Origin of the sequence: Mesorhizobium sp. WSM4308 (assembly GCF_002294905.1) — a bacterium.
GTDB lineage: Bacteria > Pseudomonadota > Alphaproteobacteria > Rhizobiales > Rhizobiaceae > Mesorhizobium.
The window spans coordinates 1-217,597 of sequence record NZ_NSFW01000005.1 but is presented as its reverse complement, the minus strand read 5'-3'; the positions used below and the strand labels follow the sequence as shown (position 1 = coordinate 217,597).

The following is a 217,597-nucleotide window of genomic DNA, read 5'->3' as shown; positions in this document are numbered from 1 at the left end:
CATCATGAACGAGAACGAGCCGCCGCGCCCGACCGGCCCGGTGCTTGTCGCCTCGACCGACGTCGTCAAAGGCAAGCCGCACTGATAGCGGCTTGCGATCCGATACTTAGAACAGGAGCATGTCCAGCGTGATCAAGGCCCGCATTACCGTCACCCTCAAGAACGGCGTCCTCGACCCGCAAGGCAAGGCGATCGAACACGCGCTGTCCGGTCTGGGCTTCGACGGCGTCGGCGCGGTACGGCAGGGCAAGGTGTTTGACGTCGAACTGGCGGAAGGCGACAAGGCCAAGGCCGAAGCCGATCTGAAAGCTATGTGCGACAAGCTGCTGGCGAATACGGTGATTGAGAATTATAGTGTGGCCATAACCTGAGGTTGTGTCGGAGGGGTTGGTGGCCGAGATCGATGGCAGCTTGATATTTGAAACCCTCAAGTCCATCCAGTCTCGGTTAGACAGGATGGACTTGACGCTCGGAGAGGTGAAATCCGAGCTTGGTTCCATTCGAGGTCATCTCATAGCCACTGAAAGTGACGTGAAAAACATCTATGGTGTGCTCGCTCGCCAGGATGATCGGCTCGAACATATCGAACGCCGTCTCGACCTGCGCGAACTAGCCGAAGCCCAGAGGCCTTACGAACCAAAATGAAATCTGCCGTCGTCCTCCTGCCTGGCCTCAACCGCGACCGCGACATGATCGCGGCGCTGACCAAGATTTCGGGAAAACCGCCGGTTACCGTCTGGCAGACCGACACTGAAATCCCTGACGTCGACCTGATCGCCATTCCAGGCGGCTTCTCCTTCGGCGACTATCTGCGCTGCGGCGCGATCGCGGCGCGCATGCCGGTGATGCGGGCCGTCGCCGAAAAGGCCGCCAAGGGCGTCACGGTCATCGGCGTCTGCAACGGTTTTCAGATCCTGGTGGAGGCCGGCCTGCTGCCGGGGGCGCTGATGCGCAACACCTCACTGAAGTTCGTCTGCCGGCAGATCAAGCTCGAGGTCACCAACGCCAACACCATGTTCACCCGCCGTTACCAGCCGGGCCAGATCATCCGCTCGCCGGTGGCGCATCACGACGGCAATTACTTCGCCGAAGCCGAAACCCTTTCCCGCCTCGAAGGCGAAGGCCAGGTGGTGTTCCGCTATGCCGAGGGCACCAATCCCAATGGCTCGATCAACGACATTGCCGGCATCATCAACGAACAAGGCAATGTGCTTGGCCTGATGCCGCATCCGGAAAACCTGATCGAGGCCGCCCATGGCGGCAGCGACGGCCGGGCGCTGTTCGAAGGCGCGCTCGGTATCGCCGCTTGACGATCTCAGCCGAGAATGCGGTAAGCCTTACACGGACATCGAGTCCATTGCTCTGGGGAGAGAGACGGTCATGAAACTCTATTCGCGGCCGTTGTCGCCCTATTCGTCGATCGTGCGGGCGCTTGCCTATATCAAGGACGTGCCGCTCAAGATCATCGCGCCGCCGCCGGGTTTTCCAATCCCCGAAGCGTTTCGCGCCATTTCGCCGATGAACCGGATTCCGGTGCTGATCACCGGCTCGGGCGAGACGATCCTCGAATCGGTTGTCATCGCCGAATATCTCGAGGAGCGGTTTCCGGAGCCAGCGCTGCTGCCGCCTGACTCCAAGGATCGCGCGCTGGTGCGCATGTTCGCCCGCATCACCGACCTCGACGTGCTGACGCCGACCATGAAGCTTTTCGAGCTTCATTTCGTGCCGAAGCGCAACAATGCCGACATCGATGCCCAGTTCGCCCGTCTGCATCACGGACTGGCAGCGATCGAGGCGCGCATGGCGCAAGGCCCCTTCGCGCTCGGCAACGACATCAGCCTTGCCGACGCCTGGCTGACGCCGACCCGGTTCATCTTCAACAATTTCCGCGCCATGACGGGCCGCCACGACCTGCTCGACGCCTATCCCAAATTCGATGCCTATGAGCAGATCGCCTCGCAGCATCCGGCCTTGTCGCGGGTCTGGGGCGAGATGACCGACGGCTTGAAGATCTTTCTGTCCGAACTCGAGATGGGTGCCGCTTGATCAAGAGCAAGACGATCGTTCTCGTCGCAGCCGCAGGCTTAGCCCTGGCGTCCTGCCAGTCGAGCCCGAAGAGCACGCCTGTGCCGTCGGGCAAAAGTGCGGCGCTGCTGGCCATGGAACAAGTGGCGATCGCAGCCCACAAATGCTGGATCGCCAGCAAGGACCCGGCCTTCAAGCAATATCAGATGGCTAATGAACTGAACTCGTTCAGCGGCACGCCGCGTTTCCTTTTGGTGCCGGCCAAGCATTATGGCGGCAAGCCGCTGCTGGTCGTGCAGGCGCAAGGCAATTCGAGCCGTGTCGACGTGTTCGGACCGCTGATGAACGACCCGCTCGGCGCACGCATCGGCTCGGACATTGCCCGCTGGCAGACGGGCAATCCGGCCTGCGCCGCGACCGCCTGACATGGGCCGCTTCCTGCAGGTGGTGGGTCTGGCCATCGGCCTGGCCGGCCTCGTCCTGCAGTTCTGCATCACCGTTCCGGCATCGATGGAGGCCGGCCGCAGCCTGCTCGGCTCTATCGTGTTCTACTTCAGCTTCTTCACCATCCTGACCAACGTTGGCGCCGTGCTGGTGTACACATCCCTGCTGTCATCCACCGGCTATGCCTGGCTGCCGGCCTTCGCCGTGCCGCAGATGCGTGCGGGTGTTGCGGTTTCGATCACCGTCGTCTTCATGGTCTATGCCACCGTTCTGGCACGGCTCTGGCAGCCGCAAGGCCTGTTCCTGCTCTGCGATGTGCTGCTGCACTATGTGACGCCAGTGCTGTTCGTGCTGTGGTGGCTGGCAGCGGGGGCCGACGGCAGAACGAGGTGGAGCGACATTTCCTGGTGGATGCTCTATCCCATCGCCTATCTCGCCTATGCGCTGGTACGGGCACCGATCGCGGGCGAAGTGCCCTACCCCTTCCTCGATGTTGCCAAGAACGGCGCCGCCAGCGTCGCCATTGCGGCCTTGGCCATCACCGCGCTGTTCCTGGTGATCTCGATCATTGCCGCTTTTATCGATCGCGGCATCGGCCATCGCGAGGCCAAACCGGTCCGTTAAGAATGGCCTCTATTCCCAAAAGCGCCTGATGCCCTCGCGGTGGGCATCGCAGCGGGAGATACCGATATCCTTGAGCTGATCGTCGGTCATCTCCAGCAAAGCCAGCCGGCCGCGCCGGCGCTCCAGCAAATGGTCGATCCATCGTGCCAGCGAGCTGACCAGACGCACCAGACGGCCGACAAAGCCTTGCTGGCCTGACGGGCCTAGCGCCTCGCCTGGAAATGCGGCTCTGGGATGACGGATTGTCGCGATTGTATCCATTTTCTTTCTGCCAAGACTCTCAATTGCACCCCTTTTGGCGCCCGATTGATATGTATTGACTCATAATTCGGTGCAATATAGAAAATTGTCACCATGACAAATTGGCTTCCAGATCTGACCGGCGGCGCCGGACCCCTCTATCAACGCCTCGCGGACTCCGTTGAGGCGGGCATCGACCAGGGCGTGATCGGCGCCGGAACAAAACTGCCACCCCAGCGCGACCTCGCCTATGACATCGGCACCACGGTCGGCACGGTCGGCCGGGCCTACCAGTTGCTGCGTGAGCGAGGGCTGGTGAGCGGCGAAGTCGGGCGTGGAACCTATGTGCTTGGCCGGCGCGCCGAAGGCGTGAAACCGGAGGCGCCCGACGTCAGCGTGGAAGGCACGCGCTATGTCGATGCGCCTCAGGACAAACTGCGTTTCGACAGCACGGCGGCACCCGATGTCGGCCAGGGCACTGATATCGCCGATGTGCTGTCGCGCACCGCGCAGGATCATCCCCATGAAATCTCGAGCTACACGCGTGATTTTCCTGGCCGCTGGTACGAAGCCGGCGCCCGCTGGCTGTCGAGAAACACCTTCCGCCCGGCCGCCGACAGCATCGTTCCGACGCTCGGCACCCATGCCGCGGTGATGGCGGCGATCGCCGCACTCACCACGCCGGGCGACTATGTCGCCTTCGAACACCTCACCTATTCGCAGATCTCGCGCAGCGCCGGGCTGATCGGCCGGCGCACGGCACTGGTGGCCTCGGATGACGAAGGCCTCGACCCTGCCGATTTCGAACGCGTCTGCGCGCAAAAGCATCCGAGGATGATCTTCCTGATGCCGACGGCGCAGAATCCGACCTTGACGACACTGTCCGCAGCGCGCCGCGAGGCGATCGCGCGTGTCGCGCGCGAATACAACGTCATCCTGATCGAGGATGATCTTTACGGCCACCTGACGGACGATCCGACACCGTTGCTTGCTGAATATGCCCCAGAGAGAACCATCGTCGCCGGCGGTCTGTCGAAATCGGTAGCGGCCGGTATCCGCGGCGGCTGGCTCTCCTGCCCTCCCGCCTATCGCCACCGGATCCGTGTCGCCCACAAGATGATCACCGGCGGCATGCCCTTCCTGCTGGCGGAGGTGAATACGAGGCTGGTGCTCTCCGGTCAGGCCAGCGATATCCGCAAGCGCAGCATCGCCGAAATCAGCGCCCGTATCGCGATCGTGCGCGAGACCTTGGCCGGCTTCGCGTTCAAGTCACACGACAAGGTGCCCTTTGTCTGGCTGACTTTGCCCGACCCATGGCTTTCCGGCACATTCAAGAATGCCTGTCTCGAACACGGCGTGCTGATCGACGACGAGGACGAGTTCAAGGCCGGCCGCTCCGAACAGGTCTTTCACGGTGTCCGCTTCGGCACCTCGCAGCCGAGGCAGCGCAGCGATGTCGCCGACGGCGTTGCCGTCATCCGCCGTCTCCTCGACGAAGGCCGCGCCGGCTACGACAGCTTTTCGTGAGAAACCTGAATCAGATCAGCCCTCGGCCTTGAAGTTTTTGGCTTCCTCCTTGGCCTTGTCCTTGCCGTGCTTCTCGGCCATTTCCTTCGCCTGTCCTGGCGAAACGTCTGTGGTTTCGGCGAGATGAAGAGCCTCCTTGTCCGAGAGGCGATTGTCTTTGTTGTTCTGCTTGGTACCCATGGTCCTGATCTCCTGAAGGGTTGGAACCCAACGGCCGGGATGCCATAGCGTTCCCATGCGGCTTTGCATTCCTCACAGCGACCTCGCGGATCATCGCTGGCGCGACGGGCGCCTGAAAGCTCCCGGTGCGGGCTACGCCGGCCGTCACCTTGTTGCTTTCTGTCTTTTTCGCTCATCGACGGGTGTATCGGCCGCAAAGCTTGCGATAAGAGGGGACTCAAAATCCCCGCTCCATGGACATAAATCACCGCCCATGACCATTTCCAATTCCGTGCCGATCACCCCACAGCTCATTGCCGCGCATGGGCTGAAGCCAGACGAATATCAGCGCATCCTGGACCTCGTCGGGCGCGAACCGAGCTTTACCGAGCTCGGCATCTTCTCGGCGATGTGGAACGAGCACTGCTCCTACAAATCCTCGAAGAAGTGGCTGCGCACGCTGCCCACCACCGGACCGCAGGTCATCCAGGGGCCAGGCGAGAATGCCGGCGTGGTCGACATCGGGGACGGCGACTGCGTCGTCTTCAAGATGGAAAGCCACAACCACCCCTCTTTCATCGAGCCCTACCAGGGCGCGGCGACCGGCGTCGGCGGCATTTTGCGCGACGTCTTCACCATGGGCGCACGGCCGATCGCGGCGATGAATGCACTGCGCTTCGGCGCGCCCGATCACCCCAAGACCAGGCATCTCGTCGCCGGCGTGGTTTCGGGCGTCGGCGGCTACGGCAATTCCTTCGGCGTGCCGACAGTCGGCGGTGAGGTCAATTTCGACGCCCGCTACAACGGCAACATCCTGGTCAACGCCTTTGCCGCCGGCCTCGCCAAGACCAATGCCATCTTCCTGTCGGAGGCCAAGGGCGTCGGCCTGCCGGTCGTTTATCTCGGCGCCAAGACCGGCCGCGACGGCGTCGGCGGCGCCACCATGGCCTCGGCCGAATTCGACGACAAGATCGACGAGAAGCGCCCGACCGTGCAGGTCGGCGATCCCTTCACCGAAAAGTGCCTGCTCGAAGCCTGCCTCGAACTGATGGCCTCGGGCGCCGTCATCGCCATCCAGGACATGGGTGCGGCCGGCCTCACCTGTTCGGCGGTCGAGATGGGCGCCAAGGGCGACCTCGGCATCGAGCTCGATCTCGACAAGGTGCCGGTGCGCGAGGAGCGCATGAGCGCCTATGAGATGATGCTGTCGGAAAGCCAGGAGCGCATGCTGATGGTGCTGCGGCCCGAGAAGGAAAAGGAGGCCGAGGCGATCTTCCACAAATGGGGCCTCGACTTTGCCATTGTCGGCAAGACCACCGACGATCTGCGCTTCCGCGTGCTGCATCAGGGCGACCAGGTCGCCGATCTGCCGATCAAGGATCTCGGCGACAAGGCGCCGGAATATGACCGCCCCTGGATCGAGCCGAAGAAGCCCGCACCGCTCGCCGCCAACGACATTCCGCAGGCCGATGTTGCCGATGCGCTGCTGAAGCTGCTCGGCGGGCCGGACCTGTCGTCGCGCCGCTGGGTCTGGGAGCAGTATGACACGCTGATCCAGGGCAATTCACTGCAGCTTCCCGGCGGCGATGCCGGCGTGGTGCGGGTGGAAGGCCATGCGACCAAGGCGCTCGCCTTTTCGTCCGACGTGACGCCGCGCTATTGCGAAGCCGATCCCTATGAGGGCGGCAAGCAGGCCGTGGCCGAGTGCTGGCGCAACCTGACCGCCACCGGCGCACTGCCGCTGGCGGCCACCGACAACCTCAATTTCGGCAACCCGGAACGGCCCGAGATCATGGGCCAGTTGGTCGGCGCGGTGAAGGGCATTGGCGACGCCTGCCGCGCGCTCGGCTTCCCGATCGTGTCGGGCAATGTCTCGCTCTACAACGAGACCAACGGCCAGGGCATCCTGCCGACACCGACTATCGGCGGCGTCGGCCTCATCGCCGACTGGTCGAAGATGGTGCGCACCGGCTTTGCGGCCGAGGGCCAAATGATCCTGCTGGTCGGCGCGCCCGCCTCCTGGGGCACGCATCTTGGCCAGTCCGTCTACCTCAGGGACATCCATGGCCGCACCGACGGGCCGCCGCCGCCGGTCGATCTCGCGCATGAGAAGCGCGTCGGCGACCATGTGCGCTCGCTGATCGCCTCCGGCATCGTCACCGCCGCGCATGACGTTTCCGATGGCGGCATCGCCGTGGCGCTGGCCGAAATGGCGATGGCGTCGGGCATCGGCGCGACCGTTCCCGGCCTTGTCGGCACCGATCCGATCCCGGTCTGGTTCGGCGAGGATCAGGGCCGCTATCTGCTGACGCTGTCGATCGACCCGCATGGCGAGGAATGGGACGCCATCCGAAAGCAGCAGGGCGAACTCGGCATCTTCGCGCCATGGATCGGCTCGACCGGCGGCGATGCGCTGAAGCTTGGCGAGGCGCGGGCGATCCCGCTCAGTGAATTGACCGCCGCCCACGAAGGCTGGTTCCCCCGCTTCATGGATCAGGCCAGTTGAGCAGAGCATGATCCCGAAAAGTGGGAACCGGTTTTCGGAAAAGATTCATGTTCAATCACAGGAAACTGGCTGCCAGGGCGCTGCTTGCAGTCGTCTTCTGGCCGTCGCTGTTCTTCTTCTGGTTCCTCGGGCCGTTCGTCTTTTTCCTGCTGTCGACAACCTCGAGCGAGGTTTGCATGCGGCTGGATACGCGTGCCGAGTTCCTTGACGCGGCCAATGGCGCGCTGCCGATGCTGGTGCTGCAGGACCTCATCTATGCGGTTCCGATTGTCTGCCTGGTGCTCTGGAACCGGCTTCTGCCGGAGCCGGCGCGGGCAAGGCTGGTCATCACCTGCATCAAGCTTTTCGCCGTCGCGGCCGTCCTGGGGGCCTTGTGGGAGTATGGCTCTTCGCTTGTCTGCGACGGCTATGGCCAACCGTTCTTCTCGCCCGCCTGGCGGATGACCAGCTACCTGCCGATCGCCAACCTGGCGGTCAACATCCCTCTCTATGGTCTGGTTTTCAGCCTTGGCCGCGCCTTCTCGATGCGCGAAGACGACCCAACGGCCGATGCCGTCGATCCGGACAGGAATGCGTCCTAGGCGACAATCACGCTGGTGCTGGACGGAACGGCTTCAATCGCGGCCGGAAAGGCTTTAGGTTTACCCCGACTCTCATCGCACGGGCGGCCATGCTGCCGCTCGCCCGAAACAGGAATTGTGCAATGGCAATGGACGCCCACGACATCGAAAAACTGATCAAGGACGGCATCCCGGACGCCAAGGTGACGATCCGCGACCTCGCCGGCGACGGCGACCACTATGCGGCTGAAGTCGTCGCCGAGAGCTTCCGGGGAAAAAGTCGCGTCCAGCAGCACCAGATGGTCTATGACGCGCTGAAGGGCAATATGGGCGGCGTGCTGCACGCCCTTGCGCTGCAGACCAGCGTTCCCGACTGAGGTCGTTCCGGCCAACACCCGCTTGGCCCAAACCCGCCCATCCTTTGCGCCATTTCGGCCATGGCGCGGCTAATGTCTTGTTTCGGGCAACCTATGGGTTTATTTGAGAGACATGTTTCGAGCCTGACTCCCACAGGCGTGAAAGGATATTCCATGAGCGGCATCAACGACTACATCGACAATGAAGTGAAGGGCAACGACGTCGTCCTTTTCATGAAGGGCACGCCCGGTTTTCCGCAGTGCGGTTTTTCCGGCCAGGTCGTCCAGATCCTCGACTATATCGGCGCCGACTACAAAGGCGTGAATGTCCTGGATTCGGCTGAATTGCGCCAAGGCATCAAGGACTATTCCAACTGGCCGACAATCCCCCAGCTTTACGTCAAGGGCGAATTCGTCGGCGGCTGCGATATTGTCCGCGAGATGTTCCAGGCCGGCGAGTTGCAGACCTTCCTGGTCGAAAAGGGCGTCAGCGTCAAAGGCGCCGCCTGATTTCGGTTTTGGGCATGTCGTAATGACTGCACTGAACACCGGGGCAGCTCCACCTCGGCAATTTTTATGTCCCGATATCGGGACCAAGACGAGCCAATGCGCCGGCCCGCCGGCGCGTTTTCGTTTGAGAGATCGGACTTGCCGTGGATCAGCAATCGACAGCGCCGCAATCGGCAAGCAAACTGCCTATTCCGCGCTGGGAGTTCATTGCGCTGTGCGCGGCGCTGATGGCGCTGAATTCCCTGGCCATCGACATCATGCTGCCGGCGCTGCAGCAGATCGGCGCCTCGCTCGGCGTCGAGAATGAAAACCACCGGCAATATGTGATCACCGCCTACATTCTGGGTTTTGGTGGCGGCCAGCTGTTCTTCGGGCCGATCTCGGACCGTTTCGGCCGCCGCTCGCCGCTCGTCGCCGGGCTGATCATCTATGTGGCGGCTGCCGCCGCCGCCGCCATCGCGCCAAGCTTTGAAACGCTGCTGATATGCCGCGCCGTGCAAGGCATCGGCGCGGCGGCCACGCGCGTCATCGCGGTCTCGATCGTGCGCGATACGTTCGAAGGCCGGCGCATGGCGGAGGTGATGTCGCTGATCTTCATGGTGTTCATGGCGATACCGGTCATTGCGCCGGGCATCGGCCAGTTCATCATGCTGTTCGCCACCTGGCACTATATCTTCGTCACCATGGCCGTCGGCGCGCTGATCGTGTCGGCGTGGTCGCTGCTGCGCCTGCCTGAAACGCTGCGCCCCGACTATCGCCGGCAATTGACGGTTTCCTCGGTCCTCGGCGGATTCGGCATCGTGCTCACCAACCGCATCGCGCTCTGCTACGCCTTTGCCAGCACCTTCATCTTCGCCGCCATGTTCGGCTTCATCGCCTCGGCGCAGCAGATCTATGTCGACATCTTCAACGTCGGCGAGATGTTCCCCGTCATCTTCGCCGGGGTCGCCGGCGTGCTGGCTTTTTCCAATTTTCTGAATTCGCGGCTTGTCGGCCGCATCGGCATGCGCCGTCTGTCGCAGAGCGCGCTGCTTTTGTTTCTGGTCATCAGCCTGGCCTGGCTGGTCGTTTCGCTGGAAATCAAGATGCCGCTCTGGCTGTTCATCACTTTCTTTGCCAGCGCCATGCTTCCCTTCGGTGCGCTTGGCGCCAATTTCAACGCATTGGCGATGGAGCCGCTCGGCCAGCTGGCCGGCACGGCGTCGTCCATCCTTGGCTTCATGCAGACGTTTCTCGGCGGCATTCTCGGCACGCTGATAGGCCAGGCTTTCAACGGCACGGTGACGCCGCTTGCCGCCGGCTTCTGCAGCGTCTCGGTCGCGGCGCTGCTGATGATCCTCATCGCCGAGCGCGGCAAGATGTTCCAGCCGCATAACCCACCCATTTCAGGGCATATTACCGACCTGCATTAGACGAGGTGCGTCAGGAGGCACCTTCAACCGCCGCCGTGAAGCGGGGCGCAAGCATGCGCCCGGCGATTGCTCCGCCCATACTGTCCGAAAACGGCAATGGCAGCGCGTCGTCGAGGGCCTTGAGGATGGATGCCACGAAGGCCCGGCTGAGTTGCGGATCGGTCCCGAGGTCCGAATAGGTGGCGCGAGGCCTGCCGATCAGCGTGCCGTTGCGGCGCAGCGAGAACTGCAGCGTCAACGACATGCCCGCGGTCCCCGCTGGCGGCCTCCAGCAGGCATAGATAGCCTCCGACATCTCCTTGAGGGTGTCGACAGGTTCGGAGCTGTGGCAGGGGCGCTCTTGCGCGATTGCCGCGGTGGCGTTTGCAAGCAAGATGGCAGCAAGAGCCGCCGCAAGAATTGCGCGCCGCGATTTCATTCGAGAGAACCCCGCGAAAGCGCCAATTCTTCGGCCGCACAAAACCGGCAGTCAAGCGCGGGCCAAGAATTGACCTATCCAGCCCACAGTTCGCGGCGCAACTCCTGCCAGCTTTCGCGATCAGGAGCGACCAGCAAGCCGCCGCCAACATGCGACGGCAGATAGGCCGTGCCATCGAAGCGCGCGGCATGGCCGCCGGCCTCCGCATGGATCAGCACACCGGCCAGATGGTCCCAGGGCATCAACTTGTTGTAGACGACGAAATGGCCATGGCCGCTCGCCAGCAAGCGATATTCGTGGGCGGCGCAGCGGTAGTTGAACTGCGACAGCGTTTTGGTCTGGTTGCAGGCCAGCCGCGTGCGGTCGGGCTCGGCCATATACTGCCAGGAAACCGCGCCGGTCATCCCGGAGATCGGCGCGCTAGCCGCAACCCGCACTGTCTCCAGTGTACCATGCGCATGGCGGATATGGCTGCCGGCACCCTTGGCACCGATCAGCCAGTCCTTGCCGACCGGATCATGGATGATGCCGGCGACCGTCTCGCCCTTGACCACGACGCCGAGCATGACGCCGAACAGCGGCACGCCGGAGGCGAAATTGAAGGTGCCGTCGACCGGGTCGATGACGAAAGCCAGATCGGCGTCGCCCAGGCCATCGAGCAGCGCCGGGTCGTCGGAACAGGCTTCCTCGCCGACAACCATGGCCGAGGGATAATGCTGGCGCAGCCTGGCGGTGATCAGCCGCTCGGCGTTGACGTCGGCTTCCGTCACCAGATCGGCGGCCGAGGTCTTCTGCCTGATGTCGCCATCGCCCAGCCGGCGAAAGCGGGGCATGATTTCGGTGTCGGCGGCCTCGGCCAGCAGGCTGGCCAGCCAGTCGATCGCGTTGTCGTCAAATGTCATCGGATGCGTCTTGTCCTGTGATGAGGGTCTGGTTCAGGGCGGCGAAATCGAACAGCTTCCTGTCGAGCAGATGCGACGGCCGGGTGTTGGACAGCGCGCGGATCATGGTGTCCTTGCGGCCGGGCATGCGCCTTTCGATGTCTTCCAGCATCGCCTTCATGGCGTTGCGCTGGAGACCTTCCTGGCTTCCGCAGAGGTCGCAAGGAATGATCGGGAACCGCATCGCCGCGGCGAATTTTTCGAGGTCGATCTCGGCGCAATAGCTCAGCGGCCGCAGCACCATGACGTCGCCTTCGTCGTTGAGCAGCTTTGGCGGCATGGCGGCGAGACGGCCGCCATGGAACAAGTTCATGAAAAAGGTTTCGAGAATGTCCTCGCGATGATGGCCGAGCACCAGCGCCGAGCACCCCTCCTCGCGCGCGATGCGGTAGAGATGGCCGCGCCGCAGCCGCGAGCAGAGCGAGCAATAGGTGCTGCCTTGCGGCAGCTTGTCGGTGACCACCGAATAGGTGTCCTGATACTCGATGCGGTGGGCAATGCCGTTGGCGTTGAGATAGTCGGGCAGGATGTGCTTGGGGAAATTCGGCTGGCCCTGATCGAGATTGCAGGCCAGCAACTCGACCGGCAGCAGCCCGCGCCATTTGAGGTCGAGCAGCAAGGCAAGCAGGCCGTAGGAATCCTTGCCGCCCGACAGCGCGACCAGCCAACGCTGTCCCGGCTCCACCATCGAGAAATCCTCGATCGCCTGGCGGGTCAGCCGCAGCAGCCGCTTGCGCAATTTGTTGAACTCGACCGAGGACGGCACATCGGCGAACAGCGGATGGGAGCCGCCTTCGGCGGCCGGCTCAAGCGTCTCGATGTCTGGCAGCATGTTCATGGCGCGGCGGCCCCAGGATGTGATGTCCGTCCGGATTAGCGCATCGGCCGCAAAATCGAAACGACAAAGCGGATGCGCCAAACAAAAAGGCCGCCTCGAGGGCGGCCTTTCGGTATCGCTAAAAGGCGTTCGCTTAGCGCGAGTAGAATTCGACGACCAGGTTCGGCTCCATCTGCACGGCGAACGGAACGTCCGCCAGGCCAGGGATGCGCGAGAAGGTCGCGACCATCTTGTTGTGGTCGGCTTCGATGTAGTCCGGCACGTCGCGCTCGGCGAGGCCGACCGATTCCAGGACGATGACCAGCTGCTTCGATTTTTCGCGCACTTCGATGACGTCGCCCGGCTTGCAGCGGTACGAGCCGATGTTGACGCGCTTGCCGTTGACGTTGACGTGGCCGTGGTTGACGAACTGACGGGCGGCGAAAATGGTCGGCACGAATTTGGCGCGGTAGACGACCGCGTCGAGACGCGATTCGAGCAGGCCGATCAGGTTCTCCGAAGTGTCGCCCTTGCGGCGGTCGGCCTCTTCATAGACCTTGCGGAACTGCTTTTCCGAAACGTCGCCATAGTGACCCTTCAGCTTCTGCTTGGCGCGCAGCTGCAGGCCGAAATCGGAAAGCTTGCCCTTGCGGCGCTGGCCGTGCTGGCCGGGGCCGTATTCACGCTTGTTGACCGGGGACTTCGGGCGGCCCCAGATATTTTCGCCGAGACGGCGGTCGATCTTGTATTTCGCGGATTCGCGCTTGCTCATCGCATTCCCTTTTCAAAACAACACACCCGCAACCTCATGGTCCGGGTGAAGGAAACGCGCCCTCCTCTGGCCTCCGTTTTCGAGACCTGACAGGGTTTTCCCACGCAACGCGGCGGAAAACCCACGGGACACGTCAGTTCAAACAAAACCAGAAACCAAGGCAACCGGTCCTGCGCATACAAAACAAACACCGGACATCGCTGCCCGGCGTTGGCGGCTGGTTAAACCGAGATTTAACCGGTGTCAAGCTTGTGAGTGGCGCGGCGCAACGCAACCCTATAGCGTCCCAGCGTTGAGCGATGCCGGATGTGGCGGGAGGTTTGCGCCAACGGCGCCGGGAAGAGATCTGGAGCTAGAGGAGTCCAATCAGCATGAAGAAGTTCTTCCTTACCTTGGCCGGTGCCGCGGTGTTGGCCGGATCGATGGCGGTGGCGCCGGAACCAGCCATGGCGCGCCATTGGCACGGCCATAAGCAGGTCTGCCGCATCATCGTGAAGAAAAGGGTGGTGTGGCGGCATGGCCACCGCAGGGTGATCGTCGAGCGGATACGGCGCTGCCATCGCTGGTAAGGCAAACGGCCTACAGATTTTGCATTAGATACAAGGCCCGCGGTTCCGCTGCGGGCCTTGTTTGCTTGGGCCGGCGTTTCGCGAACGACACTCAGTCTTTCGACTTCTTTTCCGGCAGCCCTTTGCGCTTGGTCTCGGCGAATTCCTCGAGCTGCTTTTCGCTCATGGATTCGTACATTCCTTTGGAAGCGCCTTTGAGCTCGCTCTTTTTCGTCTCGCCGCGTTTGGCGGAGAGCGCGGCGCCGGCGGCTTTCTGCTGGGCTTTCGAGGTGGCTGGCATGGCGGTTTCTCCTTTGCTGTCAGGGAAACGCCGCTCTTCGGCGGCGGTTCCAGTGCCGGTAGGCCCAGTTTCTCGTCCGATCGCCGCCGGTCAGGCAGCCAGCTTTGGCGAATTCGTCGGCAGCCTTCCCGTGTCCGAAGCCCTGGTGTAGGACGGCTGAATGAAGTCCCTGACAGACCCCTCACAAGCGCTCTCCACCGGCCTGGCGAAAATCCGCACCGAGTTCCACGTGCCGGATGGATTTCCGGCTGACGTGATGGCCGCAGCGGAGGCGGCGGCCAGACGCGTGCCGAACCAGCATGCCGATCGAACTGACATGCCCTTCGTCACGCTCGATCCGGCGGCCTCCACTGATCTTGACCAGGCGTTCTCGATCGAGGCAAGCGGTGGCGATCTTCTCTTGCATTATGCCATCGCCGACGTGGCATGGTTCGTCGAGGACGGCGACACGCTGGATCGCGAAGCCTGGACGCGCGGCGAGACGCTGTACCTGCCGGACGGCAAGGCCGGGCTCTATCCACCGGCGATTGCCGAGGCGGCGGCGAGCCTGTTGCCGGACGGGCCGCGTCCAGCTGTTATCTTCACCGTTCGGGTCGCGGTGGATGGCGCGGTAACGTTGGACGGCGCGGAGCGGGCAATCATCCAAAGCCGCGCGAAGCTCGCCTATGACAGCGTGAAGGCCTCCGACGTTCCGGCCGGCTTCGCCGAAATGGCGCGGCGCATGGTGGCAAACGAAGAGGGCCGCGGCGCTTCCCGCGTCGACCCGCCCGAGCAGGAGGTCGAAAGGCTTGCCGATGGCAGCTTCCGGCTTTCGTTCAGACCGCTGCTGCAATCCGAGCAGGACAACGCCGCGCTTTCACTGGCCGCCAACATGGCGATCGCCGACGCCATGCTGGCGCACAAGACCGGGCTGTTTCGGGTGATGTCTGGGCCAGACCCCTCCAAGGTGCAGAGATTGCGCAGCGCGGCACAGGCGCTCGGTCTGTCCTGGCCGGCCTCAACCAACCTGCGCGACTACCAGCGCACACTCGATCCGGCTGATCCGAAACAAGCAGCGTTGATGCTGGAAATCCGCCGCGCGGGCAATGGCGCGTCCTACCAGCCCTACCAGGAAGGTGTCGTTCCCTGGCATGAGGCGATGGCTGCGACCTATGCCCATGCGACCGCGCCACTCAGGCGACTGGCCGATCGCTATGTCGTGCGCTGCGCGCTGGCTATCGCCAACGGCCAGCCCGTGCCGCAGGCCGTCAGCGATGCGTTCGCCGGACTGCCAAAGGTGATGGGACGTGCGGATGCCCGCGCTTCGCAGATCAACCATGCAGCCATCGACCTTGCCGAGGCGGTGATGCTGAGGGGACGCGAAGGGGAAACGTTCAAAGCCGTCGTCACCGACTTCGTCGACCATGGTGTGCGCGTCCAGCTTGCCGACATGCCTGTCGTTGCCACCGTAAAGGCCTCCGGTCTCAGGCAGGGTGACGGTGTGACGCTAAAGCTGGCCTCGGCCGATCCGGATCAACGCAGCATCGTCTTCGAACCTGTTTGAGCGACTGGCGTTGGGCGACATCAATCAGCGCACGGACAGTCCAAAGCCCTGCATCAGCCGGCCGACGGCGAAATCCGCCTTGCCTGACGTAAAGACCGCGATATCGGGCTCGCCTTGCGGCAGCGCCCCGTCGACGGGCGGCAAGAGCGAAAGGGCACGCCTCGCGATCGCTTCGGCCGGGTCGATCCAGTCGACCGGCCAGGGCGCGGTCTTGCGCATGCGGTTGACCAGGAACGGGTAGTGGGTGCAAGCCAGCACGACGATGTCGGTCCTGAGCCCCTCATTTTCCATGAAACAGGGCGCGATCTCGGCGCGCACGGCTTCCTCGTCGACGAAACCCTCGCGCATATAGACTTCGGCAAGGCCCGCCAGCCTGTCGCTGCCAACCAGGCGGACATGGCATTTCTGCGCCCATTTACTGATCAGGTCGCGCGTGTATTGCCGCTTCACCGTGCCCGGCGTCGCCAGCACGGAGACCAGCCCGGAGCGGGTGCGCTCCGCCGCCGGCTTGACCGCTGGCACGGTGCCGACGAAGGGATGGCCGGGAAATCTCTCGCGCAGCGCATCGATCACCAGCGTCGAGGCGGTGTTGCAGGCGATGACGGAAATCGCAGGCGCAAACCGGTCGAGCAATTTGGCGAAGAGTTCGAGTATGTGGGTGCGCAGTGCCGGTTCTTCCCAGGCGCCGAACGGAAAGGCCGCATCGTCCGCGACATAGACGAAGCGCCGGTCCGGCATCAGCACGCGCGCCTCGCGCAGCACGGTCAGCCCGCCGACGCCGGAATCGAACATCAGGATCGGCTGGTCAGTCATTGTCGGTTCCCTTGCCGCCCAGCGGCGGCGCGTCCTCATCGTCACCCACTGGCTTGTGCGCCTGGCGACCGGCCTCTGCCTTGCCGGCGCGCGCGGCGGCCGGAAGCCGCCTTGGATCATCGCCCGGCGAGCCGTCGCCGCGCGGCATTGCCGGCGAAAACCTGTCCAGCGAAGAGATGATGCCGCGCAGCACCTTCAGCTCCGGCTCGGCGAAACCGGCGCGCGTCAGCACGGCGCGCAGATTGTCCACCATCTTGGGCTTCTTCGGCGCCGGCCGGAAATAGCCGCGCGCTTCCAATGCGCCTTCGAGATAGGCGAAAAGGCCGTGCAGCTCTTCCTTGCTGGCCGGCTTCATCTCCGGCCCGGTGAAATTGGTCTTGGTCTCGTCCTCGAGGCCCGACTTCATCCACTCATAGGACATCAGCAGCGCCGCCTGGGCGATGTTGAGCGAGGAGAAATCGGGATCGACGGGAAAGGTGACGATCTCGTCGGCGAGTCCGACCTCGTCATTGTAGAGACCGAAGCGCTCGCGGCCGAACAGGATGCCGGTGCGCTGCCCCATGCCATGACGGGCGCGCAGCACCCTGCCCGCCTCCACGGGGCCGCGCACGGCCTTGAAACCGTCGCGCTGCCTGGCGGTGGTGGCGAAGACGAAGTTCAGATCGGCAAGGGCCGAGGCCAGATCGTCGAACACCGTCACGGCGTCGATGACATGGTCGGCGCGGCTGGCCGCGGCGCGCGCCTTCTCGCTCGGCCAGCCGTCACGCGGATTGACCAGGCGCAGTTCCGACAGGCCGAAATTGGCCATGGCGCGCGCGACCATGCCGATGTTCTCGCCGAGCTGCGGCTCGACGAGGATGATCGCCGGACCGCCAGGGCCACGCTGAAAGTCTGTTGCGGTCATGTGTTCCAGATGATTGCGCTACGAGGTCACCGCGTCCTGCCATATCGATACGGCTTTTTGAAGAGTTGTCGGTGACCTGGCGACAAATAGCCTTGTCCCGCACCCCCTGTGTTGGCGCGAAAAATCCAAATTCGCTCCACCGGCGGGCTGGAGCAAATGGTCACACGCCCGTACAAGCAAACGAGCCACGTGCTCCATCTTCTCAAGGGATGGTTGAGATGTGGGCATCGCGGCCGCTCTGGCAACGACAAGCTATCCAACCCTATACTGCTTGATGGCTCTGCCTTACTTTTTTATCGGCGACATCTTCCGGTTACAGAAATAACCTATTAGCTATATGTATAGTTAAATACGGCGATGCGGCCGCCGCTGTGACATAATCTTAGAAAATTGCAATATCAAAACCGCTTGGGGCCAAGCTGTATCGGTAAATTCATTTGAAGACGGAGCGTGTCTTGCACGCTCCTGTCACTTATCTGTGCCCCAAGCGTTTCCACACGGGTTTTCAATAGCCGACACGGGTGTTGGCCAAGCTTCAGGAGGGGGCAAATGAACGTCTTACGGTTTTTCCTTTCAATCGCTGTGTTGCTTCTGGCATCAGTCTTCGTGATTGCTCCGGCTTCCGCGCAAGCGACACGGACCTGGGTTTCCGGCGTCGGCAACGACGCCGATCCGTGCAGCCGAACGGCACCTTGCAAGACGTTTGCCGGCGCCATCTCGAAGACGGCGACGGCCGGCGAGATCAACTGTCTGGACCCGGGCGGATTTGGCGCGGTCACCATCACCAAATCCATCACCATCGACTGCAGAACGACTGAAGGCGGTGTGCTTTCGGCGCTCGTGAACGGCATCATCATAAACACGACCGTCGGCTCCGTCGTGCATCTTCGCGGCCTCGACATAGACGGCGTGGGCACTGGACTCGACGGCGTGCGGATGATCGGCCAAGGTCAACTGCATATCGAGGACTGCAACATCGAGCGGGTGACCAGCAATGGCGTCGAATTTCTTCCCAACGGCGCCAGCGAACTCTACATAATCAATACACGGATAGCCGAGGCAGCCGGTGGCGCCGTTCTTATCAAAACGACTGGCGCCATCGGCATCAATGCCATCCTGTCCAGGGTGGAACTGACCAACAGCGCCAATGGCATTCTTGTCGACGGCACCGGCAACACCTCTCCCATGAACATGGCGCTGACCGACAGCCTGGTCAGCGGCAACAGCGGCAACGGGGTGGCGGTCAAGTCCGTCGCCGCGGCATCGTCGGTACGCGCGACGATCGTCAACACCACGATCAGTTCCAATGCCGGCGTCGGCGTGAATGCCAACGGCGCCGCCGCCAGCGGCCCCGGCAGCGCCATCGCCTTTCTCGGCGCCTCGACGGTGTTCGGCAATGTCACCGGGGTCAGCAACACCGGCAGCGGCGCCGTCCAGTCGTTCAAGAACAACATGATCTCCGGCAACGTGGCCGACGGAACGCCGATCACGGCCTTCCCCGGCCCTGGCGGCACGCCGCTGCAATAAGCGGCTGCCGCCTGCGTGCGGCAGCATGAAACAAAGGCGATGCCGCCTGCCTCTCGATGGGCAGCGCGGCATCGATCTTTGTCCACGATTGCTGGATCGGTTTACCGTTTCGCGGAAACGCCGCCTGTCCCCTTGTTTTACGGCAATTTCGAACGAAAACCCGCTTCACGCTTCTCCTAGACTAGAATTGCGCCGGCAGCAGCCTGCTTCCGCATTGCCCCGGTTTGCGCCGCCCGGATCGCTTTGCTATAGGCGAAGTCCCTATCCTGGCGGGGCCGACCCGCCATCCCCCAACTGTTGAACGAGGCATTCTTTCCATGGCGAAGATCAAGGTGGCGAACCCGGTCGTCGAACTCGACGGCGACGAGATGACCCGCATCATCTGGCAGTTCATCAAGGACAAGCTGATCCACCCTTATCTCGACCTCAAGCTCGAATATTACGACCTCGGCATCGAGCACCGCGACGCCACCAACGACCAGGTGACCATCGATTCGGCCAACGCCATCAAGAAATACGGCGTCGGCGTGAAATGCGCGACGATCACCCCCGACGAACAGCGCGTCGAGGAGTTCAAGCTGAAGAAGATGTGGAAGTCGCCCAACGGCACCATCCGCAACATCCTCGGCGGCACCATCTTCCGCGAGCCGATCATCATGAAGAACGTGCCGCGCCTGGTACCCGGCTGGACCAAGCCGATCATCGTCGGCCGCCACGCCTTCGGCGACCAGTACCGCGCCACTGATTTCCGCTTCCCCGGCAAGGGCAAGCTGACGATCAAGTTCGTCGGTGAGGACGGAAAGGTGATCGAGCATGACGTGTTCGACGCTCCCGGCGCCGGCGTCGCCATGGCCATGTACAATCTCGACGAGTCGATCCGCGAGTTCGCCCGCGCCTCGCTGAACTACGGCCTGCTGCGCAACTATCCGGTCTACCTGTCGACCAAGAACACCATCCTGAAAGCCTATGACGGCCGCTTCAAGGACATTTTCCAGGAAGTCTACGAGGCTGAATTCGAGGCCGAGTTCAAGTCGAAGAAGCTGTGGTACGAGCACCGCCTGATCGACGACATGGTGGCCTCCAGCCTGAAATGGTCGGGCGGCTATGTCTGGGCCTGCAAGAACTACGACGGCGACGTACAGTCCGACACGGTGGCGCAGGGCTTTGGCTCGCTCGGCCTGATGACCTCGGTGCTGATGACGCCCGACGGCAAGACGGTGGAAGCCGAAGCCGCGCACGGCACCGTCACCCGCCACTACCGCCAGCACCAGAAGGGCGAGGAAACCTCGACCAATTCGATCGCCTCGATCTTCGCCTGGACGCGTGGCCTCGCGCACCGCGCCAAGCTCGACGACAATGCTGAACTGAAGCGCTTTGCCGAGACGCTGGAAAAGATCTGCATCCAGACTGTCGAGTCCGGCTTCATGACCAAGGACCTGTCGCTGCTGATCGGACCCGACCAGCCCTGGCTCTCGACCACCGGCTTCCTCGACAAGATCGACGAGAACTTGCAGAAGGCGATGGCTTAAGAGCCCAGTTTTACAAAAGCGAAGGCTCCGAAAGGAGCCTTCGCTTTTTGGGCCAGCGAAAGCGAGGATCTGACAGCATGACCAGGCCGATCCTCTATGGCGCGGACTACAGTGTCTATGTGCGCATCGCGCGGATGGCGCTGGAGGAGAAAGGCGTCGACTACGAACTGGTACCGCTCGACATCTTCGCCGCCGAGGGCATCCCGGCCTGGTATCTGATACATCACCCGTTCGGCCGCATCCCGGCCTTGGAGCATGACGGTTTTCGCCTTTTCGAGACGAATGCGATCACCCGCTATGTCGACGAGGCCTTCGACGGCCCGGCGCTGCAGCCCGCCGATGCGCGCGGCCGCGCCAGGATGGGCCAGATGACAGGCATGCTCGACGCCTATGGCTACCGCGCCATGGTCTGGGACATTGCCGTCGAGCGCCTGGAGAAGGCGGAGCCGGATGAGACGCTGATCGCCGGCGGGCTGCGGCAGGCGGAAACGGTCCTCAGGGTGCTCACATCACTCAAGGCTCCCGGGCCATGGTTGCTCGGCAATCGGGTGACACTGGCCGACCTGCATGCGGCGCCGATCATCGCCTATTTCCTCAAGGTTGCCGACGGGCAAAAGCTTCTGGCCGAGTTTCCCGAGATTCTGGCATGGTGGGACCGGATCGCGGCCACAGAAGCCTTTGCCATGACCGAAAAGGCTGATTGAAACCCGAGGCGGCGCTAAAACCTTATCTCGGGCCGGGTCACCATCAGCCAGAGGATCGCAAGCACCGCGGCAAAGGCTGGAAAACCGCAAGCAAACCAGATGCGAAAGAGGCGTTTCTCTTCGGCGCAGCGGCGCGTTTTCGATGGCCGCCTGCCGCGCCAGATTACGAATCCTGATCTGAATCCAGACCACCGGCAGCCAGAACAGGCCGGCCACGACATAAAGCAGCAAGGACAGCGCGATCCAGCCTTCGGAGAGCGGCCAGCCCGCAGCCTGCGCCAGCAACACGCCGGTGGCCGGCTGCACGATGACGGCGGTCGCCGTAAAAATGGTGTCGGCGATGACGACCGTGCCCGCGACATGGGCGACGAGATCGGCGCGGCCGCTGCGTTGCGCCATCAGCATGAAGAAGGCAATGCCGGCGCCGGTGCCGAACAGAACCGTGGCGCCGACGACATGCGCCCAGCGCAATATGTCGGCCCATAGGCTCATCGCTCGTCGAGCACCGCGAGCGCCACCAGCACCAGGCAAAGCGCGGGGATCGTCTTGACCAGCGGCCCCAGTGGATCAAGCCATAGACCTGGGACAAGAAGCGACGCCCCCGCCAAATAGGACAGTGTGATGGCAATCATCGCCAGCAGCGCGCGCCGGGCCAGGGATCGGACCACGACAGCCGCGCCAACCAGGATGTCTGCCGTACTTCCGGCCAGAACCGCGATATGGGCCAGGCTCGCCGACACGCCGTGCGAAACAAGGATATCCGCCGCCGCCTCTTGCCGGATCAGGCCGATGACACCCGAAACAAGCCAGAATAGGGACAGGCAAGCGAAGATGACAGGCTTTGCCAGCCAGAGGCGGGCGAACCATCGTTCCTGGACATTGGCCGGCATGTCGGCCAGCGTTGCTTCCAGCGGCTGAAGCGGACGGCCGGAAATTCGGATCCAGGCCGCTGCGTCGCCCGTGACACCGCCCGCCACGGCAGCAAGGGCTGCGCTGCGCAGCGGGGACCGCCAACCAAGAGTTCCAAGCACATCTGCAACCGCGCCGGCGAGCCGGCCGAGAATGGCTGGCATCGGCACCACTCTCGCAGGCGGCAGACCAAGCCACGCACGCAAGGTGGAGAGGACCTCGGCGAGCGGTCTGGCATCGGCTTCGACGAGATCGACGGCGAGTCGGGGCGGCAGCGATCCGGCGACCGCGCGCGCCACCGCTTCGGCAACGTCGGTGACCGCCACGGTCTGGATCGGCTGGAGCGGCATGACGGCCGGAACAAAACCGGGGAATGCCGCAAGGGCGCGCAAAAGTGCCGTCCCGCCATAGGCAGCGGGCGCGATCACAAGGCCCGGCCGCAGGATGGTCCACTCCAGGGAGGAGCTTGCGACGGCCTTGTCGCCTTGCGCCTTGGTGCTGAAGAAAGGATTTGCCGAGGCGAGATCGGCACCGATCGCGGAGATCTGCGCAAAGCGGTGCACACCGGCCTGTTCGCAGGCCGCAACGAGTGCCACCACCGAGCCCCGGTGAACGGCGTCGAGGCGGTCGCGCGGGCCGTCCTGCAAGGCGCCCGCCGCATTGACCACCGCGTCCATGCCCGCAACCACCGGCAGCCAGTCTTCAGCGGCAAGGAGTTTCGACATGTCCGCCGCGATCCAGCGCACCGCCGGCCGGCGTCGCCCGGCATCCTGAACATCGCGACCGAGGCCGGTCACGTGATGACCGTCGCGAAGCAAACGGCTGATGACTGCGTCCCCGATCAAACCATAACCACCGAGGACGAGAACATTCATGCCATGGCTTTCAGGCGGCTTCGAGCGCCGCCTTCACAGCCGCGATCGCATCATTGGCCTTCGAGGCATCCGGGCCGCCGGCCTGGGCCATGTCGGGCCGCCCGCCACCGCCCTGCCCACCCAAGGCGGCGGAGGCGACGCGCACCAGGTCGACGGCGCTGAAGCGGCCGACGAGGTCGTCGGTGACGGCGACGACGACGCTTGCCTTGTTGTCCTCGCCGGCACCGACGAAGACGACGACGCCGGAGCCGAGCGAAGTCTTGCCGGCATCGGCCAGCGGCTTCAGATCCTTCGGCGAGACACCGGAGACCGCCTTGCCGAGGAAGCCGACGCCGGCAACCGTCTCGTTCTCCGAGGGCGCACCCGCCGCGGCACCGCCGCCGAGTGCCAGTTTCTTGCGCGCTTCGGTCAGTTCCTTCTCGAGCTTCTTGCGCTCTTCGAGCAAGGTCTCGACGCGCGCCGGCACGTCGGCGGGCGAGATTTTCAGCACGGCTGCCGCCGCCTTCAGACGCCTGTCCTGCTCGTCGAGATGTTTTCTGGCCGCCTCGCCGGTCAGCGCTTCGATGCGACGCACGCCAGCGGCGACCGCGCTGTCGGAGACCACCCGGACCAGGCCGATATCGCCAGTCGCCCTCACATGGGTGCCGCCGCAGAGTTCGACCGAATAGGGCCGGTTGGCCTTGGCGCCGTGCAGGCCCGTGCCCATCGACACGACGCGCACCTCGTCGCCGTATTTTTCGCCGAACAGCGCCATGGCGCCCTCGGCGATGGCGTCGTCGACCGACATCAGGCGCGTGGTCACCGGGCTGTTCTGTACGACGATTTCATTGGCCATGCGCTCGACCTCTTCAAGCTCCTCGGCCGAGATCGGCTTGTTGTGCGAGATGTCGAAACGCAGGCGCTCCGGCGCGACCAGCGAGCCCTTCTGCGCGACATGGGTGCCCAGCACCTCGCGCAACGCTTCATGGATCAGATGCGTGGCGGAGTGGTTGGCGCGCAGCCTGGTGCGGCGTGCATGATCGACCTTGAGCTCGACGGCAGCGCCGGTCTTGACCGTGCCGCTCGCCACCTTGCCCAGATGCACGAACAGGCCGTCGGCCTTCTTCTGCGTGTCGGATATCGCGATCGAGAAACCTTCGCCCGAGATGACGCCGGTGTCGCCCATCTGGCCGCCGGACTCGCCATAAAACGGCGTCTGGTTGACGACGACCGCAACGGCATCACCCTTGCCGGCGCTGTCGACGGTCTTGCCGTCCTTGACCAGCGCCTGGATGAGGCCTTCCGCCTGCTCGGTCTCGTAACCGAGGAATTCTGTGGCGCCGGTCTTTTCACGCACCGAGAACCACACCGTTTCGGTGGCGGCCTCGCCGGACCCGGTCCAATGCTTGCGCGCCTCGGCCTTCTGCTGCTCCATCGCATTGGTGAAGCCGGCCAGATCGACCGAGATGTTGCGCTGGCGTAACGCGTCCTGCGTCAGGTCGAGCGGGAAGCCGTAAGTGTCGTAGAGCTTGAACGCCGTCTCGCCATCCAGCATGTCGCCGGCATGCAGCGTTTCCGTCGCCTCGGAGAGCAGGCCGAGGCCGCGCACCAGCGTCTTGCGGAAGCGCGTCTCCTCGAGCTTCAGCGTCTCGGTGATCAGCTGTTCGCCGCGCGGCAGTTCGGGATAGGCCTGGCCCATTTCGCGCACCAGCGCCGGCACCAGCTTCCACATCAGCGGTTCGTTCGCGCCGAGCAGCTGCGCGTGGCGCATGGCGCGGCGCATGATGCGGCGCAACACGTAGCCGCGGCCTTCGTTCGACGGCAAGACACCGTCGGCGACCAGGAAGGAGGACGACCGCAAATGGTCGGCAATGACGCGGTAGGAGGCCACCGTTTCCGTATCGGGCGCGCGGCCAAGCGCGGAGGACGCCGCATCGATCAGGTGACGGAACAGGTCGGTCTCGAAGACGCTTTCCACCCCTTGCAGGATGGAGGCCATGCGCTCCAGGCCCATGCCGGTGTCGATGGACGGGCGCGGCAGGTCGATGCGCTCCTCCTTCGTCACCTGTTCATACTGCATGAACACCAGGTTCCAGAATTCGAGGAAGCGGTCGCCATCCTCTTCGGGGCTGCCGGGAGGGCCACCCCAGATGTGCTCGCCACGATCGATGAAGATTTCCGAGCACGGCCCGCACGGACCCGTGTCGCCCATCGCCCAGAAATTGTCCGAGGTCGGGATGCGGATGATGCGATCGTCCGAGAAACCGGCGATCTTCTTCCAGAAGCCGGCCGCCTCGTCGTCCGTGTGGTAGACGGTGACCAGCAGCTCGTCCTTCTTCAACCCGAACTCCTTGGTGATCAGGTTCCAGGCAAGCTCGATGGCGCGCTCCTTGAAGTAATCGCCGAAGGAGAAATTGCCGAGCATCTCGAAGAAAGTCAGGTGGCGCGCGGTGTAGCCGACATTGTCGAGGTCGTTGTGCTTGCCGCCTGCGCGAACGCTCTTCTGGGCGGTGGTAGCGCGCGAATAGGACCGCTTCTCCAGACCGGTGAAGACGTTCTTGAACTGCACCATGCCGGCATTGGTGAACATCAATGTCGGATCGTTGCGCGGCACGAGCGGGCTCGAGGCCACGACCTCGTGGCCCTCCTTGCGGAAATAGTCGAGAAATGTCGACCGGATCTCGTTCACGCCACTCATGACTGCTGCCTTTTCGCGAAAACCGCCGGCGCGGCCGGCGGAAACTGGTGTCTGCTTTCCAGAAATAGACTTGGCCTTTTAGCGGCCACGCTCCAGCCTGTCCAGAAACACGGAACTGGGCCAATCCTGGGAGTCTATTGGTCCCAAAAACGAAAACCGCCGGCGCGAAGGCCGGCGGTTTTGGACGCGATACTAAAGAACTCGGTTACTTAAGCATCGGATCATAGGTCGACTTTATGGCCGAACTCTGTCCGTTGCCCTACATCGCGCCGGCTTCGTCCTCAAAACCGTCGTCGCCGCCTTCAGAGCCACCATTTTCGAGGAACTTTTCGGCGATAAGCCCGGCATTCTGCCTGAGCGCCAGTTCGATCTCGCGTGCGGTATCGGGATTGTCGCGCAGGAACAGTTTTGCATTTTCGCGGCCCTGGCCGAGACGTTGCGAATTGTACGAGAACCAGGCGCCGGACTTCTCGACCACGCCGGCCTTGACGCCGAGATCAACCAGCTCGCCGGTCTTGGACACGCCCTCGCCATACATGATGTCGAACTCGACCACCTTGAAGGGCGGCGCCAGCTTGTTCTTGACCACCTTGACGCGGGTCTGGTTGCCGACGACCTCGTCGCGATCCTTGACCGAGCCGATGCGGCGGATGTCGAGGCGCACCGACGCATAGAATTTCAGCGCGTTGCCGCCGGTCGTGGTTTCGGGCGAACCGAACATGACGCCGATCTTCATGCGGATCTGGTTGATGAAGATGACCATGGTGTTGGAGCGCGAGATCGAGGCGGTCAGCTTGCGCAGCGCCTGGCTCATCAGGCGGGCCTGCAGGCCGGGCAGCGAATCGCCCATCTCGCCCTCGATTTCGGCGCGCGGCGTCAGTGCCGCGACCGAATCGACCACCAGCACGTCGATGGCGCCGGAGCGCACCAGCGTGTCGCAGATCTCCAGCGCCTGCTCGCCTGTGTCGGGCTGCGAGATCAGCAGGTTCTCAAGATCGACGCCGAGCTTGCGGGCATAGACCGGGTCGAGCGCGTGTTCGGCGTCGACGAAGGCGCAGATGCCGCCCTTCTTCTGGGCTTCGGCCACCGTGTGCAGCGCCAGCGTCGTCTTGCCCGAGCTTTCCGGCCCGTAGATCTCGATGATGCGGCCGCGCGGCAGGCCACCGACGCCGAGCGCGATGTCGAGACCGAGCGATCCGGTCGGCACCGTTTCAATCTCGACGACCTGCTCGTTCGCGCCGAGCCGCATGATCGAGCCCTTGCCGAAAGCCCGCTCGATTTGCGACAGCGCCGCATCCAGAGCCTTTGATTTGTCCACTGCCTTATCCTCTACAAGCCGCAAAGAATTCTGAGCCATGATACATCACCCCTTGGTCGTCAATGAAGGCCGGACAATCCGTAATCCCTGCCATTTTGTACCTTTTTTGTTCTCGTTTGGCAAGAGGGATCAAATATCTGAAAAACAAGTCATATCCGGATTTGTTCTTTTTCCGTACCAAGAGATCGAACAGGAATGCACCCCGCATTGGGCCAGACTGCTCGGTTGTATCGATCCGCCGAATCGCCATCTTGCTGGCGAAGGCTATGACGCAGTCTAGCGCTTGTGCAGTTGCAATAACAAAGGGCATATCGCCGGCATGGTGAAATCCATAGAGATATTGGCCGTGGGCGGCGCCCATATCGACCGGCGCGGCCAGGTGTCAGGCACGTATGTGCCGGCGGCGTCCAATCCCGGCACGATGCGCGAGGACGTCGGCGGCGGCGTGTTCAACGCGCTGCGCAGCACGGTGCGGCGCGGCGTATCGGGCTCGCTGATGTCGATGCGCGGCGGCGATGCAGCGGCGGACACCATTTCGCGAGCCATCGCCGAGGCAGGCATCGCCGACCTGTCGGCGGTCTTCCTCGACCGCACGACGCCGAGCTACACCGCGCTGATCGATCGCGAGGGCGAGTTGATCGTCGGCTTTGCCGACATGGTGCTCTACGATCTGGCGTTTCCCAAGCAGATGAGACGGTCCAAGGTCCGCGAAGCGATCGCTGCCGCCGATGCCATCCTGTGCGACGCCAATCTGCCGTCGGCGGCACTGGAGCGGCTGGTTTCGCTTGCGGCCGGCAAGCCGGTGTATGCCATTGCCATCTCGCCGGCCAAGGTGGTGCGGCTGATACCGGTGCTCAGCGCGCTGGCGCTGGTCTTCATGAACCGGCGCGAAGCCGTCGCGCTGGCCGGCGTCAACGCAAACGCCGCCGAAGGAGATGTCGTCGACGGATTGCGATGCAGCGGCCTTGCCAGCGGCGTCGTGACGGCAGGCAGCGCGCCGGTGCTGGGTTTCGATGAAGCAGGCGCCTTTACGATCCAACCGCCTGCCCCGAGAAAAGTCGCTGACGTCACCGGCGCCGGCGACGCGCTGGCGGGTGCGACGGTGGCAGCCCTGCTGCGCGGCCTGCCGCTGCGCCAAGCCTTGCGCGAAGGCGTCGCGGCGGCGACGCTGGCCATCGAAAGCGCCGACGCCATCCCCGATTTTACCGCGGCGAGCTTCGCCGAAGCTCTGGCTCTTGTGCCGGACGCGCAGGAAGTGGCATGAGACCGGCAAATTCATAGTGCCGCTGTGTTGCCGGCATGCGCCGCACCGCGAGTTGGAGATCCAGATGACACCCGAAACCGCCCGCCCCTTCATCGACGTCCACGCACCAGTGGCGCAAGCCCTGGCCGCCGGGCGCCCGGTTGTGGCGCTGGAAAGCACCATCATCACCCATGGCATGCCCTACCCCGACAATGGCGCCATGGCAGCCAATGTCGAGAAGATCATCAGCGACGGCGGCGCCGTACCGGCGACGATCGCGGTGGTTGGCGGCCGCATCAAGATCGGCCTGTCTGACGGCGAGCGCGAATCGCTGGCCATGACCGGTGACGCCATGAAGCTGTCGCGCGCCGATCTCGGCTTCGCCGTCGCGCAAGGACGCACCGGCGGCACGACCGTCGCAGCCACCATGATCGCGGCTGAAATGGTTGGGATAAAGGTGTTCGCCACCGGCGGCATTGGCGGCGTGCACAAGGGCGCGGAGAAGAGTTTTGACATCTCCGCCGATCTCGACGAATTGGCACGCACGCCGGTGATCGTCGTCTCGGCCGGCGCCAAGGCCATCCTCGACATCGAAAAGACGCTGGAAGTGCTGGAGACGCGCGGTGTGCCTGTCGTCGGCCATGGCTGCGAGACGATGCCCGCCTTCTGGTCGCGGCAGTCGCCATTCCGCGCGCCGCTGACCTTGCACGGACCGGAAGAGATCGCGCATTTCTACCAGACCAGGGTTGCGCTGGGGCTCGGCGGCGGCATGCTGGTCGCCAATCCGGTGCCGGAAAACCAGGAAATCCCGGCCGAGGAGATGGCCGGCTACATCGAAGCCGCGCAAAAGGCCGCCGAGGCGCTCAACGTGACCGGCAAGGCGGTGACGCCGTTCCTGCTGGGAAAAATCCTGGAGTTGACCGGCGGCCGCAGCCTCAAGACCAACATCGCGCTGGTCGAAAACAATGCGCGGCTGGCGGCCGAGATCGCCAAGGCCCTGTAGGTTCAAGCGGCAAATGCCCCCTCACCCGGATTGCCAAGACCGAATTGCAAAAGAGCAATTCGGGGCAATCCGACCTCTCCCCGGGGGGAGAGGAGCTTGCAGCGCCGGCGCTTTCCTCTTCTCCCCAGCGGGAGAACGTGGCCGCGCAGCGGCCGGATGAGGGGCCTCGCGTGCGGGGATCTACTTGCCTGCGCGCCGCCCTGCCTCATAGGCGCGGCGTGCCCACACCGCCATCTCGTCGGGATCGTCAAAGGCGCTGTCGGGAATGCTCCAATAGGGCATGGCGACCAGCTTGCCGTGGCGCTTGCCGGTATAGGTCCATTGCTTGCAGCCCGCGGCTTCGAAATCGGGCGCGCTTTGCTCGTCGGCCTTGAGCAGCAATTCGCCGCGCAGCACGATGGCGACGATGACGCCGTCGAAATAGATGCCCTTGCCGCCGAACAGCCGGCGGATGCTGACCGGGCCTAGCCCTGAGAACAGTTCGGCGATGCGTTCATTGTCCATGCCGCGATCATGTCACCGGCATTTGACATTGTCATCGCGCAACCAGAACCATGCTGACAAGTTAAGCCCATTCCATCGGAGTTCTTGTCATGCCGCTTCTGCTCAAGGGGTCCTGCTGCTGCAACGCCGTGCGTTTCGAGGTGGAGAGCCACACGCCCGTGCCGTTCATGCTGTGCTACTGCTCGATCTGCCGCAAGCAGCAGGGTGGTGGCGGCTTCGCCATCAATCTCGGCGCCGATTACCAAACGCTGAACATCCGGGGCAAGAGAAGCCTTGGCGTCTACCGCGCCGAGATCGAGGACGACGAGCATCCGCACTGCGAGGTCTCGACCGGCGAGCGCAATTTCTGCCGCAAATGCGGCTCGGCGCTCTGGCTTTACGACCCGACCTGGCCGGACCTTGTGCATCCCTTCGCCTCGGCGATCGACAGCGACCTGCCGAAGCCGCCTGAAAAGGTGCATCTGATGCTGAAATACAAGGCGAACTGGGTCGAGCCCGATATCGGCAAGGGCGACAAGACGTTCGATGTCTATCCCGAGGAATCAATCGCCGACTGGCACAAGCGGACGGGGATGTGGGTGGAGTAAGGTCCTTCTCCCGTTTACGGGGAGAAGATGCCGGCAGGCAGATGAGGGGCGGCGCAGACTTTGGAAAGTGTGGTGCGAACCCGGATACGCTGGCGCTGCCCCTCATCCGTCACTTCGTGACACCTTCTCCCCGTGAACGGGGCGAAGGAGAGATCAGGCCGAGGCGCGTGCTTCCGCCAATGCCTTGAGATCGGCCGGCTTCAGTTCGACGGATTCGCCGCAGCCGCAGGCCGAACTCTGGTTCGGGTTGTGGAAGGTGAAACCGGTGCGCAGCGTCGTCTGCTCGAAATCCATCTCGGTGCCGAACAGGAAAAGCGCGGCCTCAGGCGCCACATAGACATGGGCGCCATCGCGCTCGATGTGGTCGTCCTTGGTGTTGGGCTCGGTCACCAGGTCGACCGTGTATTCCATGCCGGCGCAGCCGCCCTTCTTGATGCCCAAGCGAATGCCGTGCGCGTTGTCGCGCGTGGCGACGATCTCGCGCACCCGGTCCGCGGCCTTTTCGGTCATCGTGATGACGGCAAAGCGTCCCATTGTCTTTCCTTCTCCATTCCATGCAGGTTCAAGGCCTGCCGAATGATTCCTCACCTAAAATGGTGAAGTTTTACCCCTGGCGCAAGTGTACCAGGCTCGACGCTAGTACCAGCCCACCGCCACCTGAGCCTCTTCCGACATGCGGTCGGGCGACCAGGGCGGGTCGAAGGTCATGTTGACCTCGACGCCGGAGACGCCTTCGACGGCGCCGACGGCGTTTTCGACCCAGCCGGGCATTTCGCCGGCCACCGGGCAGCCCGGCGCGGTCAGCGTCATGTCGATCTTGACCGAACGGTCGTCCTCGATGTCGATCTTGTAGACGAGGCCGAGCTCGTAGATGTCGGCCGGGATTTCCGGATCGTAGACGGTCTTCAGCGCCGAGACGATGTCGTCGGTCAGCCGCGCCAGTTCGTCGGCGGGGATGGCCGTGGCGGAAACGACGCTGTTGGCGGCGGGTTCCGGAGTGGTCTCGGCAGTGATGCTCGCATCATCCATGATCGTCACCCAAAGAATTTGCGCGCTTTTTCAAGCGCCTCGGCCAAGGCGTCGACTTCGGCCCTGGTATTATACATGCCAAACGATGCCCTGCATGTGGAGGTTACGCCAAAGCGTTTCAACAGCGGCTGGGCGCAATGAGTGCCCGCACGGACTGCCACGCCCTGCCTGTCTATCACCATCGACACGTCATGGGCATGAATGCCCTGCAGTTCGAAGGAGATGATCGCGCCCTTGCCGGGCGCATCGCCAAAGATGCGCAGCGAATTGATGGCGCGCAGCCGCTCATGCGCGTAGGTCTTGAGGTCTTCCTCATGCGCCGCGATGCGCTCGCGGCCGATCTTTTCCATGTAGTCGAGGGCCGCACCCAGCCCGATTGCCTGGACGATCGGCGGCGTGCCGGCCTCGAAGCGATGCGGCGGCTCGTTGTAGGTGACGATGTCTTCCGTCACCTCCTCGATCATCTCGCCACCGCCCATGAAGGGCCGCATGCCCTGGAGAATGTCCTTCTTGCCGTAGAGCACGCCGATGCCGGAGGGCCCGTAGACCTTGTGGCCGGTGAAGACGAAGAAGTCGCAGTCAAGATCCTGCACGTCGATCGGCATGTGCACGGCGCTCTGGCTGCCGTCGACCAGCACGGGAATTCCACGCGCATGCGCGATGCGCACGATCTCCTTGATCGGCGTCACCGTGCCCAGCGCATTCGACATCTGCGTGATGGCGACGAGCTTGGTGCGATCGGTCAGCCGCTTCTCGAATTCCTCGATGTGGAAGGCGCCGAGATCGTCGACCGGCACCCAGACCAGTTTGGCGCCCTGCCGCTCGCGGATGAAATGCCAGGGAACGATGTTGGAGTGGTGCTCCATGATCGACAGCACGATCTCGTCGCCCTCGCCGATATTGGGCATGCCATAGCCATAGGCGACGGTGTTGATCGCCGAGGTGGTGTTCGAGGTGAAGACGATGTTGTCGGTGCTTGGCGCATTGAGGAAGCGGCGCACTGTCTCTCGCGCCTTTTCATAGGCGTCGGTCGCCGCGTTGGACAGGAAATGCAGGCCGCGATGGACGTTGGCGTATTCCTGGGAATAGGCATGCTGGATCGTGTCCAGCACCACCTGCGGCTTCTGCGCCGAGGCGCCGTTGTCGAGATAGACCAGCTTCTTGCCGTAGACTTCACGCGACAGGATCGGGAAGTCGCGGCGGATCGCCTCGACGTCGTAGAAATCTCCGATCTTGCCTGGAGCGTTCATCATCTCACCCGTGCGTTACGAACCATTCGTCGAGCCTGGCTTCCAGCGCCTCGACGATCGTCTCGTCGTCCAGTTCCTCGATCACCTCAGCGACGAAGGCCTTGACGAGCAGGCCGCGAGCAGACTTCTCGTCAACGCCGCGCGCCATCAGGTAGAACAGATGGTCGTGGTCGATCTCGGTCACCGTCGCGCCATGGCCGCAGACGACGTCGTCAGCGAAGATTTCGAGCTCAGGCTTGGTCGAGAACTCGCCATCATCCGACAACAGCAGCGTGTTGCAGGCCATCTTGGCGTTGGTCTTCTGCGCATATTGGTGGACATTGATGCGGCCCTGGAAGACGCCGCGCGCCTTACCCGTCACCACGTTGCGGATCACTTCCGTCGAGGTCGTGTGCGGCACGGCGTGGTCGAGCACCATTGTCACGTCGCCATGGGTATCACCGGCCAGAAGGTTGATGCCGCGCAGTTTGAAATCGGCGCCTTCGCCAGTCGTCTTGACCATGACCTCCTGGCGCACAAGCTTGCCGCCGGCGTTCATGACAAACAGCGTCAGTTTCGCGTTCTTGCCGATATGGGCCTTGAACTGCGCCAGATGGGTCGCCGTCTCCGGCTGCTGCTGGACAATCAGCCATGTCACCTCGGCGCCCTCGCCGAGCACCAGCTGGCTGACCGAACTGACCAGCGCGGCGCCATCACCAGCCTGACGCTCGACGATGACGGCCTTGGAGGCAGCGCCGACGCGAACGGCCAAGCGCACATGGGTCTGGCCGCCGGCCTGCACATTCTGCAGCTCGATCGGCTTTTCAAGTTCCGTGCCATCGGCGATGTCGACAAAATAACCGTCGGCGACGAAAGCGGTGTTCAGCGCGCCTATGGCATCGTCGCTGCCATAGGGATCGAGCCCCGGCGCGATGCTGCCATCAACCAGCTTTTCCGACAGGCTTTGCACGGTGACACCGTCAAGGACCGGTACCTTCACATCGGATTTGCCGTTCAGGACCGGCAGGACGGCGGAGCCTTCGACGATCGGCGCGAAAACCTTGGCCATGGCGGCCGGGTCGAAATCCGGCACAACATTCAACAGCCGGCGCAGATCGGTGTAGTGCCAAGATTCGACACGCCGCGTCGGCAGGCCGTGCTTGATCGCCTCGATCGCGTCGTCGCGCTTCAGCATCACCGCGCCGTCGCCCGGCAGCAGCGACAGCCGGTCGCCGAACGCGTCGATCAACGCTGTCTCGGCCGGTGTCCGCTGCGGTTGTGTGTGCATATTCATCAGTTTGACCTTGCCTTCTGGCATCTCACGCGGCTTCGCCGATCACGCCGGCATAGCCATTGGCCTCGAGGTCGAGCGCCAGCGACTTGTCGCCGGATTTGATGACCTGGCCCTTGTAGAGCACATGCACGCTATCGGGCACGATGTGTTCAAGCAGCCGCTGGTAATGGGTGATGACCAGGAACGCCCGGTCGGGCGCGCGCAGCGCGTTGACGCCATCGGAAACGATCTTCAGCGCATCGATGTCGAGGCCGGAATCGGTCTCGTCCAGCACGCAAAGTTTCGGCTCCAATAGCTTCATCTGCAGGATCTCGGCGCGCTTCTTCTCGCCGCCGGAGAAGCCGACATTGAGCGGCCGCTTCAGCATCGCCATGTCCATGCTGAGCGAGGCGGCGGCTTCCTTCACCCGCTTCAGGAATTCCGGGATCTTCAGCGGCTCCTCGCCGCGCGCCTTGCGCTGCTCGTTCATCGCCACCTTCAGGAATTCCATGGTCGCCACACCCGGTATCTCCATCGGATACTGGAAGGCGAGGAAAATGCCCGACGTGGCGCGCTCGGCCGGATCCATCTCCAGGATCGACTGGCCGTTGTAGAGGATGTCGCCCTCGGTCACCTCATAGTCCTCGCGGCCGGCGAGGATATAGGACAGCGTCGACTTGCCCGAGCCGTTCGGGCCCATTATCGCGGCGACCTCGCCGGCCTTCACCGTCAGGTTCAGGCCGCGGATGATTTCGGTGCCGTCATCGACGATGCGGGCGTGCAGGTTCTTGATCTCAAGCATTCTTTTGTTTCCTGAATATCTGTCCGGTCAGCCGACCGAGCCCTCAAGCGAGATACCGATCAGCTTCTGCGCCTCGACGGCAAACTCCATCGGCAGCTGCTGGATGACGTCCTTGACGAAGCCGTTGACGATCAGCGCGATGGCTTCCTCCTCGGGAATGCCGCGCTGCATGACGTAGAACTTCTGGTCCTCGGAAATCTTGGACGTCGTCGCCTCGTGCTCGAACTGCGCCGTCGAGTTCTTGGCTTCCATGTAAGGCACGGTATGCGCGCCGCACTGGTCGCCGATCAGCAGACTGTCGCAATTGGTGAAGTTGCGGGCATTGGTCGCCTTGCGGTGCGCTGAGACCTGGCCGCGATAAGTGTTCTGCGAGAAGCCGGCGGCGATGCCCTTGGAGATGATGCGGCTCGACGTGTTCTTGCCGAGATGGATCATCTTGGTGCCGCTATCGACCTGCTGATAGCCGTTGGACACGGCGATCGAATAGAATTCGCCTGAGGAATCGTCGCCGCGCAGGATGCAGCTCGGATATTTCCAGGTAATCGCCGAGCCGGTCTCGACCTGCGTCCACGAGATCTTCGAACGGTCGCCACGGCAATCGCCGCGCTTGGTGACGAAATTGTAGATGCCGCCCTTGCCCTCGGCGTCGCCGGGGTACCAGTTCTGCACCGTCGAATATTTGATCTCGGCATCGTCGAGCGCCACCAGTTCGACGACCGCCGCATGCAGTTGGTTCTCGTCGCGCTGCGGCGCGGTGCAGCCCTCGAGATAGGAGACGTAAGCCCCCTCCTCGGCGATGATCAGCGTGCGCTCGAACTGGCCGGTGTTCTTCTCGTTCATGCGGAAATAGGTCGACAGCTCCATCGGGCAGCGCACGCCTTTGGGCACGAAGACGAAGGAGCCGTCGGTGAACACGGCCGAATTCAGCGTGGCGTAGAAATTATCCGATGTCGGCACGACCGAGCCGAGATATTTCCGCACCAGTTCCGGATGCTCGCGGATGGCTTCCGAGATCGAGCAGAAGATGACGCCGGCCTGCGCCAGCTCCTTCTTGAAGGTGGTGACGACGGATACGGAATCGAACACCGCGTCGACGGCGACGCGGCCGGATTTGTAGACGTTGTCGCTGGGCTCCTCGAGATCGGAAGCATCGGTCTTCTGCACGCCGGCAAGGATTTCCTGCTCGCGCAGCGGAATGCCGAGCTTTTCGTAGACCTTCAAGAGTTCGGGATCGACATCGCTGAGCGAGGACGGGCCGGGCGTGCTCTTGGGCGCCGCATAATAGTAGATGTCCTGGAAATCGATCTTCGGATAGTGGACGCGCGCCCAGGTCGGCTCGTCCAGCGTCAGCCAGCGCCGATAGGCTTCCAGACGCCATTCCAGCATCCAGGATGGCTCGTCTTTCTTGGCCGAAATGAAACGGATGATGTCTTCGCTCAGGCCCTTGGGAGCCTTGTCGACAGCGATTTCAGTCTGGAATCCATATTTGTATTGGTCGACGTCGATCTTTCGGACCCGATCGATCGTGTCCTGCACAGCAGGCATATGCGTTCTCCATCCACGCCGGGGTCAAGGCCCGGCAGTTTTCAAACTATGGCACCGCCAACGGCAGCCCCTGGAGGCGCCGGAAGTGGCGTAAGTTCCATATAGTGCGTTTCGACCGGAAATTCACCCGGCCACTTGCAAACGCACGGCTCTACCAGGCTGCGAAGCCTGAATTCCTTTTTCACCGCGTTCAGGCGGCCTGTTCCCTGCCCGCCCGGCGCTGGGCAATTCCCGCCAGCGCGGTGCGGAACAATTCAATGTCCTCGGCGCCCGTCGCAGCACCGATCGACACGCGCAAGGCGCCAAGACTGTCGCCATAGCCCATGGCTTTCAGCACGTGGCTCGGCCCGACCTTGCCCGACGAACAGGCGGAGCCGGCCGACAGCGCCACACCGGCGAGATCAAAGGCGATCTGCGCGGTTTCGGCCTTGATGCCCGCAATAGCGAAGAATGTCGTGTTGGCAAGCCTTGGCGCGTCGGTTCCAAAGATTTCCGCCTCCGGCACCAGCATTTTCACGATCGCTTCGATCTCGTCGCGTCGCTGGCGCACCGCATCGATCGCCGGCAGTCCGGCCAGCGCTTCGCGCGCGGCGGCACCAAAGCCTGATATGGCGGCGAGATTTTCGGTTCCGCCGCGATGGCCCTTTTCCTGGCCGCCGCCATTGATCAGGGGCTTCGGCATCATCAGATCGGCGGCGGCGGCGATGGCACCAACACCCTTGGGACCGCCGATCTTGTGCGAAGACAGAATCAAATAATCGGCGTAACCCGCTGATATGTCGATGGAAACGCGGCCGGCGGCCTGAACCGCGTCGACGACAAGAATGCCGCCCGCGGCCTTGACGATTTCGGCGATGCGAGCGATCGGCTGGATCACGCCGGTCTCGTTGTTGGCGGCGTGGATCGCGACCAGCGGCAGACCATCGGCCTTGTCATGACCTGCAAGTGCCGCGGCCAAGGCGGCAAGGTCGGCAATGCCGTTGGCATCGACGCCGATGCGCGTCACTTGCCCCGCCGGGAAGCGTCCGCCATTCAGCAGGCAAGGATGATCGGCCTCGCAGACGTAGAGCCGGCTCATGCGCACGCTGCCGCGCCCCATCTGCCAATCGGGGGTCAGCAGCGTCGAGGCAGCTTCGGTCGCACCGGAGGTGAACACGACATGTTCGGGCCTGGCATTCACCAGAGCCGCGACCTCGCGCCTTGCCGTCTCGATCAGGCGCCGCGCGGCGCGGCCTTCGGCATGGACCGATGATGGGTTGGCCGCCACGTCAAGCGCCGCGACCATAGCCTCGCGCGCCGCTGGGAGCAGCGGTGCACTGGCATTGTAGTCGAGATAGGCGCGTTTTGCGGCCATTTTCGTCCAGTTGATCCCGTCAGAAGCCATTCGGTCGTCGTATGGCGTTATTTCCTTGAAATTCCAAGGCGAGCCGTCCTATTTACGCGGCTTGCGGCGCGGGTGGCCGGGCTCGACGTCTGGCCACTCAGTTTTGAATAGTTCTAAACTAGCTTCTAAGAAGACGCTCGCCCTGCGTCAAGGCCAGAGGAAGGTCCGTTCCGGGCGCCGCGCATTCGTATTACCCAAGTGGAGTATTTTATGCCTGAGGTCATTTTCACCGGTCCGGCCGGCCGCCTGGAGGGACGCTACCAGCCCTCCAAGGAAAAGAGCGCGCCGATCGCCATCGTCTTGCATCCGCATCCGCAATTCGGCGGCACGATGAACAACAAGATCGTCTACGACCTCTTCTATATGTTCCAGAAGCGCGATTTCACCACGCTGCGCTTCAATTTCCGCGGCATCGGCCGCAGCCAGGGCGAATTCGACCACGGCACCGGCGAGTTGTCGGATGCCGCCGCCGCACTCGACTGGGTCCAGTCGCTGCACCCGGATTCCAAGAGCTGCTGGGTCGCCGGCTATTCGTTCGGCTCGTGGATCGGCATGCAGCTCTTGATGCGCCGGCCCGAGATCGAGGGCTTCATCTCGATCGCGCCGCAACCCAACACCTATGACTTCTCGTTCCTGGCGCCCTGCCCGTCGTCGGGCCTGATCATCCATGGCGATGCCGACAAGGTGGCGCCGCCGAAGGACGTGCAAGGCCTGGTCGACAAGCTGCACACGCAGAAGGGCATCACCATCACGCAGAAGACCCTGCCCGGCGCCAACCACTTCTTCGCCAACCACGCCGATCTTTTGATCGAGGAATGCGCCGACTATCTCGATCGCCGGCTGGCGGGCGAATTGTCCGATCCACGGCCCAAGCGGCTGAGATAAGCAGGAAAGGCGCCAGCGCCGATGTACGAGCCTCCCCATTTCCAGGAAACGCGGCCCGACGTGCTGCATGGACTGATCAGGGCGCATCCGCTCGGCATGCTGATCTCGAACGGGCCTGACGGCCCGGTCGCCAACGCCATTCCCTTCCTGCTCGACGCCGCAGCGGCGCCGAACGGCAGAATGCGGGCTCACCTAGCCAAGGCAAACCCACACTGGCGCCTCATTGCCGACAATCCGGCATCGCCCGTGCTGATCGTCTTCCAGGGCGCCGACGCCTATGTGACGCCCTCCTGGTACGAGACCAAGCGCGAGACCGGCAAGGTGGTGCCGACCTGGAATTATGCCATCGTGCAGGTGCGCGGCACCGCAAAGGTGATCGACGACCAGGCGTGGCTGGCGCAGCAGATTGGCGATCTGACCAATTCCCAGGAAGGTGCCCGCGAGGCACCCTGGGCAGTGACCGATGCGCCGCCGCCCTTCATCCAGTCGCAGATCAAGGGCATTATCGGGCTGGAGATCGAGATCAGCGAGATCCACGGCAAGTGGAAGGTCAGCCAGAACCGCCCCGTCGCCGATCGCACCGGCGTGGCGCAGGGACTGGAAAGCGAAGTCGCCGACGCATCCGACATGGTTCGCCTGGTAAGATCCTACGGCGGCCTGGACAACATTTAATCCGGCAAAGACTTATCTGTCCGGTGCAATCAGCCGGAAGGATGCCTTGCGGACCGGCAACCCTGACGGCGTCGGACGGAAGATGAAGCCGAGCCGGGCAAAGACCAGCCCGCAAGCCAACGCGAAGGCGCAGCCAAGGCCGAAGCCGGCCACCGTGTCGCTCGGATAGTGCGCGCCGACGAAAACCCTGGTCGAGGCGAGACAGGCGGTGATCACCAGCGCGATGTACCAACGCCGCGGAAACAAAAGCAGGAGAACGCCGAACACCGCCCCCATTGTCGTGGCATGGCCGGATGGAAAACCGGCGAAGCGCGCGTCAAAGGCGAAGGGGTGCAGGGCGAGCACGCCAAAATCCTGGAAGTAGAGCGGGCGGGCCCGGCCGATCGCATATTTCAGGACATTGACCAGCAGGCCCGACAGGCCGACAGCGCTCAGCACCAGAAAAGCTAGGCAAGTCCAGTTGTAGACGAGCATCAGCGATCGCCGTGAAAGGCTGCGCCAATCGGTCAGATTGGCCCCAACGAGCAGAAGCGCCGACGGGATCAGGTACCAGCCACCGAGAGCGAACTGGGTGAGGAATTCAGCCACCCCGGCTCCCGGCCATTGGCCATGGACCAACCCTGCCGGTGTATCGAGGCGAACAAAGGCCGCCGCCGTCAGCAACACCCAAACGACGACCCAGACCGGCCATGCGATGTTGGGGTAACGCGCGGGACGAGTGGCAAAGCGCCCTCTCACGATCCGCATGGTGTCGCGAAAATTGCTCAGGGACCGTCGCCCTACCCCAAGGAGCCGACCGGAAACTGAAGGGCGCGATTCTACGAGCATTGGGAATTCGACCCCATTGTTGCCGTCATGGGCATCGACGAGCCGTCATGGGACCACACGGTAGAGGCCGAGCGACAATTTGTCTCCCGACGAATAGTTGAGGCCGTCGATCTCCGCGACCCGTTTCACCGATTTGCCTGGCACCGACAGCATGCCATTCAGTTTCTGCTCGTCCTCGATCGGCGCCAGCCCTAGCGCGCAGGCAGGATCGGCAAGCAGATGCTGCGCCACGCCGCCGACATCGGTCAGCACCGTTTTCGTGCCGACCAGGAACACCAGGCTCGGCTCCTGATACCGCGCCGAGGCCAGCACCGTCGTGTCGCAAGGCTTGTTGGCAAGCACCGCCTGCTTGATCGCCGGGCTCAGCCAGATCGGTTTCAGCGATGGGGCGATGACGCCGAACAGCAAGGCATAGGTGATGCCGGCACAGGCCGCGGTGGCTCCGATGCGGGGCAACGGCACCTGCAGCTGCCGCGAAAACGCGAAATAGCCCGTACCCAATGCGGCGGCCGCCGCCGGTATGCTCCACCAGGAGAAGCTGTGGGTGAGATAGATCGGCGCCCCGATGCAAACCGCCGCCAGTCCAAGGCTGACCACGACCAAGCCGAAGGCGGTCGACCACCACAGCCACTGCTGCCAGCGCTTCAGCGGCGCATTGGCGTCCTCGGGCTGCAATGTCAGCAGCCAGCCGATCAGCAGCGCCATGCCGGGATAGGCCGGGAGCACATAATGCGGCAGCTTGGTCGGGATCAGCTCGAACACCAGCCAGAACGGGATGTACCAGGCGAGGCAGAAGCGCAGCCTGACATCGTCGCGCAGGCGGTTGAGGGCCTGGAGGCCGGCGCCGACCGCGATCAGCCCGAACGGCCACATGAACAGCGAATAGGTCAGCATGTAGAAGCCCGGCGGCAGGCCGTGTGATTCCTCGCCCGACGCGACCTTGCCGAGCATGTCCTTGCCGACGGCTTGCTGCAGGAAAGCGCCATGGCTTTTCCAGGTGATCGCGGCAAGCCAGGGCAGCGCGACCACCACGACGAGCAACAGGCCGCGTCCGACCCTGAGCTTCGACAGCCAGCGCCCGTCACGCTCGAAGGCGAACAGCACCGCGATGGTCAGCGCCGACAACAGCGGCGCGATCGGCCCCTTGATGAGGATCGCCGCGCCTTGCGCGATCCAGAAAATCCACCAGAGATGGCCGGCGACCGGTTCGTTGCGGCGCGATGCGAGATAGATCTGCGCCAGCGCACCTTGCGCCGCCACGCAGCAGGCAAGCAGCATCGCATCGGTCTTGGCGTCGCGCCCTTCGAAGGCCGTGGCGAAGATCGCAGCCATCACCAGGCCGGCGGCGATACCGGCACTGGCGCCGAAAAGATTGGTCCCCGTCCAGGCGATCGCCAGCACCGCAATGGCAATGCCCAGTGCCGAGATCGTGCGATAGACCCAGATCGGCGCCTCGGCGCCTGTGCCGCTCAGCGTCACCGCCGCCGACTGCAGCCAGTAGATACCGATCGGCTTCTGGTAGCGCGAGGCCTCCTGGAAGCGGATGTCGACATAGTCGCCGCTCTCGGCCATCTGCTTGGTCGCCTGGACGAAGCGCGACTCGTCCCGGTCGATCGGCGGCAGCGATGCCAGCCCCGAGAGCGTCATCACCAGGCTGAACAGGAAAAGAAGAATGTAGTTCCTGTTCAACGCCATGCATCAGCCTCTCTAACCATTTTTCGACGTGACGGGCCGCTCAATCGACCTTGGTCATCGCCGCCTTGCGCTCATTGGCGATCAGCCAGAGATTTCTGATGTAGATAAACATGCCCATGGCCTGGCCAGCGATGAACACCGGATCCTGGCGCTGGATGGCATAGATCAGAAGCAGACCGCCGCCGAACAAGGAGAAGAACCAGAAGGCCACCGGCACGACGCTGCGCTTGGCCTTTTCCGAGGCGAGCCATTGCACGACGAAGCGCATGGTGAAGAAGAACTGCGCAACGAAGCCGAGCAGGATCCACGCATCGAATTGCTTGATGAAAACCTGGTGAAGCCAGGTCCCCAGTTCCTGAAGCACGTTAAACACGCTTGATTTCCTCTACTTTTGGCATCCTGCGGCGTCGGCGGCGCAGCCACCAGACACCGCCGAGATCGAGCGCGCCCTGCAGGCCACGGTCGAAAATGCCGTAGTTCGACTTGCCGTGACGGCGCGAGCGGTCGACGACATCGCAATGCACGACGCGATAGCCTTCCTGGATGACCAGGGCTGGGACGAAGCGGTGCGTGCCGTCGAAGAAGGGCAGTTTGCGCAGGATATCGGTGTGGACAGCCTTCAGGCCGCAGCCCGTATCACGCGTCTCGTCATGCAAGATGGCGTTTCTCAGCCAGTTGGCGAAGCGAGACGCCAGCTGCTTGACCTTGCTGTCGCGGCGCTTGAGGCGCTGGCCCTGGGCGGCGCCGAAATCCGGCCCGGCCTGCCGCAGGGCGTCGACCAGCACCGGAATGTATTGCGGATCATTCTGGCCGTCGCCGTCTATGGTGGCGACGATGCCGCCGCGCGCCGCCCAGGCGCCCGAGCGCACGGAAAGGCTCTGGCCGGCGGATTTCTGGTGCCGCAATTCCCGCACTGGAAAAGAGCGAAGTGCCGTCTGTTCGGCAAGCACGGCATCCGTCTCGTCGGTCGAGCCGTCATTGACGATGATCAGTTCGAAGTCGCGCCCGGCCATCGCCGCCTCGATCTCGTCGATCAAGAGCGGCAGGTTTGCCGCCTCGTTCCTGCAAGGAATGACGATGGATATCAATGCGTCCGGCATGTCGCGTCGGGGCTCTGTCGTGGAATGTGGCATTGATGGATGCCGTGCGGTGCCGCTCGAGGTCGTGGGCTGCAAGAACCTTTGGCGCGGCGCCTCATTACGCCAGCCGAAACGATGAAGCAAGCATGACGGCATTATCCGTGCGGGCCGCAAAACCGGATTTCCACTTCTGCTAATCGCGACCTCATGGTTGGCGCGCGATCTGACGCAAAACCGGATTCCACTTTTGCTGATCGCGCTTGGATGCTAAACGCGCCCGTTCACATATGCCCGCGCCGGACCGGGCGGACGCTTTCGGGAAAGAAAACATGCCTGCCTTCAAATCCGATTTCCTGCGCACGATGAGCGAGCGCGGCTTCATCCACCAGATTTCGGATGAGACCGGCCTCGACGAGCTTTTCGCCAAGGAAACGGTCACCGCCTATGTCGGCTATGACGCCACAGCCACCAGCCTGCATATCGGCAATCTGATCTCGGCGACCATGCTTTACTGGCTGCAGGAAACCGGACACCGGCCGATCGCCCTGATGGGCGGCGGCACGTCGATGATCGGCGACCCGTCCTTCCGCGACGACCAGCGCAGCCTTCTGACGCCGGAAGCGATCGCCACCAACATCGAGGGCATCAAGCGCATCTTCGGCCGCATCCTGCGCTTCGGCGACGGCCCGAACGACGCCATCATGGTCAACAATGCCGACTGGCTGATGAAGCTCAATTATGTCGAGTTCCTGCGCGATGTCGGCCGGCATTTCTCCGTCAACCGCATGCTGACCTTCGACAGCGTCAAGCTCAGGCTCGACCGCGAGCAATCGCTGTCGTTCCTCGAATTCAACTACATGATCCTGCAGGGCTATGATTTCGTCGAGCTCGCCCGGCGCCAGAACTGCCGCCTGCAGATGGGCGGATCGGACCAGTGGGGCAACATCATCAACGGTGTCGATCTCGGCCATCGCATGGGCACGCCGCAGCTTTACGCGCTGACCACGCCGCTGCTGACGACATCGTCGGGCGCCAAGATGGGCAAGTCGGCGAAGGGTGCGGTATGGCTCAACGGCGACCTCTTCTCGCCCTATGATTTCTGGCAGTACTGGCGCAACACCGAGGACGCCGATGTCGAGCGCTTCCTGAAGATATTCACCCGCCTGCCGCTCGACGAAATCGCGCGCCTGGCCGCCCTCGGCGGCTCCGAGATCAACGAGGCCAAGAAGATCCTGGCCACCGAGACGACGGCAATCGTCCACGGCCGCGAAGCGGCGAACCAGGCCGAGGAAACCGCGCGCAAGACCTTCGAGGAGGGGGCGCTCGCCGAGACATTGCCGACCGTCGGGGCCGACAAGGCGGCACTCGAAGCCGGCGTCGGCATCCTGTCGCTGCTGGTCACGGCCGGGCTGGCATCGTCCAATGGCGAGGCGCGGCGCCACATACAGGGAGGCGCGGTTCGCATCAACGACCAGTCGATCAATGACGACCGCCGCATGGTCACGCTTCAGGATCTGAGTCCGGAAAACGTCGTAAAGCTTTCATTGGGCAAGAAAAAACATGTTCTGGTGCGGCCGGCGTGAGGCCGTTCACCGGTACTCGAAAATCGACCGGAAGATGCCCGGCGCGATCACCGAGAGCGGGTTGACGTCAAGCACCGGCTTGTTGGCATTGCCCCTGAGCCGATAAGTGACACCTATCAGGCCGCGGTCGCGGCCGTTGCCCAGCAGCGCGCCGACGATGGGCAATTCGCCGAAGATGCGGTTGAGGCCGTAGACCGGCATGAAGGTGCCGGTCATGTCCATATTGTTGTTCTGGTCGTACAGGATGCCCTGGAACGTCGTGCCGATGCGCGGACCGCGCAGCACGCCATTGGCCAGCTTCAGATAGCCGCTGCCTTTCTCGATCTCGGCATAGCCGCGTTCGAACTTGACCCGCGATGTGTCGAGATTGCCCTTGACCGCCTGGTTGAGACTGCGGTTGTCGCCGGCCGGCGTGGTCGAGACAATGGAGGCGAGCTTCGGTTCGTTGACGATGAAGAAGTTGCTGGTGTCGACCTTGCCCGTCATCGGCCCGTCGCCGGCCCCCGTCAGCGCCAGCATGATCGAGCCGCCTTCCATGTGCTCGTAGACGTTCAGGAACCTCAATATCGCGCCGGCGTCCGCCGACTTCACGTTGAGCGAGCGCCGGCCGTCGCCGGTAGTGTTGCTGATGGTGATAGCCGCGCCCGAACTTGCCGTGGCGCTGACCTTCAGCCCGTTCACCCTTGAGCCGGCCGCGCTGTAGTCGAGCTTCAAATTGGACAGTTGCTCGTCATGGAAGCCGGTGAGTTGCTCAACGTCGGCGCTGACGGAAATGTTGTCCGTTCCGGTCGTCTTGGTCGCGGTGTCCACATCGGAGGTGAACTGCTTGATGAGCGAACGGGCGTCGAGCGCGTTGCCGTTTATGTCGACGGCGTAGCCCTTGCCCGAGCGCTTCACCGAAATCGCGACGTCGTCACCCCGGTTCAAGGTGACCTTGCCGAACCTGGCCGACGACAGGGCGCCGTTGACCAGCACGATGCTGCCGTCGATGGAGAATGTTTTGCCGTCGAGGTTGAAATCGGACAGTGTCGTGGTGTCGCCGGCCTTGGTCATGACGAAGGTGACGTTGGCGGGAACCCCTGCCCCCTTGCTCCAGCCGGCCCAGGGAATGTCCAGCCTGGCATTGGTCAGGTCGGCCGAGACGTTCTGGTTGCCGCTGCCGCTCTTGTCGATCGCGACCTTCACCGTTCCGCCAAGCAGCGGCGTCAGGCCGGGCATGGCCGCGGCACGGACCTTGTCGTCGAGCACCAGGGCCACCTTGCGGCTGCGCGCCGGCCCGTTGTCCGCCAACGGTTCGATAAGGTCGAGTTCGGCCGGAATGCCGTTGAGCGCTGCCTTGGCGGAGATCACCGCCTTTTCCGGGTCGACGGTGATCGAGCCGTCGGCATCCGTCACGGTCTGTCCCTCGAACGGCTTGGCCAGCGACAGGCCGGTGTAGTCGAGCGACACCAGCCAGTCGAGCTTCGACGTATCGACGCCTGACTGCAGCGGAATGTCGGCCCGGACATGGCCAGTGACGCTGCCGGACAGATCCTCCGGCAGGAAGCCGACATGGCGCATGGCGTTGATCGGCTCGTAGGAGGCGAGTTCGGCGACAGCCGGCGCCTCGCCCTCCACATCGATGTCGAGTGCACCGATGACCGGCGGGCGGTTCGCCGCCTTGACCGCCAGCGTACCGTTGCTGGCCGCCACGGTGCGGCCGCTGGGCATGAAGACGGTGCCCGAGGAGAGCGAAATGTCGACGTCATTGCCGTGGAAGGCGACGACGCCGACCGCGTCGCGTATCGGCGGGATGCGGCCGGCCGTGTCAAAACGCGAGCCTTCGATCTGGAAGCGGCCGAACACCTCGTCGGCCGAAAGCGGCACGCCGTTGCCGAGGCGATCCGGCACGACCTGGAACTGGAGGTTGGCATCGACGACGCGGCCGCCGAACAGATTGTCCAGCACCCAGAGCCGCGCATTGCGCGCCGAAAACCACGGCCACAGCTGCTTGACGTGCGAGACCGGCATGTCGTGCACGTTGAGCGCCAGATTGATCCCGGGGGCCTTGCCGTCAACGAAAGCCACGGCCGCGGTGCCGAGTACCTCGCCGGCAGCGGCGGACCGAACCGCGATCTGCTCGGCCACCAATTTATGGCTCTCGGTCTGATAGACGCCGGCGATGCGGGCGAGGAAGGTCAGCGCGGGCTCGGGCGATTCCGATGGCGCCAGGGTCGAACCGTCGCTGGTCAGGTCATAGCGGTAGGACGGTTCCTCGCCCGCCGCCCCTGTCGCCGGCTTTGGCCCTATCGAGCCGCCGAAATTGAAAGAGGACCGGCCGGATTTCAGCAACAGCCTGTCGACTTGGATCTTGTTGCTGCCATGGACAAGCGTCGCATCGACATCGACATCGGCAGGCAGCAAGCCGCGCGTGCCAAGATCGAGCACCGACCCGGCGGACGACAGAGAGGCCGTCAGCCGTGATTCATTGGTGCCGGATCCTTCCGCTCCCGTCAGCTTCAACGCGATCGCGCCCAGCTTCCCGGCGCCGGTGGCGTCGGCAGATGACAGATCGACGCTCGCAGTCAGCGCCGTGACGCGATGGGCGGCGACATCTCGGGTGGCGGAGGCGGCAACCGTGACCTTCCTGCCGTCGACATCCGCCTCTGAGGAAAACTCCACGGCGCCCGGCCCCGATTGTACGACGGTGGCGTCGGCGATCTTGACCAGCTTGATCGCCCCCGCGTCGGGCAGCACGAATTCGACATTGCTGAGATCGATCCGGCGCATCGAATCTTCCCGCACGGCGTCGAGCGCGCGATGTATGTTGCCGAACAGCGCGTCGGACAGTCTCTCCGGATCGACGAGGCCGTCCTCATTGCGCAATTGCGCTGTCCAGTCGCCGCCGGACGGCATCGCCGCCACAACGATGTGAGCATCCGATATCCTGGCGCTGGTCAGCCGCACCTCTCCCCAAAGAAGCGGGATCAGGCGCATGCCGAAGCGGACGCGGCCAGCATCCGCCATCGGTTTGTCGTCCGATGTCTTCAGGCTGACGTCGCTGACCTGAAGCGCGACGAAGCTCGAACTGTCGAGCGTGATGCGCGCCGGCCCGACCGCCACATTAACATCGACACCGGCGAGTTTCTCGATGGCGGTCTCCGCTTCCGCCCGAAGCCGCTCGGAGCCGATCCCGGAAGCTCCGACCAGATAGACAATGACCGCGGCCAGCAACACGAACGCGACCATGCCGGCGAACACGCGCGAAAGGATGCGGAAGCCGCGGCCGATCGACGCCTGGCCGAGTGGTGGAACGCGGCACGCGGATGGCAAAGCCCCCAGGTCGGTGATCTCGTCACGCCTGAACCGGATCTTCTCGTGCTGCGGTTGCTCCTGATCCACGCAATCTTCCGTTGTACAAATTCGCTCGTGGACGAATCCCCGGTCGACACTATATCGGTGTGGCGTCGCGCGTAACCTCAAACAAGGGCATCGATATGGCTGACCTCGACGTGGGCGATCTTGCGCCGCAATTCGATTTGCCCCGGGATGGCGGCGGCTCGCTCAGCCTGGCCGCATCTGCCGGCAAACCCGTGGTGCTCTACTTCTATCCACAGGACGACACAACAAGCTGCACCCAGGAAGCGATCAGCTTTTCACAGCTGAAACCGCAATTCGAGAAGGCAGGCGCTGTGGTGATCGGTCTGTCACCAGACAACGTCAAGAAGCACGACAAGTTCAAATCGAAATACAACCTCACCGTCGACCTCGCCGCCGACGAGGAGCGCAAGGTGATCGAGGCCTACCATCTGTGGGTCGAGAAATCGATGTATGGCCGCAAATATATGGGCGTCGAGCGAGCGACGTTCCTGATCGGCCGTGACGGTCGGATCGCCAGGATTTGGCGCAAGGTCCGGGTCAAGGGCCATGCCGAGGAAGTGCTGGAAGCCGTTCGCGCGCTTTGAGCGTGGCCAAGGCCCATACGAGCCGTCGTTACTGGTCGGGCGTTTGTGCCTTCGGCTGCCGCTGTGCCCGCCAGGATTTCGTGACATGGACCGCACGATCGGCCAGCGCGGCGAGATGGCCGCGCAGACCGCGCGCGCCGATCATCGACGACAGCCTGACTGATTGCGTGGCGAAGCGCCGCTTGAAATCCTCGCCGCCGCAGAGAAAATCGACTTTGGCAAGGCCACGGTCGAGCGACCACTGGATATAATCCATCATCAGCACCATGCCCGGCGAGGCTCGCTCATATTCGGGATCATAGGTGGTGACGAAAGCCATCATCGTGCCGTGCTGCTCGAAATTGATCGAGACGGCGATGATCGTGTTGTCGAGTTCCAGCACGAAGATGCGCAACAGCCCGAGTTCGGCCAGCACCGAAACCAGCGCGGCGAGAACGGGCGAGCCCTCGTCGAACAGGTCCGAGGCGCGGCCATGCCGGGCGAGCCAGAGGCGCTTCAGCACCGCGACGCGAGCGAGCACCGGCTCGCGTGGGTCATCCGCATCGAGCAGGCGCAAACGCAGTGCACCGGCTTCTTCCATGAACTTGCGGCCACGACGGTAGTTCTGTCGGGCTTTCTTGGACAGCGCCTCGAACCATTCCGCCCCACTTTGCCAGGGGCCGACGACACGGTAGCTGATTTCACTGCGGTTGTTGGGGCGAAGCGCCTTGCCATGGCGCGAGGCCGGATCCAGCAGCGCCCGGACACTGGCATTCGGCAGCAGGCGGTTGAGATAGACGAGGTCGAAGCCGCCCTGGTCAAAAACATGCTGCCAGAGGCGGGAGATCACCTGCGGATCGCTTTCGGGCGCAACCAGCGCGTCGCCATAGTCGCTGTGATCCTTCGCCGCCCATTCGAGCAAGCGGATGCCGGAGCGCTTGAACGTGGCGAGCGCGATCACGCCGTCGAGCCGCTCGCCATTCCAGGCAAGCCCGATCCTGAGCGTGCGCCGCTCCTGATGCGGGGTGGTGCGCCACCAGGCTGCGATCCAGTCCGGGTGCTGGAAGACAAGCCCGCCGGCTCGCTGCCAGAGCGCGGTCCAGGCCGGTGCGATCTCGGCCAGCCGCGCCGCCGATGTCACGACTTCGAAGGTGCGTGTCCGCGGGATCGCCAGCACGAAAGGACCGTTCATGGCCGTGTCCCTTCCGATGATCGCGAGGTCCTTGGCTTTGCGGGCCGGATGCGCCTGGCAATATGCCCCCACATCCGCTTCAACGGCATCACATAAAGGCCGGCGAGGGACTGGTAGTCGCGCACATTGCGGTCAACCAGTCCGAACTTGAAGTCCTCATCGGGTTTCGGCACGCACAATGTTCCGAAGAGTCGGTCCCAGAACGAGAAGAGCAGCCCGAAATTCTTGTCGTAGTGGCGCGGATCGGTGCTGTGATGCAGCTGGTGCCAATGCGGACACAGGACCACATTGTTGAGCGGGCCGAACGAAATCTTGAAATGCGTGTGCCTGACGAAATCCATCATCAGGATGTTGCGCATGACATAGACGTTGACGCCAAAGACGGTCAGTTCGGCAAGGTTCAGTGAAATCAGCGACCAGATGCCGAAGCAGATGCCGACGACGAGGCCATCCCAGGCGCGATTTATCAGCTCGTCGAGCGGGTGGACCCGGTCCTTGGTGATCCCGACCATCACCTCGGCCGAGTGATGCACCTTGTGCAATTCCCAGAGCACCGGATAGCGGTGCTGGGCGACGTGATAGAGATAATAGGAAATATCGTAGGCGAGCAGCATGGTGATGGTGAAGATCAGCACCGTCACCGGGCCTGCCGGTCCCTCGACCAGCGGCGGCTGGAACTGGAAGAGTGTCGAAAACAGCCAGTTGGTTGCGTAGCCCACCGCCGAGACGAAGACTATTCCAGCGGGTAGCATCAGGAAGGGCATCAGGGCCTTCTTCGTGACCCAGAACAGCAGGTCGGCCCTCGCCGAGGGATGGGTGATGACCTCGTGCGGGATGACGAACTCGAAGAACTCCTTCCAGCTCTTCTCCTCGACCGTGCGCCAATAGGCGACGAGCGCGCTGACAAAAGCAGTCAGCAGCAAAAGCCCGGTCGCCAGCAAACTGATGCCCGAGATCTTGTCGAGGATCTTGCCAGCCAGATCGCCCAGCATTCCTGCCGCCATAGTGTGTCCCAAACCCCGGTACCGCTTCTAGTCGAAAACCGTCAATTAAAAGCAATCGAAGACAGTTAAGGAAACCTAGACCTCGATCGCAACCGACAGGCCGCTTCGCTGGCAGCAAATTGGCGCTCATCGCCAATGATTTCACGGCATTACGCACGCTTCCTTGGCCATCTTCATACAACCCTGTGCGCGCGCCGCGTGCTTCCGGCGTAGGGCGATCGATCCGGCAAGCCTTTGTTAACCCTAATAATGTGTAATCCAAGTTGTCGTGGTGTCGTAAACGAAAGCTTGGTCCCGTGAACGCAACCGGTCAGTCCGCAGTCTTCGGCAGGCGCAAGGAACCCCACACGGTCATCATCGCCCGCGGCAACGAGATCAGGCATTTCACGATCCGGCCTTGGCTAGCGGCATTCATCGGCTCAGCACTCGCCGCCATTGCCATCGGCTACCTCCTGGCCACCTCCTATCTCGTGCTGCGCGACGACCTGATCGGCGCCACCACCGCGCGCCAGGCGCGCATGCAGCAGGCCTACGAAGACCGCATCTCGGCGCTCCGCGCCCAGGTCGACCGCATCACCAGCCGCCAGTTGCTCGACCAGCAGTTGATGGAAAACAAGGTCAGCGAACTGATTGAACGCCAGACACAGCTCAGCCAGCGCCATGGCCGTCTCGGACCATTGCTCGAGCGCGCCGAGAACGAGGTGGGAGCAGCGCCCGCCGAGGATCCCGCGGCCGCCAAACCGGACAAGCACGCCGAGGTGACTGGCAGCATCAGCCAGCCCGCGCGGAATTACGCGGTCGCGAGCCTTGGCGCCGACCTGGGTGCTGCCGATGCCAGGCCGTTCTCCTTGTGGTCGACCCGCACCGATCCGCTGCCCAGCGATACAGCCGCCGATCGTGCCGACAAGCTGTTCGTCTCGATCAACCAGTCGCTGAAATCCATCGAAAACGAACAACTCACCCGCATCAGCACGCTTGCCGACAATGCCTACAAGAGCGCCGATGCCATCCAGGAGGCGCTGCAGGCGGCCGGACTGCCGGTCGACAGCGATTTCGGCAAGAACGAAAGCGATGTCGGCGGCCCGCTGATCCCACTCGACAGTTCGATGATCTTCGACAGCAAGGTCAAGGAACTGGACGAAGCCTTGGACACGCTCGACCAGTTGAAGAAGGAAGCGCGCCAGCTGCCGCTTGCCAACCCCGCCCCCGGCCACTCCGTCACCAGCCCGTTCGGCGTGCGCACCGATCCCATCCTCGGCACCGCAGCATTGCATTCGGGCATGGATTTCAGGGCGCCCATCGGCACGGCGGCCAAGGTCACGGCGCCCGGCATCGTCACCAAGGCCGGCTGGAACGGTGGCTATGGCCGCATGGTGGAGGTCGACCACGGCAATGGCTTTGCGACTCGCTACGGGCATCTCAGCGAAATCGACGTGACCGTGGGCGAGAAGCTGGACGCCGGCGCCATCATCGGCAAGACCGGCAGCAGCGGCCGCTCGACGGGTCCGCATCTGCACTATGAAGTGCGCCACAATGGCGAAGCGATCGATCCCTTGCGCTTCCTCACCGTCGGCAAGAAGGTGGCCCAGTACCTCTGAGGCGCGCCAGTCCTGACCTGATTGGCACCCAATAGCTCTCGAATAGATCTTCCTGCTTTGATTTCGAGGTGAGCGATCGCCATCCGTGCGGGGCTTTCGGACGCCTGTTTCGCCTTTTTTGCCTCCCAGCAGACGCATCATCCCCACGCGCCGGTAAGGCGACTGGTCCACGGCCTTAGGCCAGTCTAGGCCCGGTGCGGCTTGCAGCCTTCCCGGGCGTGATGATGTTGCTCTCGAATTATTTTTGAATTCCATTTGACTGAATAAATCTTTGGTGCGAACCTTGCGTCAATCGGGAGCGCAAGGCATGGCATTGCGGGGGACCAATCAGGAGTTCGGGCGGCCATACAACCGGCGCATCGTGCTCGAATCCATCCGCCTTCATGGGCCGATCGCCCGCGGCGAAATCGCCAGCCGCGTCGGGCTGACCGTCCAGACCGTATCGACCATCGTTCGCGAACTGGAAGAACAGGGCTACATCCTCTCCCTGCGCGAGGAGCCCAGGGGGCGCGGCCTGCCGCCGGCGACGCTGCGCATCAATCCCGAGGGCGGCTATGCCGTCGGCATCCATATCACCCCACTCGGTATCGATGCCGCTTTGATCAATCTGAGCGGCGACGTGATCGAGAGCATTTACCGCAAGGCCCCGAGCGGGACGCCCGACCATGCCTTCGAGCTGATCGGTGCGATGGTGATTGAATTGACCGGATTACGGGCCGGCGGACGAGTGCTTGGGGTCGGCCTGGCCCTGCCGGGACCGTTCGGCGTCGAATCCATGAGCTTCGTAGGCCCGACGACCATGACCGGCTGGAAGGATGTAGCGCTGCGCGAGCGGCTGGCAGCCTCGACCGGACTGCCGGCCTTCTTCGAAACCGATATGGTTGCGGCGGCCATGGGCGAGCGGCTCTACGGCCTCGGCGCTCAATTCTCCGACTATTACTATCTCTATTTCGGTGTTGGCCTCGGCGGCGTGATGGTTCATGACGGTTCCGTGCAGCGCGGCGCCTGGGGCAATGCCGGCGAGGTCGGACACATCCCTGTCGTTCCGGGCGGCGAGGCCTGTCCCTGCGGCAACCGGGGTTGCCTCGAAAGATACCTCTCGCTCGAGGCGCTTCGGCGCTGGAACGGCACGGAGGCCGACTGGGTCGCGGAAGTCGCGCCGATCTTTCACAATGCCGTCGCCGTCATCGAGAACCTGTTCGACCCCGAAACGGTCATCCTCGGCGGGCTGGCGTCCACCGACCTGCTCGAACGGCTGGCCGGGTCGACCGGCGGCCTGCACAACTCCGTCTCGGCGCGCAAGGACCGCATCGCGCCCCGGCTGATGGTCGCACGCGGCGGGCAACATTCGGTGTTGCGCGGCGCCGCCGCGCTTGCGGTCTCGGGAGTGCTGTCGCCGCGCTTCGGCCAGATGTTCGCCGCCGAGCGCGAGCGCGGCCGCGATCCTCTGACGGCCAAGGAGGTTGCCTGATGAGCGAACCGCTGCTGGTGCTCGACAACGTCACCAAGAACTATGGCGCGATCGAAGCGCTGAAGGGGATCAGCTTCTCCATCGGCAAGGGCGAGGTCGTGGCGTTGCTGGGTGACAACGGCGCCGGCAAATCCACGCTGGTCAAGATCATATCAGGCGGACTGGAGCCGACCTCGGGCCGCATGCTGTTCGAAGGCAAGGAGTTTCTCGCGAGGTCGCCGGCCGAGGCCAAGGCGGCGGGCATCGAAACCGTCTACCAGGACCTGTCGCTCTGCACCAATGTCGACGTGGTGGCGAATTTCTTCATGGGCCGCGAGATCACCAGGAAGGTGCTCGGCATTCCTGTGCTCGACGAGCGCGCCATGGAGGCAGTCGTCTCCAAGGCGCTGGCCAGTGCCGGCACCCGCATTCCGTCGCTGCGCACCAATGTCGAGCATCTCTCGGGCGGCCAGCGGCAAGCCATCGAACTCAACCGTTTTGTCCACTGGGGCGGCAAGCTGGTGCTGCTCGACGAGCCGTTCGCGGCGCTGGGCGTCGAGCAGACGCGGCGAGGTCTCGACATGATCCGCCAGGTGGCGAGCCAGGGCATCGGCGTCGTCATCATCACCCACATCATGCAGCAGGCTTTTCAGGTCGCCGACCGGATCGTGGTGATCCGGCAAGGCGTCGTGGCGGGCGATGTCGCCAGAAACAAAACAAGTCCCGATGCGGTGATCAACATGATCACCGGGGAGACGCTTGCCGGTGCCGGACCGGCGAGCTGAGGGACACAAAGAGGGGTCCGGCTCAACAGGAGCGAACGACATGAAGCGAATACTTCTTGCTGTCTTCGGTATCCTGGCACTGGCCGTTGCCACGCTCACGCCGGCATTCGCCCAGTCCAAGGGGACCGTCTACTATCTGGTGCCGACATTGCTCGATGAATTCCAGACCGGCTCGGTCACCGCGCTGGAGCTGTTCCTGAAGCAGGTCGGCTACGACATAAAGACGCTGAACGCCGACAACAAGACCGACGCGCAGCAGTCGCAGATGAACGACGTCATCGCGCTGAAGCCGGCGGCGATCATCCTGGCGGCGGTCGATTTCAATGCGTTGAAGCCGTCGATAGAGGCCGCGCGCGCCGCCGGCATCCCGGTGGTCGAGTTCGACCGCCAGATCACCTCGACGCCTTCCGACTTCACCTCGGTGGCGGGTACGGTCGAGATCGGCCATATCGCCGCGGACCAGGCCGAAAAACTGCTGAAAGCCAAGAACGGCTCCGTGAAGGGCAAGGTGCTGCAGGTGCTCGGCGATCCCGGCGATCCCTATACGCTCGACATCCAGAAGGGTTTCGAGGAGAAGATGAAGGCGTTCCCGGACGTCAAGATCATCTCGCTGCCGGCCATGCAGTGGGAGGCCAGCAATGCCGGCACCATCGTCGCCGACCAGATGCTGGCAAACCCCGACATCGACCTGATCTTCAGCCATGCCGCGCATCTCTCGGTCGCCGCCGTCGCCTCGCTCGAGGCCGCCGGCAAGAAGCCGGGCGACGTCATGCTGATGAGCTCGAACGGCGCTCCGGTCGGCCTCGACCTGATCCGAAAGGGCTGGCTCAATGTCGAAGTCGAACAGCCGCTCTACGCACAGGCCGCGGCCGTCGCCATGTTCATGGACAAGGTCGTCAAGAAGCAGGAGATCAAGCCCGGCGACTATGACGTGCTTGGCCTGAAGTCGGTCGTGACCAAGGAAGCCTGGGGTCCGAACATCAAGATCCCGGGTGCGGCCATCACCAAGGAAAACGTTGACAATCCGGCCTTCTGGGGCAACCAGAAGCCGCCGACGGACACCGTCAAATCGGTCGAATAGACCGTCGCGCAAGCCGCTCCGGGCCACTCAGGCCCGGAGCCACTCCGCCGCAATTCCAATCCGCGCAAGATCGTCACCGAAAAACGAATTTTCGGGGTCATGCGCCAGCCGGATCAGTCCATGACCCTCCGCACCCGCCAAGCCCTGGAGTTCGCCCTCGACAACCTCGTCTGGTTCATGCTGGTCTTCGTGCTGGTGGTCTTTTCCATCTTCATCCCGAACTATTTCCAGCTCGGCATCTTCGCCAACATCATCGAGGCATCGAGCGTACTCGGCGTCATGTCGATCGGCCTGGCGCTGGTCATCATCGCCGGCCACATGGATCTGTCGGTCGAATCCGTCGCCGCACTCAGCGCCATGGCGGTCGGCATCCTGTTCTGCTCGTCGGGCATCGGCCTTGGCGTTCAACTGCATCCCGAATGGCTGATGGTCCCGGTATCGCTGCTGCTGGCGCTGACCGTGGGCGGCCTGATCGGCGCCTTCAACGGGTTTCTGGTCGTCAGGGTCAAGATGAGCGCCTTCATCATCACACTGGCGTCCTACATCTGGGTGCGCGGCCTGGTGCTGGTGATTTCGGGCGGCCGCTCGGCGCAGGATCTTGCACCGGCGATCCGCTGGTTCGGCATCCAGCGGCTGATCGGCCTGCCGCTCACCGCCTGGATCGCCATCGCCTGCTTCGTCGTCTTCTCGCTGATCATGGCCAAGACACCGTTTGGCAGGCACCTGGTGATGATCGGCGGCAACGAGACGGCGACCTTCCGGGCCGGCATCCGGGTGAACCGCAACCTCATCATCGCCTTCGTGCTTGCCGGCGCCATTGCCGGCCTTGCCGGCTGGCTGCTGGCCATCCGCACATCGGGCGCCACCGCAAATCTCGGCGTCGGCCTTCTGTTCAACGCCTTTGCCGCGGTCGTCATCGGCGGCGTCAGCCTGAAGGGCGGTGTCGGCACCCTGCCCGGCGTCTACGCCGGCGTGCTTCTGCTCTCGGCCATCAACACGGCGATCAATCTCATGGGGCTGCCGGCCAATTTCACCCAGGTCATCCACGGACTGCTGGTGCTGGCGGCCGTGCTGCTCGACGCATTCAAGCAAACCATTCGCCAGAGACTGGCATGACAGGACCGCTCGCATGGCTGGACGATTGAAAGACAAGGTGGCGCTGATCATCGGCGGCGCGCGCGGCATCGGCAAGGGCATCGCACTGCGCTTTGCCGAAGAAGGCGCAAGGCTGGTGCTGGCCGACAGCGAGGCTGAGGCCGGGCAAGCGACCGCGGATGAACTCGGTGTCCCCTTCATCGGCACCGACATTTCGCAAATGCGCGACGCCGAGGCCGCGGTGGCATTGGCACTGAAGCAATACGGCCGCCTCGACATCATCGTGCAGAATGCCGGGATCTATCCCTGGCAATTGATCGAGAACACCAGCACCGACGACTGGGATCGGGTGATGGCCGTCAATCTGCGCGGCACCTTCAATGCCACCCGCGCAGCCCTGGTGCCTATGAAGGCGCAGCGCTCCGGACGCATGCTCTACACCTCCTCCATCACCGGGCCGCATGTCACCAGCCCCGGACACGGCCATTATTCGGCGACAAAGGCAGGCATCAACGGCTTCATCCGGGCAGCGGCGCTGGAATTCTCCGGCTACGGCATTACCGTCAACGGTGTCGAACCCGGCAACATCCTGACCGAAGCCATCCAGCAGCATCGCGGCGCCGCCTATATCAAGAACATGGAGGATTCGATCCCGCTCGGCCGGCTCGGCAGTCCGCGCGATGTCGCCAATGCCTTCCTGTTCCTTGCCTCGGACGACGCCAGCTACATCACCGGCACGACCATTGTCGTCGATGGCGGGCAATTGCTGCCCGAGGGCAAGGATTTTCGGATGGTGCCGCCTTGAGAACTCAGGTCTTTCGGGCGACGCGGCAGAGATCAACTCAGAGGAGGCGTACGGAAGCTCGCCCGTTGTGGCCTGCAACCTCGGATCCATGAAAAACCCGCCACGGGGGCGACCCGCGACGGGCTTTTGGAGTGGCTACATCCCGGGGGGAATCGACCGCTGATAGTATTGTGTACCGCGTGACCATTTCAGCCTATGGTGTGATCGCGGAAGACGGGGCCAGCCATCACCTGTTATTGCGCCGAAAAGCCCTCGCACCCTTGCCGAGCGACCTGGCAGCCTCGTCGGCGTCCTGCCAGCCTTTCAGCTTGATCGTCTTGCCCGTGCCCAGCACGGAGGACAAAAAGAACTGCTCGATCTCCCGGCGCAAATCCTGCGGCAAATGGTCGGCAGCGACGGGCTTGTCAGGCGCATCCTCCTTACGCGGGCAGAAAATATAACGATCGTTGCGGATGACCGCCCCATCAGGGTCTTTCTGCTTCACCCGCAATGCACCGAGCAGATCGCATTTGATGACCACGCCGGGTGCTGTCGCGGCCTGGTGGATCACCATCCCGTCGAGCGGATCACCGTCCTCCCCGACGGTGGAAGGTACGAACCCCCAATCATAAGGGTATGTGTTGCCGATCGGCAGCGGCCTTGAATATTGAAAGACGCCCGTCTTGGGGTCGTAGGCGAGCTTGGCGGCTGCTCCGCGCGGCGTTTCGACGACAACGCGAAACAGCTTCCGCGACTTCGCAGGGAGTTTCAGGAAGTTTGTCATGGCTTGTGCATCCAGTGCCCAGATCGCAGTAGCACGCGCGAACAGGCAAAAGGTTCCCGCGTGGCCAACCGACGAACGGAACCTGGCGCCGATACAGATGTTCAACATAGGCGTGGAAGGGGAGAGTGCGATGGCTAAGGTTTCGCCGCATACGCTGAAAGGTATCGGCTATGTGGTCTCGATGGTAAGCGTCATTTTGCTGGCGGTGGTCAGCTGGAAAAGTGCCTCGCAAGACCCGCTGCTTGCGGCATGCCTGTTTGGCGGCGCCGCCACATCGATCGCGGGCATGTGCTGCCGCTGGACATCCTATGCTATCGAAAAGCGGCGGAACAAAATGTAGCGCGCCGGCCTTGTTCAGTCGATCTCGCGGGCAGCCTTGCCCCTGGTGGCACGCCGCACAAAACAGGGCCCCTGAAATGGCTGATCAGGCGCGCCGATACGCAAACAGCATCCTGCCCAAGCTGCGCAGCCGAGCTTGGCCTTCACTCCATAACGATATCAAGCAAAGCCGCCTTCTTCGTGACGAGGGCTTTCAGATCCGCGTCAGAACGGTCGGTTCCCGTTCTTTGACGAAGCACTTCGACAAATTCGGCCATCGATAGAAAGGCACGAGGGTCATGCTCCGTGAGCATCGTATCGACCGCCTTGGCCACGTCGACGGTATCCGGTCCAACTGTCGTCTTCATTTGCCACCTCCGCGCAAGGTCGCCTTAGCGGTCAAGAAACTTCGAAGCCCTGCTAACGTTCCCATCGGCGAAATCGCAACCTGCGAAAAGCCTGTTTACGGGAAGACGGCAGGGTCGGAGGACGGGCGGGAGACCGCATGCATTGGATATTGAAAACACACCCGGAAGGGCCAAATCGCATTTTCAAGACGACGCGGGATGGTGGGCGATGACGGGCTCGAACCGCCGACATCTTCGGTGTAAACGAAGCGCTCTACCAACTGAGCTAATCGCCCGCTCCGGCGCGGACCTTTAAGCGGTCGGGACCGGCTTCGCAAGGCCAAATGAACAGGTGACGCCCTGTCCGCAGGCCCGATTTGCGAACAAAACGCCGGCTGTCAAAAAACCTTCTCCAGTTTGTTGTTATGATGGTTTGGTGCGCTTGACACCCGATGGCGAACCCCTTATCCAGCGCCCCAACGACGAACACGGCTGACACGTGCTCGTCAATGCGCGGGTGTAGCTCAGTTGGTTAGAGTGCCGGCCTGTCACGCCGGAGGTCGCGGGTTCGAGCCCCGTCACTCGCGCCATTTCCCTCAAGGATCGCAATCCTTGGCACAGGGAAATGCCGACATGAATGGTCAGAATCCACTTTCAGAAATGAAGTGCCAAGGCGCGGGCTTTTGCGCCCTGCCGCTGTCGATGATCATTCGCCGCCGCCGCGCGAATCGTTGGCGGCAGACTGTTTCGCAGCCGGCTTCAAAAATTCAGCCACGCCCGCGCGGCAATCTGGCAAACGCGACGCCACTCCAATAGGCTGAAAAGCAGCTCCTGGAACGACTCGGGCTTGAGCCGCGTTTGACGTTGTGAATCCCACTTGCGGATTTGCCCACAAAGCGCTGGATTCATTTCGCAGGTAGCGGAGTTGCACTAGTAGGCTGCCTGAACGGCATGGAGGACTTATCGTGTCAATCGCACCAAACATTCCTATGCGCACATTATTCACGCTCATGTACCTGGGCGGCGCGGCGACGGTCGCTACCGCCCTTTTCCCGGCGACCGCGTCGGCCGACCGGTTGCAGCAATGCGCGCGCGAGGGCGGGCTCTGCCGTCTGCCGTACCCCGCCGAAGTGGTCTACGGCGCCCGGGGCCGCACGACCTCGCGCTATTTCGAGCGAGACGCGGTGCCGTGTTCAAATCGCGTTTTTGGCGACCCGGCGCCGGGCATCCCAAAGTCGTGTTTCATCGTGATGCGCGGCCGAGACCAGTCGGATGACAATTACGACGAACCCCGCCGCGAGAGATGGGCAGCCTGTGCCGATGAAGGCGATTACTGCGATTTCTATGGCCGCAAGGTGGTCAGGTACGGGGCACGCGGCCAATTCACGCAGGACGTGTTCCGCAACGGCGTCCAATGCGACAATGATACGTTCGGCGATCCCGCTCCCGGTCGCGAAAAGCGCTGCTACGTCAGGCAATAGCTGATCGGGCTATCGCTGGATGGACATCCAGGGCAGTTTGTCGTTTCACGGACGCGGCGAACTGCCCTGACTCTTTGTTTTGGCGCAATTCCCAGGGGAAAGCGCTACGCACTTTTCATGGGATTGCCCGGGGATTGGAACAGCCTGATGGTCCGGCTGGCCCGCGTGCCTCACCCCTTCGCCAGCAGTGCCTCGACCTCTTGCAGCGTCGGCATCGACGGCGCGGTGCCGGGTCGCGTCACCGAGATGCCGGCGACAGCGCAGGCGAAGCGCACCGCCTGCAGCGGCTCCACGCCTCGCGATAGCGCCGCGGCGAAGCCGCCGTTGAAGGCGTCGCCCGCGCCGGTGGTTTCGACCACCGGCCCGGAGCTGATGGCGGGGACATGCTCGGAGCGTCCCTTCGAATGCAGCAGCGCGCCCTTGTCGCCGAGCGTGACGATGACCGTGCCGACGCCCTTTTCGAGCAGCTTGCCGGCGGCGGCCCGCGCCTCATCGACCGAAGAGACCTTCAGTCCGGTCAATTCCTCCGTCTCGGTCTCGTTCGGCGTGAGATAGTCGCAGAGCGCGTAGATTCGGTCGGGAAGCTTTGCCGCGGGAGCAGGGTTCAGGATGGTCGTCACCCCTGCCCCGCGCGCGATCTCCAGCGCCCGCATCGCGGCATCGATCGGCTGTTCGAGCTGGGTTACGAAGACGCCGGCACCACGAATCAAGGCGGCATTGGCCTCGATATCGGCCGGCGAGATCAGCATGGCCGCACCCGGGCTGACGATGATGGCGTTGTTGCCGCTGCCCTCCTCGACGAAGATGTAGGCAGCGCCCGTATAGCTGTCCGGCGTGTCGATGACGGCGCTTTTCACGCCGCCATCCTGCCAGGTCCGTTTGGCCATGTCGGCAAAGGCATCCACGCCAAGGCGGGTCAGGAAAGTGGTGTCGGCGCCGAGCTTGCCTGCGGCCACCGCCTGGTTCGATCCCTTGCCGCCCGGGCCCAGCTTGAACGAATTGCCGAGGATAGTCTCGCCCATGCGCGGCTGGCGATCGGCGCGATAGGCGGTATCGGCGACGAAGACGCCCAATATGACGACAGGCTTTACGGCTGCCATATCGCTACTCCGCATCCGGCGGTATGACGCCCTTGCGGAAGGCGAAGCAACCGTAAAAACGGCGTTCGCCGGTCTGGATGACGCAATAGGCCTGCTTGGCACGCTCATAGAAGGCGTGGCGCTCGACCGGCAGCATCGGCCAGGACTTGCCCTCGGCGGCGTCGATTTCCTTTTGCACTTCCTTCTGCACGGACGGAATCTCGTCCGGCTTGCCGACGATTTCCATGCGCGCGGCCGCGTCGTCGACGAACGTGTCCAGCGGATAAAGCGACAGCACTGCCTTCACCACTTCCGCGGCCGACGCATCGATGCGCAGCAGCCGGCCGAGTGCCGTCTGGCGCGCCACCGAATCGGAGGGGAAGTTGGTGTCGGCGATGATCAGGTCATCGCCATGGCCCATCGCCCGCAATGCCTGGAGCACGTCGGCATTGAGCAGCGGATTGATGCCTTTGAGCATGATGGTCCTCGTGAAGTCCGTTTGAGATCAGAGACGCTTGCCGGTCTCGGCATCGAAAAGATGAATCTGGTCGAGCCTGGGCTTCAGGGTCAGCGTGTCGCCGGGCTTGAAGTCGTGGCGCTCGCGAAACAGCGCCACCATCTCGCGGTCGCCAAAGCGCAGGAACACAAGCGTTTCCGAGCCGGTCGGTTCGACCACCGAAATCTTCGCCGGCACGCCATCGGGATGAATTTCCAGATGCTCCGGGCGCACGCCATAGACGACGGCCTGCCCGTCCTGCGCGGCATTGTCGGCAATCGGAAACAATGTGCCTGATATGTCGACGCCGGGCTTGCCGCCCTTGCGCACAACACCCTTGAGCAGGTTCATCGACGGCGAGCCGATGAAGCCGGCGACGAAGAGATTGGCCGGCCGGTCGAACAGCTCCAGCGGCGCGCCGACCTGCTCGATGCGGCCGTCGCGCATGACGACGATCTTGTCGGCCATGGTCATGGCCTCGATCTGGTCGTGGGTGACGTAGATCGTGGTGGTCTTCAGCCGCTGGTGCAATTCCTTGATCTCGGTGCGCATCTGCACGCGCAGCTTGGCGTCGAGGTTCGAGAGCGGCTCATCGAACAGGAACACCTGCGGATTGCGGACGATGGCGCGGCCCATCGCGACGCGCTGGCGCTGGCCGCCGGAGAGCTGCCGGGGATAGCGCTTCAGATAGGGGTTGAGGTCGAGGATGTCGGCGGCGCGCTTGACCCGCTCGGCGACCACGGCCGGATCGGTTTTCCGCAGCTTGAGGGCAAAGGCCATGTTCTGCTCGACCGTCTTGTGCGGGTAGAGTGCGTAGTTCTGGAACACCATGGCGATGTCGCGCTTTGCCGGCGGCAGATGGTTGACGACGCGGTCGCCGATGGCGATCGTGCCGCCGGAAACGGTCTCCAGCCCGGCCACCATCCTGAGCAGCGTGGACTTGCCGCAACCCGAGGGGCCGACCAGCACCACGAACTGTCCGTCAGCGATGTCGACGCTGACTTCGTGCAGAACCTTGACGGTTCCAAACGCCTTGGCCACCTTGCTGATCGCGACTTGAGCCATCTCTCCCCCATCGGCTCCAACTGGCCGTAGGCGCAGAAGCTAACCAACACGCCCTGTCAGGGCAAGTCGGTCTCTTGTAGACAAAACCGTTCTCGTTGACACGGCGTTTGGTTGCGAGAATAGTGGCAGGCGCTGGTCTAAATGTCGTTACCTGATCCGCAATCGGAACCTAAAATCGACGCAGGGTGGGGTCCTGCCTAATTCGTTTCCGAGCCGGGAGAATCGTTGGCGCTCCAACGTCCGACAGGTTGGCCACATCCATCACACTGATGTTTTGGGAGGAATTGCGATGAGAACAGGTCTTTACGAGAAACTGGTTCGTGCCGGCGCCACCAGGCGCGATATATTGAAGGGTGCGGCCAGCATGGCCGCGATCGCGGCGGCATCCGGCGCCGGGCTCGGCGCCTTGACGCGTCCGGCGTCCGCCGCAAGCGAACTGCGGTCGAAGATCCTGCAGATTCCTGGCGTTGGCAAAGGTCAGCCGACCGATGCCGATTTCCAGAAGGTCGGCGAACTCTGCCTCGAGGCGACCAAGGCCAATGTCAAGGAAGGCGAATTCGCCGGCGTCGAGCTGACCTTCATGGGCCTCAACAACCAGAACCTGCACAATGTGCTGTTCCGCGGCTTCCTGAAGCCGTGGGAGGCCTATACCGGCGCCAAGATCAGCTGGATCGACCTGGCGCAGGCCGACTACAACGCCCGGCTGCAGCAATCGATCGCCACCGGCACCGTCGACTTCGACATCATCGAAATGGGCGCGCCCTTCGAAGGCGATGTCTGCGGCAAGGGCCTGACCTCGGAGATGCCCGACTGGGTCAAGAAGCAGATCGATTTCGACGATCTGGTCAACTATCTGAAGCCGCCGGTCGGCACCTGGGACGGCAAGCAGTATCGCGTCACCATCGACGGCGACACGCACAATTTCAACTACCGCACCGACGTGTTCGCCGATGCCGACCTCGCCAAGCAGTGGAAGGATGGCGGCGGTGAAGGCGAATGGGGCGTACCGAAGACCTGGCAGCAGGTGCAGGCCGTCACCAAGTTCCTCAAGGGCAAGAAATTCAAGGGCCAGGACGTTTACGGCTATCTGGACGCGCCCAAGCCATGGGGCGGTTTCGGCTTCTACTTCCTCGGCAGCCGCGCCACCGCCTACGCCAAGCATCCCGACGACAAGGCATGGCTGTTCGACGCCGACACGATGAAGCCGCGCATCAACAATCCGGCCTGGGTGCGCGCCATCCAGGACGTGATCGACGCGCTGCCGTCGGAACCGGCGGACCAGATCAACGCCGACCCGAACACCACAGGCTTCCAGCAGTTCCTGGCCGGCACCGGTTCGATGATCCCCTGGTGGGGCGACATCGGCTCCAACGTCAAGACCAACGATTCGTCGGTCATCGGCGACGTCACCGGCTTCTCGATCCTGCCGGGCTCGGACGATGTGTACAATTCCAAGACCGGCAAATGGGAGAAGCTCGCCAGCGGGCCGAACTATTCGCCGAACTGCGCCTATCTGGGCTGGGGCGTCTATGTCATGGCCCGCGTCGACAAGGACGAGAAGAAGAAAAAGGCGGCATGGTCCGCCGCCGCCCATCTCGGCGGCAAGGACCTGTCGATCTGGACGGCGATGTATCCGTCCGGCTTCCAGCCCTACCGCAATTCGCATTTCGACATTCCGGAATGGGTGGCGGCCGGCTACGACGAGGCCTTCATCACCTCGTATCTGAAGTCGGAAGGCGACAGCTACAACCATCCGAACGCGGCGATCGAGCCGCGCATCCCCGGCATCTTCCAGTATTACAGCGCCGCCGAGGACATTCTCGCCAACACTTTCGCCGGCAAGATGAAGGCACAGGAAGGCGCCGATGCCATCGCCGCCGCCTGGGAAAAGCTCACCGACCAGATCGGTCGCGAAAAGCAGGTCAAGCTCTACAAGGCCTCGCTCGGCCTGGCCTGATCGCAGCGTGAACCCGGGGTCCGGCGACGAAAGCCGCCGGACCCTGTCTTGACCGGCACCGCCGGTCGCGAAGTGCCTACTGCAACTGGATGAGACGCTTGGCTGACCAGATTTTGCCCACCAATGATTGGCCGGCAAACGCCGTCCCATCCGACCTGATACCGCCAGGCCGCAAACGCTTGGGCTGGGCGGTGATGGCCGCTGCAACGCTCGGCCTGCTGGCAACGATCCTTGTCCAGATCCTCTACAAGAGCGAGGTCGATACGATCGGCTTCGACACATGGCGTCCCGTGGTCTACGCCTATGTGCTGTGGGGCGTGGCACTCGGCATCGGTCAGGTGCTGACGCGCGGCGAGGACGGCCAGCGCGCGCTGTTCCTGCTGCCGGCGCTGCTGTTCACCATCGCCATGGTGATCTTCCCGACACTGTTCGGCTTCTACATCGCGCTCACCGACTGGAACCTCTCCTCCTTCAGCGGCCGCAGGTTCAACGGGCTCGACAATTTCTGGCAGATGCTGGGAGATCCCTACTATCGCAACGCGCTGTTCAACATGGTGCTCTACGTGCTCGCCGTGCTGGTCGAATATGTCATAGCCTTCGGGCTGGCGCTGCTGCTCAACGCGCAGATCCGGGCGCGCAAATTCTTTCGCGTCGTCTTCCTGATGCCGCTGATGCTGTCGCCGGTCGCGGTGTCCTGGATGATCGGCAAATCGCTGATGGAGTATCGCTTCGGACCCGCGGCAACACTGGCGCGCCATCTCGGCTGGGACAATCCCGCCTTCTTCTCCGATCCCATCATCGCCCGCATATCGATCATGATACTGGATGCATGGACCTTCATCCCGTTCATGATGATCATGCTGCTCGCCGGCCTGCAGGCGATGTCGCGCGAGGTGCTGGAGGCCGCGCGCGTCGACGGCGCGACCACCTGGCAGACCTTCTGGCAGGTCACCTTCCCGCTGATGTTGCCGGTTTCGGTGACGGCGGTGATCCTGCGCATCATCTTCAAGCTGAAGCTGGCCGACATCATCATCACGGTGACTTCGGGCGGCCCCGGCGGCGCCACCGATTCCGTCTCCAGCTTCATCTATCGCGAATACCGCGACCGCTCCAATGTCGGCTACGGCACCATGCTGGCGATGGCCTATCTGGTCATCATCGTCGTGTTCGTGACCTGGCTGTTGAAACTCGCCAACCGCTTCGTGCGCAACGTCAATTGAGTGGCCGGATCATGAGCGTTCAGACCACCGAATACACCGTCTCCGAAATCCGTTCTCCGGCGAGCTTCATCACCAGCCGCGTCTTCATCTATGGCGCGCTGGTGTTCTGGGCCTTGATCTGCCTGTTTCCGATCTACTGGACGATAACGACCTCGTTCAAATCGGCGGTCGATGTCACGCAAGGCCATCTGATCCCCTTCGTCGACTTCCAGCCGGACTGGAAAGGCTGGCGTTCGCTCGGGCTGTCGCCGGATTCGATCTTCCAGACCTCCACGGTGCGCGATGAGTTCTTCAAGCGCTTCATGAACTCGGTCATCACCTCGGGCGGCGCATCGAGCCTCGCCATCGTCATCGGCAGCCTCGCCGCCTACGGCCTCACGCGCTACCGCTACAAGTTCGCCTGGTTCAAGAACGAGGACATCTCCTTCTTCTTCCTGTCGCAGTTGATCCTGCCGCCGGTGGTGCTCGCCCTGCCCTTCCTGGTGCTGTACCGCGAAGTCGGCCTGCTCGACACGCGCATCGGGCTGGTCCTGCTGTACACGCTGATGGTGCTGCCGATCGTCATCTGGATCATGCGCGACCAGTTCAACTCCATCCCGGTCGAGCTGGAAGAAGCAGCGCTCGTCGACGGCCTGTCGATCTGGGGGGCGTTCTTCCGCATCGTCATGCCGATCGCGCTGCCGGGCATGGTCGCCGCCTTCATCCTGGCGATGGTGCTGTGCTGGAACGAATATTTCTTCGCTGCCCTTCTGACCTCGACCGATGCCAAGACCATTCCTGTCATGGTGGCGAGCCAGACCGGCTCGCAAGGCATCAACTGGTGGTCGATGGCAGCCCTTGCCACCGCCGCGATCGCGCCGCTGGCGGTCATCGGCATCGCGCTGGAACGCTATCTCATCATGGGCATGACGGCGGGAGCCGTGAAGTAGGCCGCCCTGTCTTCCCTTCTCCCCTTGTGGGAGAAGGTGGCCGAGCGAAGCTCGGTCGGATGAGGGGTGTTGGCAGGATCACAACACTGAAGATATAAGCGCTTAAAATCACTCTATATTTTGACGCCGCATTTCGTCCAGCACCCCTCATCCGGCTCGGCGCTGCGCGCCGATCCACCTTCTCCCACAACAAGGGGGAGAAGGTCGAACCGCGCTAGGCCTTCAGGATGGCGCGTAGGTGATCCATGATCATCGCGACGCCCTTGTTCCCAAGTTCCGCCGATGCATCCTTGGCGCTCGCCGTGTACCAGCCGGTATTGTCGGCGAAGCGGGCGGCGTCGACCGCCTCCGGACACAGCGCCAGCATCAGTGACGTCTCGCCGATGCCGGCATGGTCGAACGGATATTTGCCATTCATGGCGGCCGGCATCAGCGGATGGACCTGCACCCAGTTGAAGAAATTTTCACCGGCGGCATGTCCGGCATAATAGTCGGCCATGTCCTTCGAGCCCCACCAGCCCTCGCCGCGCTGCTTCTCGAGGAAACGGAAGATCGCCTGGCGGCCGGCGGTCTTGAAGGCGAGATCGGTCGGCATGCCGGCGGCGAAATTCTCGGTCTGGTGGTGGATGATGGCGTGGATGTTGCGGAAACCGATACGCAGCAGGCTGTAGAACAGTTCCTCGCCGAACGGCGCCAGCTGGTTGCCGCCGACCTGCACCGAGCCGGAACCTTCCGGCGGCGCCACTGCGTAGCTCGCGGCGCCGTAGTAGAAGGGGGGCAGGATGACGACATCCCTCTCCTTCTCGAACAGTTCCAGCGTCTTGATGACGGCCAGCGTATCCATGCCGACGGCCATGTGCTCGCCATGGTACTCGAGCACGCCGAGCGGCAGGGCGACCGGCCAATTCTCGGCAATCGCCTTGCGGATCTGGTGCGGCAGCATCAGTTCATAGTGCATGATCTATTCCATATTGGTATGGCGGGCACGCATGGCCTGGGGCGAAGCACCGATCAGGGATTTGAGCTTCAGCACCATCACCTCGAACAGCAGGAACAGCGCGCCTTCGAATACCGAGCCCATCGGCAGGACCGAAGTGCTTTGCGGCCCCTGGTCATTGGCCATGGTCTGGGCCGGAATGAGCAGCGTGGCATCGGCCAACCCCGCCGCGCTGCCGCCGGCCTGGGCGGTGAGCAGCAGATTGGTCGCGCCGGCATCGCGCGCGACGCGCATCAAGGTCAGCACCGTCGAGGTTTCTCCCGGTCCCGAACTGGCCAGGAAGACGCCACCAGGCCCCAAGGGCGGCGTGGTCATGTCGCCGACCACCGAGACCGGCAGGCCGAGATGATAGAGCCGCATGGCGAAACCCTTGACCTGCAACGCCTCGCGGCCGCAGCCATAGACGACGATCTGTCTGGCTTCGGCCAGCAGCTTGCAGGCCGCGCCGATCTGGCTGTCATCCACGCGCGCCAGCACGCCGCCGAGTTCGTCGAGCGCGGTCTTGAACAGATTTTCGTCCCGGTCGCTCACGACAAACCCACCCTCGAAATCCTCCTCGGACTTTTTCACGAACAGCTTGATTTCATTCATGCTAGCAACCGCGAAAATGCGTGTCCAACGCCGCGCAGCGCTTTTGCCTGGTCGCAGGCATGATAGTGTCATGTCAGATAAATCAGCTCACACAGATCAACCCCGGGAAAATTGCAGGACATGAAGACACGGCATTTCGACCGCATCGGCAATGGCGGCCTCACCTTTACGGAGCTCGGCTTCGGCACGGCACCGCTCGGCAATCTCTACCGCGCCGTTTCGGACGAGGATGCCAAGGCCACGCTCGACGCCGCCTGGGCGACAGGCTGCCGCTACTACGACACCGCGCCGCTGTACGGGCTTGGCCTGTCGGAAACACGCCTCAACCCCTTCCTGCGCGGCAAGAAGCGCGACGACTATGTGCTGTCGAGCAAGGTCGGCCGCCTCATGCGCGCCTGCCCGCCGGAGCAGCGCACGGCCATCGGCAAGTTCTTCGACACGCCATCACGCCAGGAGGTCTACGACTACAGCTATGACGGCGTCATGCGTTCGTTCGAAGCCTCGCTCGAGCGGCTCGGCGTCGACAGGATCGACATACTGTTCGTGCACGATGTCGACATCTTCACCCATGGCAGCAAGGAGGCGTCCGACCGGCGCATCGAAGAATTCATGCGCTCGGGCTACTATGGACTCCTGTCGCTTCGCGACCAGGGCGCGATCAAGGCGTTCGGCGGCGGCATCAACGAATGGCAGGTTGCCCAGACATTGGCCGAGCGCGGCGATTTCGACCTGTTCCTGCTGGCCGGGCGCTACACGCTGCTGGAACAGGAGGCGCTGACATCCTTCCTGCCCCTTTGCCAGAAGCGCGGCATCGGTATCGTCCTTGGCGGCCCTTACAATTCCGGCATCCTGGCGACAGGACCGAAGCCCGGCGCCTACTACAACTATTCCGAGGCGCCGAAGGACATTCTCGAGCGGGTCGCCGGCATCGAGGCTGTCTGCAAACGCCATGGCGTCAGGCTGATCGAGGCGGCGCTGCAGTTTCCGCTGCTGCATCCCTCGGTCGTTTCGGTGATCCCCGGAGGCCAGCGGCCGAGCGAAGTCGAAAGCAACCGGGCACTGCTCGACGCGAAACTGCCGGCAGCGCTGTGGGCCGACCTCAAGAAGGAGGGCTTGATGCGCGACGACGCGCCGACCGCATAGGAGCGTTGCCGCCTCTAATTCGGGCCAAAAAAAGAAAAGCCTGGCAAGCGCGGCTTTTCTGGTCGCGTGTACCGGCGTCGGGCACAAAAAATGAAAAGCCGGGCAAGCCCGGCTTTTCTGGTCGCGTGTGCCGGCATTGGGCACAAAAAATGAAAAGCCGGGCAAGCCCGGCTTTTCTGTCTCTGAAAAGAAAAAACGCTTAGTTGACTGCGTCCTTCAGGCCTTTGCCGGCCGAGAACTTCGGCACGGTGCGTGCCGGGATCTTCACTTCGGCGCCGGTCTGCGGGTTGCGGCCGGTCGAGGCGGCACGCTTTGACACGGTGAAATTGCCAAAGCCGACAAGCCGGACATCGCCGCCCTTCTTCAGTTCGCCGGTGATGACGGAAAATACCGCATCGACCGCCGACTGCGCGTCACCCTTCGAAATGCTCGCGGCGTCGGCGACAGCGGACACCAGTTCGTTCTTGTTCATAAAAATTCCCTTCCATGAGAACACCGGAACTAACGACTCATCCGGCAGGAAACGGACTTTAGAAAGAAGCGTTGCCGCAACCAAGTCGAAAAGCCTGGAAAAAATGGAAAAAAGCCCGGAAATCCGGGGTTTTTCACATGAAAAAGCCGGGCACGAGGCCCGGCTTTCCGTTTGTGCACTGCAACCTTAGAAGGAATCTAATGTGCAAGCGACTTTCCAGCATCGTCGGCACTGTCGGTCGTGGCCGGCGGATTGACCGGTTCGACCCATTCGATCGGCTCCGGCATACGCACCAGTGCGTGGCGCAACACCTCGCCGACGCGCGAGACCGGAATGATCTCCATGCCGTTCTTCACATTGTCCGGAATCTCCGCCAGATCCTTGGCATTGTCTTCCGGGATCAGCACCTTCTTGATGCCGCCGCGCAGAGCGGCGAGCAGCTTCTCCTTGAGGCCGCCGATCGGCAAGATGCGGCCGCGAAGCGTTATCTCGCCGGTCATCGCCACATCGGCCCGGACCGGAATGCCCGTCAGCACCGACACAATGGCTGTGGCCATGGCAGCACCCGCGGACGGACCATCCTTCGGCGTGGCGCCTTCCGGCAAGTGCACGTGGATGTCGCGCTTGTCGAACAGCGGCGGCTCGATGCCGAAATCGAGAGCTCTTGAGCGGACATAGGACGCCGCCGCCGAGATCGATTCCTTCATCACGTCGCGCAGATTGCCGGTCACCGTCATGCGGCCCTTGCCGGGCATCATGACACCTTCGACCGTCAGCAATTCGCCGCCGACTTCCGTCCAGGCAAGACCGGTGACGACACCGACCTGATCGTCGGCCTCGACCTGACCGAAGCGATAGCGCTGGACACCGAGGTAGTCGGCGAGGTTCGCCGCCGTGATGCTCACCGTCTTCTTCTTCGTCTTCAGGATCTCGGTCACGGCCTTGCGCCCGAGCTTCATCAGCTCGCGCTCCAGGCTTCTGACACCCGCTTCACGCGTGTAGGTCTGGATGATGGCACGGATCGCATCCTCGCCGACAGAGAACTCCTTCGGCTGCAGCGCGTGATCGCGGATCACCTTCGGCATCAGGTGCCGCTTGGCGATCTCGATCTTTTCGTCCTCGGTGTAGCCGGCGATACGGATGATCTCCATGCGGTCCATCAAGGGCGCAGGGATGTTCAGCGTATTGGCCGTCGTCACGAACATCACGCTCGACAGGTCGTATTCGACCTCGAGGTAATGGTCCATGAACGTCGAGTTCTGTTCGGGATCGAGCACCTCGAGCAGCGCCGACGACGGATCACCACGGAAGTCCTGGCCCATCTTGTCGATCTCGTCGAGCAGGAAGAGCGGGTTGGACTTCTTCGCCTTCTTCATCGACTGGATGACCTTGCCGGGCATCGAACCGATATAGGTGCGCCGATGGCCACGGATCTCGGCTTCGTCACGCACGCCGCCGAGCGCCATGCGGATGAACTCGCGACCGGTCGCCTTGGCGATCGACTTGCCGAGCGAGGTCTTGCCGACGCCGGGAGGGCCGACGAGGCACAGGATCGGCCCCTTCAGCTTCTTCTGGCGGCTCTGCACGGCCAGATACTCGACGATGCGGTCCTTGACCTTGTCGAGACCGAAGTGATCGGTGTCGAGCACGTTCTGGGCGTAGGCCAGGTCCTGCTTGACCTTGGAGTTCTTGCCCCACGGGATCGACAGCAGCCAATCGAGGTAGTTGCGCACGACGGTCGATTCCGCCGACATCGGCGACATCGTCCGCAGCTTCTTCAACTCGGCTTCCGCTTTTTCGCGGGCCTCCTTGGAGAGCTTGGTCTTCTTGATGCGCGCCTCGATCTCGGCGGCCTCGTCGCGGCCGTCCTCGCCCTCGCCGAGCTCCTTCTGGATCGCCTTCATCTGCTCGTTGAGGTAGTATTCGCGCTGCGTCTTCTCCATCTGGCGCTTGACGCGCGAACGGATGCGCTTCTCCACCTGCAGGACGGAGATTTCGGCTTCCATGAAGCCCATCGCCTTTTCCAGCCGCTCCTTGACCGAGAGCGTGGCCAGCATTTCCTGCTTTTCAGGGATCTTGATGGCGAGATGCGAGGCAACCGTATCGGCGAGCTTGGAATAGTCGTCGATCTGGCTGGCGGCACCCACCACTTCAGGCGAGATCTTCTTGTTCAGCTTGACGTAGTTCTCGAAGTCAGTGACGACCGAGCGGGCCAGCGCCTCAACCTCGACCTCCTCCTCTTCCGGCTCGACCAACGCGGTGGCGCGGGCCTCGTGGAAATCGGGGCGGTCGGTGAACGAAACGATCTTGGCACGCGAAGCACCTTCGACCAGGACCTTGACGGTGCCGTCGGGCAGCTTCAGCAATTGCAGCACATTGGCGAGCGTGCCGATGTCGAAGATCGCATCGGGCTCGGGATCGTCATCGGCAGCATTCATCTGGGTGGCAAGCAGGATCTGCTTTTCCTGACCCATCACCTCTTCCAGCGCCTTGATCGACTTTTCGCGCCCGACAAAGAGCGGAACGATCATGTGCGGGAACACCACGATGTCGCGCAGTGGGAGTACTGCGAAGACGCCGTCGCTGGGAGCCTTGGATATTTTGGCCATTGTCCAACCTTTCATGTCGCGGTCGCCATCAGGCCAACCGCGAATCTTATATTAACGACCGGGGATCGTTCCGCCTACCACCGTTTGTGACGGGAGTTTTACAGCACAGAAATCGGGCACCTCGGCCTTCTCGTGTTAGGTGGATGCAGGCAGGCCAAAGATCAAGAGTTAACATCGCCTGCTATCCACTCCATCACTGAGGTCGCGTGCCCTACACAGCAAAACGGCGCCGCGACGGCGCCGTTCCACAAAAATATGCAGCGACGTGCCATGTCAGGCGCTGACGTTGCCCTTCTTTTCCTTCTGTTCGGAGTAGATGTAGAGCGGCCGGGCGCTGCCGGTCACCACTTCTTCCGAAATCACCACTTCGCGCACGCCTTCGAGCGCCGGCAGTTCGAACATGGTGTCGAGCAGGATGGCTTCCATGATCGAACGCAGGCCGCGCGCGCCGGTCTTGCGCTCGATAGCGCGCTTGGCGATCGCCGACAGCGCGTTCTCGTGGAAGGTCAGGTCGACATTTTCCATCTCGAACAGCCGCTGGTACTGCTTGACCAGCGCGTTCTTCGGCTCGGTCAGGATCTGGATCAGCGCCGGCTCGTCGAGGTCCTCCAGCGTCGCCAGAACGGGCAGACGGCCGACGAATTCCGGAATGAGGCCGAACTTCAGCAGATCCTCGGGCTCGACCTGGCGGAAGATGTCACCGGTGCGGCGGTCCTCCGGCGAGGCGACCGTGGCGCCGAAACCGATCGAGGTCTTGCGGCCGCGATCCGAGATGATCTTGTCCAGGCCGGCAAAGGCGCCACCGCAGATGAACAGGATGTTGGCGGTGTCGACCTGCAGGAATTCCTGCTGCGGATGCTTGCGGCCGCCCTGCGGCGGCACGGAAGCGACGGTGCCTTCCATGATCTTCAGCAGCGCCTGCTGCACGCCCTCGCCCGACACGTCGCGGGTTATCGAGGGATTGTCGGACTTGCGCGAAATCTTGTCGATCTCGTCGATGTAGACGATGCCGCGCTGGGCCCGCTCGACATTGTAGTCGGCCGACTGCAGGAGCTTCAGGATGATGTTCTCGACGTCCTCGCCGACATAACCGGCTTCGGTCAGCGTCGTGGCGTCGGCCATGGTGAAGGGCACGTCGATGATGCGGGCCAGCGTCTGCGCGAGCAGCGTCTTGCCGCAACCGGTCGGGCCGATCAGCAGGATGTTGGATTTGGCCAGCTCGACATCGTTGTTCTTGCCGGCATGCGCGAGGCGCTTGTAGTGGTTGTGGACGGCCACCGACAGCACGCGCTTGGCGTAGGGCTGGCCGATGACATAGTCGTCGAGAACCTTGAGGATCTCCTGCGGTGTCGGCACGCCCTCGCGCGACTTCACCATCGAGGTCTTGTTCTCCTCGCGGATGATGTCCATGCAGAGCTCGACGCATTCGTCGCAGATGAAGACCGTCGGGCCGGCGATCAGCTTGCGCACCTCATGCTGGCTTTTGCCGCAAAACGAGCAATAAAGCGTGTTCTTCGAGTCACCGCTGTTGTTGCCGACCTTGCTCATTTTCCTGTCCTTTCATCGCCGCCCGCCGATGGTCTGGCTGAAAGGGCGCATACTCTATTTATCGCGGGAATCCGCCGCCGCCAGTGTCCCGGCTCCCGCAACGTATTCCGTACGAAACACAAATCAGAAAACGTGGCAATGATTCGCAGCAACCCCACACAAAGCTAAGCCGTCGAAAATCAACATAGCCTTAACGTAGGCAATCCCGACCGTCGAGGGAACAGCCAATTGTGGCCGAAATGCCGCAAGACGCGCCAAAAGCGCGTGATGGTGTCATCCAACTGCCACCAAGCCCTTATGCCACGGCGCTTTCAACCGGCTCGCGCGACGAAATGACCTTGTCGATGAGGCCGAAATCCTTGGCTTCGTCGGCGGTCATGAAATGGTCGCGGTCGAGCGTGCGTTCGATCTCCTCGTAGCTCTTGCCGGTGTGCTTGACATAGACCTCGTTGAGACGGCGCTTCAGCTTGACGATATCCATGGCATGGCGCTCGATGTCGGAGGCCTGGCCCTGGAAGCCGCCGGACGGCTGGTGAACCATGATGCGGGCGTTCGGCGTGGCGAAGCGCATGTCCTTATGGCCGGCGGTCAAAAGCAGCGAGCCCATCGAGGCCGCCTGGCCGATGCAGAGCGTCGACACGGCCGGCTTGATGAACTGCATGGTGTCGTAGATCGCCATGCCCGAAGTGACCACGCCACCCGGCGAATTGATGTAGAGGTTGATTTCCTTCTTCGGATTTTCGGCTTCGAGGAACAGGAGCTGCGCGCAGACCAGCGTCGCCATGCCGTCCTCGACCGGACCGGTGATGAAAATGATGCGCTCCTTGAGGAGGCGCGAGAAGATGTCGTAGGCCCGCTCGCCGCGATTGGTCTGTTCGACCACCATCGGAACGAGGTTCATGTAGGTTTCGACGGGGTTTTTCATCAGTTATCTCTTATCTCGCGGTGGGATTCCGGCGCCGGGAATGCTGGCAGATCGGGCAGAATCGGTTCTGGATCGTTGTTCCGTAGATAGGATGCCGGCTCATCCTTGTGCAAGGCCGACCCGTCCTAGCCATCTGGGTAAGTCGAATCAAGCTTTACGGCCAAGGATTCGCATCGCTGACGCTTGCGCCGGTCAAGGGCAGACGGTACCGGCCCGCAACGTAGCAGTTTCTTAACCGCGTCACTTAACGAAATGCGCCAAAACCGCTTTTCTGAGCGGCGTCTTTCCCTACAATTCAACGTTGAACTTGTGCCTGCGGTTCAAACAGGGGGAGTGTCATGTTCAGGAGAAGCGCATCCTTCGCCATTGCCGGGCTGGCCATGCTCGGCACGACTTCGCAGACGGCGGCCGGCGGCCGCGCGGTGGAATGCTACGAACCGGTCCGCACGCCTGACCTCTACGACACCGTCTATGAAGACGCGATGGTCAGCCCGCCGGGCCAGCAGGTCGACTACACCCCGCCCATCTACGGCACACGCGAACGCGTGGTGATGACCGTTCCGGCGCAGGTGACCTACGAAATCGTGCCCGCCGTCACCCGCACCGTCTACCACACGGTGAGGGTCGACGACGGCGGCTATTCCTGGGAATGGCGCGTCATCCATGGCCGCAAGGTGCTGTGCAAGGTCTGGCACAAGGCGCGCTACGGGCGCGTCGCCGAGACGGTGGTGATCCAGCCTGAACGTACGCGGCGGGTCGTCATCCCGGCGCAATATGACAGGATCGCCGAGGAAGTCCTGGTGCAGCCGGAGCAAAGGCGCGTCATCGACGTCCCTGCCTCCTACCAGACCGTCGCGCGGCGCGTGCTGGTCCGCGAAGGGTCGTCGGGCTGGCGGCGCGTGCATATTCCGAGGCACTGCCAGGATTAGCTGCCTTCACGCCGATCACGGCCACCAAATAGTTCCTAATGATGAGAGGTTGTTGGATTTCGACCGGAACGATAGCCTGCGCCCCGGCAGCATTTCGGCGGGGCTGAGAACATGCGCGACCTGGAAGTTTCCAATCAAGAACTATCAGATCTTGCGGACGAAGCCATGGGGCTCGCCAAAAGCTATTGGGCGTCTCTTGAGGGGCGTCGGACGTACCCGTTGACCAGCGGCAAACACACGACCGAACTCTTCTCGCGACCTTGGCTCGAGAACGGTCGAGGTCGAGAAGTCTTGCAGGACTTCAAGTCGATCACGGAGCACGTGCGACCTTCCACAGGCAGATTCTTCGGTTACGTCGTCGGCTCGGGCGAGCCGGTCGGCGCGCTGGGAGAGTTGCTCGCTGCGGCGCTCAATCAGAATGTGACCTCGTGGCGATCGGCGCCGGCGGCGACATCGATCGAACGCGCCGTTGTCGGATGGCTGGCGGAGGCTGTTGGCTGCGCCGGATTTACCGGCAGCCTGTGCGGCGGCGGCTCGACGGCCAACCTCATGGCCTTGGCGATGGCGAGGGAAGCGAAGTTGCCCGCCAACGAAACAGGTGCACGGCCCTGCGTGGTCTATGCTTCCGAACAAGTGCACATGTCCATTCCCAAGGCCGTCGCTCTGCTCGGCATCGGCAGAAAAAACCTTCGCCTGATCCCTGTCGACGACAAATTCAGAATGCGACCGGATGCTCTCCAGGCAGCAATTGTTGCCGACCGCGAGGCCGGGAACATGCCCATCGCCATCGTGGCCACCGTCGGCACCATCATCTCCGGCGCGATTGATCGCCTCCCCGAAATTGCGGACATCGCCGGCAGGGAAGCGCTCTGGATGCATGTCGATGGTGCCTATGGAGGACTGGCGGCCCTGGCGGTGCCGGAAAAGTTCCAGGGGTTGTCTTCAGCCGATTCGCTGTCGCTCGATGCGCATAAATGGCTCTATCAGCCACTCGATTGCGGCTGTCTGCTTTATCGCCACCCAGAGATCGCGCGAACGACCTTTTCGCACAGCGACGACTACGTCAGGATACTGAGCGATGACCCTACCGAAGCATTTGCCTTCTTCGAGGAGTCGATCGAACTCTCTCGACGCTTCCGTGCGTTGAAGCTCTGGATGTCGCTGCAGTACCACGGACGCCGCGCCTATCGCGAAGCCATCACGCGCGATCTCCGCCATGCGCAGATGCTCGCCCAGGCAATCGCGTCGCAGCCGGAGCTGGAACAGCTTGCGCCGGTATCGCTAAGCGCCGTCTGTTTCCGCCACCGCTCGAAGGACAACGAAGCCATCCTGCGCCGCGTGATCGCGCGCGGCCGGGTGTATCTGTCGAACGCGACGATCAACGGTCACTTCGCGCTGCGGGCGTGTTTCGTCAATCACAGAACGACCCCAGATGATGTGCGGGCGATTGTGTCCGAAGTCATGGCCGCCGCCGACGCGCTCAATCGCTAAGCCGCCGCGAGTCTTCGATCTGGTGCGGTTCAGGCCACCTCCGCCCGAAGCCACGCCTTCAGGCCGGCGATGTCGCCATCGCCAACGGCGACGGCTACGCGCCTGCCGACCGCGGCACCGAACTTGTAGCCATGGCCAGAGCAGGCCGAGACAACAAGGCACTTGCCCTTCGCATGCGCCATGAATTTCTCATCGGCGGTGAAGGTGTAGGCGCAGGTGACCACCTCGGTCACCTCATATTCCTGGATGCGGGCGATCGGCGGCGAAAACAGGTTGCGGATCGCCTCGCCCTCGCCCGGCACAGGCTGACGGTTCCAGTCGGCGTCGCTCGTCGGCACCTTGTGCAGACCTGAGCCGAATTTCATGCCGGCACCGCCGGAGGGCGGAATGACGTAGCCATCGACAGCGCCGCCGACGTCGAGGACGACCGGTGCCGCCTCCCAGGCCGCCTTCAGCTCGGCCGGCGGTTCGACATAGGCAAGGGCTGTTCGATAGGTCTTCAGTTCGCCGCCCAGTTCCGGAAGCAGCTTCAGCACCCAGGCGCCAGCGGCGACGACGACGCGGTCGGCCTGCATGGCTTCGCCGCTTTCGAGCACGATGCGGCCAGTGTCGGAGTCGATCGCGGTCACCTTGCTGTGTTCGTAGACATTGGCGCCGTTGGTACGCAGCCAGGCGGCAAGGCCGGAAGCGATCTTGCGGCAGTGGAGCGCGCCGCCCTCCGGCGAATAATAGGCATAGCGGAACGTGCCCGGCTCGAGGAAAGGCCAGCGCTTGACCGCGGCGTCGGGTTCGAACAGTTCGAACGGAAAATTCCCCTCCTCCAGGCCCTCGCGGTTTTCCTCGGCCTCGTCGCCCGGTTCGCGCGAAATGCAGACGAATCCGCGCGCATCGAGGTGGCTTTCGCCGAGATCGGCCCACATCTCGTCCCAGGCCTCATAGGCTTCGGTGATCAGCCGCCCGTAGCCGGTTCCGGTGCGGTAGGCGCGACGGATGATGCGGTGATGGTCGCCGGACGCGGCCAGCGGGTTGGGGATCGGCCCCTGCTCGACGATCGACACGCTGTGGCCGGCCTTGACCAGCGACCATGCCGTGGAGAGACCGGCAATCCCCGCGCCGACAACGATCACGTTCATCCGCTCAGACCTTCCGCGCGCATTGGCTGGCTCAATTCATTGGAGTGCGGGCGCCAACATACGGTCTGGAATGCGGCTGGCAAGCCGCGCTATGGGTCTGGCATGACCAATTCGACACTCCCCTATCTTGCCTTCGATCCAGCCACTCGCCGGCTGCGTCTCGACCCGCACGAGCCGGCTTTCTTCCTGAACCCGTATGTGGCTTACGCCGTCCTGCACGGCGTCTCGAACGCCTTTTTCTGGGAGGAATTCGGCTTCTGGTGCTTTGGCGGCTTCGACGATGTCAACCGGCTGCTGCGCGACCGCCGCTTCGGCCGCCAGAACCCGGCCGGCATTCCCGACAGCCGGGGTGTCGGCCAGGACCGCAGCCATCTCAAGGCGTTCGACGGCATTGAAGCCAACTCCATGCTCGAATTGGAACCGCCCGTGCACACGCGTCTGAGAACCTTGGTCAACCGGGCCTTCGTCTCGCGCCAGGTCGAGCGGCTGCGGCCACGGGTCGAGGCGCTCGCCAACGAGCTGATCAACCGCTTTGACCCGGCCGGACCGGTCGACCTTTTGCCTGCCTTCGCTTCTCCCCTGCCGATCACCATCATCGCCGAAATGCTCGGCGTGCCGGTCAAGATGGGCCCGCAACTTCTCGACTGGTCCCATGAAATGGTCGCCATGTACATTCATGGCCGCACGCGCGAGACCGAGGAGACGGCCAACCGCGCCGCGGGTGAATTTGCCGATTTCCTGCGCGGCTACGTCACCGAGCGGCGCAACAATCCCGGCGACGACCTCCTGTCGCTGCTGATTTCGGCACAGGAGGACGGCCAGAGGCTGTCCGAGGACGAAATGGTGTCCTCGGCAATCCTGCTGCTCAATGCCGGCCATGAAGCGACCGTGCATCAGACCGGCAACGCGGTGCGCTCGATCCTGGCGCAAGGCGGCGATCCCAGCCGCTTCTTCACCTCGGCGGAAGCGACCGCCGCAACCGTCGAGGAATGCCTGCGCTTCGACGCGCCGCTGCATATGTTCACGCGCTACGCCTACCAGGAAATCGAGATTGCACCCGGCATCATCGTGCAGCCGGGCCAGACCATCGGGCTTTTGCTCGGCATGGCCAATCATGATCCGCACGCTTTTGCCGAACCGCAGGCCTTCTGGCCGGATCGGAGCGACCAGAAGAACGTGTCCTTCGGCGCCGGCATCCATTTCTGCATCGGCGCGCCGCTGGCCCGGCTCGAACTGCAGGTGTCGTTGAGGACTTTGTTCGAGCGGCACCCGCGGTTGCATCTTGCCGAAACCCCGCGCTTCCGCGACACTTACCACTTCCATGGGCTGGAAACGCTCGCCGTCGGCTTCTGAACGATCGCGGGCGAGACTGTTTTGGAGACCGGCGACGGCGTTCGCATTGGCGTAGCTGTGCGCCTGGCTGGGGACCACAGCACTCGCCCACGCCGATATCGAAGTCCAGGACGCCGATCTGCTGACGGCGCATGACAAAGCGTCGGAAGCCTGCCTAAGCCAGTTTCCGGCGAAGTGATCACAGCTTGATCACATACTCCTTGCGGGTGGTTTCAAGCACTTCCCAGCTGCCCTTGAAGCCCGGCCTCAACACGAAACTGTCACCCGACTTGACGGTGCGCGCTTGCCCACCGTCTTCCGCGATCACCGAAACGCCGGACAGGATGTGACAGAATTCCCATTCGTCATAGACGATGCGCCATTTGCCGGGAGTCGCTTCCCAGATGCCCGCATAGAGGCCGCCGTCCCGCTCCTCGACGTTCCAGGTGCGGAATTTTGGATCGCCCGAGATCAGGCGATCCGGCGCGGGCGCGCCGGATTCGGGTTCGACGCTCTTGGTGTCGACGGAAAGGAAAGCGGCCATCAGCAATCAGACCTTGGCGAGTGCCTGTTCGAGGTCGGCGACGATATCAGTGACATCCTCGATGCCGATCGAAAGCCGCACGGTGTCCGGGCCGGCGCCGGCCTTGACCTTCTGCTCGTCGGAAAGCTGGCGGTGCGTGGTCGACGCCGGATGGATGACCAGCGACTTGGTGTCGCCGACATTGGCCAGGTGCGAGAACAGTTCCAGCGCCTCGACGAATTTGACCCCAGCCTCGTAGCCGCCCTTGAGGCCGAAGGTGAACACGGCGCCTGCGCCGAGCGGCGAGTATTTCTTCTGCAGCGCATTGTTCTTGTCGCTGGGCAGGCCGGGATAATTCACCCAGGCGACCTTGGGGTGGTTGGACAGCCAGCCGGCAACCGTGACCGCATTGTCGCAATGACGCTGCATGCGCAGCGGCAAGGTTTCCAGGCCGGTCAGGATAAGGAAGGCGTTGAAGGGCGAGATCGCCGGGCCGAGGTCGCGCAGGCCAAGCACGCGCGCGGCGATAGCGAAGGCGAAATTGCCGAAAGTTTCGTGCAGGACGAGGCCGCCATATTCGGGGCGCGGTTCCGACAGCATCGGATATTTGCCCGACTTCGACCAGTCGAAGGTGCCACCATCGACAATGACGCCGCCGATCGAATTGCCATGGCCGCCGATGAACTTGGTCAGCGAATGCACGACGATATCGGCGCCGTGCTCGATCGGACGGATCAGATAGGGCGAGGCCAGCGTGTTGTCGACGATCAGCGGTAGACCGTGCCTGCGGGCGATGTCGCCGATCTTCTCGATGTCGACGAAAGTGCCGCCCGGATTGGCCAGGCTCTCGATGAAGATCGCCTTGGTCCTGTCGTCGATCTGGCTTTCGAAGGTCGAGATGTCGTTGGTGTCGGCCCAACGGACTTCCCAGCCGTAATTCTTGAAGGCATGGCCGAACTGGTTGATCGAACCGCCATAGAGCCTTGTTGCGGCGACGAAATTGTCGCCCGGCTGCATCAGATTGTGGAACACGATGACCTGCGCGGCGTGGCCGGATGCGACTGCAAGGGCAGCAGTGCCACCCTCGAGTGCCGCAACGCGCTCTTCAAGCACGGCCTGCGTCGGGTTCATGATACGGGTATAGATGTTGCCAAACGCCTTCAGGCCGAACAGGGACGCGGCGTGGTCGGCATCATCGAAGACGAAGGAGGTCGTCTGGTAGATCGGCGTGGCGCGCGCGCCGGTGGCCGGATCGGGCTTGGCGCCGGCATGGACGGCGAGCGTGTTGAAACCGGGCATACGGGTCACTTAAAACCTCCCTCAAGAACTTCTCAGAATTCGCTGGGCATTCTTGGCGAAGCCCGGCTCGGAATGCAAAGAAGAAAATACCCTTCGGCGTGGGACCTTCGACCAAGCTGCAGGAAAATACGGCGCCAGCCGGAATAATTTTGCGCTTCTCGCCCGCGGCCTATTTCTGGCGCACGCCGAAACTCTGGAAGCCCTGGCGCATCAGCGGCTTCTTGGACGACAGCACCCCGGAATTGACGCCGGTCCAGCCGATCTCGCCGGAGAGCTTGCCGTATTCGATCTTCGGACAGCGGTTCATCACCACCTTGATGCCGGCGGATTCGGCGCGCGTGGCAGCCTCGTCATGGCGCACACCGAGCTGCATCCAGACGACTTTCGGCAAGGGATCGAGCCGCAATACCTCGTCTACGATGCCCGGCACCGCGGTCGCGGCGCGGAAGATGTCGACCATATCGATCGGCTCCGGAATATCGGCCAGCCTGGCATAGGTCGTCCGGCCGAGAATTTCCTTTCCGGCCTGGCCAGGATTGACCGGAAACACCGAAAAGCCCTTGGCCAGCAGGTATTTCAGCACGAAATAGCTCGGCCTGACGTCATTGGCCGACGCGCCGACCATAGCGATGGTCTTCACCGAATTGAGGATGCCGGCGATGTAGGTGTTGTCGTAGCTATCGTGATTCATGCCTCGTCCTCATACAACGCCTCGGCGAGAAAACCATCCGGGTCGTTGCTGAAATCGCGCAACAGGCGGAAGTGGTCCGTATCACGAAAGTCGGCGGGCTCGAGCCCGAACCGGCTGATGCGGAACAGCCGCGCGCCGGGACAGGCCATCAACAATGGCGAGTGCGTCGCCATGATCACCTGCGCGGTGCCGGACTGGTCCATGCGCCGCAGCATTTTCAGCAGTTCGATCTGGCGCGACGGCGAAAGCGCGCTCTCCGGCTCGTCGAGAATGTAGATGCCTTGCCTGCGGCAGCGTTCCTCGAAGAAACGGATAAAACCCTCGCCATGCGACCAGGACAGGAAATCCGGCGGCGGCGGCTTGGACGGATCTTCCAGCGCCGCCTGGTCGAGGTACCGGGCACCGAATAGAAGGATTCGGCGCGAAAGAACCAGCCGGCGGTTACCTTCGGCAGCCAGTGGCCGCGCAAAGTGTCTGCCAATGCCGCGCCGCTCTTGTCGATGGCACCGGAATGGTCAACAGGCCTGTACCCCTTGCCGCCGCCGGCCTCGTCATAGCCGGCCAAAGCACCAATCGCTTCCAGCAGCGTCGATTTGCCTGTGCCGTTCTCGCCGACGATGATGGTGATCGGCGTGGTGAATTCGAGTTCGAATTCGCGGCCGCGAAACAGCGGCAGGTTCCAGGGGTACTTGTCCCAGTCGGACACTCGCTGTTTATCGAGCAGGACACGCTTGAGGTATGGCGCCTTGAGCCGCGTCAGCTGTTTGCGGTAGGCCATCAAGCAGGCAGCGAAATCGTGCCGTCCGCCGCGATCGGAAAGGCCGGATTGTGTGCGACTTCCCAGACATGCCCGTCCGCATCGGCGAAATAGCCGTACCAGCCACCCCAGAAGGCGCGGCCTGCCGGCTTGACGATGCGGCCGCCGGCCTTTTCCGCCGTGGCGAGCAACTCGTCGACTTCGACGTCGGAGCGGGTGTTGTAGGCGAGGTAGACGGCGGACGGCGCCTTGGCGAATGCGATGCCGGAATCCGCCTCGGCGCTGGCGCGCGGGAACAGGCCGAGAATGACGCCACCCATCTGGAAGAAGGCGACACCGTCGGTGATGCCGGCATGCCGTTTCAGCCCCATGGTTTCGTAGAAGCGCACGGCGCGGTCGAGGTCATCCGTTGCAATCGTGACGATGGAGATGCGCGGCTCCACGGCTACTCGTCCGTCCATTCCGGCTTGCGCTTGCCGATGAAGGCGCCGATGCCTTCTTCCGCGTCGCGCGCCAGCATGTTCTCGACCATGACGCGGCCGGTATAGGCATAGGCGTCCGCCAGGCCCATTTCGGCCTGCGCGTAAAAGGCCTCCTTGCCGGTCTTGACCACCAAAGATGATTTGGAAGCAATGGTTTGCGCGTATTTACTGACGATCTGATTCAGGTATTCGCGCGGCACGACACGGTTGACCAGGCCGAATTCCTTGGCGGTTGCCGCGTCGATCGTCTCGCCGGTCAACAGCATCTCCATCGCCTGCTTGCGCGAGACGTTGCGCGACAGAGCCACCATAGGCGTCGAGCAGAACAGGCCGATATTGACGCCCGGTGTGCAGAAGGTCGCCTCATTCGAGGCGATCGCCAGGTCGCAACTGGCGACAAGCTGCAGGCCGGCGGCGGTCGCCAGGCCGTCGACTTCGGCGATGACCGGCACGGGATGGCGCACGATAGCCTGCATCAGTTGGGCGCAAGCGGCGAATGTCTCTTCGAAGAAAGCCTTGCCGCGATCGGCATCGGCGCGGCGCGCCGTCATTTCCTTGAGATCATGGCCGGCGCAGAACACCTTTCCGGCCGCCGACAGGATGATGACACGAACCGCCTTGTCGGCCTTGGCGCGGTCGAGTTCGGCCGTCAGCGCCGCCATCACCGCGAGCGACAAAGCGTTGGCTGGCGGATTGGCGAGCGTTAGGCGCAGCACGCCCTTGTCCAGCCTGGTCGTGACCGGCCCCTCGACAGCGACAGGCTTGATGGCAAGGATTTCGGCCATGGCTAAGGTCTCCGCGATTCCGGTCGGGCTTATGGACTATCTAATATCGGATTGGCCTTCGTCCAACACCCATCGCTTACGCCAGAAGGCCGAAGGTGTTGCCAGCAATGCCTTGCCGCGCTCATACAGGCTTGGCGTAAAAGCGAGAGACCGACATGCCTGCCCAGACCAATCTCAAGCCGGTGCTGACCGCAGCTCAAGTCAATGTGCTGATGGAAACCGTCTATCCTCAGCTCAACGACCAGTTCAAATATTATGAGGCGATCGACGTTTTCCCAGGCGGCTGCACCGTACGGCTCAATGCCGGCGAGCGGCATTTGCGTCCCGGCGGCACGGTATCCGGTCCGTCGCTGTTCACGCTGGCCGACATTGGCGGCTATGTCTGCGTGCTTTCCCATGCCGGGCCGGATGCGCTGTCGGTTACGATCAACCTCGACATCAACTTCGTGCGCAAGGCCGAGGCCGGGCCGATCGATGGCCATTGCCGGATCCTAAAGCTCGGAAAGAGCCTGATGGTGTTCGACATCGACATCGTCGCCGGCCCGGAGGGACAAACAATCGCGCACGCCACGGGCACCTATTCGATCCCGCCGAAGCGCACCGGCGATGTGGTAAAATAATACCTTTTTACTATGCCATTGTTTTCACTGCTGTTTCTTCGCTAGATGGCTTTTTGATCGACTTGACGCGCAATTCCCCCTCGCCTATAAGCCCTCACGAAGCAGCGGCCCGCAAAGGCCGCCGTTTTGTTATTGGCGGCGGGCAAGCGCCTCATCGCCAATCCAAGCAACAAGAAACGCCTTCTCCTTGAAGGTCAAAACCGAGAGCAGAAAACATGACAACCTTTTCGCAGAAGCCTGCGGATGTGGTGAAGAAGTGGATCCTGATCGACGCCGAGGGTCTCGTCGTCGGCCGTCTCGCCACTGTCATCGCCAATCATCTTCGCGGCAAGCACAAGCCGACCTTCACCCCGCATGTCGACGACGGCGACAATGTCATCGTCATCAATGCCGACAAGGTGGTGTTCACCGGCAAGAAGTTCACCGACAAGGTCTATTACTGGCACACCGGCCACCCCGGCGGCATCAAGGAGCGCACCGCGCGCCAGCTGCTCGAGGGCCGTTTCCCCGAGCGTGTCGTCGAGAAGGCCGTTGAGCGCATGGTCCCGCGTGGCCCGCTCGGCCGTCGCCAGATGAAGAACCTGCGCGTCTATGCAGGCGCCGAGCATCCGCATGTCGCCCAGCAGCCAGAAGTCCTCGACGTGGCCAAGCTGAATTCCAAGAACAAGAAGGTCGCATAAGATGGCTGAGCTTTCCTCGCTCGCAGAACTGGGCGCCGCCACGGGCAACACCAATACCCAGCCGGCAGCCCCCGTCCACGTCCAGAAGCTCGACAAGTCGGGCCGCGCCTATGCCACCGGCAAGCGCAAGAACGCCATTGCGCGCGTCTGGGTGAAGCCGGGTTCCGGCAAGATCGTCGTCAACGACAAGGAATTCGCGACCTATTTCGCGCGTCCGGTCCTGCAGATGATCCTCAACCAGCCGATCATCGCTTCCAACCGTTCGGGCCAGTACGACATCGTCGCCACCGTCGTCGGCGGCGGCCTCTCCGGCCAGGCCGGTGCGGTGCGTCACGGCATCTCCAAGGCGCTGACCTACTACGAGCCGGCGCTGCGCGCCGTGCTCAAGAAGGGCGGCTTCCTGACCCGCGACAGCCGCGTCGTCGAGCGCAAGAAGTACGGCAAGGCGAAGGCCCGCCGCAGCTTCCAGTTCTCGAAGCGCTAAGCGCTCCGCAGTTTGGACAATCGAAAAGGCCGCCTCCGGGCGGCCTTTTTGCGTTGCGCATCCCTATCCTGCGGAATGGTCCGCGTTGCGGATGAACAGGGAACGCGCAGAGCGCCGCGCCGGCCACCGCAAGCGCCGAGGCGAGGAAGGCAATCTGCATGCCCTGGATCGTGCCCAACCCCAAAGGCGGAGCCGAACACGCGACACCAATCGCCCCACCTGACTGGCGCACGGTATTGAGCACGCCCGAGGCTGTTCCCGACATCGCCGTCGGCACGGACGACAGCAGCGCCGTGGTCATGGCGGGCACGGCGAGACCAATGGCGACCGGCAGGGACAGCAGCCGCCACAGACGGCGCCGGTCAGCGAAAACAGCGTCAGCACGACAAGCCCTTGCCCGGTCCAGTCGATCGGCGGCTTCCCGGCAATTCGCGCCGCCTCATGCCCCCTCCCCAATAGCATATGACAACACTGTAGCCGTCCGGGCGCGGCATTCGATAGATGCAAGCCGTGTTGCACATCCGGAAAATGTCAGGCTCGGCAAATTTGCTGAGGCCCGTCGCGCGCGGCGCGGCACCATGCTACGAAACGGGACCGGCCTTTTCGGTCCAAAGGATATTTGGATAGGTAGTTCTTAGGGAAGGTCGCAGATGTCACCCGAACCGATCAAATTCACCGACGGCGCGGCTTACGAGCGCTTCATGGCTCCCTGGAGCCGATCCGCCGGGGCTTTGTTCCTCGACTGGCTGGCGCCGGGCTCCGGACGGGCCTGGGTTGATGTCGGTGCCGGCAACGGCGCGTTCACTGAGCTCATTCTAGCGAAGTCCGCCCCTTCGTCCGTTTGCGCGATCGATCCCTCCGACGCGCAGATTGCGACTGCTCGGCAAAAAATCTCGGCAAAGCAGGTCGAGCTGTTGATTGGCGATGCGATGGCCCTTCCCTACGACGCCAACCGCTTCGACGTCGCTGTGATGGCGCTGGTGCTGTTCTTCGTCCCCGACCCGCGCAAGGGCGCCTCGGAAATGCTCCGCGTCACCAAGCCCGGCGGCATTGTCGCGTCCTACACCTGGGACGTCATGCGCGGCGGCACCCCTACGCAGCATTTGTGGGAGGAGATGGACGCGATGGGCAAACCGGCCGCACGTCCGCCGAGCGCGGAGGTCTCGCGTTTCGCGGCGCTGAAGGCGCTTTGGGCGGAGCTCGGCATCCGCGATGTCGAGACGCGCGAGCTTGTCGTCGAACGCGCCTTCGCTGACTTCGACGATTATTGGCTATCCATGGTCGTGAGCAGCCCGAGCGGAATCGTCGGGAAGCTGTCGGATGCGGAGAGCGCGGAGCTGAAACGCCGACTAAAGGACAGACTGCCGGCAAGCGCCACGGGAGCGATCACGGTTCACGCCTGGTCGACGGCGATCAAGGGGCGAAAGGCCGCTTAATGCGCGGCGCCTTACGTCGCCGCTTTCTTCTTCCTTCTTCGCCTTCGGCTTGCCGGCTTCGATGCGACCGGCGCTTCCAGCGTGCCCTAGATCGAGGACAGGCGGCCGGACGTGAACGTGTAGATGCCCGCACGCCGGCCGGTCGTCCAGGTGACCACAGCGACGCGCCGGCCGGCACCGTCACAGGAGAGATTGACGTTCGAGGGCGCGCCGATGCCGCGCACCACGTCGCATTCGGTGTGGCCGAGCCCGACCGTGCCGCCCATGGCCGCGGGCGCCGTCGTCGATGTAAACGACCGCTAATTCCGCCGCTGCCACCGGCCCCGTTCGTCGGCCTGCCAATAGGTGACCTCAAATCCGCGCGTCTTGCAATCCGTCCAGGTGCTGCGGGCCAAGGCAAGTGCGTCCGGATCGTCGCCGTTGAACAGCAGCACCATGCGCTCGTAGCTCTGGCTCAATTGATGCTGGCGGTCGCGGCAGGCTCGAGGCGTTCGCCCGTCCCGGCATAAGGCACGCGATAGCCGTTCGCCGCCAGCCAGGCGATGGCCGCTTTCGGTTCGTCGGTCTGGATGATGGTGGCGCCACGATCGGCCCAGAAGCCCCAGGCTTCGCGCGGCAGGCTGGCCTGGACCGCCAATTCGTCGCCACGGCCGCCAGCGAGGAAGCCACCCGGCTTGTTGACGATGGCATAGGTGTCGGCCCAGATGTGCCAGTTGCCCCGCACCGCGGCCGCGCGCATGCGGGTGCTGAACAGCGGTCCACCGGTTTCGGTCAGCGTCTCGGCGCCGGCCCGCCAGTTGATCAGCTCGATCGCGCGCGGCGAGAAGGCGTGGTCGACCGTCCCGGCGAAACCGGCGTCATGGACCGCGTCATCGGCGATGATCGGCATGAACTGGACGCCGCCGCCGATTGCGGCCATGGCCGCCTTCACCGTGGCAATCCTGGTCTGGTTCCAGAGATTCTCCTTGACGATGACCTGGTCGGCCATGCCGAGATCGCGCGCCACCGCGATCATGCCCGGGAGGTCACCGACTTCGAGCTTGTTGTCGAGATTGATGAGGATCCTGTCCCTGGTCGCCAGCAGCATCTCGCGCAGCGTCGAAACCCTCTCGTCGGTGACGGCGCGGGTGCCCTCGATCACCAAGCGGCAGGTCTTCAGTTCGGCAAGCGTGTATTTCGCCACCTCGCCCCTGCAGGTCGTGGTGCGCTCGAGCCAGCTGTCATGCATGACGACGAACTCACCGTCCTTCGAGCGCCTGATGTCGACCTCGACAATCTCGGCGCCCATGGCGATCGAGCCCTCGACGGCGGCGAGCGAATTTTCCGCATAGAGCGTCTTGCCGGCCTGCATGCTGCCGGCGCGGTGCGCGGCGATCATGACGTGGTCGCGCCACTGGTTGGCATGCTCGAAGCGGTCGAGAATCTGCCTGGCGCGGGTTTCGCTGGCCAACGCCTGACCAGAGGAAGCCGCAAGTGCCGCGGAAAGCAGAAGACTCAGACAGATGGTTCGCATCCAGAATCGCTCCTTGCCGGATCGAAGCCGGGATAGGCGATGCCCGTGACATCTGGGTGAACGAAGCCGGCTAGCAGATTCTCAGGAAAGGTGGCGTCAGATGCGTTTCGAGAGCCGGCGGAACCTTGTCATCGCCGGAATTTCGATGAAGCGCCAAGTGATCCACGATGCGGCGATGGTGGCGACGAGCATGACGACGATTGCCACCGTTCCGGCCCAGCCGGTGCCGAAGGCCGTCGCCGGCGACCCGCGCAGCACGATGTCGCCGACGAGGCCGAGGCCAAGCTTGTGCTCGACGAGCCCGGCAACGTTGATCAGGCGCGCCTGCACGAAGATGTGGACCATGTAGATGGAATAGGACAGCGCGCCGAGCGTCAGCATGAACGGCGCCCGCAGCAAGGCGGAAATCCAGCCGCCCTCATGGGCAAAGAGAAACAGCGCCAGCGCGAACACCAGGGGTGCCGCGATGCCGAAATCATTGCTGCCCGCCAGTGAGACGAAAAGCACGATGACCGCCACCATGACGATTTCGGCAAGGGTCCAGCTCAGCCGCGGGCCGCTTCTGGCGAGGAGCTGTCGCGCCCCTGCAATGGAATCATGCTGAAACCAGGCCAGCAGGGCCCCAAGCGAGAAGCCGTAGAGGCAGCGGATGAAGCCGAAATCGTAGGATACATCCATATGATGTATGGAGAAGCCAAGCAGAAAAAGCGGCGCGGTGATGGCGGCGGCGACAAGCCATATCCAGGCACGCGCGCCGGCGATGAAGACCACGCCGGCGAACAGCAGGTAGGCGAAGAACTCCGCCGAAATGCTCCAGCTTGGCGCATTCCAGGTCAGGTGATCCTCGAAGCCCATCCCTTGCAGCAGGAGCAGATTGGCAAGCAGGCTCTTCAAATCGAAACCGCCGGTGAAGGGGGCAGCGCCGGTGCCATGCAGTTGCGGCAGCATCAGGCGCAGCAGTTCGAAGCCCGCAAAGGCGGCGAGCATGATGAGATGCAGCGGATAGATGCGGCCGAACCGCACCAGCGCGAACCGGGCGACCTCTGCCGGCTGGCCCAGCCGATCGGCATAGCTGCCGGCGATGACAAAGCCGGAAAGGACGAAGAAGAAATCGACGAAAAGATAGGACGAACCGATGAAGGCGCTCTGCGAGATCGCGGAAGCGGTCGGGAAATGAAACAGCGCCACAAGCAGCGCGCAGATGCCGCGCCACGAATCGAGAACCTGGAAGCGCTCGCCGGCTATCGTACCGGCATGGGTCGACACCACGGCATCGGACGGATTAAGAAACGCGGCCTGCGTCATGATGATACAAATCCTGTCTTGCCGTGGCACCCGGGCGGCGCCGTTTCGTCTCCCCAAGCCGTGACTGGCATCTTCCATGCCGGTTCTGTAGTTGTTGCACCCCGATGAAAACGAGGACCAGTAATGGCGACCAAGAACATCGACCATGCCTTCACCGCCCGCTCCAAAACGGGTGGCGCCCTTGAGCCGACCTATTCCGGCGCGCTGTCGTTCATGCGGCGCAAATACACCAAGGACGTGAAGGGCGCGGACGCAGTGGTATGGGGCATTCCCTTCGACGCCGCCGTCACCAACCGGCCCGGCGCCCGTTTCGGGCCGCAGGCGATTCGCCGCGCATCGGCGATCCTCGACAATGACCCGCAATATCCATTTTCGCGCGATCTGTTCGAACATCTCGCGGTCGTCGATTACGGCGACTGCCTGCTCGACTCCGGCAACCACCAGAAAACGCCGGGCACGATCGAGCGCGAAGCGGCGAAGATCCTGAAATCAGGCGCCTTTCTTTTGACGCTGGGCGGCGACCATTTCGTCACCTGGCCGCTCCTCAAGGCACATGCCGCCATCCACGGACCGCTTGCCCTGGTGCAGTTCGACGCGCATCAGGATACCTGGGAGGATGACGGCAAACGCATCGACCATGGATCCTTTGTCGGCCGTGCGGTCAAGGAAGGCATCATCGATCCGGACCGTTCGATCCAGATCGGCATCCGCACCCACGCCCCTGATACGTTCGGCATCAAGATCCTCTACGGCCACGAAATCGAGGAGATGCGCGCCTCCGACATCGCCTACGCCATCGTCGACCGCACCGGCGGCAAGAAGACCTACCTCACCTTCGACATCGACTGCCTCGACCCGGCCTATGCGCCCGGAACCGGCACGCCGGTGGCTGGCGGACCGTCCTCGGCGAAGATCCTGTCGACGCTGCGCCAGCTCAACCAGGTCGATATTGTCGGCGCCGATGTCGTGGAGGTTGCGCCGGCCTACGATCACGCCGATATAACGGCGATCGCCGGCTCGATGGTGGCCATGCAGTATCTCGGCCTGCTGGCCGAACGAAAGGCACGGCAGGATGAGATGAACAACGGCAATCACAACGGTGCCGCGGTGAATCACGGTAACGGCATATAATCTCGGAATATCAGGGAATTTGATCAGGTCATGAAACCGAAAATCTTCATCGACGGCGAGCACGGTACCACCGGCCTCCAGATCCGGGCGCTGCTTGCCGAGCGAGGCGACCTGGAGATCATTTCAATCCCCACCGAGCGCCGCAAGGAAACGGCGGCGCGCGCCGAATTCCTCAATGCCGCCGATATCGCGATCCTGTGCCTGCCGGACGATGCGGCGAAGGAGAGCGTCTCGCTGATCGCCAACGACACCACCAAGGTCATCGATGCGTCGACCGCGCATCGTGTCGCCGAAGGCTGGGCCTATGGCTTCGCCGAGATGGACAAGGATCAGGCGAAAACCATCGCCACGGCCAAGCGCGTCGCCAATCCCGGCTGCTGGCCGCAGGGACCGATCGCCACGCTGAGGCCACTGGTCACATCAGGCCTGCTGCCGGCGGATTTCCCCATCACCGTCAACGGCATTTCCGGCTATTCGGGCGGCGGACGCCCGATGATCGAGGACTATGTCGCCAAGGGCGAGGACGCCTCGGAGTTCCAGCCCTATGGCCTGACCCTGCAGCACAAACACGTGCCGGAACTGCGGGCCTATGCAAAACTATCACATGACCCGATCATGCAGCCGGCGGTCGGCAATTTCGCCCAAGGCATGATCACAGTGGTGCCGCTGCAACTGGGCGGCCTCGAGCATGTGCCGACAGGCGCGGAGCTTCATGCCGCCATTGCCGACCATTTCGCCGCCATCCAGGGCGGCGTGGTCGAGGTGGCGCCCTATGCACATCTGGAGCGCATGCCGGAGATCGATCCCGAGATATACAACGGCACCAACCGCATGAAGGTCTACGTCTTTGCCAACGACAAACGCGCGCAGGCGCTGCTGCTGGCGGTCTATGACAATCTCGGCAAGGGTGCCTCGGGTGCAGCCGTCCAGAACATGGACCTGATGCTCGGCCTTTGATGGACGCACCAGCCTTTCCGGCGCGCTGGAAAGTCAGCGCGCCGGACCTCATTGCCGAAACCTTTTCGAGCCGTATCTGGAAGGTTGTTCGCGACGACGGCTCGCCGGCCGTCGTCAAGGCGCTCAAGCCTTTCGACGATGTCGCCGACGAGCTGCGCGGCGAGCATTTCCTCGCCTGGCGGCGCGGCGAAGGCGCGGTGCGCCTGCTTGGCCGCGACGGCCACCGCATATTGCTCGAATATGGCGGCGACACCCTGCTTACGCGGGTTCTCGATGAACAGGGCGACAATGCCGCGACCGCGATCGCGGCCGAGGTGATGACGAAACTGTTTTCACCATCGCAACACCCTTACCCGCCCGAGTTGCAGCCGCTCAGGGAGAGGTACGCCAGCCTGTTCAGGAAAGCCGCAACCGACAAAGACGCGGGTCATGCCAGCATCTATGTCGAGGCTGCGTCGACCGCCGGACGGCTGCTGGATAATCCGCACGATATCAGGCCCTTGCATGGCGATCTCCACCACGACAACATCCTGCACGGGCCGCGCGGCTGGCTGGTGATCGATCCGAAAGGTGTGCTCGGCGATCCCGGCTTCGACGCCGCCAACATGTTCTACAACCCGCTCGACCGGGACGATCTTTGCCTCGATCCGGAGCGGATCGCGCATATGGCCGAAGTCTTTGCCAGGACACTGGGCCGGGCACCGCCAGCCATCCTCGACCACGCCATCGCCTATGGTTGCCTGTCGGCCGCGTGGCACCGCGAGGACGACAATGCGGTCGAGGAGAACCGCGAACTGTCGATCGCCGGGGCGCTCCGGGCAGTGCGGCTCACCTTCTGAGCGCCGCAGTCACATAGCGTTAGACGTAGCGAGGCAGTTCGACTGCAAAGTAGACTATTGCAGCTGCCAAGAGACCAAAGAGAATGTATCTGCGTTTCATCGGTGGCCGTGTCGGCAGTGGATAGGCGCCCTTGGTGCCGCGCCAATGCGCGGCGGCAAAGCCCAGCACGATCAGTGCAAAAGCTTGATGGGTCAGTGCCATATGCAGCGGCACCTGCATCAGCAGCGTACCGACGCCGATCGAGGCCTGCACCAGCACCAGCACAAACAACAGCGTCGCGCGGCGGGCATGGGTCGAGCCGGGCAGCCGCCGACGTGTGGCGATCATGTGCCAGAGCGCGACGGCGAAGACCGTATAGGCGCCGAGCCTATGGATGAACTGCACCGTCTTCGGGCTCTCGAAGAAATTGCGCCACGCCGGCTCGAGGATCAGCAAATCACCCGGGATGATCTTGCCGTCCATCAGCGGCCAGGTGTTGTAGCTCAGGCCGGCGTCGAGCCCGGCGACCAGGCCGCCGAGATAGATCTGGATTAGCGCCAGAAGCACGATGAAGCCGGCCAGACGCTGCGTCGAGCGATCGGCGGCGGGCTCCGAATGCGGCGCCAGCCCACGCGCGACGACCATGGTGGCGGTAAAGATCAGCGCCGCCAGCGTCAGGTGCGTCGCCAGCCGATACTGGCTCACGGACACACGGTCGACCAGGCCTGAGGCCACCATCCACCAGCCGATAGCGCCCTGCAGGCCGCCGAGAAGCAGAATGCCGACCAACTTTGGCCCCAGGCCGCGCTCGATACGGCGGCTCCCCCAGAAGACCAGCAGCGGCAAGGCGAAAACCAAGCCGACGCTGCGCGCCAAGAGACGGTGCGCCCACTCCCACCAGAAGATCGACTTGAACGCCTCGATGCTCATGCCCTTGTTGAGCTCGGTGTATTGCGGGATCTGCTGGTAGCGCTGGAATTCCTCCTGCCACTCGGCGTCGTTGAACGGCGGGATGACGCCGTGGATCGGCTGCCATTCGGTGATCGACAGGCCGGACTCCGTAAGCCGCGTGGCGCCGCCGACCACCACCAGGGCAAACAGCACCAGAAGCACGACATAAAGCCAGCCGCGCACAAGCGCGCGGTTGTGCAGGTCGCGGTCGCGGGCGACGTATGGCGCGGCGGCTGATATGGCAGCCATGATCTTGTCCCGTCCGGTTGAGGTGGCGGATTGGTGGACCATCGCATTCGTGCTGGCAAGACCATGCAGCGCGGCACGCCGTCGCGCCCGATGTCGCGGGTTGCGCCTGTCCGGCGTTCGGCCTAAGCGGTAGCGATCAACGAGGCCGAGCCATGCCCATTCGCCTGAAAAAGCTGATCGGAATGTTCCTGCTGGTGGCACTGGTCATCATCTATGCCCTGGTCGCATCGATCTTCGCCGTCGCCCGTCTGTCGGAATCGGGCGCGCTGGTGCACTTCCTGTTCTTCCTGTTCAGCGGCCTGCTCTGGGTGCTGCCGGCGATGGGCATCATCAAGTGGTTGATGCTGGAACCGCGGGCGAAGCGCTGAAACGGGCTGGCTCGGTTTGCAGAGGCATAGACGGCTGGATCAACGCGCACGGCGGATTGACGACAAACCCCGGTCAGACGGTGACGACCATCTTGCCGGCATTGGCGAGCGGCGTCGTCACGCCCGACAGCATGGTGCGGATATGGGCGAGGTTCTGGTAGCGGCCATTGATCGAAATGCGCGGCAAGGCATGCAGGAAGCCGGCATGTTCGGCGCGCAGCACGCCATGGCGGGTCGTCACGGCGGAGACATAGCCGGCGTCGCGGGCAAAGCCGACTTCTCGGCAGCCGACCGCGCTTGCATAGCCATAGGGATAGGCGAAATGGAGTGGTTCGCTGCCAAGCTCTGCTCGCAACATGTCCTTCACGGCGACGATCTCGCGCCGCGCATCGGCCTCGGAGAGCCGCTTCAGATTGCTGTGATTGATCGTATGGGCGCCGATCGTGACCAGCGGATGCGCGGCGACGATGCGGATCTCATCCCAGTTCATCAGCGTCCGCAGGCGCGAGGCATCCGCGTCGACGCCATTTGAACTGGCGAGATCGCGCAGCACGGTGCGCAGATCTTCCTCGCGAACCTCGGTGGCGAGGTAGGCGTGCAACCGGGTTATGGCCTGGCTTTTCCGGGCCGAGGTCGCGCAATCGATCACCGCCGGACCATTCGAGGTCGACAAAGTCAGGCGGTCGGACGCGTTGACGATATCCTCGGCCACATCCCACCACAGATCGGCGGTGCCGTCGATCAGCCCTGGCGCCACATAGATGGTCACCGGCGCGCCGTGCTTCTCCAGCACCGGCAGGGCCTCGGTCATGTTGTCGCGATAGGCATCGTCGGCGGTGATGGTGGCGAACCGGCCGCCCTTGCCGCCTGCCTTGATGCGCTCCACGGCCTCGTCCATCGAGACGAAAACATAGCCGTCCGCCTTCATGTCGGCGATCACGGCGTCGAGGAAACTGGGCGCGATGTTGAGGTGCCGGTTGACGCTGTCGGGCTTTTCCGGTGTCGCCGTCACGCGGTGCAGCATCAGGATGGCGCCGATGCCGCCGACAAACGGCCTAGCCAGCGGTGCGAGGCCGGTATAGCGGGCGACGTTGAGCGCCAGCTTCCGGATTGCCTCCCCACCGTCGATCATTCATTCACCTTTTGCGCCTAGGCTGATCCAAGCACGGAATACGCCTGAGCGCGCCCCAAATCGGGATCAATACGCCTTAAGGATTGAGGTATGGTTGACGCAATGGCGTCATTTGACGGCAATCGGCTCGCGGCGACCGAGGCTTCGCCACGCGCCCTGCCGAAGGATGCCGCCGGGCCATCGGTCTCCGTCGCGGGTGCAGAGGCGCTTGCCGCCTATGCAAGGTTCTGCCGCTCGGCGATTTATGCGCCGGCACAGGGCGCGACATGGATCCTGAACTGGGCCGCGCTGCTCGAGCCCGATCTGTTCGTGGCGACGCTCACTCTTGGAGGCAAGCCGGTTTTCGCGCTGGCGCTGGAGGTTGTCAGCCAGGGGCCGTTCCGGGTTGCCCGTTTCATGGGTGGCCGCCATGCCAATGGCAATTTCGCGGCCGCTGACCCGCAATGGCTGGCCAGGGCGGAGAGCGCGGCCGTCGGATCAGTGTTTCGGGCCATCGCCAAGGCTCGGCCCGACATCGATCTCATCGCGCTGGAACGATTGCTGCCCGATCTCGATGGCATCGCCAATCCGCTCGCATCGCTCGATCATTTCGCCAGCCCCAATCTTTCGCTGGCCATCGACCTTGGCGGGGGCTTCGAGGCGCTGCTGCTGCGCGCCAGCGGCAAGCGCAAACGCAAGAAACATCGGTCGCAGATGCGCAAATTCGACGCCGTCGGCAGCCATCGGCGCATCGAGGCGCGCAGCCCCGACGAGGTGGAGCGATTGCTCGACGCCTTCTTCGAGATGAAGGAGCTCCGCTTTCGCAGGATGGGCATTGCCAATGTCTTCGGCGGCGACCAGACGCGCGCCTTCTTCCGGGCGCTGTTCACGCAGTCCCTGGCCGAGGACACGCCCTCGTTCGTGCTGCATGGCTTGGAGGTTGCCGGCAAGCTGCGCGCCATCACTGGATCGAGCCGCTGCGGCAAGCGCCTGATCTGCGAGTTCGGCGCGATCGCCGAGGACGATCTCTCGCACAGCAGTCCCGGCGATTTCCTGTTCTTCGACAACATCCAGGAAGCCTGCGAGACGGGTTTCGCCGTCTATGATTTCTCCGTCGGCGACGAACCCTACAAGCGGCAGTGGTGCGATGTCGAAACCAGGCATTTCGAGGTGCTGGTCCCACTGACGCTGAAGGGCCGCGCGCTGGCGCAGACGCTTCGCCAGGGCGCGCGGTTGAAGGCTTTCGTCAAGAACAGCCCGACGATCTGGAAACTGACCAAGATGCTGCGCCGCAAGGCAGCCGGACAGGCAGCGCAAGCCGCCACGGACGACGAAAACTAGCCGTCAGAAATTGAGAGCCTCGCGAAGCGCCGGACCCGCCCTGACGCGCAGATCGAGATCGGCCTCGATATGGTCGATATGATGCAGCATCAGCTGGCTGGCCCGTTCGCAATCGCTGCTCTCCAGCGCTCCGACAATTTCCGTGTGCTCGCTGTGCCCGCAGGCTGACACGCCAGACCGCCCGTAAAGCGCGATGACAAGCGAGGAGCGCGCGACCAGTTCCTCCATGAAGCGCTGCAGGATGCCGTTGCCGGCGACCGAAGCAAGCAGCAGATGGAAATCGCCGGACGCCTTGATCTCGGAACGCCGCGCGGTCGGACCGCGTTCGGCAATGAAGCGGCCCTCCTCGTCGAGTTGCGCCCTGAAGGCCGCGATGTCGGCGGCGGTGACGCGCCCGCAGGCGGCAACGGCAATGCCGGGCTCGATCAGCCGGCGCGAGGCGAACACCTGGCGGGCCTCCTCGGGCGAGGGGTTGGCGACGAACGCGCCGCGGTTGCGCTCCGTGCGCACCAGGCCTTCGAAGGACAACATCTGCAGGGCCGCGCGCGCCACGGTGCGCGAGACATCGAACAGCGTGCCAACCTCGCCCTCGGACAGCTTGGTGCCCGGCGCCAGCCGGCGGTCGACGATGGCGTCGCGCAGATTGTCGCGGATCGCCTGTGCGCGATCCTGATTGGCGCTGTCGGTGGAATAGATGTGATCGGCAATATTCATGGCGATGATGTTCCCGCACCCTTCTAACGCGACTCGCCGTCTGCGCACGAGAGGCAAAGTGAACACAAAGCCGGAAAAGATTGCATACGATTTTTGTGCAGATCGCGCACAATAGCCCATAATTTGTGCAATGCACAAGACAGCCCGCCAGATAGGCAACCGCAGGCAGGCCTGATTTTCCAGACAATTCAAATGCTTGGCCAGTCACCCCGATATTGGCACGCATGATGCATCGGTTAATGCGACCAAACGGGGAAGCCTGAATGTCCAAAGCCGCCGAGATCGACATCGTGTCCGTTTCGAAAGTCTATGGAACGACGACCGCCGTCGAGGATATCAGCCTGAAGATACCGGCGGGCACCTATTGCTGCCTGCTCGGCCCCTCCGGCTGCGGCAAGACCTCGACGCTGCGCATGATCGCCGGCCACGAAAGCATCTCGTCCGGCGATATCAGGCTCGGCAACGCCGTCGTTACCGACCTGCCGCCGGCCAAGCGCGGCACGGCGATGATGTTCCAGTCCTATGCGCTGTTTCCGCATCTCGACCTCATCGACAATGTCGCCTTCAGCTTGAAGATGAAGCGCGTCGACAAGGAAAAGCGCCGCGCCAAGGCGCTCGACATGCTGAAGCTGATGCAGATGGAGGCCTATGCGACGCGCCGCCCGGCGCAGCTTTCCGGCGGCCAGCAGCAGCGCGTCGCGCTCGCCCGCGCCCTGATCACCGATCCGGAAGCACTGCTGCTCGACGAGCCGCTTTCGGCGCTCGATCCGTTCCTGAAGATCCGCATGCGCGCCGAGCTGAAGAGATTGCAGACGTCGCTCGGCATCACCTTCGTGCACGTCACCCACAGCCAGGAGGAGGCGATGGCGCTTGCCGACCTGATCGTGGTGATGAATGACGGCCGTATCGAACAGGCGGCGCCGCCGCGCGACGTGTTCGAGCGGCCGGCCACGGCCTTCGTCGCGCGCTTCATGGGCGACCACAACGTCATCTCCGGCCGGGTCACCGGCAGCCGAGACGGCATGGTCGTCTTCGACGTCAATGGTGGCGGCACGCTCGCCGCCAGCGGCAAGCCGCAGCAGGCGGGCGCCTCGATCGACATCGCCATCCGCACCGACCATGTGCGCATCGGCGCGGCACCCGCGCCCGGGCTCGGCTTCACCGGCATCGTCGCCAACATCGAATATCGCGGCGCCACCGTGAAGCTCTCCGCCACCGGTGCCGGCATCGACGATTTCACCGTCATCATCGACGATTCCGAGTTCTTCGCCAGACCCGTCGCCATTGGCGACGCCGTACCGCTCGCCTGGGATGCCGAGGATGCGATCGTCCTCGGCCGCCTTCATTCATGACATCAACCAAGCAAAACAAGACAGGGGAATAGACATGACAGACACAATGCAACCCAAGACTGGCATCTCGCGCCGCTCGCTGCTCAAGACGGGTGCGGCCGCCGTCGGCCTCGCCGCCGGATCGGGCGTCATCACCGGCTTCCCGACCATCTGGGCGCAGTCCAACATCACGCTGCGGCAGTTCGGCACCGGCGTGTCGAACCTCAACGCCATCGCCGACAAGTGCAAGGCCGACCTCGGCATCACACTGGAGATGACGGCGACCGATTCCGACGCCGCCGCCCAGCGCGCCGTGACCCAGCCCGACAGCTACGACATCGCCGATATCGAATACTGGATCTGCAAGAAGGTGTTCCCCACCGGCGTGCTGCAGCCGATGGATGTCAGCAAGCTGAAATATTACGACGAGCTGGTGCCGCTGTTCAAAACCGGCAAGCTCACCCCCGACAGCGTGATCGCGCAGGGCACCGCGCCGCACACGGTGGGTTATGTCGAGGCGCAGGACTCCAAGACCTTCGCCAAGGCGCCGACCAACTGGTTCACCATGGTGCCGACCATCTACAACGCCGACACGCTGGGCATCCGTCCCGACCTCGTCGGCCGCGACATCACCAGCTGGGCCGACATCATGGACCCGGCCTTCAAGGGCAAGACAGCCATCCTCAACATCCCGTCCATCGGCATCATGGATGCCGCCATGATCATGGAAGCCAGCGGCAACATCAAATATGCCGACAAGGGCAACATGACCAAGGACGAGATCGACAAGACGATCGACTTCCTGATCAAGGCCAAGCAGGGCGGCCAGTTCCGCGCCTTCTGGAAGTCCTTCGACGAGAGCGTCAACCTGATGGCGTCGGGCGAAGTCGTCATCCAGTCCATGTGGTCGCCGGCAGTGGCCGCCGTGCGCTCCAAGGGCATCGCCTGCCGCTTCCAGCCACTCAAGGAAGGCTACCGCTCATGGGGCGGCGGTCTCGGCCTTGCCGCCCACCTCAAGGGCGCCGAACTCGACGCCGCCTATGAATACATCAACTGGTACACGTCGGGCTGGGTCGGCGGCTACCTCAACCGCCAGGGTTACTACTCGGCCAACATGGTCTCGGCCAAGAAGTTCATGACCGAGGACGAGTGGGGCTACTGGATCGAGGGCAAGCCGGCCAAGGGCGAGATCAAGGCGCCCGACGGCACCGTCATGGAAAAGGCCGGCGCCGTGCGCGATGGCGGCTCCTTCGAAGAGCGCATGGGCAAGGTCGCCTGCTGGAACTCGGTGATGGACGAGGACCGCTACATGGTGAAGCGCTGGAACGAGTTCATCGCGGCGTAAGGCTGCGCCTCTCCTCTTCCCCTTCTCCTGCTGGAGAAGGGGAAGGCAGCTCCGCCCGGACAGCACCCGCACCGAGAGCCTAGATGACAGTCGCCCTCGAACGTCCCACCATAGCCGCCAGTCCCATCAGGCGTCGCCGTCGCTTTTCGCTCGGCGCCGTCACGCCCTATCTGCAGTCGGCTCCGCTGGCGCTGATCCTCGGCGCGTTCCTGCTTTTGCCCATCATCATGATCGTCGTCGTGTCCTTCTGGGATTACGACTTCGCCGCCATGTATCCGGATTTCCTGACAACCAACTATTCCGACGTGCTGGGCTCCTGGGTCACCTGGAAGACCTATCTCAATACCATCAAATTCGCGGCCATCGTCTGGGCGCTGACCTTGTTCATCGGCTTCTGGGTCGCCTATTTCCTCGCCTTCCACATTCGCACCACCGCCATGCAGATGGTGCTGTTCCTGGTCTGCACCGTGCCGTTCCTGACCTCCAACATCATCCGCATGATCTCGTGGATCCCGGTGCTCGGCCGCAATGGGCTGATCAACTCGACGCTGGTGCATATGGGCCTGGTGCCAAAACCCATCGAATGGCTGCTCTATTCCGAATTCGCGGTCGTGCTCGCCATGGTGCACCTCTACACGCTGTTCATGGTGACGCCGATCTTCAATACGCTGATGCGCATCGACCGCTCACTGGTCGAGGCCGCCCGCGACGCAGGCGCCTCCGGCTGGCAGGTGCTCTGGAACGTCATCATTCCTCTGGCCAAGCCCGGCATGGCGATCGGCACCATCTTCGTCGTCACGCTGGTGATGGCCGATTTCTCCACCGTGCAGGTGATGTCGGGCGGCCAGAGCGCGTCCGTGGCGCTGATGATGAAGAACCAGATGTCGCTGCTGCAATATCCGGCCGCCGCTGCCAACGCCGTGGTGCTTTTGGTGCTAGTGCTCTTGATGGTCGCCGGCATCCTGCGCATCGTCGATATCCGCCGGGAGCTTTGACGTGAGCCACGAGAAACGCACCCTCGAATTTTATGTGCTGGCGGCCTTCTTCGCGCTGTTCGTGCTGTTCCTCTACGGCCCGCTGTCGGCGATCCTGATCCTGTCGTTCCAGGGCGAGACCGGGGGCCTCACCTTCCCGCTCAACGGCGTGTCGCTGCACTGGTTCGCTAATCTGTTCGAGCGCCAGTCGGTCGGCGATTTCGGCGGCAGCTTCAAGCGCTCGCTGGTGCTGGGGCTGATGGTGATGGTCGTCACCGTCATCGTGTCGCTGCTGGCGGGCCTTGCCTTCCGCCGCAAGTTTCGCGGTGCCACCGCCCTGTTCTATTTGGCGGTCGCCAGTCTCGTCGTGCCCTCCATCATCATCTCGCTGGGCATCGGCGTCGTCTTCCAGCAGGTCGGCTTGCGCCCAGCCTGGTATACCTCGGCCTTCGGCGCGCAGCTGACCTGGACCTTGCCGTTCGGCGTGCTCATCATGTTCGCCGTCTTCAACCGCTTCTCGCCGGCCTATGAGGAGGCCGCGCGCGATCTCGGCGCCACCTCCTGGCAGACCTTCGTCCATGTCGTGCTGCCGATGATCGCGCCGAGCCTGATCGGCGTCGGCCTGTTCGGCTTCACGCTCTCTTACGATGAGTTCGCCCGCACGCTGATGACATCGGGAACCTTCAACACGCTGCCGCTCGAGATCTATGGCATGACCACCAATGTCACGACGCCGGTGCTCTACGCGTTGGGCACGGTGACCACCGTGTTCTCCTTCCTGGTGATCCTGGCGACGCTGGGCGCCATCCTCTATGTCGGCCGCCGCCGGGCGAGAGCATGACCGTGCAGATCCTGGTAGTGAACCCCAACACGACGGCGAGCATGACCGAGACCATCGCGGCCGCCGCGCGCGGCGTCGCTGGCGTCCGGACTGAAGTCGTCGCCGTCACCTCGTCCACGGGGCCAGCCTCGATCGAAGGCTATTATGACGAGGCGATGGCCGTGCCGGGTCTTTTGATGGAGATCGCCGCCGGCGAACGCCGCGGCGTGCAGGCGGCGATTATCGCCTGTTTCGACGACACCGGCCTCGACGCCGCGCGGGCCATGGCCGCCATTCCCGTCATCGGCATCTGCGAGGCGGCACTCAGCATGGCCTCCTTCATCGCCCAGCGCTTCACCGTCGTAACCACCACCGAACGCTCGCGCGTGCCGGTGGAGGGGCTGGTGCAACGCTACGGCATGGCCGGACGGGCGCGTGTGCGCGCCGCCGACATTTCGGTGCTGGCGCTCGAGGATCCGGCATCGGGAGCAGTTGGCAAGCTGCGCGACGAGATCGCCCGGGCCGTGGAGCAGGATCGTGCCGAGGCGATCGTGCTTGGCTGCGCCGGCATGGCGGACCTTGCGCACCAGTTGCAGGCGGATTTCGGACTGCCTGTCATCGACGGTGTCGGCGCCGCGATCAAGCAGGCCGAAGCGCTCATTGCGCTCGGCCTTTCGACATCGAAGCGCGGCGCCTATGCCAGCCCGCTGGCCAAGCCCTATCGCGGTATGCTGAAATCGTTCTCGCCCGGAGCTGTCGCCGCGGAGTGAGCACCATGAAACGAACCGTCCGCACGCTGTCGCTGGGGGAATTGACCGACCTCATCGACTGGGCGGCTGCGGAGGGCTGGAATCCCGGCCTGGAAGACGCGGCGATGTTCCAGGCGGCGGACCCGGAGGGTTTCATCGGTGCCTTTGTCAGGGATGAAATGGTCGCCGCGATCTCGGCGGTGGCCTATGGACAGGATTTCGGTTTCATCGGCCTTTACATCTGCCGCCCGGACATGCGCGGCAACGGCCACGGCAAGGCGGTGTGGACCGCGGGCATGGACAGGCTGGCCGGGCGCACCATCGGCCTCGATGGCGTCGAGGAGCAGCAGGCCAACTACCGCAGCAAGGGGTTCGAGCCGGTCTACGAGACCATCCGCTACAGCGGACGACCCGCGGCCCTGCCCGTCCGCGCCGAGCGGCCTAGCATGGCGAGTGCGCACCCGACGCCCGACATCATCGCCTATGATGCCCTTTGCTTTCCCGCGCCCCGGCGGTCCTTCCTGCAGCGATGGCTGCAACCGCCACATCATCATGCCGTAACGGCGATCACGTCGCGGGGAACGGCTGGCTATGCGGTGGCGCGAGCCTGCCGCAGCGGCTTCAAGATCGGCCCACTTTTCGCCGACGACGAGCAGACCGCGCTTGAATTGCTCGGGGAGCTGGCGGGCGCGTGCAAGGGTGGCGAATTGAACATCGACGTGCCGGCCACCCAGGTGGATTTCATCGCGGCGCTCGAGGCGGCGGGCTTCACACCGACCTTCAGCACCACCCGCATGTACAAGGGCGCGCCGCCGAGGCTCGATGCCAAGAGGGTATTCGGCGTGACGACGCTGGAGCTGGGATAGGTGGGGCGCGCCGCTGAACGCGGTTTTTTCAGGCCGCGGAGCGCCGTCCCGGAGTGCCAGGCGGCTCGTGGCCAATCGGCGTCACCAGCGTCAGGTCGGGGTAACCGCTCTCGATCAGATTGACCGCGGCCTTGGTGACCTCGTCGTCCGGTTCGAGCATGGACAGGAAGACCTCTGTGGCATCGGCCCCGAGACGGCTGATGCCTTGCGCGTCGGCCGGCCCGCATTCGACCACCACCAGATCATAGGCGGTGGTCAGTGACTGCATGATGATCGGCAGCCGGTCGGCGGCGCGCATGGCGCGGACCGGATCGGCGGTGCCGACGGGAATGACGTGGCAGTCCGAATAGAGATCGGCATGGATGACGTCGCTGAACTGCGCCTGCGAGGCGAGCAGATCGGTGATCCCCGGGAAAAGCCCGCTGTCCAGCATCGGCCGCGAGGCGGCACCAGAGGCGGTGAGGTCGAGCAGCAGGACGCGCAGGCCGGCGTCGGACACCTCGCGCGCCACGAGGATCGCCGACGCGGCTGCCTCGTCGCCTTCGGGCGAAACGAATATGGCGCGGGCGGCCCCGCTGGCGATCAGCTTTTCCGCCGCCTTCTCGATGTCGATTTCACCCAGCACCGAGCGCGGCCGCTGGACCTCTACAACCGGCTCCGGCTCGGTGACCGATTCGACTTCGGCGACAGGCTCGGCCTTGACGGCAGGCTCGGGCTCGGCAAAGGGCCGCGGTTGCGCCACTATCTCCGGGTCCGCAGCCGCCTCGGACCATTGCGCCTCGGCGCCAGGATTGGCGAACCCGCCGGCGACAGCCGGCTCCAGGCGGGCAGATGGCTCAGGGGCGTCCGGCTGCTGGCGCGCCGTTGCCGGCATAGCCACTTCGTCGATCGGCGCAAAACGGGTGCCTGGAGCCGGGCGCATGGCGCGGCCCGAGAAGAGTTCGCGCAACAGCGTGAATATGGCCGCCAGCAGAAGCGAAGCCGCCGCAGCTGCCCCAACGATCGGCCCAATTTTGGGGAAGTATGGCTCGGAGGGCACCGAAGCCGGTGAGGCGATGCGGGCGTCGACCGGCACATAATTGCGGTCCTGACGCGAAGCTGCCTCGCGGTAATTGGTCAGATAGAGCTCGAGCTGCTGGCGCTTGGCGGCGGCGTCGCGCTGCAGCGCGTCGAGATCGACCTGCTGTTCGCCGGCCTGCGCCGAAGCCGCCTTCAGTTGGTTGACGTCGGAGACGAGCTGGCTTTCGCGCGCCTTGGCGGCGTCGGCCTGCATCACCAGGCCCTTCATGATCTTCTGGGCTTCGCTGCGGATCTGCGCGTCGAGATCGGCGAGCTGTGACTTTGCGGCGCGAACGCGCGGGTGGTTGTCGAGCATCGTCGTCGACAGATCGGCGATGGTGGCGCGCAGCTCGGCCTGACGCTCCCGCAAACGCTGGATCAGGTCGGACGACAGCACTTCCGGCAGCGAATCCAGCGAGCCGCCATTCTGCAGCGCCTTGCGCACGCTGTCGGCGGTGCCTTCGGCCGCGGCGCGGTTGGCCCGCACCCGCGACAATTCGGTCGACAGTTCGGCCAGCTGCTGGGTTGCCAGGGTGGCATTGTTGCCGCCCATCAGCAGGTCGGACTGCGCGCGGTAGGCTGCGACCTTGGCCTCGGCATCCCTGACCTGCTTCGACAGGTCGGCGATCTCGGGCGCCAGAAAATCAGCCGCGGCAGTGTTCGATTCGCTCTTGGCCGCGCCCTGCCCCGCAATATAGGCAGCGGCAATGGCATCTGGGATGGCGGCGGCGAGCTTGGGATCCTCCGAGGAGAACTCGATGGCGATGATGCGGGTCTTTTCAACGCCGAAGACGTTGAGCTTCTCGCGCATCTTCTTCAACACGCGTTCGTCGGCCGGAACATCCATCGGGTCGTTCTTCAGCCCAAGCAGGATCAGCACGCGGCTGACCGCCGACATGTTGATCGTTTCGTCGAACTCACGCAGCCGCGCCAGACCGAGTTTCTGCGCCACCTGCTTGAGGATTTCGTTGGACGAAATGATCTGGACCTGGGTGGCGACGCCTTGTTCGTCGAGGATCGGCTTGTCGCCATCATTGTTGCTGCCGGCCGGACGGGTGTAGACGGATTCGCGCGGGGCGATTTCCACCTGCGTCTGGGCCTTGTAATGCTTGGTCGCGAACGAAGCGAACGCAAACGCCAGACCGGTCACCACCAGAACGAAGAGCAATATGCGCAGCCAGTTCCTCGCCAGGCTGGCGAAGAGCTGCCTGAGGTCAACGTCGACATCTGCGGCCGCGGACTGAACGGACATGCATCCCTACTCCGAAACTGGGTCGGGATGCACCGTAAACAACTATGGTAACTCAGCCGTTAAGATCGCGGTAATACTCCATTAGGAATACTGGCCGCGCCCCAAGAAAAACGATAAAAATGGCAAAACCCCTGCTTCGTGCAGCGCTATCGGCCGGCTCCTTTACCGGCCATTAACCCTAACAGGATGATAACGGACCCGATCCCAGATGTTTGCTGCGATGCCGCAGCGGCCAGTCGAAGGTACGTATCCGGTCATGAAAAGCACTGCTTCTCTCTTTCACGCTCTGCTTGCCGTATCGATGCTTGCCGGCTGCTCCAGCTACCGCCCGACGCCGGCTGCCTTCCACGAGGTCCTCGACCAGCCTTACCGTCTCGGCGCCGGCGACCGTGTCCGCGTCACCGTGTTCGAGCAGGATGGCCTGACCAACACCTACAGCGTCGACCAGTCCGGCTACCTCTCCTTCCCGCTCGTCGGCGCCATTCCGGCGCGTGGCCACACCGCGCAGCAGATGGAAAAGGAGATCGCCGACAAATTGCGGCAAGGCTATCTGCGCGACCCCGACGTCTCGGTCGAGATCGATCGCTACCGGCCGATCTTCGTCATGGGCGAAGTGGGTGCCGCCGGTCAGTATTCCTATGTGCCCGGCTTGACCGTGCAGAAGGCCATCGCCATTGCCGGCGGTTTCTCGCCACGCGCCAACCAGGAAAGCGTCGACATCACCCGCGACATCAACGGCAAGGTGATGACCGGCCGCGTGGTGACATCCGATCCGCTGCTGCCTGGAGATACCGTCTACGTCCGCGAACGCCTGTTCTGACAGACACCACGTGGCGGACAAGCTCAGGATCGTCCACTGCTTTCGTTCACCGGTCGGAGGAATTTTCCGCCATGTGCGCGACCTGACCGAAGCGCAGGTCGCCGCCGGCCATGTGGTCGGCATCGTCTGCGATTCGACCACGGGCGGCGAATTCGAGGAGCGCCTGTTCGAGCAGATGAAGGACATGCTGGCGCTCGGCATCCATCGCACGCCAATGCAGCGCCATGTCGGCCCGGGGGATCTCGCCTCGGCCCGGCGCACCTACAGGATCATCAAGGAATTGCGGCCGGACGTGTTGCATGGACACGGCGCCAAGGGTGGCGCCTATGCCCGTCTGTTCGGCTCATTGTTGCGGGTATCAAGGTCTCGCGTAGCCCGCCTTTATTCGCCGCATGGCGGCTCTCTCCACTATGACGAAACGACAGCCACGGGGAAGCTGTTCTTCGCGCTGGAGCGCTCCATGGCGCACTTCACCGATTGCCTGCTGTTCGTCTCGGACTACGAGCGGCGAACCTATCGCAGGAAGGTGGGCGAGCCGCCGATCCCTAACACGCTGGTCTACAACGGACTGCGCGCCACCGAATTCGAGCCGGTACTCATCGGACCCGATGCGGCGGATCTACTCTATATCGGCATGATGCGCGACCTGAAGGGGCCCGACATCTTCATCGACGCCCTGGCCGCCGCCGGCCCGCGGCTTGGCCGCGCGCTGAGCGCGGTGATGGTCGGCGACGGCGACGACCTGCCGCGCTACCACGCGCAGGTAAAGCGCCTGGGACTTCAAGGCCATGTCCGCTTCCTGTCGCCAATGCCGGCCAGGGAAGCCTTCGGACTTGCCGAACTCGTCGTCGTTCCATCCCGCGCGGAAGCCATGCCCTATATCGTGCTGGAAACACTTGCCGCGGCAAGACCGATGATCGCCACCTCCGTCGGCGGCATACCGGAGATCTTCGGTTCCGGCTCCCCTGCCCTGATCCGCCCCGATCCGGCCGAACTGGCCGGCAAGATGAGCGAGGCGCTGGCCGACCTTGCCTCCTATGGCGCCCTGATGCCCGATGGCCCCGGCCTCAGGGCGCGCTTTGGCGCCGACGTAATGGCCGCCGAAATCGAGAAGGCCTATTTCGCCGCGCTCGGCAGGTAACGCCTGACCCTTTCCAAAGCCACGCGTTGTTTCAAGGGTTTCTTAGCTCTCTTTTGCTATTCACCCTGGGGAAGCTTGCGGACTGTTCCATGAATGAGATCGATCCCGCGCACCGCTTTTCACCCGAAGCGGTGCGTAAATTTGACGGCTCGACCGATGGCGATGCGCCCGGCGGCATGAACGACGTGGCCCGGCAGGTCGCGTCGCAATACCGGCGCGATACGATGTCGCCGATCATGGTCAGCGGCGTCCTGCGCATGGTTGAATTCGGGGTGCTGTTCCTCTCGGGGCTCTGCGTCTATTTCTACTTTGTCGGGTTCTTCAACTATCTCGCCTGGCAATATCCGGTGACGATCGCCGCCGCGTCGTTCCTCGCCGTGGTGCTGCTCGACGTCACCGACTGCTACCAGGTGGTTTCGCTGATGCGGCCGATCGCCAATTTCGGCCGCATCCTGCTGGTCTGGGCCGGCGCCTTCGCGCTGATGGCGTTGACAGCGTTCGTCATGAAGATGTCGGAAGATTATTCGCGGCTTTTGTTCGGCACCTGGTTCGTCGTCGGTTTCGTCCTCCTGTTCGGCCTCAGGCTGGTCATGTCGAGACTGATCCGGCGCTGGGCACGCGATGGCCGCATGGAGCGGCGCGCCGTCATCGTCGGCGGCGGCAAGGCGGCGGAAATCCTGATCCGCTCTGTCGAAAAGCAGCCTTACAACGATATCCGCATCTGCGGCATCTTCGATGACCGCTCCGACAAGCGCTCGCCGCCGATCGTTGCCGGCTATCCCAAGCTCGGCACAATTTCGGAATTGATCGAGTTCGCCCGCATCGCCCGTATCGACATGCTGATCGTGTCGCTGCCGCTGACCGCCGAAACGCGCGTGCTGCAACTGTTGAAGAAGCTGTGGGTGCTGCCGGTCGACATCCGGCTTTCGGCGCATTCCAACGCGCTGCAGTTCCGTCCGCGCGCCTATTCCTTCATCGGCTCGGTGCCGATGCTCGACATTTTCGACAAGCCGATCAACGATTGGGATTCGGTCGCCAAGCGCACCTTCGACATCGTTTTCTCGCTGATCGGAATCATCGTCTTCTCGCCGGTGATGCTGGCGACCGCGATCGCCATCAAGCTCGACAGCAAGGGACCGGTGCTGTTCAAGCAAAAGCGCCACGGCTTCAACAATGAGATCATCGAGGTCTACAAGTTCCGCTCGATGTACACGGATCGGTCGGATCCGACCGCCAAGCAGACCGTGACCAAGAACGATCCGCGCGTCACCCGCGTCGGCCGGTTCATCCGCAAGACCTCGATCGACGAACTGCCGCAGTTCGTCAATTCGCTGCTGGGCTCGCTGTCGCTGATCGGCCCGCGCCCGCATGCGATCGCCGCGCAGTCGCACAACCTTCTCTACAACGAGGTGGTCGACGGCTATTTCGCTCGCCACAAGGTCAAGCCCGGCGTCACCGGCTGGGCGCAGATCAACGGCTGGCGCGGCGAGATGGACACCAATGAGAAGATCCGCATGCGGACGGAGTACGACCTCTACTATATCGAGAACTGGTCGCTGCTGTTCGATCTCAGAATCCTGTTCCTGACGCCGATCCGGCTGCTCAACACGGAAAACGCCTATTGAGCGCGATTTCCCATGAACTGCCGCAAGCCGCGGTCAACGCCAAGCTGACCGCACTGATTTCCTCCAGTGCGGTGGTGGTCGGCATCCTTCTGTCCGGCTTCGTCATCAGCGAGCCGGCGCCTTACGAAATCTACATGGCCGGGCTGATCGCCATCTGGGCGCTCTTCGGCCTGCGGATTTCTCGCGCGGCCATGCCGCTGCTGGTGCTGCTGGTGACGATGAACATCGGCGGCATGATCTCGATGACGCAGATGGCGGACCTCGCCTTCACGCCGCTCTATCTCTCCGTGTCATTGTTTCTCGCCTTCAGCGCGGTGTTCTTCGCGTCGGTGACAGCCACGCAACCAGGCCTCTACCGGCTGATCTTCAATGCCTATGTCGTCTCGGCGGTGGCGACCTCGCTGCTCGGCATAGCCGGCTATTTCCATGCCTTCCCCGGCGCGGAGATGTTCACCAAATACGACCGCGCCGCCGGCGCCTTCCAGGACCCGAACGTCTTCGGGCCGTTCCTGGTGCTGCCCGGTATCTATCTGCTCTATCTGATCCTGACAGGTTCGGTCGCGCGCATGCCGCTGCTGGCGGTGCCGCTGCTGATCATCGCATTGGGCATCTTCTTCTCCTTCTCGCGCGGCGCGTGGGGCATGTTCGCCGTGTCGGCGGTACTGCTCACCGGCTGCCTGTTCCTGCAGAGCGCCAGCGGCAAATTCCGGCTGCGCGTGGTGATCATGACCATCGCCGCGCTGTCAATGCTGACGATCACCATCATCGTCATCCTGCAATTGCCCGGCGTGGCGGAGATGTTCTCCAGCCGCGCGCATCTCGAACAGAGCTATGACACCGCGCGCCTCGGCCGCTTCGCCCGCTACGCAATCGGCTTCCAGATGGCGATGGAGCGTCCGTTCGGCATCGGGCCGCTGGTCTTCGGCAAGATGTTCGGCGAGGACACGCACGACATCTGGCTGAAAATGCTGATGGACTATGGCTGGCTTGGCTTCGTGTCGTTCCTGACGCTCGTCGTCTGGACCATGGTGGCCGGGTTCCGCATCCTCCTGCGCGACCGGCCGTGGCAGCCCTATCTGTTGTGCGCCTATGTCGCCTTCATCGGCAATATCGGCCTCGGCACCTTCATCGACATCGACCACTGGCGCCACATGTATCTGTTGCTCGGGCTGGTGTGGGGCGCCATCGCCCTGGAGTACCGCCATCAGCGGCTGTCGCGGCCGGCATTTCCAGGTGCGCCGGCGATCGCATCCACGCAGGCGCGATAAACGCCGAATTTCGGTTGACCCGGGCAGGGTTATCACGATACATCGCGCTCGGTCCGGAGTGTAGCGCAGCCCGGTAGCGCACTTGACTGGGGGTCAAGGGGTCGTCGGTTCGAATCCGGCCACTCCGACCATTTTAAGACAAGGACTTGCCCCCAAAAGTCCACCTTCATTTTCCATCTCTAGGGTAACGCAGGGAGTACCACTCTCCCTTTCGGTGACGTCCAGCGAGCCGGCGGCGCATCGTTCGCGTCTGCCCGTCGGTCGGCACTTCTTATCCCGTTTGGATTCGGCACCGGTGCCTCTCGGACGTCTCGCGGTGGTGGATCGACATGTTCAAGCTCCGAGGGCGCTTGATTGTCGCGATGAGGGATTGGTGTCTTCTTCGGGTCGGGCTCCTTCGGAGGAGGATCTTTGATTTTGTTCCGCATATCCAGTTTCCTCCAACCCCTGCCGGCCTCAGGATTAGCCGCGGCGCTGCAACAGGGAAAACCGAATCGTCAGCCTCTTGTTCCGTTGTGCCCGTTAAAAACCCGCCACCGTGAGGCAGCGGGTGCTGGCGCGGAATGAGGCTGCGGAAATGACGCTGAAATTCGTCAGCGCACCTTGCGCTTGAGACACTACATCTTTCGGCGGGTAGTGAGCGGACGCTTCGGGTCAGCCAGCACAGCGCTCTCGAGCCCGACTGGTCAGGCCCAGCGGCCACCGCTGCTAGTATGTGCGCCCTTGTCGGTCATTGCCCGCCACCTTCCGACAGGGTGCCGGCGGACCGATCGCAAAGCTTCACCAATATCGCGTCGTACGCTCGGCCAGAGCCGGGCGGAGCTTTACCCAAAGCCGCCTGGGGCTCAGGGAGCAGGTGCGCCTTCGTGGATAGATTTCCGGACCTCGGAGCGGAACTCAGGGGTATCGTGTTCCCCATGAACAGACACAGCGTGTTGTACCGCAGCCTCGATCAGTTCGTCCTCCCGATCTGCGGAGATTGCAACGGCGCATTTCATTTCGCTCGGGAATTCTCGGCAGTCAATGTATTTGCGTGCCATAGGTTCCTCCTCGAAATCTCGCTGTTTTCGGCGACCAAACAGCATACTCCTGCCCGCTGACGCAAACGATCTACGTCTATCGGGGGTAGTCTCTCAGTTTGAAATTATTGCGGACAAGGGCGCCAGTTCAATCGAGCTTCTGTATGCGCCCCTTTTCGAGGCGGAACACCCCGCTGTTCCCGCCTTGGCGCTCGAAATCGCTCTGAAGTTCATCCCATGTGCCAAGATACTGGCTGCAATCGGCGCAGCTGATCGGCGTTGAAGGTTGAGCGTCTGTTGGAATCTGCAGACGGATGATGCCGCAATAGGGGCACTCCAATAGATGGTCCAGATACTCGCCGGCCATGATCACTTTCAGCACCCCGTCCGGAACTATCGGGCGAGCAAGCCGCGAACGCAAGGGCTGCAGTACAAAACTACAAGCCGGCGCTCCCTGCCTTCTTCAAGGCGCGGGCGTGGAAAAGAAGCGAAGAACAGTCAGGCCCCAGCAGTCGCACCAGGTCTAGCGCCTGCTCCTCTGATATCCCGGTTTCGATCACCAGGGCTTTTGCGACCTGAGCTTGCCTGATTGAATTGGGATTGGTTTCCGCCACGTCTTGCGCTCCCTGGTGAGGCGGGAGCGCAATGCGGTCTCTCAGCCGGGCGCGCCTTTTGCTAGTTGCACCCGATGTCACCCAAACTAGCGTAGAGATTCGATTAGGCAACTCTATCGGGCGAGGTCGTCAGATTTTCGGCCATGCGGAGCATCGCTCGATCGCTATTGGCAGACATCAATCCATTCGGCGCCGGTAAGGTCGACCATGCGCTGCGGTGCAATCCGTACCGCGGCATTGGTGGCGCCCGCGGCGGGCACCACCTCTTGGAATTCCCGCAGCGAGACGTCGCAATAGATCGGCAGCGGTGCCGGCAGGCCGAACGGGCAGACGCCGCCGACAGGATGGCTCGTGGCGGCAACCACTTCGTCCGCGTCCAGCATGCGCGGCTTGCCGCCGAACTGGTCCTTGAACTTGCGGTTGTCCAACCTGGCGATGCCGCTGGTCACCACCAGCATGGTGCGCTCGCCGACGCGTAGGCAGATCGTCTTGGCGATCTGCGCCGGCAGGACGCCGTGCGCCTCCGCCGCCAGCGTCACCGTCGCCGAGCTTGTTTGCGTGACGATGACCTCGATGTCAGGCGCATGAGCGGCGAAGAAGGCACGAACGGAGTCCAGGCTCATAGCGAAAAAACCACAGTTCACCTCGATACACGGCAGACGCGATCGGCGCGGATTTGGATGCCGCAGGAATAAACACGCGCGACCTGTAAATCGGCAAGCCCGGCCTGCTGGGGAACGCCGTGGCATCAACAAGAAACCCGCCAGGCGGGCCTTGGCGGGTTCCTTTTTGCATGGCTGGGCCTGGCCTATGCCAGGGGTCGGCCTTGCGGGGCCGGTTTCGGCGCGGCGGCAACGATGAGGGCGTCCTGAGGCAGGCGAAGCGCGGACGCAATACGACGCAGCTTCGACGGATCGGCCGCCCGGCCGTTCTCGATGTCCTCGATCTCGCCGACCGATAGGCCGCAAGTCAGGGAAAGCTCTTCCACACTGTATCCGCGGGTTTCCCGCATGGCTCTGAGGGTGGTGTAATTCGGCCCGATCTCACCGGCTAACGGTTCGGAGAGGGCATGGCTTTTTGCATTGTTGGGCATTGGCAACTCCGCTGGCTGAAAGAGTTTGATCAAAAATGGAGCGTTGCCTGAGACGAGCAGGAACATGCCCGCTCGCCAGCGATTTGCCAAGAGCCAAACAGGCCGTCACGCTATCGTGAACCGGACCCGCGAGGCGGCGCACGCACATCGCGCCATCAAGTTCTTTTGAACGGCCCGGTACCTTTTTGCCCGGAGGTTTAGGCCCACCTGTTCGTTGTTCTGATGCGCCGGCGTGAAAACCATCCGGTTCCAGCCGGCCCGTTCCCAGAAGGATCTCCGTTATGAACTTCAAGACTTCCCTCCTCGTGCTCGGCACGATTTCCAGCCTTTTCACCGCCGGAGCGGCGACCGCCGAGGCGGCTGACACGCTGCGCGTGCGCGGCACGGTGGTCAGTGTCGAGCCGTCGCTGCTGACCGTCAAAACCCGTCAGGGCGACACCTCCGCGATCAAGCTCAATACCGGGTGGAAGATTTCCGGCGTCGCCAGCGCCTCGCAAAGGGACATCAAGCAGGGCGATTTCCTCGGCATCGCCTCCGTCTCGAAGGCGGATGGCGGCAGCGGCGCGCTGGAGGTGGTGATTTTCCCAGCCGCCCTGAAGGGGACTGGCGAAGGCGACCGTCCCTGGGATCTGCAGCCGAACAGCCGCATGACCAACGGCACAGTGGCCGACGTAACCGACATCAGCGGGCGCGCCGTGACGCTGACCTACGACAACGGGCAGACCAAGAAGATTTCGATCCCCGACGGCACGCCCGTCGTGACCTTCGCCCCGGCCACGCCGGCCGATCTCAAGCCGGGCGCGACGGTCTTCGCCACCGCCCAGCGCGAGGCTGACGGGACGCTGAGTTCCAGCCGCGTCGTGGTGGGAAACAATGGCGTGATCCCGCCGATGTAGCCACAATCAGCGGCAAGAGCCGGCTTTTCGGCCCTCACAATAAAGTGTCGGGAAGCCGGTTCCCCAGAAACACGCCGGAAACACAATTCTACAATCGGGAAATACTGACGAAAAAAAACAGGAGCGTAATTCCATTCGCGGCGATCGGGCCATCGACCCGATTTTAAGATCTGCCGGCGAAAGAAGGAAACGATCCATGAATAAGTCCCTCCTCTCGGCCCTCGGGCTTGCAGTTGCACTCGCTTTCACGGCGCCGGTCATCGGTGCGACGAGCGCCGATGCGGCCCCGATGGCAAAGCATCATCGTCATCATCGCGTCCATCATCACCATGTTCGTCATCACCGCGTTCACCACTACGTTCATCACCGCCACCACATGAAGAAGGCCTACTAAATACAGACTGCCAACGAGACGACCGGCCTTGGTTTCTTGTTCAAGGCTGGTCTTCTCCTGGTCATGCGATGCCAGGCTGGACACCAGGCCTTCGCGAACAGGGCCAGGCATCCCGATGATGGCAAGGCCCGATATCTCCTGGATGGACAGCACCGCTCTGCCTGTCGCGCGATGGCAGCTCACGCTTCGCCAACACTTGTCTTATGACCGAGAGCGCCCTTAGCGCCGGCTGAACAGCAGGCTGGCGACCAGACCAAGCACCACAAGCCCAACCGCGGCGGCCGCTGCCGGATGGTCACGAGCCGATTTCTCGACCACCCTGCCCTGTTTGCGGATTGCCGGCATCGCATCGCGCAGGCGTCCCGCGAGATCCGAATATGTGTCGAGCGCGGCATCGCGGCCATCTTCATAGTAGGCGCCACCCCGCTTTGACACCGCCTTGCGCAACGCCACGAGTTCCCTCGAAAGGGCCGCGACCTGCTTTTCGAGGTCGATGTCCGAAAGGGTCGAAAAAGATGCCATCATGCGTTTCCTTGTCTTGCCATGCGACGTCGTCTTGCTGAACGACGTCTTGCAGAAGGAAACGTAACGCCTCACCCCAAGGCGGGTTCCGGTTTCGAGGCTTCAGAGCGCTTCGCGCGGTCAGCGCACCTGGTCAAGCAGGCGCTTGCATTCCAGGAGGTCGAACAGCGCCTCCTGCAGCAGCGCGCGATTGTCGCGCGACAGTTTCGACGAGTCCGGCTGAACCGGACCTTCCTCATCGCTCTTGCCCAGACCGAAAAAGCGACGGCTCGGCTTGACCCTTGGCTGACCAACCAGCTCGTCATCGCCGCCGCGCGGCTGCGCCGCCGGCGTCAGCGGCACCTGATCGGCCTGCTTTCGTTGCGAGATCGCCTCGACGGCGGCCATGTCGCCATTGCCGATTGCAACCAGGAAATGATTGCCGTTCTCGCGCAGCAACTTCTGCACGCCCTTGATCGTGTAGCCCTGGTCGTAGAGCATGTGGCGGATGCCCTTGATCAGTTCGACATCCTGCGGCCGGTAATAGCGACGGCCGCCGCCGCGCTTCATCGGCTTGATCTGGTTGAAGCGTGTCTCCCAGAAGCGCAGCACATGTTGTGGCAGGTCGAGATCTTCGGCGACCTCGCTGATGGTACGGAAGGCGTCAGGGCTCTTGTCCATGGGCGAAATCCTCACGCTGGAGCGTGATCCGGAACGGTCTTCAGCGAGATCAGTCTCAACAAAGAGACGCTCATTCCATTTGCGCGGAATGGATCATACGCGGAACACCAATCCGGCCATGCTGCCGAATCGGGCCTTATTTCAGCGGTTTGTGAAGCAATATTCAAGCCCGGCGTGATCGCGGGGCCGGTTTTCAACCGTACAATGAAGGCTATTTGCCGCCCTTTGCCTTGCTGTTCTGGTGAGAGCGCAAGATGCGGTTCTTCAGCACGTTGGACGATTTGAACGTCATCACCCGGCGCGGCAGGATCGGCACCTCTTCGCCGGTCTTGGGATTGCGCCCGATGCGTTCGTTCTTGGAGCGGACATGGAACGTCGCGAAAGACGACAACTTGACCGTCTCGCCACGCACAATGGCTTCGCAGATTTCGTCCAGCACGGCTTCGACCAGTTCGGCGGATTCAGTGCGCGACAGGCCGACCTTTCGGTAGACGGCCTCCGCCAGGTCGGCACGCGTAAGTGTCTTTCCCCCCATGCGACCGTCCCATCAGTTCAAAACGTAAAATCGGCACAACAACGGTAGAGCCTAAGTAATTGATCCGGCAAGGTCAAGGACCGAAACCGAGCCGTTCGGCACTTACCAGCGAACCAGAACGGCGCCCCAGGTGAAGCCGCCGCCCATCGCTTCCAGGAGGACGAGGTCGCCCTTCTTGATGCGGCCATCGGCAACGGCCACCGACAGCGCCAGCGGCACGGAAGCAGCCGAGGTGTTACCGTGCAGATCGACCGTAACCACCACCTTTTGCTCTGCTATCCCGAGCTTCTTGGCGGATGCGTCAATAATTCGTTTATTGGCCTGGTGCGGCACGAACCAGTCGAGATCGTCGGCCGATATGCCGGCGGCGGAGAAGGTTGCCTCGATGACGTCGGTGATCATGCCGACCGCATGCTTGAAGACTTCGCGACCTTCCATCCTGAGGTGACCGACCGTTCCCGTGGTCGACGGTCCGCCGTCGACGAAAAGCTTGTCCTTGTGCACGCCGTCGGAGCGCAGGCTGGCCGCGAGGACGCCGTGGTCGGCAATCGTGCCGGCCCCCTCGCCCGCCTCCAGGACAAGTGCCCCTGCGCCATCGCCGAACAGCACGCAGGTCGAGCGGTCGCTCCAGTCGAGGATGCGTGAGAACGTTTCCGAGCCGATCACCAGCACACGTTTGGCAAGCCCCCCACGGATGTAGAGGTCGGCTGTCGTGACCGCATAGACGAAGCCCGAACACACCGCCTGCATGTCGAAGGCGAAGCCGTGATGCATGCCGAGCCGGTTCTGGATCTCGACCGCGGTGGCCGGGAATGTGTTGTTGGGCGTCGACGTTGCCAGCACGATCAGGTCGATGTCATCAGGCGTCAGCCCGGCATTGGCAAGGGCGGCACGTGCCGCGGCCTCTCCCAGGGAAGCCGTCGTCTCGTCGTCGGCCGCGATATGACGCTGGCGGATGCCGGTACGCTGGGCGATCCACTCGTCCGAGGTTTCAACCATGCCCTCGAAATCGGCATTCTTCATGATGCGGCGGGGCAGCGCGGCGCCCATGCCGCGCACGACTGATCTGATCAAAGTTCTTTCCTATTCCTTCGCGTCGGTAACGACGTCGGATTTCCGGGATGACAGGGCACGCGGGTTGCGCGCATGAAACAGGTCCAGGTCGGCTTCGATGCGGTCGAGCAGATTGTTGCGCACCATGTCATAGCCGAGCTCGATCGCCGCGGCGAACCCGTCCGAATCGGCACCGCCATGGCTTTTGACGACAATGCCGCTCAGCCCCAGGAAGACGCCGCCATTGGAGCGGCCGACATCCATCTTTTCGCGCAGGCGATCGAAGGCGCCCTTGGCGAAGACATAGCCGATCTTGGCCATCAGGGTGCGGCTCATCGCGGCGCGCAGATACCCCGCGATCTGGCGAGCGGTGCCTTCCGCGGTCTTCAGTGCGATGTTGCCGGCGAAGCCCTCCGTGACGACCACGTCGACCGTACCCTTGCCGATATCGTCGCCTTCGACGAAGCCATGATAGTTCATCGAGGCCATGTTGGCCTCGCGCAGCATGCGCCCTGCCTCCTTGACCTCTTCCTGGCCCTTGATTTCTTCGACGCCGACATTGAGCAGGCCGACGGTGGGCCGTGCAATGCCGAAAACGGCGCGCGCCATGCCGGTGCCGAGAATGGCAAAATCAATGAGCTGTTGCGCATCGGCGCCAATGGTGGCGCCGACGTCCAGAACCACGCTTTCGCCGCGCAATGTCGGCCACAATGCCGCGATCGCCGGGCGATCGATGGTGGCCATGGTGCGCAGGCAGAATTTCGACATCGCCATCAGCGCACCGGTGTTGCCGGCGGAGATGCAAGCGTCAGCGGCACCTGACTTGACCGCTTCGACCGCCTTCCACATCGACGACTTCCAGCGGCCATGGCGCAACGCCTGGCTGGGCTTGTCGTCCATCCTGACCGCGATCTCGCAATGGAAGAATTCGCTCACCTCGGCCAATTTGGGGAACTTGGCCAGTTCGGGGCGCACAAGTTCCTCACGCCCGTAGATGACGAAGCGGATGTCGGGACGGCGAGTCGCGACCGTCATGAGCGCCGGAATGACCACGGCTGGTCCGTGATCGCCGCCCATGGCATCGATGGAAATCCTGATCACGCGGTATTCATCTCACGGTTAGGCGGCAGTCGCTTAGCGATCGCAAAGGTTCGGCGAAAATAGCGGTTTTGGCTTTTCGCACAACCGACTTTTCCATCGCGGGCGAGGTTTTCAGGATTTTCCCAGCAAGGATCGCAGTTTTTGCTGAAATTCATTCTCCGCCGCTTCGGTATCGCCGCCGGCATCCAGCGACGCGCCCGGCTTGCGCGGATAAGGGTCGATGGCCAGTCCGAAGAACTGTTCGGCTAGCGCCCCGACATCGATGGTGTCGCCGGAGAATGTTTCGGGGCTGTCGGGCCCGTCCGCATCGAGCAGGATCTCGCCACCGCCCTCGAACCCCTGCCGCCCAAGCTTGGAATCCTCGGGCAACAGCAGTGCCTCGACCGGCTCGTCGATATGCGCCTGGACGGGGTCGAGCGTGACGATGCAGGCCTGCGTGATATCGGCCTCGACACGGCCACTGACCTTGACGCCATTGCGCTTCCAGGAAACGACAAGGAGTTCGGCGCGATAGGCTTCGACTGACAGCAGCCCGTGCTCCTCGGCGAGCGCGGCGCGCTGGGCGGCGTCGGCCTCGATCACCACCGGCAGGCCCTTCTGCGGCAGCCGGGCGACATTGGCGAAAAAGGAAACCGGGCTTCGCGGATCAGCATGTTTCATCAAGCACCTCCCTTGGCGAGCGGAAACACCGCCGTGCCGGAAACGATCGATTCGGACGGCTGGGCGGCCAGCTGCCGGCAGGCATCGGCGACATAGTCGGCCAATTGCGGCGCCTCCGGCCACGTGCCGGCATCGGGCCGGACATTGCGTGCAAGTGCCGCGGTCAGGCCGTCGCGATCGTTTCTTTCCAGCGCATCATCATAGGCGGCGGTGCGGCCATAGAACATCTTCGCCAGTTTCTTCATGCGCTTGGGCACGCCGACATCGCCAATGCCCAGTTCCCGCAGCGAATGATCGACGTCGAGAAAGAACTCGTCGATCAGCACCTGGGCGATCTCCTGCGCCACGCCGTCTTCGCCGCGCAAGCGATGCTGGAACAGGAACATATGCAGCGAAAGCATCTCGAAACGGCCGAGCGGCGTGTCCGGCACATCCCAGTGGGAATAAAATACGGTCTGCCGCGCCGCCGCCACGATTTGTGCGTAAAGCGCGTCCGTTATGGCGCGGTTGGCGTGGCGTTCGCGACCAAAAAGGCGCTGGAACATGGGGATGGTCTCCCGGGGACCGTTTGTTGAATTGGCCTTGTTGCATCGGCAGGCAAGCTGGTTTACCGGTTTTGCGGCCCAGCGCAAGTTGCGGCGATATAATGGAGAATTGTTGTTGCGCGCGCTGAATTTCAAGTCGACCTTCTCGTCCAGGCCTGCCGGCGCGATCTCGCTGCTGCTGGTCGTTTCGGCGCTTTCGGCGTGTCACACCAACAAGATGATCGGCGACCTCAATCCGAGCGAGACATTCACGCAAGGTTACGTCTACGACCAGCAGGCCGTCGATTCGGTGCCAGTCGGTTCCAGCCGTGAGCAGGTGCTTCTGGCGCTTGGCACGCCGTCGACCACGGCGACTTTCGACAACGAGGCATTTTATTACATTTCGCAGACGCGCAAGCGCTATGTCGCCTTCGATAAGCCCAGGCTCGTCGACCAGAAAGTTCTGGCGGTCTATTTCGGCGCCGATGGCCGCGTCACCCAGATCGCCAATTACGGCATGAAGGACGGCAAGATTTTCGACTTCATCTCGCGCACCACGCCGACTGGCGGCAAGGACCAGAACTTCCTCAGCCAGATCATCAACGGCGCCAGCAAGCTGGCGCCCGGCATCCCCGGCGGCGGTACTCCCTGATCATCAGACCCTGCTTCCCCGTGGGAAGCAGCACCATCTCAGGCGACCAAAAACCCGTGGGAGCGATCCCACGGGTTTTTGTTTGGCCAAGGCGAGCAGACGGGGGCGAGCCGGCGTTAAATCGAGCGGATCTTGGGGTTTGAAGTGGCCGTGGAACCTGACGGAGCCAAACAAAAACCCGCAGGGATCGCTCCCCGCGGGTTTCTATCTGACGGCCAGGTTACGTTCAGCCGTGCGCGAGCACGGCCAGAAGCAGGAGCGCCACGATGTTGGTGATCTTGATCGCCGGATTGACCGCGGGGCCGGCGGTGTCCTTGTAGGGATCACCGACCGTATCGCCGGTCACCGAAGCCTTGTGTGCCTCGGTACCCTTGAGATGCTTGACGCCGTCCTTGTCGACAAAGCCGTCCTCGAACGACTTTTTCGCGTTGTCCCACGCGCCACCGCCCGAAGTCATCGAGATGGCGACGAACAGGCCGTTGACGATGACGCCGAGCAGCGAGGCGCCGAGGGCGGCGAAGGCCGAGGCCTTCGAACCCGAGATCAAGAGCACGCCGAAATAGACGACGAGCGGCGCCAGCACCGGCAGCAGTGACGGGATGATCATTTCCCGGATCGCCGCCTTGGTCAGAAGGTCGACTGCACGCGCGTAGTTCGGCTTGGAGGTGCCGGCCATGATGCCGGGATCCTCGCGGAACTGCTTGCGCACCTCCTCGACGATGGCGCCCGCAGCGCGGCCGACGGCCGTCATGGCGATGCCGCCGAACAGGTAGGGAATCAGGCCGCCGAAGATCAGGCCGGCGACGACGTAAGGGTTGGAGAGATCGAAGGAAATCTCGCCCATGCCCTGGAAGTAGGGATATTTGTCGCCGTTGGCGGCAAAGAACTTCAGGTCGTTCGAGTAGGCGGCGAACAGCACCAATGCGCCGAGACCTGCCGAGCCGATGGCATAGCCCTTGGTCACGGCCTTCGTGGTGTTGCCGACAGCGTCGAGCGCGTCGGTGGAGTGGCGCACTTCCTTGGGCAGACCGGCCATTTCGGCAATGCCGCCGGCATTGTCGGTGACCGGGCCGAAGGCGTCGAGCGCAACGATCATGCCGGCAAGGCCGAGCATGGTGGTGACGGCGATCGCCGTGCCGTAGAGGCCGGCGAGCTGGTAGGTCGAGATGATGCCGCCGACGATGACGATGGCCGGTAACGCCGTCGATTCCAGCGAGACCGCGAGGCCCTGGATGACGTTGGTGCCGTGGCCGGTGACCGACGCCTGGGCGATCGAGTTGACCGGGCGCTTGTTGGTGCCGGTGTAGTATTCGGTGATCACCACGATCAAACCCGTCACCGCAAGGCCGATCAGGCCGCAGATGAAGAGGTTCTTGCCGGTGATGACCATGCCGGCGACCGTGCCGATCTCGCCCCAGCCAAGGCATACCGAGGTGGCGACGCCGAGGCCGGCGATCGACAACAGACCGGTGACGATCAGGCCCTTGTAGAGCGCACCCATGATCGAACCGTTGGCCCCGAGCTTGACGAAGAAGGTGCCGACGATCGAGGTCAGGATGCAGGCGCCGCATATGGCGAGCGGATAGAGCATAGCGGCGCCGAGAACGGCGGTGCCGCCGAAGAAGATGGCACCGAGAACCATGGTGGCGACGACCGTCACCGCATAGGTCTCGAACAGGTCGGCGGCCATGCCGGCACAGTCGCCGACATTGTCGCCGACATTGTCGGCGATGGTGGCCGGGTTGCGCGGATCGTCCTCGGGAATGCCGGCTTCGACCTTGCCGACCAGATCGCCGCCGACATCGGCGCCCTTGGTGAAGATACCGCCGCCGAGACGGGCGAAGATGGAGATCAGCGAGGCACCGAAGCCGAGCGAGACCAGTGAGTCGATAACGATGCGGTCATTGGGCTGCAGGCCCATGGGACCGGTCAGGATGAGGTAGTAGATCGAGACGCCGAGCAGCGCCAGGCCCGCCACCAGCATGCCGGTGATGGCGCCCGACTTGAAGGCGATGTCGAGACCGGCGGCCAGACTGTTGGAGGCCGCCTGTGCAGTGCGCACGTTGGCACGCACGGAAACATGCATGCCGATGAAGCCGGCAGCGCCCGACAGGACGGCGCCGATCAGGAAGCCGATCGCGGCGGTGATCGAAAGCAGCCACCAGGCGAGCAAGAGCACGACCACGCCGACGGTGGCGATGGTGGTGTACTGGCGCGCCAGATAGGCTTGCGCGCCTTCGCGGATGGCGGCGGAGATTTCCTGCATGCGTGCGTTGCCCTGGTCGGACGCAAGGACCGAACGTGTCGCCCAGATAGCGTACAGGACAGAAAGCAAGCCGCAGGCGATGACGGCGGAAATAATGGTCATTGCCGATTTTTCCTCGATTGTTGGCCCAAATGAACCCCTCCCTGGGCCGATGAGATAAAGATGGAATCCCGCGTACGGAATCCGCCTCTTCGCATCGGTGTATGCGAAACAGTGCCGCGAACGTCAAGATATTGTTCAGTTTTTGCCCGGCTTTCGCCCAAAAGACAAAAGTCGCAACGACCCTGCCTGGCGTGGCCCTCATTTAGATCGATTGAAATGACGCAAGGGGATCATGCCGACAAAGCCATCAGCTTCCAAAGGACTACTCCGCCTCGCGCCCCATGCGCCGCGCCGCATAGCGCTCGATCGCCGACAATCCGTCGTAGATCAGCACGGCAAGCGCCGCCACGATCAGGCCGCCCTGCAGGATGAAAGCAAGGTTGTTGGACAGAAGGCCAGCAATGATCACCTCGCCCAGCGTCTTGGCGGCAACCGTCGAGCCTATGGTGGCGGTGGCCAGGCTGATCACCACCGAGAGCCTGATGCCGCCCAGGATGATCGGCGCGCTGAGCGGCAGCTCGACCTTGGTGAGCCTTTGCCAGCCGGTCATGCCCGCGCCGCGCGCCGCCTCGACGACATTGGCCGGCAGCGTCGTCAACGCGGTCAGAGCATTCTCGAAGATCGGCAGCAGGCCATAGAGAAACAGCGCAATCAGCGTCGGCTTCTCGCCGAAGCCGACAGCCGGCACGGCGAGCGCCAGCACCGCCACCGGCGGGAACGTCTGGCCGATATTGACCAGGCTGCGCGACAGCGGCAGGAATTCGGCGCCAGCCGGCCTGGTGACAAGGATGGCCAGTGCCACCGCAACGATGGTCGCCGCGGCGGTGGCGATCAGCACGATGCGCAGATGCAGCAGCGTCAGCGTCAGCAGGCTGCCCTGATTGTAGATCACCGGCGCGTTGTTCTCGGTCAGCGGCTTGAGCAGCGGCTCAAACCAGCCCGGACTGGTGACGAACGTCGCAAGCAAAACCACCAGCGCAAGCCTGAGCAGCAAAGGCAGCCAGGCTCTCATGCCGGCCTCGCCGCCCGCTTGACCAGCCCATCCACCGTAACGCGGCCGAGTGGCTTGCCGTCGGCCCCTTTGACCGGCAGCGCCGGCCGGCCTGTCCACAGGAGTTCAGCCAGTGCATCGCGCTGGCTGGCATCGCCGGGGATGGCTTCGCCCTCGGCGGTGCCGTTCTCCACCGCGTCACGCACCCGTCCCAGCGACAGCAGCCTGAAGGGCCTTTCGCTGGCGCCGACCAGGGTCTCTACGAAGCTGCTGGCCGGGTTTGCCAGGATCTCGGCGGGGTTGGCGTATTGCACAAGCTTGCCGGCATCCATGACGGCGATCTTGTCGCCCATGTGCACTGCCTCCTCCATGTCGTGGGTGACGAGGATGATGGTGGTGCCGAAGCGCTTCTGGATCGCCAGCAGATCTTCCTGCGCCTTGGTGCGGATGATCGGATCGAGCGCGCCGAACGGCTCGTCCATCAACAGCACGTTGGGTTCGGCGGCGAGCGCGCGGGCCACTCCGACCCTCTGCTGCTGGCCACCGGACAGTTCGTGCGGGTAGCGCGGTCCGAATTCCTGGGGGTCGAGTTGGTAGAGCGTCATCAGTTCATCGACGCGCGCCTTGATGCGATCTTTGTCCCAGCCAAGCAGCACCGGCACAGTGGCGATGTTCTGCGCCACGGTGCGATGTGGAAACAGGCCGTGGCCCTGGATCGCATAGCCGATGCTTCGGCGCAGTTCGTAGCCCGGCACCGAACGATTGTCGGCGCCGTCTAGCTTGATGATGCCAGCGGTCGGTTCGACCAGCCGGTTGATCATGCGCAGCAGCGTCGTCTTGCCCGAGCCCGAGGTGCCAACGATGACGGCGATGGTACGTGGTTCGATGACCATCGAGACGTCGTCGACGACGGTGGTCGTGTCATAGCGCTTGGTGATGCCTTCGATCTCGATCATGCCGTTTCAACCCTGCGCTTGGTGGCGGTCATTTCGATCACTGCGTCGAGGATGATGGCGGCAGCGAAGGCGAGCGCCACGGTCGGCACCGCGCCGAGCAGCACCAGGTCCATCGCGGTCTGGCCAACGCCCTGGAAGACGAAGACGCCAAAGCCGCCGCCACCGATCAGCGCTGCGATGGTGGCAAGGCCGATGTTTTGCACCAGCACGATACGGATGCCGGTGAGGATCACCGGAAAGGCCAGCGGGAATTCGACGCCGAACAGGCGCTGGCGGTCGGTCATGCCCATGCCGCGCGCCGCGTCGTTGGCGGCGCGCGGCACGCCGGCGAGGCCGACCACGGTGTTGGCCACAACCGGCAGCAGCGAATAGAGGAACAGGGCGACGAAGGCCGGCGCCGTGCCGATGCCTCTGATGCCGAGCGCGGCCGCTCCCGGCACATGCGTGGCGATCCAGCCGAGCGGCGCGATCAGCAGGCCAAACAGCGCGATCGAAGGAATGGTCTGGATGATGTTGAGCACGTTGAGCACACCGGCCCGCAGCCTTTCGACACGATGACAGAGTATGCCGAGCGGCAGGCCGACGACGACCGCCGCAAGCAGCGAGCCAAGCGCCAGCGTCACATGCTTGGAACCTTCGGCCCAGAAACTGTCGGCGCGGTTGGCGTATTCCTTGAGGATGGAAAGGTCGTTCCAGGCCCCCGACACCAAGAGCAGCCCAATGGCCCCGGCGGCGGCAACCAGCACACCGACACGGGCCCATGGCGACAGGTTCAGCCTCGTCAGCACGTCCGCCAGCAAAAGCGTGAAGGCAAAGATGAGTACCCAGAAACCGGAGGCCGGCGATACCCTGGCAAGGGTATTGCCGGCCGGCGTCAAGAATGTGCCAGCGACGCCGACGAGCAGCGCGAGCGCGGCAAGCGCCACGACACTGGACGCAAGGCGCAGCATAAGCGGTGTCCTGAAGAGCGCTGTGAGCGCCGCGACGATCACGATAGCCATCAGCAATGGCCCGGCGGTTGCCGGCAGCGCCTCGAGAATCGAGCGCGCCTGGCCCGGAACGATCCGATTGGCGCGGAACGTGGCGAAGGGAGCGAGGAACGCCGCATAGGCCGCGATCGCGGCAATCACCACGCCGAGCTTATCGAAACGGATGTTCACGCCCTCCCCCGTCGGTCGTTCCGGCGCGCCACGCGAGCGGCGCGCCGGAATCGTCCTACTTCAGAAAGCCGTTCTTCTTCAGGAAGTCCTCGGCGACGCCCTTGACCGGCTCGCCGCCAACCTGCACACGGCCGTTCAGTTCCTGCAGCGTGACCAGGTCGAGCTTGGCGAAGACCGGCTTCAGCAGCGTCTCGATTTCGGGATGTTGCTTGAGCACGGATTCGCGGATGATGGGCGCCGGCTGGTAGACCGGCTGCACGGCCTTGTCGTCCTCGAGCACGACAAGGCCCGACGGCGCGATGCCGCCATCGGTGCCGTAGACCATGGCGGCGTTGGCGCCACTGGTCTGGTTGGCGGCCGCGGCGATGGTCGCCGCGGTGTCACCGCCCGAAAGCGTGATCAGTTGGTCCGGCTTCAGCGTGAAGCCGTAGGTGGTCTGGAAGGCCGGAAGGGCGGCCGCCGAATTGACGAACTCGGCGGAAGCCGCGAGCACCACCTTGCCGCCGCCGGCGACGTATTTGCCGAAGTCCGACAGCGTCACGAGCTTGTTCTGGTCCGTCACTTCCTTGCGCAGGGCGATCGCCCAGGTGTTGTTGGCCGGCGCCGGCGACAGCCAGACGATCTTGTTGGCGTCGTAGTCGAGCTTCTTGGCCGTCTCATAGGCCTTGGCGGCGTCCTTCCAGACCGGGTCGTCGGCCTTCTCGAAGAAGAAGGCGGCGTTGCCGGTGTATTCGGGATAGATGTCGATCTCGCCGGCGGTGATCGCCTTGCGCACCACCGGCGTGCCGCCGAGCTGGATGCGGTCCGATGTCTTGATGTTGTTGGCATTGAGAACGAGCTGGATGATGTTACCGAGCACGCCACCCTCGGTGTCAATCTTCGAGGAGACCACCACCTGAGCACTGGCGGAAGCTGCCGTGATGGCCAGCGCCAATGCCGCGCCGGCGAAAACCTTGACTGAAAACATCGTGAAAACCCTTTGCTGTGAACCGGAATGCGGCGGCCGCATATGAGCATGGCTTCAACGGCCAGTCGGGGCACACGGTTTCATAACAATAGGCACAGAGGCAATAATTTTGTTTCAGATCGGCAAATTCAACCGAAGCAATCCTGACAGCATCATGCCAGTTCGACAGCAGTTTTGGGATCAGGTGCGCGCGTTGCGCGGAGCCGTCAACTTGAGTGCGCCGAGGGCCACGAAGCACAGAACGGTGACCGGAAAGATCATCCAGTTCAGCATCTCCCAGCCCCAGGCGTTGTAGACCATGCCCGACAGCAGCGACGCGCAGGCGACGGAGCCGAACAGGACGAAGTCGTGGAACCCCTGCACCTTGCCCTTTTCCGACGGCCGGTAGCTGGCCGCGACCATGGCGGTGGCGCCGATGAAGCCGAAATTCCAACCAAGGCCGAGCAGGATCAGCGACGTCCAGAATTGCCACAGCGCCAGCCCCGACAAGGCAACGGCAGCACAGCCGATGAGCATGATCAGGCCGATGGCGACAATGCGCTCGGCGCCGAAGCGATGGATCAGCGAGCCGGTGAAGAAGCTCGGCGCGAACATCGCCATGACGTGCCATGAAATGCCCAGCGTCGCATCGTCCTCCGACAGGCCGCAACCGACCATGGCCAGCGGCGCGCCGGTCATGACGAAGCTCATCAGCGCGTAACTGCCGACGGCGCAGAACAGCGCGGCGACGAAGCGCGGCCTGGTGACGATTTCGGACAGGGGCCTGGCATCGCCGCCGGAAACGTCAACCTTGCTCGCCGCCTTCGCCGGCAGGCGCAGAAACGACAGGATCATCGCGCCGACGGCTGCCAGCGGCAGGATGGAGGCGAACGATCCGGCAAACATCACCGGTGCGAACAGTTCCCGGGTGAAGATGACGATCTGCGGCCCGAGGATGGCGGTGACAATGCCGCCGGCCAGCACGAAGGAGATGGCGCGCGCCTTGAACTGCGGAGGCGCATTGTCGGCGGCTGCGAAGCGGAATTGCTGGACGAAGGCGCCACCGATGCCGATCACCAGCAGCGCGAACGTGAACAACCAGAAACTGCCGTGGAAAAGCGCCAGTGTGGCAATCAGGCCGCCAAGCGCGGTGACGACGGTTCCGGTCATGAAGCCGCCGCGCTGGCCCAGCTGGCGGATAATGGCCGCGGCGGGCAAGGCGCCGAGCGCGACGCCGATGTTGAAGCCGGTGATCGGCGCCGTGGCCAGCGATTTGTCGGCACCGAGCAGGTATTGGCCGGCCAGCGCGCCCATCGAAATGGCGATGGGTGCCGCCGAGCCGATAATCGCCTGCGAGGCGGCGAGGATCAGCGCGGTGCGCCGCGCCTCCCTGCCCGTCTCGATGGCGATGGCCGTCACGATGCGTCCTTGCCCCGCCCCTCGCCGCGCACCCGGCGTGACACGCGGTCGAGCACGGCATTGACGAGTTTCGGCTCGTCTTCCTCGTAGAAGGCCTTGGCAATGTCGACATATTCCGAAACGATGACCGCCACCGGCACGTCCTCGCGCTTCATCAATTCATAGACGCCGGCGCGCATAATGGCGCGCAGCGTCGAATCGAGCCTCGACAGCGGCCAATCATCGGTCAATGCCTGGCGGATGACTGGATCGATGGTCTTCTGGTTCTCGACGACGCCGGTCAGGATGGCGCGGAACCATTGCGCATCCGCCTCGCGATAGAGCGCACCGTCGACTTCCTTGCCAAGCCGGAACGCCTCATATTCGGCGGTGATCTCGAAGACACCGCTGCCGGCGACATCCATCTGATAGAGCGCCTGCACAGCGGCCAGACGGGCCGCGCCACGCTTGTTGGCATGGCGCACAGCGGGCTGTCCGGGCGAAGCGGGCTCGCTCACGATCGCGCTCCCAATTGTTCCTTGAGCGCGATCATGGTCAGCGCCGCACGCGCGGCAAAGCCACCCTTGTCGCCTTCCGAGCGCTTGGCCCGCGTCCATGCCTGGGCGTCGTTCTCGGTGGTCAGGATGCCGTTGCCGACACAGACCGAGTCCTGCACGGACAGGTCCATCAGCGCGCGGCTGGATTCATTGGCGACGATATCGAAGTGATAGGTGTCGCCACGGACGATCGTGCCGAGGGCGACAAACCCATCGTAATTGGTGCCGCCTTCCGCCGCGCCGTCAAGCGCGAAGGTGATCACTGCGGGAATTTCGAGCGAACCTGGAACGGTGACGACGTCGTAAGTCGCGCCCGCTTCATCGAGCGCGCTCGTCGCGCCGTCGAGCAGCGCGTCGGCAAGGTCGTCGTGAAAGCGCGCTTCGACAATCAGCAGATGCGCCTTCGCCTTCGGACGAATGAAGGCTTTGCCGTGTTGGGATGTACCAGCCATAAAAGTCTCCGGGGGGTTGCCGGTGACTTAGGCCGAAGCCGGATTGATCGCAAGCGGAAGATTGCTGGAGTGTGTCAGACGCTTTGGACCGGCCGGTCCGGCAGACTTTCTAGAGCCCCTCTTTCGCCGCCTCCGCCAGTCGTGCCGCATAGCGGGCCATGGTGTCGATCTCGAGATTGACGCGGTCGCCGACCTTGCGCTCGCCCCACGTGGTCACGGTCAGCGAGTGGTGGATCAACAGCACGTCGAAGCGGGTGCCCTCGACCTTGTTGACGGTGAGCGAGGTGCCGTCGAGCGCGACGGAGCCCTTTGGCGCGATGAATTTGGCCAGATGGCGCGGTGCCTCAAGCGTGAAGCGCACCGCGTCGCCCTCGTCCTTGCGCTCGACGATCTCGGCGGCGCCGTCGACATGGCCCGATACGATGTGGCCGCCGAGTTCGTCGCCTATCTTCAGCGCCCGTTCGAGATTGACCTTGGTGCCGGATTTCCAACTCGACGCCGTGGTCAGCCGCAAGGCCTCTTCCCAGGCCTCGACCTCGAACCAGCGCGCGTTCGAGCCATGTTCGGGCAGCGCCGTGACCGTCAGGCAGACGCCGCCACAAGAAATCGAGGCGCCAATGGCGATGGTTTCGGGGTCATAGGCGGTATCGATGCGCAAGCCGACGCCTTCGCTAAGCGGCTTGATGGCCGCGACGGTGCCGATATCGGTGACAATTCCGGTAAACATCGATGCTGATCCCTAGAGGTCCCTTACCCACTCGGCGTAGCTGTCCTCGCCGAAGCGCATTTCGCGCAACTTGCGGAAGCCTGCCGGGATATGGTCGGCATCGACCGGCGATGCAATGCCATCCTCGCCAATAGCCTCCGGCCCCTGGAACAACACGATGCGATCGACCAGATCTTCGTCGAGGAATGCCTTGGCGACCTGGGCGCCGCCCTCGACCAGCACGCTTGCCATGCCGAGCGCCGCCAGGTCTTCGAGCAGTTCCGGCAAGGCGACGACGCCGTCATGGGTTTCGGTGCCGATGAAGCGTACGCCGGCGCGTTCGAGCGCGGCGCGACGGTGCGGATCGGCTTCAAGACAGGCAGCGACATAAAGCGGCACGCGGTCGACACCGGAAACCAGCTTCGAGGCTTCCGGGAGCCGTATCTGGCGATCGAGGATGATGCGCGCCGGCGAACGGTTCTCCAGCCCCGGCAGGCGCACGGTCAGCGCCGGATCGTCTTCCAGCGCCGTGCCGATGCCAATCAGTATGGCGTCGGACTCCGCGCGCATCAGATAGACGTCGCGGCGCGCGATCTCGCCGGTGATCGCGACCTGGCCGGCGCCTTTCCTGCCGATCTGGCCATCGCTCGAAAGCGCAAGCTTCAGCGTCACTTCCGGACGTTTTCGCAGAGATCGAATCAAATAACCCGCCATCTGCTCGGCGGCATCCGTGGCCAGGACCTTCTCCACCACCTCGATGCCGGCGGCGCGCAGGATGGCATAGCCCTTGCCGGAGACACGCGGATCCGGGTCGCTGGCGGCCCCCACGACGCGCGCAATGCCGGCATTGACCAGCGCGATGGCGCAAGGCGGGGTGCGGCCGTGATGCGCGCAAGGTTCTAGCGTGACATAGGCGGTGGCACCACGCGCGAGCGCGCCGGCCTCGGCCAGCGCCTCGGTCTCGGCATGCGGCCGGCCGCCGACCGCGGTGACACCGGTGCCGACGATCATCGGCCCCGCGCCGTCATCTCGCACGATCAGCGTGCCGACGGAAGGATTGGTGGAGGTGCGGCCGGCATTCCTGCGCGAAAGCCGCAAGGCGGCGGCCATGAAACGACGATCAAGGGCCGCTTGTTCGGCCTCGCTCAGTTGCGATGCTGCCATGCTCAGCCGGCGTCCTCTTCACTCTTGTCTTCGTCGCCCTTCAGCTCGCCCAGGAGTTCATGAAAATCCTTGGCCTCGCGGAAATTGCGGTAGACCGAGGCAAAACGCACATAGGCGACGTCGTCGAGCGACTTCAGCGCCTCCATGACCAGCCGGCCGACCTCGCCGGAGGCCACTTCCGTCTCGCCGGAGCTTTCAAGCTGGCGCACGATGCCGGTCACGGCGCGGTCGATGCGTTCGGGATCGACATTGCGCTTGCGCACCGCGATCTCGACCGAGCGCAGCAGCTTGTCGCGGTCGAACGGCACTTTACGGCCCGACTTCTTGACCACGACCAGATCGCGCAACTGGACGCGTTCGAAGGTGGTGAACCGGCCGCCGCAATCGGGGCAGACACGCCGCCTGCGGATCGCCGCGCCATCCTCGGCGGGGCGCGAATCCTTCACCTGCGTATCTTCGGACTGGCAATAGGGACAGCGCATGGAGAGCCTTGGGTTCGCGAATCTGGTGAGGCGAAAGGCTTAGAGCCTTTCCGACCGGGATTGAAGCCGTTCCGTCTCTTCAACGGACTGCAGCATCAGAGATAGCGAGGCGCGAGGAAGATTGCCAGCGCGGCAACCAGCCAGACGGCGATGCCGCCGGCAACAGCCAGGCGATAGTCGACCTTGTCGATGAACAACCAGCAGGCGCCGAGGAAGGCAAGATAGGCGGGAATTGTCTTCATTCCGGCAAGGCAGGCATCGCGGAAACCGCCCGGATCGCCCTTGGCGCCGACGGCGAGCAAGGCAATGACGGCAAAGGTCGGCGCCAGCGGCAGGATACCTGGCAGGACATTGCCCCGCTTGGACGCCCAGACGATCAGCGCCGTCACCAGCCCGCCGACCACACCCTTCCAGACAATGTCCATCCGCGGTCCCTACTGCGACCGAGCCGTCACGGCGCGACATCCTTGGTCGGGAAGCCGCAAGACGTTCCGAGGTTGCGGTAGGCCTTGGTGAAGCCGTCCATCGGGATGCTGGCGAAGGCCTGCTTGCCGAAAGTCACGTCGAGCGAGACGACCTGACGCATGGCTCGCAGCAGCGCGAGACTGGTCTTGGCCTGGTTGTCGACCGTCCAGCTCGGACGGCCGATGCCGGCATCGTTGGAATAGACCGTTGCCGAAACCTTGACGCCGGGATCGCCGAACGTCGCCGCGATCTTCTTGCCGGTCGGCAGTTGCTTGTTGTCGACGGTGAGCATGATGGCGGGATAGGCATCAGGCGGCAGCGCATCGCCGGTCGAGATCGACAAGGTCAGCGTGCCTGAATTGCCATTCGCGTCGAAGAACGCCGTCGAAGCCGCACAGGTCTTGTGCGCATCCTGGCCGGTATCGAGTGTATCGACCATGGTTGTCCATCGGCCGAAGGTGCTCGTGGCAGGCATGTCCGGAGCGGGCTGTGTCTGCGCCGAAGCGGGCCCACAGACGGCCAGCCAGCCGATAGCGCCGAGTAACGCGATACGAAAATTGCCCATCATCGTTTCTCCAGTTCCATGCGCCACCCGATCAGGGTGGCGCACCGCCGGCGGATAAAAGATGACGCTTCGCGCCTGGTCAATCGATAAGGATGGTCAGCCGAGATACGGATAGAGCGGAAAACGATCGGTCAACGCCACGACCTTGGCCTTGACCGCCGCCTCGACCGCGGCATTGCCCTCGTCCGAATTGGCGACCTTGAGACCATCCAGCACTTCGGCGATCAGCTTGCCGATCTCGCGGAATTCGGCCTGGCCGAAGCCGCGCGTGGTGCCGGCCGGCGTGCCCAGGCGCACGCCCGAGGTGACGAAAGGCTTTTCCGGATCGAAGGGAATGCCGTTCTTGTTGCAAGTGATGTTGGCGCGGCCAAGGGCTGCCTCGGCGCGCTTGCCGGTGGCGTTCTTGGGGCGCAAATCGACCAGCATCAAATGGTTGTCGGTGCCGCCGGAGACGATGTCGAGGCCCGTCTCCTTGAGGCTCGAAGCCAGCGCCTTGGCGTTGGCGGCCACACTCTCGGCATAGACCTTGAAGCTCGGCTTAAGCGCCTCGCCGAAGGCCACCGCCTTGGCGGCGATGACATGCATCAGCGGGCCGCCCTGCAGGCCGGGGAACACCGCCGAATTCATCTTCTTGGCAATCTCTTCGTCGTTGCACAGGATCATGCCGCCGCGCGGGCCGCGCAGCGACTTGTGCGTCGTGGTCGTCACCACATGGGCGTGCGGCAATGGCGAGGGATGCACGCCGCCCGCGACCAGGCCAGCGATGTGCGCCATGTCGACCATCAGATACGCGCCGACCGCATCGGCGATCTCGCGAAAGCGCTTCCAGTCCCAGATGCGCGAATAGGCGGTGCCACCGGCCAGGATCAGCTTCGGCTTGGTCTCATGCGCGGTCTTCTCGATCGCGTCCATGTCGAGCAGATGGTCTTCCTTGCGCACGCCATAGGAGACGACCTTGAACCACTTGCCGCTCATGTTGACCGGCGAGCCATGGGTGAGATGGCCGCCGGAATTGAGGTCGAGGCCCATGAAGGTGTCGCCGGGCTGCAGCAGCGCCAGGAACACCGCCTGGTTCATCTGGCTGCCGGAGTTCGGCTGGACGTTGGCGAAATTGCAGCCGAACAGCTTCTTCGCCCGCTCGATGGCCAGTTCCTCGGCCACGTCGACGAACTGGCAGCCGCCATAGTAGCGCTTGCCCGGATAGCCCTCGGCATATTTGTTGGTCATGATCGACCCCTGCGCCTCGAGCACCGCGCGCGAAACGATGTTTTCCGAGGCGATCAGCTCGATCTCGTGGCGCTGGCGACCGAGTTCATTGCGGATGGCACCGAAAATCTCCGGATCGGCGTCTTCCAGCGTGGTTTCGAAGAAGGATTCGAATTTGTTCGACGCTGCCGCTGCTGTTGCCATGGCCTGAAATCCTCCGGTTCGGGGCAATTTGTTTATGCTTATCGTTGCCCCAAAACCGCTGCACACTTTTGGGCGACACGCATTGCCGCGCCATTAACACAGTTGTTTTCGACCCGCCACGTTTGCGGCGCGAAATTTGCTGGCCGGTTTGCGGCAGAGACTGCAAATCCGCAGCCGCCGAGCACCGCCGGTGCTATTTCCGTGTCTGCCTGCCGTTCAAAAGGGCTTCCGTCAGGGTGATCTCGGTGAACAGCGCCCGCGCTGTGTGGTCGTTGATCTCGCCGCGGCGAAGCATGGCGCGCAAGGCGCCACGCTCGGCGGCGATGCCGGCGAGCCTCAGATCGATCTCCAGCCTTCCCGCCTCCCGCACTTCGGCGCGCGCCTCATCGGCCTCGTCGGACGCCGCGATGCGGCGCCGATAGGCCGCGACAATGCCGTTGGCGGCGGCGAGCTTGAGGCCGGGCACATCGCCCTCCTCTTCATCCGTCTGGGCGATGCTTTCGAGGTGGGCGATCGCCGCCTTCGCAGCGCCAACGCGAGCCATGCGTTCCTCGGCGGCGCCGGCGTCTTCGCCGGGCTCGACCAGCCCGCGCGCGATCACCGGCAAGGCCAGGCTGGCGATCACAAGGGAGCAGATGATGACGCCGGCGGCGAGAAAGATGACCAGGTCGCGCGCGGGGAATGGCGAACCGTCCTGGAGGGCAAGCGGCAGCGACAATATGCCGGCCAGCGTGATGGCGCCGCGCACGCCCGAGACCGAACCGGCGAGCCGCACGCGCAGGCCGAACGGTTCGGTCTTACGCTTGCCGAGCCGCGCCGCAAAACCCGCCGTGATGTCGCCGATCCAAATCCAGACGAAGCGGAGCGCGATCAGGCAAAGGGTCAGCAGAAGGACCGTCAGCACCGGCTCGAGCAGCCAATGGCGGCTGGACAGCTCCGGTGGCACCTTGCGGATGATTTCGGGAAGCTGCAGGCCAAGCACTATGAACAGCGCGCCGTTGAAGACGAAGGAAAACGTCGTCCACAGCGAGATCGTCTGCATGCGCGCCGAGACGCCGAGAAAGCGGAATATGCCGGTGCTTCCGGTCAAGAGACCGGCGGTCACCGCGGCCAGGATGCCCGAGGCCCCGAAATGCTCGGCGCCGAGATAGGCGACGAAGGGAAGCAGGACGGTGATCAGCACCTGCGCCTCGGCGGGCACGCCGCCTATGCGGTTGAGGAGTTGCAGCGCCTTGGCGGCGACGAACAAGGCCGCCACGCCGGCCAGGATACCGACCGCCACTGCGTAGACAAAACTCAGCGAAGCGGCGGCAAAGGAAAAACTGCCGGTCAATGCCGCCGCGACGGCAAAGCGAAACATGACCAGGCCCGACGCATCGTTGAGCAGGGACTCGCCTTCCAGAATGTGCATCAGCCGCGCCGGGACGACGTTCCTGTCGACGATCGAGGAGACGGCCACCGCATCGGTCGGCGACAGCACGGCCGCGAGCGCGAAGGCCACGACCAGCGGAATGCTCGGCACCAGCCAGTGCAAGGCATAGCCGAAACCGACAATGGTGAAAAAGACGAGGCCGATGGCAAGGTCGAGGATCGGCCCGCGCAGGGCCATCAGCTCGCGCTTGGGCGCGCCGAAGGCATCGCTGAACAGCAGCGGCGGAATGAACACCAGCAGGAACAGCTCCGGATCGATCTCGACATGAATGCCGCGCACCGGCCAGGCAAGGGCAGCACCTATGGCGATCTGCAGGACCGGCAGCGGCACCCGCACCAGCCGCACCAGCGCGCCGGAAACAGCGACGAAGACCAGCACGACGAGGACGAAGATAGCGGCTTGCATGGCACGATTCCGGCTGTTTTGCGAACCATGCGCAATCGTCGTCCTCGCGTCCAGGCAGCGCCGGAACGGCGATGGCCGAGGCCGGCCTATGTTTGCGGTATAGAAAAAGCGGACCGCGCGGACGGCAGGCCGTCCATGCAAAAGGCGTTGCCCAAGCGACCGTCTGCTTCCGCGTCGACAATGTTGCAAACTCGGCGCCGTCAACCGCGCGCAAGCGATGGCGCGGTTGGTCAACCAACGGCTGATCTAACCACCCTGCAAACGAAAGGCCGCCCCTTCGAACGGCCTTTCGTCAAAATTGTCAGTCTCTTAGAGTGAAGAGGTAATCTGCAGTTCGCTGGCGCCGTCGAGCGCGTAGACGTCGTCGCGGAACTGCACGACGCCCGGGGCCGTCGACCAGGCCGAGAGATAGAGGAAGTGGACCGGAACCGGGTTGGTGACCTGGATCGGCGTGTTTTCGCCGGTCTTGATCGCCGCCTCGAAATGCTGACGGTCCCAGCCCGGCGTGTCGCGCAGGATCCAGGTGACGAGGTCGCGCACATTCTGCACGCGCACGCAGCCCGAGGAATCGAAACGCATCATCTTGCCGAAAAGGCTCTGCTGCGGCGTATCGTGCATGTAGACGCCGTCTGGGCTGGGGAAATTGATCTTGACCGAGGCCATCGCGTTGCCCGCGCCAGGATCCTGGCGGAAGCGATACTTGGCGGCGTCGTCGGTCGACCAGTCGACAGTGAGCGGATCGACCTCGCTGCCGTCCGGCGCGAACAGGCGGATATGGCTGTCCTTCAGATAATCGGGATTCTTGCGCATCAGCGGAATGATGTCCTTGCGCACAATCGAGACCGGCGCGTTCCAGTACGGATTGACGATGATCTCGTTGATCTTGGAATTGACGATCGGCGTCTGGCGATCGATCTTGCCGACGATCGCGGTGTGGCGGAGCACGACACGGTCGTTCTCGACCGCTTCGATCTGTGCCGCCGGAATGTCGACCAGCACGTAGCGGCTGCCGAGCGTGCCGGCCTTCTCCTTGAGCCGCTGCAGGTTGGTCTGCAACTGGCCAAGCCGGATCTGCGCCGAAACGTTCATCGCGGCATAGGTGTACTTGCCCATGGAGCCGTCGGCCGGCAGGCCATGGCGCAACTGGAAGCGCTTGACCGCCGAGTCGACATAGGAATCGAAGGCGGTCGAGATGCCGGCGCTCTGCGACAGATCGCCCGCAGCCATCAGACGCTTGCGCAGCGGCACGACATCGGGATCATCGACACCGAGCTGCAGTTTCTTGGTTGCGGGGACCTCTGCCCAGCCGCCCTGCCCGACGATGTTTTGGTACTGCGCGACCGCCTGCTCGGTGAAGGCGACGGTCTGCGGGCTGAAGATCGGCAGCGTCGAGGCCACTTTGCCGCCTTCGCTGGCGCGAGCGTCGAACTGGTCGTCCCAATTGCCGCGGGCCGAGGATTTCAGGATATCCCCGATCACATCCTGCGCGCTCGCACGGCCGGCCACCATGGCGGCGGCGAGCAACGAGGCTCCGGAAAGGAAAAAGCGGCGGCTGGTTCTCATGGACGTTCCAGACATTCTTGTAGCATTCGATCAGGGGCGATTTTGCCCGCACTCTAAAGTTGGCAATCTTAACAATTAGCCAACCATGTCCGCATCGGTTCGGCCACAAACGCGTGACGCACCGTCCGGTTCCAGGTGAACGCACAGCCTGGACCGCAGCTTCACCGGCATCCTCGGTTCCATTGGAATATGGCGGCAACGTGGCCTTGGCCCGCGATTTGCATCGGGCGACGCAGCGAAATGAAGAGCCCGTGCTTTTTCGGTACCGATGCGCGATCAGCGGCCGCGACATCGACCGATGAACCGCAGGCCGATGATGATACACTGACAAGCCAGTCCAACGCGAGGAATGAGACCATGCCTGGTGTCCTTTCAGTCGTCGCGGCCTTCGCTTTGGCCGGAGGTCCAAACGGCAGCAGTCCAACGCCGGAGGAGACGGTCGCCTATTTCGTGCACGGCCTGGAACAGGGCGCGATCCCCAAATACGGGCAGCAGGCCGACGAACCGATGAAGCAGGTGTCCCGATCGCCGGCTATCTTCACCAGCACGGGCCCGAACGAGGTCGGCGACAAAACCGAAACGATCAGGTTCATCGTCACCAGGCTGGACGATTGCACCTACAAGGCAGAACAGCAGTTCGAGGAGGACGGCGACATCTACTACCGCCTGACCTACGAAGTTCGGCTTGGTAACGTGACCGCCCTGTCGTTCGACAGTCCGCCTTCAACCATCTCGCTGAAGGGACTGGTGAAATCCTGCTCAACCGACACCGAGGGCAGCTGCGACCTGACGCGAGAACCCGAAACAATCGGCCCGTTCTTCGGCGAACCAGGCCCGGCCGAACAGGCGCTTACCTATTTCCACGAGAAATTCTGTCCGCTGAAGCCGTAATCCTATCTGGCTGACTAATCGCACGATCCCTCAGCGTGGAGTTGCAACATTTGGGTCCGGACTTGGCTGCGCCCTCAATTCCGAACATCTTTGCAACACCTCATGCTGAGGATAGCGCAGGACCTTGTTATCCTCCAGTTTGAGCAACAGTTCCCGTCTCTCATCCGTGCTTTCACCATCCGTACACGACATGTCCAGGATGACGACATCCAGGCGGTTGATCTTCTGCACCTTGTCCAACGTGCAGCCCACCTCCCACATCTCCACTGCCTTGTCGGTATACGTCACGATCGAGTCATTGTGGTCACATGGGGAACTGCCTTCCGCTGCGAAAGAACCCTTCCACCACTCCTCGGCGAAGGCCGTTTGCGGGACCAGCAAAAGCACTGCGGCAACCGAGCAAGTCCTCGAGCGTTTTCCCAGACCCATCATGCGCGCGCTTCCCAGCCGTGACATTAGGCACTGCTGCAGCGAAAGCAAACCTGGCGGGATAGTGCCGACCGGGCGCCTGGGCTTCGGGATCAGGAAAAGAAAAAGGGCCGATGCCTTTCGGCACCAGCCTTGACCAGAGGTCGACATTTCGGCCGCGCTTCTGTGGCGCGGGCCAGATCTGATGTGGATGGCTTACATCCGGTAGGCGATGGTGTCGTTCCAGAAGCGGTCGAGGCGCTGCAAGGCGCGGTTCATCTGCTTGAACTCGTCGGTGTTGATGCCGCCGACCTGCTCGATCGAGCCGACATGGCGCTCATAGAGACCGGCGACGACCTCGGCCACCTCATTGCCCTTCGGGGTCAGCGAAACGCGGACCGAACGGCGGTCGATGCGCGAGCGTTGGTGGTTGATGAAGCCGAGATCGACCAGCTTCTTCAGATTGTAGGAGACATTCGAGCCGAGATAGTAGCCACGCGAGCGCAGTTCGCCGGCGGTCAGCTCGGAGTTGCCTATGTTGAAGAGCAGCAGCGCCTGGATGGCATTGATGTCGGAACGGCCGTTGCGGTCGAATTCGTCCTTGATGACATCAAGCAGACGGCGGTGCAGCCGCTCGACGAGCTGCAGCGATTCCATGTACAGCGAGCGGATAGCCTCGCGGCGGTCGTCGGAAACGTTGGCGGTCTTCGCCGCCGGACGCGAATTGATCATTGTCTTTGCCTCTCGTTTGTCGCCCTGGTGATTTTTTGTTTTTCACCTTGATCGCGACACTATCGAATACTCATAAAATTCGACTTAAACGCTAGGGCTAACAAGAGCTTACCGGTAAGAGGTTTCGGAAGAGGCTTAACGAACGGTCACCCGAGTAAGGATAATTAACCTAAAGGCTTAGGCACTTATCGCAGGGCTCAATCCGGGCGTTTGCCAAGTCGTCAACGGCCTCAACGGCTTAGTGCCGGACGGGGCGTTTCTGCAGCCAGATGACGACGCGAAAGACGATGTAGAGCAGCGCCACCGCCGCATGCGAGACCACGATCAGCGGCCGATGGCCAAAAAGCTCGGGAAACCCGGCATACATGACGGTCTCGGTGACCGCGCAGATGAACCAGATCACCGGGCCCCACGAGGCCAGCATCCACAACCCCGCCGCGGCAAAGGGGAAAAACACGGCGAGCATCACCGCCGCCACCTGCCAATGCACCGGCATCAGGTCGAAGCGCCACAACGGGCCTGGATAGAAGCCGATCAGCTTGATCCAGTACAGGATGCCGAACAGCAGGCAGTAGCCTGATATGACGCGCTGGAACCAGGCGAAGATCACCTCGACCGTCGAGGGCTGCAGCACGACGCGTCTCGACGTCACCTCGTTCATAGCGGGAGTTCCCGTTCGCCGAGCGGGGCGAAATAGGCCTCGACATCCGCCTCGCCGACCGCATCGAGCGTTGCCGGCCGCCATTGCGGCTTCGATCCCTTGTCGATGATGGCGGTGCGGATGCCTTCGTAGAAATCGTGGCCGGCAAGCATGCGGTTGAGGATGCGGAACTCCATCTTCATGCACTCGTCCATCGACAAGGTCTGCCCGGCGCTGATCTGCCGCCAGGCGACGCGAAGGCTGGTGGGCGAGCGCGTGCGCATCGTCGCCAGCGTCTTTGCCGCGAATTCGTCGGCGCGCGCCGCGCGGTCCAGGCTGTCGATGACATCCTGTAGCGAGGGCTGGGCGAAATGGCGTGAAATCGCTTCCAGCGTCGGCCTGTCGGTCTCCCGCTTTGCCGGGACGAAGAAACCGCGCAGCACCGATTCCGGATCGCCGGTAAGCACCAGCCGATCGAGAAAGCTGGCCTGGTCCTCGGCCTTGATGGTGTGGGTGGCCAGCCCCGACCACAGCGCATCGCCATGGCGGATGCGGTTGCCGGTCAGGGCCAGATACATGCCGAACGAGCCGCCAAGGTCGGGCAACAGATGGCTGGCGCCGACATCCGGGAAAAAGCCGATGCCGACCTCCGGCATGGCGAACTGGGCATTCTCGGTCATCACCCGGTGCGAGCCGTGAAAGGAAACGCCGACGCCGCCGCCCATGACGATGCCGTCGATGAGCGCCACATAGGGTTTCTTGAAGCTGTTGATGCGGGCGTTGAGCCTATACTCGTCGGCGAAGAACTCGACCGGCAGCTTTCCAGCCCGGCCGGCTTCATAAATGTGCAGGATGTCGCCTCCAGCCGAAAACGCCCTGCCCTCGGCCTTGACCAGGACGACGTCCACGCCGTCGTCGCGCTCCCAGGCATGCAGGGCCTTGCCCAGCGCCCTGACCATGCGATGGGTGACGGCATTGAGCGCCTGCGGTCGCGTCAGCGTGACGACACCGGCCCTGCCCAAGCGCTCGAAGCGAATTTCGTCGCCTCCATCAAAATCCATCGCCAGAGAATCCCTCCCCCGCGCCTGCGGGACTGAAGTGCTAAAGGCGGCGCATGGGTGCGTCAATGGCAGCAGCCTCCGCGCCGTGGTCTTGGCGACCGGCGGCGGGCGGTGCTACGAAGATCGCCGCCGTTGCAAGCGACGCGCCGATATCGCGCACAGACGGCGTCGGGGAACAGCTGGCCATGCCCGGATTTCTTCGTGCCGTGCTTTTGACGATCGGGGTCATGATCGCTGGCCTGGCGCCTCGTGCCGCATTGGCCATCACGACCGACGATCTCTACCAGTCGCGGACCATCGTCACCGGCCAGGGCGAGGTGAACCGCCGGATAGGCTTCAAGGATTGCCTGGACCGGGTTCTGGTCAGGGTTTCAGGCGATCAACGCCTGCTGGAGAAACCCGAAATGGCGGCTCTGCGCGACAAGGCAGGCGATTTTGTCGACTCCTTCCGCTACCATGACCGGCTGGAGGGCATTCCGATCCATGACGAGCAAGGCACGCATGACCGGCCGCATGATCTGAACTGTCTCTACAAGCCCGCCACGGTCAACAAGCTGCTCGCGCAGCTTGGCAGCAAGCCCTGGCTTGGCGAACGGCCAACGCTCGCCGTCTTTCTCACCGTCGAACAGGGCGCGAGGCATTTCGCGCTCAGCGCCGAGGAGGAGCGTGGCAAGACGATGCGCGAGTCTTTCGCCAATGCCACCGATCCGCTGTTGATGCATGTCGTATTTCCGAAGGCGGTACAGCTGGCCGAGCTGGGCGAAAAAGGGCTGCGCACCGACGACATGGCAAGGCTGGATCTGCTGGCCAAACATGCCGGTGGCGCGCAAGCGCTCGCTGGCAGCATCGTCTGGAGCGACAAGGATCTCGGGTGGATCGCCGATTGGCGCCTGGCCGATCACGGCAAGACCTATCGCTGGCAGGTGCGTGGCGTCAGCTTCGACGAGGCGTTCCGCGTGGCAATTGGCGGCGCCGCGCAGGTTCTTTCGGGTAATGGGCAGCCCTGACCGGATAGATATGGCGGGACGCGCCCATCTCGGCTTTGCCGATCTGCCCACAAGGCGGAGATTGGCGGCTTCGGCCTGGCACAATCGTGTCGCATTGGTCAGCGGCAAGGGCTCGTGATAAAACCTGCTGATCCGGAGTATTGGCCATGAACAAATTCACCCCGACAAAGCCAGCCGGCGCGCGCAGCGTCGACGACGTGACCGGCAGCCGCCGCCTGCGCCGCATGCGCAAGGCCGACTGGTCGCGCCGCCTGGTCCAGGAGAACCGGCTTTCGGTCGACGACCTGATCTGGCCGATCTTCGTTGTCGAGGGCCGGAATGTGCGCGAGCCGATCGCCGCCATGCCTGGCGTCTTCCGCCTGTCGGTCGATCTTGCCGTCAAGGAGGCCGAACGCGCGGCCAAGCTCGGCATTCCGGCACTCGCCACCTTCCCCAATGTCGAACTGGCCTTGCGCGACCAGACCGGCTCCCACATTCTCGACCCGGAAAACATCATCAACCGCGCCACTCGCGCGATCAAGGACGCGGTGCCCGGGATCGGCATCATCACCGACGCGGCGCTCGACCCGTTCACCAGCCACGGCCATGACGGCATCCTGCGCGACGGCATCATCGTCAACGACGAAACGGTCGAACAGGTCGCGGCGGCGGCCGTCATCCAGGCAGCGGCCGGCGCCGACATCATCGCGCCATCCGACATGATGGACGGCCGGATCGGCGCCATACGCGACGCGCTCGACGCCAACGGTTTTCAGGACGTCGCGATCATGTCCTATGCGACGAAGTTCGCCTCGGCCTTCTACGGCCCCTATCGCGAGGCCGTCGGCACCGCAGGCCTGCTCAAGGGCGACAAGAAGACCTATTACATCGACCACGCCAATTCGGATGAGGCGGTGCGCGAGGCCGAGCAGGACATCGCCGAGGGCGCGGACATGCTGATGGTCAAGCCCGGCCTGCCCTATCTCGACATCATCCGCCGGCTCAAGGACGAATTCCAGATGCCGACCTTCGCCTACCAGGTGTCGGGCGAATATTCGATGATCAAGGCGGCCGGCGCCAATGGCTGGATCGACGGCGAGAAGGCGATGCTGGAATCGCTGCTCGCCTTCAAGCGCGCCGGCTGCGACGGCATCTTGACCTATTTCGCGCCCGAAGTGGCCGAAATGCTGAAGGGGTAGTCCGGCCTGGCCGGCAAAGCCTTTCAGTAGACGTCACCAATCTTTCGACCGGTCGGCATTTCTTTCGAATTCCCGCAGACAAAAACCGGCAGCCCCGGCTATGATAGCCGCACGGCCGGAGACGGCCGGCAGCCCGCACGTCGCCAGGAGGCATGGCGAACGCCTCCAGAGGATACGTCCTGACCCGCTTCACCCGTCGGGCGATCGGCGGCCGTCCCAGCGGCCGGTTGTGATCCGAATCGATCGTCACGAAACGATAGGGACATCGCTTGGAGGCGAGATCCGGGTATGTGTCTTTTTCCCCTTAGAAAATAGCGCTTGCAATTTGCAATTGGTTTGCTAAACAACAACCGATTGCAAAACGCAACTGGTTATCGAGGAGGCTTTCATGTCCATGCTGCGTGTCAACGCATTCACCCTATCGCTCGACGGCTATGGCGCCGGCCCCGATCAGGATCTGCAAAATCCGCTCGGCATCGGCGGGGAATCCTTGCACAAGTGGTTTATCGACACCCGCACCTTCCGTGAGATGGTGCTCGGGCAAGAGGGCGGCACCACCGATATCAACGAGGCGTTCGCGGCGCGCAGTTTCGAAAATGTCGGCGCCTGGATCCTCGGCCGCAACATGTTCGGGCCGATCCGCGGCGAATGGCCTGACAACAGCTGGAAGGGCTGGTGGGGCGACAACCCGACCTACCATGTGCCGGTGTTCGTGCTGACGCACCACGCGCGGGCACCCATCACGATGGAAGGCGGCACGACCTTTTATTTTGTGACCGACGGCATCCATTCGGCGCTCGAGCAGGCGAAGGCGGCGGCCGGCGGCAAGGATGTGCGGATCGGTGGCGGGGTCGCCACCATCCGGCAATATCTGCAGGAGAGCTTGATCGACGAGATGCATCTGGCAATCTCGCCGGTGTTGCTTGGCAAGGGCGAGCACCTCTTCACCGGCCTGGATATGTTGAGGCTTGGCTATCAATGCACCGAGCAGGTGGCGACGGCGCTTGCCACGCATGTGGTGATCAAGCGGGCGTAGTTACAGCGCTTTCTCCCCGCCAGCGGCAATTTCATCAGAACAGGTTTGGCTGCGCAACGCCAACGATCGAAGTCAGCGCCGCCCCTCATCCGCCCTTCGGGCACCTTCTCCCCGTGAAACGGGGAGAAGGAAAAGGTGCTCAATACTTCTCCGGCACGTAGAGCTCGCGCGGCAGCGTCTGGCGCTCGTATTCTGGGTTGAAGACGCGTTCCGGCAGCGTGATCTCCTCGTGCGGCACCTCTTCATACGGCATCTGCTTGAGCAGATGATCGATGCAGTTCAGCCGCGCCCGCTTCTTGTCATTGCCCTCGACGATGAACCAGGGCGCCTCGGGAATGTTGGTGCGGGCGAAGGTCTCTTCCTTGGCCTTGGTGTACTGCTCCCAGCGCACGCGCGACTGCAGATCCATCGGCGACAGTTTCCACTGCTTCATCGGGTCATGGATGCGCATCAGGAAGCGCATCTGCTGCTCCTCGTCGGTGATCGAGAACCAGTATTTGACCACGGTGATGCCGGAGCGCACCAGCATCCGCTCGAACTCGGGAACGTCGCGGAAGAATTCCTCGACCTGGCCGGCATCGGCAAAGCCCATCACCCGCTCGACGCCGGAGCGGTTGTACCAGGAGCGGTCGAACAGCACGATCTCGCCGCCCGCCGGCAGATGCGGGACATAGCGCTGGAAATACCATTGCGACTTCTCGCGCTCGGTCGGCGCCGGCAGCGCCACGACACGGCAGATGCGCGGGTTGAGCCGCTGGGTTATGCGCTTGATGACGCCACCCTTGCCCGCGGAGTCACGGCCCTCGAAAATCACCACCAGCTTCTTCTTATGATAGGCGACCCAGGACTGCAGCTTGATCAGTTCGGACTGCAAGGTGATCAGGTCGCGAAAATATTGCATGCGGTCGATCGAAGGCGGATGCGCGTTCTTGTAGATCTTGGCGATCTCCATCGACAGCGCCGGCTCCGACATTTCGAGCTCATAGTCTTCGTCGAGCGTGTCGGCGAGCTCGGCTTCGAGCCAATCCTTGGCGGGAGAATTCTGTCTTTGCTCAGTCATTTGCACTGCTCCGCTTGCAAGCCCTGTCGGTTCCCATACGGCGCCCAAATTGCTGGCTAGCGGCCTGGAAGGGAAACACCTGAGCCGACTTCAATATAGAGCGGCAGTGACGGTTTTATTGCAGCCGGACGCTATAGCGGCCGCAGCGGCGTCCGCCATGTCCAATCGATCCATCGCCATGGCATGGCGACAAGCCGGCCGAATTGTCCTACAAATCCTCTGTCGCATTCCGGGCTGCCCTTTGGCCCCGCCCCCATTTAACGCAATCGCGAGGACTGACATGGAATACCGCATCCTTGGCCGTTCCGGCCTGAAGGTTTCGACACTGACTTTGGGCACCATGACCTTCGGCGGCACCGGGCCCTTCGCCGCGGTCGGCAACAGCGATCTTGGCGAAGCCAAGCGCATGATCGACATGTGCATCGATGCCGGCATCAATCTCATCGACACGGCCAATGTCTACTCCAACGGCCTGTCGGAGGAGATCATCGGCGAGGCACTCGGCGGCAAGCGCAGGAACGACGTGCTGATTGCCTCCAAGGCGCGCATGCGGATCGGCAGTGGACCGAACGACGAAGGCCTGTCGCGCCACCACCTGATCCGCGAATGCGAGAAGAGCCTGAAGCGGCTGAAGACCGACGTCATCGACATCTATTTCGTCCACCAGTGGGACGGGCTTACCCCGGTCGAGGAAACGGTCGCGGCGCTCGACACTTTGGTCAACCAGGGCAAGGTGCGCTATATCGGCTGCTCCAACTGGTCCGGGTGGCAGGTGATGAAGGCGCTGTCCGTCAGCGACAGCCGTCACCAGCAGCGCTTCGTCACCCAGCAAATCCACTACACGCTGGAGGCACGCGAGGCGGAATATGAACTGCTGCCGATATCGGTCGACCAGGGGCTGGGCGTGCTGGTCTGGAGCCCGCTCGCCGGCGGCCTGCTGTCCGGCAAATACCACCGCGACAGCCCGACCGCACGGCAACTCGCCGGCTGGTCCGAGCCGCCGATCCGCGACGAGGACCGGCTCTGGCGGATCGTCGATGTGCTGGTCGAGATCGGCAAGGCTCGCGGCGTATCGGCCGCGCAGGTGGCGCTGGCCTGGCTACTCGGCCGTCCCGCTGTCTCCTCGCTGGTGATCGGCGCCCGCAACGATGCCCAGCTCAAGGACAATCTCGCGGCCGCAAGCCTGGCGCTCAGCCCTGAGGAACGCCAGCGCCTCGACGCGGTCAGCCGGCCGCCCGTGCTCTACCCCTATTGGCACCAGCAATTGACGGCCAAGGATCGCTTCGGCCCTGCCGACACGGTTCTCGACCGCAGCGTCATCTGACCATCAGGCGGAGGCGCGCTTGCCCTCGATGAAGCGCCAGAGCTCGGGATCGGGCTCGATCTGGCCGCTGAGCACGAAGTATTTGTAGAGCACGAGCAGGGAGATCGCCTGCTCGTCTCGCTCATTGGAGAATTTCCGGCAATAGGCATTGGCCGCGGCAATGATGCGCTCTGCCTGCGCCGGATGTCGTTCGAAATGGCGCACCTTTTCGTCGAGATCAGCGAAATCCGGATCGAGCGGCACATAGTGGACATTGGCCTCGAGCTGGCGCTCCGCGAACCATGTCTCGTATGTCGGCGGCGGCATCAGGCAAAGCGACTTCGAGCTCAAGATCCATTTGAGGTTGGTCGCCACGTCATTGCCCTCGAGCGAGACGATGTAGCGGTAGCGCTGGTGCTGGCTGATGCTGAGAAAGGGCTTGGCGTATTCGGCCGGTGCGTTCGGCTTGTGCGAGCCGGCATCGCAGAATGGCAGGTCGCGCACCGCTTGCAGAAACCGTGTCCTGATCGGATTGTTGAGATCACCGCGCCAGACCACCATAGACAACTTGTCGGCGAACGAGATGGTGTCAGCCGGCATCTGGAAGTGACGGAATTTGTCGAGCTTCATGATGACCGCGTTCTGGTCGTCATCACGAATCGGCCTATCCTTGACGATCGTCGGCACCTTCGGCACGTCCCTGACGTCGCCGAATTCGACGTCGATGAGCAATCCGGGATCGAAATAGCGGGCGAATTCCTTCAGGTCGTAATAGTACATGGTCGGCGTGAACGGCAGTTTGCTGATGCGCACCGCATTGGCGCTTGGCGCGAAACCGTCCTGCAGCTTGTTGTAGTAGTTCAACCGCCACCGCGCCGCCTCGTCGGAACGCATGGCCTGTTCGAGGCGAGCAGCCAGCCTGCGGCGGAACAGGGCTTGGGGAATGACATCGCGCACGACGTTTCGCGCATAGTAGAAAACCCGTGCCGACGTCCGCGCAATTGTAGCCATGATTCACTTGGTCAAAACAAACGGGCAGCACTCAAATACGCTGGCGCCCCGCGTTTCCTACATCATTATGGCGCCGATCTGGCAAGCCCCTCGATCTCCGGGGCGGCGCCCGTGCACTGTCGTTTCAGCTGTTGTGTTTGACGGCTAATGCTCCTAGGCAGGGTCGGAGCCGCAAGGCAGGTCAAAAGGAGCCGATATGGCACGAGCACCAAACTACGATCAGGAACGCAAGGAACGCGACCGGCAGAAGGCGGCGAAGAAAGCCGAAAAGCTGGCGGCCAAGGTTGCCGCGCGCGAACGTTCCAAGCCCGAGGCAGAGATCGAAAACGAAACGGCGGAATGACGGCAAAAGGCCCGCATATGCGGGCCTCGCGTCAATCCAGGCTGTGGTCCTGCGTCAGGCAGGAGCCTTGTCGCTGACAAAAACGTCCACTTCGCGCGCCGCGGCGATAAAGGCGCGCCGCGCGTTCATCGCCGGCTTGTCGCCGGCCAGTGCGTCGTGGCAGGCCTGCAGCGCCGCGCGATGCTTGGGACTGCGCTTGCCTGGCCAGCTGTTGAGTAGATATTCGGATGCCTCGCGGGCCGTTCGCAAGAGCTGGGTGCTTCCCGCCGTGACGGACTTGACGGTCACTGGTGTTTCAAATCGGTTGTTTTCCATCGCCGCTCTTACGCCATCGGCGTCCGTGAAGCGAGGCCGAAAGTGCGCTTGGCGCGAGGCGTCGCCTGTTTTTGCCGGCGAGCGCCCTGCCCCATAGCGGTGCTAAGCAGCGACGACGGCAAATCCCCTGGCGCGAAGGCCGCGCCGGTCGTTGGCGAGCGACGTCACCAGCCGGTCGCGGCTGCCGACGATGTGCGCAGAAAGCAGGCGGGCCGCTTCATCGGCATCGCCAAGGCGTGCCGCGGCCAGAATGGCGCGGTGTTCGGCCCAGGCGCGACCAAGGGCCGCTTCGTCACGCACTTCCAGCCAGCGAGCGCGCGACAGGCGCGTCATGGCATCGCGCACCGCCCTGAACAGAAATTCGTTGCCGGACAGGCGCGCCAGCTCGATGTGAAAATCCATGCCGACACGATGCCACTCCTCGCGCGGCGTATTGTCGTCGCAGGAATCGAGCATCGCCTCGATCACGTCGATGGTGCTGCTTTCGGCATGCGTGCATGTCAGCCGGACAGCTGCGACCTCGACTGCTTCGCGATAGACCGCGATCTGCTCGAGCTCGGCAAGGTTGATGGGCGATACCGTCCAGCCGCGGCCATCCCTGCCGACCAGCCCCTCGGTCTCCAGCCGCAGAAGTGCTGCCCTGACCGGCGTGCGCGAGGCGCCGAAGCGGCCTTCGATCCAACGCTCGGTCAATTTCTCGCCTGGACCGATCTCAAGCCCCAGGATCATCTCGCGCAACTGCCGTTCGACATTCTGCATCTGCGACATAGCGCTTCCTTGTTCCGAAGCCGCATTGACAGCAGCCGGGTTGGAGTTCATGACGGATACCAGTTTGGTATCCCAAAATGGTATCCGCAACAAGCGCTGATATCGGGCAGGCAGGACATGACACAGGAAGACACGCAACAGAGCGGCTACAACATCCACTGGCGGCGCAATCTCGCCGTCTGTTTCGGTGGCTCGTTCAGCACGCTCATCGCCATGACCCTGCTGTTGCCCTTCCTGCCGCTTTACGTCGAACAGCTCGGCGCGCAAGGCCATGCCGCCATCGTGCAATGGTCCGGCATCGCCTATGGCGCCACCTTCTTCGCCGCGGCCTTGGTCGCGCCCTTGTGGGGACGGCTGGGCGACCGCTACGGCCGCAAGGTGATGCTGGTGCGCGCCAGCTTCGGCATGGCGATCTGCATGTCGCTGACAGGCATGGTCGAGACGGTCTGGCAACTGGTGCTGCTGCGCCTGCTGATCGGCTTTGCCGGCGGCTATTCCTCGGGGTCGACCATATTGGTGGCCATGCAGACGCCCAAGGACCGTTCCGGCTGGGCGCTGGGCGTGCTGTCTGCGGGAATAACGGCGGGCTCGCTGGTCGGGCCCCTGCTTGGCGGTGTGCTGCCGCCAGTGATCGGCATTCGCGCCACCTTCCTTCTGTCCGGCGGCGTCATCTTCCTTGCCTTCCTGGCAACGACCTTCCTCATCAAGGAGACCCCGCGCCCGAAGCCGGTAAAGGCGGGATCTGGCGCCAGGCCGAAAAGCGGCTGGTCACGGATTCCAGACAAGCGCCCGGTCGTGGCCATGCTGATAACCGGTATGCTGCTGGCCTTCGCCAACATGTCGATCGAGCCGATCATCACCGTCTATGTGCAGCAGCTCATCGAGGATCAGAGCCGGGTGACGATGGTCGCCGGCGTGGTGATGTCGGCGGCGGCGCTGGGCACCATCCTGTCGGCGTCCTGGCTCGGCAAGCTCGCTGACCGCGTCGGTCACTGGAACGTCGTCGTCGGGGCGCTGACCGTCTCGGCCCTGCTGCTGATGCCGCAAGCCTTCGTCACCAATGGCTGGCAACTGATCGGCCTGCGCTTCCTGATGGGTCTGGCGCTCGGCGGCTTGCTGCCCTGCATCACCAGCGTCATCCGCCACAACATCCCGGACGGCGTCGGCGGCAATGTGCTTGGCCTGGCGATCTCGGCGCAGTATGTCGGGCAGGTTGCGGGACCATTGACCGGCGGCTTCGTCGGCGGTCATTTCGGCATGCGGGCGGTGTTTCTCGGCACATCGGCGCTGATGGCCGGCGGCGCCGTCTACAACTGGATCGTCCAGTCGCGGCGCATACGGCATATGGCGCTGGAAGCAAGTGAGTCCTGAGAGCGTTAGAGGGAGCTGGCCGACATGAATTCCGCCGAACCAAGCGCCAGCCGTCTCCTCGTGCTTGCCGGCGGTCTCTCCGGCGCAGCGGGCGTGGCGCTGTCGGCAGCGGCCGCGCACCGCGGCGGCGCCTTTACCGGCACGGCCGCGTCGTTCCTCTTGATGCACGCGCCTGTCTTCCTCGCCGTCGGCCTCATCGGCGCGAATCGCTGCCTGCGGATCGCGAGCCTCGTCCTGCTTGCCGGGCTCCTGCTTTTCGCGGGCGATCTCCTCGCCCGCGATTTCCTCGGATCGAGACTGTTTCCGATGTCGGCGCCAATCGGAGGCACCCTGCTCATCGCCGGCTGGCTGGGGATAGCGATCTCCGCCCTGGTGCGTCCGCGTTCCTGAGACCGACTACGCGGGTATCAATCCTTGGGACGTTCGGTACGTACCCAAAGATCGCGATTGCGCGCGGCCGGCTTTGTCAGGCGCCGCACCCTCGGCCGCTCGGCGGCCGGGGCGATGCCCCAGTAGTTGCGATAGATGTCCTCGAACAAATGCTTGATGGGATGCATGGTTCTTCTCCCTTTGAATTGAATCGATCCAATCAGTGAGCAAAAAATGCGTCGCTTAGCTGCACTTGCGCTCCACAAGGAAGCGAAGATCGCGAATCCAAGGGCCGGTCCTGCCCCGGCGCCTGGAGCTGTTGGCGGATCCGATCCGCCAGCCGTTGCGGTAGATGTCTTCGAACAGATAATTGACGGGATGCATGGCTACCTCCTCCTTGTCACTCAGCAGAGGCAAATCTGCAGTTTGGATCGATTCAAACATAGTCTTCAAGGCATCTTCGGTCAAGCAAAATTTGAATCGATCCAACGAAAATGCTAGATGCAAATCCGGAACGTGCTAAATGCATGTCAGGAGGCACGCACAATGGCGTCACTCACCGCAGGCAATCGAAGACCCGTCCGGCTGGCCGACATCGCCAAGGCCGCCGGTGTTTCGCACGGCACCGCATCCAATGTCTTCAGCCGCCCGGAGATCGTGCGCGAGGAAGTCCGCGAAAGGGTAAAGGCGGCGGCCGAGGCGATGGGCTATGGCGGGCCGGATCCCAAGGGCCGCCTGTTGCGGGCGGGCAAGGTCAACGCCATCGGCGTTGCCACGGCCGAACCCCTCTCCTACTTCTTCGACGATCCCTTCGCGCGCGTCATGATGGCGAGCATCTCGCAGGCCTGCGACGCTACGGGAGCCGGCATCTCCCTGGTCTCGGCCGCCAACAATGAACAACTGGCCTGGAACATCCAGAGCGCCTTGGTCGACGGCTTCATCGTCTTCTGCATCGAAGGCGGCTCGCGCCTCGTGGAACTGGCACGCGAGCGCAAATTGCCCTTCGTGGCGCTCGACCTGGACTCCGAGGATGGGGCGGTTGCGGCGATCGGCGTCGACAACATCGCCGGCGCCAGCCTGGCGGCTCGCCATCTGACGGATCTCGGACATCGCCGCTTCGCCGTCCTGGCACTGCCTTTTGCCGACGGCAGGACAGGGCTCGTTTCACCCGAGCAGGTTCGATCCGCGACCTATGCGGGAACGCGCGACCGCCTCACCGGCTATCTCCAGGAACTCTCGCGGGTCGGCATCGACACATCCAAGGTGCCCGTCTACGAGACCGCCAACGATGCGGCCAGCACGAAAGCGGCGCTCGAAACCATCTTCGCCGCCAAGGAGCCGCCCACGGCCATCCTGGCGATGTCGGACAAGATAGCCCTGGTGACGCTCGAATGGCTGAGCGCACGCAAGCTCAACGTCCCAAACGATGTTTCCATCGTCGGGTTCGACGGTGTTCCGGAAGCCACCATGTCGGAGCCGCCCTTGACCACGATCGCCCAGCCGATCGCCGAAATGGGCCGCCTTGCCGTCAAGGCGATCCTGGAGAGCGACGGCAAGGTCAGCCGGCAATTGCTGCCGGTCGAGCTGATCGTGCGCGCCTCGTCGGCTCCCCCGCGCGGCTGAACCGCCCCTCAGCGATTGGCCCTTGCTACCGCCGAGATGCCGAAAGACGCACGCACCGGCGTGATGTCCTTTTGCGGCGCGCGAACCTTGCCCAAGCCACCGATGGCCGACAGCCATTCGAGATAGAAGGCCAGCGCGAACTGCATGGCGATGCCGGCCGACAGCAGCAGGGTGTCATAGGCAAGCCCGCCCGGATTGATCAGTTTCATCACCTGCGCGACCATGGCGATCACCGTGCCGGCGATGAAGACCGGCAGAGAGCGCTTGCCGAGTATCGCCAGCGGGTGATCAGGGCTGGTGCGGAACAGGTTCGACAGCGCCGGCAAGGCGACGATGAGGTAGCTGACCGCCAGTATATGCAACAGCCGCGGCAGCGACAGGAACGTCTTGTCGAAGCCACCGAGCACCACGGGAAGCTTGAACCAGGTTATCTGCCCCCAAAGCGGGCTGTGCACCCAGACCAGCGCCGTCGCCACATAGGCCGCGGCCGCGCCGACCAGCCAGCGGTTGACCGGAATGACTCCGCCGCGCCTGACATGCAGCATGGCGGCAAGGCCGATGTTGAACAGGAACTGCCAGGACAGCGGGTTCAGGAACCAGAAGCCGGGCTCGGGATAATTGGGCGGGGCAATCTGCCAGATGCCGGCGACGAGCCACAGCGCACCGGACGCGGCAAGTGCCGCGGCAGGCCGGTAGCTGATGAGCAGGACGAAGGCCGGAGCCATCAAGAGCAGCGCGGCGTAGACTGGCAGGATGTTGTTGTAGCCAAGCTGATGGCCGAGCGTGACGATGCCGACCAGCACCTCCGGCGTGTTCTTCATCAATGGCTCGATGTTGATCAGTTTCAGCAGCTCCGGGCGCCTGGCGAACACCGCCACGGTGCAGAACAAGCCGATCACCACCATCGTGGTGACGATGTGGGCGACGTAGAGCACGGCTGCGCGCCGCCACATCTTCAACGTGGCCAGAAGCCGACCACCCGGCCGGAACTTGGTGCCGTAGGCGAGCGCGACCGAGATGCCGGAAATCAGCACGAAAGCCTCGGCCGCGTCCGAAAAACCTAAATTCTTGTAGGTCAGGGTTTCGAAAGCCGTGCCGGGCACATGGTCGATGAAAATGATGATCAGGGCCAGCGCGCGCAGCACATCGATACGCGTATCGCGTTGGGGCGAAATAGGGGTAGTCATCGACAAAAGGCCTCAAAGCTGGTTGTTCATGTCCAGCAATGCGACCCCCGGCGCACCGCTTCGATTCCTCCCACGCGGAGTATATCGGCGCATAAACGGGCCGGAATGCGCCCGGTTCAATCAACTTTCGCGGAGCATGAAAATATTGCGTTTTGAAGCCGGCAAATTGAGCGGAACCTCATATAATCAAGAGGATGCGGGATGATTGGCGACGACCCCGAAAACGCCCCCCTGGTCACGGATATGGCCTTTGCCTATCGCCTCCTGGCCGCTGGCAGAGACAGCCGTGAGTGCCTGTTCCTGCTGCATGGGTCGGGTGTCGACGAGACGACCCTGATACCGCTGGCAAGACGGATCGCGCCCCGCGTCACGCTGGTCGCGGCGCGTGGCCGCATCCCCCAGGAGGACGGTTTTCGCTGGTTCGAGCGGATAAACCCGACGCGCTTCGAACAGAAGAGCATCCTCGTAGAGACGGCGGCTTTCGCTTCATTCGCAAGCGAGGCAGCCAGACGCCATGGGCTCGATCCCGATCGCGCAACGTACCTCGGCTATTCGAACGGCGCCAATCTGGTTTCCAGCCTGATGCTGCTCCATCCAGGCATCGTCCGCCAGGCGGCACTGCTGCGACCGATGGCCGTCCTCGACCATGTGCCCGCGACGGACCTGGCGGGAACAAGGACGCTGATCATCGCCGGTGCCGCCGACGAGACCTACGGACCGTTCGCGCCGGCGCTGGTGACGCTGCTCAGCCGCCACGGCGCCGAGATCGACGCCCGGATCATTCCCTCGGGCCATGAAATCGGCGATCCGGACGCGGCCATAGTCAGGCAATGGCTGGTGGGATCGGCTGCCGTGGCGTAGGCCCAATCGCAGGCCGCGACCCGTGCCTGCACTCCGGCAATCGACAGAAGGACTGGAGCCTACCGCCCCATCCTGTTCCAGGCATCAAGCCCGGCTATCTTGTAGGCTTCCGCCAGCGTCGGATAGTTGAAGGTGTTGTTGACGAAGAAGTCGACGGTGCCGCCCAGATTGATGACGGCCTGGCCGATGTGAATGAGCTCTGTGGCGCCCTCGCCCACGATGTGCGCGCCGAGCAGGCGGCGCGTTTCAATCGAGAACAACAGCTTGAGGAAGCCGGTGTTGACGCCCATGATGTGGCCGCGCGAGGTCTCGCGGAAACGCGCCACGCCGACCTCATAGGCGGCCCCACTTTCACGCACCTGTTCCTCGGACTGGCCGACGGTCGAGATCTCCGGCACCGCATAGATGCCATAGGGGAAGGTTTCCGGCGGTGGCGGTAGCGTCACGCCGAAAGCGTGGCAGGCGGCCACCCGGCCCTGCTCCATCGAGGTCGAGGCTAGACTCGGAAAGCCGATGACGTCGCCGGCGGCGTAGATGTTGGGGACGCTGGTCTGGAAGGTCTGCGGATCGACCTTGATGCGGCCTCGGGAGTCTGCCTCGATTCCGACCACGTCGAGGCCCAGGCTGCCCACATTGCCGGTGCGGCCTGCGGCGTAGAGCACGACTTCCGAACGGATGGTGCGGCCATCGGCCAGTTCCACTTCGGCGGCTTCGGGCTTGGAGCGGATTTCCTTCACCGCGCTGCCAAGCCTTATCGTCATGCCGCGATCGCGCATCTGGTGGATGAAATCGTCGACGATCTCGCGGTCGACGAAATCGAGGATGGAATTGCGCGGCTCGACCAGCGTCACCGGCACGTCGAGCGCGGAAAAGATCGTGGCGTATTCGACGCCGATGACACCGCCTCCGATCACCGTCAGCGTGCGCGGCAGGCGGTCGAGTTCCAGCATCTCGTCACTGTCGAAGACGCGGGTCTTGTCGAAGGGCACATCGCGCGGCCGGTGCGGCCTGGTGCCGACCGCGACCAGGGCGTTGGCGAATCCGACTTCGCTGTAATCGCCATTGTCTGATGTCAGGCTGACCTTGTTGGGGCCGAGAAATTTCACCGCCGCGCGGGCGCTCTTGACGGTGTTGCGGATGAACTGGTGCTGCAGCACCTCGACCTCGTGATCGAGCGTCTTGTGCAGGCGTTCGATCAGATCGCCGACGGAAATGTCCTGCTTGACCCTGTAGCCGCGTCCATAAAAACCGCGCTCGCGCCAGCCCGAGAGATTAAGCACGGTTTCGCGCAGCGTCTTCGAGGGGATGGTGCCGGTGTGTACGGAGACCCCGCCGAGGCGCCGGCCGCGGTCGACCACCAGCACCGATTTGCCGAGCTTGGCCGATTGCACGGCGGCGCGGCGGCCGGAGGGGCCGCTGCCGATGACCAGCATGTCATAGTCCATAGTGCCCCGTCCCTCTGCCCCTGAGCGCATTTGTTGCGCCGCAGCAAGCTAATGCCATCCGCCCGGCAAATTCAACCGATTCGGATCGTGTCCTGTGTCGCTCGCGCCTTGCGCCCCCCGACGGGATCCCGACCTTGATTCCTACACAGGCCTTCACCATTTCATTGGCGTGCGGCCCGCACCCTATGTTGGGCCTTGTTACGAGGAAATGACATGAACGCGCGCGTTCTTGACGGCGAAATCATCAACACCCGGGTTGACGATGTCCGGGCCTATGAAGGCGTGCGCACACGGCGCATCCTGGCCTTCGTGCTCGACTACATCATCGTTGCTCTGCTCACCATTCCCTTCGCCATACTGGTGTTCTTCCTCGGGCTTTTGACCCTCGGTCTCGGCTGGATGCTGTTCGGCGTCCTGGTGCCGGCCGTCGCCATCCTCTACATCTGGAACACGCTGGGCAGCGCCGACCAGGCGACCACGGGCATGAAGATGATGGGTATCCGCCTCGATCGTCTCGACGGGCGGCCGATCGACGGCCTGACCGCGGTCGTCCATTCCGTGCTGTTCTGGGCGGGCAACGTCATCCTGTCGCCGCTGGTCCTGCTGGTGACCTTGTTCTCCGACCGCAAGCGCACGCTGCACGACCTTTTGCTTGGCACGGTGGTCAGCCGCACCGACCGTTAAGGGCGTTTTTCGGGAGCGCTTCTGCCTTGTCGGCGCAAATGTGAAGGCGTTCGCATGCCTGCGCCTTCACAATCCTGTTGAATTTTTCGCTTTCCGCGCCAAAGGTAGAGCGACTCGAAGGAGCGTTTCCAAGACGTAAATGACGCAGCATCCGACCCAGTCGCCGCAGTTCTTCCTGACAGCGCCGTCGCCGTGCCCCTATCTCGACGGCCAGTTCGAGCGCAAGGTGTTCACGCACCTGGTCGGCGACAAGGCGTCGGAGATGAACGACCTGTTGACGCAAGGCGGGTTCCGGCGCTCGCAGAACATCGCCTACCGCCCGGCCTGCGAGACCTGCCGCGCCTGCGTCTCGGTGCGCATCCTCGCCCAGGAATTCACCGCCAGCCGCAACATGAAGCGTGTGCTGCAGCACAATTCCGACCTCGTCGGCGCCATGCACAATGCCGAGCCCTCGACGGAACAATATTCGCTGTTCCGCAGCTATCTCGATGCCCGCCACCGTCGCGGCGGCATGTCCGACATGACGGTGCTCGACTATGCCATGATGGTCGAGGATACCCATGTCGACACCAAGGTGATCGAGTACCGGCGGCGTGGGCCCGACACCTTCATCACCGGCAAGGGTCAGGGTGAACTCATCGCGGTGGCGCTCACCGACAAAATGGCCGACGGCCTGTCGATGGTCTATTCCTACTTCAATCCCGATTTCGAGGAGCGTTCGCTCGGCACGTTCATGATCCTCGATCACATCGCCCGCGCCAGGGCGATGGGCCTGCCCCATGTCTACCTCGGCTACTGGGTCAACGGCTCGCGCAAGATGAATTATAAGATGCGCTTCATGCCGCAGGAGCATCTCGGCCCCAAGGGCTGGGAGCGCTACACCAACGAAGCGGTTTCACGCTGAGTTTATCCACGATCCGCGCTTAAACGGTTTCAAGGCAGGGGATGCTGGTCTTTCAGCCGGTCGGCTGGAGAGAGTGCGCCATTGCACCGGTCAGCCCTCGGCCTGCATTTCATTGCGAAAGTTCCTGCATGTCCTCTCACAACCACCACCAGAAGGGCCTCTTGATAACCGCCATTGGCGGGCTGACTCTGACCGTCGACATTCCGCTGATCCGCCTCGCCGATGGCGGCGCATGGACGATCCTCATGTTGCGCACCGGCACCACTTTCATGGCTGCCTTGGTCATCTGGGCAGTCTGGCGCTCGCTGAGCAAGAACGCGCCGCAACTCATTCCGGGCTGGACAGGACTCGTCGTCGCCGCGTTCTACGGGCTTGGCTCGATCGCCTTCATCACCGGCGTCTTCAATACCTCGACGGCCAATCTCGTCTTCATCCTGGCTTTCACCACCATGTTCTCCGCGCTGCTGTCATGGCTGTTCCTGAAGGAGCGGCCGCGGCCTGCGACGCTCGCCGCGCTGGCGCTGATGATCTTCGGCGTGGCCATCATCGTCGGCGATTCGATCGGCGCGGGACATCTCTTCGGCGACCTGATGGCGCTGTGTTCGGCCTTCTGCATCGCTTCGGCCATCACCATCTCGCGCGCCAGCGGCAAGGACATGGGTTTCACGGCTCTGATCGGCGTCATCCTGCCGCTTATCGTTGCGGTGTTCATGGTCTCGAAGACCGGCTTTCACGTGAACGCGCCCTGGTGGATCATCTTCAACGGCGCCGTCATCATGCCGATCTCGTTCTTCTGCCTCGCCGCCGGGCCGAAATACATTTCGGGGCCGGAAGTGGCGATGTTCTATCTGCTCGAAACCGTGCTGGCGCCGGTCTGGGTGTGGATGATCTTTGCCGAGACACCGACCCGCAACAGTCTGATCGGTGGCGCGATCCTGATCGTCACGCTGGTCGCCCATTCGCTCTGGCAACTGCATGACGGCCGTAGGCAGCGGGGTGACCTTGCGGTGCACCATCCGGTCTGACTTGTAATTGATGTGCCGGCGCAAGTCGCGTTTCGGGATCAGGCGCTGGCTTTCTTCGCCACGCCGGGTTCCGGCAGGATTTCGATCTGCGGCGGCCCGCCTTCGATTTCGGCCGCCGAGTCGGCGGTCAACTCGTCGACCAGTTCCACCTCGCGCAGCCACTCGCGCCAGATGGCGACCAGCAGCGCCATCAGCACCGGGCCGATGAACAGGCCGAGGAACCCCATCGTCTTGACGCCGCCGATCAGGCCGAAAAAGGTCGGCAGGAAGGGCAGCTTTATCGGCCCGCCGACGAGCTTCGGGCGCAGTGTCTTGTCGACGATGAACAGTTCGACCGCGCCCCACAGGAACAGCGCCAGACCGGCCATGGGCGAGCCGCTGGCGGCCAGATAAATCGAGACAAGGGTGAAGGACAAAGGCGCCCCGCCGGGGATGAGCGCCATGACGCCGGTCAGGGCGCCAAGCGTCACCGGCGACGGCACGCCAGCCAGCCAGTAGGCGATGCCCAGCACCAGCCCCTCGCCGATGGCGATCACGGTCATGCCGGTCACCGTCGAGGAAATGGTCGCCGGGACGACTCGCGAAATCCGCTCCCATCGCGTCGGCAGGATGCGTTCGCCCAGGCGATCGACCTGGCCGGCAAAATGCTCGCCGTCGCGATAGGCGAAGAACAGGGCGATCATCATGAACAGCAGCGTCAGGAGCAGCCCAAACGCACTGCCGCCGGCGGCGAGCGCGCCGCGATAGATGCTGCCTATGTTTGCGCCGCTGATCAGCTGGATCAGTTCACCAATGCCGCCGGGATGACCAAAATTGGTCGTCCATTGCTCGTTCAGCCAGTCGCCTACGACAGGCATGGTCGCGATCCAGTGCGGCGTCACGGCCCCATGCCGATTGGTCTCGATCGCCCAGCCGACCCACTCGCGCACCTCGTTGATGGCGTAGGTGCCGGCGAGCGCGATCGGTATCACCAGGAAGGCGAGGATGAACAGGATGGCCAGAGTGGCGGCGATAGTGCGGTTGCCGCCGACACCAGCCAGCAGCCGCTGGTAAAGCGGCCAGCTGGCGAAAGCGATGACAAGTGCCGCCAGCACCGGGAACAGGAAACCGTGGAAGAAATAGACGCCGGCGGCGACGATCAGCACCAGCAGCCAGCGCGCCGCCGACAGCGGCGGAATGACGGCCGACCGCAGCGGCGTCGACAGGCCGAACAGGCGCTGCTGCCGTTCCGGTTTCTGGATCCTGGATTCTTTCAAACGCCCGTCTCTCCCAAACACCTTTCCCCGTTATGCACTGATATAGTGCAGCAATCGTGACGATACTCCAAATGCCCTGGAATCGGCCCCCTTGAGGGAGGTGGCCGGCAGGCCAGAGGGGTTGCCGCGCGTAAAGCGCCAGCGTTCTCTGCTCAAAGTATTAGGTCGCGTCCGGTCGAAGCCGGAGGCCGGTCCGGTCGAACCGACCCCTCTGTCGCCTTTGGCGACGTCTCCCCTCGAGGGGGAGAGCAGCTACCCGAACTTGCCCGTCCTCGGGAAACCCTTCGGCACCATGCGGCCGGCCGATGCCCGGGCGCCGATCCATTCGGCCAGTTCCTCGCGCGACCTCGTGAAGGTGCGGTCGGCCGAATCCTGCCAGGACAGGCCCGTCTCCAAGCTGAACGGCTTGAGATCGAGCAGGCCGCCATCCTTGTATTTCTGCAGCCGCACGCCCTTGCCGCGGCCCATCTCGGGAATTTCCGAAAGCGCGAACACCAGCATTTTCCGGTTCTCGCCGACGATGGCGAGGTGATCGCCGGTGACCGGCACGCAACGCTTGGCCTCGTCCGGCGCCTTGACGTTCATCACTTGCTTGCCCTTGCGGGTGTTGGCGACCACTTCCTCCTCCGGCACGATGAAGCCATTGGCGTCATATGAGGCCAGCAGCAGCTTGCGCTTCGGATCGTGGACGAAGGCGGTGACGATGTCCTGGTCATTGTCCATGTCGACGATGATGCGGATCGGCTCGCCATGGCCGCGCCCGCCGGGCAGCCGGTCGGCGCCGATTGTGTAGAACTTGCCGCCGGTGGTGAAGACCAGCACCTTGTCGGTGGTCTGCGCGTGGAAGGCGAGCTTGAGGCTGTCGCCTTCCTTGAAGGTCAGCGTCGAAAGGTCGGCCAGATGCCCCTTCATCGCCCGCAGCCAGCCTTTTTCCGAAACCACCACGGTGACCGGCTCGCGCTCGATCATGGCGTGCGCGATGTCGGTCAGGTCGTGCTCGGGTGCATCGGCGAACTGGGTGCGGCGCTTGCCGAGTTCGGTCTCCGGGCCGAACTTGTCACGGATGTTGGTGACTTCCCACTTGATCGTCGACCATTGCTTGGCATCGGACGCCAGCAGCGCCTCGATCTGCTTCTTCTCGGCGCTCAGGCCATCGAATTCCTTGCGGATCTCGAATTCTTCCAGCTTGCGCAAGGCGCGCAGGCGCATGTTGAGGATGGCCTCGGCCTGGTTGTCGGTGAGCGACCAGCGGGCCATCATCACCTGCTTGGGCTCATCCTCCTCGCGGATGATCTTGATCACCTCGTCGATGTTGAGATAGGCGATCAGGTAGCCGGCAAGGATCTCCAGCCGTCTTTCGATCTCGCCCAGGCGATGTTTCGAGCGGCGGATCAGAACGTCGCGGCGGTGGTCGAGCCATTCCTGCAGCACGCCCTTCAGCGACAGCACGTTGGGCACCTTGCCGCGCGACAGCACATTCATGTTGAGGGGGAAACGGCTTTCAAGCTCGGTGAGTTTGAACAGCGATTCCATCAGGATGCCCGGATCGACGGAACGGCTCTTCGGTACCAGCACGACGCGGATATCCTCGGCGCTTTCGTCCCTGATGTCCTCGAGCAGAGGCAGTTTGCGGGCCATCAGCAGTTCGGCGATCTTCTCGATCAGCCGCGCCTTCTGCACGCCATAGGGGATTTCGGTGACGACAATGCTCCAGGTGCCCCTGCCCTGGTCCTCCTGGCTCCATTTCGAGCGCACACGAAAACCGCCGCGGCCGGTCTCGTAGGCCTCGAGAATGGAGGCGCGGCTGTCGATGATGATGCCGCCGGTCGGGAAATCCGGACCCTGGACGAAATCCATCAGCTTCGACACCGGCGCATCGCGATGCTCGATCAGGTGCAATGCGGCGTCGCAAAGCTCGGCCGCATTGTGCGGCGGGATCGATGTCGCCATGCCGACCGCGATGCCGGACGAGCCGTTTGCCAAGAGGTTCGGGAAGGCGCCGGGGAGCACCACCGGCTCCTCGTCCTCTTCATTGTAGGTCGGCCGATAGTCGACGGCATCCTCGGTGATGCCGGACAACAGTTCGGTCGCCACATCGGTCATGCGCGCTTCGGTGTAGCGCATGGCGGCAGCGTTATCGCCGTCGATGTTGCCGAAATTACCCTGCCCGTCGACCAAGGGATAGCGCATCGAAAAATCCTGCGCCAACCGCACCAGCGCGTCGTAGATCGACTGGTCGCCATGAGGGTGGAACTTACCCATGACCTCGCCGACGATGCGGGCGCATTTGGCAAAACCCTGGTCGGGGTTGAGCCTGAGCAGCCGCATGGCGTGCATGATGCGGCGATGGACCGGCTTCAGCCCGTCGCGGACGTCGGGCAGCGCCCGGTGCATGATGGTCGACAGCGCATAGGCCAGATAGCGCTCTTCCAGCGCCTTCTTCAGATCGACCGGTTCAATGTGATCGCCACCGCCATCTTGAGGCGGCAAAAGCCTTTTTCCCATGGGCTGGAACTAGCCGAGCGGGCGATTCGCGGCAAGAGGCCGACAGATATACCCGCCGTTCTGCAACATGAAACCGTATGCCTGGGGATGTCGACCAACATCAGCCTGTTACATCAGGCCTTTATGGCCAAGCGTGATGATATCGGGCAACCGGCTCTTCATGACAAATTCACCGGTTTGCGCCAAGACGGTGGGATCGAATTTGCCTTTCACCGTGATTTTCGACCATGGTACCGGGACACGCCTTTTTCCCGTCCAGTTCGTCACGGAATGGTGATGGCGCGAAGAATTGAAAAACAATTTCAGGACACTCTCAGGGACCTTGCGATGACAATCAAACGCTCAACTCTCCGGAAATTCGCTCTTTCGACCTTCTTGTTCACACTGCCGCTGAACGCGGCCCTTGCCCAGGATGCCGCAGTTGCCGACCGGCTGAAGGCCGCGCTGGCTGCCCAGGGCGTCAACATCTCCTGGACCGGGGTGACCGGCGACAACACCAGCATGGTGCTGCAGGGCGTTGCGATCAAGCCGGCCGCGGAAAAGGAAGCCCTCACCATCGGCGACGTCAAACTCGAGAACGTGACCGCGGCCAATGGTGGATTCGATATCGGCACCGTCTCGACCTCGGCCTTCGAGCACGCCAAGGACGGCGTCACCCTCAACCTCAGCCCCTTCGTCATCCATGACATGGTGGTTCCGGCCGATGGCGCCACCGGCCCGCTGGGCTCGCTGATGATGTACAAATCCGCCGAACTCGCCAACATGACGGTCAAGGTCGCCGACAAGACCGCCTTCTCGATGGATGGGCTTGCCATCCAGATCACGCCGCCCGCGGACGGCAAGGCGATGGAATTCACCGGCAATACGGAAAAATTCACGGCCGATCTCTCTTTGGTCGACGACCCCAAGTCCAAGGAAGTCATCGATGCGCTGGGCTACCAGAACATTTCGGGCAATCTCGCAATGGCTGGCACCTGGCAGCCCTCGGACGGCAAGATGGAACTGTCGAAATACGACATCTCCGTCGAGAATGCCGGCACGCTCGGCATGACCTTCGACCTCGGCGGCTACACGATCGACTTCATCAAGTCGCTGCAGGAAATGCAGAAGAAGATGGCCGCGCAGCCTGAAGGCGCGGACAATTCGGCGCAAGGCATGGCCATGCTCGGCCTGTTGCAGCAGCTGTCGTTCAACGGCGCCTCGATCCGTTTCGACGACGATTCGCTGACCGGCAAGGTGCTGGAATATGTCGGCAAGCAGCAAGGCATGTCGGCCAAGGACATCGCCAACCAGGCCAAGGCGATCGTGCCCTTCGGCATGGCGCAGCTCAACAATCCGGAACTGACGGCGCAGGTGACCGCGGCGGTCAGCAAATATCTCGACGACCCGAAGAGCCTCGAAATCTCGGCCGAGCCGCCGGCCTCGGTGCCGTTCGCGCTGATCATGGCCGGCGCCATGTCCAACCCGCTCGACCTGCCGAAGACGCTCGGCATCAGCGTCAAGGCGAACGAAGACTGATCGAACGGCCTCAGAATACAAAAATAGCCCGGCAGCGATGCCGGGCTATTTTTTTTGGATTATCGAGTCGAAAGAATCGGTTCTGGCGGGTTTTTAAAGTACCGCCCGAACCTCGCCATCAGGCGTCCTTCCTGGTCGGGGCGACACGCAGTGCCAGTTCGCGAAGCTGCTGCGGGCTTGCTTCCGACGGCGCGCTCATCAACAGGTCGTAGGCCTGCTGGTTCATCGGGAACATGGTGATCTCGCGCAGGTTCTTGGCACCGACCAGCAGCATGACGACGCGGTCGACGCCGGCCGCCATGCCGCCATGCGGCGGCGCGCCATACTGGAAGGCGCGATAGAGGCCGCCGAAGCGCTCCTCGACGGTGGCACGGTCCAGTCCGACCGTCTCGAACGCCTTGACCATGGTTTCGGGCAGATGGTTACGGATGCCGCCTGATGCAATCTCGAAACCGTTGCAGACCATGTCGTACTGGAAGGCCTTGATGCCGAGCAGGTCCTCGCCGTTCAGCGCATCGATACCGCCCTGCGGCATCGAGAACGGGTTGTGGGCGAAGTCGATCTTCTTCTCCTCCTCGTTCCATTCGAAAAACGGGAAGTCGACGATCCAGCACAATTCGAAGCGCTCGCGGTCGACGAGATTCAGTTCCTCACCGGCGCGCGTGCGGGCCGCACCAGCGAAAGAAACGAACTTCTTGGGATCACCGGCAACGAAGAAGGCGGCGTCGCCATCGGCAAGGCCGAGCTGCTGGCGGATCGCCTCGGTGCGCTCCTCGCCGATGTTCTTGGCAAGCGGACCGGCGCCTTCGAGCTTGTCGCCCTCCTTGCGCCAGAAGATGTAGCCCAGCCCCGGCTGGCCCTCGCCTTGCGCCCAGGAGTTCATGCGGTCGCAGAAGGCGCGGCTGCCGCCGGTCTTGGCAGGAATGCCCCACACCTCGGCCTTCGGGTCGTTGGCCAGGATGTTGGCGAACACCTTGAAGCCGGAATCGCGGAAATGATCGGAGACGGCCTGCATTTCGATCGGGTTGCGCAGGTCTGGCTTGTCGGAGCCGTATTTGCGCATGGCGACATCGTAGGGAATGCGCTGGAACTTCTGCGTCACCGGCTTGCCGTTGGCGAAGGTCTCGAAGACGCCCCGCATCACCGGTTCCATGGTCGACAGCACGTCGTCCTGTTCGACAAAGCTCATTTCCAGGTCGAGCTGGTAGAATTCGCCCGGCAGACGGTCGGCGCGCGGGTCCTCGTCGCGGAAGCACGGCGCGATCTGGAAATAGCGGTCGAAGCCCGACACCATGATCAGCTGCTTGTACTGCTGCGGCGCCTGCGGCAGCGCGTAGAACGTGCCGGGATGGATGCGCGACGGCACCAGGAAGTCGCGCGCCCCCTCGGGCGACGAAGCCGTCAGGATCGGCGTCGAGAATTCGGTGAAGCCGATATCGTTCATGCGCTTGCGCATCTCGGCGATGATTTTTGTGCGCGCCACGATGTTCTTGTGCAGCGTGTCGCGGCGCAGGTCGAGGAAGCGGTACTTCAGCCTGATGTCCTCGGGATAGTCCGGCTCGCCGAACACCGGCAGCGGCAATTCCTTGGCCGCCGACAGCACCTCGATCTCGCGGGCGAAGATTTCGATCTCGCCGGTCGGCAGGTTGGCGTTGGTGGTCTCGGGCAAGCGCGCCTTGACCTCGCCGTCGACGCGGATGACCCACTCGCCGCGCACGGTCTCGGCGACCTTGAAGGCCGGCGAATCGGGATCGGCGACGATCTGGGTCAGGCCATAGTGGTCGCGCAGGTCGATGAACAGCAGGCCGCCATGGTCGCGCACGCGATGCACCCAGCCCGACAGGCGAACGGAAGAGCCGACGTCGCTCTTTCTCAACTGGGCACAGGTATGGCTGCGGTAACGGTGCATTGTCATTGGTAAAGTCCGGGGTGCTGGGTGGCAGGCCAAAGCATCGAAGCCCGGCCCAAAATTTGCGCGAAAAGCGCATGGGAGGCCAGATTTGTCAAGGTAAGGAGAAGTTGGGCCGTATCCAGGTTCGACCGTCAGGGCTCAAGTCTTTGCCGGCCTCCACGCATTACCGCTGGACGTGTTTCCTGAGACAACGCCTCTATCAAGCGATCTGGTATGAAGCGACCTGGAGACGCCCAGTGCCAAAACGCACTCTCCCGCCGGGCATTGGGCCACACAATGGCCGCGAGCTGGAACTGACGCTTCAGGGCGACAAGCCAATGGCTCTGTTCGCGGCGGAACCGGGCATGGACGCCGAAGATGTTGGTGAGGCCGTCGCACATGCTGCATCGCTGAAACTGCTGAATTCCAGCATGGATTGAACGACTGCGTCCCAAGCCGGGATGAATTCGCCATGGAATGCAACGGCCTGCCCCCTCAATGCCGGCCTAGATTTGCCGCTGGCATTGACGAGGGTAATGGTTCAAGAAGGGATCACTGATACGTGATCGCCTTTTCATGTCCTCCATCCGCCCGCTGATCCCGCTTCTTGTCGCCGCAGGCATCCTGCTCGGCGGCAATGGGCTGCAAAGCACGCTGATCGCACTGCGCGGCGCGCAGGAGGGGTTTTCCGCTTCCTCCATCGGCCTGATGGGCACCTTCTATTTCGCCGGCTTCCTGCTCGGCTGCCTGGCCATTACCCGAATCATGAAGGCGGTCGGCCATATCAGGGCGTTTTCGGCACTGGCCGCCATTGCATCGGTCGGCACTCTGCTGCTGGTTCTGGTGCTCGATCCTGTGATGTGGTGCGCCGTGCGCTTTGCCGGCGGCTTCTGCTTCGCCGGACTGTTCACGATCGTCGAAAGCTGGCTGAATTCCGGCGTCACCAACAAGGATCGCGCGCGGGTGCTGGCGATCTACCGGATGGTCGACACCGGCTCGGTGACATCGGCCCAGTTCCTGATCCCGGTCTTCGGCGCCGGCGGCTTCACCATCTTCGCCATCATGTCGATCATGATAACGCTGTCGCTGGTGCCGGTCTCGCTCGGCGACCGCTCCAACCCGACACCGCCGGAGGAGGTCAAGCTCGACCTGGCGCGCGTCTGGCGCATTTCGCCGCTCGGCTGCTTCGGCTGCATCGCCGTCGGCGTCACCAACAGCGCATTTCGCACGCTGTCGCCGGTCTATGCCGAACAGATCGGCATGTCGGTCGCCGATGTCGTAACCTTCGTCAGCGTCGGCATTTTCGGCGGCGCCATCATCCAGTATCCGCTCGGCTACCTCTCCGACCGCTGGGACCGGCGCCGGGTGCTGTTGCTGACGACCTGCTGCGCGATGCTTTCAGCCCTGGCGCTGGTGTTCATCGCCGGCAGCAATCCGCTGTTCAACTTCATCATCATCTTCATCTTCGGCTGTTTCGCCATGCCGCTTTATTCGCTGTCGGCGGCGCATTCCAACGACCGCGCCGGCACGGGCGAGTTCGTGCTGATCAATGCGGCGCTGATGCTGTTCTACTCCTTCGGCGCCATCGGCGGCCCTTTCGCCGCCTCGACAGTGATGCAGCATTTCGGGCCGAGCGCGCTGTTCGTTTTCAGCGCCACCGTCTATGCGATCTTCATCGCCGTCATCCTCTACCGGATGCAGGCACGCTCCGGCGTGCCCGTGGGCAAGCGCAGCCGCTTCATCGCGCTGTTGCGCACGTCGACCGTTTTCGCGCGGCTGGCCAGGCGCAATGGCGATACCGATGGCCCGGGAAGCGCATGATGGCGGCGCCAAAGCTTGACGAAAGCCTTCCCGGCTGAAATCTAGGAAGACCTTACTCCTGCCAAAAGCGATTTGATGCACGTCATCACCACACAGAAAGAACTCGAGACCGTTCTCGCCGCTTTCGAAAAGTCGGATTTCGTTACCGTCGACACCGAGTTCATCCGCGAAACGACCTTCTGGCCGATCCTGTGCCTGATCCAGATGGCGGCGCCCGGCGTCACCGCGCTGATCGACCCGCTGTCGCCCGACATCAACCTCGCCCCGTTCTTCCGGCTGATGGCCAACGAGGCCGTGGTCAAGGTCTTCCATGCGGCGCGCCAGGACATCGAAATCATCGTCCATCTCGGCGATCTCGTGCCGCACCCGGTGTTCGACACGCAGGTCGCGGCCATGGTCTGCGGCTTCGGCGACAGCGTTTCCTACGATCAGCTCGTGCAGCGCATCACCGGCGCGCGGCTCGACAAGTCGTCGCGCTTCACCGACTGGCGCCACCGGCCGCTGTCCGAGAAGCAGCTCGATTACGCGCTCGCCGACGTCACCCATCTGATCGAGGTCTATCAGCATTTGAGCGCCGAACTGGCGCGGGAGAACCGTGCCCACTGGCTGAACGAAGAGATGGACGTCCTGACCTCGCGCGAGACCTACGATCCGCATCCCGAAGACGCCTGGAAGCGGCTGAAGATGCGGCTGCGCAAGCCGCAGGAACTGGCGATCGTGCAGGCCGTGGCGGCATGGCGCGAACGTGAGGCGCGCGAGCGCGACGTGCCGCGCGGCCGCGTGCTCAAGGACGACGCGATCTACGAGGTGGCGCAGCAGGCGCCGCGCGACACGGCTGCCCTCGCCAAGCTGCGCACGACGCCCAAGGGCTGGGAGCGCTCCTCGACGGCGACGGCCCTGCTTGGGGCGGTCAATACCGCGCTGGCCTTGCCCAAGGAGCAGATGCCGAAACTGCCGAAGAATTTCCAGCCGCCGGAAGGCTCGAGCGCCGCCGCGGAATTGTTGAAAGTGCTGCTCAGGATCGTCGCCGAAAAGCAGGGCGTGGCCTCGAAGGTGCTGGCCTCCAGCGACGACATCGACCGCATCGCCGCCGAAGGCGAGGACGCCGATGTGCCGGCACTGCAGGGCTGGCGGCGCGCCGTGTTCGGCGAAGCGGCGCTGAAGCTGGTGCGCGGCGAGATCGGGATAAAGTTCGACAAGCGTAAAATAGCGGTGTTCGACCTCTAGAGGCTTTCTAGCCGATGCGTTCGGATCAGGACGAGAACCGGCGATACGAAGCGATCGACGCATTGCGTGCGATTGCCGTGATGCTGGTTCTGATCTTCCACTATACGTCCCGCTTTCCCGCCGACTACATCGGGTTCGACCACCAGATGACGCTGCCATGGCAAGGGATAGTTGGCGTCTTTCTCTTTTTCATTATCAGCGGCTACTGCATCGCGATGACAGCAGAGCGGTCTGGAACCGTGTGGATGTTCTGGCTGCAGAGATTTACGCGGCTGGAGCCCGCGCTCATCGCCTGTATCTCGATCACGCTTGTCGTGGTTGCGGCTCTGGGTCTTCCGGGTAGGGAGGTTTCAGCGCTCGACGGACTGAAAAACGCAAGCTGGGTAACCCTGTTCGCTCCAACGCCGCTTGTCGACGGCGCCTACTGGTCACTGCTTGCGGAAGCAAAATTCTACTTCGTGTTCGGCCTCATCTTCTATCTCTGGCCAAATCGCGTCCTCGTCCTTTTCACCGGCTTTACCGTTCTGGGCGCAATTGCACAGTTTTCAGGGTTGTGGAGAGACCATCAGGCTCTGATTTACCCCTTCAAGGGCGTCGCCATGCCGTATTTTCTGTTCCCCTACAGCCTCTTCTTCTTGATGGGCATCGCGGCGAGGCGATCGACCCGAACTGTGCAGACGGTCGTGACAGCCGGATGCCTGGTGGTTGTTGTCAAGCTGTGGGGCGGTTCAGCATTCAGTGCCTGGGTGATCGCGCTTTCAATTCTTGGGGTCATCGGCCTCCAGCTGCGCGATATCAAGATCTGGCGAAGCGTTAGTTACATCGGCTTGATCAGCTATCCTCTGTATCTTCTGCACCAGAATGTCGGTGTCGCGATCATACGATGGCTGGCTCCGTGGATCGCCTCCCCGTATCTTCGGATCGGCATAGCGTTCTGCACCGTGGTCGCCCTTGCAGCATTCGTCGCGTGGGCGGTCGAGCATAGATTTCGGCGGAGGATCGAAATCCATGCGGCGCGCTTGATGTCGAGGGCCGCAACCCCCGCATGACCCTGCCTCAGACGATGTCGAGCAAATGCAGCGCAAACCAGATCCAGGCCAGCGCCAGCACCACCGCACCGGCGAAGAAAGAGCGGCTGCGCAGCCGCAGATTGTTGCTGGTCAGGTGAACCCAGGCATGAAAATAACGCGTCAGGACGAAAATCCACGCCAGCGCCAAGGTCAGATAGTTGACCCCGTTGGTGACGTGGAGCGTCAGGCACAGCACATAGAAAAGCACCGGCAGTTCGAACTGATTGCAGAGATTGGCGGCAACGGTGATGCTGGACGCCGGCTCGGTCGAGCGGGCCTTGTACTGTCCGACCTCGGCCTCACCTGATCTGATTGCGCCATTTCTGCGGCGCCCCAATACGCCGTAGACGATGTAGACCAGAGCCACATGCGCCAGAACGGGCCAGAAGATCGTCGTCTGGTTCATGGATATTTCCCCTGCTCTGTCCGGCTTCAGGCCTGGCGTCTTTGGCCCACCAGCCAGAAAGCGGCGATGACGACCACCGGGATGGCGAGAAGCGCGAATTTGGTGACGATCAGAGCAGAAGCGAAAGACAGTGAATCCGGGTTGGCCGACAGGAAATCGGACAGAAGCCGCGCCACGGCGATGTTCTGGGCATAGTCGGCCAGCGTGTAGGGCAGCACCAGAACCAGGGCGAAGATCGACTGCACCTGCCCGGGAAGCTCGCGGAAGTTCTGCAGGCGCCGGCCGCTGGCCAGGACCAGGCTCACCAAGGTCAGCGACAGCAGCGCCGGGAACAACAGATCGAAGGTCAGATAGTGCCAGACCAGAATGATCTCGCCGCCGCGCCGTCCGAGCGCCGTCAGCCAGGCCATGCCTTCGTCGGGCGTGAAGCCGAAATAGCGCATGTCGAGCGACGGCAGGCCGCCGCTCAACTGGCGGAAATAGAAGAATTCCATCACCGTCATGGCGATGAAAACCGCCGCCGACAGGAAACACAGTGCGGCCGCGTGGCGTGGCAGCCGCAGGACCGTCGCGGTCAGGCTCCGCCCGAGCCCGTATTGTTCAGGCTCCGCCGGGATAGTTCGGGCTTTCGCGGGTAATCGTGACGTCATGGGCGTGGCTTTCACGAAGTCCGGCGTTGGATATGCGCACAAAAGTGGCGCGCTCGCGGAAATCGGCAAGGTCGCGGCCACCGACATAACCCATAGCGGCTTTTAGCCCGCCCGCAAGCTGGTGCAGCACGCCAGACACAGGTCCTTTGTATGGAACCTGGCCCTCAATGCCTTCCGGGACCAGTTTGAGGGTATCGCGCACCTCGGCCTGGAAGTAGCGATCGGCCGAGCCGCGCGCCATGGCGCCGACCGAACCCATGCCGCGATAGGCCTTGAAGGAGCGACCCTGGTGCAGATAGACCTCGCCCGGGCTCTCATCGGTTCCGGCCAGCAGCGAGCCGATCATGGCGGCACTGGCGCCGGCGGCGAGCGCCTTGGCGAGATCGCCGGAATATTTGATGCCACCGTCGGCAATCACCGAGACGCCCGACTTATGCGCCGTCTCGACGGCGGACATGATGGCTGAAAGCTGCGGCACGCCGACACCGGCGACAATGCGGGTGGTGCAGATGGAGCCCGGGCCGATGCCGACCTTGACGGCGTCGGCGCCGGCGTCGATCAGCGCCTGCGTGCCTTCGGCGGTGGCAACGTTGCCGGCCAGGATGCGCACCGAGTTGGAGAGTTTTTTCGCCCGGGTGACGGCGTCGAGCACGCGCTGCGAATGGCCGTGCGCGGTATCGATGACCAGAAGATCGACCCCGGCGTCGATCAGGCGCTCGGCGCGCTCGAAGCCATCGTCGCCGACGCTGGTGGCGGCCGCCGCGCGCAGGCGGCCCTGCGCATCCTTGGTGGCGTGCGGGTTGAGCTGCGACTTCTCGATGTCCTTGACGGTGATCAGGCCGACGCAATTGCCCTGCTTGTCGACGACGACGAGTTTTTCGATGCGGTGCTGGTGCAGAAGCCGCTTTGCTTCGTCCTGGTCGACATTCTCCTTGACCGTGATCAGATTCTCGCGGGTCATCAACTCATAGACCTTCTGCGCCGGGTCGGAGGCAAAGCGCACGTCGCGGTTGGTCAGGATGCCGACCAGCCTGCCGGTCTTGTGGCCGCCAGTGCCGCCATTCTCGACCACCGGAATGCCCGAGATCGAATAGGTTCGCATCAGCGACAGCGCATCGGCGAGCGTGGCGTCCGGACCGATGGTGACCGGATTGACCACCATGCCGGATTCGAATTTCTTCACCTGCCGCACCTGCTCGGCCTGTTCGGCCGGCGAGAAATTGCGGTGGATGACGCCGATGCCGCCGGCCTGGGCCATGGCGATGGCAAGACGCGCCTCGGTGACGGTGTCCATCGCGGCGGAGAGGATCGGCACGTTGAGATCGATGTCGCCCGCGATGCGGGTGCGGACATCGGTTTCGCCGGGCATGACCTCGGAGTGACCCGGCTGCAAAAGCACGTCGTCAAAGGTCAGCGCCAGTGCGCCTGTGGACGTTTCGATGATTTTTGCCATGGCCAGCCCTTTAGAATGCGGAAAAAGCGCTGGACCGGAATGGACAGCGCCGACTCTCATCTTCCCTTTCAGGATTGGCGCTGGCTGGTAACACGTCGCGACGCGGATGAAAAGCCGATCGTTGCATTGCACAACAGCCACCCACGGTTGCGGTCGCACAAAAGTGACAGCAATTTAACACGACATGGGTGTCTAGCCATGATAACCGCCCCCTGTATCGGTTCGCCCCCGGCCGAAGAGAAAATTTGAAACGGTCACGCTCGTGAATCGCACCATTCCGCTGATCCTGGCGGTCGCACTTTTCATGGAAAACATGGATTCGACCGTCATAGCGACATCGCTGCCGGCGATCGCCGTCGACATCCACACCAGCCCGATCGCGCTCAAGCTGGCACTGACGGCCTATCTGGTGTCGCTGGCGATCTTCATTCCCATCAGCGGCTGGATGGCCGACCGCTTCGGCGCCAAGAACATTTTTCGCGCCGCGATTGCGGTGTTTATCGTCGGTTCGGTCGCCTGCGCCTTGTCCGGTTCGCTGCCGGCCTTCGTGGTGTCGCGCTTCCTGCAAGGCATTGGCGGCGCCATGATGACGCCGGTCGGGCGCCTGGTGCTGGTGCGGGCCACGCCCAAGAGCGACCTGGTCGCCGCCATGTCGTGGCTGACCGTTCCCGCGCTGGTCGGACCGCTTGTCGGCCCGCCGATCGGCGGCTTCATCACCACCTACTTCACCTGGCACTGGATCTTCCTGATCAATGTGCCGATCGGCCTGGTCGGCATCTGGCTGGCGACGCGCTTCCTGCCGGAAACCGAATCGATGGAGACGCCGCCGCTCGATTTCATCGGCTTCGTGCTGAGCGGGCTTGCGGCATCCGGCGTGGTCTTCGGCCTGTCGGTGGTCAGCCTGCCCTATCTGCCGCCTGCGACCGGATTCATCACCGTGGGGGTCGGGCTGCTGTCGGGCGCACTCTACCTCATGCATGCGCGGCACGCCAAAAATCCACTGCTGGCGCTCGAACTGTTCCGCAACCAGGTGTTCCGCTCATCGGTGCTTGGCGGCTCGCTGTTTCGCATCGGCATCGGAGCAGTGCCGTTCCTGCTGCCGCTGATGTTCCAGATCGGTTTCGGGCTGACGCCGTTCCAGTCCGGCATGATCACCTTTGTCTCGGCGGTCGGCGCCATCGGCATGAAATTCGTCACCGCACTGATTTTTCGCCTCGCCGGATTCCGCCGCGTGCTGATCGTCGGCTCGCTGGTCGCCGCCGCATCGATCGCCATCTACGGCCTTTTCACCCCGGAAACGCCTTACGCACTGATGTTGGCCATATTGCTGGTCGGCGGCTTCATCCGCTCGATGTTTTTCACCGGGGTCAACGCGCTCTCCTATGCCGAAGTGTCGGCCGAAGACACCAGCAAGGCAACGCCGATTACGGCGGTGTTCCAGCAGCTGTCGATCGCGCTTGGCGTGGCGCTGGCCGGCGGCATCCTGGAAGTCTCGACCTCGATCCATGGCGGCCCGCTGACGCTGGGCGATTTCCACATCGCCTTCTTCATCGTGGCGGCCGTATCGGCGGCGGCGTCGCTGTTATTCATGCGGCTGGCGCCCGATGCCGGCAATGCCGTCTCCGGCCATGGCCGGCTGACGACGCCCAAGACGCTGGAACCGGCGAGATCGCCGGGCGAGTGAGGGCCAGCTCAGCGGTCAGCGTCCCCCGGCCCTTCGCTATGGTTCCGGGCGCTCGAGTCCTTCGGAACGTCCACTGGACGTTCCGATCCGCCTGATGGCGGAACGGACTCTCGCCCTTTGAAGTCCTTTGCCAACAGATAAAGCTCGACCGATTCATCGCGCGAGGCCGGCGGCTTGACGTGGTGGACGGAGCGGAAATTCTTCTTGAGCATGGACAGCAGTTCGTTCTCGGCGCCGCCCTGAAAAGTCTTGGCGAGGAAATGGCCGCCCGGCTTCAGGACGGACAGCGCGAAATCGGCCGCCACTTCGCACAGATGCATGGTGCGGATGTGGTCGGTGCGCTTGTGGCCGGTGGTTGGTGCCGCCATGTCGGACAGCACGACATCCGGGTTCCCACCCAACGTCTCGGCGAGCTTGCGCGGCGCATCCGCATCCAGGAAATCCATCAAAAGCACCGGTGCGCCGGGCACGGCATCCATTTCCAGATAGTCGATGCCGACGACATGCGGATTTTCCGCCGTCGATTTGGTGCGCGCGGCCGCGACCTGGCACCAGCCGCCGGGGGCGGCACCGAGGTCGATCACCTTCATGCCGGGCTTCAGCAAATGGTGCTTGTCGTCGATCTCGATCAGCTTGTAGGCCGCGCGCGAGCGATAGCCGTCAGCCTTCGAGCGCTGGACATAGGGATCGTTGATGTGGCGCTGCAGCCAGCGCCGCGACGATTCCTTCAGGCCGCTCTTTTTCTTGATCCGCGTCTTCAGCACGCGAATGCCGGCCGATCCTGGATTTTCCGGTTTCTTGGTCATTGACGGCCACGCCCATCGTTGCGCCAGACGCCGTCATCGGCCATCAGCTCGCTCAATATGCCTTCGCGCAGGCCGCGGTCAGCGACGCGCAGCCGCTCCGAAGGCCAGACGGCGCGGATCGCTTCGAGGATGGCACAGCCGGCCAGCACCAGATCGGCGCGGTCGGCGCCAATGCAAGGGTTGGCGCAGCGCTGCTGGAAATCCCAGCCGACCAGTCGCTCCACCATGCGGTCGACGCTGTCGCGGTCCATCCACAGCCCGTCAACCCGACGACGGTCGTAACGCTCGAGATCGAGGTGGACGCCGGCCAACGTCGTCACCGTGCCGGACGTGCCCAGCAGATGGAAATTCGGGTTGGCCTTGAGGTGGCTCAGCCGGTCGCGGCCGTCGAAGCTCGCCAAACGGCTGGCGACGTCGTCGACCATGGCGTCGAAGATCCCGCGCGTCACGGTACGGCCACCAAAGCGCTCGGCCAGTGAGACGACGCCGACCGGCAGCGACGTCCACGAGACGATATGATTGGCGAGCCGCGGCGAACGGCGGCCAGTGAGATCGATCAGCGCGATCTCCGAAGAGCCGCCGCCGATGTCGAACAGGACGACGCCCTGCGTGTCGCGCTCGACCAGCGAGCCGCAGCCGGAAACCGCCAGCCGCGCCTCGGTCTGGCGGTCGATGATCTCGAGCTTCAGGCCGGCCTCGCGCTCGACGCGTTCGAGGAATTCGACGCCGTTCTCCGCCGAGCGGCAGGCTTCGGTGGCAATCAGCCTGGCCTTCCTGATCTTGCGGCCGCGCAATTTGTCGCCGCAGATCTTCAGCGCCTCGACGGCGCGATCCATCGCCGGCTGGCCGAGGCGGCCATTGGCGGTGAGCCCCTCGCCCAGCCTGACGATGCGTGAGAAGGCGTCGATGACGCGGAACTGGCCATGCCGTGTGGGAACGGCGACCAGCAGCCGGCAATTGTTGGTGCCGAGGTCAAGGGCCGCGAAGACCGGCAGCTCATGCACCGGCGGCCGGCGCGTGCCCTGTTCGGGGCGTGGCGCGGGAGCGGTGGGGGAGACTGCCGGCGCCGTCGGCAGCTTCGCTTCCAAAGCCGGAACAGCCTGGCCTGGCACCGGCGCTCGATTGCCCTGCGTTTCGTCGCGCGCAAAAACCTTGCGCCCGCGCCTTCGCTTGCGCCGCTTCTTGGGCTTGCCCTTCTGGTGATGGGTCGCGTCACCCGCCTGCCCACCGGCGGAGCGCGGTTCCGTCGGGCGGCGTTTCTGCCAACCGGCTGTCCCCGAGCCCGATGGCCCTGGGGAAGCGCTGGACGCGCCCACCTCCGACGCGCCTGCGCCGGTGTCGCGGTCTTCCACTGTCGTTCCTTCCGGCGCCGCGCGAACCGGTGAAGGACGCAGCAGGCGCTTTGGCATGTTTCAAGTTGCCGCCAGACTAACAGTGCCGTGGCCGATCACCAAGAGCCGCATGCCGAATTTTGCCGGCTGGGCGCGGACGGCCTTTTTAAGCTACCGCGTAATGTACCGGCAAGGCTGGACTGGTAGCGCGGATGCCGGCGAGGACAATGCTGGTCGAAGCCGATGCGTTATCCCCGCCGTTTGCGCCGCCTCGGTGCGAGCAGATCTTGCCGGCGGCCAGCGCGACGAGTGTTCGCGGTTGAATAGCCGGCTTCGATGAGGCATTTCTGAAATGAATGGAAGTCACCGGGCAGCCGGCCTCCCACCATCGAGCGAAAAGGACGCGGGCACGCAGCGCATGGCAGTCAGGCAATGAACTGGAAACGCTATTTCTGGCCGGTCGTCGGCATCGCCGCGGTGATCTTCTCGCTGCTGCTGCTCTGGCATGAACTGCGCGGTATTTCGCTCGACGATGTCTGGGATGGGCTCGCCGCCATCCCAACCCGCGGCTGGGTGCTGGCGGCGCTGAGTTCCGTCATCGCCTATGCCGCGCTCGCCGGCTACGACCACATCGCACTGCTGCATATCGGCAAGCGTGTGTCGTGGCTGTTCGTGACCCTTTGCTCCTTCACCACCTATGCGCTGTCGCACAATATCGGCGGATCGGTGTTTTCGGGCGCTGTCATCCGCTACCGCGCCTATGGCACCAGGGGGCTGACCGGTCAGGATGTCGGCGTGCTGGTGGCGATCTGCTGGATCACCTTCGTGCTGTCGACGATTCTCGCCTCCGGCCTCGTGCTGGTGTTCGAGCCTCAGATCATCGATCGCTTCTCTGGCATCGCCCATCATGGCCTGTCGGAAGCGGCGGGCATCGCGATGCTGCTCCTCGTCGCCGCCTACATCTTCGGCAGCTGGCTGCATTTGCGCCCGTTGAAGATCGCCAGATTCCAACTGCACTATCCGGCACTGCCGATCGTCGCCAGGCAATTGCTGATCGGCCCGATCGAACTGATTGCCGCCGCGGCGATCATCTTCTTCGCCCTGCCCGAGGCGCACAATCCCGGCTATTTCGTCGTGCTCGGCGTCTTCCTCGTCTCCTTCTCGGTCGCCCAGATCTCGCACGCACCGGGCGGCCTTGGCGTGTTCGAGGTGGTGTTCCTCACCGGGCTTTCCGACATGGAGCCGGTCGGCGTGCTGGCGGCGCTGCTGGTGTTCCGGCTGTTTTACCTGATCATCCCGCTGATTCTGGGCCTGGGCGTGGTGCTGTTCTTCGAGCGTTCGCAGTTCAGTCGGACGGAGAGCTGAGGCGCGGATTGGATTTTGTGCCCGCCCCCGCGCACCTGAACCCCGGCGTATGAAACCCAGCTGTCAAAACGTAGCGATTGAACCGCAGAGCAGGCTTGACTATTTTCCGCTGGTGGCTACAAGGCAGCGCTCAAGCGGCTCAGCCGTTCGGCCCGCGCGGTTCATACCGCGCCTGCTGGGGAATAGGTTAACGGTAGACCCACGGACTCTGACTCCGTTAGTCCTGGTTCGAATCCAGGTTCCCCAGCCAAGCCATCCCATTGATTTTCCTGCATTATGTCACCTGAGAAATCTCGGAAATACGAGAACAATCAGTGGACATCGGACGCACGAAAACCGGCACAGCCGATAGGAGATGACAATGGAAAAGCATTTCGTGCAGTTTTTGTCACCGGGGACATTCGTCTCTGAGATGACCGCAAGCCGCAAGATGCCTGAACGTATAAACCTCGGCCGGCATTTCGCCTCAGTGATGGCATCGCCAATGATGCAGTTACGAGAATGGAAGGAAAACCCTAGAGGTGTAAATCCGCTCGGGCTGCGCACTGTCATGGGCTACTGCTTGCCAACATGGCAGCGCGGTCTGGTGTGGTCCGATGCGCAGAAGATCTCCTTCATCGAAAGCGCTTGGCGCGGCATCAGCCTTGGGACATACACCTACAACCAGGCGGATATGGGTTCTCCCTTCGATAATCTGCTGATCGACGGTCAGCAGCGGCTCTATGCGATCCAGTGCTATTTGAACGACGACTTCCCTGTCTTCGGCTGGCACTGGTCGGAAGTCACTGTCGTTGACCGTCGTGTATGGGAGATGACGGTACATTTCAACAGCTATGTCACGAACACAGAGGATGAGAGCTATCTACGCGGATACTACAACCTGATGAATTTCGGCGGCGTAGCGCACAAGGAATCTGAGCGAGCATGAGCCGCTTTCCCGGAGACGTTTCCCTGATCCTGTTGATAGTGGCTGTAGGCCTGCCTATCGGGGTGGTTTATCAGGTGCTGGTTTGGCTGGGAGCTTTTTGACGAATTTCATAGCGTTTTCAATGGAATAAGATATACTTCGGCAAAGGAGAAGGCAATGGGCATCACCTTCGGCGATCACCTCATTGACAGCGGATATTGTGACATCACGCCTGAACAGGAGCGTGAGAAAGATGGCCGATGCACTTGCTACTACCCCGGTGATTGTGACGGCTCATGCACCCATCCTCCCCGTCGCTGCGAAACGCAACTCGTCGGCGGTATGGGTGAATGCCTCAATTGCCATGCCGATCAAGGCGAGCATTGCCGCCTACCCGCCGGTCCTAAAGGGGGAAACTATGAGGCTAGGTGAACTTATCGGCATAGCCCGCGAGATCAAGGGCTGGACCCTGCGCGATCTGGAAAAGGCCAGCGGCGTTTCGAACGCGCTTATTTCGCAGATTGAAACCGGGAAGGTCCGCGATCCTGGCTTCACTACGGTTGTTCGCCTGATGGACGCGCTCAGGCTCAGCCTTGACCGCGCCGCGCAAGCAGAGCGTGAGAAACTAAAGGTTCTGCGGAAGGCTGGCGTCTGGAAGCCCGAAGTGCCAGAAGCCGCGATATGCGAGCACTGCAATGGGACATGCGGTCATCACGGCATTATGGGTGGCCCTGACAGCCCCGCATGTGGCCACTGCGGCGGAACTGGGCGCGCGGCTGGAGCCATCCAGTTCGGCGCTACCGCATCTTCCATCTCGGAAACGTCTCAATCCGCGCCTTCACCGAATCCTGTTCCATAGCCGCCTTCATGGCTTCTGCTTCATCTCTATCTCTTGTAGCCAGGACAGTCTTCCATACCTTCTCTTTGGTATCGTAGGCTGAGACGATGTAGGTGGTTGGCATCCGGGGATATTTGGGCGCGGCGGGGAGGAAGGCAATGACTGAGCCGGGGAGCGTGAGGAAGCTTGGCAACCTCAGAGGCCGGCCCCGGCTATGCAATATTAAGGACCGCGCTACCCGTGCGAGGGTCTACGTCGCACCGCAGACAGACCGAAGTCACTCGCGCTAAGTCCCAGCATTCTTATACCAAATTCCATCGAATCCGGCAACCTCCCAAACGACAAAAGGCCCCGCCAGCCGAAGCCAGCAGGGCCATAGGTAGAGCGGATAAGCGCTCGGGAGGAACTACGGGTCTGGCGTCAATGGCGCGACGGAGGCGGGCGCCGCTGTAATCATGAAGCGGATCGGTGGCGCGTCGACGATGATCGGATAGGCCAGCTTCTGCATGATGTTGCAGGTGTAGGTGAAGCGCGCATCGTACTTTGCCGGTCCAATGGATGCCGCCAGGGGGACGGTCACGGATCGATGGTAACTCTCTCGTCCCTCCGGCGGATATCCTTCGATCAGCGCCTGTTTGCCGACTGTGTAGGTGGACGGCACATGGATGTTCCCATCAGCATCGGTTATGAACCGGTCAACCGTAGCGGGGCATAAACGGTTCTGTACAACCATGTATTGGACGTCGAGGACTCCTCCCTGCGGAACCTTTGGCGTCAGGGCTACGGCCATTTCGAAGGCAGTCGGCGGCTCTCTGTCCAGCACCGAGGAAACAGCACTGGCCAGCCCCACACCGGCCAGAGCGGCCATGATGAAGACCGTTGCCGCCGGCACGTCGACCTTGCGCCAGAAGCCATCCCAGGACCGGCGCAGCATCATTGCTTTCCTCCGGAAGAGCCGAAGTAGGCGAGCACCTGATTGATCGCGACCAGCGTCCCCGCCACGATCAGCAGGAGTTTGGTCGACGTTCTGGCGATCCAGCTTACCTTCGTCCACAGCTCGACGACCTGAAAGCCGGCTTCGAACTTCTCCCGCTCGAGTGCCAGGAACAGGTCCAGGCGGTCCCGCTTGTACTTTGGCAGATGTCCTGCCCAGATGAGCGCCGTTCGTTCTTCGGTAGTCAGCCTGTCCAGCCATCCGACTGTCTCCTCATCAAGATCGAGAAGTCTTCGAGGGAGTTTTCTCTCACTGCCATTCTCAATCATGCCCCGGGAGCCCTTTTCGCAATGCACTGCTGCTTACGGACGCCAACCACACAGGGTGGCGCCCTTTTCATCGTGAGCCAGGATCGCCGCGACCGAAGCATCGGAGAGCGTTGCGACTTCGGCCTTCGTGGGACGAATGGGATGCTCGACGGCGCAGAAGCTGCCACCAGTCGTGGTGCAGCCGGCAGCGACAAGCAAGAGTGCCAGCGTCAGGACTTTGACCATCTATCCAGCCTCGCGCGATTGTCATCTGGCAGTCTGCTTGCCACTGCGTCATCGATCTTCTGGCTCTGGCTGCGTGCGGCAGCGTCGGCCTCATCATGCTTCGCCTGGTTCTTGGCCGCGCCTGCCGAGTAGGCTTTCCAGAGCGCAGCAAGAGCGGCGGCGCCTGCCAGCAGATAGGGCCAGAACTGGAGGAGCAGCGCGGTCACAACGCGCCACCCAGCCCGAGCAAGGGCAACGCCTTCAACAGGATGATGAGCAACGCCACCAGCAACACCAGAACCTTGGCGATCTGTTTGAACGGGCCATCGATCGGCAGCATGTCGATGATGTACGTGACCAACCAAGCGATGATGCCGACGACAATGACGGCTATGAGCAATGCGATAAGGCCGTTGATCATTTTCACTTCTCCTCTGCTGGCGGTGGCGGCGCGACCATGCCGGCCGGGCCATCACGAACCGCGTTGATGATGAGTTTCAGCAGCGCCAGGCCGCCGGTGATTTTCAGCGCCACGCTGTCCCCGACGCCGAACAGCGTCCAGTCGAATCCGGCAAGCGCGCCACCAGCCACAAGGGTGATCAGGATATTGATTGCGTTGTGAACTGAGTTGGTATTGAGCCATTTCATCAGAAGATGCTCCAGAAGGCGTTGACGATGTGGTGCCAAAATCCGGCAATAGCCGCACCGATCAGGATGACGATGCCAGCTGCGGCTGGTTTCTTGCTGGCGGGAGGAGGCAAAGGCTGCGGCTCCCGTTGTGCTGGCTGCGGGGCCACAGGAGCGGCGGCAGGCGCTTCCGGCTCCGGTGGGACCGGAGCAGGCTGAACGGGTGCTGGTGTGGCTTCCTGCGGCGCGGCGATGCCATAACCATCGGCGATCAACAGCGTATCGTACTGCTTGGCATAGCCGGCGATCAGATCTGCCTTGTCCGTGCCATTGATGACGCGCCTCGCGTTGGCGAAATCCGATTTGGCCGAGTTGATATAGTCGGACAGCTTCTTGCCGGTGAACCACCCTTCGACCATGCCGAGGACGATGATCTGCGCGGCGTTCGCTGAGAGCAGCGCCAAGTCGGGTTGCCGGAGCAGGTCAATGGCAAGCTCTTTCCCTGCTCTGGCGTAATTTGCGCGGCCCGTCAGCTGGACGTAGCCCCTGCCCCGGAACAGATAGCCGTCGCCCTTGACAGAATTGCCAAGCGCCTTCCCGATCTTGGTTCCCGGCTTGTATTTGTTGAAGTATGCCTTTGCCCCGCGCTCATAGATCGGCTTCACGGTATGGGCCGTCTCGTGATATGCCGTGGCCAGCACATAGGCCGCTTGGCTGCGTTGCAAGCCATCCGCTTTGCACGCGTCTATGATAAGCCGGGTGTCGCCCGTCTTCAGGTCCATTAGGGTATCCCTTCTATGAAAAAAGGTGACTGGTTCAGCCTGCCAAAGCCGTGGCTGGAATTGCGCGAAGCCTACCGGGCTGAGGTGGTCGAGAAAGCCGGCGAGATCCACACCTTTGACGGCGGTGTGCTCAAGCGGTCAGATGGCGTTTGGGAAGTGCTGAAGCCTGGCTCAGCTAACGATGCTGATGTAGTGTTGAACGTATTGAGGAAGCCCAATTAGCACACGCGCAGGTTTACTTGCGGGTTGCTGGATACCTCGTCTTCAGGTAGAGACCGACCATGCTGAAAGCGGTCGGAACAGAGACCCCAACCAAAACAATCCAGAGATACGTGGCGCTCGACGGTCTTCGAGGGCTGGCGGCTTATACGGTGGTCGTTTCCCACTACATCGGGTCGGCGTCGCCTGTCGCCTATCCAGGCCAATCGATCTTGGGGGCGCTGCATCTCGCGGGCCAAGTCGGCGTGATGCTGTTCTTTGTGATATCCGGCTTCCTCATGGGCGAGCTGTACATGCATTCGCCCTTCACGTTGGAGAACATCCGCTCCTTCTACGTCAAGCGCATCGCCCGCGTTGTGCCGCTCTACTACGTCGTGGTTCTGGTGAGCTTTGCGCTTCCCCTCGTAGCCAACACCCGTAGCGTCTGGCCGTTCTATTACATCGGCAACGTGTGGAGCTACCTGCTGTTCTGGCGCGGCGCCAACGTGCTCTGGACAATCCCCGCCGAGGTCCAATTCTACGCGCTGTTCCCGGCCATATGGTGGGCATTCAGCAAGATCGGTAACACGACCATTCTGCTGCTGCTCGTTGTTGCCGCCTTGAACCAGGCGTTCTGGCTAGAGACACCGGTCCTGCTCCAATCGTTCCTGCCGTACTTCGCGGCTGGCCTTGTACTGTCCATGATCACGGTGCCTTACGCACGCCTGATAGAGTTTTTGGTCATCCCAGCATTTATCGGGCTGGTCGTTGCGCTGCCTGAGGTGAGCGTGGCCCTAGGCTTTAAGCCAACAGGGATGTGGGGGTCATCGGCATATATGCTGCTGGTCCCGACAACGGTCCTACTTGTGATCAACTCGCGGTGGGCCACACGTATACTGGGCAGTCGACTGGCCATCTTCCTTGGCACGATTAGCTACTCCGTATACTTGCTGCACATGCCGGTGCACTTCGTCCTGCGGGAACTGCCTATCTACAAGACAGCCCCGCTGTTACTCATGGCCGTGGCGCTGGTCGTCACCACTGCCGTGTCATGGCTCTCCTTCATGTTCATCGAAAAGCCTGCGCGGCGGTGGATATATAGCTATGCCTAGGCACCGATCGGATACTTCCCGCTTATGATCATGGTGCACGCCGAAGCGTCAACCGGGATGTCACTGGCCGCGCCGCCTGTGGTGGCCTGACGTAGAATGATCGACGCGTTACCGCTACCGATGACAGCCTGCGGAACGCCGGTAAACGTCAGGTCGGTGCAGTAGAAGGCACACGCACTTCCCGCTGGTACAGAGGATGGGGTGTACATGCTAGGCCATGAGACGCGCATTGAGCCCGTCCCTGTGTGTGCCGTCCACGTAAGCTGTAGACTGAACTCCACATGGTCGCCGCAGCGCTTATGCCAACCAGACTGAACCGTGTAGGTGCCCGCGCCAGCAGTTGCGGTGCCGGTAGCAACCGGTACAATAGCGGTGCGCTTGCTGTCGTAAACGTAGTTTAGCCCGGACACGTCGATCACTTCCGAGGTCGTACCATCGTCGCATTTGTTGTTTGCGACGGTGACGTTCCTGACGTTTGCACTTAGACTTACACCTATGCCGCCATCTTCGAACACGTTATTGGTGATGGTTGACGCACGCACCGAATAGTTCCCGGCCGGGTACGTGACAGCCTGCATGTTGACGCCAGTACCATTCGTCCCAGCCACCGACGTAGCATTGCCGGAGATGGTGGTCGAGGAACTGTCAACCAGATGGATAGCGATCTGATCCGTACCAGATATGAAGAACAGGTTGCTGGTGATCTGACTCCAGAAAACCTTGGTCAGCCACACACCCCTCGTAGTGACGTTTACATGACACCCGGTCATGCACAGCTGAGCCTCGCCACCGCTTGTAGTGCCGTCCCAGACCACGCCGTAGGTGCCTTGCACAAAGTCACAATCCGTGACGTGGACGCCTTCAACATATGATCCCGCATTGACGGCAGTGCCAAAGAAGTAGGCCTCGCACCCTCGGATATGGTAGGGGGAGGCATCCTTGCCGACTGACGCGATGAGATCGATGAACGTCCCTAGCGTTGGCGTAGAGAGGGCACCATACCAGTAGGTCTTTTCAATCGTGGCCGACGAGACTGAGGTTAGCTCAATGCCCTTGGCCCATGCCGTCACCGATTTGTTGGAGCGGAATACGCATTCGCTAGCCAGAAAGAACGGGGCTGGGCGACCCCCAAGGTTCTGCCCGTTGACGGCAAGCGCCTTGCCAACGGCTCCGGTGGTGGCCCCTTGAATGAAGGACAGGCCCTTTACGGTTACCGCGTTACCAGGCCCCGAGGCATCCCCCATGAACCACCACGGGCTGGACACCATCGTGATAGTGATGCCATCGGTGTTGTTCCACCGCAGATTGGTTTTGCCGTAGCCGTCACCCGTGATGTGGAGCGCATCCGAGTTGCCGGTCATGGTGATCGAGACGGCATTCAGGTTGTAGTCGCCGGAGGGGATATGCACGGCACCGGTATATGTGCGGGCGAAATTAAAAGCAGCAGTCAAGGCCGTGGTGTTGGCTGTGGCCGTTGCGGCCGGATCAAGCCCGAACCATGTAGCAAAGACCTTGCCGTCGTTCTTTCGAACCCAAGCGCCACTGGCGCCAGTGGTATCGCTCGCAGGCGCTACATAGACACCCTGAGCGGTGTCGGCGGTAACCAGAGTCGAAAGATTGCTGGACGAGAACAGGAACGTTCCGTTGCGGCCGCCTTCATTGTAAATGATCGCAACTGTGTCATTGACAACGCTGAGCGCGGCGAGCGCGGTGCGGTTCGCGACGTAAACCGGAGCATCAAGGGCGTCACGGATGGCCGCATTGCTCGCGAGCGTTAGTATATTTCTACCGGCGGCGGTTGTCGTCAGGGCTGCAATGGCTGTCAGATCGGAGTCGAGAGGCTGAAGGCCAGTAGCGGAGACAACCGGGCTTGCCGGGTTGGTGTTGTCGACGGAGATATTGGCGCCGGCAACGACAGCCTGGAGGAGTCCCGGAGCACCCAGCGCACCTTGTGGAAGTCCGAAATTGAGCACGGCGGCACTTGGCGTGCCGACGTTGCTGACGGTGGCAAGACTTCCGGCCGGCAGCGTGGTTACGGTGCCTATGGCAATCGTCGAATCCAACGGGATGGCGCGCGGCAGCACCCGCAAGCTGAAGGCCGGATTTTTCTGGACACGAACGGAAAAGGTCATTGCCAGGTGAACCCCGTTTCCCGAACGACCAGCTCAGCCAAAAACAGGCTGGTCACTTTCCCGCCAAGCGTCATGCGGCTGGCGACTTTGTAGGTTGCCCCGGATGGCAAACCGGCCATCTGAGCGGCTGTGAACCGCCATGTGAACTGCCCTGATGCGGGCTTGGTGATCGAACCATCCGCACTCGATGCGCCCAGCACGACCTTCTGGCAGGCGTCCTGCACCTGAAGCTCGATGAGTGCCGTATCGATGTCAGTCAGCGGGCCGTTTGTGGTGTCATCGGTGACTTGGGCGGTTTCTGCCCAATCTTCGCCTGAGGTGATAACAAATCCTTTGGACATATATCGGCCTCAGAGCTTGATGAAGAACTGGACTTGGGCGAAGGGCGGCATGTTGTTGTGCGCCGTTCCCGAGCCGCTTGCGTCGGTAGTGAAGGCGTGGGTATGGGCGCCGGCTGTCTGGGTGACCGTGCCGCCATCGGTGCGGTTGCCGTTACCCCACACAGCCAAGCTCGCCGCGCCGCCGAAAGCGGTCTGGCCATTGAGGTTGTGGGCGTGGGCGCCATCGCTGTTCGTCGTGCCGGTATGCGTGTGAGACGCCAGTTCTGCAGTTAGCAGGGCGTGTCTGTTTTCGCCGCCGGAGCCACCAAGGGCGTTGGAATTTCCGCCTGTCGTGTCGCCGTTTATGACGCGTCCGGCTGATGCCGCGCCCATGCCGTCAAGACCAAACAGCGCGCGGCCGCGAAGGTCAGGCAAACTTATCGCCTTTGATGCCGCATAGTCGCCAACGGCAGTAGCACCACGACCGCCAGAGACGGTCAGTGTTGCGTCTTCGGTCCACAGGAACTGGAATAGCGCGCTGGTGTCAGCGTTGGCTCGCTCTGTCGCTCCAGAGGTCGCATTGCCGATCGTTCGCCCGTTGCATCGCACGAAGCCCGTAGGCGTGCTCGCGCGCCATGCAGACTTGAGGTCTCCAGTATTGAGCAGAAATTCCGCCGCCGTGCCACCGCTGGGCGGGGCGGGCACTACCGTCGTAGGCGCCTGGATATTGTCCACATCCCAGATTGTCGAGCCGCCGGCATCCTGGATGCGAAGATGGTAGATCGTCAGATCGGGGAGGAAAATCGGCGGAAACATCCCGCCGGAGTTCGCTGGGACCGGGAAGGGATTCGGGATCGACAGCTCGGCATCAGTGTACGTCACGATCGGCGTCAGCGTGCCGGCGCTGTAGAAATAGGCTTTTGCACCGCTGTAGGGGTCGCCGTCTGCATCAAGCCACGGCACCAGGCTCCGTTCCCAGAGAATGGACATCTTCAAAACCTCGGTGTTGGGTGCTATATGCTGGGGATGGACAAGGACGAATTGCTGACCTTCGTCAGCTATCTGATCGCCACCGCCATCATCATCCCGATCGGTTGGTGGCTAAAAGCTCATGAAGCGTTTGGTTTCGGCGCGTGGGTGATGAGTTGGCTTCAGTGATTGACCGCTATCGCAGTCCCGCGAACTGGCGCCGCCAATAGTCCGCTCAGATCTTCAAGCGCTTTCATGTAGGTTGGGCTCGCCGCCGCCTGTTTGATGGCGCTTTGCAGAATCTTTGGATCATCCGAGGCAAGCATCTTGGCGACTTGCTGCATCACGCGCTGATCGATCTGTTTTGACCCGTAGCGTGCGCCAGCAGCGAGGGCGGCGCCGGCAGTCGCACTTTTCCAGTCCTGCCCGCCGAACGCATAGCCGGCCCCCGCCCCGATGCCCATCTCAGCCAACTGGCGCGCGGTGGTCGAATTGCCCAGAGCGCCGCGCAACCTATCGGCCAAGTCCTCAACTCGCACATAGGCTTCGATCTGGCGAGCCCTCTGCGGCCCAAGAGCAAGATCGATCTGCGCGCGCGCTGCGGGCGATTTGAACACCTGCGAAATGACATTGGATCGATCGTCAATGGCGCCGATCTTATCAATGAGCTCCGACGCGAAGCCAGTGCCAAAGGCTGCTTTCTCTGCCGGTGCGAATTTATCAAAGGCCGCCTTTGCCTCTGGAATGGAACGCGGCGTGTTGACGAACTTGCGGCCGGCGTCGAGCGCATCCTCCGCGCCGAAATACGAAGCCGCACCCTGTCGAGCAGCCTTGTAGGCGGGGACCGCTGCATCGAGGCTTGAAACCAGTTTCCCTTTGAGCGCGGTCAGGTCTGCGGTCAGCGTATTGTCACCAGCGCGGCTGGCCTTACCGATTTCGCTGTCCAGGTTGCGCTTTACCTGATCCCAAAATTGGAGTGTTGGCGCCACCAACTTGCCGTCCGCCGTCTGCTTCAGCTTGAAAGTGCCGTCGGGCGCTTGGTGGAATGGGTTTTCCACAGCTTTGAAGCCGTCGACAGCGCCACGGTTAGCGCTTCGACCGACCGCCATGCGCGCCGCGCGCTGAACTGCCGGCGACTGCATCAATTCCTGCAAATCAGGGCTGAACATTTGCTGTGCGGCCGGGCTGGCGAAAGCCTTGTTATAGGCAGGCTTGTTCACAAGTCTGGCCGTGTCACGAATAGCCTGTTGATAGCCTAGATCATCCACGGCCCCACCGGTAACCTGTCGGATGAAATCCGCAGCACGCTGGCCTTGGCCGGCAAAACGGTCATTCGCCGCCTTGTCGATAGTGGCGCGGGCCTCTGGCGATTGGTTCGCCACAGATCGAGCGAGAGCTCGTGTCGTTTCGCCGCCGCGATCAGCATTGAGCAGAGGCACGCCCGCCTGTTGTGCTACAGCCTCATCGGCTGCGCTAACCAGATTGCCGGGGTTGGCGGCTTGATCCCTGGCCATAGCCATTCCAACACGCCGCTCGGCTTCGCCGACAGGCGAGATGATCCCGTTGACAAGCGGCGCAATCCGGTTCCCGACTGCACTCAAACCGGCTTGAACCGCCGCACCGGCCGCCGGGATGGCTGCACCGGTTCCCGCGCCGATCGCCATGCTGTTCAGAACGTCCTTCCCGTCACCGCCGCGCGCAACCGTATCGGCTCCTGAAATAGCCGCATTGGACGCTCCCGACGCCAGAATGCGCCCCAACAGACTATTCCCGGTCACGCCAAGCGCCTCAGCACCGCCGGCAGTCGCCCCGAGAGCGCCTGTGCTGGCGATGGCGCCACCAAGCTTTCCCGAAATGGCGGATGCTGGATATTGCTCGTCACGTTGCGCGCGCCTCGCCTCGATATCGGCGCGCATCTGTGCCGGGTCTTGGCCGGTTGCCAGGCCAATGACCTCGGTGCCGAGATAGTCGGAGCCCTTCTTGATCGCCGGGCCAACGATCGGGATGCCCGAAATTGCGTTGTCAAGCCATGTGTTAAGCGCGCCGCCATAGGTCTGCTGTGGCTGCTGTGGCTCAGGTCCAGCCGGCGACTGGATGGGCGCCTTGTCCTGCTGAGGAGGCTGCTGCATACCCTTCAGCGCACCGATAGCGCTTTCCTGATCCGGTGCCTCGACCTCGAAGCGGCCTTGCGGCGTATCGAACTGGAAACGGGCCATTACTGGACCTTCCTCACGCGAATACCGTTGCCAAGGTCCTGCCAGCCGTCCCCGGCAGGCTGCGTGGTCCCAGAGCCTTGAGGTTGCCCTCCATATGTCTGCTCATATGCGCTTTGCAGCCTCTGTTTGGCACCCTGCACATAGTCGGTGATCTTGCCAAGCTCGCGCTTGAGATCATCCTCCGACTGCGCCTGGTCGAGAGAGGCCAACGCGTTTTGCAGCATCTCGTTTTCGCGATCGGAGATGGCACCCAAGGCGCCACCAGTCTTGGATGCATCGCGCATGGCCTGAAGAACCGTGAACCCGATCTGGGTTTTCATGGTGTTCAGTCGGGCTTGGACGCTTGCAGCCTGGCCGCCGGGGCGGTTCGGGATGAGTCCTCTCCAACCCGTGATGCTGCCAAGCGACGGGTCCGCCGCGATGTCTTGCGCGGCGTTGCCCAGCCGGTCAAGGCTGCTGAGAGTGGAACCGAGTGTAGCCTGAGCAGCAACGCGTGTCGGGTTGGCGTTCGCCTCACCTTCGATCTTGCCCTGTGCTGCCGCAGCGGCTTTGCCTGCATTGTCGATCGGCACGGTGTTGATGACCTGGCCGTTTCGATCGCGCATGCCGTACTGCGTCCCGAGGTCAAGATTCGACATTCCGGGAGGCGAGAGCTTTACGCCTTTCGGCGTCGGGGCGAGTTCCAAACCGCCCGCGCTGGACGGTTGCATGGCCACCCAATTGCCGGCGTCATCCTGGCCCCAGACGACGTTATTGCCGAACTTGCCTTTGCCCGCCCCTGTGCCTTCGGGCGGCGAGATCCACTGTTTCGTGTTCGGGTCGTAGATCGAGCCGCCTCCGGCATTGATGAGCTTGGACTGCGGGTCACGCAGAGCTTTCAGCTTCTCGACCGCGATCTGATAGGCGATCTGCTTTTCGGGGTCATTCTGGTCAAGCTTGAGCCCCTGAGCCGCCTGAACAAGCTGGATGGCCAGCGGGCGGGTGCCAGGCGACTTGAACAGTTCGGCCATGACTTCACGCGGGGGAAGGATGGATGCGGCCTGTTGCGGCTGCGGAGCGGCCATAGGGGCTTGCTGAGGCGCATTGCCCATCGGTGCCGACTGGCCCACCGCAAGGCTCTCAAGCGCCTGCTGTGAAGGTGCAGGACCACCGGAGCCGCCGAACTGAGGCGCATAGGCTTGAGCATCGGCAATGCGCTGGCCAGCCTCGCCGCCGGTCTGGTCGTAGCCGGCGAATTTCCATGCCTGGTTCATGATCTGCTGCGCTTCGGCCGGCGACTGGGCAGCGTTCAGCTTCTGGATCAGCGAAGGATCTTCCGCCAGAAGAAATTTGCCCTGTATCTCAGGGCTGGGCTTGTTTGGGTCATCGCCATTCTGCTGAGCGAACTGCTGAAGCTTTGCCAGCCGATCGCCGCGCCACGACATGATGCCGCCGGACGTTCCGGCCTGTCCTGACTGGCTGGGATCGGACCATGTGCCGAAAGCACGCTCGGGAGCAAACCCGCTTTCGTTCTTGCCCGTGGCGGCAACCGCTGCGAGAGCGTAGGGATTGTTCAGACCACCGTCTTTCACCGTCTTCAGGAAACGGCCGGCTATGGCTGTTGGTGACGTGCCTTGGCCCTGTGCTGCGAAAGCACCCTCAACCCGCGCGCTTGCCGGGTCCAATGGCGCTGCCAGAGGCTGGCGCTGGACGGCTCCAACAGGTGCGGATGGCCCGAACTGTGCCGGCTGCGGAGAAACGCCCTGTGGCGCTCCCTGCTGCTGGCCATAGAGGCTGGACAGATACTGCCCGAAGGCGGATTGCGCGTTCTTTTCGTTCTTGTAGTCGACGCCCGACTGATAGCCGCGCTGCGTCGCCTGCATGACCGCTTCCGGGTCATAGAAGTTCGGGATCGAGGGATAGCTGATCGCCGCCATCAGAGGTACCCACCAAATGCGCCAGAACCGCTCTTGGCGCCGAATAGACTGCCAAGGGCTTGCCCAAAGCCGCCAAGTCCACCCAACTGCTGCTGAGTGCCGGCGGCCTTTTGATTGTTCGCGCCCATCAGGCCGTTGGTCGCATTGCCGTAAAGATCGACCTTCTGCTGGGCTGCGTTGGTCGCGCTGCTCGCCAGATCGCTCAGCGCTCCCGCCTGCCCTGTCGTGGCGCCGGTATAAATGCCTGCCTGCTGGCCACCAAAGCCGCTCAGGTTCTGCAGCCATTGCTGATAGGAGTTGTTGGCCAGACCTTGCGAGAACGTGAGGGTATCAAGCCCGGTTTGACCGCTGTTCAACTGCCCGCGCGCTGCCGCCGACCGGTTCAAGGCATCAAGGCCCTGCTGCTGCTGAAACTGATAGCCCGGATCGACCTGGAATGCGCTCTGAGCGCGCTGTGCGCCGGCATCCCCGTTGACCCCAAGCGCATCGCCATAGAGGTTCAGGCCGGAGAGACCGCCGCTTTCATTCGCCAGATTCTTCCACAGGTCGCCAACCTGTCCCAGATATCCCGTGGCCTGCTGTTGACCGGTGTCTATCGCAGCCGTGCCCTGGTTGAGATATTGGTTGATCTGGTCCCGGTTGGCCTGTGCCGCCTTCTTGGTGGCGCTGCCACCGAATAGACTGCCCACGCCGCCCAGAAGGCCGCCAAGGAGTGATCCGAACATGGGGAGGTTTCCTTATCGGAAAGATGCGACGAGGTTCGCGTGATTGGGCGCACCAACCACCGCACCGGTCAGCGTTGAATTGAATGCCCTAGGTGTTTCCGCCACCGCAGTCAGGAAGAAGCCACCCGATATCAGGTTGGAACTCGGACCATATGCTGACATGAAGTCCTGGGAACTGCCGGTCAGGGTCACGGTGAGCGGCGCCCATCCGGCATTCATGGCAAAGAACACCACGCCGCCGGCCTGAGTGTTACAGGATGCGTTAAGGGACTGGGTGGAGGATGACCCGCCGTTCGACTGCGAGGCAAAAGCCGTGTTCGATATGAGGTCAGTGACCCGGTACGTGTGTATCCGAGGATAGGCCACGTCCGAATAGTTGAGGACAAATGTTGCTGTGGTGCCGACAGCGAGCGGCGCACTGATCAATGCAAAGCCGGCATTTGTGCCTATGGAGGCAAAAACCTTCTGAACGTGAATGACCGCCGCGACACCCCCGATCGTAGCCGAAAGCAGCGTTGCGGTAGCTGCGGTGTTCGACCAGAACAACCAGGCGAAGACGTGCCGCCCGACGATAGCCGTCCCGATCGGGCAACCGGGGACAGTTCGCGTGGTTCCCACCCCGCCAGCCGTATCGTCGGTGAAGCCCTGATATGCGCAGCCAACCGGCGATGATCCCGCGAACCGATACGGATCAACGATCATCATGGAGGCGGACGCCGGCCGATAAGCGCGACTTTCAGACCCTTGGCCGTGCCGTCGCCGATCTGGTCGATGTCGACGGTGAATTCGTCATCATCCGTCCAGGTTGTATTGGAGATGACGGCGGGCGTTGCCGCGCTTTGCGATGTCTTCTCCGTGTTGTCGATCGTCAGCTTCGTCGATAGGATCGACGTGCCATTCTTGTTGATGTCGACCGTGAAGATGGAACCCGAGGCCTGAGCGGTTGCAAGCGAAGCCCGCACCGCCAGTCCGGTGACTGTCCATGGCAGGCGAAACGTGACCTTGCCCGTTCCCGTCGTAAGCCCGATCAATTCATCCGACGCTGCGGCTTCGAAATACTCGTTCCAAAGCTCGTCAGGCAGCGGCGTATCGGGGATGTTGACAATCGACACCGTTGCCCGGGCGACGATATCGAGCGCCCGCATATACAGGTAGAATTCCGGAGAAGGCCGCCCGTCAGCGAGTATCCACTTTCCATTGGCGTCCAGCAGGGGTGGAGGGCTGTCGATCGTCATGCCGCGCGCGCCTCGCCGAACATCGAGCCGCCTAGGAACACAGCCTCAACCGGATCGGCTATCTTCAGTTTCCATTGCCGGCCGATATCGCCTGTCAGACCCGTTCTGTTCACCTCGCAGCGCACATTTTGCTGGCCCTGAGTGCCGAGATCGCGAAGGAGGGCATTGCCGAACCTGACACCACCGTCATTGGACCACGAGATCGAGACTTTCGGTGTCGTCTGCGTCGGCGAAATGCCGCGGTCGATGCCAACGCCTCGCACGAAGTCGAAAGCGGCCTTGTCCACAGATGTCCTGGCCGGGAAATTGTGCATCTGGGTCGACCAGAGTTCCCAGACCAGTTGATTGCCGGCCTCAAGCTGAGAACGCTCGTTCATCCGGTAGACGTTGGCCGAAGCATCGTCGAACACCAGCCATTCGGAGAAGGCGTTGATACCGCCCTCCATCCGCCAGTTGTCGCGTCCAAGGGTCTGCCGCTCGTGCCACTCCCCGGTGGATAGGTCATAGACCCAGGTCCAGTCATTGCACTTCAGCACCCAGAAGGAATGACCGGCGCAGATATGGACGCTGGCGCGAAGCGTGGTGCGATCGGTGACTTCTGCCACAAGCCGGTCCAGATGAGGCGTTGAAACGCGCGTGACGCCGTATCCGTCAAGCCTGTAGGTCACTCCATCGTTGGAAACGAAGAGGACAGGGCCGGGAAAGCCTGGCTCGTGCCCAGCGACCGCATATGGTCCCCACAAGCCATAGGGAATGACCGGGCCGCGCGTGAATGGGTAGCCGGTCGCATTGCCGGCGTTGGACCAGAATTCGGTTGAGGTGTCGCCCATCAGCGCCTGATCGCGGCGGATCGGGATGCCGCGCACCAGCCCATCAACCTGCGATTCCGCCGTGACGAAGCTGTTTGAATTGACGTTGGTGTCGTTCAGGTCAGAGGCGTAGGACTGCCCAGAGGCCGTGGTGTGGAAGAAATACCCGTCCTGAAAGGACAGGGAGTTGGTGGACGGCAGATCGGGGTCGGAAAACGCGACGATCGAACTGCCCGAAACCTGATAGATGCCGCCAGATGTCCAGATCAGGATCTGATGCGTTGGCGAGCGCATGTTGTGTTCCATGAACACGCGACCGGAGCCGCCAAGCGTTCCGCCAAGCGTCGTCACGGTATAGAGCCCGCCCGATTTGGTGACGGTGTAGACCTTCGACCCGTTGGCGATGTACAGGACTGTTCCGTCCAGCAGCGCGCCACGATAACCAGCCGTGCCGGCTGTAAACGCGAAGTCGCAACCCGGCGCCCGACGATACAGAACCTGGCTACGCCCGCCCTGCGGTGTCTTCTCGGCATAGCAGTTGATGAGCCGGCCACCATTCTCGGTCGGATTGACCGATGGCGCGGTGGAGGTCGGGAAAATGATCTGCGCCATCAGAAATAGTCGACCTGAAGCGGCTGGCCTGACAGCTTTTGCGTGTTGAGTTCGCGCAGACGCGCCTCAGCAAAAGCGACCTGGTTGGGATCAGGATCGCGCCCGAAATCCTGAGCGCTCGACTGTGCCAAACAGGTGGCGAGGTACAGAAACGCCTCGTCTTCGATCTCATCAGGATTGCCAAACGGGTAGATACCGCGCGAACTGAGGTCGCTCAGCACCGGCTCAAGATCATCGTCCACGACCTTGTAGTCTTCGGCTGAAGGTGATTGCCCTGCGGCAAGAACCTTCAGCTTCTGAAGGGCACGGTTGACGAGTTGTTCGCGGCTTTTCATGCTGAGCGACCTCGGTCTTACATCGCACGCTTGTCGGACTTGTCGGCGTCAGCCTCGGCTTCCACCTTGTCCTTCTTCCCGCCAACCTCGAAATGCTGGTTGGTGCGAAGCTTGGCGATCAGTTCGGCATGCTCTTCGCTGTCGAGCGGCATCGCCTGGCCATCGAAGAAGCGCACACCGCACATCTCGACAAACGGGCTGTCGCCTTCAGGCGCTCGATAGGTGGCGTTGATCCTGCTCATGGCGGTTCTCCTTCAGAGCATGAAGCCGTTGAGATACAGGTCGAGCGTGCCCGCAGCCGCAGTCGCCGAACCGGTCGTCACGGTGACGAGAATTTCGGTCTCTGCGGTGTTGACGAAGAGCAGCCCGGTCGAAGCGAGCGTCTGTGTGGATGTGCCGGCCTGTCCGATTGCTGACGAAGAGAGATAACGGACGGACGAGCCTGCATCGCCGACGCTGAGCGCGACGGTTGGAGTGCCGTTGGTGTCAACGTCGGACGATACGGCAATGATGCCGGTGACGACGAAGCCAGCCGGCACCTTGAACGCCGAGACGACGTTGGCGGTGACGAGATCGGCCGCGAGCAAATTCACGCGGCGGCCGAAGGTCTTGTTGGTACGGGCAAAGCCCTGCCCGCCCGTCTGGGGCTGGCCATAATCCTGGCGAGTAGCCATGGTGGTTGTCCTTCGATTGTCAGGAGAGGGAGAGCCGGGCCGAAACCCGGCTCAGATGGATCAAGCGTTCGCGACGCCGGAGACGAAGCCGGTGACCATGCCCCAGTCCACAAGGGAACCGAGGGTGGCGCCGGACACCGAGAGCGGAGCCTTGGCGATCTTGGCAACGCCGTACTGCGCTTCGATGCCGAGACCGGTGATGAAGTCGTAGTCACCGTCCTCGAGCTGCGTCGGACGCGGCATCTGGCCCGTGGCGTAGGCAAGAGCGCCCTGCCCGCAGAGGAAGAACGGCTCGACATCGATCGACGAGGCGCCGACGCCCTTCAGGAGCAGGCGCTGGGTGATCTCCGGGATTTCCTTGTAGATGATCCCGTCATACACCAGCGAGCCGCCAGTAAAGATCGGGTTCGTCTTCGTGGGATCGCCGTTTTCACGATTTCGGGCATCGCGGTTGGCCTGGTACATCACCGGATCGGCCTTCAGGTCGCGGAAGGCGCGGGAGCCGAGGAAGCACACGTACCATTCCTGATCCGAATCCTCGATCATGTAAGGATTGATCTTCGGCCGGCCGTTGTAGACGCCCGGGTTGTTCGGATCGACACCGGTCTGCTTGGCCGCATCCTTGGCCAGGCTTCCCACAGCCGCCGTCATCTTGTCGTTGGTGGAATCGACGTTGGCGACAGCGGTTGCGAAGGTGGTCGAGTAGTTCGACATCTGCGAACCGAAGACCACGCGGTCATAGTTCGCCGTCACCCACGAGTTCTTGTTGGCAGCGGTGGCGGCCGAGAACTTGATGCCGTTGACGCGGTTGCCCGGGGTGGAGAAACGCCCGGCCTGAACTGCCGAGGTCGGCAGCGACAGGAGCGCATCCACGAGGTCGTCGCGCACGATGCGTTTGGACCAGCCGCGAAGCAGGGAACGCGCCGTCGAACGGATGTTGAACGACGATTCCTTGTTGACGGCCCGGTTGTTGGCCACGGCGTTACGTGCCCAGTCTGCCCAGACCGGCATACCGTAGCTGTCGATCTGCTCTTCGTTGCCGCGCATGGTGCCGGCGCCGACGCCATCGCCAGCAAGCTGGGTGACGAGCGGGACGCGGATTTCCTTGCCGTCGGCTTCCAGATCGCCCATGCGGACGACAATGGAGGTCGAGTCATCGCCCATATAGGGGTCGAAGCGCGAGGAACGCAGGAAGTCGTAGGCCACATCCTTGCGGAATTTGACCAGTTCGTTGTTGGGATGGTTCGCGGTGAGAGCCATGGAGGCTAACTCCTATTTCGCGACCGGGCTTCAGCCTCGGCGGCGCTTGGTGATTGAGGCGAACAACTCGGAATCCGATGCCTCATCCTGACCTTCAGGAAGGGCTACGGCGCCGACTTTGCTCAGTGAGGGAATTGAAGCGACAGGGGGACGGGTGATCGTGTTGCCGGTTGCCGTGGCTGTTCCGCGTGCGGCCTCAAGGGCGCGCTTCAGGAACTCTGGGTCCTTCAGCGATTCCTCAAGAATGCGGCTCTTGTAGGCGGCCGGATCTGGTCCGACTTCCTGCATTGCCATGCGCTGCTTGTTCCACCGCACCATCTCGCCATACGGGTCCAGGTCCTTGCCACGCGCGGCGCGCATGCGGGCCTGTTGATCCGGCGGGAGTTGGCGCAATGCCTCTTCGACGGCATCCTCAGCGGCCTTGACGACTTCCGCCCCATGCTGGGCAATGGCCGTCTGCTTCGAGAAATGCTCACGCATCTCCTGAACCTGCTGCTGGAACTGCTCCTGCATGGGCGTCAGAGAGTTTTGCACGAACGCGTTCGGGTCTTCCCAGAAGTCGGGGGCCTTGGGCTGTTCGGCTGGCTTCTTCTGCTCCTGCATGGCAGCGAGGCGTCCGCGCAATTCGTCAAGCTCGCGCTCGGCTTTGCGGCGTGCCTCTGCCTCTTCCCTGAGCCGTGCCGGCGGGATTGCCGGTTCTGGCGCCGGGTTCGGCTCTGTCGTCGTGGCAGGCTCTTTCGCGACCGGTGCGGGCTCGACAACCACGGGGGCTGCTTCCCTTCCGGTCACATCGGCGAACAAGGCGGTATCGTCGACGCTTTCGGCGCCGTTTGGCAGATCACTCATTTTCTGTCTCCCGGACTGTCGCGTCCGATGGCGTGGCTCTCACTGTCGCGGAGGGCGTTGCGGCGCCTGATGGGCTCAGGCCGGCCTTGCACCGTTTCGTGGTGCGGACGAACTCTTGGCCTTGGCGGCGATCTGCGCCGTCTGCAAGGACTGTTGTGCTTGGAATTCCGCCATGTCGCGCTGATGCGCCTGGTCGGATAGATGCAACGAGGTTTCCAGCGCGTGTTCGATCTGCTGGCTGTCCAGATCGGTCTTGGCGCCGATGCGGGCAACCTCGATAGAGGTCAGCGCGGAAAGCTGCGCCTTGTGCCATTCCAGCATGTTCTTGGCGGTATCGTCGGGCTGGCCCTGAGGTGCACCTTCCGACTGCGCCTTGGCCATATTCAGCATGGCGCGCGACTGCAATTCCTTGTTCGCCGCATCCTTGTTCTGCAATTCGAGCTGCTTGGCGGCTTCCGTCGCCGGGTCCTGCTGCTGCATCATGCTCAGCATCTTCTTCTTCACCTCGCCGGGAAGATTGGATGCCTCGATAATGACGGCCGGGGGGACCGGAACCTTGTTCTGCGCCAGTGAGCCAAGCGTGTCGAACACGTCGCCCATCACGGTTTCCGTATCCGGGCCTTCATCAATGACGATATCGACATCGATCGATCCGAGAGCATTGACCAGGGCCGGTTGGCCGAACTGGTCCAACTCAACGCCGTTCACCTTCATGAACTGCGCCAAGCCTTCATCGTCAGTGATGCGCAGAAAGCGCTCGCCTGTCCAATGCCGCTTGGCCGTCCACCAGATCGCCTCATATTGCGCGAGCTTCCACATGCGGAAGTTCTTCAGGAACGGGCCAAGCTCTGCCAATCCTGCCTGCTGAGCCATCGTGTAGGCACGGCCGGATGCCGATTTCCCGAGATCCCCGAGCAAAGCCGGGTTTGGCCCGAACTGGTCAATCTCGTTCTTGGCGTCCTGATAATATTCGGTCTGCTGCAAGAATTCTTGGGCCGGCTGGATGACCTCGAAATCTTCCGCGTTGCCGGTGTATTCCAGCACGCCATCGGGACGAGCCGCTTCCTTGCGGGTCTTCTCTACGTCCTCCAATGCCCCCTTGCGCACCTTGATCTGGCGCGTGTTCATGATGTGCAGGGCTTTGGAGCGATGCTGGTTCATCGCGTCCTGTGGCCCTTTCAGGCGGCGAACAAAGCCATACCTGTCCCCATCATGATCAATGAGGTTGGAGAAGGCGAGGAACTTGCACAGCGACTTGCCGCGATCGTTGGTGAACGGCGATTCCCCGCCATCTTCACCGCCGGCAATCTCCGTTGTCCCGATATGCAGGCACCAGCGCCACTTGCCGCCCTCGATATACCAGTGATCGACCAGGCGAACGCGCTGCTTCTCGTCGATCCAGAGCATTTCCCGGTCAGTATCGAAGGCGGTCGTATAGGTGCCATCATCCGACTGCCCGACCTTCTCGGAAGCGCCGGGAACCATCTCCTCAAGCTCGTCCAGTCCTACCCATTTGTAGGTGCCCATGAAGCGAGCATCGGAAAAGTCGTTCTTGATCGAACGCGGATCATAGAAAAACGAGCGTGGATCGACATATTCCAGCTTGAAGTCAGGGTCTCCGTGATCGCCCTGCTGAAAGGTGAGCTCGGAAACACCGATGCCATGCACTGCACCATCGCGGGCGCATTCGGCCTCGATATCCTCGAACCGAGATTGATCGCAGACCGTGCGGACAACCTGCGTTGCCACGTCGGCGCTGTTCTCGTGCTGCTGCGTCTTCGGAAATGCCTTCGGGTCGGTCCTGAGCTTGCGCACCACGCCCACGAGGCCGTCAATGCGCCTGCTGGTGCGATCGAAGGTGATCGGCGGCTGCTTGCGGTCCTTCAGCGTCTTCAACTGCGCTGCCGTCCACTGGGCAGCATGATAGTAACGCCACGCCTGGCGCTGTTCGTCGATCTCGTTTGCCTTTGCGGTGGCATACGATTCGAACTCGCGGCGCCGGCGGTTCAAGCCGGTCGTGGTTTCACGTACAGCCATGCGGGTTTCCGTCAAATTGTCTGAACGTCAGGGCCGTTCGAACGCTCGCCGTAGGAGCGATAGCCGGATTTCAGAGCCGTCTTCTCCGGGGTTTCGGGCTTTTGCCCCACAACCATCTGGTCCAGAAGCTGACCTACCAGACCCAACGCGTCGACCTGATCGTCATGCTTGCCGGCCGGGAACGATAGCAGCTCGGAACGAAGCGTCGGCCACCACGGCGCGTCTGCCTGGTAATAGATGCCCGCGAGTGCCGCACGCCCGCGAATGGACTGAGCGCGGATGGATTTGTCCCCACGGGTCGGGAATTGCTCCCTGGCAGTCCAGGCGCGGCGCTTGCGCATTTCCTTTTCGAGGAACGGCCCGACACCAGACTTGATCTGCCCCGTTTCTTCAGCCCATCCTATCGGCTTGTTCGCGATCACCAGATCGCAGAAGGATGACACCCACTCATCGGATGCCGTCTGCTTGCGCCAGAGGTCTAAAAGATAGATCCTGTCTTCAGGATCGACGCCGACCACGATATGAACCGTGAAGTCGCCACCATCCTTCGTAACCGCATAGTCCGATGCGCCGTAAACCCGCAGTGTGGCTGGATCGGGCAGCTTTGCGACCGGCTTGAACCACTCGGCTTTGAAATAGTCGCCTTCTTCCGGGGTTGGCCGCTGCTGGTATAGCGCTGACCATGTGCGCGGGATGCGCTCGAACGTTGCCCAATGCGATGCAGGAAACCACTCTGGCCAGATATATTCACCAATCTGGCGGCCGAGCGGGTCATCTGCCCTTTCAGCCTTGGCGGGGATGCAGATCACCTCCCACGTATTGCCGTCGCGACATTCGATCATGCCGCTTTCGCCGTTATAGCCTTCAGGCAGGATCGCGCCCGCCAAATCATCCTCATGCCAGCGCGTTTCGGTGATCATCACTGATCCGCCAGGCTTGAGACGCGTCAGAACATCATCCTGGTACGCTTCCAGCGTCCGCTTGCGGACAACTTCGGAATCGGCGTCTTGTCTGCCCTTCAATGGGTCATCGATCGGGATGAAGTCAGCGCGGTTGCCGGTTATGCCGGACAAGATACCGCCGCCCATGTATTCAGCGCCATTCTCAAGCGCCCATTCATCCGCCGCACTGCTTTCCGAACTCAACGCCGTACCAAAAAGATTCTGAAACCCGGCTTGCTTCGTGATGGACCGCATGCGCCGGCCAAACTTGCGAGCGAGATCCGATCCGTAGCTGACCCCGATAACCCTGAAGCCGGGAATATTGCCCATTGCCCACGTCGGGCCGACGACAGTTGCGTATGTGGACTTTGCGCTGCCCGGAGGCAGGAACAGCATGGTTCGCCCACTGTGGCGCTTTATGCAGCGTTGCGTGGCCGCTAGGATAAGCTCGTGATGCTGGGCTAGAACCGTCTCGACCGGCTTGAACTGTTCCGTGTCCTCATCGGTTTCAGAGACGGGCGCACCAGGCACCTCGATATAGCGGGCATACTCAATTAAGCTGCTTCGCGCCCGGCGCCGTCTCAGCAACTCTTGCGCTGCGGCCTGCGGCGATGGCCTCAAGCTCTTCATCCGTCATCCTGTTCACGGGCTTCAGTTCGCCGTCACTGCCAGCATCAGCACTTGCCGCGAGATCCGGCATGATTTTCTTGAGCAATCCGAGCCCGGCGGACACCTGAGTAGCCGACATTTCGCGCTTGCCCTCAACATGCTCAATAAGCGCGTTGAGAATGTTGCTGTTCTGGATTTTAACCCGGTGCTCGTTTGACATCGTGAAACCGGGCCGGCGACCACGCTCAGCCATATTATGTGCCTCAACGTAAAACGCCCCGCTGATTTGCGAGGCGCTGTTATGATTTGTGGGATTGTGCATTTATCACATGGGCGCGATCGTTTCGCAAGCGAAATGTTTTCACCGGAATTTCGCTCTCAGCGCTCCGATGCATTCCTTCACCTGAGCCAAATTGATCATTGCCGGGTGATCATAGAACACCACGCCGTGGAACGTCATCTGGGAGCGGCTGTCGCATTCCTTCAGCGGCTGAAGCCAGTCTTCATAGCGCTTGCGGGTGCGGTCGATTTGCCCTTGTGTCGGCTCGCCGCCCAGGCCTTTGATCGTGGCCACATAGTCCATTGCCTTGGGGAACGGATGCTGTGGGTTTGTCAGGCTCATGAAGCGGGCGACTGTCTGCACGTAATCATCGCACAGTTCGACATCCACCAGGTCGATTTGGCCGCGAAGGTAGAGGCGCCCGACCTCATAGCCAGCCAACCTGTCCCCTGCCTGGACCAGGGTAAGGCCGTGGAGGCGCATCCGGGCTTCGATGTTGCCTTGGCGCGTTTCTGCCACGCTCGCGCGCTGTGGCTGGCCATTTGCCTCGCGCTGGCCTGATTTGCGTGGGCGCCCTCGTCTCTGCGCTTTGGTTCGAGCCTTCATGGTGTTAGTCCTTGCAAAATCGACACGTATGGCAGGCTGATCCAGTCCCCATCGCCCTTGGCCGTCATCAGCAATCCGAGTGTTGTTCTGTTGGGGACGTATTTTCGATATGCCAGTATATCAAGGTCTTGAATATCTTGCATTTTCAGACGAAAGCATTGAAAGTTATCCACAGGATACTCACAGACCATCGGAGGCGCTGCCTTGATCTTCGCCCGCTGCATCCGCTTCCTCATCCTGTCCCGCGCTCGCTGCTTTTCCCGGTGCGCATACTGGATCTGGGTCAGTCCCCAGTCGTCTTGCTTTTCGTTCAGCATTTGCCTGCTTCCTTTTGTGGACTAGTGCCTCAATTTCTTCCCAGGCACCCCAGTCGCCACGGATTCGTAGATTGCTCACGCTTCTCTGGCGGCTGTGCGCATGATCAACGCAGCGCGCTCGGCACGTTGGCGCTGATGCTCCTGACCCTCTGATGTCTTGAGCCAGCGCTGTTTTTCTTCCCAAGCCTGGGATTCGGCGATCTGCTCTCGACGTGCGCGCTCTGCGGTCTGCTTGGTTGCTTCGACGGTCACATGCTCCCGAGCGACTGCAGCGATTTCCTCAGCCGTTGGCAGCTTGTCACGGCGCTTGCGCTCTACGCGGCCTTGTATGAAGTCCTTTACGGCAGATTCTATGGACCACGCTGGAAGGCCCTGCACTGCCAGGAGATAGGCCGATACTTTGGCGTCCATGAGCCTCTGGACATGGCTTGCGGTTTTGTCCACCCACGGGTCTGGGTACGCCGCAAACAAGATTGCTAAGGGTTTTCTGGCCTCATCAGCACTGAGTGGCATCAAGGACCGGCTTTGGACGGCGGGGTAGTTAGTCATCGAGCCAGCCCCACCTTTGGCGCCGGAGAATTCGACTAATCTGCATCTGGCCTACACCGTATCGGCGGGACAATTCTGCTCCGGTAACTTTCCCATGCAGCCGGCGGATTTCTTTCACATCGTCAGAAGTGAGTTTGGACGTGCCGCACTTCTCCCCAAGAATATGGGTGCCGTGGACTAGCCTGTCCGCGCTGTTTTCCTTCGGGAGAGCCCATCTAAGATGCCGATGGTTCACACAGGACGCATTGCCGCAACCATGAGCTGCTTCATGTATATCCGAGGGCGATGGTCCGTGCTTTTGCTCGCATATAAAGCGGTGTGCGTATGTGCTGCCGAATTTTCCATACCCATCACTTTTGCCAAAGGGCCAGATGATGCATTCGCGCATGTCGCTCTCTAAAGCGCTTGCGATAAACTCACTTATCTTCGCTGGATTAGTACGTGTGCGAACGGATAGTTCGCCACCGCGCGAAGGATCGCCGTACCTGCGCAGCCGCAGGTAATGCGCCATGCATAGACCCTTGGCTGTGACTGCTCTTCCGCAGTCCATTTGACAGAGCGCGTTCAATGTGTCCTCGCCAGCGCATCGATCATTGAATGGCCTGTGGACGCTTGGAGCGCACGTCTCGGCATCCAGTCAGCCTTGAAGCCGACCCAGTTGCGGTTGATCATTTCTTCGACGGCCCCATTTGGATCGCCGTAGAGCAGGAACTGCTTGATAAGTATCCGCGTGGCCATAGGCGTAAGAGCCGCCTTCTTGGCCTTGCGGTGCTGAATGAGTTCTTGGGCATGCTCGTCATCGAGGACGGCAAGGAGAGCGTCTAGAATGGCGTGGCGGGCTTCCAGGGTCATGCGCCTTCTCCGGCGAGAGGCCCAGCGAAGACGAACCATGGATCTCCGATGCCGCTATAGCCCGTATCATCGGTGTGCTTTGCCGGATCGAATGGCACGCTCTTGATGAGGCCATGCTTCTCGGCCATCTCTTGGATGATGTCGCCGCCATCACAACCTTCCCAAGATGCGCGGATGAGTTCCTTGGCAAAAGCTTCGATGCTCATGAAAGCAAAACCTCCCTACCGTAGAGCGCATGGAACAGCTTGGCCTTGTTGATGAAATCGCGGGTGCGAACGCCCTTCGCGTCTTCCGTGACAAGCCGGTTTGAATTTTTGTCGGTGTACTCAAAATCACTGACGTAGGTTGCGACGTGCAGCCCGTTTACTGTGAGTGGATAGCGCGGCTGGAGCCTCAAGCCGGATATCTCTCCGGCCTTCTCCAGTAGCTTCAATTCGCAATACCGATATGCTTCCTTCTTCGAGGCAAAGCGGATGCCGTCGATCACTGTCGGGACATTTCGGTATTTGCGCTGCGTCATGCAGCCCTCGCATCACGTGAGGCGGCAGCGCGATAATCAGCGGCGGCTTGGCGCAACACTTCGATGTCGCGGCGCTTAAGGTCGATCTCATGGTCTGGACGTTTCTGCTTCCCGTCCGAGAAACGAGACAGCCAGTTGACCTTGGCCGCGACCATAAGGTCGAGCGCGTGCGCCATGTGGTCGTGCGGGATGCGCTCGCTCATTCCGGCCGCTCCACAAAATGGCGGCAGGCTGGTGTTGTGACAGGGATTGCCTTCTTGTCGTCACCCGTGAGCGAACGATACTTCTCGCAGATCATCTTCTTGCGAACGGCGACCCAAAATTCGCACTGACCGCACGAGGCACCGGCCGGACCAGTTGAGGCAAAATGCGCCATACCGACGATAGACCGTGCTATCGCAGCGCGCGGCACAGTCAGGACGTCCGTCATATTGGCATGCTTGGCGAGATCAACCATTGCCGCCACCTATGATGAGGCGCCCAAGTCTGTCCTCGTCTGCCCTGAGGCCGGCCAAGTCGAGACCGGCATATTTGGTGTGCGGCGTGGATGTCCCACCATTGCGGAAAAGACGGATGAATCCGGTGCCCTGCCCGGCGTAGACTTCATCGCCGCGCCGATATAGTTTTACCTGCCGGTAGACGCCTGCCTGGGTTACAAGGATTGCAGCCGCGTCAGGGATCTCATGGAACCGCTCCATGCCTGCGAACGCAACGGCACTGACTGTGGCTTGCATGTTCATTTTCAGGCTCCTCAGTTGATTGAAATTCCTGCCAACGCCTCCACAGCCCGCCATGCCTGAAGCGCGCAATATCCAGCTCCAAACAGCACAAGGATGCAGAACGTAATCGCAGCGAGCCAGAATGTGCGGAATGCCCAAACGGATATCTCAGGATCAGGTTCGACAATCGGGACATAGAAGCCGCTGTCGTCTAGGGTGAATATTCCATCGAGGGTCGAAATGGTCTGGCACTTCATGGTGCTTTCCTTTCCTGTTAGTGGGTGGATTAGGCTGCGCGCTTCGACTTTTCGCGGGCGCTGTGTTCGAGCTTGACTATTGCCATGATGGTCGGCTTAACCTCGGCTGGCGCGGCGTCATAACCACGGCCAAAACGGCCACCGAGACGCGGCAACAATGCGCGGGGGACACACTCCCAATTCATCGGATCGGTGTTGAGACGGTCGCCATCGAGACATTTCAGCGCGAAACCCTTTGGGATCTTTCCGTTCAGCTTTTCCCACTCGACCAGATGAACCGCACGCCAGCGAGATTGCAGCGGCATGCCGTCGTGCATCTTGATCTCGCGGTAGCCGTCCTTGCTCAGCCGCTCGGTGCCGATTGGCTTGTAAAGGTCGACTGCAATGCCGCTGCGTCCGTGGCCTTTGACGAACTGCGTCTTACGGGCGTTAGGGTGGCGTCCTCCCTTCCCTGGCGGGCAAGTCTTGCCCTTGTTCACAGGGATTTGGCCTTTCGTGAAGCATCCGGTTCGACCGGTCATCCAGCCCTTGCGCTTCCGTAGGGAATGGAGGTTCGCCGCCGAAACGTCTTCGCGCCTGAAGGCCGCTACGAAGGCTCTGTGATAGTCGCTGATCACCATCACACGTTGGCTTCAAGCCACCGCATTTCCTCGGAGCTGTATGTTATCCAATGGCCCTTCATGATCCGCCCTCGACCTTCTTCTTGAAGTCAAGGACGGCGGCGGGCTCCGATTCCGCGATCATTGGCAGATGCTTCATGAAGCGGTCGCCATGCTTCGCGACGAGTTCACAGGCCTGAAACGACAGGCGGGCATTGTCGACAATCTTGTCAGCCACCTTAACGATGGCGTCGGCACGCTCGACCTCGCCCGCCAATTGCTCCGCTGTCATGCCTTCGTCAGCAAGACGTTCGAGTTGCATGAACAGATGGTTGTTTAGATCGGAGAGTCGGTTCTTCATCACTCACCCCTTAGCTTTCTTGCCAGCCACAAAATCAGCCAGCCTAACAAGCGCCGGATAGTCCTCATGGCGCGCCCTTTCCTCGTCGTAAGCTGCATCTGCTTTCGCAAACCCGGCTTGGCACCAGGCTTGAAACAATGGGAGCCAACGATGAGTAAGCATCCCCCGCGCCGGTCGGTTCCAGCCCTGCATGATGATCTCTGCGTCAACTCCGCATTCTGATTGGATGCGATAAGCTGCCGTTTCGATGTTATCACCGGGACCCCGATGGTACTTCCCCAACAGGTCCGCCGCCATTTTCTTGGCGCTTCTGCCTGCAAACATCGGATCGTTGATATCGACCACAGACATTTTGTTACCCTTTACATGTGACTTGCCGCTCATGACATGAACCCTCTGCTACGTTGCTTTCATGAGCGATCAGCAACGAAAGGAGCCGAACTGGCGCGAGGAAGAGAGCATGGAAGCCGCTGCGTCCCGACTTTTGCGGGTGCTGGACGAGCGAGCGAAGAAGAGAGCTGCCGGCGCTCAGAGCCCGGCAAGAATTCTGGATCGTCCGTTGTCCCCGGACGAAGGCGCGGACGGCGAGAGCGATTTGGGTTCGGGTTCGCTCGATCGCCGTCCGCAGCTTACCGACAGCCGGGAGGAGTTGGCTAGCGGATTGGAATACGGCAGACGCGCGGATTTGGGACAGTTGGATTATGTGTTCGAAAAAATCAGGCCCAAGGATACCGCGCGTCCTATTTCCGGACGCATCCTTGACGAGGGTAGATCGCGCGAAAGTTACGCTCCGGAAGATGGGGAATGAGGTGATCATGCGTCACCTTCTGAAATGGTGCCGGCAGCGAGGGGAGGACAAGCTGCCGGCTTCGTCATTGGGGGAGGAGGGGGCGATGACGAATGGGAAACGGGAGGGGCGAACATCGGCCGCCAATGCGTGGGGAACACCTCGCCATAGTCGCGATCGTTGGCCAGTTCCCAGCCGTATTCGTCGCCCATGTGAAAGCCGACTTGCGGGAACGACGTGATCGACATCGTGGGCCAGTAGAGAAACATCCACGAGCCGTCCTTGTGCGCCGTCGAAATGTCGTGCCAGCCGTTGGAGTCTGGAGTGCTCATGCTGCGGCCCATGTCCAATCTTCCGGGACAATTTCCGGGCGCTCGTAGCTGGCTATTTTTCCGTCATGGCCGACCTTGAGAATGATGTAATCACCAAAGCCGTTGTCGCCGTGACAAAGGAAGTCGCCGGGAACATACCCCTCTCGACCAGCGATCTTGTTCCCCTCGGCATCGAGGAGCCAGTATTCGCCCGCGTCGCAGACCTTGTAATGAATGTCGGCCGTTGTGCTTTGAGGCCAATCGATGATGGTTCCAGTTGCAATGTCGATCTTGACGCACCAATCATCGCCAACACGGCCAGGGATAAGAGTCCCGTCCGTATCCTCAACATCATTGACAAAGGCATCTTCCCAATATCGGACGCCAGCGTGGCCGAGGAAAAATGTCGCTTTCTTCATGATGCCACCCCCGGAGAATCCTGATGTCCGATGAAGGCGACCCACCGCTCACTGAGCCGGTGATTGTCCTCGACGTGTTCGCGGTCGGCGTCGATGTAGAACGGGTCGATGGCGAAGTGCGCCTGATCGCATGGGTCTCGCATGGCGAGGAACACCGCATCGTGAACCGGCTTGTTCTGCCTGATACCGTCGCGCGTGCTCTCGCCCGCGATCTGCGCAAGGCTCTTGCCAGTGATCGGCAATGAGCAGCCCTCAACGCTTCGGTAACCACGCGAAACAATCGCTGTTAAATCGGCTAATGGCGCCGTTGCTTGTGCACCGCGATATGGCCGAACCTGATGTCCAGCCGGCGAGCAATAAGAAAAACCCCGCTGGCGGGAGGCAACAGCATGGGAAGGGCGCTTGTCGAACCGGCTATCGTGCCGGATATTTTCTGTTCTGGGCTGCACGATGTGGAGGACTTGGGCGACGGTCTTTTCCGCTTTACCTTTTTCGCCAAGCAGCGGTCCTTGATCGATCAGGGCGAGGAAAGCGTTGTTGTGGCGCGCATCGTCATGAGCGGGCCAGCTGCCTATGCGGGTTCCGCGCTGTCCATGAAGGCGATCAGCGGGAAATTCCGGAATATCGTCGTGGGGATGATGGTGGCGCATTAGGCAGCGCTCGCCTCTTTGGTGATGAGCGTTTCAAGCGACACCGCATCGCCGGCAAGATCCGTGATTTTCTTGGCCACCTGATACGAGCAGCCGCGATCCCAGCTCTCGATGAGCGAGATTTGCGCCGACCCCACCCCGACCAGTTCGCCAAGCTCTGCCTGGCTCATGGATTTTGCGGGGTTGGTCGGGCTGGGCTGGCTCTTGCGCCATTCGCGGAGGGGATGCGGTGCTTTGCTCATAGCACCCCTTTTAACTCAGAGATAAATTTACTTCAAGTTATTTTTTTGCTGGCGCTGCATGGAGGGCACGATGAGTGCAGTGCACAATCTCTTCCATGATCCAAAGGGCAGACCGATATCAGCGCAAACAGTACCGGCGGACCTTCATTCGCCAGTGGCGCAAATATCGTGGCCTGACATTAGAGCAGCTGGCCGACCGCATCGAGATGTCGGCCCCAGCTCTTTCTCTTCTGGAGCGCGGCCAGAGCGGGTATCAACAATCGACGCTTGAACTGCTGGCTGATGCGCTCCAGACGGACCCGGCCTCACTTTTGATGCGCAACCCAGATGACAATGATGCGATCTGGTCTCTTTGGGATCACGCGTCGGAAGGCGAAAAGCGCCAAATTTCTGAGGTCGTCAAAGCTTTGAAAAGGGCCGGCTGAAGACACAGCAAGGCAAAGACGGAGGGTGAGGTATCTCACATCTATCCCGTCTGATTCCGTAGGCGTATGCTGTTACGGCACTGCACGCATTATCGACCGAGATGATGCCGGAAGCTCCCGGCGGCTCTGAGGGTCTCGCACTCCTGGTAGATCGGGCATTAGCGCCGGACCTCACCGCTTTCGTCGTTTATCCACCCTTGCGGGGCGTTCAGGGCCGTCCTAGCCCGCGTGTCTTGCCGTCTGCCAGTTCATATGCGGGTTAGCCACGAAACGGCATCTCCGCACGGCCCGATTTTAGAAGGATCGGGAACCCGTTGGCAGGATTTTGATTGACGGCGGCATCGTAACGTTATAACAATGCTACCTGTTGATGGCTGCAAACCTGCCAAGGAAATTTGCCGTCAACCGTAAGGCTCCAGCGGCGTGAACCGTTCGGGAGCCTTTTTCTTTTAGGCGATCCGCCCCTCCCCCGCAATAAATTTTTTCTGGCAGTAACTTTTTTGCTTGCAATCGGTTTTTGCTGGGAGTAAATTACTGCCTACACCCGAACGGCAATCTCGCCTTGGGACAGGAGAGTAACAATGGCCTTTCATGATGTAGAACGCGGGGTTTTCAAGGGCGCCGCAGCGCTGATCAGCACCGTTCAGGTCAGGATCAGCAAGAGCACGCCAGGCACAGCCGCGATCACCATTTCTCAGGATGTCTATAAGAAGGTCGGCGAGCCGATGTTCTTCAACATCATGCTCGGCTCCGGCGAGCATTCAGGCTTCATTGCCCTGATCCCGCGCAACTCGAAGGGCGCATCCTCCTACAAGGCGTTCAGCACCTCGCCGACTGGCAAGGCCTGCGTGATCAGCATCTCAGCCAAGAAACTCGGCCTCGTTTCAAAGGCAATCGCCACGACGAAGCTGCCGTTCGAGATCACGAGCGACGGCATCATTGCCGATATCCGCCCCGCGCGGAATGCCTCCTCGGCCATTGCAAGCCTCGCGGCATAGCCCCTCACCCCCGCAAAGCCGATAGGCAAGAGACAAGGGAAAACGACAATGCCGACCTTCTGCTTGGAAATGCGAAGCACCGCCGATTGGAGCGACTGCCGCTATCGCGCCTACACGACCAACGCGAAGAAGGCCGAGAACTTTAGGGGCCTCCCGAAAATCCGCTTCACCGATAGCGGGCATGGGATTGTGCCATCCGTTCATGAGCACAAAGGCCGGCGCGAGCGGGAGATCAGAACACTCTCAGACTACGTTCAGGAGAGGCTGCCAACGGCCGACAAGCCGAAGACCGTCACCTTCACCGTCAAGTTCAGCAAAGACGAGCGAGAAGCCGTGATCGAAGCTCTCAGCCGTCATCTTGCCCGCGCCAACGCTGGCGATGTTCCCGAGGGAGATACCCCTATCGAATTCTTCAAGAGCGCGCTGGCGAAAGTCTAGCCGCCCTCCCAACCCCTCCCCGCCTATCTGGATACAACTGAGGAACGACAGATGAACGCGACAGACAAACCCAAGCTTGGATACTCCGATGGAGATGTCTGCAATCGGGCCGCGTGTGCTGGCGTCATCGAAATGCACAAGTCGGAGGATTGCTCCTGCCACATCAACCCTCCGTGCTTCTCCTGTACGTCCGTGACGGCGTTCTGCCCGGTTTGCGAATGGGAAGAAGCGGACGACCCGCTGGTGGTCCAGGAAATCGCCTCGATCCATTTCGGTAACGACTTCGCCTATGTGGAGCGCGCCAAGCGCATCCTTGACCCTACGAAGATTGATTACCGGATCGAGATGCACAGCAACGCATCCCAGAAGGTGATCGGCGTCTACCCGGACGGAACCACAAGACAAGAGGTTGAGGCAGTCGTCAAGGGCACCTTCGGCGGCCGGTTCAGTTCGTTCAAAGACGGGCGGTTTGAGTACATCGCCTACACCGATTGACCCCCTCCAAAGCAAATACCCCCATCAACCGGACAAGAACACCAATGACCGCAGATGAGAAGACAGCGCATACGTTCACTCCAGGCCCGTGGCTGTCTCAGGGGATTTGCTATGAGGGCGAGGAGCGCGGGAGTTGCGGCATAATAGGCGACAACTTGGGCGGGCTCGTCGGTGTTGCTTTACCGTGGCCCACGGAACTGGACGAGGGGAACTTCCCGCGCGTCGAGGCAAACGCCCGCCTGATCGCCGCTGCACCAGAAATGCTGGCCGCGCTCAAGCAGCTTGAGGCCGAAATGCGGGCTGGCTTCGGATCGTCAGTCGGTGAAACGCGTGAACAGGTACGCCGGGCCATCGCCAAGGCTACAGGAGCGGACCAATGACCGCCCACAGCCGCACAGTCCAAGGCATGGCCACCACGCTCAGCAATATCGGCCGCCAGCGCCCCCACCAGGAAGTGCGCGTTCTCACCACGCGGTGCAATGGCTCAGTGCTTGGTCCTAGCCGGTTGGTCTGCGTCGGCGGCGAATATTACCAGATCAATGCCGACATCACCTACCGGCAGCTTTTGCAGGGCATCCGACCGGATGAGCTTGAGCTTGAGCCTGCCAATCCGGATGAAGAGGACGAATTCGAATGAGCAACCAGAAGCACACCGTTTCCACCGACGCCCTCGACACGCTGGGAACGCATCCCATCCCCGACAACAGCGGGCGGGACGCCATCCATCTGGCGGTCGAGCCCACCATTGCCGGCGTCCGGCTTCGCCCTGGTGAGCGCGTCAAGATCGAGGAAGGCTTTGCGGTCCCGGCAAGCCACGACGCAACCGGCATTGTCGATCCATTTCTAGGCGATCTTGTCCAGTCTGGCCAGCGCTTTTGGTTCGTCGTCCTGCCGCGCACCATCACCTCATTGCGGCATGTCTGGAGCCATCCGGCATTCCCCGAGGAAGCGACGTTCCATGCTGATGCCGATGAGCATTACGTGACCGATAAGGCTGCTTCGGAAGCGTGGATGCGCAAGTGGGCCATGGAGCATGTCTCCGAGGACTACTACGGCGACGGTGAAGGGAAAAGCGAAGCCGAGGCTTATGCCTACGCCATCCACGCCGGCGAGGAAGAACATATTGGCCCCTACGAATCCGCCCGCGACCACATCGACAATGAATGGTGGTCGCATTGGGAAACCATCACTGGCAAGCGCGGGAACCGCGAAGCCTATTTTTCGTGCTCGTGCTGACATGCCACGCGACCAAATCGCCGAGATGGCCCTGCTGCTGGACCTGTCCCGCGCCCAGCGCATGGCATGGGAGCGCCTGTTGCTCCTCACCGCCGGCATCAGCCCATCCGAAGCCGAAACCATCGTCAGCCTTGCGGATAAAGACCGGCACCAAGAGTTTCACCAAGAAGGATTGGCAGCATGAACACGGTTTCCAGCGCACTTATCGAACACGAGCCTACCACCGCCAAGCGTGAGATGGTAGCAGCGCCGTCCGTTTCCGTCACGCCGATGGACATGATTGATCGCGCATTGACCAGCAACGCCACACCGGAGACGCTGGAGCGGCTTCTTGCCCTTCAAGAGCGCTGGGAAGCCAGCCAGGCTCGCAAGGCATTTGACGAGGCCATGGCGGCGGCGAAAGCCGAGATCCCGGTCATCAGCAAGAACCGTGTCGTGGACTTCACGTCAAGCAAGGGCCGCACACACTACCGGCACGAGGACTTGGCAGAGATTGCCCGGACCGTGAACCCGATCCTGAGCAAGCATGGCCTGTCCTACCGCTTCCGCACCAGTTCCGCGCCGACCGAGCCTGTGAGCGTAACATGTGTCGTGTCGCATCGCCTTGGATACTTCGAGGAGAACAGCCTTGTCGGGCCGCGTGACGAGAGCGGCAACAAGAACAGTCTCCAGCAAGTCGGCTCTACGCTGACGTATCTCCAGCGGATGACGCTCAAGGCAGCGCTGGGTCTTGCGGCTGCCGAGGATGACGATGCCAAGCACGCCGGAGATACGGCGGATGATGGACCGATCACTTCTGAGCAAGCCGCTGCCATCCGCAAGCTGATCGAAGAGACGGAAACCGACATTCAGCGCTTTTGCGAACTGATGAAGGTTGAGTCCGTGCCCGACATCGCCGCCTCGCAATATGAGCGCGTCATCAAGTCCCTGGAAGCGAAGAAGCGGCGGGTTTCGTGATGACCGAGCAAGGGACAGTCGAATGGTTTACCGAGCGTGCCGGCAAGGTGACGGCCTCCCGCGTGGCCGATGTCATCGCGCGCACCAAGACTGGATGGGGTGCCAGCCGGGCCAACTACATGGCGCAGCTGGTTGCCGAGCGGCTGACCGGCACTGTTGCCGAGAGCTTTACCAATGCTGCAATGCAGTGGGGCACCGACATGGAACCGGAGGCGCGGCGCACCTACGAGTTCTTCACCAACGCCACAGTCGAGCCCGCCAGCTTCGTCAAGCATCCGAATATTGCCGACACAGGTGCCAGCCCGGACGGCTACGTGGGCGCGGACGGGCTTATCGAGATAAAGTGCCCGCTGACTGCCAGCCACATCGAAACGCTTCTGACGGGAACCATCGCCGGCAAATACATCACGCAGATGCAATGGCAGATGGCATGTACCGGAAGGGTTTGGTGCGACTTCGTTTCATTCGATCCACGCATGCCGGCGACGATGAGCACCTTCATCAAGAGGGTGCCCCGCGACGACGTGATGATCACCTCGCTCGAAACCGACGTGACTGATTTCCTCAATGAGCTTCGCCTCACGGTTCACCGGCTAAAGTCAAAATACGACCCGGAAACCGTCGTGCCAGGCGAACTAACCCTTTTGGCAGGCTAACCAGAGAAGCCGGGATCGCGAATGGTCCCGGCAGGAAGGTCAAGATGACAACCGCACCAATCAACCTTCGATACGAAGGCGAAGGCAATTTCCGGGTCATGTCCAACTATTGGGCGGCTCGAGCCGACAAGGATTTCGTCATCGGCGAAGTCTACAAGATGGTCGAGCATCACGACCGTAGCCAGATCAGCCACAACCATTATTTTGCCGCCCTCGGCAATGCGTGGTCAAACCTCCCCGATCGGCTGTTTGAGGAGTTCCCGACCGCCGAAGTCTTGCGCAAGAAGTTACTCATCCGCGCCGGCTATGCTGACGAGCGTTCGATCGTCTGCGCGTCCAAGGCAGAAGCGCAGCGCGTGGCCGCGTTCATCAAGCCCATGGACGATTACGCCGTCGTGACCGTCCGCGAGGCCGTGGTGCGCGTTTACACGGCGCAGAGCCAGTCTGTGAAGGCCATGGGCGCCAAACCGTTCCAAGCCTCCAAGCAGGCTGTTCTTGACGCTCTGGACGACCTGCTTGGCGTCGAGCGCGGCGTGACCGAGAGGAGCGAGGCAGCATGATGTACAAGCTCCAACCCGTCCGCGCTCACTGGCGCAGAGTACGAGACAGACTCAGGACACCTCCCCATGAGGAGCTTATGGAGGCCTACAGCTTCGATCTTCTGATGAAGGAAGTTTCAAGGCTGATCTCTGAGATCATTGAATCCGATATGGCGGTGCGGTGATGGCTGGCTTCGCAATCAAGCGCCCTGACACGGCCTTTGTCTATGACAAGTCCAGCAAGGCCACCAAGCGCATTGAGGACCCGGCGCACCTTGCGTTCATCCGCAAGCTTCCAAGCGTCCTGAGCGGCGCCTATGGCTGTGAAGCATGCCATATCCGGTCAGGGAGCGCCCTGCACCGCAAGAAGCACACCGGAGGGCAGCAGAAGCCAGACGACGCTTGGACGCTCCCGCTGACGCCGGACGAGCACAAGGAACAGCATTCCGGGGCAGAACTTGAGTTCTGGAGGTCGCGCGGCATCGACCCGTTCGAACTGGCGATCAAGCTATACGAAGTCACCGGCCAAATCGAGGCTGCCGAAACCATCATTAAGTCTGCGAGGAAGCCATGACCGAGAGCACCGCCCCTCTGAAGCCGGAAGCGCTTGAAGCGCAGAACGATGCTGCGCTGACGCCGATGTCGGGGTTCCTCATCTTCCTCAAGGATATGAGGCTCACAGGCTCGTGGCATTTGCCGACGCTCAACCGCGCAATCGAAGTTGGCGAAACGATTGTCGCGCAGTCCGCCGAATCTTCCCGCGCCCCTCAAGAGCAGGGAGTGAAGGTCCGCGAACTTGAGTGGTTTCTGTCTGATGATAGTGACCGCTGGACAGCGGCGCGGCCCTACGGCGAATTCATCATCGTCCGTGACCATCGCGCGTCGGCTGAAACCACGCATGGCTGGTTCAACGAAGGCAGGTGGGAATGGTTCGGCTCGCTCGAAGCGGCCAAGGCCGCCGCACAGGCCGATTTCGAAGCTCGCATTCTCGGCGCCCTCTCCATACAGGAGCCGGCATCGGAGCCGATGACAAATCGCGATGTCTCCGGCCTCATCGAAGAATACCGCAACCTGGTCAAGACCGGAGCCGAATACGCGGCCAGCGAATTGAGGCTGGCTCCTACCTCGGCATTCGAAATCTATATGGGCCATTTTCGCGACATCGGACGAGACATCGAAACTGCTCTTCTCACCCATCCACCCACACCAGCAGTCCAATCGGACCTGGTGGAGTACGCGCGCGAGGCAACCAAAGCGATCACCGGGCTTACGGGCGGCGGCTCGGAGTACTTTGGGAGGCAGATTGGTGAAATTTATACGGCCGATCTGGAACGATGCGTTGCGCGTATTCGCGAGATCAGAGACGCAGCCAACGAGCGGTGGAAGAAAGCCAACGACCGCGCCACCCGCGCCGAAGCGGCTCTTGCCAGTGCTCAGGACGATGCAGAACGTTGGCGCGCGCTCATGTCGAGCCAGCGGATGCACTTCATGGGCTGCGCCGGCATCGAACTGGTCAACAAGCCCGGCACGACAAGTCGCCAAACGCGCGATCTCATACCGGTCATGAAGCCTGGCGAATACCAGCATTTCGGCATGGAATTTTGGTCGGAACATTCGGCGTTTGGCAACCCTGAATTTCCAGACGATTTCGAGCGCGCGTTGCTCGTGGCGTATGCCGATCACCTTCGCGCCACCCTCCAATCCCAGAGGCCAGAATGATGAACGTCACGAGAGAAATGGCGCAGCGGAAACTCTCGCTATGGTTTTTCCGCGATCTATCCGATGAGCAGCGCCTAAGTCTGTTCTCCATATTTGGCTGTCCGGTCGATGAAATCGGCAAAGTGCATGGTCATCAGACACAAGTCTTGAAGCGCATCTTCGCAGCCCTCTCCTCCCCTGTAGGGCAGATAGCGGAAGGGGAGGTGACGCTTATTGAGCGGTTGCGCAGTCCTATCTTCGGCACGGAAACGGCCCTACAAGCGGCGGCATCCATCGAGACTTGGAAAGCCAGAGCCGAAAGACTGGCTGATATGCATCGAGATATGTGCGTGGTAGCCGGAGAAGCAACCGCTCGCGCCGAGAAGGCTGAAGCGGCACTTGCCAGTGCTCAGGACGATGCAGAACGTTGGCGCGCGCTCATGTCGAGCCAGCGGATGCACTTCATGGGCTGCGCCGGCATCGAACTGGTCAACAAGCCCGGCACGACAAGTCGCCAAACGCGCGATCTCATACCGGTCATGAAGCCTGGCGAATACCAGCATTTCGGCATGGAATTTTGGTCGGAACATTCGGCGTTTGGCAACCCTGAATTTCCAGACGATTTCGAGCGCGCGTTGCTCGTGGCG

General features: G+C 62.5%; 242 protein-coding genes, 4 tRNA genes and 4 pseudogenes (1 of these 250 cut by a window edge). 107 read left to right on the top strand and 143 right to left on the bottom strand.

Going from position 1 to position 217,597, the window contains the following annotated elements:
- The 7 genes from purC to CK227_RS11460 form a co-directional block, all read left to right on the top strand.
- Positions 1-85: the final stretch of a phosphoribosylaminoimidazolesuccinocarboxamide synthase gene (gene purC / locus CK227_RS11490; RefSeq protein ID WP_010909103.1), read on the top strand. Its footprint begins 710 nt before the window's first position; 85 of the gene's 795 nt are visible here — the last part of the coding sequence; its start codon lies off the left edge, out of view; the stop codon is at positions 83-85.
- A 43-nt stretch (positions 86-128) separates the two neighbouring features.
- Entirely contained in the window at positions 129-371 is a 243-nt protein-coding gene (purS, locus tag CK227_RS11485) for a phosphoribosylformylglycinamidine synthase subunit PurS (protein WP_095770879.1), read from the top strand.
- Between the two features lie 19 nt (positions 372-390).
- Positions 391-645: a hypothetical protein gene (locus CK227_RS11480; RefSeq protein ID WP_095770880.1), complete on the top strand. Its 255-nt coding sequence runs from the start codon at positions 391-393 to the stop codon at positions 643-645.
- On the top strand, positions 642-1,310 hold the full coding sequence (gene purQ / locus CK227_RS11475) for a phosphoribosylformylglycinamidine synthase subunit PurQ (protein WP_095770352.1): 669 nt from the start codon (positions 642-644) through the stop codon (positions 1,308-1,310). The genes CK227_RS11480 and purQ overlap by 4 nt, the downstream gene beginning before the upstream one ends.
- Positions 1,311-1,380: 70 nt before the next feature.
- Positions 1,381-2,046, top strand: a complete 666-nt coding sequence (locus tag CK227_RS11470) for a glutathione S-transferase family protein (RefSeq protein WP_095770353.1) — start codon at positions 1,381-1,383, stop codon at positions 2,044-2,046.
- Positions 2,043-2,450, top strand: a complete 408-nt coding sequence (locus tag CK227_RS11465; RefSeq protein WP_095770354.1) for a hypothetical protein — start codon at positions 2,043-2,045, stop codon at positions 2,448-2,450. Before CK227_RS11470 ends, CK227_RS11465 begins: the two co-directional genes overlap by 4 nt.
- A gap of 1 nt (position 2,451) precedes the next feature.
- Positions 2,452-3,093: a Pr6Pr family membrane protein gene (locus CK227_RS11460; RefSeq protein ID WP_095770355.1), complete on the top strand. Its 642-nt coding sequence runs from the start codon at positions 2,452-2,454 to the stop codon at positions 3,091-3,093.
- 9 nt (positions 3,094-3,102) lie between these two features.
- Here CK227_RS11460 and CK227_RS11455 read toward each other — a convergent pair whose 3' ends face one another.
- A complete protein-coding gene (locus CK227_RS11455; RefSeq protein ID WP_095770356.1) occupies positions 3,103-3,354 on the bottom strand; it encodes a DUF1127 domain-containing protein in 252 nt (83 codons plus the stop codon).
- A gap of 93 nt (positions 3,355-3,447) precedes the next feature.
- On the opposite strand from CK227_RS11455, the gene CK227_RS11450 reads away from it, so the two are divergent.
- Positions 3,448-4,860: a PLP-dependent aminotransferase family protein gene (locus CK227_RS11450; protein ID WP_095770357.1), complete on the top strand. Its 1,413-nt coding sequence runs from the start codon at positions 3,448-3,450 to the stop codon at positions 4,858-4,860.
- A 15-nt stretch (positions 4,861-4,875) separates the two neighbouring features.
- Here the strand turns inward: CK227_RS11450 and CK227_RS36695 are convergent, their stop codons facing one another.
- Positions 4,876-5,040 (bottom strand): hypothetical protein, encoded by a 165-nt coding sequence (locus CK227_RS36695; RefSeq protein WP_179296309.1) that lies wholly within the window; start codon positions 5,038-5,040, stop codon positions 4,876-4,878.
- A 253-nt stretch (positions 5,041-5,293) separates the two neighbouring features.
- Here CK227_RS36695 and purL point away from each other — a divergent pair, with 253 nt between their 5' ends.
- The 5 genes from purL (at position 5,294) to CK227_RS11425 (ending at position 10,363) form a co-directional block, all read left to right on the top strand.
- The gene (gene purL / locus CK227_RS11445) at positions 5,294-7,525 is read left to right on the top strand and encodes a phosphoribosylformylglycinamidine synthase subunit PurL (RefSeq protein ID WP_095770358.1); all 2,232 of its coding nucleotides are present in this window, start codon (positions 5,294-5,296) and stop codon (positions 7,523-7,525) included.
- A 47-nt stretch (positions 7,526-7,572) separates the two neighbouring features.
- Positions 7,573-8,106, top strand: a complete 534-nt coding sequence (locus CK227_RS11440; protein ID WP_095770359.1) for a hypothetical protein — start codon at positions 7,573-7,575, stop codon at positions 8,104-8,106.
- A gap of 122 nt (positions 8,107-8,228) precedes the next feature.
- Positions 8,229-8,462, top strand: a complete 234-nt coding sequence (locus CK227_RS11435) for a BolA family transcriptional regulator (protein ID WP_010909092.1) — start codon at positions 8,229-8,231, stop codon at positions 8,460-8,462.
- A 153-nt stretch (positions 8,463-8,615) separates the two neighbouring features.
- Positions 8,616-8,951, top strand: a complete 336-nt coding sequence (gene grxD, locus CK227_RS11430; RefSeq protein ID WP_010909091.1) for a Grx4 family monothiol glutaredoxin — start codon at positions 8,616-8,618, stop codon at positions 8,949-8,951.
- A gap of 143 nt (positions 8,952-9,094) precedes the next feature.
- Positions 9,095-10,363, top strand: a complete 1,269-nt coding sequence (locus CK227_RS11425; protein WP_095770360.1) for a multidrug effflux MFS transporter — start codon at positions 9,095-9,097, stop codon at positions 10,361-10,363.
- A 10-nt stretch (positions 10,364-10,373) separates the two neighbouring features.
- On the opposite strand, the gene CK227_RS37200 is transcribed toward CK227_RS11425, so the two are convergent.
- From CK227_RS37200 to rpsD, 4 genes are all read right to left on the bottom strand, one after another.
- Positions 10,374-10,607, bottom strand: coding sequence for a hypothetical protein (locus tag CK227_RS37200; RefSeq protein WP_245317947.1), 234 nt, complete (start codon positions 10,605-10,607; stop codon positions 10,374-10,376).
- 248 nt (positions 10,608-10,855) lie between these two features.
- The gene (locus CK227_RS11415; protein WP_095770362.1) at positions 10,856-11,683 is read right to left on the bottom strand and encodes an inositol monophosphatase family protein; all 828 of its coding nucleotides are present in this window, start codon (positions 11,681-11,683) and stop codon (positions 10,856-10,858) included.
- Positions 11,673-12,560, bottom strand: a complete 888-nt coding sequence (gene ttcA / locus CK227_RS11410; protein ID WP_095770881.1) for a tRNA 2-thiocytidine(32) synthetase TtcA — start codon at positions 12,558-12,560, stop codon at positions 11,673-11,675. The genes CK227_RS11415 and ttcA overlap by 11 nt, the downstream gene beginning before the upstream one ends.
- Positions 12,561-12,693: 133 nt before the next feature.
- Positions 12,694-13,311 carry a 30S ribosomal protein S4 gene (gene rpsD / locus CK227_RS11405; protein ID WP_010909086.1) on the bottom strand — a complete coding sequence of 206 codons (618 nt, stop codon included), beginning with the start codon at positions 13,309-13,311 and terminating at the stop codon, positions 12,694-12,696.
- Positions 13,312-13,682: 371 nt separating this feature from the next.
- On the opposite strand from rpsD, the gene CK227_RS11400 reads away from it, so the two are divergent.
- Positions 13,683-13,880 carry a hypothetical protein gene (locus CK227_RS11400; protein ID WP_027042433.1) on the top strand — a complete coding sequence of 66 codons (198 nt, stop codon included), beginning with the start codon at positions 13,683-13,685 and terminating at the stop codon, positions 13,878-13,880.
- A 91-nt stretch (positions 13,881-13,971) separates the two neighbouring features.
- Here CK227_RS11400 and CK227_RS11395 read toward each other — a convergent pair whose 3' ends face one another.
- The gene (locus tag CK227_RS11395) at positions 13,972-14,160 is read right to left on the bottom strand and encodes a DUF3008 family protein (RefSeq protein WP_010909084.1); all 189 of its coding nucleotides are present in this window, start codon (positions 14,158-14,160) and stop codon (positions 13,972-13,974) included.
- A 160-nt stretch (positions 14,161-14,320) separates the two neighbouring features.
- On the opposite strand from CK227_RS11395, the gene CK227_RS11390 reads away from it, so the two are divergent.
- The gene (locus CK227_RS11390) at positions 14,321-15,703 is read left to right on the top strand and encodes an RNB domain-containing ribonuclease (protein ID WP_095770363.1); all 1,383 of its coding nucleotides are present in this window, start codon (positions 14,321-14,323) and stop codon (positions 15,701-15,703) included.
- Positions 15,704-15,727: 24 nt separating this feature from the next.
- Here CK227_RS11390 and murI read toward each other — a convergent pair whose 3' ends face one another.
- Positions 15,728-16,516 carry a glutamate racemase gene (gene murI / locus CK227_RS11385; protein ID WP_095770364.1) on the bottom strand — a complete coding sequence of 263 codons (789 nt, stop codon included), beginning with the start codon at positions 16,514-16,516 and terminating at the stop codon, positions 15,728-15,730.
- A complete protein-coding gene (locus CK227_RS11380; protein ID WP_095770365.1) occupies positions 16,509-17,420 on the bottom strand; it encodes an RNA methyltransferase in 912 nt (303 codons plus the stop codon). Before CK227_RS11380 ends, murI begins: the two co-directional genes overlap by 8 nt.
- A gap of 549 nt (positions 17,421-17,969) precedes the next feature.
- Between CK227_RS11380 and CK227_RS11375 the strand changes: the two genes are divergently transcribed.
- The 3 genes from CK227_RS11375 to CK227_RS11365 all read left to right on the top strand — a co-directional run bounded on the left by CK227_RS11375 (position 17,970) and on the right by CK227_RS11365 (position 21,180).
- Positions 17,970-18,947, top strand: a complete 978-nt coding sequence (locus CK227_RS11375; protein WP_095770366.1) for a right-handed parallel beta-helix repeat-containing protein — start codon at positions 17,970-17,972, stop codon at positions 18,945-18,947.
- A 317-nt stretch (positions 18,948-19,264) separates the two neighbouring features.
- Complete coding sequence (locus tag CK227_RS11370) at positions 19,265-20,476, top strand: NADP-dependent isocitrate dehydrogenase (RefSeq protein ID WP_095770367.1); 1,212 nt, start codon at positions 19,265-19,267, stop codon at positions 20,474-20,476.
- A gap of 77 nt (positions 20,477-20,553) precedes the next feature.
- A complete protein-coding gene (locus CK227_RS11365) occupies positions 20,554-21,180 on the top strand; it encodes a glutathione S-transferase family protein (protein WP_095770368.1) in 627 nt (208 codons plus the stop codon).
- 14 nt (positions 21,181-21,194) lie between these two features.
- On the opposite strand, the pseudogene CK227_RS11360 reads toward CK227_RS11365, so the two are convergent.
- From CK227_RS11360 to recA, 4 genes and pseudogenes are all read right to left on the bottom strand, one after another.
- Positions 21,195-21,672 (bottom strand): annotated as a pseudogene (locus CK227_RS11360) (DUF2269 domain-containing protein).
- Positions 21,669-22,964, bottom strand: a complete 1,296-nt coding sequence (locus CK227_RS11355) for an SDR family oxidoreductase (RefSeq protein WP_095770369.1) — start codon at positions 22,962-22,964, stop codon at positions 21,669-21,671. The pseudogene CK227_RS11360 and the gene CK227_RS11355 overlap by 4 nt, the downstream one beginning before the upstream one ends.
- A 10-nt stretch (positions 22,965-22,974) precedes the next feature.
- Positions 22,975-25,641: an alanine--tRNA ligase gene (gene alaS / locus CK227_RS11350; protein WP_095770370.1), complete on the bottom strand. Its 2,667-nt coding sequence runs from the start codon at positions 25,639-25,641 to the stop codon at positions 22,975-22,977.
- Positions 25,642-25,900: 259 nt separating this feature from the next.
- Positions 25,901-26,998: a recombinase RecA gene (gene recA, locus CK227_RS11345; protein ID WP_010909075.1), complete on the bottom strand. Its 1,098-nt coding sequence runs from the start codon at positions 26,996-26,998 to the stop codon at positions 25,901-25,903.
- A gap of 280 nt (positions 26,999-27,278) precedes the next feature.
- Between recA and CK227_RS11340 the strand changes: the two genes are divergently transcribed.
- Both CK227_RS11340 and CK227_RS11335 read left to right on the top strand, forming a co-directional pair.
- Complete coding sequence (locus CK227_RS11340; protein WP_095770371.1) at positions 27,279-28,223, top strand: carbohydrate kinase family protein; 945 nt, start codon at positions 27,279-27,281, stop codon at positions 28,221-28,223.
- Between the two features lie 64 nt (positions 28,224-28,287).
- On the top strand, positions 28,288-29,205 hold the full coding sequence (locus tag CK227_RS11335) for a pseudouridine-5'-phosphate glycosidase (RefSeq protein WP_095770882.1): 918 nt from the start codon (positions 28,288-28,290) through the stop codon (positions 29,203-29,205).
- A 180-nt stretch (positions 29,206-29,385) separates the two neighbouring features.
- On the opposite strand, the gene CK227_RS11330 is transcribed toward CK227_RS11335, so the two are convergent.
- On the bottom strand, positions 29,386-29,709 hold the full coding sequence (locus CK227_RS11330) for a TfoX/Sxy family protein (RefSeq protein WP_095770372.1): 324 nt from the start codon (positions 29,707-29,709) through the stop codon (positions 29,386-29,388).
- Positions 29,710-29,798: 89 nt separating this feature from the next.
- Between CK227_RS11330 and CK227_RS11325 the strand changes: the two genes are divergently transcribed.
- Positions 29,799-30,296 carry a GFA family protein gene (locus CK227_RS11325; protein WP_095770373.1) on the top strand — a complete coding sequence of 166 codons (498 nt, stop codon included), beginning with the start codon at positions 29,799-29,801 and terminating at the stop codon, positions 30,294-30,296.
- A gap of 153 nt (positions 30,297-30,449) precedes the next feature.
- On the opposite strand, the gene sufA is transcribed toward CK227_RS11325, so the two are convergent.
- The 7 genes from sufA to CK227_RS11290 form a co-directional block, all read right to left on the bottom strand.
- Entirely contained in the window at positions 30,450-30,830 is a 381-nt protein-coding gene (gene sufA / locus CK227_RS11320; protein WP_013532156.1) for a Fe-S cluster assembly scaffold SufA, read from the bottom strand.
- A 102-nt stretch (positions 30,831-30,932) separates the two neighbouring features.
- Complete coding sequence (locus tag CK227_RS11315; protein WP_095770883.1) at positions 30,933-31,325, bottom strand: SUF system Fe-S cluster assembly protein; 393 nt, start codon at positions 31,323-31,325, stop codon at positions 30,933-30,935.
- A 5-nt stretch (positions 31,326-31,330) separates the two neighbouring features.
- Positions 31,331-32,575: a cysteine desulfurase gene (locus tag CK227_RS11310; protein ID WP_095770884.1), complete on the bottom strand. Its 1,245-nt coding sequence runs from the start codon at positions 32,573-32,575 to the stop codon at positions 31,331-31,333.
- A 4-nt stretch (positions 32,576-32,579) separates the two neighbouring features.
- Entirely contained in the window at positions 32,580-33,848 is a 1,269-nt protein-coding gene (sufD, locus tag CK227_RS11305) for a Fe-S cluster assembly protein SufD (protein WP_095770885.1), read from the bottom strand.
- A gap of 25 nt (positions 33,849-33,873) precedes the next feature.
- The gene (sufC, locus tag CK227_RS11300) at positions 33,874-34,629 is read right to left on the bottom strand and encodes a Fe-S cluster assembly ATPase SufC (protein ID WP_015318168.1); all 756 of its coding nucleotides are present in this window, start codon (positions 34,627-34,629) and stop codon (positions 33,874-33,876) included.
- 27 nt (positions 34,630-34,656) lie between these two features.
- Positions 34,657-36,174: a Fe-S cluster assembly protein SufB gene (gene sufB, locus CK227_RS11295; protein ID WP_095770374.1), complete on the bottom strand. Its 1,518-nt coding sequence runs from the start codon at positions 36,172-36,174 to the stop codon at positions 34,657-34,659.
- A gap of 190 nt (positions 36,175-36,364) precedes the next feature.
- On the bottom strand, positions 36,365-37,528 hold the full coding sequence (locus CK227_RS11290) for a cysteine desulfurase family protein (RefSeq protein ID WP_095770886.1): 1,164 nt from the start codon (positions 37,526-37,528) through the stop codon (positions 36,365-36,367).
- Between the two features lie 240 nt (positions 37,529-37,768).
- Here CK227_RS11290 and CK227_RS11285 point away from each other — a divergent pair, with 240 nt between their 5' ends.
- Together CK227_RS11285 and CK227_RS11280 are read left to right on the top strand one after the other, a co-directional pair.
- A complete protein-coding gene (locus tag CK227_RS11285) occupies positions 37,769-38,443 on the top strand; it encodes an alpha/beta hydrolase (RefSeq protein ID WP_027046762.1) in 675 nt (224 codons plus the stop codon).
- 21 nt (positions 38,444-38,464) lie between these two features.
- A complete protein-coding gene (locus CK227_RS11280; protein ID WP_095770375.1) occupies positions 38,465-39,115 on the top strand; it encodes an FMN-binding negative transcriptional regulator in 651 nt (216 codons plus the stop codon).
- 12 nt (positions 39,116-39,127) lie between these two features.
- On the opposite strand, the gene CK227_RS11275 is transcribed toward CK227_RS11280, so the two are convergent.
- From CK227_RS11275 to CK227_RS11260, 4 genes are all read right to left on the bottom strand, one after another.
- Positions 39,128-39,862 carry a phosphatase PAP2 family protein gene (locus tag CK227_RS11275; RefSeq protein WP_245317949.1) on the bottom strand — a complete coding sequence of 245 codons (735 nt, stop codon included), beginning with the start codon at positions 39,860-39,862 and terminating at the stop codon, positions 39,128-39,130.
- 126 nt (positions 39,863-39,988) lie between these two features.
- Complete coding sequence (locus CK227_RS11270) at positions 39,989-41,638, bottom strand: glycosyltransferase family 39 protein (protein WP_179296310.1); 1,650 nt, start codon at positions 41,636-41,638, stop codon at positions 39,989-39,991.
- Positions 41,639-41,678: 40 nt separating this feature from the next.
- Positions 41,679-42,011: a lipid-A-disaccharide synthase N-terminal domain-containing protein gene (locus tag CK227_RS11265; protein ID WP_010909058.1), complete on the bottom strand. Its 333-nt coding sequence runs from the start codon at positions 42,009-42,011 to the stop codon at positions 41,679-41,681.
- Entirely contained in the window at positions 42,004-42,738 is a 735-nt protein-coding gene (locus CK227_RS11260; protein ID WP_095770377.1) for a glycosyltransferase family 2 protein, read from the bottom strand. The genes CK227_RS11265 and CK227_RS11260 overlap by 8 nt, the downstream gene beginning before the upstream one ends.
- A gap of 308 nt (positions 42,739-43,046) precedes the next feature.
- On the opposite strand from CK227_RS11260, the gene tyrS reads away from it, so the two are divergent.
- Positions 43,047-44,300, top strand: a complete 1,254-nt coding sequence (gene tyrS / locus CK227_RS11255; RefSeq protein ID WP_095770888.1) for a tyrosine--tRNA ligase — start codon at positions 43,047-43,049, stop codon at positions 44,298-44,300.
- A 6-nt stretch (positions 44,301-44,306) separates the two neighbouring features.
- Here tyrS and CK227_RS11250 read toward each other — a convergent pair whose 3' ends face one another.
- The gene (locus CK227_RS11250; protein ID WP_095770378.1) at positions 44,307-47,681 is read right to left on the bottom strand and encodes a DUF3971 domain-containing protein; all 3,375 of its coding nucleotides are present in this window, start codon (positions 47,679-47,681) and stop codon (positions 44,307-44,309) included.
- Between the two features lie 95 nt (positions 47,682-47,776).
- Here CK227_RS11250 and CK227_RS11245 point away from each other — a divergent pair, with 95 nt between their 5' ends.
- A complete protein-coding gene (locus CK227_RS11245; protein ID WP_095770889.1) occupies positions 47,777-48,244 on the top strand; it encodes a peroxiredoxin in 468 nt (155 codons plus the stop codon).
- Between the two features lie 28 nt (positions 48,245-48,272).
- On the opposite strand, the gene CK227_RS11240 is transcribed toward CK227_RS11245, so the two are convergent.
- Together CK227_RS11240 and CK227_RS11235 are read right to left on the bottom strand one after the other, a co-directional pair.
- Entirely contained in the window at positions 48,273-49,415 is a 1,143-nt protein-coding gene (locus CK227_RS11240) for a GNAT family N-acetyltransferase (protein ID WP_245317951.1), read from the bottom strand.
- Positions 49,412-50,407 carry a sterol desaturase family protein gene (locus CK227_RS11235; protein WP_095770380.1) on the bottom strand — a complete coding sequence of 332 codons (996 nt, stop codon included), beginning with the start codon at positions 50,405-50,407 and terminating at the stop codon, positions 49,412-49,414. The genes CK227_RS11240 and CK227_RS11235 overlap by 4 nt, the downstream gene beginning before the upstream one ends.
- 308 nt (positions 50,408-50,715) lie before the next feature.
- Between CK227_RS11235 and CK227_RS11230 the strand changes: the two genes are divergently transcribed.
- The 6 genes from CK227_RS11230 to CK227_RS11205 all read left to right on the top strand — a co-directional run bounded on the left by CK227_RS11230 (position 50,716) and on the right by CK227_RS11205 (position 57,233).
- Positions 50,716-52,017, top strand: coding sequence for a M23 family metallopeptidase (locus CK227_RS11230; protein WP_095770381.1), 1,302 nt, complete (start codon positions 50,716-50,718; stop codon positions 52,015-52,017).
- Between the two features lie 307 nt (positions 52,018-52,324).
- Positions 52,325-53,488 (top strand): ROK family transcriptional regulator, encoded by a 1,164-nt coding sequence (locus CK227_RS11225; RefSeq protein ID WP_095770382.1) that lies wholly within the window; start codon positions 52,325-52,327, stop codon positions 53,486-53,488.
- Complete coding sequence (locus CK227_RS11220; protein WP_095770383.1) at positions 53,488-54,252, top strand: ATP-binding cassette domain-containing protein; 765 nt, start codon at positions 53,488-53,490, stop codon at positions 54,250-54,252. Before CK227_RS11225 ends, CK227_RS11220 begins: the two co-directional genes overlap by 1 nt.
- A gap of 40 nt (positions 54,253-54,292) precedes the next feature.
- Positions 54,293-55,333 (top strand): sugar ABC transporter substrate-binding protein, encoded by a 1,041-nt coding sequence (locus CK227_RS11215; protein ID WP_095770384.1) that lies wholly within the window; start codon positions 54,293-54,295, stop codon positions 55,331-55,333.
- A 120-nt stretch (positions 55,334-55,453) separates the two neighbouring features.
- A complete protein-coding gene (locus CK227_RS11210) occupies positions 55,454-56,449 on the top strand; it encodes an ABC transporter permease (RefSeq protein WP_095770890.1) in 996 nt (331 codons plus the stop codon).
- Between the two features lie 13 nt (positions 56,450-56,462).
- Positions 56,463-57,233, top strand: coding sequence for an SDR family NAD(P)-dependent oxidoreductase (locus tag CK227_RS11205; protein ID WP_095770385.1), 771 nt, complete (start codon positions 56,463-56,465; stop codon positions 57,231-57,233).
- A 226-nt stretch (positions 57,234-57,459) separates the two neighbouring features.
- On the opposite strand, the gene CK227_RS11200 is transcribed toward CK227_RS11205, so the two are convergent.
- Positions 57,460-58,101 carry an inorganic diphosphatase gene (locus CK227_RS11200; protein WP_245433477.1) on the bottom strand — a complete coding sequence of 214 codons (642 nt, stop codon included), beginning with the start codon at positions 58,099-58,101 and terminating at the stop codon, positions 57,460-57,462.
- On the opposite strand from CK227_RS11200, the gene CK227_RS11195 reads away from it, so the two are divergent.
- Positions 58,094-58,336, top strand: coding sequence for a hypothetical protein (locus CK227_RS11195; protein ID WP_143750500.1), 243 nt, complete (start codon positions 58,094-58,096; stop codon positions 58,334-58,336). The two genes, CK227_RS11200 and CK227_RS11195, sit on opposite strands and share 8 nt — an antisense overlap.
- Positions 58,337-58,478: 142 nt before the next feature.
- Here the strand turns inward: CK227_RS11195 and CK227_RS11190 are convergent, their stop codons facing one another.
- Positions 58,479-58,682, bottom strand: a complete 204-nt coding sequence (locus CK227_RS11190) for a hypothetical protein (protein ID WP_095770387.1) — start codon at positions 58,680-58,682, stop codon at positions 58,479-58,481.
- 199 nt (positions 58,683-58,881) lie between these two features.
- A tRNA-Val gene (locus CK227_RS11185) sits at positions 58,882-58,957 on the bottom strand.
- Between the two features lie 217 nt (positions 58,958-59,174).
- Between CK227_RS11185 and CK227_RS11180 the strand changes: the two genes are divergently transcribed.
- From CK227_RS11180 to CK227_RS11175, 3 genes are all read left to right on the top strand, one after another.
- Positions 59,175-59,251, top strand: a tRNA-Asp gene (locus CK227_RS11180).
- Positions 59,252-59,294: 43 nt separating this feature from the next.
- Positions 59,295-59,477, top strand: a complete 183-nt coding sequence (locus CK227_RS36135) for a hypothetical protein (protein ID WP_143750499.1) — start codon at positions 59,295-59,297, stop codon at positions 59,475-59,477.
- A 149-nt stretch (positions 59,478-59,626) separates the two neighbouring features.
- Complete coding sequence (locus CK227_RS11175; RefSeq protein WP_245433476.1) at positions 59,627-60,142, top strand: hypothetical protein; 516 nt, start codon at positions 59,627-59,629, stop codon at positions 60,140-60,142.
- 170 nt (positions 60,143-60,312) lie between these two features.
- Here the strand turns inward: CK227_RS11175 and rbsK are convergent, their stop codons facing one another.
- Genes rbsK through ugpC form a run of 3 tightly spaced genes read right to left on the bottom strand, consistent with a single transcriptional unit; the run spans position 60,313 to position 62,782 of the window.
- Positions 60,313-61,242 carry a ribokinase gene (rbsK, locus tag CK227_RS11170; RefSeq protein ID WP_095770389.1) on the bottom strand — a complete coding sequence of 310 codons (930 nt, stop codon included), beginning with the start codon at positions 61,240-61,242 and terminating at the stop codon, positions 60,313-60,315.
- Positions 61,243-61,246: 4 nt separating this feature from the next.
- Complete coding sequence (locus tag CK227_RS11165; RefSeq protein WP_095770390.1) at positions 61,247-61,699, bottom strand: RbsD/FucU family protein; 453 nt, start codon at positions 61,697-61,699, stop codon at positions 61,247-61,249.
- 27 nt (positions 61,700-61,726) lie between these two features.
- Positions 61,727-62,782, bottom strand: coding sequence for a sn-glycerol-3-phosphate ABC transporter ATP-binding protein UgpC (ugpC, locus tag CK227_RS11160; RefSeq protein WP_095770391.1), 1,056 nt, complete (start codon positions 62,780-62,782; stop codon positions 61,727-61,729).
- A 289-nt stretch (positions 62,783-63,071) separates the two neighbouring features.
- On the opposite strand from ugpC, the gene CK227_RS11155 reads away from it, so the two are divergent.
- The 3 genes from CK227_RS11155 to CK227_RS11145 all read left to right on the top strand — a co-directional run bounded on the left by CK227_RS11155 (position 63,072) and on the right by CK227_RS11145 (position 66,888).
- Positions 63,072-64,739: a sugar ABC transporter substrate-binding protein gene (locus CK227_RS11155; protein WP_095770392.1), complete on the top strand. Its 1,668-nt coding sequence runs from the start codon at positions 63,072-63,074 to the stop codon at positions 64,737-64,739.
- An 89-nt stretch (positions 64,740-64,828) separates the two neighbouring features.
- The gene (locus tag CK227_RS11150; protein ID WP_095770393.1) at positions 64,829-65,959 is read left to right on the top strand and encodes a sugar ABC transporter permease; all 1,131 of its coding nucleotides are present in this window, start codon (positions 64,829-64,831) and stop codon (positions 65,957-65,959) included.
- 11 nt (positions 65,960-65,970) lie between these two features.
- Positions 65,971-66,888: a carbohydrate ABC transporter permease gene (locus CK227_RS11145; RefSeq protein ID WP_095770394.1), complete on the top strand. Its 918-nt coding sequence runs from the start codon at positions 65,971-65,973 to the stop codon at positions 66,886-66,888.
- 214 nt (positions 66,889-67,102) lie between these two features.
- Here CK227_RS11145 and CK227_RS11140 read toward each other — a convergent pair whose 3' ends face one another.
- Positions 67,103-67,846: a creatininase family protein gene (locus CK227_RS11140; protein ID WP_095770395.1), complete on the bottom strand. Its 744-nt coding sequence runs from the start codon at positions 67,844-67,846 to the stop codon at positions 67,103-67,105.
- Between the two features lie 3 nt (positions 67,847-67,849).
- A complete protein-coding gene (locus CK227_RS11135) occupies positions 67,850-68,476 on the bottom strand; it encodes an SIS domain-containing protein (protein ID WP_245317955.1) in 627 nt (208 codons plus the stop codon).
- A 120-nt stretch (positions 68,477-68,596) separates the two neighbouring features.
- Between CK227_RS11135 and CK227_RS11130 the strand changes: the two genes are divergently transcribed.
- Entirely contained in the window at positions 68,597-69,619 is a 1,023-nt protein-coding gene (locus CK227_RS11130; protein WP_095770396.1) for an aldo/keto reductase, read from the top strand.
- A gap of 199 nt (positions 69,620-69,818) precedes the next feature.
- Here the strand turns inward: CK227_RS11130 and CK227_RS11125 are convergent, their stop codons facing one another.
- From CK227_RS11125 to clpP, 4 genes are all read right to left on the bottom strand, one after another.
- Positions 69,819-70,091, bottom strand: a complete 273-nt coding sequence (locus CK227_RS11125; RefSeq protein WP_006201846.1) for an HU family DNA-binding protein — start codon at positions 70,089-70,091, stop codon at positions 69,819-69,821.
- 197 nt (positions 70,092-70,288) lie between these two features.
- A complete protein-coding gene (lon, locus tag CK227_RS11120; RefSeq protein WP_027046751.1) occupies positions 70,289-72,700 on the bottom strand; it encodes an endopeptidase La in 2,412 nt (803 codons plus the stop codon).
- A gap of 273 nt (positions 72,701-72,973) precedes the next feature.
- Complete coding sequence (gene clpX / locus CK227_RS11115) at positions 72,974-74,248, bottom strand: ATP-dependent Clp protease ATP-binding subunit ClpX (RefSeq protein WP_010915651.1); 1,275 nt, start codon at positions 74,246-74,248, stop codon at positions 72,974-72,976.
- 295 nt (positions 74,249-74,543) lie between these two features.
- The gene (gene clpP, locus CK227_RS11110; protein WP_095770397.1) at positions 74,544-75,173 is read right to left on the bottom strand and encodes an ATP-dependent Clp endopeptidase proteolytic subunit ClpP; all 630 of its coding nucleotides are present in this window, start codon (positions 75,171-75,173) and stop codon (positions 74,544-74,546) included.
- A gap of 338 nt (positions 75,174-75,511) precedes the next feature.
- Between clpP and CK227_RS11105 the strand changes: the two genes are divergently transcribed.
- Both CK227_RS11105 and CK227_RS11100 read left to right on the top strand, forming a co-directional pair.
- On the top strand, positions 75,512-76,102 hold the full coding sequence (locus tag CK227_RS11105; RefSeq protein WP_095770398.1) for a hypothetical protein: 591 nt from the start codon (positions 75,512-75,514) through the stop codon (positions 76,100-76,102).
- 111 nt (positions 76,103-76,213) lie between these two features.
- Positions 76,214-77,593 carry a pyridoxal-dependent decarboxylase gene (locus CK227_RS11100; protein ID WP_095770399.1) on the top strand — a complete coding sequence of 460 codons (1,380 nt, stop codon included), beginning with the start codon at positions 76,214-76,216 and terminating at the stop codon, positions 77,591-77,593.
- A gap of 29 nt (positions 77,594-77,622) precedes the next feature.
- Here CK227_RS11100 and CK227_RS11095 read toward each other — a convergent pair whose 3' ends face one another.
- Entirely contained in the window at positions 77,623-78,726 is a 1,104-nt protein-coding gene (locus tag CK227_RS11095; RefSeq protein ID WP_095770400.1) for an FAD-dependent oxidoreductase, read from the bottom strand.
- 102 nt (positions 78,727-78,828) lie between these two features.
- On the opposite strand from CK227_RS11095, the gene CK227_RS11090 reads away from it, so the two are divergent.
- The gene (locus CK227_RS11090; RefSeq protein WP_095770401.1) at positions 78,829-80,079 is read left to right on the top strand and encodes a cytochrome P450; all 1,251 of its coding nucleotides are present in this window, start codon (positions 78,829-78,831) and stop codon (positions 80,077-80,079) included.
- Between the two features lie 178 nt (positions 80,080-80,257).
- On the opposite strand, the gene CK227_RS11085 is transcribed toward CK227_RS11090, so the two are convergent.
- The 6 genes and pseudogenes from CK227_RS11085 to CK227_RS11060 all read right to left on the bottom strand — a co-directional run bounded on the left by CK227_RS11085 (position 80,258) and on the right by CK227_RS11060 (position 84,595).
- Positions 80,258-80,602, bottom strand: a complete 345-nt coding sequence (locus CK227_RS11085; protein ID WP_179296311.1) for a cupin domain-containing protein — start codon at positions 80,600-80,602, stop codon at positions 80,258-80,260.
- Between the two features lie 6 nt (positions 80,603-80,608).
- A complete protein-coding gene (locus CK227_RS11080) occupies positions 80,609-81,889 on the bottom strand; it encodes an O-acetylhomoserine aminocarboxypropyltransferase (RefSeq protein WP_095770403.1) in 1,281 nt (426 codons plus the stop codon).
- A gap of 160 nt (positions 81,890-82,049) precedes the next feature.
- Entirely contained in the window at positions 82,050-82,571 is a 522-nt protein-coding gene (locus tag CK227_RS11075; RefSeq protein WP_095770404.1) for a CoA-binding protein, read from the bottom strand.
- Positions 82,568-83,349: pseudogene (locus tag CK227_RS11070) on the bottom strand (AAA family ATPase). The gene CK227_RS11075 and the pseudogene CK227_RS11070 overlap by 4 nt, the downstream one beginning before the upstream one ends.
- Positions 83,349-83,771, bottom strand: a complete 423-nt coding sequence (locus CK227_RS11065; RefSeq protein ID WP_095770405.1) for a VOC family protein — start codon at positions 83,769-83,771, stop codon at positions 83,349-83,351. The pseudogene CK227_RS11070 and the gene CK227_RS11065 overlap by 1 nt, the downstream one beginning before the upstream one ends.
- A gap of 2 nt (positions 83,772-83,773) precedes the next feature.
- Entirely contained in the window at positions 83,774-84,595 is an 822-nt protein-coding gene (locus CK227_RS11060; protein ID WP_095770406.1) for an enoyl-CoA hydratase, read from the bottom strand.
- Between the two features lie 155 nt (positions 84,596-84,750).
- Here CK227_RS11060 and CK227_RS11055 point away from each other — a divergent pair, with 155 nt between their 5' ends.
- The 4 genes from CK227_RS11055 to CK227_RS11040 all read left to right on the top strand — a co-directional run bounded on the left by CK227_RS11055 (position 84,751) and on the right by CK227_RS11040 (position 87,815).
- Entirely contained in the window at positions 84,751-85,215 is a 465-nt protein-coding gene (locus CK227_RS11055) for a PaaI family thioesterase (RefSeq protein WP_095770407.1), read from the top strand.
- A 215-nt stretch (positions 85,216-85,430) separates the two neighbouring features.
- Positions 85,431-85,895 carry a 50S ribosomal protein L13 gene (gene rplM, locus CK227_RS11050; RefSeq protein ID WP_010915638.1) on the top strand — a complete coding sequence of 155 codons (465 nt, stop codon included), beginning with the start codon at positions 85,431-85,433 and terminating at the stop codon, positions 85,893-85,895.
- A gap of 1 nt (position 85,896) precedes the next feature.
- Positions 85,897-86,379 (top strand): 30S ribosomal protein S9, encoded by a 483-nt coding sequence (gene rpsI / locus CK227_RS11045; RefSeq protein ID WP_027028580.1) that lies wholly within the window; start codon positions 85,897-85,899, stop codon positions 86,377-86,379.
- A gap of 731 nt (positions 86,380-87,110) precedes the next feature.
- Complete coding sequence (locus CK227_RS11040; RefSeq protein ID WP_245317958.1) at positions 87,111-87,815, top strand: class I SAM-dependent methyltransferase; 705 nt, start codon at positions 87,111-87,113, stop codon at positions 87,813-87,815.
- A gap of 11 nt (positions 87,816-87,826) precedes the next feature.
- On the opposite strand, the pseudogene CK227_RS11035 reads toward CK227_RS11040, so the two are convergent.
- The 4 genes and pseudogenes from CK227_RS11035 to CK227_RS11020 form a co-directional block, all read right to left on the bottom strand.
- Positions 87,827-88,102, bottom strand: a pseudogene (locus tag CK227_RS11035) (hypothetical protein); the annotation flags it as partial.
- A gap of 12 nt (positions 88,103-88,114) precedes the next feature.
- Positions 88,115-88,270 (bottom strand): annotated as a pseudogene (locus CK227_RS11030) (DNA polymerase III subunit chi); the annotation flags it as partial.
- Positions 88,270-89,328: a glycerophosphodiester phosphodiesterase family protein gene (locus CK227_RS11025; protein ID WP_095770409.1), complete on the bottom strand. Its 1,059-nt coding sequence runs from the start codon at positions 89,326-89,328 to the stop codon at positions 88,270-88,272. The gene CK227_RS11025 and the pseudogene CK227_RS11030, both read right to left, overlap by 1 nt.
- Positions 89,329-89,424: 96 nt before the next feature.
- Positions 89,425-90,633, bottom strand: a complete 1,209-nt coding sequence (locus CK227_RS11020) for an acyltransferase (protein ID WP_095770410.1) — start codon at positions 90,631-90,633, stop codon at positions 89,425-89,427.
- 123 nt (positions 90,634-90,756) lie between these two features.
- Here CK227_RS11020 and speB point away from each other — a divergent pair, with 123 nt between their 5' ends.
- Genes speB through CK227_RS11005 form a run of 3 tightly spaced genes read left to right on the top strand, consistent with a single transcriptional unit; the run spans position 90,757 to position 93,560 of the window.
- Positions 90,757-91,764 (top strand): agmatinase, encoded by a 1,008-nt coding sequence (gene speB, locus CK227_RS11015; protein WP_095770411.1) that lies wholly within the window; start codon positions 90,757-90,759, stop codon positions 91,762-91,764.
- A 30-nt stretch (positions 91,765-91,794) separates the two neighbouring features.
- On the top strand, positions 91,795-92,721 hold the full coding sequence (gene argC, locus CK227_RS11010) for an N-acetyl-gamma-glutamyl-phosphate reductase (RefSeq protein ID WP_095770412.1): 927 nt from the start codon (positions 91,795-91,797) through the stop codon (positions 92,719-92,721).
- A complete protein-coding gene (locus CK227_RS11005; RefSeq protein WP_210421423.1) occupies positions 92,718-93,560 on the top strand; it encodes an aminoglycoside phosphotransferase family protein in 843 nt (280 codons plus the stop codon). Before argC ends, CK227_RS11005 begins: the two co-directional genes overlap by 4 nt.
- A gap of 19 nt (positions 93,561-93,579) precedes the next feature.
- On the opposite strand, the gene CK227_RS11000 is transcribed toward CK227_RS11005, so the two are convergent.
- Complete coding sequence (locus CK227_RS11000) at positions 93,580-94,740, bottom strand: COX15/CtaA family protein (protein WP_245317959.1); 1,161 nt, start codon at positions 94,738-94,740, stop codon at positions 93,580-93,582.
- A 152-nt stretch (positions 94,741-94,892) separates the two neighbouring features.
- Here CK227_RS11000 and CK227_RS10995 point away from each other — a divergent pair, with 152 nt between their 5' ends.
- Positions 94,893-95,108: a DUF2842 domain-containing protein gene (locus CK227_RS10995; protein ID WP_095770414.1), complete on the top strand. Its 216-nt coding sequence runs from the start codon at positions 94,893-94,895 to the stop codon at positions 95,106-95,108.
- A gap of 73 nt (positions 95,109-95,181) precedes the next feature.
- Here the strand turns inward: CK227_RS10995 and CK227_RS10990 are convergent, their stop codons facing one another.
- Positions 95,182-96,240, bottom strand: coding sequence for a polysaccharide deacetylase family protein (locus CK227_RS10990; RefSeq protein WP_095770415.1), 1,059 nt, complete (start codon positions 96,238-96,240; stop codon positions 95,182-95,184).
- A 90-nt stretch (positions 96,241-96,330) separates the two neighbouring features.
- Between CK227_RS10990 and CK227_RS10985 the strand changes: the two genes are divergently transcribed.
- Positions 96,331-97,560: a GNAT family N-acetyltransferase gene (locus tag CK227_RS10985; protein ID WP_095770416.1), complete on the top strand. Its 1,230-nt coding sequence runs from the start codon at positions 96,331-96,333 to the stop codon at positions 97,558-97,560.
- A gap of 3 nt (positions 97,561-97,563) precedes the next feature.
- Here CK227_RS10985 and CK227_RS10980 read toward each other — a convergent pair whose 3' ends face one another.
- Complete coding sequence (locus CK227_RS10980) at positions 97,564-98,274, bottom strand: GntR family transcriptional regulator (RefSeq protein WP_095770417.1); 711 nt, start codon at positions 98,272-98,274, stop codon at positions 97,564-97,566.
- Positions 98,275-98,537: 263 nt separating this feature from the next.
- Between CK227_RS10980 and CK227_RS10975 the strand changes: the two genes are divergently transcribed.
- The 6 genes from CK227_RS10975 to CK227_RS10950 all read left to right on the top strand — a co-directional run bounded on the left by CK227_RS10975 (position 98,538) and on the right by CK227_RS10950 (position 104,359).
- Positions 98,538-99,626 carry an ABC transporter ATP-binding protein gene (locus CK227_RS10975; RefSeq protein WP_095770418.1) on the top strand — a complete coding sequence of 363 codons (1,089 nt, stop codon included), beginning with the start codon at positions 98,538-98,540 and terminating at the stop codon, positions 99,624-99,626.
- Between the two features lie 34 nt (positions 99,627-99,660).
- Entirely contained in the window at positions 99,661-100,950 is a 1,290-nt protein-coding gene (locus CK227_RS10970) for a PotD/PotF family extracellular solute-binding protein (RefSeq protein ID WP_095770419.1), read from the top strand.
- 83 nt (positions 100,951-101,033) lie between these two features.
- On the top strand, positions 101,034-101,945 hold the full coding sequence (locus CK227_RS10965; protein ID WP_069091951.1) for an ABC transporter permease: 912 nt from the start codon (positions 101,034-101,036) through the stop codon (positions 101,943-101,945).
- A gap of 1 nt (position 101,946) precedes the next feature.
- The gene (locus CK227_RS10960) at positions 101,947-102,765 is read left to right on the top strand and encodes an ABC transporter permease (protein WP_095770420.1); all 819 of its coding nucleotides are present in this window, start codon (positions 101,947-101,949) and stop codon (positions 102,763-102,765) included.
- On the top strand, positions 102,762-103,514 hold the full coding sequence (locus CK227_RS10955; RefSeq protein ID WP_095770421.1) for an aspartate/glutamate racemase family protein: 753 nt from the start codon (positions 102,762-102,764) through the stop codon (positions 103,512-103,514). The genes CK227_RS10960 and CK227_RS10955 overlap by 4 nt, the downstream gene beginning before the upstream one ends.
- Before the next feature lie 5 nt (positions 103,515-103,519).
- The gene (locus CK227_RS10950) at positions 103,520-104,359 is read left to right on the top strand and encodes a GNAT family N-acetyltransferase (protein ID WP_095770893.1); all 840 of its coding nucleotides are present in this window, start codon (positions 103,520-103,522) and stop codon (positions 104,357-104,359) included.
- Between the two features lie 28 nt (positions 104,360-104,387).
- Here the strand turns inward: CK227_RS10950 and CK227_RS10945 are convergent, their stop codons facing one another.
- Positions 104,388-106,670, bottom strand: coding sequence for a Wzz/FepE/Etk N-terminal domain-containing protein (locus CK227_RS10945; protein ID WP_095770422.1), 2,283 nt, complete (start codon positions 106,668-106,670; stop codon positions 104,388-104,390).
- Between the two features lie 256 nt (positions 106,671-106,926).
- Here CK227_RS10945 and CK227_RS10940 point away from each other — a divergent pair, with 256 nt between their 5' ends.
- The 5 genes from CK227_RS10940 (at position 106,927) to CK227_RS10920 (ending at position 111,655) form a co-directional block, all read left to right on the top strand.
- Positions 106,927-107,490 carry a polysaccharide biosynthesis/export family protein gene (locus CK227_RS10940; RefSeq protein ID WP_027046744.1) on the top strand — a complete coding sequence of 188 codons (564 nt, stop codon included), beginning with the start codon at positions 106,927-106,929 and terminating at the stop codon, positions 107,488-107,490.
- Between the two features lie 10 nt (positions 107,491-107,500).
- Positions 107,501-108,631 (top strand): glycosyltransferase family 4 protein, encoded by a 1,131-nt coding sequence (locus CK227_RS10935; protein WP_095770423.1) that lies wholly within the window; start codon positions 107,501-107,503, stop codon positions 108,629-108,631.
- Positions 108,632-108,720: 89 nt separating this feature from the next.
- Positions 108,721-110,256, top strand: a complete 1,536-nt coding sequence (locus CK227_RS10930; RefSeq protein WP_095770424.1) for an undecaprenyl-phosphate glucose phosphotransferase — start codon at positions 108,721-108,723, stop codon at positions 110,254-110,256.
- Positions 110,253-111,524, top strand: coding sequence for an O-antigen ligase family protein (locus tag CK227_RS10925; RefSeq protein ID WP_095770425.1), 1,272 nt, complete (start codon positions 110,253-110,255; stop codon positions 111,522-111,524). Before CK227_RS10930 ends, CK227_RS10925 begins: the two co-directional genes overlap by 4 nt.
- 54 nt (positions 111,525-111,578) lie before the next feature.
- Positions 111,579-111,655 (top strand) — tRNA-Pro (locus CK227_RS10920).
- Between the two features lie 714 nt (positions 111,656-112,369).
- Here the strand turns inward: CK227_RS10920 and CK227_RS10915 are convergent.
- The 5 genes from CK227_RS10915 to CK227_RS10900 all read right to left on the bottom strand — a co-directional run bounded on the left by CK227_RS10915 (position 112,370) and on the right by CK227_RS10900 (position 114,250).
- Positions 112,370-112,564, bottom strand: a complete 195-nt coding sequence (locus CK227_RS10915; protein WP_095770894.1) for a DUF1059 domain-containing protein — start codon at positions 112,562-112,564, stop codon at positions 112,370-112,372.
- Positions 112,565-112,691: 127 nt separating this feature from the next.
- Positions 112,692-112,910, bottom strand: coding sequence for a hypothetical protein (locus CK227_RS10910; RefSeq protein ID WP_095770895.1), 219 nt, complete (start codon positions 112,908-112,910; stop codon positions 112,692-112,694).
- Between the two features lie 70 nt (positions 112,911-112,980).
- On the bottom strand, positions 112,981-113,157 hold the full coding sequence (locus tag CK227_RS36690; RefSeq protein WP_179296312.1) for a hypothetical protein: 177 nt from the start codon (positions 113,155-113,157) through the stop codon (positions 112,981-112,983).
- A gap of 164 nt (positions 113,158-113,321) precedes the next feature.
- The gene (locus CK227_RS10905) at positions 113,322-113,780 is read right to left on the bottom strand and encodes a YbaK/EbsC family protein (RefSeq protein ID WP_095770426.1); all 459 of its coding nucleotides are present in this window, start codon (positions 113,778-113,780) and stop codon (positions 113,322-113,324) included.
- Between the two features lie 185 nt (positions 113,781-113,965).
- The gene (locus CK227_RS10900; RefSeq protein WP_095770896.1) at positions 113,966-114,250 is read right to left on the bottom strand and encodes a helix-turn-helix transcriptional regulator; all 285 of its coding nucleotides are present in this window, start codon (positions 114,248-114,250) and stop codon (positions 113,966-113,968) included.
- Positions 114,251-114,531: 281 nt separating this feature from the next.
- Between CK227_RS10900 and CK227_RS10895 the strand changes: the two genes are divergently transcribed.
- Positions 114,532-115,146, top strand: a complete 615-nt coding sequence (locus CK227_RS10895; protein WP_142884750.1) for a hypothetical protein — start codon at positions 114,532-114,534, stop codon at positions 115,144-115,146.
- A gap of 163 nt (positions 115,147-115,309) precedes the next feature.
- Here CK227_RS10895 and CK227_RS10890 read toward each other — a convergent pair whose 3' ends face one another.
- The 8 genes from CK227_RS10890 to CK227_RS10855 form a co-directional block, all read right to left on the bottom strand.
- Complete coding sequence (locus tag CK227_RS10890; RefSeq protein ID WP_095770427.1) at positions 115,310-115,693, bottom strand: hypothetical protein; 384 nt, start codon at positions 115,691-115,693, stop codon at positions 115,310-115,312.
- A 66-nt stretch (positions 115,694-115,759) separates the two neighbouring features.
- Positions 115,760-116,062, bottom strand: coding sequence for a hypothetical protein (locus CK227_RS10885; protein ID WP_095770897.1), 303 nt, complete (start codon positions 116,060-116,062; stop codon positions 115,760-115,762).
- A gap of 120 nt (positions 116,063-116,182) precedes the next feature.
- The gene (locus CK227_RS10880; protein WP_027046741.1) at positions 116,183-116,722 is read right to left on the bottom strand and encodes a MerR family transcriptional regulator; all 540 of its coding nucleotides are present in this window, start codon (positions 116,720-116,722) and stop codon (positions 116,183-116,185) included.
- A 211-nt stretch (positions 116,723-116,933) separates the two neighbouring features.
- Positions 116,934-117,257 carry an integration host factor subunit alpha gene (locus CK227_RS10875; protein ID WP_010915609.1) on the bottom strand — a complete coding sequence of 108 codons (324 nt, stop codon included), beginning with the start codon at positions 117,255-117,257 and terminating at the stop codon, positions 116,934-116,936.
- Between the two features lie 102 nt (positions 117,258-117,359).
- Entirely contained in the window at positions 117,360-118,331 is a 972-nt protein-coding gene (locus tag CK227_RS10870; RefSeq protein WP_095770428.1) for a beta-ketoacyl-ACP synthase III, read from the bottom strand.
- Positions 118,332-118,340: 9 nt separating this feature from the next.
- Positions 118,341-119,411, bottom strand: a complete 1,071-nt coding sequence (plsX, locus tag CK227_RS10865) for a phosphate acyltransferase PlsX (RefSeq protein ID WP_019857626.1) — start codon at positions 119,409-119,411, stop codon at positions 118,341-118,343.
- A 111-nt stretch (positions 119,412-119,522) separates the two neighbouring features.
- On the bottom strand, positions 119,523-120,071 hold the full coding sequence (locus CK227_RS10860; protein ID WP_095770429.1) for a DUF177 domain-containing protein: 549 nt from the start codon (positions 120,069-120,071) through the stop codon (positions 119,523-119,525).
- Positions 120,071-120,616 (bottom strand): ubiquinol-cytochrome C chaperone family protein, encoded by a 546-nt coding sequence (locus CK227_RS10855; RefSeq protein ID WP_095770430.1) that lies wholly within the window; start codon positions 120,614-120,616, stop codon positions 120,071-120,073. The genes CK227_RS10860 and CK227_RS10855 overlap by 1 nt, the downstream gene beginning before the upstream one ends.
- Before the next feature lie 115 nt (positions 120,617-120,731).
- Between CK227_RS10855 and CK227_RS10850 the strand changes: the two genes are divergently transcribed.
- A complete protein-coding gene (locus tag CK227_RS10850) occupies positions 120,732-121,247 on the top strand; it encodes an outer membrane protein assembly factor BamE (protein ID WP_027046739.1) in 516 nt (171 codons plus the stop codon).
- A 226-nt stretch (positions 121,248-121,473) separates the two neighbouring features.
- Here the strand turns inward: CK227_RS10850 and CK227_RS10845 are convergent, their stop codons facing one another.
- The 16 genes from CK227_RS10845 to CK227_RS10770 all read right to left on the bottom strand — a co-directional run bounded on the left by CK227_RS10845 (position 121,474) and on the right by CK227_RS10770 (position 138,267).
- On the bottom strand, positions 121,474-123,615 hold the full coding sequence (locus CK227_RS10845) for a sodium-translocating pyrophosphatase (RefSeq protein ID WP_095770431.1): 2,142 nt from the start codon (positions 123,613-123,615) through the stop codon (positions 121,474-121,476).
- A gap of 262 nt (positions 123,616-123,877) precedes the next feature.
- A complete protein-coding gene (locus CK227_RS10840) occupies positions 123,878-124,627 on the bottom strand; it encodes an ABC transporter permease (protein WP_095770432.1) in 750 nt (249 codons plus the stop codon).
- Positions 124,624-125,562 carry an ABC transporter ATP-binding protein gene (locus CK227_RS10835; protein WP_095770433.1) on the bottom strand — a complete coding sequence of 313 codons (939 nt, stop codon included), beginning with the start codon at positions 125,560-125,562 and terminating at the stop codon, positions 124,624-124,626. Before CK227_RS10835 ends, CK227_RS10840 begins: the two co-directional genes overlap by 4 nt.
- Complete coding sequence (locus CK227_RS10830; protein WP_095770434.1) at positions 125,559-126,722, bottom strand: ABC transporter permease; 1,164 nt, start codon at positions 126,720-126,722, stop codon at positions 125,559-125,561. The genes CK227_RS10835 and CK227_RS10830 overlap by 4 nt, the downstream gene beginning before the upstream one ends.
- Before the next feature lie 55 nt (positions 126,723-126,777).
- The gene (locus CK227_RS10825; protein WP_095770435.1) at positions 126,778-127,689 is read right to left on the bottom strand and encodes an ABC transporter substrate-binding protein; all 912 of its coding nucleotides are present in this window, start codon (positions 127,687-127,689) and stop codon (positions 126,778-126,780) included.
- Between the two features lie 180 nt (positions 127,690-127,869).
- On the bottom strand, positions 127,870-129,087 hold the full coding sequence (locus CK227_RS10820; protein WP_095770436.1) for an MFS transporter: 1,218 nt from the start codon (positions 129,085-129,087) through the stop codon (positions 127,870-127,872).
- Positions 129,084-129,584, bottom strand: a complete 501-nt coding sequence (nusB, locus tag CK227_RS10815; protein ID WP_019857616.1) for a transcription antitermination factor NusB — start codon at positions 129,582-129,584, stop codon at positions 129,084-129,086. The genes CK227_RS10820 and nusB overlap by 4 nt, the downstream gene beginning before the upstream one ends.
- The gene (gene ribH, locus CK227_RS10810; RefSeq protein ID WP_095770437.1) at positions 129,581-130,075 is read right to left on the bottom strand and encodes a 6,7-dimethyl-8-ribityllumazine synthase; all 495 of its coding nucleotides are present in this window, start codon (positions 130,073-130,075) and stop codon (positions 129,581-129,583) included. Before ribH ends, nusB begins: the two co-directional genes overlap by 4 nt.
- 109 nt (positions 130,076-130,184) lie before the next feature.
- Positions 130,185-130,802, bottom strand: coding sequence for a riboflavin synthase (locus tag CK227_RS10805; protein ID WP_095770438.1), 618 nt, complete (start codon positions 130,800-130,802; stop codon positions 130,185-130,187).
- Positions 130,803-130,814: 12 nt separating this feature from the next.
- Complete coding sequence (ribD, locus tag CK227_RS10800; protein ID WP_179295931.1) at positions 130,815-131,945, bottom strand: bifunctional diaminohydroxyphosphoribosylaminopyrimidine deaminase/5-amino-6-(5-phosphoribosylamino)uracil reductase RibD; 1,131 nt, start codon at positions 131,943-131,945, stop codon at positions 130,815-130,817.
- Positions 131,946-131,947: 2 nt separating this feature from the next.
- On the bottom strand, positions 131,948-132,427 hold the full coding sequence (nrdR, locus tag CK227_RS10795; protein ID WP_010915593.1) for a transcriptional regulator NrdR: 480 nt from the start codon (positions 132,425-132,427) through the stop codon (positions 131,948-131,950).
- Between the two features lie 95 nt (positions 132,428-132,522).
- Positions 132,523-132,852, bottom strand: coding sequence for a GlpM family protein (locus CK227_RS10790; RefSeq protein ID WP_019857610.1), 330 nt, complete (start codon positions 132,850-132,852; stop codon positions 132,523-132,525).
- Positions 132,853-132,878: 26 nt separating this feature from the next.
- The gene (locus CK227_RS10785) at positions 132,879-133,331 is read right to left on the bottom strand and encodes a hypothetical protein (protein ID WP_245317961.1); all 453 of its coding nucleotides are present in this window, start codon (positions 133,329-133,331) and stop codon (positions 132,879-132,881) included.
- Between the two features lie 222 nt (positions 133,332-133,553).
- Positions 133,554-134,867: a serine hydroxymethyltransferase gene (gene glyA, locus CK227_RS10780; protein ID WP_095770440.1), complete on the bottom strand. Its 1,314-nt coding sequence runs from the start codon at positions 134,865-134,867 to the stop codon at positions 133,554-133,556.
- Between the two features lie 193 nt (positions 134,868-135,060).
- Positions 135,061-136,704 carry a Na+/H+ antiporter gene (locus CK227_RS10775; protein WP_095770441.1) on the bottom strand — a complete coding sequence of 548 codons (1,644 nt, stop codon included), beginning with the start codon at positions 136,702-136,704 and terminating at the stop codon, positions 135,061-135,063.
- Between the two features lie 309 nt (positions 136,705-137,013).
- Complete coding sequence (locus CK227_RS10770; RefSeq protein WP_095770442.1) at positions 137,014-138,267, bottom strand: murein L,D-transpeptidase; 1,254 nt, start codon at positions 138,265-138,267, stop codon at positions 137,014-137,016.
- A 357-nt stretch (positions 138,268-138,624) separates the two neighbouring features.
- On the opposite strand from CK227_RS10770, the gene CK227_RS10765 reads away from it, so the two are divergent.
- Positions 138,625-139,158 carry a hypothetical protein gene (locus CK227_RS10765; protein WP_142887621.1) on the top strand — a complete coding sequence of 178 codons (534 nt, stop codon included), beginning with the start codon at positions 138,625-138,627 and terminating at the stop codon, positions 139,156-139,158.
- A 30-nt stretch (positions 139,159-139,188) separates the two neighbouring features.
- Here CK227_RS10765 and CK227_RS10760 read toward each other — a convergent pair whose 3' ends face one another.
- The 4 genes from CK227_RS10760 to CK227_RS10745 form a co-directional block, all read right to left on the bottom strand.
- The gene (locus CK227_RS10760) at positions 139,189-139,590 is read right to left on the bottom strand and encodes a hypothetical protein (RefSeq protein WP_245317963.1); all 402 of its coding nucleotides are present in this window, start codon (positions 139,588-139,590) and stop codon (positions 139,189-139,191) included.
- 192 nt (positions 139,591-139,782) lie between these two features.
- Complete coding sequence (locus CK227_RS10755; RefSeq protein ID WP_008875359.1) at positions 139,783-140,298, bottom strand: winged helix DNA-binding protein; 516 nt, start codon at positions 140,296-140,298, stop codon at positions 139,783-139,785.
- A 238-nt stretch (positions 140,299-140,536) separates the two neighbouring features.
- The gene (locus CK227_RS10750) at positions 140,537-140,959 is read right to left on the bottom strand and encodes a DUF6163 family protein (RefSeq protein ID WP_095770445.1); all 423 of its coding nucleotides are present in this window, start codon (positions 140,957-140,959) and stop codon (positions 140,537-140,539) included.
- Positions 140,956-141,999, bottom strand: a complete 1,044-nt coding sequence (locus CK227_RS10745; RefSeq protein WP_095770446.1) for an enoyl-CoA hydratase/isomerase family protein — start codon at positions 141,997-141,999, stop codon at positions 140,956-140,958. Before CK227_RS10745 ends, CK227_RS10750 begins: the two co-directional genes overlap by 4 nt.
- 185 nt (positions 142,000-142,184) lie before the next feature.
- On the opposite strand from CK227_RS10745, the gene CK227_RS10740 reads away from it, so the two are divergent.
- The 3 genes from CK227_RS10740 (at position 142,185) to CK227_RS10730 (ending at position 145,220) form a co-directional block, all read left to right on the top strand.
- Positions 142,185-143,006, top strand: a complete 822-nt coding sequence (locus CK227_RS10740) for a DUF2066 domain-containing protein (protein WP_095770899.1) — start codon at positions 142,185-142,187, stop codon at positions 143,004-143,006.
- Positions 143,007-143,152: 146 nt separating this feature from the next.
- Positions 143,153-144,184, top strand: coding sequence for a porphobilinogen synthase (gene hemB, locus CK227_RS10735; protein ID WP_019857603.1), 1,032 nt, complete (start codon positions 143,153-143,155; stop codon positions 144,182-144,184).
- A gap of 388 nt (positions 144,185-144,572) precedes the next feature.
- Positions 144,573-145,220: a dihydrofolate reductase family protein gene (locus CK227_RS10730; RefSeq protein ID WP_095770447.1), complete on the top strand. Its 648-nt coding sequence runs from the start codon at positions 144,573-144,575 to the stop codon at positions 145,218-145,220.
- 139 nt (positions 145,221-145,359) lie between these two features.
- Here the strand turns inward: CK227_RS10730 and ppk2 are convergent, their stop codons facing one another.
- On the bottom strand, positions 145,360-146,280 hold the full coding sequence (ppk2, locus tag CK227_RS10725; protein WP_095770448.1) for a polyphosphate kinase 2: 921 nt from the start codon (positions 146,278-146,280) through the stop codon (positions 145,360-145,362).
- A gap of 280 nt (positions 146,281-146,560) precedes the next feature.
- Here ppk2 and CK227_RS10720 point away from each other — a divergent pair, with 280 nt between their 5' ends.
- Entirely contained in the window at positions 146,561-147,604 is a 1,044-nt protein-coding gene (locus CK227_RS10720) for an aldo/keto reductase (RefSeq protein ID WP_095770449.1), read from the top strand.
- Positions 147,605-147,607: 3 nt separating this feature from the next.
- Here the strand turns inward: CK227_RS10720 and CK227_RS10715 are convergent, their stop codons facing one another.
- On the bottom strand, positions 147,608-148,594 hold the full coding sequence (locus CK227_RS10715; RefSeq protein ID WP_095770450.1) for a glycosyl transferase family 90: 987 nt from the start codon (positions 148,592-148,594) through the stop codon (positions 147,608-147,610).
- Between the two features lie 196 nt (positions 148,595-148,790).
- On the opposite strand from CK227_RS10715, the gene CK227_RS10710 reads away from it, so the two are divergent.
- A complete protein-coding gene (locus CK227_RS10710) occupies positions 148,791-148,937 on the top strand; it encodes a hypothetical protein (RefSeq protein WP_019857598.1) in 147 nt (48 codons plus the stop codon).
- Positions 148,938-148,991: 54 nt separating this feature from the next.
- Here the strand turns inward: CK227_RS10710 and CK227_RS10705 are convergent, their stop codons facing one another.
- Both CK227_RS10705 and CK227_RS10700 read right to left on the bottom strand, forming a co-directional pair.
- The gene (locus CK227_RS10705) at positions 148,992-149,252 is read right to left on the bottom strand and encodes a DUF982 domain-containing protein (RefSeq protein WP_010915577.1); all 261 of its coding nucleotides are present in this window, start codon (positions 149,250-149,252) and stop codon (positions 148,992-148,994) included.
- Positions 149,253-149,354: 102 nt separating this feature from the next.
- Positions 149,355-150,020 (bottom strand): GntR family transcriptional regulator, encoded by a 666-nt coding sequence (locus tag CK227_RS10700; protein WP_095770451.1) that lies wholly within the window; start codon positions 150,018-150,020, stop codon positions 149,355-149,357.
- A 117-nt stretch (positions 150,021-150,137) separates the two neighbouring features.
- Between CK227_RS10700 and CK227_RS10695 the strand changes: the two genes are divergently transcribed.
- Together CK227_RS10695 and CK227_RS10690 are read left to right on the top strand one after the other, a co-directional pair.
- Complete coding sequence (locus CK227_RS10695) at positions 150,138-151,391, top strand: multidrug efflux MFS transporter (RefSeq protein ID WP_095770452.1); 1,254 nt, start codon at positions 150,138-150,140, stop codon at positions 151,389-151,391.
- Between the two features lie 24 nt (positions 151,392-151,415).
- Positions 151,416-151,781 carry a DUF423 domain-containing protein gene (locus CK227_RS10690; protein ID WP_095770453.1) on the top strand — a complete coding sequence of 122 codons (366 nt, stop codon included), beginning with the start codon at positions 151,416-151,418 and terminating at the stop codon, positions 151,779-151,781.
- Between the two features lie 17 nt (positions 151,782-151,798).
- Here CK227_RS10690 and CK227_RS36685 read toward each other — a convergent pair whose 3' ends face one another.
- Complete coding sequence (locus CK227_RS36685) at positions 151,799-151,948, bottom strand: hypothetical protein (RefSeq protein WP_095770454.1); 150 nt, start codon at positions 151,946-151,948, stop codon at positions 151,799-151,801.
- Positions 151,949-152,306: 358 nt separating this feature from the next.
- On the opposite strand from CK227_RS36685, the gene CK227_RS10675 reads away from it, so the two are divergent.
- Entirely contained in the window at positions 152,307-153,383 is a 1,077-nt protein-coding gene (locus CK227_RS10675; protein ID WP_095770455.1) for a substrate-binding domain-containing protein, read from the top strand.
- An 8-nt stretch (positions 153,384-153,391) separates the two neighbouring features.
- Here the strand turns inward: CK227_RS10675 and CK227_RS10670 are convergent, their stop codons facing one another.
- Positions 153,392-154,570, bottom strand: coding sequence for an OpgC family protein (locus tag CK227_RS10670; RefSeq protein ID WP_095770456.1), 1,179 nt, complete (start codon positions 154,568-154,570; stop codon positions 153,392-153,394).
- 201 nt (positions 154,571-154,771) lie between these two features.
- Between CK227_RS10670 and CK227_RS10665 the strand changes: the two genes are divergently transcribed.
- On the top strand, positions 154,772-155,431 hold the full coding sequence (locus CK227_RS10665; RefSeq protein ID WP_095770457.1) for an alpha/beta hydrolase: 660 nt from the start codon (positions 154,772-154,774) through the stop codon (positions 155,429-155,431).
- Between the two features lie 59 nt (positions 155,432-155,490).
- Here the strand turns inward: CK227_RS10665 and sthA are convergent, their stop codons facing one another.
- Complete coding sequence (gene sthA / locus CK227_RS10660) at positions 155,491-156,876, bottom strand: Si-specific NAD(P)(+) transhydrogenase (RefSeq protein WP_095770458.1); 1,386 nt, start codon at positions 156,874-156,876, stop codon at positions 155,491-155,493.
- Between the two features lie 213 nt (positions 156,877-157,089).
- Here sthA and CK227_RS10655 point away from each other — a divergent pair, with 213 nt between their 5' ends.
- The 3 genes from CK227_RS10655 (at position 157,090) to CK227_RS10645 (ending at position 159,489) form a co-directional block, all read left to right on the top strand.
- On the top strand, positions 157,090-157,560 hold the full coding sequence (locus CK227_RS10655; RefSeq protein ID WP_095770459.1) for an RDD family protein: 471 nt from the start codon (positions 157,090-157,092) through the stop codon (positions 157,558-157,560).
- 139 nt (positions 157,561-157,699) lie between these two features.
- Positions 157,700-158,464, top strand: a complete 765-nt coding sequence (locus CK227_RS10650) for an arginyltransferase (protein ID WP_019857587.1) — start codon at positions 157,700-157,702, stop codon at positions 158,462-158,464.
- Positions 158,465-158,592: 128 nt separating this feature from the next.
- A complete protein-coding gene (locus CK227_RS10645; RefSeq protein WP_095770460.1) occupies positions 158,593-159,489 on the top strand; it encodes a DMT family transporter in 897 nt (298 codons plus the stop codon).
- A 38-nt stretch (positions 159,490-159,527) separates the two neighbouring features.
- Here CK227_RS10645 and CK227_RS10640 read toward each other — a convergent pair whose 3' ends face one another.
- Together CK227_RS10640 and parC are read right to left on the bottom strand one after the other, a co-directional pair.
- Positions 159,528-160,745, bottom strand: coding sequence for an AI-2E family transporter (locus CK227_RS10640; protein ID WP_095770461.1), 1,218 nt, complete (start codon positions 160,743-160,745; stop codon positions 159,528-159,530).
- A 252-nt stretch (positions 160,746-160,997) separates the two neighbouring features.
- A complete protein-coding gene (gene parC, locus CK227_RS10635) occupies positions 160,998-163,250 on the bottom strand; it encodes a DNA topoisomerase IV subunit A (RefSeq protein ID WP_095770462.1) in 2,253 nt (750 codons plus the stop codon).
- 327 nt (positions 163,251-163,577) lie between these two features.
- Here parC and CK227_RS10630 point away from each other — a divergent pair, with 327 nt between their 5' ends.
- Complete coding sequence (locus CK227_RS10630) at positions 163,578-164,768, top strand: hypothetical protein (RefSeq protein ID WP_095770464.1); 1,191 nt, start codon at positions 163,578-163,580, stop codon at positions 164,766-164,768.
- A gap of 118 nt (positions 164,769-164,886) precedes the next feature.
- Here CK227_RS10630 and aspS read toward each other — a convergent pair whose 3' ends face one another.
- A complete protein-coding gene (aspS, locus tag CK227_RS10625) occupies positions 164,887-166,677 on the bottom strand; it encodes an aspartate--tRNA ligase (protein ID WP_179296337.1) in 1,791 nt (596 codons plus the stop codon).
- A gap of 110 nt (positions 166,678-166,787) precedes the next feature.
- Between aspS and CK227_RS37195 the strand changes: the two genes are divergently transcribed.
- The 4 genes from CK227_RS37195 (at position 166,788) to CK227_RS10605 (ending at position 170,756) form a co-directional block, all read left to right on the top strand.
- Positions 166,788-167,099, top strand: coding sequence for a hypothetical protein (locus tag CK227_RS37195; RefSeq protein ID WP_245433475.1), 312 nt, complete (start codon positions 166,788-166,790; stop codon positions 167,097-167,099).
- 136 nt (positions 167,100-167,235) lie between these two features.
- Positions 167,236-168,480, top strand: coding sequence for an MFS transporter (locus CK227_RS10615; RefSeq protein ID WP_095770466.1), 1,245 nt, complete (start codon positions 167,236-167,238; stop codon positions 168,478-168,480).
- A gap of 75 nt (positions 168,481-168,555) precedes the next feature.
- Positions 168,556-169,707 carry a ribonuclease D gene (gene rnd, locus CK227_RS10610; RefSeq protein ID WP_095770467.1) on the top strand — a complete coding sequence of 384 codons (1,152 nt, stop codon included), beginning with the start codon at positions 168,556-168,558 and terminating at the stop codon, positions 169,705-169,707.
- 14 nt (positions 169,708-169,721) lie between these two features.
- Positions 169,722-170,756, top strand: a complete 1,035-nt coding sequence (locus CK227_RS10605; protein ID WP_095770468.1) for an acyltransferase — start codon at positions 169,722-169,724, stop codon at positions 170,754-170,756.
- A 7-nt stretch (positions 170,757-170,763) separates the two neighbouring features.
- Here CK227_RS10605 and CK227_RS10600 read toward each other — a convergent pair whose 3' ends face one another.
- From CK227_RS10600 to guaB, 3 genes are read right to left on the bottom strand one after another with little or no spacing between them, the layout of a single operon-like run.
- Positions 170,764-171,183, bottom strand: a complete 420-nt coding sequence (locus tag CK227_RS10600; protein WP_095770469.1) for an MAPEG family protein — start codon at positions 171,181-171,183, stop codon at positions 170,764-170,766.
- A gap of 26 nt (positions 171,184-171,209) precedes the next feature.
- Positions 171,210-171,833: a hypothetical protein gene (locus tag CK227_RS10595; protein ID WP_095770470.1), complete on the bottom strand. Its 624-nt coding sequence runs from the start codon at positions 171,831-171,833 to the stop codon at positions 171,210-171,212.
- Positions 171,784-173,286 (bottom strand): IMP dehydrogenase, encoded by a 1,503-nt coding sequence (gene guaB / locus CK227_RS10590; protein ID WP_010915551.1) that lies wholly within the window; start codon positions 173,284-173,286, stop codon positions 171,784-171,786. The genes CK227_RS10595 and guaB overlap by 50 nt, the downstream gene beginning before the upstream one ends.
- A 262-nt stretch (positions 173,287-173,548) precedes the next feature.
- On the opposite strand from guaB, the gene CK227_RS10585 reads away from it, so the two are divergent.
- A complete protein-coding gene (locus CK227_RS10585) occupies positions 173,549-174,970 on the top strand; it encodes an MFS transporter (protein ID WP_095770471.1) in 1,422 nt (473 codons plus the stop codon).
- 8 nt (positions 174,971-174,978) lie between these two features.
- Here the strand turns inward: CK227_RS10585 and CK227_RS10580 are convergent, their stop codons facing one another.
- Positions 174,979-175,776: an RlmE family RNA methyltransferase gene (locus tag CK227_RS10580; RefSeq protein ID WP_095770472.1), complete on the bottom strand. Its 798-nt coding sequence runs from the start codon at positions 175,774-175,776 to the stop codon at positions 174,979-174,981.
- On the bottom strand, positions 175,773-177,128 hold the full coding sequence (locus tag CK227_RS10575) for a Ppx/GppA phosphatase family protein (protein ID WP_095770901.1): 1,356 nt from the start codon (positions 177,126-177,128) through the stop codon (positions 175,773-175,775). The genes CK227_RS10580 and CK227_RS10575 overlap by 4 nt, the downstream gene beginning before the upstream one ends.
- Before the next feature lie 411 nt (positions 177,129-177,539).
- Between CK227_RS10575 and CK227_RS10570 the strand changes: the two genes are divergently transcribed.
- From CK227_RS10570 to CK227_RS10555, 4 genes are all read left to right on the top strand, one after another.
- On the top strand, positions 177,540-178,472 hold the full coding sequence (locus CK227_RS10570; RefSeq protein ID WP_095770473.1) for a lysylphosphatidylglycerol synthase domain-containing protein: 933 nt from the start codon (positions 177,540-177,542) through the stop codon (positions 178,470-178,472).
- 176 nt (positions 178,473-178,648) lie between these two features.
- A tRNA-Gln gene (locus CK227_RS10565) sits at positions 178,649-178,722 on the top strand.
- A gap of 111 nt (positions 178,723-178,833) precedes the next feature.
- Complete coding sequence (locus tag CK227_RS10560; protein WP_179302410.1) at positions 178,834-179,400, top strand: DUF262 domain-containing protein; 567 nt, start codon at positions 178,834-178,836, stop codon at positions 179,398-179,400.
- Between the two features lie 232 nt (positions 179,401-179,632).
- Complete coding sequence (locus CK227_RS10555; RefSeq protein ID WP_095804185.1) at positions 179,633-180,238, top strand: helix-turn-helix transcriptional regulator; 606 nt, start codon at positions 179,633-179,635, stop codon at positions 180,236-180,238.
- A 385-nt stretch (positions 180,239-180,623) separates the two neighbouring features.
- Here the strand turns inward: CK227_RS10555 and CK227_RS10550 are convergent, their stop codons facing one another.
- The 7 genes from CK227_RS10550 to CK227_RS10520 are packed head-to-tail and all read right to left on the bottom strand — an operon-like array spanning position 180,624 to position 183,093.
- Positions 180,624-181,154: a hypothetical protein gene (locus CK227_RS10550; RefSeq protein ID WP_095804184.1), complete on the bottom strand. Its 531-nt coding sequence runs from the start codon at positions 181,152-181,154 to the stop codon at positions 180,624-180,626.
- A complete protein-coding gene (locus CK227_RS10545; RefSeq protein WP_095804183.1) occupies positions 181,151-181,480 on the bottom strand; it encodes a hypothetical protein in 330 nt (109 codons plus the stop codon). Before CK227_RS10545 ends, CK227_RS10550 begins: the two co-directional genes overlap by 4 nt.
- A gap of 33 nt (positions 181,481-181,513) precedes the next feature.
- Complete coding sequence (locus tag CK227_RS10540; protein WP_095804182.1) at positions 181,514-181,705, bottom strand: hypothetical protein; 192 nt, start codon at positions 181,703-181,705, stop codon at positions 181,514-181,516.
- The gene (locus CK227_RS10535) at positions 181,690-181,911 is read right to left on the bottom strand and encodes a hypothetical protein (protein ID WP_095804181.1); all 222 of its coding nucleotides are present in this window, start codon (positions 181,909-181,911) and stop codon (positions 181,690-181,692) included. The genes CK227_RS10540 and CK227_RS10535 overlap by 16 nt, the downstream gene beginning before the upstream one ends.
- On the bottom strand, positions 181,908-182,105 hold the full coding sequence (locus CK227_RS10530; RefSeq protein ID WP_095804188.1) for a hypothetical protein: 198 nt from the start codon (positions 182,103-182,105) through the stop codon (positions 181,908-181,910). The genes CK227_RS10535 and CK227_RS10530 overlap by 4 nt, the downstream gene beginning before the upstream one ends.
- Positions 182,106-182,107: 2 nt before the next feature.
- Entirely contained in the window at positions 182,108-182,332 is a 225-nt protein-coding gene (locus CK227_RS10525; RefSeq protein WP_095804180.1) for a hypothetical protein, read from the bottom strand.
- Entirely contained in the window at positions 182,332-183,093 is a 762-nt protein-coding gene (locus CK227_RS10520) for a hypothetical protein (RefSeq protein WP_095804179.1), read from the bottom strand. Before CK227_RS10520 ends, CK227_RS10525 begins: the two co-directional genes overlap by 1 nt.
- Positions 183,094-183,108: 15 nt before the next feature.
- Between CK227_RS10520 and CK227_RS10515 the strand changes: the two genes are divergently transcribed.
- Complete coding sequence (locus CK227_RS10515; RefSeq protein ID WP_095804178.1) at positions 183,109-183,315, top strand: hypothetical protein; 207 nt, start codon at positions 183,109-183,111, stop codon at positions 183,313-183,315.
- A 59-nt stretch (positions 183,316-183,374) separates the two neighbouring features.
- A complete protein-coding gene (locus CK227_RS10510; RefSeq protein ID WP_095804177.1) occupies positions 183,375-184,403 on the top strand; it encodes an acyltransferase in 1,029 nt (342 codons plus the stop codon).
- Here the strand turns inward: CK227_RS10510 and CK227_RS10505 are convergent.
- Genes CK227_RS10505 through CK227_RS10495 form a run of 3 tightly spaced genes read right to left on the bottom strand, consistent with a single transcriptional unit; the run spans position 184,400 to position 187,845 of the window.
- Positions 184,400-186,535: a right-handed parallel beta-helix repeat-containing protein gene (locus tag CK227_RS10505; RefSeq protein ID WP_095804176.1), complete on the bottom strand. Its 2,136-nt coding sequence runs from the start codon at positions 186,533-186,535 to the stop codon at positions 184,400-184,402. The two genes, CK227_RS10510 and CK227_RS10505, sit on opposite strands and share 4 nt — an antisense overlap.
- Entirely contained in the window at positions 186,532-186,876 is a 345-nt protein-coding gene (locus CK227_RS10500) for a hypothetical protein (RefSeq protein ID WP_095804175.1), read from the bottom strand. The genes CK227_RS10505 and CK227_RS10500 overlap by 4 nt, the downstream gene beginning before the upstream one ends.
- Before the next feature lie 9 nt (positions 186,877-186,885).
- Positions 186,886-187,845 (bottom strand): hypothetical protein, encoded by a 960-nt coding sequence (locus CK227_RS10495; RefSeq protein ID WP_095804174.1) that lies wholly within the window; start codon positions 187,843-187,845, stop codon positions 186,886-186,888.
- 27 nt (positions 187,846-187,872) lie between these two features.
- Between CK227_RS10495 and CK227_RS36680 the strand changes: the two genes are divergently transcribed.
- Positions 187,873-188,013 carry a hypothetical protein gene (locus tag CK227_RS36680; protein ID WP_179302409.1) on the top strand — a complete coding sequence of 47 codons (141 nt, stop codon included), beginning with the start codon at positions 187,873-187,875 and terminating at the stop codon, positions 188,011-188,013.
- On the opposite strand, the gene CK227_RS10490 is transcribed toward CK227_RS36680, so the two are convergent.
- The 27 genes from CK227_RS10490 to CK227_RS10350 all read right to left on the bottom strand — a co-directional run bounded on the left by CK227_RS10490 (position 188,007) and on the right by CK227_RS10350 (position 207,483).
- Positions 188,007-190,040 carry a hypothetical protein gene (locus CK227_RS10490; RefSeq protein WP_095804173.1) on the bottom strand — a complete coding sequence of 678 codons (2,034 nt, stop codon included), beginning with the start codon at positions 190,038-190,040 and terminating at the stop codon, positions 188,007-188,009. The two genes, CK227_RS36680 and CK227_RS10490, sit on opposite strands and share 7 nt — an antisense overlap.
- Positions 190,040-191,956 (bottom strand): phage tail tip lysozyme, encoded by a 1,917-nt coding sequence (locus tag CK227_RS10485; RefSeq protein WP_095804172.1) that lies wholly within the window; start codon positions 191,954-191,956, stop codon positions 190,040-190,042. Before CK227_RS10485 ends, CK227_RS10490 begins: the two co-directional genes overlap by 1 nt.
- Positions 191,956-192,681, bottom strand: a complete 726-nt coding sequence (locus CK227_RS10480; protein WP_095804171.1) for a hypothetical protein — start codon at positions 192,679-192,681, stop codon at positions 191,956-191,958. The genes CK227_RS10485 and CK227_RS10480 overlap by 1 nt, the downstream gene beginning before the upstream one ends.
- A gap of 12 nt (positions 192,682-192,693) precedes the next feature.
- The gene (locus CK227_RS10475; RefSeq protein ID WP_095804170.1) at positions 192,694-193,386 is read right to left on the bottom strand and encodes a hypothetical protein; all 693 of its coding nucleotides are present in this window, start codon (positions 193,384-193,386) and stop codon (positions 192,694-192,696) included.
- Entirely contained in the window at positions 193,383-193,916 is a 534-nt protein-coding gene (locus tag CK227_RS10470) for a hypothetical protein (protein WP_143750498.1), read from the bottom strand. The genes CK227_RS10475 and CK227_RS10470 overlap by 4 nt, the downstream gene beginning before the upstream one ends.
- Positions 193,913-195,337: a hypothetical protein gene (locus CK227_RS10465; protein WP_095804168.1), complete on the bottom strand. Its 1,425-nt coding sequence runs from the start codon at positions 195,335-195,337 to the stop codon at positions 193,913-193,915. The genes CK227_RS10470 and CK227_RS10465 overlap by 4 nt, the downstream gene beginning before the upstream one ends.
- On the bottom strand, positions 195,337-195,672 hold the full coding sequence (locus CK227_RS10460) for a hypothetical protein (RefSeq protein WP_095804167.1): 336 nt from the start codon (positions 195,670-195,672) through the stop codon (positions 195,337-195,339). The genes CK227_RS10465 and CK227_RS10460 overlap by 1 nt, the downstream gene beginning before the upstream one ends.
- 17 nt (positions 195,673-195,689) lie before the next feature.
- On the bottom strand, positions 195,690-195,914 hold the full coding sequence (locus CK227_RS10455) for a hypothetical protein (protein ID WP_095804166.1): 225 nt from the start codon (positions 195,912-195,914) through the stop codon (positions 195,690-195,692).
- Positions 195,915-195,926: 12 nt separating this feature from the next.
- Positions 195,927-196,346: a hypothetical protein gene (locus CK227_RS10450; protein WP_095804165.1), complete on the bottom strand. Its 420-nt coding sequence runs from the start codon at positions 196,344-196,346 to the stop codon at positions 195,927-195,929.
- Between the two features lie 60 nt (positions 196,347-196,406).
- Positions 196,407-197,606: a DUF4043 family protein gene (locus tag CK227_RS10445; protein WP_095804164.1), complete on the bottom strand. Its 1,200-nt coding sequence runs from the start codon at positions 197,604-197,606 to the stop codon at positions 196,407-196,409.
- Positions 197,607-197,636: 30 nt separating this feature from the next.
- Complete coding sequence (locus CK227_RS10440; protein ID WP_095804163.1) at positions 197,637-198,452, bottom strand: hypothetical protein; 816 nt, start codon at positions 198,450-198,452, stop codon at positions 197,637-197,639.
- 75 nt (positions 198,453-198,527) lie between these two features.
- A complete protein-coding gene (locus CK227_RS10435; RefSeq protein ID WP_095804162.1) occupies positions 198,528-200,489 on the bottom strand; it encodes a hypothetical protein in 1,962 nt (653 codons plus the stop codon).
- 11 nt (positions 200,490-200,500) lie between these two features.
- A complete protein-coding gene (gene terL, locus CK227_RS10430) occupies positions 200,501-202,060 on the bottom strand; it encodes a phage terminase large subunit (RefSeq protein ID WP_095804161.1) in 1,560 nt (519 codons plus the stop codon).
- The gene (locus CK227_RS10425) at positions 201,981-202,292 is read right to left on the bottom strand and encodes a hypothetical protein (RefSeq protein ID WP_143750497.1); all 312 of its coding nucleotides are present in this window, start codon (positions 202,290-202,292) and stop codon (positions 201,981-201,983) included. The genes terL and CK227_RS10425 overlap by 80 nt, the downstream gene beginning before the upstream one ends.
- 108 nt (positions 202,293-202,400) lie before the next feature.
- Positions 202,401-202,925, bottom strand: coding sequence for a hypothetical protein (locus CK227_RS36125; protein WP_143750496.1), 525 nt, complete (start codon positions 202,923-202,925; stop codon positions 202,401-202,403).
- Entirely contained in the window at positions 202,922-203,242 is a 321-nt protein-coding gene (locus CK227_RS10410; RefSeq protein ID WP_095804157.1) for a hypothetical protein, read from the bottom strand. The genes CK227_RS36125 and CK227_RS10410 overlap by 4 nt, the downstream gene beginning before the upstream one ends.
- Before the next feature lie 75 nt (positions 203,243-203,317).
- Positions 203,318-203,653, bottom strand: a complete 336-nt coding sequence (locus CK227_RS10405; RefSeq protein WP_143750495.1) for a hypothetical protein — start codon at positions 203,651-203,653, stop codon at positions 203,318-203,320.
- Between the two features lie 702 nt (positions 203,654-204,355).
- The gene (locus CK227_RS10395; protein WP_095804154.1) at positions 204,356-204,643 is read right to left on the bottom strand and encodes a hypothetical protein; all 288 of its coding nucleotides are present in this window, start codon (positions 204,641-204,643) and stop codon (positions 204,356-204,358) included.
- Complete coding sequence (locus CK227_RS10390) at positions 204,640-204,849, bottom strand: hypothetical protein (RefSeq protein WP_095804153.1); 210 nt, start codon at positions 204,847-204,849, stop codon at positions 204,640-204,642. The genes CK227_RS10395 and CK227_RS10390 overlap by 4 nt, the downstream gene beginning before the upstream one ends.
- Entirely contained in the window at positions 204,846-205,163 is a 318-nt protein-coding gene (locus CK227_RS10385; protein ID WP_095804152.1) for a DUF1064 domain-containing protein, read from the bottom strand. The genes CK227_RS10390 and CK227_RS10385 overlap by 4 nt, the downstream gene beginning before the upstream one ends.
- Positions 205,160-205,366, bottom strand: a complete 207-nt coding sequence (locus CK227_RS10380; protein WP_095804151.1) for a hypothetical protein — start codon at positions 205,364-205,366, stop codon at positions 205,160-205,162. Before CK227_RS10380 ends, CK227_RS10385 begins: the two co-directional genes overlap by 4 nt.
- Positions 205,363-205,620, bottom strand: coding sequence for a hypothetical protein (locus tag CK227_RS10375; protein WP_095804150.1), 258 nt, complete (start codon positions 205,618-205,620; stop codon positions 205,363-205,365). Before CK227_RS10375 ends, CK227_RS10380 begins: the two co-directional genes overlap by 4 nt.
- Complete coding sequence (locus tag CK227_RS10370; protein WP_095804149.1) at positions 205,613-205,903, bottom strand: hypothetical protein; 291 nt, start codon at positions 205,901-205,903, stop codon at positions 205,613-205,615. The genes CK227_RS10375 and CK227_RS10370 overlap by 8 nt, the downstream gene beginning before the upstream one ends.
- Before the next feature lie 11 nt (positions 205,904-205,914).
- On the bottom strand, positions 205,915-206,139 hold the full coding sequence (locus CK227_RS10365) for a hypothetical protein (protein ID WP_095804148.1): 225 nt from the start codon (positions 206,137-206,139) through the stop codon (positions 205,915-205,917).
- 29 nt (positions 206,140-206,168) lie between these two features.
- Entirely contained in the window at positions 206,169-206,618 is a 450-nt protein-coding gene (locus CK227_RS10360; RefSeq protein ID WP_210421571.1) for an HNH endonuclease, read from the bottom strand.
- Between the two features lie 199 nt (positions 206,619-206,817).
- Positions 206,818-207,099 (bottom strand): hypothetical protein, encoded by a 282-nt coding sequence (locus tag CK227_RS10355; protein WP_095804147.1) that lies wholly within the window; start codon positions 207,097-207,099, stop codon positions 206,818-206,820.
- A gap of 3 nt (positions 207,100-207,102) precedes the next feature.
- Positions 207,103-207,483, bottom strand: a complete 381-nt coding sequence (locus tag CK227_RS10350) for a hypothetical protein (RefSeq protein WP_095804146.1) — start codon at positions 207,481-207,483, stop codon at positions 207,103-207,105.
- 28 nt (positions 207,484-207,511) lie between these two features.
- On the opposite strand from CK227_RS10350, the gene CK227_RS10345 reads away from it, so the two are divergent.
- Positions 207,512-207,907: a hypothetical protein gene (locus CK227_RS10345; RefSeq protein ID WP_095804145.1), complete on the top strand. Its 396-nt coding sequence runs from the start codon at positions 207,512-207,514 to the stop codon at positions 207,905-207,907.
- A gap of 5 nt (positions 207,908-207,912) precedes the next feature.
- On the opposite strand, the gene CK227_RS10340 is transcribed toward CK227_RS10345, so the two are convergent.
- Together CK227_RS10340 and CK227_RS10335 are read right to left on the bottom strand one after the other, a co-directional pair.
- Complete coding sequence (locus tag CK227_RS10340) at positions 207,913-208,218, bottom strand: hypothetical protein (RefSeq protein ID WP_143750493.1); 306 nt, start codon at positions 208,216-208,218, stop codon at positions 207,913-207,915.
- Entirely contained in the window at positions 208,215-208,616 is a 402-nt protein-coding gene (locus CK227_RS10335) for a hypothetical protein (RefSeq protein WP_095804143.1), read from the bottom strand. The genes CK227_RS10340 and CK227_RS10335 overlap by 4 nt, the downstream gene beginning before the upstream one ends.
- Before the next feature lie 23 nt (positions 208,617-208,639).
- On the opposite strand from CK227_RS10335, the gene CK227_RS10330 reads away from it, so the two are divergent.
- On the top strand, positions 208,640-208,861 hold the full coding sequence (locus CK227_RS10330; protein WP_095804142.1) for a hypothetical protein: 222 nt from the start codon (positions 208,640-208,642) through the stop codon (positions 208,859-208,861).
- Positions 208,862-209,005: 144 nt separating this feature from the next.
- Positions 209,006-209,269, top strand: coding sequence for a hypothetical protein (locus CK227_RS10325; RefSeq protein ID WP_143750492.1), 264 nt, complete (start codon positions 209,006-209,008; stop codon positions 209,267-209,269).
- Here CK227_RS10325 and CK227_RS10320 read toward each other — a convergent pair.
- Positions 209,266-209,508 (bottom strand): helix-turn-helix transcriptional regulator, encoded by a 243-nt coding sequence (locus tag CK227_RS10320; protein WP_095804140.1) that lies wholly within the window; start codon positions 209,506-209,508, stop codon positions 209,266-209,268. The genes CK227_RS10325 and CK227_RS10320 overlap by 4 nt on opposite strands.
- A gap of 95 nt (positions 209,509-209,603) precedes the next feature.
- Here CK227_RS10320 and CK227_RS10315 point away from each other — a divergent pair, with 95 nt between their 5' ends.
- The 14 genes from CK227_RS10315 to CK227_RS10250 form a co-directional block, all read left to right on the top strand.
- Positions 209,604-209,933 carry a helix-turn-helix transcriptional regulator gene (locus tag CK227_RS10315; RefSeq protein ID WP_095804139.1) on the top strand — a complete coding sequence of 110 codons (330 nt, stop codon included), beginning with the start codon at positions 209,604-209,606 and terminating at the stop codon, positions 209,931-209,933.
- A 581-nt stretch (positions 209,934-210,514) separates the two neighbouring features.
- The gene (locus tag CK227_RS10310; protein ID WP_095804138.1) at positions 210,515-210,931 is read left to right on the top strand and encodes a hypothetical protein; all 417 of its coding nucleotides are present in this window, start codon (positions 210,515-210,517) and stop codon (positions 210,929-210,931) included.
- 48 nt (positions 210,932-210,979) lie between these two features.
- On the top strand, positions 210,980-211,369 hold the full coding sequence (locus CK227_RS10305; protein ID WP_143750491.1) for a hypothetical protein: 390 nt from the start codon (positions 210,980-210,982) through the stop codon (positions 211,367-211,369).
- A 51-nt stretch (positions 211,370-211,420) separates the two neighbouring features.
- Positions 211,421-211,864 (top strand): hypothetical protein, encoded by a 444-nt coding sequence (locus CK227_RS10300; RefSeq protein WP_095804136.1) that lies wholly within the window; start codon positions 211,421-211,423, stop codon positions 211,862-211,864.
- A 44-nt stretch (positions 211,865-211,908) separates the two neighbouring features.
- The gene (locus CK227_RS10295; RefSeq protein WP_095804135.1) at positions 211,909-212,244 is read left to right on the top strand and encodes a hypothetical protein; all 336 of its coding nucleotides are present in this window, start codon (positions 211,909-211,911) and stop codon (positions 212,242-212,244) included.
- Entirely contained in the window at positions 212,241-212,501 is a 261-nt protein-coding gene (locus CK227_RS10290; protein WP_095804134.1) for a hypothetical protein, read from the top strand. The genes CK227_RS10295 and CK227_RS10290 overlap by 4 nt, the downstream gene beginning before the upstream one ends.
- Entirely contained in the window at positions 212,498-213,100 is a 603-nt protein-coding gene (locus tag CK227_RS10285; RefSeq protein WP_095804133.1) for a hypothetical protein, read from the top strand. The genes CK227_RS10290 and CK227_RS10285 overlap by 4 nt, the downstream gene beginning before the upstream one ends.
- Positions 213,101-213,125: 25 nt before the next feature.
- Complete coding sequence (locus CK227_RS36675) at positions 213,126-213,284, top strand: hypothetical protein (RefSeq protein ID WP_179302405.1); 159 nt, start codon at positions 213,126-213,128, stop codon at positions 213,282-213,284.
- On the top strand, positions 213,281-214,057 hold the full coding sequence (locus CK227_RS10275) for an ERF family protein (RefSeq protein ID WP_095804131.1): 777 nt from the start codon (positions 213,281-213,283) through the stop codon (positions 214,055-214,057). The genes CK227_RS36675 and CK227_RS10275 overlap by 4 nt, the downstream gene beginning before the upstream one ends.
- Entirely contained in the window at positions 214,057-214,713 is a 657-nt protein-coding gene (locus CK227_RS10270) for a lambda exonuclease family protein (RefSeq protein ID WP_095804130.1), read from the top strand. Before CK227_RS10275 ends, CK227_RS10270 begins: the two co-directional genes overlap by 1 nt.
- Positions 214,714-214,757: 44 nt before the next feature.
- Positions 214,758-215,273, top strand: a complete 516-nt coding sequence (locus tag CK227_RS10265) for a hypothetical protein (protein ID WP_095804129.1) — start codon at positions 214,758-214,760, stop codon at positions 215,271-215,273.
- Between the two features lie 163 nt (positions 215,274-215,436).
- The gene (locus tag CK227_RS10260; protein WP_095804128.1) at positions 215,437-215,826 is read left to right on the top strand and encodes a hypothetical protein; all 390 of its coding nucleotides are present in this window, start codon (positions 215,437-215,439) and stop codon (positions 215,824-215,826) included.
- Entirely contained in the window at positions 215,823-216,971 is a 1,149-nt protein-coding gene (locus tag CK227_RS10255; RefSeq protein ID WP_095804127.1) for a hypothetical protein, read from the top strand. Before CK227_RS10260 ends, CK227_RS10255 begins: the two co-directional genes overlap by 4 nt.
- A partial coding sequence (locus CK227_RS10250) for a hypothetical protein (RefSeq protein WP_143750490.1) occupies positions 216,968-217,597 on the top strand: 630 nt, incomplete at its 3' end. The genes CK227_RS10255 and CK227_RS10250, both read left to right, overlap by 4 nt.

Excerpts from the sequence above, each read along its gene's own strand:
- CK227_RS10355 (WP_095804147.1), bottom strand. The coding sequence starts at position 207,099 with ATGAAGAACCGACTCTCCGATCTAAACAACCATCTGTTCATGCAACTC.
- CK227_RS10755 (WP_008875359.1), bottom strand. The coding sequence starts at position 140,298 with ATGATCAATTCGCGTCCGGCGGCGAAGACCGCCAACGTTTCCGACGAC.
- CK227_RS10970 (WP_095770419.1), top strand. The coding sequence starts at position 99,661 with ATGACAGACACAATGCAACCCAAGACTGGCATCTCGCGCCGCTCGCTG.
- CK227_RS10310 (WP_095804138.1), top strand. The coding sequence starts at position 210,515 with ATGGCCTTTCATGATGTAGAACGCGGGGTTTTCAAGGGCGCCGCAGCG.
- glyA (WP_095770440.1), bottom strand. The coding sequence starts at position 134,867 with ATGGCAACAGCAGCGGCAGCGTCGAACAAATTCGAATCCTTCTTCGAA.
- murI (WP_095770364.1), bottom strand. The coding sequence starts at position 16,516 with ATGACTGACCAGCCGATCCTGATGTTCGATTCCGGCGTCGGCGGGCTG.
- CK227_RS10995 (WP_095770414.1), top strand. The coding sequence starts at position 94,893 with ATGCCCATTCGCCTGAAAAAGCTGATCGGAATGTTCCTGCTGGTGGCA.
- CK227_RS10965 (WP_069091951.1), top strand. The coding sequence starts at position 101,034 with ATGACAGTCGCCCTCGAACGTCCCACCATAGCCGCCAGTCCCATCAGG.
- CK227_RS10985 (WP_095770416.1), top strand. The coding sequence starts at position 96,331 with ATGGTTGACGCAATGGCGTCATTTGACGGCAATCGGCTCGCGGCGACC.
- CK227_RS10760 (WP_245317963.1), bottom strand. The coding sequence starts at position 139,590 with ATGATGGGTCTGGGAAAACGCTCGAGGACTTGCTCGGTTGCCGCAGTG.
- CK227_RS10255 (WP_095804127.1), top strand. The coding sequence starts at position 215,823 with ATGACCGAGAGCACCGCCCCTCTGAAGCCGGAAGCGCTTGAAGCGCAG.
- CK227_RS11155 (WP_095770392.1), top strand. The coding sequence starts at position 63,072 with ATGAGAACAGGTCTTTACGAGAAACTGGTTCGTGCCGGCGCCACCAGG.
- CK227_RS11165 (WP_095770390.1), bottom strand. The coding sequence starts at position 61,699 with ATGCTCAAAGGCATCAATCCGCTGCTCAATGCCGACGTGCTCCAGGCA.
- CK227_RS10390 (WP_095804153.1), bottom strand. The coding sequence starts at position 204,849 with ATGAGCATCGAAGCTTTTGCCAAGGAACTCATCCGCGCATCTTGGGAA.
- CK227_RS10670 (WP_095770456.1), bottom strand. The coding sequence starts at position 154,570 with ATGACTACCCCTATTTCGCCCCAACGCGATACGCGTATCGATGTGCTG.
- sthA (WP_095770458.1), bottom strand. The coding sequence starts at position 156,876 with ATGGACTATGACATGCTGGTCATCGGCAGCGGCCCCTCCGGCCGCCGC.
- CK227_RS10740 (WP_095770899.1), top strand. The coding sequence starts at position 142,185 with ATGCCCGGATTTCTTCGTGCCGTGCTTTTGACGATCGGGGTCATGATC.
- CK227_RS11400 (WP_027042433.1), top strand. The coding sequence starts at position 13,683 with ATGAAGAAGTTCTTCCTTACCTTGGCCGGTGCCGCGGTGTTGGCCGGA.
- CK227_RS10495 (WP_095804174.1), bottom strand. The coding sequence starts at position 187,845 with ATGTCCATTCTCTGGGAACGGAGCCTGGTGCCGTGGCTTGATGCAGAC.
- CK227_RS11470 (WP_095770353.1), top strand. The coding sequence starts at position 1,381 with ATGAAACTCTATTCGCGGCCGTTGTCGCCCTATTCGTCGATCGTGCGG.
- CK227_RS10645 (WP_095770460.1), top strand. The coding sequence starts at position 158,593 with ATGTCCTCTCACAACCACCACCAGAAGGGCCTCTTGATAACCGCCATT.
- CK227_RS10655 (WP_095770459.1), top strand. The coding sequence starts at position 157,090 with ATGAACGCGCGCGTTCTTGACGGCGAAATCATCAACACCCGGGTTGAC.
- ttcA (WP_095770881.1), bottom strand. The coding sequence starts at position 12,560 with ATGAACATGCTGCCAGACATCGAGACGCTTGAGCCGGCCGCCGAAGGC.
- CK227_RS10465 (WP_095804168.1), bottom strand. The coding sequence starts at position 195,337 with ATGGCGCAGATCATTTTCCCGACCTCCACCGCGCCATCGGTCAATCCG.
- CK227_RS10630 (WP_095770464.1), top strand. The coding sequence starts at position 163,578 with ATGACAATCAAACGCTCAACTCTCCGGAAATTCGCTCTTTCGACCTTC.
- CK227_RS10915 (WP_095770894.1), bottom strand. The coding sequence starts at position 112,564 with ATGGCACGCAAATACATTGACTGCCGAGAATTCCCGAGCGAAATGAAA.
- CK227_RS10650 (WP_019857587.1), top strand. The coding sequence starts at position 157,700 with ATGACGCAGCATCCGACCCAGTCGCCGCAGTTCTTCCTGACAGCGCCG.
- CK227_RS10700 (WP_095770451.1), bottom strand. The coding sequence starts at position 150,020 with ATGTCGCAGATGCAGAATGTCGAACGGCAGTTGCGCGAGATGATCCTG.
- CK227_RS10395 (WP_095804154.1), bottom strand. The coding sequence starts at position 204,643 with ATGACCCTGGAAGCCCGCCACGCCATTCTAGACGCTCTCCTTGCCGTC.
- CK227_RS10710 (WP_019857598.1), top strand. The coding sequence starts at position 148,791 with ATGGCACGAGCACCAAACTACGATCAGGAACGCAAGGAACGCGACCGG.
- CK227_RS11440 (WP_095770359.1), top strand. The coding sequence starts at position 7,573 with ATGTTCAATCACAGGAAACTGGCTGCCAGGGCGCTGCTTGCAGTCGTC.
- CK227_RS10790 (WP_019857610.1), bottom strand. The coding sequence starts at position 132,852 with ATGGACATTGTCTGGAAGGGTGTGGTCGGCGGGCTGGTGACGGCGCTG.
- CK227_RS10520 (WP_095804179.1), bottom strand. The coding sequence starts at position 183,093 with ATGGACCTGAAGACGGGCGACACCCGGCTTATCATAGACGCGTGCAAA.
- CK227_RS10555 (WP_095804185.1), top strand. The coding sequence starts at position 179,633 with ATGGCCGATGCACTTGCTACTACCCCGGTGATTGTGACGGCTCATGCA.
- CK227_RS10455 (WP_095804166.1), bottom strand. The coding sequence starts at position 195,914 with ATGAGCAGGATCAACGCCACCTATCGAGCGCCTGAAGGCGACAGCCCG.
- rpsI (WP_027028580.1), top strand. The coding sequence starts at position 85,897 with ATGGCTGAGCTTTCCTCGCTCGCAGAACTGGGCGCCGCCACGGGCAAC.
- CK227_RS10765 (WP_142887621.1), top strand. The coding sequence starts at position 138,625 with ATGCCTGGTGTCCTTTCAGTCGTCGCGGCCTTCGCTTTGGCCGGAGGT.
- CK227_RS10600 (WP_095770469.1), bottom strand. The coding sequence starts at position 171,183 with ATGAACCAGACGACGATCTTCTGGCCCGTTCTGGCGCATGTGGCTCTG.
- CK227_RS10525 (WP_095804180.1), bottom strand. The coding sequence starts at position 182,332 with ATGAAATGGCTCAATACCAACTCAGTTCACAACGCAATCAATATCCTG.
- CK227_RS10675 (WP_095770455.1), top strand. The coding sequence starts at position 152,307 with ATGGCGTCACTCACCGCAGGCAATCGAAGACCCGTCCGGCTGGCCGAC.
- CK227_RS11455 (WP_095770356.1), bottom strand. The coding sequence starts at position 3,354 with ATGGATACAATCGCGACAATCCGTCATCCCAGAGCCGCATTTCCAGGC.
- CK227_RS10835 (WP_095770433.1), bottom strand. The coding sequence starts at position 125,562 with ATGATCGAGATCGAAGGCATCACCAAGCGCTATGACACGACCACCGTC.
- CK227_RS10335 (WP_095804143.1), bottom strand. The coding sequence starts at position 208,616 with ATGAAGAAAGCGACATTTTTCCTCGGCCACGCTGGCGTCCGATATTGG.
- CK227_RS10490 (WP_095804173.1), bottom strand. The coding sequence starts at position 190,040 with ATGGCCCGTTTCCAGTTCGATACGCCGCAAGGCCGCTTCGAGGTCGAG.
- CK227_RS11055 (WP_095770407.1), top strand. The coding sequence starts at position 84,751 with ATGCCTGCCCAGACCAATCTCAAGCCGGTGCTGACCGCAGCTCAAGTC.
- CK227_RS10425 (WP_143750497.1), bottom strand. The coding sequence starts at position 202,292 with ATGGCTGAGCGTGGTCGCCGGCCCGGTTTCACGATGTCAAACGAGCAC.
- CK227_RS10615 (WP_095770466.1), top strand. The coding sequence starts at position 167,236 with ATGTCCTCCATCCGCCCGCTGATCCCGCTTCTTGTCGCCGCAGGCATC.
- CK227_RS11315 (WP_095770883.1), bottom strand. The coding sequence starts at position 31,325 with ATGGATGATGCGAGCATCACTGCCGAGACCACTCCGGAACCCGCCGCC.
- CK227_RS10405 (WP_143750495.1), bottom strand. The coding sequence starts at position 203,653 with ATGGACGCCAAAGTATCGGCCTATCTCCTGGCAGTGCAGGGCCTTCCA.
- CK227_RS10945 (WP_095770422.1), bottom strand. The coding sequence starts at position 106,670 with ATGTCCGTTCAGTCCGCGGCCGCAGATGTCGACGTTGACCTCAGGCAG.
- CK227_RS11140 (WP_095770395.1), bottom strand. The coding sequence starts at position 67,846 with ATGCACTATGAACTGATGCTGCCGCACCAGATCCGCAAGGCGATTGCC.
- CK227_RS36125 (WP_143750496.1), bottom strand. The coding sequence starts at position 202,925 with ATGAAGGCTCGAACCAAAGCGCAGAGACGAGGGCGCCCACGCAAATCA.
- rplM (WP_010915638.1), top strand. The coding sequence starts at position 85,431 with ATGACAACCTTTTCGCAGAAGCCTGCGGATGTGGTGAAGAAGTGGATC.
- sufD (WP_095770885.1), bottom strand. The coding sequence starts at position 33,848 with ATGAATATGCACACACAACCGCAGCGGACACCGGCCGAGACAGCGTTG.
- CK227_RS11195 (WP_143750500.1), top strand. The coding sequence starts at position 58,094 with ATGTTCAACATAGGCGTGGAAGGGGAGAGTGCGATGGCTAAGGTTTCG.
- CK227_RS11335 (WP_095770882.1), top strand. The coding sequence starts at position 28,288 with ATGACACCCGAAACCGCCCGCCCCTTCATCGACGTCCACGCACCAGTG.
- grxD (WP_010909091.1), top strand. The coding sequence starts at position 8,616 with ATGAGCGGCATCAACGACTACATCGACAATGAAGTGAAGGGCAACGAC.
- CK227_RS10720 (WP_095770449.1), top strand. The coding sequence starts at position 146,561 with ATGGAATACCGCATCCTTGGCCGTTCCGGCCTGAAGGTTTCGACACTG.
- CK227_RS10910 (WP_095770895.1), bottom strand. The coding sequence starts at position 112,910 with ATGGCCGGCGAGTATCTGGACCATCTATTGGAGTGCCCCTATTGCGGC.
- CK227_RS11375 (WP_095770366.1), top strand. The coding sequence starts at position 17,970 with ATGAACGTCTTACGGTTTTTCCTTTCAATCGCTGTGTTGCTTCTGGCA.
- CK227_RS11245 (WP_095770889.1), top strand. The coding sequence starts at position 47,777 with ATGGCTGACCTCGACGTGGGCGATCTTGCGCCGCAATTCGATTTGCCC.
- CK227_RS11395 (WP_010909084.1), bottom strand. The coding sequence starts at position 14,160 with ATGCCAGCCACCTCGAAAGCCCAGCAGAAAGCCGCCGGCGCCGCGCTC.
- CK227_RS11145 (WP_095770394.1), top strand. The coding sequence starts at position 65,971 with ATGAGCGTTCAGACCACCGAATACACCGTCTCCGAAATCCGTTCTCCG.
- CK227_RS10385 (WP_095804152.1), bottom strand. The coding sequence starts at position 205,163 with ATGACGCAGCGCAAATACCGAAATGTCCCGACAGTGATCGACGGCATC.
- CK227_RS10480 (WP_095804171.1), bottom strand. The coding sequence starts at position 192,681 with ATGTTCGGATCACTCCTTGGCGGCCTTCTGGGCGGCGTGGGCAGTCTA.
- argC (WP_095770412.1), top strand. The coding sequence starts at position 91,795 with ATGAAACCGAAAATCTTCATCGACGGCGAGCACGGTACCACCGGCCTC.
- CK227_RS10705 (WP_010915577.1), bottom strand. The coding sequence starts at position 149,252 with ATGGAAAACAACCGATTTGAAACACCAGTGACCGTCAAGTCCGTCACG.
- CK227_RS10770 (WP_095770442.1), bottom strand. The coding sequence starts at position 138,267 with ATGAGAACCAGCCGCCGCTTTTTCCTTTCCGGAGCCTCGTTGCTCGCC.
- CK227_RS11000 (WP_245317959.1), bottom strand. The coding sequence starts at position 94,740 with ATGGCTGCCATATCAGCCGCCGCGCCATACGTCGCCCGCGACCGCGAC.
- CK227_RS11240 (WP_245317951.1), bottom strand. The coding sequence starts at position 49,415 with ATGAACGGTCCTTTCGTGCTGGCGATCCCGCGGACACGCACCTTCGAA.
- CK227_RS10900 (WP_095770896.1), bottom strand. The coding sequence starts at position 114,250 with ATGCCCAACAATGCAAAAAGCCATGCCCTCTCCGAACCGTTAGCCGGT.
- CK227_RS11215 (WP_095770384.1), top strand. The coding sequence starts at position 54,293 with ATGAAGCGAATACTTCTTGCTGTCTTCGGTATCCTGGCACTGGCCGTT.
- CK227_RS10930 (WP_095770424.1), top strand. The coding sequence starts at position 108,721 with ATGAATGAGATCGATCCCGCGCACCGCTTTTCACCCGAAGCGGTGCGT.
- CK227_RS10340 (WP_143750493.1), bottom strand. The coding sequence starts at position 208,218 with ATGAGCACTCCAGACTCCAACGGCTGGCACGACATTTCGACGGCGCAC.
- CK227_RS11370 (WP_095770367.1), top strand. The coding sequence starts at position 19,265 with ATGGCGAAGATCAAGGTGGCGAACCCGGTCGTCGAACTCGACGGCGAC.
- CK227_RS10695 (WP_095770452.1), top strand. The coding sequence starts at position 150,138 with ATGACACAGGAAGACACGCAACAGAGCGGCTACAACATCCACTGGCGG.
- CK227_RS11260 (WP_095770377.1), bottom strand. The coding sequence starts at position 42,738 with ATGCCGGACGCATTGATATCCATCGTCATTCCTTGCAGGAACGAGGCG.
- CK227_RS10270 (WP_095804130.1), top strand. The coding sequence starts at position 214,057 with ATGACCGAGCAAGGGACAGTCGAATGGTTTACCGAGCGTGCCGGCAAG.
- CK227_RS10410 (WP_095804157.1), bottom strand. The coding sequence starts at position 203,242 with ATGCTGAACGAAAAGCAAGACGACTGGGGACTGACCCAGATCCAGTAT.
- sufC (WP_015318168.1), bottom strand. The coding sequence starts at position 34,629 with ATGCTTGAGATCAAGAACCTGCACGCCCGCATCGTCGATGACGGCACC.
- CK227_RS11340 (WP_095770371.1), top strand. The coding sequence starts at position 27,279 with ATGGTGAAATCCATAGAGATATTGGCCGTGGGCGGCGCCCATATCGAC.
- CK227_RS10350 (WP_095804146.1), bottom strand. The coding sequence starts at position 207,483 with ATGAGCGGCAAGTCACATGTAAAGGGTAACAAAATGTCTGTGGTCGAT.
- CK227_RS10745 (WP_095770446.1), bottom strand. The coding sequence starts at position 141,999 with ATGGATTTTGATGGAGGCGACGAAATTCGCTTCGAGCGCTTGGGCAGG.
- CK227_RS11450 (WP_095770357.1), top strand. The coding sequence starts at position 3,448 with ATGACAAATTGGCTTCCAGATCTGACCGGCGGCGCCGGACCCCTCTAT.
- CK227_RS10605 (WP_095770468.1), top strand. The coding sequence starts at position 169,722 with ATGCGTTCGGATCAGGACGAGAACCGGCGATACGAAGCGATCGACGCA.
- CK227_RS10895 (WP_142884750.1), top strand. The coding sequence starts at position 114,532 with ATGAACTTCAAGACTTCCCTCCTCGTGCTCGGCACGATTTCCAGCCTT.
- CK227_RS11390 (WP_095770363.1), top strand. The coding sequence starts at position 14,321 with ATGAAGTCCCTGACAGACCCCTCACAAGCGCTCTCCACCGGCCTGGCG.
- CK227_RS10990 (WP_095770415.1), bottom strand. The coding sequence starts at position 96,240 with ATGATCGACGGTGGGGAGGCAATCCGGAAGCTGGCGCTCAACGTCGCC.
- CK227_RS10785 (WP_245317961.1), bottom strand. The coding sequence starts at position 133,331 with ATGGTCGATACACTCGATACCGGCCAGGATGCGCACAAGACCTGTGCG.
- CK227_RS10505 (WP_095804176.1), bottom strand. The coding sequence starts at position 186,535 with ATGACCTTTTCCGTTCGTGTCCAGAAAAATCCGGCCTTCAGCTTGCGG.
- CK227_RS11325 (WP_095770373.1), top strand. The coding sequence starts at position 29,799 with ATGCCGCTTCTGCTCAAGGGGTCCTGCTGCTGCAACGCCGTGCGTTTC.
- CK227_RS11210 (WP_095770890.1), top strand. The coding sequence starts at position 55,454 with ATGACCCTCCGCACCCGCCAAGCCCTGGAGTTCGCCCTCGACAACCTC.
- CK227_RS10730 (WP_095770447.1), top strand. The coding sequence starts at position 144,573 with ATGTCCATGCTGCGTGTCAACGCATTCACCCTATCGCTCGACGGCTAT.
- CK227_RS11270 (WP_179296310.1), bottom strand. The coding sequence starts at position 41,638 with ATGGCGTTGAACAGGAACTACATTCTTCTTTTCCTGTTCAGCCTGGTG.
- CK227_RS10305 (WP_143750491.1), top strand. The coding sequence starts at position 210,980 with ATGCCGACCTTCTGCTTGGAAATGCGAAGCACCGCCGATTGGAGCGAC.
- CK227_RS10500 (WP_095804175.1), bottom strand. The coding sequence starts at position 186,876 with ATGTCCAAAGGATTTGTTATCACCTCAGGCGAAGATTGGGCAGAAACC.
- nrdR (WP_010915593.1), bottom strand. The coding sequence starts at position 132,427 with ATGCGCTGTCCCTATTGCCAGTCCGAAGATACGCAGGTGAAGGATTCG.
- clpX (WP_010915651.1), bottom strand. The coding sequence starts at position 74,248 with ATGAGCAAGGTCGGCAACAACAGCGGTGACTCGAAGAACACGCTTTAT.
- clpP (WP_095770397.1), bottom strand. The coding sequence starts at position 75,173 with ATGAAAAACCCCGTCGAAACCTACATGAACCTCGTTCCGATGGTGGTC.
- rpsD (WP_010909086.1), bottom strand. The coding sequence starts at position 13,311 with ATGAGCAAGCGCGAATCCGCGAAATACAAGATCGACCGCCGTCTCGGC.
- CK227_RS11330 (WP_095770372.1), bottom strand. The coding sequence starts at position 29,709 with ATGGACAATGAACGCATCGCCGAACTGTTCTCAGGGCTAGGCCCGGTC.
- lon (WP_027046751.1), bottom strand. The coding sequence starts at position 72,700 with ATGGCCAAAATATCCAAGGCTCCCAGCGACGGCGTCTTCGCAGTACTC.
- rnd (WP_095770467.1), top strand. The coding sequence starts at position 168,556 with ATGCACGTCATCACCACACAGAAAGAACTCGAGACCGTTCTCGCCGCT.
- CK227_RS11125 (WP_006201846.1), bottom strand. The coding sequence starts at position 70,091 with ATGAACAAGAACGAACTGGTGTCCGCTGTCGCCGACGCCGCGAGCATT.
- CK227_RS10295 (WP_095804135.1), top strand. The coding sequence starts at position 211,909 with ATGACCGCAGATGAGAAGACAGCGCATACGTTCACTCCAGGCCCGTGG.
- CK227_RS10445 (WP_095804164.1), bottom strand. The coding sequence starts at position 197,606 with ATGGCTCTCACCGCGAACCATCCCAACAACGAACTGGTCAAATTCCGC.
- CK227_RS10330 (WP_095804142.1), top strand. The coding sequence starts at position 208,640 with ATGTCCGATGAAGGCGACCCACCGCTCACTGAGCCGGTGATTGTCCTC.
- CK227_RS10515 (WP_095804178.1), top strand. The coding sequence starts at position 183,109 with ATGAAAAAAGGTGACTGGTTCAGCCTGCCAAAGCCGTGGCTGGAATTG.
- CK227_RS10940 (WP_027046744.1), top strand. The coding sequence starts at position 106,927 with ATGAAAAGCACTGCTTCTCTCTTTCACGCTCTGCTTGCCGTATCGATG.
- CK227_RS10665 (WP_095770457.1), top strand. The coding sequence starts at position 154,772 with ATGATTGGCGACGACCCCGAAAACGCCCCCCTGGTCACGGATATGGCC.
- CK227_RS10345 (WP_095804145.1), top strand. The coding sequence starts at position 207,512 with ATGAGCGATCAGCAACGAAAGGAGCCGAACTGGCGCGAGGAAGAGAGC.
- CK227_RS10580 (WP_095770472.1), bottom strand. The coding sequence starts at position 175,776 with ATGACCAAGAAACCGGAAAATCCAGGATCGGCCGGCATTCGCGTGCTG.
- CK227_RS10825 (WP_095770435.1), bottom strand. The coding sequence starts at position 127,689 with ATGTTTTCAGTCAAGGTTTTCGCCGGCGCGGCATTGGCGCTGGCCATC.
- CK227_RS11355 (WP_095770369.1), bottom strand. The coding sequence starts at position 22,964 with ATGAATGTTCTCGTCCTCGGTGGTTATGGTTTGATCGGGGACGCAGTC.
- CK227_RS36695 (WP_179296309.1), bottom strand. The coding sequence starts at position 5,040 with ATGGGTACCAAGCAGAACAACAAAGACAATCGCCTCTCGGACAAGGAG.
- CK227_RS10315 (WP_095804139.1), top strand. The coding sequence starts at position 209,604 with ATGATCCAAAGGGCAGACCGATATCAGCGCAAACAGTACCGGCGGACC.
- guaB (WP_010915551.1), bottom strand. The coding sequence starts at position 173,286 with ATGGCAAAAATCATCGAAACGTCCACAGGCGCACTGGCGCTGACCTTT.
- ribD (WP_179295931.1), bottom strand. The coding sequence starts at position 131,945 with ATGGCAGCATCGCAACTGAGCGAGGCCGAACAAGCGGCCCTTGATCGT.
- CK227_RS10545 (WP_095804183.1), bottom strand. The coding sequence starts at position 181,480 with ATGATTGAGAATGGCAGTGAGAGAAAACTCCCTCGAAGACTTCTCGAT.
- CK227_RS10470 (WP_143750498.1), bottom strand. The coding sequence starts at position 193,916 with ATGACGATCGACAGCCCTCCACCCCTGCTGGACGCCAATGGAAAGTGG.
- CK227_RS10435 (WP_095804162.1), bottom strand. The coding sequence starts at position 200,489 with ATGGCTGTACGTGAAACCACGACCGGCTTGAACCGCCGGCGCCGCGAG.
- CK227_RS11135 (WP_245317955.1), bottom strand. The coding sequence starts at position 68,476 with ATGAATGAAATCAAGCTGTTCGTGAAAAAGTCCGAGGAGGATTTCGAG.
- CK227_RS11090 (WP_095770401.1), top strand. The coding sequence starts at position 78,829 with ATGACCAATTCGACACTCCCCTATCTTGCCTTCGATCCAGCCACTCGC.
- CK227_RS11380 (WP_095770365.1), bottom strand. The coding sequence starts at position 17,420 with ATGACCGCAACAGACTTTCAGCGTGGCCCTGGCGGTCCGGCGATCATC.
- recA (WP_010909075.1), bottom strand. The coding sequence starts at position 26,998 with ATGGCTCAGAATTCTTTGCGGCTTGTAGAGGATAAGGCAGTGGACAAA.
- CK227_RS37200 (WP_245317947.1), bottom strand. The coding sequence starts at position 10,607 with ATGTCGTTGACGCTGCAGTTCTCGCTGCGCCGCAACGGCACGCTGATC.
- CK227_RS10320 (WP_095804140.1), bottom strand. The coding sequence starts at position 209,508 with ATGAGCAAAGCACCGCATCCCCTCCGCGAATGGCGCAAGAGCCAGCCC.
- CK227_RS10715 (WP_095770450.1), bottom strand. The coding sequence starts at position 148,594 with ATGGCTACAATTGCGCGGACGTCGGCACGGGTTTTCTACTATGCGCGA.
- CK227_RS10595 (WP_095770470.1), bottom strand. The coding sequence starts at position 171,833 with ATGACGTCACGATTACCCGCGAAAGCCCGAACTATCCCGGCGGAGCCT.
- CK227_RS10550 (WP_095804184.1), bottom strand. The coding sequence starts at position 181,154 with ATGATGCTGCGCCGGTCCTGGGATGGCTTCTGGCGCAAGGTCGACGTG.
- CK227_RS10860 (WP_095770429.1), bottom strand. The coding sequence starts at position 120,071 with ATGAAACATGCTGATCCGCGAAGCCCGGTTTCCTTTTTCGCCAATGTC.
- CK227_RS10265 (WP_095804129.1), top strand. The coding sequence starts at position 214,758 with ATGACAACCGCACCAATCAACCTTCGATACGAAGGCGAAGGCAATTTC.
- CK227_RS10275 (WP_095804131.1), top strand. The coding sequence starts at position 213,281 with ATGAACACGGTTTCCAGCGCACTTATCGAACACGAGCCTACCACCGCC.
- CK227_RS10380 (WP_095804151.1), bottom strand. The coding sequence starts at position 205,366 with ATGAGCGAGCGCATCCCGCACGACCACATGGCGCACGCGCTCGACCTT.
- CK227_RS11290 (WP_095770886.1), bottom strand. The coding sequence starts at position 37,528 with ATGGCCGCAAAACGCGCCTATCTCGACTACAATGCCAGTGCACCGCTG.
- CK227_RS10950 (WP_095770893.1), top strand. The coding sequence starts at position 103,520 with ATGAAACGAACCGTCCGCACGCTGTCGCTGGGGGAATTGACCGACCTC.
- CK227_RS10530 (WP_095804188.1), bottom strand. The coding sequence starts at position 182,105 with ATGATCAACGGCCTTATCGCATTGCTCATAGCCGTCATTGTCGTCGGC.
- CK227_RS10300 (WP_095804136.1), top strand. The coding sequence starts at position 211,421 with ATGAACGCGACAGACAAACCCAAGCTTGGATACTCCGATGGAGATGTC.
- CK227_RS11105 (WP_095770398.1), top strand. The coding sequence starts at position 75,512 with ATGTTCAGGAGAAGCGCATCCTTCGCCATTGCCGGGCTGGCCATGCTC.
- CK227_RS10560 (WP_179302410.1), top strand. The coding sequence starts at position 178,834 with ATGGAAAAGCATTTCGTGCAGTTTTTGTCACCGGGGACATTCGTCTCT.
- CK227_RS11130 (WP_095770396.1), top strand. The coding sequence starts at position 68,597 with ATGAAGACACGGCATTTCGACCGCATCGGCAATGGCGGCCTCACCTTT.
- CK227_RS11085 (WP_179296311.1), bottom strand. The coding sequence starts at position 80,602 with ATGGCCGCTTTCCTTTCCGTCGACACCAAGAGCGTCGAACCCGAATCC.
- CK227_RS11415 (WP_095770362.1), bottom strand. The coding sequence starts at position 11,683 with ATGACATTTGACGACAACGCGATCGACTGGCTGGCCAGCCTGCTGGCC.
- CK227_RS10450 (WP_095804165.1), bottom strand. The coding sequence starts at position 196,346 with ATGGCTACTCGCCAGGATTATGGCCAGCCCCAGACGGGCGGGCAGGGC.
- CK227_RS11435 (WP_010909092.1), top strand. The coding sequence starts at position 8,229 with ATGGCAATGGACGCCCACGACATCGAAAAACTGATCAAGGACGGCATC.
- CK227_RS11460 (WP_095770355.1), top strand. The coding sequence starts at position 2,452 with ATGGGCCGCTTCCTGCAGGTGGTGGGTCTGGCCATCGGCCTGGCCGGC.
- CK227_RS10285 (WP_095804133.1), top strand. The coding sequence starts at position 212,498 with ATGAGCAACCAGAAGCACACCGTTTCCACCGACGCCCTCGACACGCTG.
- CK227_RS11220 (WP_095770383.1), top strand. The coding sequence starts at position 53,488 with ATGAGCGAACCGCTGCTGGTGCTCGACAACGTCACCAAGAACTATGGC.
- CK227_RS10540 (WP_095804182.1), bottom strand. The coding sequence starts at position 181,705 with ATGGTCAAAGTCCTGACGCTGGCACTCTTGCTTGTCGCTGCCGGCTGC.
- CK227_RS10775 (WP_095770441.1), bottom strand. The coding sequence starts at position 136,704 with ATGCAAGCCGCTATCTTCGTCCTCGTCGTGCTGGTCTTCGTCGCTGTT.
- CK227_RS11275 (WP_245317949.1), bottom strand. The coding sequence starts at position 39,862 with ATGCGGATCGTGAGAGGGCGCTTTGCCACTCGTCCCGCGCGTTACCCC.
- CK227_RS36135 (WP_143750499.1), top strand. The coding sequence starts at position 59,295 with ATGAATGGTCAGAATCCACTTTCAGAAATGAAGTGCCAAGGCGCGGGC.
- CK227_RS10805 (WP_095770438.1), bottom strand. The coding sequence starts at position 130,802 with ATGTTTACCGGAATTGTCACCGATATCGGCACCGTCGCGGCCATCAAG.
- CK227_RS11310 (WP_095770884.1), bottom strand. The coding sequence starts at position 32,575 with ATGAACGCTCCAGGCAAGATCGGAGATTTCTACGACGTCGAGGCGATC.
- CK227_RS36685 (WP_095770454.1), bottom strand. The coding sequence starts at position 151,948 with ATGCATCCCATCAAGCATTTGTTCGAGGACATCTATCGCAACTACTGG.
- CK227_RS10845 (WP_095770431.1), bottom strand. The coding sequence starts at position 123,615 with ATGACCATTATTTCCGCCGTCATCGCCTGCGGCTTGCTTTCTGTCCTG.
- CK227_RS10885 (WP_095770897.1), bottom strand. The coding sequence starts at position 116,062 with ATGGCATCTTTTTCGACCCTTTCGGACATCGACCTCGAAAAGCAGGTC.
- CK227_RS10485 (WP_095804172.1), bottom strand. The coding sequence starts at position 191,956 with ATGGCGGCGATCAGCTATCCCTCGATCCCGAACTTCTATGACCCGGAA.
- CK227_RS10475 (WP_095804170.1), bottom strand. The coding sequence starts at position 193,386 with ATGATGATCGTTGATCCGTATCGGTTCGCGGGATCATCGCCGGTTGGC.
- CK227_RS10690 (WP_095770453.1), top strand. The coding sequence starts at position 151,416 with ATGAATTCCGCCGAACCAAGCGCCAGCCGTCTCCTCGTGCTTGCCGGC.
- sufA (WP_013532156.1), bottom strand. The coding sequence starts at position 30,830 with ATGGGACGCTTTGCCGTCATCACGATGACCGAAAAGGCCGCGGACCGG.
- purQ (WP_095770352.1), top strand. The coding sequence starts at position 642 with ATGAAATCTGCCGTCGTCCTCCTGCCTGGCCTCAACCGCGACCGCGAC.
- rbsK (WP_095770389.1), bottom strand. The coding sequence starts at position 61,242 with ATGGCAGCCGTAAAGCCTGTCGTCATATTGGGCGTCTTCGTCGCCGAT.
- CK227_RS36675 (WP_179302405.1), top strand. The coding sequence starts at position 213,126 with ATGGCCCTGCTGCTGGACCTGTCCCGCGCCCAGCGCATGGCATGGGAG.
- CK227_RS11190 (WP_095770387.1), bottom strand. The coding sequence starts at position 58,682 with ATGAAGACGACAGTTGGACCGGATACCGTCGACGTGGCCAAGGCGGTC.
- CK227_RS11225 (WP_095770382.1), top strand. The coding sequence starts at position 52,325 with ATGGCATTGCGGGGGACCAATCAGGAGTTCGGGCGGCCATACAACCGG.
- speB (WP_095770411.1), top strand. The coding sequence starts at position 90,757 with ATGGCGACCAAGAACATCGACCATGCCTTCACCGCCCGCTCCAAAACG.
- CK227_RS11095 (WP_095770400.1), bottom strand. The coding sequence starts at position 78,726 with ATGAACGTGATCGTTGTCGGCGCGGGGATTGCCGGTCTCTCCACGGCA.
- ribH (WP_095770437.1), bottom strand. The coding sequence starts at position 130,075 with ATGGCTGGTACATCCCAACACGGCAAAGCCTTCATTCGTCCGAAGGCG.
- CK227_RS10570 (WP_095770473.1), top strand. The coding sequence starts at position 177,540 with ATGAACTGGAAACGCTATTTCTGGCCGGTCGTCGGCATCGCCGCGGTG.
- CK227_RS11150 (WP_095770393.1), top strand. The coding sequence starts at position 64,829 with ATGAGACGCTTGGCTGACCAGATTTTGCCCACCAATGATTGGCCGGCA.
- CK227_RS10840 (WP_095770432.1), bottom strand. The coding sequence starts at position 124,627 with ATGAGAGCCTGGCTGCCTTTGCTGCTCAGGCTTGCGCTGGTGGTTTTG.
- CK227_RS10855 (WP_095770430.1), bottom strand. The coding sequence starts at position 120,616 with ATGTTCCAGCGCCTTTTTGGTCGCGAACGCCACGCCAACCGCGCCATA.
- CK227_RS10440 (WP_095804163.1), bottom strand. The coding sequence starts at position 198,452 with ATGAGTGATCTGCCAAACGGCGCCGAAAGCGTCGACGATACCGCCTTG.
- CK227_RS11020 (WP_095770410.1), bottom strand. The coding sequence starts at position 90,633 with ATGACGCAGGCCGCGTTTCTTAATCCGTCCGATGCCGTGGTGTCGACC.
- CK227_RS10510 (WP_095804177.1), top strand. The coding sequence starts at position 183,375 with ATGCTGAAAGCGGTCGGAACAGAGACCCCAACCAAAACAATCCAGAGA.
- CK227_RS11205 (WP_095770385.1), top strand. The coding sequence starts at position 56,463 with ATGGCTGGACGATTGAAAGACAAGGTGGCGCTGATCATCGGCGGCGCG.
- CK227_RS11235 (WP_095770380.1), bottom strand. The coding sequence starts at position 50,407 with ATGCTGGGCGATCTGGCTGGCAAGATCCTCGACAAGATCTCGGGCATC.
- tyrS (WP_095770888.1), top strand. The coding sequence starts at position 43,047 with ATGCCTGCCTTCAAATCCGATTTCCTGCGCACGATGAGCGAGCGCGGC.
- purL (WP_095770358.1), top strand. The coding sequence starts at position 5,294 with ATGACCATTTCCAATTCCGTGCCGATCACCCCACAGCTCATTGCCGCG.
- terL (WP_095804161.1), bottom strand. The coding sequence starts at position 202,060 with ATGAAGAGCTTGAGGCCATCGCCGCAGGCCGCAGCGCAAGAGTTGCTG.
- CK227_RS10750 (WP_095770445.1), bottom strand. The coding sequence starts at position 140,959 with ATGAACGAGGTGACGTCGAGACGCGTCGTGCTGCAGCCCTCGACGGTC.
- parC (WP_095770462.1), bottom strand. The coding sequence starts at position 163,250 with ATGGGAAAAAGGCTTTTGCCGCCTCAAGATGGCGGTGGCGATCACATT.
- CK227_RS10325 (WP_143750492.1), top strand. The coding sequence starts at position 209,006 with ATGGGAAGGGCGCTTGTCGAACCGGCTATCGTGCCGGATATTTTCTGT.
- CK227_RS11100 (WP_095770399.1), top strand. The coding sequence starts at position 76,214 with ATGCGCGACCTGGAAGTTTCCAATCAAGAACTATCAGATCTTGCGGAC.
- CK227_RS10290 (WP_095804134.1), top strand. The coding sequence starts at position 212,241 with ATGACCGCCCACAGCCGCACAGTCCAAGGCATGGCCACCACGCTCAGC.
- CK227_RS10460 (WP_095804167.1), bottom strand. The coding sequence starts at position 195,672 with ATGAAAAGCCGCGAACAACTCGTCAACCGTGCCCTTCAGAAGCTGAAG.
- CK227_RS11060 (WP_095770406.1), bottom strand. The coding sequence starts at position 84,595 with ATGGCCGAAATCCTTGCCATCAAGCCTGTCGCTGTCGAGGGGCCGGTC.
- CK227_RS10365 (WP_095804148.1), bottom strand. The coding sequence starts at position 206,139 with ATGAAGTGCCAGACCATTTCGACCCTCGATGGAATATTCACCCTAGAC.
- CK227_RS10955 (WP_095770421.1), top strand. The coding sequence starts at position 102,762 with ATGACCGTGCAGATCCTGGTAGTGAACCCCAACACGACGGCGAGCATG.
- CK227_RS10975 (WP_095770418.1), top strand. The coding sequence starts at position 98,538 with ATGTCCAAAGCCGCCGAGATCGACATCGTGTCCGTTTCGAAAGTCTAT.
- alaS (WP_095770370.1), bottom strand. The coding sequence starts at position 25,641 with ATGAGTGGCGTGAACGAGATCCGGTCGACATTTCTCGACTATTTCCGC.
- CK227_RS11365 (WP_095770368.1), top strand. The coding sequence starts at position 20,554 with ATGACCAGGCCGATCCTCTATGGCGCGGACTACAGTGTCTATGTGCGC.
- CK227_RS11280 (WP_095770375.1), top strand. The coding sequence starts at position 38,465 with ATGTACGAGCCTCCCCATTTCCAGGAAACGCGGCCCGACGTGCTGCAT.
- CK227_RS10260 (WP_095804128.1), top strand. The coding sequence starts at position 215,437 with ATGGCTGGCTTCGCAATCAAGCGCCCTGACACGGCCTTTGTCTATGAC.
- sufB (WP_095770374.1), bottom strand. The coding sequence starts at position 36,174 with ATGCCTGCTGTGCAGGACACGATCGATCGGGTCCGAAAGATCGACGTC.
- CK227_RS10875 (WP_010915609.1), bottom strand. The coding sequence starts at position 117,257 with ATGGGGGGAAAGACACTTACGCGTGCCGACCTGGCGGAGGCCGTCTAC.
- CK227_RS11025 (WP_095770409.1), bottom strand. The coding sequence starts at position 89,328 with ATGCGAACCATCTGTCTGAGTCTTCTGCTTTCCGCGGCACTTGCGGCT.
- ugpC (WP_095770391.1), bottom strand. The coding sequence starts at position 62,782 with ATGGCTCAAGTCGCGATCAGCAAGGTGGCCAAGGCGTTTGGAACCGTC.
- ppk2 (WP_095770448.1), bottom strand. The coding sequence starts at position 146,280 with ATGACTGAGCAAAGACAGAATTCTCCCGCCAAGGATTGGCTCGAAGCC.
- aspS (WP_179296337.1), bottom strand. The coding sequence starts at position 166,677 with ATGCACCGTTACCGCAGCCATACCTGTGCCCAGTTGAGAAAGAGCGAC.
- CK227_RS10370 (WP_095804149.1), bottom strand. The coding sequence starts at position 205,903 with ATGAACATGCAAGCCACAGTCAGTGCCGTTGCGTTCGCAGGCATGGAG.
- CK227_RS10375 (WP_095804150.1), bottom strand. The coding sequence starts at position 205,620 with ATGGTTGATCTCGCCAAGCATGCCAATATGACGGACGTCCTGACTGTG.
- CK227_RS11285 (WP_027046762.1), top strand. The coding sequence starts at position 37,769 with ATGCCTGAGGTCATTTTCACCGGTCCGGCCGGCCGCCTGGAGGGACGC.
- CK227_RS11075 (WP_095770404.1), bottom strand. The coding sequence starts at position 82,571 with ATGAATCACGATAGCTACGACAACACCTACATCGCCGGCATCCTCAAT.
- CK227_RS10880 (WP_027046741.1), bottom strand. The coding sequence starts at position 116,722 with ATGGACAAGAGCCCTGACGCCTTCCGTACCATCAGCGAGGTCGCCGAA.
- CK227_RS10980 (WP_095770417.1), bottom strand. The coding sequence starts at position 98,274 with ATGAATATTGCCGATCACATCTATTCCACCGACAGCGCCAATCAGGAT.
- CK227_RS10905 (WP_095770426.1), bottom strand. The coding sequence starts at position 113,780 with ATGAGCCTGGACTCCGTTCGTGCCTTCTTCGCCGCTCATGCGCCTGAC.
- hemB (WP_019857603.1), top strand. The coding sequence starts at position 143,153 with ATGAACAAATTCACCCCGACAAAGCCAGCCGGCGCGCGCAGCGTCGAC.
- CK227_RS36680 (WP_179302409.1), top strand. The coding sequence starts at position 187,873 with ATGCTGGGGATGGACAAGGACGAATTGCTGACCTTCGTCAGCTATCTG.